211 protein-coding genes, 4 pseudogenes and 1 other annotated feature (2 of these 216 cut by a window edge) are annotated in these 230,686 nt (G+C 44.4%); of the genes and pseudogenes, 134 read left to right on the top strand and 81 right to left on the bottom strand.

Annotated features, from left to right (window positions below):
• Positions 1-123 carry the 3' end of an alpha/beta hydrolase gene (locus NV379_RS09870; protein ID WP_258207118.1) on the top strand. 444 nt of this gene lie to the left of the window's left edge, so only the last 123 of its 567 coding nucleotides appear in the window; its start codon lies beyond the left edge, outside the window; it ends in the stop codon at positions 121-123.
• Between the two features lie 83 nt (positions 124-206).
• Here the strand turns inward: NV379_RS09870 and NV379_RS09865 are convergent, their stop codons facing one another.
• Positions 207-1,298 (bottom strand): sensor domain-containing diguanylate cyclase, encoded by a 1,092-nt coding sequence (locus NV379_RS09865; protein WP_258207117.1) that lies wholly within the window; start codon positions 1,296-1,298, stop codon positions 207-209.
• Positions 1,299-1,555: 257 nt separating this feature from the next.
• Between NV379_RS09865 and tgl the strand changes: the two genes are divergently transcribed.
• Positions 1,556-2,368 carry a spore coat transglutaminase TGL gene (tgl, locus tag NV379_RS09860; protein ID WP_258207116.1) on the top strand — a complete coding sequence of 271 codons (813 nt, stop codon included), beginning with the start codon at positions 1,556-1,558 and terminating at the stop codon, positions 2,366-2,368.
• Between the two features lie 154 nt (positions 2,369-2,522).
• On the opposite strand, the gene NV379_RS09855 is transcribed toward tgl, so the two are convergent.
• Together NV379_RS09855 and NV379_RS09850 are read right to left on the bottom strand one after the other, a co-directional pair.
• A complete protein-coding gene (locus NV379_RS09855) occupies positions 2,523-3,140 on the bottom strand; it encodes a zinc-dependent alcohol dehydrogenase family protein (protein WP_258207115.1) in 618 nt (205 codons plus the stop codon).
• Between the two features lie 117 nt (positions 3,141-3,257).
• Entirely contained in the window at positions 3,258-3,536 is a 279-nt protein-coding gene (locus NV379_RS09850; protein ID WP_258207114.1) for an alcohol dehydrogenase catalytic domain-containing protein, read from the bottom strand.
• A 122-nt stretch (positions 3,537-3,658) separates the two neighbouring features.
• On the opposite strand from NV379_RS09850, the gene NV379_RS09845 reads away from it, so the two are divergent.
• Positions 3,659-4,036: a winged helix-turn-helix transcriptional regulator gene (locus tag NV379_RS09845; protein ID WP_258207113.1), complete on the top strand. Its 378-nt coding sequence runs from the start codon at positions 3,659-3,661 to the stop codon at positions 4,034-4,036.
• 182 nt (positions 4,037-4,218) lie between these two features.
• On the opposite strand, the gene NV379_RS09840 is transcribed toward NV379_RS09845, so the two are convergent.
• From NV379_RS09840 to NV379_RS09825, 4 genes are all read right to left on the bottom strand, one after another.
• A complete protein-coding gene (locus NV379_RS09840; protein WP_258207112.1) occupies positions 4,219-5,094 on the bottom strand; it encodes a hypothetical protein in 876 nt (291 codons plus the stop codon).
• Positions 5,095-5,337: 243 nt separating this feature from the next.
• On the bottom strand, positions 5,338-6,474 hold the full coding sequence (locus tag NV379_RS09835) for an agmatine deiminase family protein (protein ID WP_258207111.1): 1,137 nt from the start codon (positions 6,472-6,474) through the stop codon (positions 5,338-5,340).
• A gap of 80 nt (positions 6,475-6,554) precedes the next feature.
• A complete protein-coding gene (locus NV379_RS09830) occupies positions 6,555-7,376 on the bottom strand; it encodes a MerR family transcriptional regulator (RefSeq protein WP_258207110.1) in 822 nt (273 codons plus the stop codon).
• A 37-nt stretch (positions 7,377-7,413) separates the two neighbouring features.
• Positions 7,414-8,106, bottom strand: coding sequence for a YetF domain-containing protein (locus NV379_RS09825; RefSeq protein ID WP_258207109.1), 693 nt, complete (start codon positions 8,104-8,106; stop codon positions 7,414-7,416).
• 193 nt (positions 8,107-8,299) lie between these two features.
• On the opposite strand from NV379_RS09825, the gene NV379_RS09820 reads away from it, so the two are divergent.
• Genes NV379_RS09820 through NV379_RS09810 form a run of 3 tightly spaced genes read left to right on the top strand, consistent with a single transcriptional unit; the run spans position 8,300 to position 10,173 of the window.
• Positions 8,300-9,154 (top strand): ABC transporter ATP-binding protein, encoded by an 855-nt coding sequence (locus tag NV379_RS09820; RefSeq protein WP_258207108.1) that lies wholly within the window; start codon positions 8,300-8,302, stop codon positions 9,152-9,154.
• The gene (locus tag NV379_RS09815) at positions 9,147-9,803 is read left to right on the top strand and encodes an ABC-2 transporter permease (RefSeq protein WP_258207107.1); all 657 of its coding nucleotides are present in this window, start codon (positions 9,147-9,149) and stop codon (positions 9,801-9,803) included. Before NV379_RS09820 ends, NV379_RS09815 begins: the two co-directional genes overlap by 8 nt.
• Positions 9,804-9,807: 4 nt before the next feature.
• Positions 9,808-10,173 carry a GntR family transcriptional regulator gene (locus NV379_RS09810; protein ID WP_258207106.1) on the top strand — a complete coding sequence of 122 codons (366 nt, stop codon included), beginning with the start codon at positions 9,808-9,810 and terminating at the stop codon, positions 10,171-10,173.
• Positions 10,174-10,303: 130 nt separating this feature from the next.
• Here the strand turns inward: NV379_RS09810 and NV379_RS09805 are convergent, their stop codons facing one another.
• Positions 10,304-11,686: an aminotransferase-like domain-containing protein gene (locus NV379_RS09805; protein ID WP_258207105.1), complete on the bottom strand. Its 1,383-nt coding sequence runs from the start codon at positions 11,684-11,686 to the stop codon at positions 10,304-10,306.
• 114 nt (positions 11,687-11,800) lie between these two features.
• Here NV379_RS09805 and NV379_RS09800 point away from each other — a divergent pair, with 114 nt between their 5' ends.
• Together NV379_RS09800 and NV379_RS09795 are read left to right on the top strand one after the other, a co-directional pair.
• Positions 11,801-12,232 (top strand): GNAT family N-acetyltransferase, encoded by a 432-nt coding sequence (locus NV379_RS09800; protein ID WP_258207104.1) that lies wholly within the window; start codon positions 11,801-11,803, stop codon positions 12,230-12,232.
• Between the two features lie 97 nt (positions 12,233-12,329).
• Positions 12,330-12,857 carry an NAD(P)H-dependent oxidoreductase gene (locus NV379_RS09795; RefSeq protein WP_258207103.1) on the top strand — a complete coding sequence of 176 codons (528 nt, stop codon included), beginning with the start codon at positions 12,330-12,332 and terminating at the stop codon, positions 12,855-12,857.
• Positions 12,858-12,873: 16 nt separating this feature from the next.
• Here NV379_RS09795 and NV379_RS09790 read toward each other — a convergent pair whose 3' ends face one another.
• The gene (locus NV379_RS09790) at positions 12,874-13,218 is read right to left on the bottom strand and encodes a winged helix-turn-helix transcriptional regulator (RefSeq protein ID WP_258207102.1); all 345 of its coding nucleotides are present in this window, start codon (positions 13,216-13,218) and stop codon (positions 12,874-12,876) included.
• A 124-nt stretch (positions 13,219-13,342) separates the two neighbouring features.
• Here NV379_RS09790 and NV379_RS09785 point away from each other — a divergent pair.
• The 10 genes and pseudogenes from NV379_RS09785 to NV379_RS09740 all read left to right on the top strand — a co-directional run.
• Positions 13,343-13,504: pseudogene (locus NV379_RS09785) on the top strand (ArsR/SmtB family transcription factor); the annotation flags it as partial.
• A gap of 450 nt (positions 13,505-13,954) precedes the next feature.
• A complete protein-coding gene (locus NV379_RS09780; RefSeq protein ID WP_258207101.1) occupies positions 13,955-15,262 on the top strand; it encodes an SPFH domain-containing protein in 1,308 nt (435 codons plus the stop codon).
• Positions 15,263-15,273: 11 nt separating this feature from the next.
• Entirely contained in the window at positions 15,274-16,008 is a 735-nt protein-coding gene (locus NV379_RS09775) for a hypothetical protein (protein WP_258207100.1), read from the top strand.
• An 18-nt stretch (positions 16,009-16,026) separates the two neighbouring features.
• Positions 16,027-16,704, top strand: coding sequence for a hypothetical protein (locus NV379_RS09770; protein WP_258207099.1), 678 nt, complete (start codon positions 16,027-16,029; stop codon positions 16,702-16,704).
• A 264-nt stretch (positions 16,705-16,968) separates the two neighbouring features.
• Positions 16,969-17,652 (top strand): response regulator transcription factor, encoded by a 684-nt coding sequence (locus NV379_RS09765; RefSeq protein WP_258207098.1) that lies wholly within the window; start codon positions 16,969-16,971, stop codon positions 17,650-17,652.
• Positions 17,653-18,654, top strand: a complete 1,002-nt coding sequence (locus tag NV379_RS09760) for a sensor histidine kinase (RefSeq protein ID WP_258207097.1) — start codon at positions 17,653-17,655, stop codon at positions 18,652-18,654. It abuts the gene before it with no gap.
• Positions 18,655-18,756: 102 nt separating this feature from the next.
• On the top strand, positions 18,757-19,665 hold the full coding sequence (locus NV379_RS09755; protein ID WP_258207096.1) for a VanZ family protein: 909 nt from the start codon (positions 18,757-18,759) through the stop codon (positions 19,663-19,665).
• 59 nt (positions 19,666-19,724) lie between these two features.
• Entirely contained in the window at positions 19,725-20,408 is a 684-nt protein-coding gene (locus NV379_RS09750) for an ABC transporter ATP-binding protein (protein WP_258207095.1), read from the top strand.
• On the top strand, positions 20,405-22,996 hold the full coding sequence (locus NV379_RS09745) for an ABC transporter permease (RefSeq protein ID WP_258207094.1): 2,592 nt from the start codon (positions 20,405-20,407) through the stop codon (positions 22,994-22,996). The genes NV379_RS09750 and NV379_RS09745 overlap by 4 nt, the downstream gene beginning before the upstream one ends.
• An 83-nt stretch (positions 22,997-23,079) precedes the next feature.
• On the top strand, positions 23,080-24,513 hold the full coding sequence (locus tag NV379_RS09740) for a VanZ family protein (RefSeq protein WP_258207093.1): 1,434 nt from the start codon (positions 23,080-23,082) through the stop codon (positions 24,511-24,513).
• A gap of 210 nt (positions 24,514-24,723) precedes the next feature.
• On the opposite strand, the gene NV379_RS09735 is transcribed toward NV379_RS09740, so the two are convergent.
• Positions 24,724-25,557 carry a helix-turn-helix domain-containing protein gene (locus NV379_RS09735; RefSeq protein WP_258207092.1) on the bottom strand — a complete coding sequence of 278 codons (834 nt, stop codon included), beginning with the start codon at positions 25,555-25,557 and terminating at the stop codon, positions 24,724-24,726.
• A 125-nt stretch (positions 25,558-25,682) separates the two neighbouring features.
• Between NV379_RS09735 and NV379_RS09730 the strand changes: the two genes are divergently transcribed.
• On the top strand, positions 25,683-26,945 hold the full coding sequence (locus tag NV379_RS09730) for an MFS transporter (protein WP_258207091.1): 1,263 nt from the start codon (positions 25,683-25,685) through the stop codon (positions 26,943-26,945).
• A gap of 143 nt (positions 26,946-27,088) precedes the next feature.
• Here the strand turns inward: NV379_RS09730 and NV379_RS09725 are convergent, their stop codons facing one another.
• Together NV379_RS09725 and NV379_RS26215 are read right to left on the bottom strand one after the other, a co-directional pair.
• Entirely contained in the window at positions 27,089-27,331 is a 243-nt protein-coding gene (locus NV379_RS09725; protein WP_258207090.1) for an aminoglycoside phosphotransferase family protein, read from the bottom strand.
• 196 nt (positions 27,332-27,527) lie between these two features.
• Positions 27,528-27,927: pseudogene (locus NV379_RS26215) on the bottom strand (IS3 family transposase); the annotation flags it as partial.
• Positions 27,928-27,935: 8 nt separating this feature from the next.
• Between NV379_RS26215 and NV379_RS09710 the strand changes: the two are divergent.
• From NV379_RS09710 to NV379_RS09675, 8 genes are all read left to right on the top strand, one after another.
• Entirely contained in the window at positions 27,936-28,247 is a 312-nt protein-coding gene (locus NV379_RS09710) for an NUDIX hydrolase (protein WP_444850921.1), read from the top strand.
• Between the two features lie 47 nt (positions 28,248-28,294).
• Positions 28,295-28,951, top strand: coding sequence for a response regulator transcription factor (locus NV379_RS09705; protein ID WP_258207088.1), 657 nt, complete (start codon positions 28,295-28,297; stop codon positions 28,949-28,951).
• A gap of 3 nt (positions 28,952-28,954) precedes the next feature.
• Positions 28,955-30,394 (top strand): sensor histidine kinase, encoded by a 1,440-nt coding sequence (locus NV379_RS09700; protein ID WP_258207087.1) that lies wholly within the window; start codon positions 28,955-28,957, stop codon positions 30,392-30,394.
• Entirely contained in the window at positions 30,391-31,149 is a 759-nt protein-coding gene (locus NV379_RS09695) for a hypothetical protein (protein WP_258207086.1), read from the top strand. Before NV379_RS09700 ends, NV379_RS09695 begins: the two co-directional genes overlap by 4 nt.
• Positions 31,150-31,342: 193 nt before the next feature.
• Positions 31,343-32,719, top strand: a complete 1,377-nt coding sequence (locus NV379_RS09690; protein ID WP_258207085.1) for an ABC transporter substrate-binding protein — start codon at positions 31,343-31,345, stop codon at positions 32,717-32,719.
• Positions 32,720-32,797: 78 nt separating this feature from the next.
• On the top strand, positions 32,798-33,691 hold the full coding sequence (locus tag NV379_RS09685; RefSeq protein ID WP_258207084.1) for a carbohydrate ABC transporter permease: 894 nt from the start codon (positions 32,798-32,800) through the stop codon (positions 33,689-33,691).
• A 74-nt stretch (positions 33,692-33,765) separates the two neighbouring features.
• Positions 33,766-34,581 (top strand): carbohydrate ABC transporter permease, encoded by an 816-nt coding sequence (locus NV379_RS09680; RefSeq protein ID WP_258207083.1) that lies wholly within the window; start codon positions 33,766-33,768, stop codon positions 34,579-34,581.
• 20 nt (positions 34,582-34,601) lie between these two features.
• On the top strand, positions 34,602-35,738 hold the full coding sequence (locus NV379_RS09675; protein ID WP_258207082.1) for an efflux RND transporter periplasmic adaptor subunit: 1,137 nt from the start codon (positions 34,602-34,604) through the stop codon (positions 35,736-35,738).
• A gap of 161 nt (positions 35,739-35,899) precedes the next feature.
• Here NV379_RS09675 and NV379_RS09670 read toward each other — a convergent pair whose 3' ends face one another.
• The gene (locus NV379_RS09670) at positions 35,900-37,096 is read right to left on the bottom strand and encodes a multidrug effflux MFS transporter (RefSeq protein ID WP_258207081.1); all 1,197 of its coding nucleotides are present in this window, start codon (positions 37,094-37,096) and stop codon (positions 35,900-35,902) included.
• Between the two features lie 312 nt (positions 37,097-37,408).
• On the opposite strand from NV379_RS09670, the gene NV379_RS09665 reads away from it, so the two are divergent.
• Together NV379_RS09665 and trpB are read left to right on the top strand one after the other, a co-directional pair.
• Positions 37,409-38,419, top strand: coding sequence for a copper amine oxidase N-terminal domain-containing protein (locus NV379_RS09665; protein ID WP_258207080.1), 1,011 nt, complete (start codon positions 37,409-37,411; stop codon positions 38,417-38,419).
• 82 nt (positions 38,420-38,501) lie between these two features.
• Positions 38,502-39,662, top strand: a complete 1,161-nt coding sequence (gene trpB, locus NV379_RS09660) for a tryptophan synthase subunit beta (protein WP_258207079.1) — start codon at positions 38,502-38,504, stop codon at positions 39,660-39,662.
• Positions 39,663-39,719: 57 nt separating this feature from the next.
• On the opposite strand, the gene NV379_RS09655 is transcribed toward trpB, so the two are convergent.
• Positions 39,720-40,514 (bottom strand): alpha/beta fold hydrolase, encoded by a 795-nt coding sequence (locus tag NV379_RS09655; RefSeq protein WP_258207078.1) that lies wholly within the window; start codon positions 40,512-40,514, stop codon positions 39,720-39,722.
• Positions 40,515-40,661: 147 nt separating this feature from the next.
• Here NV379_RS09655 and NV379_RS09650 point away from each other — a divergent pair, with 147 nt between their 5' ends.
• The 3 genes from NV379_RS09650 (at position 40,662) to NV379_RS09640 (ending at position 43,445) form a co-directional block, all read left to right on the top strand.
• On the top strand, positions 40,662-41,108 hold the full coding sequence (locus NV379_RS09650; protein ID WP_258207077.1) for an Lrp/AsnC family transcriptional regulator: 447 nt from the start codon (positions 40,662-40,664) through the stop codon (positions 41,106-41,108).
• 93 nt (positions 41,109-41,201) lie between these two features.
• On the top strand, positions 41,202-42,758 hold the full coding sequence (locus tag NV379_RS09645) for an SAM-dependent methyltransferase (protein ID WP_258207076.1): 1,557 nt from the start codon (positions 41,202-41,204) through the stop codon (positions 42,756-42,758).
• 264 nt (positions 42,759-43,022) lie between these two features.
• The gene (locus tag NV379_RS09640; RefSeq protein ID WP_258207075.1) at positions 43,023-43,445 is read left to right on the top strand and encodes a DoxX family protein; all 423 of its coding nucleotides are present in this window, start codon (positions 43,023-43,025) and stop codon (positions 43,443-43,445) included.
• 69 nt (positions 43,446-43,514) lie between these two features.
• On the opposite strand, the gene NV379_RS09635 is transcribed toward NV379_RS09640, so the two are convergent.
• Entirely contained in the window at positions 43,515-44,054 is a 540-nt protein-coding gene (locus NV379_RS09635) for an NAD(P)H-dependent oxidoreductase (RefSeq protein ID WP_258207074.1), read from the bottom strand.
• 259 nt (positions 44,055-44,313) lie between these two features.
• Between NV379_RS09635 and NV379_RS09630 the strand changes: the two genes are divergently transcribed.
• Both NV379_RS09630 and NV379_RS09625 read left to right on the top strand, forming a co-directional pair.
• The gene (locus NV379_RS09630) at positions 44,314-44,667 is read left to right on the top strand and encodes a winged helix-turn-helix transcriptional regulator (RefSeq protein ID WP_258207073.1); all 354 of its coding nucleotides are present in this window, start codon (positions 44,314-44,316) and stop codon (positions 44,665-44,667) included.
• A 104-nt stretch (positions 44,668-44,771) separates the two neighbouring features.
• A complete protein-coding gene (locus NV379_RS09625) occupies positions 44,772-45,617 on the top strand; it encodes an alpha/beta fold hydrolase (protein ID WP_258207072.1) in 846 nt (281 codons plus the stop codon).
• 85 nt (positions 45,618-45,702) lie between these two features.
• Here the strand turns inward: NV379_RS09625 and NV379_RS09620 are convergent, their stop codons facing one another.
• A complete protein-coding gene (locus NV379_RS09620; protein WP_258207071.1) occupies positions 45,703-46,128 on the bottom strand; it encodes a MarR family winged helix-turn-helix transcriptional regulator in 426 nt (141 codons plus the stop codon).
• Positions 46,129-46,253: 125 nt separating this feature from the next.
• Here NV379_RS09620 and NV379_RS09615 point away from each other — a divergent pair, with 125 nt between their 5' ends.
• The 3 genes from NV379_RS09615 (at position 46,254) to NV379_RS09605 (ending at position 48,479) form a co-directional block, all read left to right on the top strand.
• Positions 46,254-46,841 (top strand): NAD(P)H-dependent oxidoreductase, encoded by a 588-nt coding sequence (locus NV379_RS09615; RefSeq protein ID WP_258207070.1) that lies wholly within the window; start codon positions 46,254-46,256, stop codon positions 46,839-46,841.
• Positions 46,842-46,990: 149 nt separating this feature from the next.
• The gene (locus tag NV379_RS09610; protein ID WP_258207069.1) at positions 46,991-47,416 is read left to right on the top strand and encodes an SRPBCC family protein; all 426 of its coding nucleotides are present in this window, start codon (positions 46,991-46,993) and stop codon (positions 47,414-47,416) included.
• A gap of 193 nt (positions 47,417-47,609) precedes the next feature.
• Positions 47,610-48,479 carry an AraC family transcriptional regulator gene (locus tag NV379_RS09605; RefSeq protein WP_258207068.1) on the top strand — a complete coding sequence of 290 codons (870 nt, stop codon included), beginning with the start codon at positions 47,610-47,612 and terminating at the stop codon, positions 48,477-48,479.
• 72 nt (positions 48,480-48,551) lie between these two features.
• On the opposite strand, the gene NV379_RS09600 is transcribed toward NV379_RS09605, so the two are convergent.
• Both NV379_RS09600 and NV379_RS09595 read right to left on the bottom strand, forming a co-directional pair.
• On the bottom strand, positions 48,552-49,112 hold the full coding sequence (locus NV379_RS09600) for a YdeI/OmpD-associated family protein (RefSeq protein WP_258207067.1): 561 nt from the start codon (positions 49,110-49,112) through the stop codon (positions 48,552-48,554).
• Positions 49,113-49,151: 39 nt separating this feature from the next.
• Positions 49,152-50,054 (bottom strand): LysR family transcriptional regulator, encoded by a 903-nt coding sequence (locus NV379_RS09595; RefSeq protein WP_258207066.1) that lies wholly within the window; start codon positions 50,052-50,054, stop codon positions 49,152-49,154.
• Between the two features lie 162 nt (positions 50,055-50,216).
• Between NV379_RS09595 and NV379_RS09590 the strand changes: the two genes are divergently transcribed.
• Complete coding sequence (locus NV379_RS09590; protein ID WP_258207065.1) at positions 50,217-50,759, top strand: NADPH-dependent FMN reductase; 543 nt, start codon at positions 50,217-50,219, stop codon at positions 50,757-50,759.
• A 136-nt stretch (positions 50,760-50,895) separates the two neighbouring features.
• On the top strand, positions 50,896-51,843 hold the full coding sequence (locus NV379_RS09585; RefSeq protein WP_258207064.1) for an aminoglycoside phosphotransferase family protein: 948 nt from the start codon (positions 50,896-50,898) through the stop codon (positions 51,841-51,843).
• 57 nt (positions 51,844-51,900) lie between these two features.
• Here NV379_RS09585 and mraY read toward each other — a convergent pair whose 3' ends face one another.
• Positions 51,901-52,854 (bottom strand): phospho-N-acetylmuramoyl-pentapeptide-transferase, encoded by a 954-nt coding sequence (mraY, locus tag NV379_RS09580; RefSeq protein ID WP_258207063.1) that lies wholly within the window; start codon positions 52,852-52,854, stop codon positions 51,901-51,903.
• A gap of 662 nt (positions 52,855-53,516) precedes the next feature.
• Here mraY and NV379_RS09575 point away from each other — a divergent pair.
• Both NV379_RS09575 and NV379_RS09570 read left to right on the top strand, forming a co-directional pair.
• Positions 53,517-55,019 (top strand): malate:quinone oxidoreductase, encoded by a 1,503-nt coding sequence (locus tag NV379_RS09575; RefSeq protein ID WP_258207062.1) that lies wholly within the window; start codon positions 53,517-53,519, stop codon positions 55,017-55,019.
• 126 nt (positions 55,020-55,145) lie between these two features.
• Positions 55,146-55,724 (top strand): Crp/Fnr family transcriptional regulator, encoded by a 579-nt coding sequence (locus NV379_RS09570; RefSeq protein WP_258207061.1) that lies wholly within the window; start codon positions 55,146-55,148, stop codon positions 55,722-55,724.
• Here the strand turns inward: NV379_RS09570 and NV379_RS09565 are convergent.
• Together NV379_RS09565 and NV379_RS09560 are read right to left on the bottom strand one after the other, a co-directional pair.
• The gene (locus NV379_RS09565; protein WP_258207060.1) at positions 55,699-56,406 is read right to left on the bottom strand and encodes a DUF4386 domain-containing protein; all 708 of its coding nucleotides are present in this window, start codon (positions 56,404-56,406) and stop codon (positions 55,699-55,701) included. The two genes, NV379_RS09570 and NV379_RS09565, sit on opposite strands and share 26 nt — an antisense overlap.
• Before the next feature lie 204 nt (positions 56,407-56,610).
• On the bottom strand, positions 56,611-57,369 hold the full coding sequence (locus tag NV379_RS09560) for an SDR family oxidoreductase (protein WP_258207059.1): 759 nt from the start codon (positions 57,367-57,369) through the stop codon (positions 56,611-56,613).
• 190 nt (positions 57,370-57,559) lie between these two features.
• On the opposite strand from NV379_RS09560, the gene NV379_RS09555 reads away from it, so the two are divergent.
• From NV379_RS09555 to NV379_RS09540, 4 genes are all read left to right on the top strand, one after another.
• A complete protein-coding gene (locus NV379_RS09555; RefSeq protein ID WP_258207058.1) occupies positions 57,560-58,171 on the top strand; it encodes a TetR/AcrR family transcriptional regulator in 612 nt (203 codons plus the stop codon).
• Positions 58,172-58,304: 133 nt separating this feature from the next.
• The gene (locus NV379_RS09550; protein WP_258207057.1) at positions 58,305-58,580 is read left to right on the top strand and encodes a hypothetical protein; all 276 of its coding nucleotides are present in this window, start codon (positions 58,305-58,307) and stop codon (positions 58,578-58,580) included.
• Between the two features lie 50 nt (positions 58,581-58,630).
• The gene (locus tag NV379_RS09545) at positions 58,631-60,346 is read left to right on the top strand and encodes an ABC transporter ATP-binding protein (protein WP_308860272.1); all 1,716 of its coding nucleotides are present in this window, start codon (positions 58,631-58,633) and stop codon (positions 60,344-60,346) included.
• A complete protein-coding gene (locus NV379_RS09540; protein ID WP_258207055.1) occupies positions 60,346-62,166 on the top strand; it encodes an ABC transporter ATP-binding protein in 1,821 nt (606 codons plus the stop codon). Before NV379_RS09545 ends, NV379_RS09540 begins: the two co-directional genes overlap by 1 nt.
• 74 nt (positions 62,167-62,240) lie before the next feature.
• Here the strand turns inward: NV379_RS09540 and ahpF are convergent, their stop codons facing one another.
• The 4 genes from ahpF to NV379_RS09520 form a co-directional block, all read right to left on the bottom strand.
• Entirely contained in the window at positions 62,241-63,770 is a 1,530-nt protein-coding gene (gene ahpF, locus NV379_RS09535; RefSeq protein ID WP_258207054.1) for an alkyl hydroperoxide reductase subunit F, read from the bottom strand.
• A 21-nt stretch (positions 63,771-63,791) separates the two neighbouring features.
• A complete protein-coding gene (ahpC, locus tag NV379_RS09530) occupies positions 63,792-64,355 on the bottom strand; it encodes an alkyl hydroperoxide reductase subunit C (RefSeq protein WP_258207053.1) in 564 nt (187 codons plus the stop codon).
• Positions 64,356-64,896: 541 nt separating this feature from the next.
• The gene (locus tag NV379_RS09525) at positions 64,897-66,144 is read right to left on the bottom strand and encodes a sensor histidine kinase (RefSeq protein ID WP_258207052.1); all 1,248 of its coding nucleotides are present in this window, start codon (positions 66,142-66,144) and stop codon (positions 64,897-64,899) included.
• On the bottom strand, positions 66,144-66,821 hold the full coding sequence (locus tag NV379_RS09520) for a response regulator transcription factor (RefSeq protein ID WP_258207051.1): 678 nt from the start codon (positions 66,819-66,821) through the stop codon (positions 66,144-66,146). The genes NV379_RS09525 and NV379_RS09520 overlap by 1 nt, the downstream gene beginning before the upstream one ends.
• 267 nt (positions 66,822-67,088) lie before the next feature.
• Between NV379_RS09520 and NV379_RS09515 the strand changes: the two genes are divergently transcribed.
• From NV379_RS09515 to NV379_RS09495, 5 genes are all read left to right on the top strand, one after another.
• Positions 67,089-67,766, top strand: coding sequence for a YceI family protein (locus NV379_RS09515; protein ID WP_258207050.1), 678 nt, complete (start codon positions 67,089-67,091; stop codon positions 67,764-67,766).
• Between the two features lie 150 nt (positions 67,767-67,916).
• The gene (locus NV379_RS09510) at positions 67,917-69,392 is read left to right on the top strand and encodes a protein adenylyltransferase SelO (RefSeq protein WP_258207049.1); all 1,476 of its coding nucleotides are present in this window, start codon (positions 67,917-67,919) and stop codon (positions 69,390-69,392) included.
• Positions 69,393-69,504: 112 nt separating this feature from the next.
• Positions 69,505-69,834, top strand: a complete 330-nt coding sequence (locus NV379_RS09505) for an antibiotic biosynthesis monooxygenase family protein (protein WP_258207048.1) — start codon at positions 69,505-69,507, stop codon at positions 69,832-69,834.
• On the top strand, positions 69,831-70,475 hold the full coding sequence (locus NV379_RS09500) for a TMEM175 family protein (protein ID WP_258207047.1): 645 nt from the start codon (positions 69,831-69,833) through the stop codon (positions 70,473-70,475). The genes NV379_RS09505 and NV379_RS09500 overlap by 4 nt, the downstream gene beginning before the upstream one ends.
• A 33-nt stretch (positions 70,476-70,508) precedes the next feature.
• Positions 70,509-71,546, top strand: a complete 1,038-nt coding sequence (locus tag NV379_RS09495) for an LLM class flavin-dependent oxidoreductase (RefSeq protein ID WP_258207046.1) — start codon at positions 70,509-70,511, stop codon at positions 71,544-71,546.
• A 69-nt stretch (positions 71,547-71,615) separates the two neighbouring features.
• On the opposite strand, the gene NV379_RS09490 is transcribed toward NV379_RS09495, so the two are convergent.
• The 4 genes from NV379_RS09490 to NV379_RS09475 all read right to left on the bottom strand — a co-directional run bounded on the left by NV379_RS09490 (position 71,616) and on the right by NV379_RS09475 (position 75,818).
• Entirely contained in the window at positions 71,616-72,578 is a 963-nt protein-coding gene (locus NV379_RS09490; RefSeq protein ID WP_258207045.1) for a bile acid:sodium symporter family protein, read from the bottom strand.
• A 164-nt stretch (positions 72,579-72,742) separates the two neighbouring features.
• Positions 72,743-74,269: a tripartite tricarboxylate transporter permease gene (locus NV379_RS09485; protein ID WP_258207044.1), complete on the bottom strand. Its 1,527-nt coding sequence runs from the start codon at positions 74,267-74,269 to the stop codon at positions 72,743-72,745.
• Positions 74,270-74,286: 17 nt separating this feature from the next.
• Positions 74,287-74,742, bottom strand: coding sequence for a tripartite tricarboxylate transporter TctB family protein (locus tag NV379_RS09480; protein ID WP_258207043.1), 456 nt, complete (start codon positions 74,740-74,742; stop codon positions 74,287-74,289).
• A gap of 59 nt (positions 74,743-74,801) precedes the next feature.
• Positions 74,802-75,818, bottom strand: coding sequence for a Bug family tripartite tricarboxylate transporter substrate binding protein (locus NV379_RS09475; protein ID WP_258207042.1), 1,017 nt, complete (start codon positions 75,816-75,818; stop codon positions 74,802-74,804).
• A gap of 270 nt (positions 75,819-76,088) precedes the next feature.
• Here NV379_RS09475 and NV379_RS09470 point away from each other — a divergent pair, with 270 nt between their 5' ends.
• The 8 genes from NV379_RS09470 (at position 76,089) to NV379_RS09435 (ending at position 83,086) form a co-directional block, all read left to right on the top strand.
• Positions 76,089-77,714: an ATP-binding protein gene (locus tag NV379_RS09470; protein WP_258207041.1), complete on the top strand. Its 1,626-nt coding sequence runs from the start codon at positions 76,089-76,091 to the stop codon at positions 77,712-77,714.
• Positions 77,686-78,372 carry a response regulator gene (locus NV379_RS09465; RefSeq protein WP_258207040.1) on the top strand — a complete coding sequence of 229 codons (687 nt, stop codon included), beginning with the start codon at positions 77,686-77,688 and terminating at the stop codon, positions 78,370-78,372. Before NV379_RS09470 ends, NV379_RS09465 begins: the two co-directional genes overlap by 29 nt.
• A gap of 18 nt (positions 78,373-78,390) precedes the next feature.
• Entirely contained in the window at positions 78,391-79,077 is a 687-nt protein-coding gene (locus tag NV379_RS09460) for a YdeI/OmpD-associated family protein (RefSeq protein WP_258207039.1), read from the top strand.
• A gap of 60 nt (positions 79,078-79,137) precedes the next feature.
• The gene (locus NV379_RS09455) at positions 79,138-79,647 is read left to right on the top strand and encodes a tetratricopeptide repeat protein (RefSeq protein ID WP_258207038.1); all 510 of its coding nucleotides are present in this window, start codon (positions 79,138-79,140) and stop codon (positions 79,645-79,647) included.
• 114 nt (positions 79,648-79,761) lie between these two features.
• Positions 79,762-80,454 carry a response regulator transcription factor gene (locus NV379_RS09450; protein ID WP_258207037.1) on the top strand — a complete coding sequence of 231 codons (693 nt, stop codon included), beginning with the start codon at positions 79,762-79,764 and terminating at the stop codon, positions 80,452-80,454.
• Entirely contained in the window at positions 80,447-81,538 is a 1,092-nt protein-coding gene (locus NV379_RS09445) for a sensor histidine kinase (RefSeq protein WP_258207036.1), read from the top strand. Before NV379_RS09450 ends, NV379_RS09445 begins: the two co-directional genes overlap by 8 nt.
• An 80-nt stretch (positions 81,539-81,618) precedes the next feature.
• Positions 81,619-82,485, top strand: a complete 867-nt coding sequence (locus NV379_RS09440) for a D-alanyl-D-alanine carboxypeptidase family protein (RefSeq protein ID WP_258207035.1) — start codon at positions 81,619-81,621, stop codon at positions 82,483-82,485.
• A gap of 40 nt (positions 82,486-82,525) precedes the next feature.
• Complete coding sequence (locus NV379_RS09435; protein ID WP_258207034.1) at positions 82,526-83,086, top strand: VanZ family protein; 561 nt, start codon at positions 82,526-82,528, stop codon at positions 83,084-83,086.
• Between the two features lie 216 nt (positions 83,087-83,302).
• On the opposite strand, the gene NV379_RS09430 is transcribed toward NV379_RS09435, so the two are convergent.
• From NV379_RS09430 to NV379_RS09420, 3 genes are read right to left on the bottom strand one after another with little or no spacing between them, the layout of a single operon-like run.
• Positions 83,303-84,061 carry an SDR family NAD(P)-dependent oxidoreductase gene (locus NV379_RS09430; protein WP_258207033.1) on the bottom strand — a complete coding sequence of 253 codons (759 nt, stop codon included), beginning with the start codon at positions 84,059-84,061 and terminating at the stop codon, positions 83,303-83,305.
• Complete coding sequence (locus NV379_RS09425) at positions 84,061-85,038, bottom strand: helix-turn-helix transcriptional regulator (RefSeq protein WP_258207032.1); 978 nt, start codon at positions 85,036-85,038, stop codon at positions 84,061-84,063. Before NV379_RS09425 ends, NV379_RS09430 begins: the two co-directional genes overlap by 1 nt.
• Positions 85,039-85,085: 47 nt before the next feature.
• Complete coding sequence (locus NV379_RS09420; RefSeq protein ID WP_258207031.1) at positions 85,086-86,630, bottom strand: MDR family MFS transporter; 1,545 nt, start codon at positions 86,628-86,630, stop codon at positions 85,086-85,088.
• A 204-nt stretch (positions 86,631-86,834) separates the two neighbouring features.
• On the opposite strand from NV379_RS09420, the gene NV379_RS09415 reads away from it, so the two are divergent.
• From NV379_RS09415 to NV379_RS09395, 5 genes are all read left to right on the top strand, one after another.
• Entirely contained in the window at positions 86,835-87,257 is a 423-nt protein-coding gene (locus NV379_RS09415) for an SRPBCC family protein (protein WP_258207030.1), read from the top strand.
• 3 nt (positions 87,258-87,260) lie between these two features.
• On the top strand, positions 87,261-87,575 hold the full coding sequence (locus NV379_RS09410; RefSeq protein ID WP_258207029.1) for an ArsR/SmtB family transcription factor: 315 nt from the start codon (positions 87,261-87,263) through the stop codon (positions 87,573-87,575).
• 179 nt (positions 87,576-87,754) lie between these two features.
• Positions 87,755-90,436, top strand: a complete 2,682-nt coding sequence (locus NV379_RS09405; protein ID WP_258207028.1) for a cadherin-like beta sandwich domain-containing protein — start codon at positions 87,755-87,757, stop codon at positions 90,434-90,436.
• A gap of 358 nt (positions 90,437-90,794) precedes the next feature.
• Positions 90,795-94,238, top strand: a complete 3,444-nt coding sequence (locus tag NV379_RS09400; protein ID WP_258207027.1) for a glycosyl hydrolase family 18 protein — start codon at positions 90,795-90,797, stop codon at positions 94,236-94,238.
• Positions 94,239-94,375: 137 nt separating this feature from the next.
• On the top strand, positions 94,376-94,999 hold the full coding sequence (locus NV379_RS09395) for a DUF2306 domain-containing protein (protein WP_258207026.1): 624 nt from the start codon (positions 94,376-94,378) through the stop codon (positions 94,997-94,999).
• Here the strand turns inward: NV379_RS09395 and NV379_RS09390 are convergent.
• Complete coding sequence (locus NV379_RS09390; RefSeq protein ID WP_258207025.1) at positions 94,988-96,241, bottom strand: APC family permease; 1,254 nt, start codon at positions 96,239-96,241, stop codon at positions 94,988-94,990. The two genes, NV379_RS09395 and NV379_RS09390, sit on opposite strands and share 12 nt — an antisense overlap.
• A 141-nt stretch (positions 96,242-96,382) precedes the next feature.
• On the opposite strand from NV379_RS09390, the gene pdxR reads away from it, so the two are divergent.
• From pdxR to NV379_RS09365, 5 genes are all read left to right on the top strand, one after another.
• Positions 96,383-97,792, top strand: coding sequence for a MocR-like pyridoxine biosynthesis transcription factor PdxR (gene pdxR, locus NV379_RS09385; protein ID WP_258207024.1), 1,410 nt, complete (start codon positions 96,383-96,385; stop codon positions 97,790-97,792).
• Between the two features lie 97 nt (positions 97,793-97,889).
• Positions 97,890-98,225 carry a zinc ribbon domain-containing protein YjdM gene (locus tag NV379_RS09380; RefSeq protein WP_258207023.1) on the top strand — a complete coding sequence of 112 codons (336 nt, stop codon included), beginning with the start codon at positions 97,890-97,892 and terminating at the stop codon, positions 98,223-98,225.
• A gap of 159 nt (positions 98,226-98,384) precedes the next feature.
• On the top strand, positions 98,385-98,717 hold the full coding sequence (locus NV379_RS09375; RefSeq protein ID WP_258207197.1) for an ArsR/SmtB family transcription factor: 333 nt from the start codon (positions 98,385-98,387) through the stop codon (positions 98,715-98,717).
• A 58-nt stretch (positions 98,718-98,775) separates the two neighbouring features.
• Positions 98,776-99,114, top strand: coding sequence for a DUF1801 domain-containing protein (locus tag NV379_RS09370; protein ID WP_258207022.1), 339 nt, complete (start codon positions 98,776-98,778; stop codon positions 99,112-99,114).
• A gap of 141 nt (positions 99,115-99,255) precedes the next feature.
• On the top strand, positions 99,256-100,254 hold the full coding sequence (locus tag NV379_RS09365; RefSeq protein ID WP_258207021.1) for a stalk domain-containing protein: 999 nt from the start codon (positions 99,256-99,258) through the stop codon (positions 100,252-100,254).
• A 79-nt stretch (positions 100,255-100,333) separates the two neighbouring features.
• On the opposite strand, the gene NV379_RS09360 is transcribed toward NV379_RS09365, so the two are convergent.
• From NV379_RS09360 to murC, 4 genes are all read right to left on the bottom strand, one after another.
• Positions 100,334-101,065, bottom strand: coding sequence for a class I SAM-dependent methyltransferase (locus NV379_RS09360; protein WP_258207020.1), 732 nt, complete (start codon positions 101,063-101,065; stop codon positions 100,334-100,336).
• Between the two features lie 148 nt (positions 101,066-101,213).
• Complete coding sequence (locus tag NV379_RS09355) at positions 101,214-101,723, bottom strand: SRPBCC family protein (RefSeq protein WP_258207019.1); 510 nt, start codon at positions 101,721-101,723, stop codon at positions 101,214-101,216.
• Between the two features lie 14 nt (positions 101,724-101,737).
• Positions 101,738-102,058: an ArsR/SmtB family transcription factor gene (locus tag NV379_RS09350; RefSeq protein WP_258207018.1), complete on the bottom strand. Its 321-nt coding sequence runs from the start codon at positions 102,056-102,058 to the stop codon at positions 101,738-101,740.
• Positions 102,059-102,139: 81 nt separating this feature from the next.
• Positions 102,140-103,438 carry a UDP-N-acetylmuramate--L-alanine ligase gene (gene murC / locus NV379_RS09345; protein WP_258207017.1) on the bottom strand — a complete coding sequence of 433 codons (1,299 nt, stop codon included), beginning with the start codon at positions 103,436-103,438 and terminating at the stop codon, positions 102,140-102,142.
• Positions 103,439-103,589: 151 nt separating this feature from the next.
• Between murC and NV379_RS09340 the strand changes: the two genes are divergently transcribed.
• Positions 103,590-103,871 carry a hypothetical protein gene (locus NV379_RS09340; RefSeq protein WP_258207016.1) on the top strand — a complete coding sequence of 94 codons (282 nt, stop codon included), beginning with the start codon at positions 103,590-103,592 and terminating at the stop codon, positions 103,869-103,871.
• Between the two features lie 68 nt (positions 103,872-103,939).
• On the opposite strand, the gene NV379_RS09335 is transcribed toward NV379_RS09340, so the two are convergent.
• Complete coding sequence (locus NV379_RS09335) at positions 103,940-104,749, bottom strand: ABC transporter permease subunit (RefSeq protein ID WP_258207015.1); 810 nt, start codon at positions 104,747-104,749, stop codon at positions 103,940-103,942.
• 5 nt (positions 104,750-104,754) lie between these two features.
• Positions 104,755-105,639, bottom strand: coding sequence for an ABC transporter ATP-binding protein (locus NV379_RS09330; protein ID WP_258207014.1), 885 nt, complete (start codon positions 105,637-105,639; stop codon positions 104,755-104,757).
• Positions 105,640-105,803: 164 nt separating this feature from the next.
• Here NV379_RS09330 and NV379_RS09325 point away from each other — a divergent pair, with 164 nt between their 5' ends.
• Positions 105,804-106,397, top strand: coding sequence for a TetR/AcrR family transcriptional regulator (locus NV379_RS09325; protein ID WP_258207013.1), 594 nt, complete (start codon positions 105,804-105,806; stop codon positions 106,395-106,397).
• Between the two features lie 69 nt (positions 106,398-106,466).
• On the opposite strand, the gene NV379_RS09320 is transcribed toward NV379_RS09325, so the two are convergent.
• The gene (locus NV379_RS09320; protein ID WP_258207012.1) at positions 106,467-107,537 is read right to left on the bottom strand and encodes an LLM class flavin-dependent oxidoreductase; all 1,071 of its coding nucleotides are present in this window, start codon (positions 107,535-107,537) and stop codon (positions 106,467-106,469) included.
• Between the two features lie 145 nt (positions 107,538-107,682).
• Positions 107,683-108,114: a DUF6526 family protein gene (locus NV379_RS09315; protein WP_258207011.1), complete on the bottom strand. Its 432-nt coding sequence runs from the start codon at positions 108,112-108,114 to the stop codon at positions 107,683-107,685.
• A gap of 184 nt (positions 108,115-108,298) precedes the next feature.
• On the opposite strand from NV379_RS09315, the gene NV379_RS09310 reads away from it, so the two are divergent.
• From NV379_RS09310 to NV379_RS09300, 3 genes are read left to right on the top strand one after another with little or no spacing between them, the layout of a single operon-like run.
• Positions 108,299-108,979, top strand: coding sequence for a FadR/GntR family transcriptional regulator (locus tag NV379_RS09310; protein WP_258207010.1), 681 nt, complete (start codon positions 108,299-108,301; stop codon positions 108,977-108,979).
• Between the two features lie 3 nt (positions 108,980-108,982).
• Entirely contained in the window at positions 108,983-110,242 is a 1,260-nt protein-coding gene (locus NV379_RS09305; protein WP_258207009.1) for a CynX/NimT family MFS transporter, read from the top strand.
• The gene (locus tag NV379_RS09300) at positions 110,239-110,607 is read left to right on the top strand and encodes a DUF4180 domain-containing protein (protein ID WP_258207008.1); all 369 of its coding nucleotides are present in this window, start codon (positions 110,239-110,241) and stop codon (positions 110,605-110,607) included. The genes NV379_RS09305 and NV379_RS09300 overlap by 4 nt, the downstream gene beginning before the upstream one ends.
• Here the strand turns inward: NV379_RS09300 and NV379_RS09295 are convergent.
• Positions 110,600-112,291 carry a sulfatase family protein gene (locus NV379_RS09295; RefSeq protein WP_258207007.1) on the bottom strand — a complete coding sequence of 564 codons (1,692 nt, stop codon included), beginning with the start codon at positions 112,289-112,291 and terminating at the stop codon, positions 110,600-110,602. The two genes, NV379_RS09300 and NV379_RS09295, sit on opposite strands and share 8 nt — an antisense overlap.
• A 207-nt stretch (positions 112,292-112,498) precedes the next feature.
• Here NV379_RS09295 and NV379_RS09290 point away from each other — a divergent pair, with 207 nt between their 5' ends.
• The 18 genes from NV379_RS09290 to NV379_RS09205 all read left to right on the top strand — a co-directional run bounded on the left by NV379_RS09290 (position 112,499) and on the right by NV379_RS09205 (position 138,488).
• Positions 112,499-113,722 carry a helix-turn-helix domain-containing protein gene (locus NV379_RS09290; protein WP_258207006.1) on the top strand — a complete coding sequence of 408 codons (1,224 nt, stop codon included), beginning with the start codon at positions 112,499-112,501 and terminating at the stop codon, positions 113,720-113,722.
• A gap of 55 nt (positions 113,723-113,777) precedes the next feature.
• Complete coding sequence (locus tag NV379_RS09285; protein WP_258207005.1) at positions 113,778-114,800, top strand: ABC transporter substrate-binding protein; 1,023 nt, start codon at positions 113,778-113,780, stop codon at positions 114,798-114,800.
• Between the two features lie 48 nt (positions 114,801-114,848).
• Entirely contained in the window at positions 114,849-115,703 is an 855-nt protein-coding gene (locus NV379_RS09280) for an alpha/beta hydrolase (protein ID WP_258207196.1), read from the top strand.
• 101 nt (positions 115,704-115,804) lie between these two features.
• The gene (locus NV379_RS09275; RefSeq protein WP_258207004.1) at positions 115,805-116,590 is read left to right on the top strand and encodes a 2,3-dihydro-2,3-dihydroxybenzoate dehydrogenase; all 786 of its coding nucleotides are present in this window, start codon (positions 115,805-115,807) and stop codon (positions 116,588-116,590) included.
• A 27-nt stretch (positions 116,591-116,617) separates the two neighbouring features.
• The gene (gene dhbC, locus NV379_RS09270; protein ID WP_258207003.1) at positions 116,618-117,943 is read left to right on the top strand and encodes an isochorismate synthase DhbC; all 1,326 of its coding nucleotides are present in this window, start codon (positions 116,618-116,620) and stop codon (positions 117,941-117,943) included.
• Complete coding sequence (locus NV379_RS09265; protein ID WP_258207002.1) at positions 117,943-119,556, top strand: (2,3-dihydroxybenzoyl)adenylate synthase; 1,614 nt, start codon at positions 117,943-117,945, stop codon at positions 119,554-119,556. The genes dhbC and NV379_RS09265 overlap by 1 nt, the downstream gene beginning before the upstream one ends.
• Before the next feature lie 16 nt (positions 119,557-119,572).
• Positions 119,573-120,517, top strand: coding sequence for an isochorismatase family protein (locus NV379_RS09260; protein WP_258207001.1), 945 nt, complete (start codon positions 119,573-119,575; stop codon positions 120,515-120,517).
• A 13-nt stretch (positions 120,518-120,530) separates the two neighbouring features.
• Positions 120,531-127,793 carry a non-ribosomal peptide synthetase gene (locus tag NV379_RS09255; protein WP_258207000.1) on the top strand — a complete coding sequence of 2,421 codons (7,263 nt, stop codon included), beginning with the start codon at positions 120,531-120,533 and terminating at the stop codon, positions 127,791-127,793.
• Positions 127,790-127,993: an MbtH family protein gene (locus NV379_RS09250; RefSeq protein ID WP_258206999.1), complete on the top strand. Its 204-nt coding sequence runs from the start codon at positions 127,790-127,792 to the stop codon at positions 127,991-127,993. The genes NV379_RS09255 and NV379_RS09250 overlap by 4 nt, the downstream gene beginning before the upstream one ends.
• Before the next feature lie 240 nt (positions 127,994-128,233).
• Entirely contained in the window at positions 128,234-128,824 is a 591-nt protein-coding gene (locus NV379_RS09245) for a nitroreductase family protein (protein ID WP_258206998.1), read from the top strand.
• Between the two features lie 25 nt (positions 128,825-128,849).
• Complete coding sequence (locus NV379_RS09240) at positions 128,850-129,332, top strand: nitroreductase family protein (RefSeq protein WP_258206997.1); 483 nt, start codon at positions 128,850-128,852, stop codon at positions 129,330-129,332.
• A 144-nt stretch (positions 129,333-129,476) separates the two neighbouring features.
• Positions 129,477-130,241 (top strand): hypothetical protein, encoded by a 765-nt coding sequence (locus NV379_RS26055; RefSeq protein ID WP_308860271.1) that lies wholly within the window; start codon positions 129,477-129,479, stop codon positions 130,239-130,241.
• A gap of 16 nt (positions 130,242-130,257) precedes the next feature.
• Positions 130,258-131,022, top strand: a complete 765-nt coding sequence (locus NV379_RS09230) for a collagen-like protein (protein WP_258207200.1) — start codon at positions 130,258-130,260, stop codon at positions 131,020-131,022.
• A 99-nt stretch (positions 131,023-131,121) separates the two neighbouring features.
• Positions 131,122-131,433, top strand: a complete 312-nt coding sequence (locus NV379_RS09225) for a hypothetical protein (RefSeq protein WP_258206996.1) — start codon at positions 131,122-131,124, stop codon at positions 131,431-131,433.
• A 54-nt stretch (positions 131,434-131,487) separates the two neighbouring features.
• The gene (locus NV379_RS09220; protein ID WP_258206995.1) at positions 131,488-133,989 is read left to right on the top strand and encodes a GH39 family glycosyl hydrolase; all 2,502 of its coding nucleotides are present in this window, start codon (positions 131,488-131,490) and stop codon (positions 133,987-133,989) included.
• Between the two features lie 248 nt (positions 133,990-134,237).
• Positions 134,238-135,587 (top strand): glycoside-pentoside-hexuronide (GPH):cation symporter, encoded by a 1,350-nt coding sequence (locus NV379_RS09215; protein ID WP_258206994.1) that lies wholly within the window; start codon positions 134,238-134,240, stop codon positions 135,585-135,587.
• 45 nt (positions 135,588-135,632) lie between these two features.
• Positions 135,633-137,333 (top strand): glycoside hydrolase family 3 protein, encoded by a 1,701-nt coding sequence (locus tag NV379_RS09210; protein ID WP_258206993.1) that lies wholly within the window; start codon positions 135,633-135,635, stop codon positions 137,331-137,333.
• Positions 137,334-137,381: 48 nt separating this feature from the next.
• Entirely contained in the window at positions 137,382-138,488 is a 1,107-nt protein-coding gene (locus NV379_RS09205) for an alpha/beta hydrolase (protein WP_258206992.1), read from the top strand.
• A 71-nt stretch (positions 138,489-138,559) separates the two neighbouring features.
• Here NV379_RS09205 and NV379_RS09200 read toward each other — a convergent pair whose 3' ends face one another.
• From NV379_RS09200 to NV379_RS09185, 4 genes are read right to left on the bottom strand one after another with little or no spacing between them, the layout of a single operon-like run.
• Entirely contained in the window at positions 138,560-139,567 is a 1,008-nt protein-coding gene (locus NV379_RS09200; RefSeq protein ID WP_258206991.1) for a FecCD family ABC transporter permease, read from the bottom strand.
• Positions 139,564-140,574 (bottom strand): FecCD family ABC transporter permease, encoded by a 1,011-nt coding sequence (locus tag NV379_RS09195; RefSeq protein ID WP_258206990.1) that lies wholly within the window; start codon positions 140,572-140,574, stop codon positions 139,564-139,566. The genes NV379_RS09200 and NV379_RS09195 overlap by 4 nt, the downstream gene beginning before the upstream one ends.
• 7 nt (positions 140,575-140,581) lie before the next feature.
• Positions 140,582-141,502, bottom strand: coding sequence for an iron-hydroxamate ABC transporter substrate-binding protein (locus NV379_RS09190; protein WP_258206989.1), 921 nt, complete (start codon positions 141,500-141,502; stop codon positions 140,582-140,584).
• A gap of 5 nt (positions 141,503-141,507) precedes the next feature.
• Entirely contained in the window at positions 141,508-142,299 is a 792-nt protein-coding gene (locus NV379_RS09185; protein WP_258207195.1) for an ABC transporter ATP-binding protein, read from the bottom strand.
• Between the two features lie 207 nt (positions 142,300-142,506).
• Between NV379_RS09185 and NV379_RS09180 the strand changes: the two genes are divergently transcribed.
• The 11 genes and pseudogenes from NV379_RS09180 to NV379_RS09130 all read left to right on the top strand — a co-directional run bounded on the left by NV379_RS09180 (position 142,507) and on the right by NV379_RS09130 (position 154,637).
• Entirely contained in the window at positions 142,507-143,565 is a 1,059-nt protein-coding gene (locus NV379_RS09180; protein WP_258206988.1) for an NAD(P)/FAD-dependent oxidoreductase, read from the top strand.
• A gap of 49 nt (positions 143,566-143,614) precedes the next feature.
• Positions 143,615-143,892: a binding site (T-box leader), on the top strand.
• A gap of 244 nt (positions 143,893-144,136) precedes the next feature.
• A pseudogene (metG, locus tag NV379_RS09175) lies at positions 144,137-145,776 on the top strand (methionine--tRNA ligase).
• Positions 145,777-145,894: 118 nt separating this feature from the next.
• Positions 145,895-146,437, top strand: coding sequence for a DinB family protein (locus tag NV379_RS09170; RefSeq protein WP_258206987.1), 543 nt, complete (start codon positions 145,895-145,897; stop codon positions 146,435-146,437).
• A gap of 162 nt (positions 146,438-146,599) precedes the next feature.
• Positions 146,600-147,679, top strand: coding sequence for a dual-specificity RNA methyltransferase RlmN (gene rlmN, locus NV379_RS09165; protein WP_258206986.1), 1,080 nt, complete (start codon positions 146,600-146,602; stop codon positions 147,677-147,679).
• The gene (locus tag NV379_RS09160) at positions 147,669-148,103 is read left to right on the top strand and encodes a hypothetical protein (RefSeq protein WP_258206985.1); all 435 of its coding nucleotides are present in this window, start codon (positions 147,669-147,671) and stop codon (positions 148,101-148,103) included. The genes rlmN and NV379_RS09160 overlap by 11 nt, the downstream gene beginning before the upstream one ends.
• 287 nt (positions 148,104-148,390) lie before the next feature.
• Positions 148,391-149,029: a LysE/ArgO family amino acid transporter gene (locus NV379_RS09155; protein ID WP_258206984.1), complete on the top strand. Its 639-nt coding sequence runs from the start codon at positions 148,391-148,393 to the stop codon at positions 149,027-149,029.
• 92 nt (positions 149,030-149,121) lie between these two features.
• Positions 149,122-149,592 carry a DinB family protein gene (locus NV379_RS09150; RefSeq protein ID WP_258206983.1) on the top strand — a complete coding sequence of 157 codons (471 nt, stop codon included), beginning with the start codon at positions 149,122-149,124 and terminating at the stop codon, positions 149,590-149,592.
• 118 nt (positions 149,593-149,710) lie between these two features.
• On the top strand, positions 149,711-151,456 hold the full coding sequence (locus tag NV379_RS09145; protein ID WP_258206982.1) for an ABC transporter ATP-binding protein: 1,746 nt from the start codon (positions 149,711-149,713) through the stop codon (positions 151,454-151,456).
• A 24-nt stretch (positions 151,457-151,480) separates the two neighbouring features.
• On the top strand, positions 151,481-153,253 hold the full coding sequence (locus tag NV379_RS09140) for an ABC transporter ATP-binding protein (protein WP_258206981.1): 1,773 nt from the start codon (positions 151,481-151,483) through the stop codon (positions 153,251-153,253).
• A 107-nt stretch (positions 153,254-153,360) separates the two neighbouring features.
• Complete coding sequence (locus tag NV379_RS09135; protein ID WP_258206980.1) at positions 153,361-153,639, top strand: hypothetical protein; 279 nt, start codon at positions 153,361-153,363, stop codon at positions 153,637-153,639.
• Positions 153,640-153,803: 164 nt separating this feature from the next.
• Positions 153,804-154,637 (top strand): Cof-type HAD-IIB family hydrolase, encoded by an 834-nt coding sequence (locus tag NV379_RS09130; protein WP_258206979.1) that lies wholly within the window; start codon positions 153,804-153,806, stop codon positions 154,635-154,637.
• A 97-nt stretch (positions 154,638-154,734) separates the two neighbouring features.
• Here NV379_RS09130 and NV379_RS09125 read toward each other — a convergent pair whose 3' ends face one another.
• Complete coding sequence (locus NV379_RS09125) at positions 154,735-155,274, bottom strand: hypothetical protein (protein WP_258206978.1); 540 nt, start codon at positions 155,272-155,274, stop codon at positions 154,735-154,737.
• Positions 155,275-155,504: 230 nt separating this feature from the next.
• Here NV379_RS09125 and NV379_RS09120 point away from each other — a divergent pair, with 230 nt between their 5' ends.
• From NV379_RS09120 to NV379_RS09095, 6 genes are all read left to right on the top strand, one after another.
• Complete coding sequence (locus NV379_RS09120; RefSeq protein WP_258207194.1) at positions 155,505-156,386, top strand: ABC transporter ATP-binding protein; 882 nt, start codon at positions 155,505-155,507, stop codon at positions 156,384-156,386.
• A 108-nt stretch (positions 156,387-156,494) separates the two neighbouring features.
• Entirely contained in the window at positions 156,495-157,241 is a 747-nt protein-coding gene (locus NV379_RS09115; RefSeq protein WP_308860270.1) for an ABC transporter permease, read from the top strand.
• On the top strand, positions 157,242-158,447 hold the full coding sequence (locus NV379_RS09110; RefSeq protein WP_258206977.1) for a sensor histidine kinase: 1,206 nt from the start codon (positions 157,242-157,244) through the stop codon (positions 158,445-158,447).
• The gene (locus NV379_RS09105; protein ID WP_258206976.1) at positions 158,444-159,049 is read left to right on the top strand and encodes a response regulator transcription factor; all 606 of its coding nucleotides are present in this window, start codon (positions 158,444-158,446) and stop codon (positions 159,047-159,049) included. Before NV379_RS09110 ends, NV379_RS09105 begins: the two co-directional genes overlap by 4 nt.
• A 229-nt stretch (positions 159,050-159,278) precedes the next feature.
• Entirely contained in the window at positions 159,279-159,905 is a 627-nt protein-coding gene (locus NV379_RS09100; protein ID WP_258206975.1) for a YqaA family protein, read from the top strand.
• Positions 159,906-159,999: 94 nt separating this feature from the next.
• Complete coding sequence (locus tag NV379_RS09095; protein WP_258206974.1) at positions 160,000-160,632, top strand: DedA family protein; 633 nt, start codon at positions 160,000-160,002, stop codon at positions 160,630-160,632.
• Between the two features lie 64 nt (positions 160,633-160,696).
• Here NV379_RS09095 and NV379_RS09090 read toward each other — a convergent pair whose 3' ends face one another.
• The 5 genes from NV379_RS09090 to NV379_RS09070 form a co-directional block, all read right to left on the bottom strand.
• Complete coding sequence (locus NV379_RS09090; RefSeq protein ID WP_258206973.1) at positions 160,697-161,383, bottom strand: hypothetical protein; 687 nt, start codon at positions 161,381-161,383, stop codon at positions 160,697-160,699.
• Positions 161,383-162,279, bottom strand: coding sequence for an ABC transporter ATP-binding protein (locus tag NV379_RS09085; protein ID WP_258206972.1), 897 nt, complete (start codon positions 162,277-162,279; stop codon positions 161,383-161,385). The genes NV379_RS09090 and NV379_RS09085 overlap by 1 nt, the downstream gene beginning before the upstream one ends.
• 6 nt (positions 162,280-162,285) lie before the next feature.
• Entirely contained in the window at positions 162,286-162,648 is a 363-nt protein-coding gene (locus tag NV379_RS09080) for a GntR family transcriptional regulator (RefSeq protein WP_258206971.1), read from the bottom strand.
• Between the two features lie 160 nt (positions 162,649-162,808).
• Complete coding sequence (locus tag NV379_RS09075; protein ID WP_258206970.1) at positions 162,809-163,294, bottom strand: anthrone oxygenase family protein; 486 nt, start codon at positions 163,292-163,294, stop codon at positions 162,809-162,811.
• A gap of 976 nt (positions 163,295-164,270) precedes the next feature.
• Positions 164,271-165,173: a helix-turn-helix transcriptional regulator gene (locus NV379_RS09070; protein ID WP_258206969.1), complete on the bottom strand. Its 903-nt coding sequence runs from the start codon at positions 165,171-165,173 to the stop codon at positions 164,271-164,273.
• 76 nt (positions 165,174-165,249) lie between these two features.
• On the opposite strand from NV379_RS09070, the gene NV379_RS09065 reads away from it, so the two are divergent.
• Positions 165,250-165,774, top strand: coding sequence for a dihydrofolate reductase family protein (locus NV379_RS09065; RefSeq protein ID WP_258206968.1), 525 nt, complete (start codon positions 165,250-165,252; stop codon positions 165,772-165,774).
• A gap of 256 nt (positions 165,775-166,030) precedes the next feature.
• Here NV379_RS09065 and qoxD read toward each other — a convergent pair whose 3' ends face one another.
• From qoxD to qoxA, 4 genes are read right to left on the bottom strand one after another with little or no spacing between them, the layout of a single operon-like run.
• A complete protein-coding gene (qoxD, locus tag NV379_RS09060; RefSeq protein ID WP_258207192.1) occupies positions 166,031-166,315 on the bottom strand; it encodes a cytochrome aa3 quinol oxidase subunit IV in 285 nt (94 codons plus the stop codon).
• A 6-nt stretch (positions 166,316-166,321) separates the two neighbouring features.
• Entirely contained in the window at positions 166,322-166,918 is a 597-nt protein-coding gene (gene qoxC / locus NV379_RS09055; RefSeq protein WP_258206967.1) for a cytochrome aa3 quinol oxidase subunit III, read from the bottom strand.
• Positions 166,915-168,861: a cytochrome aa3 quinol oxidase subunit I gene (gene qoxB, locus NV379_RS09050; RefSeq protein ID WP_258206966.1), complete on the bottom strand. Its 1,947-nt coding sequence runs from the start codon at positions 168,859-168,861 to the stop codon at positions 166,915-166,917. The genes qoxC and qoxB overlap by 4 nt, the downstream gene beginning before the upstream one ends.
• Positions 168,862-168,893: 32 nt before the next feature.
• Entirely contained in the window at positions 168,894-169,826 is a 933-nt protein-coding gene (qoxA, locus tag NV379_RS09045; RefSeq protein ID WP_258206965.1) for a cytochrome aa3 quinol oxidase subunit II, read from the bottom strand.
• Between the two features lie 477 nt (positions 169,827-170,303).
• Here qoxA and NV379_RS09040 point away from each other — a divergent pair, with 477 nt between their 5' ends.
• Both NV379_RS09040 and NV379_RS09035 read left to right on the top strand, forming a co-directional pair.
• Complete coding sequence (locus NV379_RS09040) at positions 170,304-170,903, top strand: sterol desaturase family protein (RefSeq protein WP_258206964.1); 600 nt, start codon at positions 170,304-170,306, stop codon at positions 170,901-170,903.
• Between the two features lie 118 nt (positions 170,904-171,021).
• Positions 171,022-171,777: a TrmB family transcriptional regulator gene (locus NV379_RS09035; protein WP_258206963.1), complete on the top strand. Its 756-nt coding sequence runs from the start codon at positions 171,022-171,024 to the stop codon at positions 171,775-171,777.
• Positions 171,778-171,831: 54 nt separating this feature from the next.
• On the opposite strand, the gene NV379_RS09030 is transcribed toward NV379_RS09035, so the two are convergent.
• The gene (locus tag NV379_RS09030; RefSeq protein ID WP_258206962.1) at positions 171,832-172,872 is read right to left on the bottom strand and encodes an S-layer homology domain-containing protein; all 1,041 of its coding nucleotides are present in this window, start codon (positions 172,870-172,872) and stop codon (positions 171,832-171,834) included.
• A gap of 146 nt (positions 172,873-173,018) precedes the next feature.
• A complete protein-coding gene (locus tag NV379_RS09025; RefSeq protein WP_258206961.1) occupies positions 173,019-174,218 on the bottom strand; it encodes an MFS transporter in 1,200 nt (399 codons plus the stop codon).
• Between the two features lie 417 nt (positions 174,219-174,635).
• Between NV379_RS09025 and NV379_RS09020 the strand changes: the two genes are divergently transcribed.
• The 4 genes from NV379_RS09020 to cydC are packed head-to-tail and all read left to right on the top strand — an operon-like array spanning position 174,636 to position 180,596.
• A complete protein-coding gene (locus tag NV379_RS09020; RefSeq protein WP_373426100.1) occupies positions 174,636-176,042 on the top strand; it encodes a cytochrome ubiquinol oxidase subunit I in 1,407 nt (468 codons plus the stop codon).
• Positions 176,036-177,052, top strand: coding sequence for a cytochrome d ubiquinol oxidase subunit II (gene cydB, locus NV379_RS09015; RefSeq protein ID WP_258206960.1), 1,017 nt, complete (start codon positions 176,036-176,038; stop codon positions 177,050-177,052). Before NV379_RS09020 ends, cydB begins: the two co-directional genes overlap by 7 nt.
• Entirely contained in the window at positions 177,052-178,776 is a 1,725-nt protein-coding gene (gene cydD, locus NV379_RS09010) for a thiol reductant ABC exporter subunit CydD (protein WP_258206959.1), read from the top strand. Before cydB ends, cydD begins: the two co-directional genes overlap by 1 nt.
• On the top strand, positions 178,773-180,596 hold the full coding sequence (cydC, locus tag NV379_RS09005; RefSeq protein ID WP_258206958.1) for a thiol reductant ABC exporter subunit CydC: 1,824 nt from the start codon (positions 178,773-178,775) through the stop codon (positions 180,594-180,596). The genes cydD and cydC overlap by 4 nt, the downstream gene beginning before the upstream one ends.
• 106 nt (positions 180,597-180,702) lie before the next feature.
• Here cydC and NV379_RS26050 read toward each other — a convergent pair whose 3' ends face one another.
• The 6 genes from NV379_RS26050 to NV379_RS08965 form a co-directional block, all read right to left on the bottom strand.
• Positions 180,703-184,023: an S-layer homology domain-containing protein gene (locus NV379_RS26050; protein ID WP_308860269.1), complete on the bottom strand. Its 3,321-nt coding sequence runs from the start codon at positions 184,021-184,023 to the stop codon at positions 180,703-180,705.
• Entirely contained in the window at positions 183,951-185,141 is a 1,191-nt protein-coding gene (locus tag NV379_RS08985) for a S8 family serine peptidase (protein ID WP_258206957.1), read from the bottom strand. Before NV379_RS08985 ends, NV379_RS26050 begins: the two co-directional genes overlap by 73 nt.
• A 233-nt stretch (positions 185,142-185,374) precedes the next feature.
• Positions 185,375-186,526 (bottom strand): mannitol-1-phosphate 5-dehydrogenase, encoded by a 1,152-nt coding sequence (locus NV379_RS08980; protein ID WP_258206956.1) that lies wholly within the window; start codon positions 186,524-186,526, stop codon positions 185,375-185,377.
• A gap of 1 nt (position 186,527) precedes the next feature.
• The gene (locus NV379_RS08975) at positions 186,528-186,968 is read right to left on the bottom strand and encodes a PTS mannitol transporter subunit IIA (protein ID WP_258206955.1); all 441 of its coding nucleotides are present in this window, start codon (positions 186,966-186,968) and stop codon (positions 186,528-186,530) included.
• A gap of 30 nt (positions 186,969-186,998) precedes the next feature.
• Positions 186,999-189,134, bottom strand: coding sequence for a BglG family transcription antiterminator (locus tag NV379_RS08970; protein WP_258206954.1), 2,136 nt, complete (start codon positions 189,132-189,134; stop codon positions 186,999-187,001).
• 83 nt (positions 189,135-189,217) lie between these two features.
• A complete protein-coding gene (locus NV379_RS08965) occupies positions 189,218-190,651 on the bottom strand; it encodes a PTS mannitol transporter subunit IIBC (protein ID WP_258206953.1) in 1,434 nt (477 codons plus the stop codon).
• Positions 190,652-190,905: 254 nt separating this feature from the next.
• Between NV379_RS08965 and NV379_RS08960 the strand changes: the two genes are divergently transcribed.
• Positions 190,906-192,027, top strand: a complete 1,122-nt coding sequence (locus NV379_RS08960; RefSeq protein ID WP_258206952.1) for a M23 family metallopeptidase — start codon at positions 190,906-190,908, stop codon at positions 192,025-192,027.
• Here the strand turns inward: NV379_RS08960 and NV379_RS08955 are convergent.
• A complete protein-coding gene (locus NV379_RS08955) occupies positions 192,024-193,430 on the bottom strand; it encodes an alanine/glycine:cation symporter family protein (RefSeq protein WP_258206951.1) in 1,407 nt (468 codons plus the stop codon). The two genes, NV379_RS08960 and NV379_RS08955, sit on opposite strands and share 4 nt — an antisense overlap.
• Before the next feature lie 156 nt (positions 193,431-193,586).
• Between NV379_RS08955 and aspT the strand changes: the two genes are divergently transcribed.
• The 4 genes from aspT (at position 193,587) to NV379_RS08935 (ending at position 200,720) form a co-directional block, all read left to right on the top strand.
• A complete protein-coding gene (gene aspT / locus NV379_RS08950) occupies positions 193,587-195,275 on the top strand; it encodes an aspartate-alanine antiporter (protein ID WP_258206950.1) in 1,689 nt (562 codons plus the stop codon).
• A gap of 66 nt (positions 195,276-195,341) precedes the next feature.
• A complete protein-coding gene (aspD, locus tag NV379_RS08945; RefSeq protein ID WP_258206949.1) occupies positions 195,342-197,012 on the top strand; it encodes an aspartate 4-decarboxylase in 1,671 nt (556 codons plus the stop codon).
• Between the two features lie 188 nt (positions 197,013-197,200).
• Entirely contained in the window at positions 197,201-198,931 is a 1,731-nt protein-coding gene (locus NV379_RS08940) for an ABC transporter ATP-binding protein (protein ID WP_373426099.1), read from the top strand.
• Positions 198,924-200,720, top strand: coding sequence for an ABC transporter ATP-binding protein (locus tag NV379_RS08935; protein ID WP_258206948.1), 1,797 nt, complete (start codon positions 198,924-198,926; stop codon positions 200,718-200,720). Before NV379_RS08940 ends, NV379_RS08935 begins: the two co-directional genes overlap by 8 nt.
• 44 nt (positions 200,721-200,764) lie before the next feature.
• Here the strand turns inward: NV379_RS08935 and NV379_RS08930 are convergent, their stop codons facing one another.
• Both NV379_RS08930 and NV379_RS08925 read right to left on the bottom strand, forming a co-directional pair.
• On the bottom strand, positions 200,765-201,454 hold the full coding sequence (locus NV379_RS08930; RefSeq protein WP_258206947.1) for a glycosyltransferase family protein: 690 nt from the start codon (positions 201,452-201,454) through the stop codon (positions 200,765-200,767).
• 16 nt (positions 201,455-201,470) lie between these two features.
• Complete coding sequence (locus NV379_RS08925; protein WP_308860268.1) at positions 201,471-202,097, bottom strand: CmcI family methyltransferase; 627 nt, start codon at positions 202,095-202,097, stop codon at positions 201,471-201,473.
• Between the two features lie 269 nt (positions 202,098-202,366).
• Between NV379_RS08925 and NV379_RS08920 the strand changes: the two genes are divergently transcribed.
• Positions 202,367-202,933: a methyltransferase domain-containing protein gene (locus tag NV379_RS08920; protein ID WP_258206946.1), complete on the top strand. Its 567-nt coding sequence runs from the start codon at positions 202,367-202,369 to the stop codon at positions 202,931-202,933.
• A gap of 76 nt (positions 202,934-203,009) precedes the next feature.
• Here NV379_RS08920 and NV379_RS08915 read toward each other — a convergent pair whose 3' ends face one another.
• Together NV379_RS08915 and NV379_RS08910 are read right to left on the bottom strand one after the other, a co-directional pair.
• The gene (locus tag NV379_RS08915) at positions 203,010-203,678 is read right to left on the bottom strand and encodes a glycosyltransferase family protein (RefSeq protein ID WP_258206945.1); all 669 of its coding nucleotides are present in this window, start codon (positions 203,676-203,678) and stop codon (positions 203,010-203,012) included.
• 17 nt (positions 203,679-203,695) lie between these two features.
• Positions 203,696-205,180 (bottom strand): peptidase G2 autoproteolytic cleavage domain-containing protein, encoded by a 1,485-nt coding sequence (locus tag NV379_RS08910; RefSeq protein WP_258206944.1) that lies wholly within the window; start codon positions 205,178-205,180, stop codon positions 203,696-203,698.
• Positions 205,181-205,428: 248 nt separating this feature from the next.
• Between NV379_RS08910 and NV379_RS08905 the strand changes: the two genes are divergently transcribed.
• The 3 genes from NV379_RS08905 (at position 205,429) to NV379_RS08895 (ending at position 208,992) form a co-directional block, all read left to right on the top strand.
• The gene (locus NV379_RS08905; protein WP_258206943.1) at positions 205,429-206,889 is read left to right on the top strand and encodes a glycosyltransferase; all 1,461 of its coding nucleotides are present in this window, start codon (positions 205,429-205,431) and stop codon (positions 206,887-206,889) included.
• A 104-nt stretch (positions 206,890-206,993) separates the two neighbouring features.
• Positions 206,994-207,689, top strand: coding sequence for a pseudouridine synthase (locus NV379_RS08900; protein ID WP_258206942.1), 696 nt, complete (start codon positions 206,994-206,996; stop codon positions 207,687-207,689).
• Positions 207,690-207,735: 46 nt separating this feature from the next.
• Entirely contained in the window at positions 207,736-208,992 is a 1,257-nt protein-coding gene (locus tag NV379_RS08895) for an MFS transporter (protein ID WP_258206941.1), read from the top strand.
• A gap of 68 nt (positions 208,993-209,060) precedes the next feature.
• On the opposite strand, the gene NV379_RS08890 is transcribed toward NV379_RS08895, so the two are convergent.
• The 6 genes from NV379_RS08890 to NV379_RS08865 form a co-directional block, all read right to left on the bottom strand.
• Positions 209,061-209,795, bottom strand: coding sequence for a nucleoside phosphorylase (locus NV379_RS08890; protein ID WP_258206940.1), 735 nt, complete (start codon positions 209,793-209,795; stop codon positions 209,061-209,063).
• 197 nt (positions 209,796-209,992) lie between these two features.
• Positions 209,993-210,898 carry an ABC transporter permease gene (locus tag NV379_RS08885; protein WP_258206939.1) on the bottom strand — a complete coding sequence of 302 codons (906 nt, stop codon included), beginning with the start codon at positions 210,896-210,898 and terminating at the stop codon, positions 209,993-209,995.
• Positions 210,882-211,949, bottom strand: coding sequence for an ABC transporter permease (locus NV379_RS08880; RefSeq protein WP_258206938.1), 1,068 nt, complete (start codon positions 211,947-211,949; stop codon positions 210,882-210,884). Before NV379_RS08880 ends, NV379_RS08885 begins: the two co-directional genes overlap by 17 nt.
• Positions 211,942-213,444, bottom strand: a complete 1,503-nt coding sequence (locus NV379_RS08875) for an ABC transporter ATP-binding protein (RefSeq protein ID WP_258206937.1) — start codon at positions 213,442-213,444, stop codon at positions 211,942-211,944. Before NV379_RS08875 ends, NV379_RS08880 begins: the two co-directional genes overlap by 8 nt.
• Positions 213,445-213,544: 100 nt before the next feature.
• On the bottom strand, positions 213,545-214,579 hold the full coding sequence (locus NV379_RS08870; RefSeq protein ID WP_258206936.1) for a BMP family protein: 1,035 nt from the start codon (positions 214,577-214,579) through the stop codon (positions 213,545-213,547).
• A gap of 373 nt (positions 214,580-214,952) precedes the next feature.
• Positions 214,953-215,978, bottom strand: coding sequence for a M23 family metallopeptidase (locus NV379_RS08865; RefSeq protein ID WP_258206935.1), 1,026 nt, complete (start codon positions 215,976-215,978; stop codon positions 214,953-214,955).
• Between the two features lie 195 nt (positions 215,979-216,173).
• Between NV379_RS08865 and NV379_RS08860 the strand changes: the two genes are divergently transcribed.
• Both NV379_RS08860 and NV379_RS08855 read left to right on the top strand, forming a co-directional pair.
• Positions 216,174-216,923, top strand: coding sequence for a response regulator transcription factor (locus NV379_RS08860; RefSeq protein ID WP_258206934.1), 750 nt, complete (start codon positions 216,174-216,176; stop codon positions 216,921-216,923).
• Positions 216,913-218,670 carry a sensor histidine kinase gene (locus tag NV379_RS08855; protein ID WP_258206933.1) on the top strand — a complete coding sequence of 586 codons (1,758 nt, stop codon included), beginning with the start codon at positions 216,913-216,915 and terminating at the stop codon, positions 218,668-218,670. The genes NV379_RS08860 and NV379_RS08855 overlap by 11 nt, the downstream gene beginning before the upstream one ends.
• Positions 218,671-218,722: 52 nt before the next feature.
• On the opposite strand, the pseudogene NV379_RS08850 reads toward NV379_RS08855, so the two are convergent.
• A pseudogene (locus tag NV379_RS08850) lies at positions 218,723-218,905 on the bottom strand (anaerobic C4-dicarboxylate transporter family protein); the annotation flags it as partial.
• Between the two features lie 349 nt (positions 218,906-219,254).
• On the opposite strand from NV379_RS08850, the gene NV379_RS08845 reads away from it, so the two are divergent.
• Both NV379_RS08845 and NV379_RS08840 read left to right on the top strand, forming a co-directional pair.
• On the top strand, positions 219,255-219,458 hold the full coding sequence (locus tag NV379_RS08845) for a hypothetical protein (protein WP_258206932.1): 204 nt from the start codon (positions 219,255-219,257) through the stop codon (positions 219,456-219,458).
• Between the two features lie 31 nt (positions 219,459-219,489).
• Positions 219,490-220,428: a DUF2167 domain-containing protein gene (locus NV379_RS08840; RefSeq protein ID WP_258206931.1), complete on the top strand. Its 939-nt coding sequence runs from the start codon at positions 219,490-219,492 to the stop codon at positions 220,426-220,428.
• Positions 220,429-220,523: 95 nt separating this feature from the next.
• On the opposite strand, the gene NV379_RS08835 is transcribed toward NV379_RS08840, so the two are convergent.
• On the bottom strand, positions 220,524-221,849 hold the full coding sequence (locus NV379_RS08835; RefSeq protein WP_258206930.1) for an anaerobic C4-dicarboxylate transporter family protein: 1,326 nt from the start codon (positions 221,847-221,849) through the stop codon (positions 220,524-220,526).
• A gap of 180 nt (positions 221,850-222,029) precedes the next feature.
• Here NV379_RS08835 and NV379_RS08830 point away from each other — a divergent pair, with 180 nt between their 5' ends.
• Together NV379_RS08830 and NV379_RS08825 are read left to right on the top strand one after the other, a co-directional pair.
• Positions 222,030-223,100 carry an HD-GYP domain-containing protein gene (locus NV379_RS08830; protein WP_258206929.1) on the top strand — a complete coding sequence of 357 codons (1,071 nt, stop codon included), beginning with the start codon at positions 222,030-222,032 and terminating at the stop codon, positions 223,098-223,100.
• 164 nt (positions 223,101-223,264) lie between these two features.
• Positions 223,265-224,311 carry a beta-carotene 15,15'-monooxygenase gene (locus NV379_RS08825; protein ID WP_258206928.1) on the top strand — a complete coding sequence of 349 codons (1,047 nt, stop codon included), beginning with the start codon at positions 223,265-223,267 and terminating at the stop codon, positions 224,309-224,311.
• Positions 224,312-224,415: 104 nt separating this feature from the next.
• Here the strand turns inward: NV379_RS08825 and NV379_RS08820 are convergent, their stop codons facing one another.
• Both NV379_RS08820 and NV379_RS08815 read right to left on the bottom strand, forming a co-directional pair.
• Complete coding sequence (locus NV379_RS08820) at positions 224,416-225,633, bottom strand: MFS transporter (protein ID WP_258206927.1); 1,218 nt, start codon at positions 225,631-225,633, stop codon at positions 224,416-224,418.
• A 38-nt stretch (positions 225,634-225,671) separates the two neighbouring features.
• Positions 225,672-226,100 carry a MerR family transcriptional regulator gene (locus NV379_RS08815; protein WP_258206926.1) on the bottom strand — a complete coding sequence of 143 codons (429 nt, stop codon included), beginning with the start codon at positions 226,098-226,100 and terminating at the stop codon, positions 225,672-225,674.
• A gap of 202 nt (positions 226,101-226,302) precedes the next feature.
• On the opposite strand from NV379_RS08815, the gene NV379_RS08810 reads away from it, so the two are divergent.
• From NV379_RS08810 to NV379_RS08790, 4 genes are all read left to right on the top strand, one after another.
• Positions 226,303-227,169: a J domain-containing protein gene (locus tag NV379_RS08810; RefSeq protein WP_258206925.1), complete on the top strand. Its 867-nt coding sequence runs from the start codon at positions 226,303-226,305 to the stop codon at positions 227,167-227,169.
• Between the two features lie 208 nt (positions 227,170-227,377).
• The gene (locus NV379_RS08805) at positions 227,378-227,908 is read left to right on the top strand and encodes a C40 family peptidase (protein WP_258206924.1); all 531 of its coding nucleotides are present in this window, start codon (positions 227,378-227,380) and stop codon (positions 227,906-227,908) included.
• Positions 227,909-228,165: 257 nt separating this feature from the next.
• Complete coding sequence (locus NV379_RS08800) at positions 228,166-228,687, top strand: C40 family peptidase (protein ID WP_258206923.1); 522 nt, start codon at positions 228,166-228,168, stop codon at positions 228,685-228,687.
• 237 nt (positions 228,688-228,924) lie between these two features.
• Positions 228,925-229,575: a stalk domain-containing protein gene (locus NV379_RS08790; RefSeq protein WP_258206922.1), complete on the top strand. Its 651-nt coding sequence runs from the start codon at positions 228,925-228,927 to the stop codon at positions 229,573-229,575.
• A 139-nt stretch (positions 229,576-229,714) separates the two neighbouring features.
• On the opposite strand, the gene NV379_RS08785 is transcribed toward NV379_RS08790, so the two are convergent.
• A complete protein-coding gene (locus NV379_RS08785) occupies positions 229,715-230,083 on the bottom strand; it encodes a hypothetical protein (RefSeq protein WP_258206921.1) in 369 nt (122 codons plus the stop codon).
• 69 nt (positions 230,084-230,152) lie between these two features.
• On the bottom strand, positions 230,153-230,686 hold the end of the coding sequence (locus NV379_RS08780; protein ID WP_258206920.1) for a YfcC family protein. It continues 867 nt past the right edge of the window; only the last 534 of its 1,401 coding nucleotides appear in the window; the start codon falls outside the window, past its right edge; the stop codon is at positions 230,153-230,155.

Genomic DNA, 230,686 nt, shown 5'->3' with positions numbered 1-230,686 from the left:
CAGCTAAATCTATCCAATCATAGTGAGTTGTTATTTGTACAAGAAGCAAGCCATTCGATACATCTTGATCGACCAGATATTATTATAGAATCGATATTAAAATTTGTAGAAAAGGTCATTTAAAACTAAACCTGAAGTATCATACACAACGAAAAATGCCCGCATAAGCATTCTTTCATTGCTAATGTGGGCGATAAGTCGTGCAGTTATAAGTTCAAGAGCTCGCCATTAACCGCAATCCGGTTAGTGCCATTGGATTTGGCGAGATACATCGATTGGTCCGCTGCACGTATGAGTTCGAGCTCCGTCATGCCCTGTGCCCATAGTGTACAACCGACGCTGGTAGACATCAAAAGTTGAAGCTCCTTAATGGTCATTGGCAACTCTAGTTGCTCGATTAAACGCGTGGCAACATGTATCAAGCTGTCGTAGTCGTTCTCAAGCCATGCCGCCACTACGAACTCATCGCCACCTACGCGTGCAATTAAATCGGATTGGCTAACCGCATTCCTGATGCGATTCGCGAATTCTACAAGCACAAGATCACCGATTTCATGTCCATAAGTATCGTTGCAGTGTTTGAATTTATTTAAATCAAGGTAGAACACCCCGAATAAACCTTCTTCTCGATTAGCACGTTTAATCCAGTCTTGGATTCGCTCACTAAATCCTCTACGATTTAGGAGTCCCGTCAAAATGTCTCGCTCTGTTAATTGAATAAGCTCGCTCTCTAATTTCTCGCGTCTTACAATTTCGGCTCTTAATTGAACGAGTAGTTGCTCATAATCGTTCAGAATTCGAATTTTATCATCGTAGTTGATTTGCTTGCCTAGCTCGGAGCCTAAGGCGAGTGATAACAACTGTAAGGTCTCGATATCGCGACTGGAAAAAGCATCGGGACGGTCGGAGATGACTTTCAACACGCCGACGGCGTTATTAGATTCAAATAGAGGGACGCAGACCATGCACCGCGCGCCGACTTTCTTAGTCGCTTCCTTGTTGACGCGATCATCCGCTTGCGTATCTGGGGAATATAAGATTTCCTTCTCCGTTACGCACAAACCGGACAAACTTCCATTCTTATTTAAACGAATTCCCAGATGAGGTTGTAAGGTGCCGCTGACGGCGGCATAAACCATTTCATCTCCCGCCAGCATCTCGATAGTAGAACCGTCGGCATCGGTTAATAGGCACATCCGATCGCAGATCGTCTGCATAAACAATTTCAAATCGAAGTTAGATAACAGCATCTGCTGTTGGACTTCCATTATGACTTTAAAGTGACGGTTCTTAAACATCGTTCTATTTCCCCCATGCTTTATCTAGTAATCTACCTTCCATCATTAGGTAATATGCTAGCATTTTTAAATAAGTTTGTCAGCAGAACTCCAAACTTCGGTTAGAGACAATCTTCATATTAACCAAGTGACAAGCTCACTCAGATAAGTAGCGCTAGCTTTATAACAACGATTTAAATCCTATAGGCACCTTCATCAGGTGATGCTCGTAGACTATAGAAAGGTGATGAAGAGGAAATTAGAAAGGGGATGAGGAAATGATTGTTATTGATGGCCACAGCAATCCTCCAATTGATACAACGACAATGTCCATGCTGGAACAGGATATATTGCAACAGAAGCAGCAGAGTGCGACCAAATACCAATACGCGTCGGAAGCAGATTTACGCTTTGAGTTGAAGCTGAGAAGCTTGATCGTGGAGGCTGCGCAGGGGCTAAACGCGAGTGGGGCAGAGTTTGCTACTTTCAAAGATTCCCGTTGCAACAATCGCTTCTGGACTCGGAACGATGCGGGCGGATTTCAATTAAATCCTGGAGTATCTCCAGCAAGTGCTATTCGCGATATCTATGACAATGGATCAGAGTATGCTTTTGAATGCGCCACTGCGATGGTAATTGTCATGTACAAGGCTATTATCGAAGCTATTGGAGACACAGCGTTTAATGCTAACTTTCCCGACTTGTTGCTTTACGACGGGCATCATGATAAACACCTTCGGCTCATTTATGAGGAAGGAAATACGTCTTACCCTGGAGATATCCTCTATTTTTCCAATCCAGATCACGACCCGGAAAGACCTGAATGGCAAGGAGAGAACGTCATCAAGATGGGAGACGATCTTTATTATGGGCATGGTATCGGGATCAAATCGGGGCAAGAAATTATATCTGCTTTAAATGCGACTAGAAAACCAGGCAGCACCGTGTCGGCTTACTTGACCGAGAAGGCTTCCCATCCTGACTTCAATGATATTCGTCGTCTGACAGCAAGAGATCAGTTTTCTGGAATGCCGATGATCATTCCACCACGAATCGTTGCCCAGATTGGAAGCCAACGTTATGTTGGCTGACCGAAGACAACTAACCATGGAAATAGTATGGATGGATACAAGTTACATGAAAAGAGCAATGCGTAGTGCCAAGCACTCGCTTGCTCTTTATTCTGATATAGATCGGTAGCAGCTTTTCTTGGATGATGTGATGTAACTCTATTTGCATTACTCCTTAAAATACGATGGCAATCTTCCCGAATGTACTACCTTTTGCCAAGTATCGAAGGGCATCGAGAGATTGCTCGAAGGGGAACGTTCTATCGATGACCGGTCGCAGGGAGTGCAGCTCTATGGCACGATTCATACGTTCGAACATTTCCCGGCTGCCGACATTGATGGCTTGGAGTTTGGCTTTACGTAGAATCGCGGGGACGATGGCAAACCCCTCGACTTCGGAGCCCGACAAGAGACCGACGATACTGATCTGGCCGCCGACCTTCAAGGCTGTAATTGAACGATTAAGCGTGGAACCTCCGCCAAGATCGACGATGTGATCCGCTCCTCGACCATGGGTGTAGGCGAGGACAGCTTTATCCCAATCCGGATTTGTTCGATAGTTGATACCGAAGTCGGCTCCGAGTACCTTCGCGCGTTCCAGCTTTTCGTCACTGCTGGAAGTGACGATGACCTGAGCGCCTAGAAGTTTCGCGAATTGAAGTGCGAACAGGGACACGCCGCCAGTACCCTGAACAACGACCGTGTCTCCAGCCCTTACCCGTCCTTCCTCCGAAATCGCATGCCAAGCCGTGAGAGCAGCGCAAGCTAACGTTGCTGCCTCTATGTCAGTCAAATGTTCGGGCACTCGGACTAGTCCGTCTTCGGCAATCACCACATATTGGGCGAGCAGACCGTCGAGCGGACTGCCAAGCGTGGTTGTCCAGTTGTCTTGTGTAGGTTCGCCGCTCTTTCAACTCTGCGTAAATATGGGGCTGACGCGTTCACCAATTTTGAACTTATTGGTGTGATCCCCTAAGGCAACAACTTCTCCAACTCCATCGGATACCGGTATTAACGGGGCTGTACGATTTGGTTCATAGAATCCATTGATGATTCCGATATCGCGGGCGTTCAGAGAGACGGCCTTCATCCGAATTAGAACCTGGCCAGGGCCAGGGGATGGGATATCCCGTTCAACCTCGTGCACGTAATCGAGTCCAAAGCCACCTTGCAGTACGTATGCTTTCATTTATAACACGCTCCTTCATTTGATATAGACACAGTATAGTTCGCATACTAATATGAAGTAAGACGGCACTTTAAAGTAGCATACGAACGAAAAGGTGCGTACGAAGAGAGGAGCAGCTGGCTATGGGGGAAAAGCCGGATATATCTCTTGAGGCATGCAGCTATAGTCATGTTCTCGATGTGATATCGAACAAGTGGACCGCGCTTGTTATCTATGCGATGGAGGATGGCACCATTCGCTACGGAGAGATCAAGAAGCGCATTGAGGGCATCTCGCAGAAAATGCTAACTCAAACCTTAAAGCAATTGGAGCGCGATGGCATCGTCAGACGAAAGCTTACGCCTGCGATTCCACCAATAACTGAATATTCACTAACCTCATTGGGGGAGTCTCTTATTCCCATCATGAAAATGCTGAAGGAATGGGCTTCCGTTCATTACGACAATGTACTGAAGTCAAGAGAAGTATACGAAAGTCAGCCCGTACTGTTGGTGGAATAGAAAATAATCGATCATTAACACCTAAACAAAAGAGCTTCTTCGTAGTAGTAACGAAGAAGCTCTTATTTGTCTGGGCTCTTGTAGTATTAATTAAAAACTCTTCATATGGGTGAGTCACTAGCAAATATAAAGAGTTAAATAGATTAGATGGGAGTGATTGAGAGAAGCAGTCATTGGTGCCACTAACCGTCCGGTGCGGCGTACTTGCTTACGTCCGGATCGAATATTGCTCCAATGGATGAGTCTAGCTCTACGTGAGTACTGCCACGATCATCGGTCAGAACGAGCATGCGCGAGCCGACGAGGGGGACGCGGTCGGCGCTGGTACGCATATGTGCTGAAATGATACGTAGAGTACCATCAACGAAGTAACTTACCTCTATTGTAAAAATCGGGAGATTGAAGAGCCATTGGTTTGATAAGTTCAGGACTGTCAGAGTTCCGGAGAATGGGAATCCCTCTAAGCGTAGACGCTCAATGTCTGCCTGAAGCCGCTTAGCGTGGGAGATTGAGCTGGGTAAACGCAGGAGCGTGATGGCACCCCAAAGAGCGAAGATAGCTCCGACGACTGCGCCAAGCTCTAGTGGGATCGTCGGTGATGTCGCTAGGGCTTCGAGGTTGAAGGGGCGCGATGGATTTCTTATTAACGTCCAGAGTAGGAGAACTCCCGCGGTTATAGTGAGTCCGCCTGCGATTGCTAGCGCCGCGAACAGACCGGCGACTCTGGATTGTCCGAACTGCTCATTGGCTCGCGAGTATAATCCGCCTGTAGCACTGATAGAGACAAACAACAGCACCACGGCAATGACCACCGTGACCGGATGGCCGAGGAACATGTTGATAGACGGTGTCGGAGCCAGGCCGAGTAGAGCACCGAACGGCACAGAACCTGTCAGCGCCCATAGTGCAACGGATGCGAGTAGCCATGGTAACAGCGGATCCGTGCGTCCTACGCGACGACCTGGCGGCAGCCCAGTCATCCGTCCGTTCTTATCCGTGGTTGAGAACAGCGGCAGCATCTCGATGTGTTCTTGCTGTCCCTTCGCAGCATTCCTCATCGGAGCGACCCTCCCAAGGAGGGCTTCCCTACCTTGAACAGTAGAGAGGGAGTCCCCGAACAATATTTATCCATACTCACCCTCATCCCCATAAGTTATTAACCCATATTTTACCATATACATGATGTCCGCTGTAAATACCCCGAGAAAATATACATTTTTATGAGTTAGAAGGCGATACCTCGCTAAAAAAAGCCCGCATAGCAAAGTTTCATTGCTAAAGCGGGCGATAAGTCTTGCTAGTTATTTTAAATTTATGGGTTGTTGTTGGGTAACACAATGAATCATACCGCCATCCTTATAAAGCTCTCTTACATCGATTCCAATCACCTTACGATCAGGGTATAGTTTCTGGATGGCATCATTGGCTATTTTGTCATTAGGATCGTTATAATTCGGAACCAAAACCACGTTATTTCCAATGTAGTAGTTGATATATGAACCTCTATACCCCAATTTTTTTCCGTTATCGAGCACGACATTGTTACGGGTTATTGGTAAATTCACAATCTGGTAAGGTTTGCCTGAGGCATCCTTTGCGTTTAACAGTGTGTTAATGTCTTTATTTGTGACACCCCATTCTTCTAAATCCTCTTTATTCATCGTAATAAGCGTGGATTTATTATGGAACTTAGCGAAACCATCAATATGGAAATCGGTAATATCCAGACCTCGCACACCATCTAACCAAATAAAATTCGTAGCTCCAAGATTTTTTCCTATTACTTTCTCAATATCTGCTTCAGAGAGTTTAGGATTTCTATTCTTGTTCGTAACAGCGCTACGTGTCGATAAGAATGTACCATTGCCATCTAATTCAAATGCGCCGCCTTCAAGTACGACATCCGTTAAATTAATTCGTTCCATACCTAACTGTTTGCTTAGTTTGCTTGCAATGGCGGCATCTTTTTTATACGGCGTTTTCTTGCCCCATCCATTAAAGCCCCAGTCCATTAATTTAAGATTATTATCTTTATCGTATACAAAAATAGGGGCTGTATCTCTAGCCCATACATCATCCGTCGGCACAATATAAAAGTCGATTTTGTCCATATTTACACCCTCGTCATATAGAAGATCATAAATATAGTCTTTTTCGGCTTTATTGTATGCGATAATATGGACATTCTCTCCAACACTTAGGGCACTTGCCATCTGGGTCCAAATGGATTCAAGATTTTCTTTATGACCATACCCATAGGTGTAATTATGTGGCCATTGCAGCCAAGTCCCTTCATGTTTGCTACTCTCATCAGGCATGGTGTATCCTGCATTTTGTGTGATCATGTTCTGTCCCTCTGACGCTTTACCCTCTGTGCACCCCAGTAAGATTCCAGCCGATAATAAAGCCGCCGTGCACGATGTAATCACCTTATTCATATCCAATTCTCCTTAGTGTTAGTTGATCTCTCATGAAGTAGAATAAGCTTTGACATCGTGTTAAGGTCAAGCGATTATGCTCAAATTTTTTTAGTGATAGGAAAACAGATTTGTGTCACATACTCATCCTCGGGACAATCACTTTCGGATCCTTTCAAGTAGGTTTCATAAGGTGCTCCACTCCATTCATATCCATTGATATCTATCCATTCTTCAAGCGCCATATGCGCGTATCCGATATAGTCATAACTTCCGATGTGCAAGGTTGTAGCTATGAATTGTTCGGGGAGTATTTTAATTTGCCAGTGAGTCGAAACATCTTCATCTTTTCGATATACAACTGGGATCATCAATTCAATATCACTGTTATCAGGGTTAAATTCTTCATCAAAAAATGTAGCGGACATCACACTAGTTAAGTGAATGTTACTCTTCTCAGCTTTTTCGTATATAGAGTCAATATGTTCGTCCATGTGATCCAGATTCATCTTCATTCTTTGACTCAGGACACATGTCTCTTTTCGCATGCCGAGCAGGATATCATAAGACCTTCTATCTACAGATGCGAAAACATTCTTATCTTCAATCAATTCTTGCATTTCAAAAATAATTTGTTTATAACTATTGACCTCATTGGATAATTCAGCAATTTTTGAATGAATCAAATGGGATATGGATTCCTTGTCCGATGTTTGAAGGATCACGCTAATTTCCTGAAGTGAGAATTTATATTCTTTCAATTTCTTGATCTGTATGGCGGTTTCTAATTGATCCCTCCCATAATATCTATACCCGTTCGTTGTATCTACATGTAAGGGTTTTAAGAGGTTTTCCTTATCGTAGTGTCGTAGCATGCGTGCACTCATTTTGCATAGCTGTGAAAATCTACTGATTGTGTACATAGCTTTCGCTTCCTTCGTATGGTATTTCACTATCATATTATGAGATTGAATCTTGGTATTTGTCGATATATAGGGTCCCGTCTAATTGAATTTCTGCGTAAAATACTTGATCCAAAGAATGAATACCGGCTTTCTTTAATTGTTGGTTGAGCCAGACAGCGGAGACATCTATTTTAATTAAATTCTTCTCTACGATTTTACCATCAACGACAAGCTCAGTTGGGATTCTGTGAACAGGTGTAACAGATGCGTGTATATCTTTTTTTGTTGCAGGTAGTAGTTCTTCTTTTTTGAGTACACTGAGCTGACCGTCAGGTTCCAGAATTGCAAATTCGACATCTTCAGGTGAGAAAACATCCTTGTTGCGAAGCAGCATGCTTAAATCGTCGATGTTAAGGTGCTGCTTGGCTAGCGCACTTTCAAGTATCTTTCCCTGCTTGATAAGAATCGTAGGTTGGCCGTCAAGAATCTCACGTGTTCTAACGGAGCGTAGTCCGGTCAATGCGATGATGAACGCCATGAACGACCATAGAACCAAGCTAGATATTCCTTGTAGTAGCGTGATGTGATTGTTGACGATAATCTCGGCAGTGGTGGAACCGAAGGTGATCCCTGTTACATAATTGAAAAACGTTAGATGTCCGACTTGTTTTTTGCCGAGCAGACGCGTCAAAATGAGCAGAGTCACGAAGGAAATTGCTGTGCGAAATAAAATTTCTCCATACGTCATGTGCCAAGCTCCTTGCCTAACAGATAGTGTTAAGTTAGCCTTCATTTCCATCGACTATTCAGTCGCTGATAAATGGCACGTTTGAGTGCTTGATAAAATTTTCTAAAAATTAGGCAAATTCTGTTGACTCCATTATTTCCCTTGTGGTAAATTGTGTATGCACAACATGCACAATTTGATGAGGAGGTACGGTATGCTGGCATTAGATATCCGAAACTTAAATAAGAAATACCCTAATTTTCAGTTGAAAGACGTATCATTTCAACTGGAGAAGGGTTATATTATGGGCTTTATTGGTGCCAATGGAGCAGGGAAAACAACCACGATCAGATCCATCTTAAGAATGATTCATATCGATAGCGGTGAGGTATGTATTCTGGGTAAGAACATCGCCGAACACGAAATCGAATTGAAACAAGAAATCGGCTACGCATTCGGTGGTGTCGACTTTTATACGCGCAACAAGATGAAGACGTTGACCGATGTCATTAAGAAGTTCTACGCGAATTGGAATGACGAGACCTATCGTAACTATCTTAAACGTTTCAAATTGGATGAAAACAAAAAAATCGCCGAAATGTCTACAGGTATGAAAGTAAAGTACAGCTTGGCCCTTGCTCTGTCCCACGGCGCGAAGGTGCTTATCCTGGATGAACCGACAAGCGGGCTTGATCCGGTCGCTAGAGACGATCTATTAGATATTTTTCAAGAGCTAGTCCTTGATGGTGAGATCAGCATTCTTTTCTCTACGCACATTACATCGGACTTGGAGAAAGTTGCTGATTATATTACCTTCATCGAGAACGGGCAGATCGTCGCCAGCTCTGAGAAACATGATTTTATGGAGTCCTATCGATTACTTAGTGGCAGCCAGAGCCAGTTAGATCTTGTGAAGGAACAGATGATTTCCTACAAAATCAATTCATTTGGTTTTACAGGATTGATCCATAGCAAAGATTTTGATTCATTCTCGAATATCAAAGCTACCACGCCGAGTCTTGAGGAGATTATGATATATTTTGCGAAAAAGGAGGATATGCATGTATAACTTGGTAATGAAGGATTTGAGACTAGGAATAAACCCTTGGTTCTTGTTATTTCCGTTCGTAATAAGCGCCTTAATGCTTGTTCCGAGTTGGCTTTATTTTCTCGTCCCTCTGTATTTTTGCTGGATCACGATACCGAATATTTTTGGTGGATTCAAAACGCAGAACGATTTAATGTTCACCACGATGATGCCTGTAACCAAAAAAGATATCGTAAAAGCAAGGGTGACTGTGATTGTCATTTTGGAATTATTGCATCTTGTCACTGCACTGATCTATGGGCTGATTACGCTTCGTTTATATCCGTATCTAACTTACTATTTCTTCTCACCGCATTTAGGTTTTTGGGGACTGTGCTTCGTCATGCTCGCGATCTTCAACATCATATTTATATCCATGTATTACAAGACAGCGTATAAGTATGGTGGGGCAACGGCTGCATCGATTGTGGGCGCAATGATTTTTGCCGGAGTAGCCCAATGGGTTGGCATCCAGAGCCCATGGGTGTACGATATCTTCAATGGTTCTGGTGCTAACAATACAGCACTTCAACTATCCATTCTGATCGTAGGCATTGTGGTATTCATCGCATTCACCATGCTTGCCTACCGGATTGCGGTGAGACGATTCTTAAAAGTGGAGATATTATGAAATTATGAATGTATCAATCTCGAATGCATCTGAAAAACCAATTTATCAGCAGCTTGTCGAACAAATCAGCGCCCAGATTCTAAAAGGCGAGTTGGAAAGCGGCTATTGTTTACCACCTATTCGTCAGGCTGCTCTGGAGCTTGGGGTGAGTGTCATTACTGTCAAGAAAGCTTGGGAAGAGCTCGAACGAAGCGGATTGATCAATACGGTAACAGGCAAAGGATGTTTTGTAGCCGAATTCTCGTCAGATAAGATCCTGCAAATACGCAACGAAATGATCCTAAAGCAAATGGAAAACGATACATCCTACTACAAATCGTTTGGCCTTACGATGGATGAAGTGATGGAGCTGTTGAAAAAGATTTATTAACAAAGAAGCAGAGTAGTAACCTCTTCTTGTTTGGCATGATCAAGCTAATTAGCAATGAAATGTTACTTCACTTACATCCATAAGGCCCTCTTCGACCGAAAACTCACGAACAATCGCTGTAGGTATCTTTTTAAATCCAACTAAAGGCTGGTGATCGGCTAAATTGATTTGAACTTCTTTGAATCATTAGCTCGTCAGCTGTCTGACGGATGATCTGGATGCCATCCTCAATCTCTTGTTCATTCGTGCGAATAATACTGAGGCGCAAGCTGTTTGTGCTTTCCACACTAGGAAGGTAATAATTCATTGTAGGGAAGACATGCACGTTCTTCTGACGAAGGGTCGCGGTTAACTCCTCTGCAGCCAGATGATGGGGGAGCTCAAGTTGGGCAAATATCCCCCCAGCTGACTTACTTAGACGGAAGCCCTCGTTCAAATATCGGGCACATGCTTCTTGTAAAACCTTCATTCGAATTCCATAGCGTTCTCTCACCATGGCGGCATGGCGCCCAAATAAACCACTACTTAGATGAATCTCTAAAGCGGCTTGTGAAAGGGCGGTTGTGCTTAAATCGCTCGACGACTTATACATTCGGAACAATGTGATTAAGGCTGCGGGGAGTACAGCTGCACCGATTCGCAGGCCGGGTAGCATGATTTTGGAAAAACTTCGGATATAGATAACGCGACCCGAATAATCGTAGCTGCAGATTGGATCAGCTTTACTGTCTGTTTCTAAATCCGCGAGATAGTCGTCTTCTACAATATACACATCATATTTGTCCGCAAGTGCCGCGATTGCTTCTTTCTCACGACGTGACAAGCTGGTTCCGAGTGGATTGTGGTAACGAGGGACTGTATAAAAAAACTTGATAGAGTTATTCCGGAAATGTCGTTCTAGTTCCTCAAGATCAATACCTGATTCCGTTCGGGTAATTCCTAATGTAGTTACGCCTAGGAGGCTCAATAATTTGAGCATTCCAGCATAACACGGTTGTTCGACCAAAATGACAGATTTCCCATTCGGGAATGGCATAAGGGTAAGCAAGTGAAGCGCTTGATGAGCGCCAGAGACAATGCAAATCCGTTCAGGTCCAGCAAAAACTTGAGAGGCTGTTAGGTGCTGGGATATAGACTGGCGTAGAGATAGGAATCCAAGCGGATCGCTGTATGTAAAAAGATGATCTCCGTATAGCTGTACCGCCCGATTCAATCCATGTTGGATTTCTTCATAGGGGATGATACCAGGATCGGGAGCAGCCGCGGTAAAATCAATCTGCCCGTCCGGTTGATTCTCAGACTTGGAGGAACGAACAATGACGTAGTGGCCACTCTTCGGTACGGAATAAATAAGATGTTCTTTTTCCAATTCATCAATAGCTCGAATTATTGTGTTTTTACTGCACTTCCACTCTAGACTAAGTTCTCGAATGGACGGTAATTTACCCCCTGGTCGGATTACTCCACTGTTAATCTGTTGTTTCAGACTCTCTTTTACATTCTCAAATTTCATGACCGTTCCACTCCGATCTGTATGGGTATAGTCTATAATTAATTGAATATTCACATATAACTGTAACCATTATACTAAACATATTACGTAACGTGAACTATGGGAGGTATACAGATGGAGTGGATTCATGACTATTTGCCTTACAGAATGAGTGACAATGTGGAAGAGCTGCAGCAGGATGTGACACTTGCATTATTGAAGAGTACGTACTGGGCTGCAGAACGGTCGGAAGAAACGATCATGAATAGCTGGAAAGAATCGCTTTGTATCGGATTGTTTAGTGCAGAAGGGGTTCAAGTAGGCTTTATGCGGGTTGTAACGGATGGAGCAACCTTTTCGTGGCTATGTGACGTGATCGTCGACCCTGAGCATCGTGGAAAAGGACTTAGCAAATGGATGATGGCTGTATTGGTTGATCATCCTCGCATTTGCCATACTTCTATTTATCTCGGTACACGTGATGCGCATGGGCTCTATGAACAGTATGGCTTCCTACGACGGGAAATGATGGTTCGAAGTACAGCTCGATACTTGAATAGACACTAACCTTTATGTAAGTACCTGTAATAAAAGTGCGTACTTATTTATTTGTAGAAGGTGTTCTATACTCTAGGAGTAAATCATTCCTAGGGAGGTCAACACTTTGAAAACTCTTATAATCGTCTCGCACCCAAACATAGAAACATCGGCTATTAATAAGCGATGGGTAGAACAACTTAAAAAATACCCTGAAAAGTATACCGTACACGAACTATATAAGGTTTATCCAGACGGAAACATTGATATGGAGAAAGAACAGCAACTAATTGAAGCTCATGATAACCTTATTTTGCAATTCCCCATGTATTGGTTTAGTTCACCACCTATGCTAAAAAAATGGTTAGACGATGTTTTCACTTATGGTTGGGCATATGGCTCAAAAGGTGATAAATTAAAGAACCGTAAAGTGGGTTTAGCGCTATCTGTCGGAATTAATAAAGAAGATTACAGTGAAGAGGGAAGATATCGCTATACACTTGGGCATTTGCTATCTCCTTTTGAAACTACCTTCTTATATTGCAAAGCCGACTATCGTTCGTTCTATGCGTTATATGGTACAGAACATGAGCTGCCTACAAGCATACTCGAGCAAAGCGATCAAGATTACTTGAATTTTATTGATAATCTATAAGAAGCGGCTTATACGCTTAATCCGCTGTTGAACTGTTTTTTTCTCCCCAATCGCACATCATATTTAACAAAGGAATGAGAGATAGACCACGTTCAGATAATGAATACTCAACTTTTGGGGGGACTTGAGGAAATTCTTTGCGTATGATAAGGCCATCAGCCTCTAGTTCTTTTAACATGATGCTAAGTGTTTTAAAAGAAATGGTGCCGATACTTCGTTTCAGCTCATTGTGCCGCATCACCTTTTTTTCAGAGAGCCAATACAAAATGATCATTTTAAATTTGCCGCCTATTAAGGACAAGGTATAGCCAAAGCCAGTGCTTTTTAATTCCACGCCAGTCGGAACACAAGTTTCTTGCACAAGTTACACTCTCCTTTAGATACGTATAGGATATCAATGTGCGTACATTATATTCTACAGCGTTAATGTAAGGATATAAAGAAAGATCGGCTAATTTGTAAGGCATTATCTTAACGAAGCTCGTCTGCAAATCTTAGAGTGGTTACCTGATCCTCAAGCTCATTTTGGCGCGCAAGAGGGAGTTGACCTTGTTGAGGTTGGCGTATGCGTTAGTCAGATAACCACCAAGCTAAACATGACCCAATCGACAACATCGCAGTATCTATCTGTCTTGCAACAAGCCGGAGGTCGTCACAATTATTCATTTAGCGAGTTGCTACGACCGTTCCAGCAGACAGCTAATCTTACCGGAATGATCTATCGTCAGCCTTATGTAGTGAGTCAAATTTGCGAGGTTACCGATGAGCCGCTTGAACAGTATGCCAGCGAGTACGCTGACTATATAGAAAATCAACCTTTATTAGTCGGATCAAGAGGTTAAATGGAAAATGTAACAGGTGACAGATTAGGTTAAAAAAATTAACAGCACTTGAACGTTGATGGACCCGCTTGTCGAGGATTGCCGGCAGGTGGGTTTTTGGTGTGTAGTTTTATGGTTATAGTGCTCAAATTATTCAAATCTGGTATAGGATTTGGAGGAAATATTTTCTTGAACGTAGAATAGAGAATGGAGTCGAATTATGTACATAAACATGGGACAGCATGAATCTTTAGTCATTGAAGGAGGCAGGTAATTGTGGCTATAGTTGAAGTCGTCAAGTTCGATGGTCCATCGGATTTGTTCGTCTGGAAATATCCAAATCAAGAATTAGGCACCTGGACGCAATTGATCGTAAATGAGACGCAGGAAGCGATACTGTTCAAGGGAGGGAAGGCGCTCGATCTATTCGGCCCTGGCCGACATACGCTCGATACAGCGAACATTCCTTTCGTTCAGGCACTTGTTAATTTACCGTTTGGTGGACGTTCTCCGTTTACGGCTGAAGTATGGTACATCAACAAGATTAATTCTTTGGACGTGAAGTGGGGAACGGCATCGCCGCTTCAATTGCAGGATCCGAAGTACCAGATTATACTTTCTATCCGCTCATTCGGGCAATTCGGGGTACAGATCGAGGATTCTCGCAAGTTTCTTCTTAAGTTGATTGGTACGATGCCAGTATTCGACAAAGATACGTTGGTGAAGTACTTCCGCAGTCTCCTAATGATGAACATTAACGAGTTGATAACGTCTTATTTGGTCTTAAAGAAAATCAGTATCTTAGAAATTAATGCTTATATTGCAGAGATCGCCAAACATATTGAGGAAAGAATTGGGCCAGTTTTTCGAGAGTACGGTATCAAGCTGCTCAATTTCTACATCGATTCGATCAATATGCCTGATGACGATCCAACTACGATCCGGCTTAAAGAAGCATTGGCTAAAAAAGCCGAAATGGACATTATCGGTTATACGTATCAGCAGCAACGAACGTTCGATACGCTTGAAGGAGCGGCAAAGAACGAAGGGTCTGGCAGTTCTAACGTAATGGGAGCGGGAATCGGACTCGGGATGGGATTTGGTGTTGGTGGTGCTGTTGGTGGTCAGATGGCGGGGTTGACGCAGGAGATGAACACATCAGCTGGTAAGCCGTGCTTGCAATGTCACACAATCAATCGAGAAGACTCGCGGTTCTGCAACAATTGCGGATATTCATATGTATCGGCGGCACCGATACCGGTTGCAGCCGCTAAGGCAACAGATTGTAGTGTTTGCGGAAAGTCTTTCCCAGCGAATGCCAAATTTTGCCCGCATTGCGGCGATGAGAATCGCCCATGTCCGAATTGCGGATCTGATAACTCAGCCGACTCCGAATCTTGTATCAAATGTGGATACAACATTGGAGTTAAGTTGTGTCCAAGTTGCAGTGACCCTCTGATTGCTGGCGCTAAGTTCTGCTCCAATTGCGGAGGGAGCGCGGTGTTGAAATGTAGCCAATGCCAGCATGAAGTGAAGCCAGGCCAAAAGTTCTGTCTGGAATGTGGCAACAAGCTTATCCCATAAGGAGGTTCAACATGAATAAATTTCGATTAAATGCGGGGATATGGACCTTTATATACGTATGCATGCTTGTGCTAACGATCGCGCTCTTATTCTTGATAGGATTACCATTCTCTCGTCCGGGTCATCTTTGGATTTCTTTAGGGGCGCTGGTGTTGGCTGAAACGGCAGTATATAGTACAGCGCTTTTCGGGATAGCTACGCAGAAGCGTGGCGGGAGCATTTCTATTGGTTTATCGGCGTTCGTAACGGTCTCGACGCTTTATTTAATTGCGGTGGCGGTCATAGTCATTTTATTTTCGTTGTTATTCGACATATCAGTTCTGTCTTATTCCCTTATTCATTTGATTGTGATTGCAATCGCTGGAATTGCTGTAGGCATGGCGTCTTTCGCCTTTCACAAGTCGGTTCAGGATGATAATGCCACATCTCAGACGCAATTTGTGCAATCCATGCTACATGTGTTGCGCGATTCTGTACGGCAATTGCAGGGTAAGGAAGAAGGGAAACAGCTTTTTCGCGAACTCGAACAGTTAGAAGAGAAAGTTCGGTTTAGCGATCCAGTATCCCATACGACGATGTTAGAGGTCGAACACCATCTGTTGGGAGAGATGGAGAAGTTGGCGGCAGATATTCGTGAATATATGAAACAGCCTATTCAAGAAGAGATTGACTCATTTGACCGCCGAATCCGCGATCTTTCGATTATACTGACGGATCGCAACGAGAAGTTACTTCAACGAAAATAGCAGAGCGGAGGATTGCTTGTGCATAAGCCAGTAAACGTTAGAATTCATGGATTGTTTGTATTGATCGGTCTCTTGCTTTTTCCAGTGGGAGTCGCTTTACTCATTATCCGATATGCCCTTCATGCGAAATATAATCATTTGAGGGAAAAGGACTACAGGCTGACGGGACACGTATTAATGACACTATTGGGATTATGTATGTTGTTGTTCCTGGCGTCGGGTGCGACCGGTGATGTATTTGTAGGTATTTTTATCCCGTTTTTTATTTTATTCGGAATACCAGCTATCTTTTTCTATGTCATTGCTTATTCCCGTAAGAAGAAGATAATTGCTCTGTACAAGGCATACTACTGGCTAATCATCGAGCAGGGGAATGGAACAATCGTTGCGCTGTCCCAGTCGACAGGTGTATCGGTCAAAAAAGTGCGTGAAGACATTCGATATATGATCGCAACTGGTCAGCTACCAAATGCGAGCTTAACGGACAGTGGAGATATTGTTCTACCTGGCAGAACGATGAAATCGGAAATGCAAATGAACGACTCAGCTACCGCGCAGACGTCTGCGGCTATGGAAGCTAGAATCGAAGGCACGTCCAAAAGTGTGTTCTGTTCCGGTTGTGGTGCTGCCGTAAAACTGCATCCGACCCAACCAAAGGAATGCCAATATTGTGGAACCGTCCTGAAAGATGAATGAGGGATGAAGAGAATTTCGTCGAGAGATATACCAAGTACTTTGATGCATTATTCTACATATTGTGTGATTAAAAAGTAAGTATGAATCTGTTTGATCAAGTATAAGAAGAAATAGTTTATATAAGCAAGACAACAAAAAGGAGCTATCTTGGAAGCTCCTTTTTTGTTTTTTGTTATTAGAACTGTTAAGGTGAAGCTAATAATAAGTAGGGCGAAAAATACTTATATAAAAGTAAATATAATCGTTACACAAGGATGATTACACATGAAAATTTTATTAGTCGAAGACGATAAGACGATTGCCACGGGGCTGGAATATTCGCTGCAGCAAGATGGTTATTCAACCGTTCTTTGCCATGATATTGCCTCAGCTAAAAAGGTGATTCTCGACGACATTGATCAAATCGCTTTATGTTTGTTCGATTTGCAGCTTCCGGATGGAAGTGGTTATGAATTGTGTAAGTTGGTGAAGGAGCGGCGAGATATTCCGGTCATTTTCTTAACGGTGATCGACGATGAGGTTAATGTCGTGATGGGGCTTGAAATGGGTGCTGACGATTATATTACGAAGCCATTTCGAGTTCGTGAGCTTCTCACTCGAATTAAGACTGTCTTGCGAAGATACCAGAAGTCGCCTCAGGCCCGAGCAATCATCGACATCGACAATGTTCGAATCAATACCCTTGAGGGTAAAGTATATAAAACCGGCACAGAGGTTGCACTGACCGCCTTAGAATATCGCTTATTGCTGATCTTTGGCAATCACATTGGACAGATCCTTTCAAGGAATCAGCTGTTAGAGCAGATCTGGGATGTGGCCGGCGATTTCGTGAACGATAATACATTAACGGTTTATATCAAAAGGCTGCGGGAAAAGCTGGAGGATGATCCGAGCAATCCAGTATTAATCAAAACGGTGCGTGGTTTAGGCTATAAGGTTGGTGATTAGATGCTTCGAAATCGAGAAGTTCAATTATTATTGCTCACTTTGGGATTGATAAGCTTAACGGCAATCATTGTCGCTGCTTTCATTTCGTCTATCACGGCATTGGTGGTTACGTTTCTATCTGCGCTGCTTATAGGTACAAGTATGTTCTTCACGAGATGGAGATACCGCGAGCTTGCGAAGCTGTCTGTCTATTTGCGGGAAATAATGAGCGGCAACGTCTCCCTTGACGTTCGGGATAATCAAGAAGGTGAGCTTAGCATTCTAAAAAATGAGATTTACAAAGTGACACTTATGCTATCCGAGCATCGGTCACTATTAGAGCGGGATAAAATCCAACTGACGGATGCCATCTCCGACATTTCACATCAGCTCAAAACACCACTAACCTCCATGACGATGATGGCAGATTTATTAAGTACCCCTGATCTGTCTCCGGCAAAAAGAACGGAGTTCACCCACCATATTCGCGTTCAGCTTGAACGCATCGATTGGCTTGTTTCTTCCTTGTTAAAGCTATCGAAAATGGACGCGAAAACCATCCCATTCAAGAAAGATCGTATATTGATGAAAAGCCTTGTCCAAAAAACACTAGAGCCGGTTATGATACCGATGGATGTTAAGGAGCAAACGATTACGATCGCGGGCGATGACGATGTCTCTTTTGTTGGCGATTTCAACTGGACTGCCGAGGCGGTCATCAATATTTTGAAAAACGGCGTGGAACACACGCATGAAGGCGGAGCACTTACGATCACATTTTCCGAAAATGCTCTATTTACTGAATTGATTATTTCTGACAATGGAAAAGGCATTCCGAAAGAAGATTTGCCTTATATATTTAAACGTTTTTACAAGGGAAAGAACGCAAGCGAAGGGAGCATTGGTATAGGTCTTGCGATGGCTCACAGCATTATTACCAGCCAAAATGGCGTGATCGATGTGACGAGCGACAGCGAGAAGGGGACACAGTTTCGGATTAAATTTTATAAGCAAGTCATTTAATAGCACTCCGTATGTGACTAATTGTTCACCTTCATCGTCACTTGAAAGTCATTATAGACAAGTAGAATGATATTCATCAGCTAAGCGATGGGGGGTAGGGCAATGGATGTTATTAAAGAACGAGGAAAGAAATTTACTAAACGACAAATTATATTACTTATATTCATAATCGGGTATTATTCCCTTTTAATTATAGCTACCACATTTGGTCGTTCATCTGAGAATACCTTTGCAAGGACAATTGATTTCGATGTACTAAGCACGTATCAACAAGCATGGAATCAATTTTCATTTCAATCTTTTTTTCATATCTTTGTTAATTTAGGTATGCTGTTTCCGTTAGGGATTTTATTACCTTTATTTAGTAAACTTTTTTTGAAAGTAAAATGGATGTTAATCAGTTCAATTACAACATCATTATGTATTGAAACTCTTCAATTGATAACACTTCGTGGAAGTGTGGAACTAGACGATTTACTTCATAACACGATAGGAATGATGTTAGGGTACTGTTTATTAAATATCGTTCTTATTTACATGAAAAAGAAAGAATCGCACACACAAATCGTCAAGTATTTAATTTTACCCACTACAGTAATCTTCGTTGCCGTTGGAATATTTATTTCATATCAAATGAAGGAATTTGGTAATATGCCATTTGATTCTTATGGAAAGACAGATATGTCTCGTGTCACGATCCAAACATCACTAGAGTTAAGTGATGAAGGTAGTAAAATGCCTATCTACGATCCCAAAGGTCAAAAAGTGAGAGACATCGATATTATTTCTCCAAAAGAAGCATTCGGAAAGCTGCAACAGGGTGATATTTACCCGATGGGACCTTTCGGAGCGGGTGAAGAATTTGAAGGCGAGACATTAGTCATTATTGAGAGTCATGTAGCGCACGCCACAGATACAAAGGGTTTTTCCCAACCTGTATACATTTTTCGCGTACAGCTAAAAGATAATGACGTCGTTCTTACAGCTCCACCTATTTCCGCAAGGAAATAAATTGAATTTTCACATATTATATTTCTGGAATTTGAGCAACGAGGAAAGGCAGGATGACAATGGAAATTTTAAGAATTGAGCATTTATCTAAAATATACGGCACAGGTGAATCAGCGGTAAAGGCGCTGGATGATGTTTCTTTTTCAGTACAAAAAGGTGAATTTGTCGCCATTATTGGTCCATCCGGGTCGGGAAAATCGACACTACTTCATATGCTAGGCGGTGTGGATCTGCCGACTGGCGGCAAGGTATTTGTGGAGGAAACGGACATGTATGCCTTGAACGAAACGCAGCTAGCTATCTTTAGACGCAGACAAATCGGGCTGATTTATCAATTTTTCAATCTGATCCCTGTTCTGACGGTGGAGGAGAATATTACACTGCCGCTCTTACTCGATAAGCAAAAGGTAGATCCACAGCAGCTGGGTAGTCTTGTTCAAACGTTAAATTTGCAGCAACGATTAAATCATTTGCCAAATCAGCTATCCGGTGGACAGCAACAACGGGTCTCGATTGGAAGGGCACTTATTGGCAATCCTGCGATTATGCTGGCTGACGAGCCGACAGGGAACCTAGACAGCAAGAATAGCAGCGAGATTATCGACTTACTAAAAATGTTAAATAAAACCTATAATCAGACGCTAATCGTGATTACACATGACGAACGAATCGCCTTGCAAGCCGACAGAATTATTTCGATTGAAGACGGGAGGATTGCCAAAGACGAGGTGATCCGGCGATGAATATTGTCAATACATTAACGATCCGGCATTTGAAGCAAAATAAAAGAAGAACGCTTGTAACGATCATCGGCGTCATCATTTCAGTTGCCATGGTGACCGCTGTCGCTACGCTTGTTTTTTCCTTTTCAGATTTAATGATTAGGCAAACGATTGCCGAGTCAGGAGAGTGGCATGTTCGATATCAAGATGTAACCAAAGAACAGATTGCGGCCATACGAGGCGATGACAAAACTCGAACCGTTGCGATCACAAGTGATCTTGGCCATGCCCGATTAGAAGGCGGACAAAACCCCAATAAGCCTTACTTGTTCGTTAAGGCATATGATGCACAAAGCTTCGAGCAATTTCCGATTGAATTGAGCAAAGGGCGCCTTCCGCAAACGGACAAGGAAGTCGTCATATCCGAAGACGTTGCAACGAATGGCAAAGTGAAATACGAAATCGGTGATCATCTAACCCTTCAAATCGGTGAACGATTCGAAAATGGGAATGATCGTCCCCTGGATCAGACCGAAATGCTGCGTAGGGATAACGGCACATTGACCGAAACATTGCTGCATATTAAGTCAAGGGATTATACGGTGGTAGGCTTTATAAAGCGTCCCATATGGGAGTCTGCTTGGGCGCCGGGTTATACGACCATTAGCTATGTCGATACAAATATCATCGGGGCTAACGATCGAGTCGATGCGTCAGTTGCCTTGAAGAGTGTTAATCCTTCCATGTTTGCTCATGCGGAAGATTTGGCTAAGAATAACCAGATTAAAACAGTTAAATTTAATAATGAACTGCTTCGTTATTACGGTTTGGCCAAAAGCAGAGCTTCGTTTAGCATGATGTACTCATTATCAGCAATCGTGATGGCGGTCATTATGATCGGCTCGGTTGCGCTTATCTATAATGCTTTTGCAATATCGGTCTCGGAACGTTCCCGCCATTTAGGGATGCTTGCGAGTGTGGGCGCTACGAAAAGTCAGAAGCGAAATTCAGTGCTTTTTGAAGGTGTCGTCATTGGCTTGATCAGCATTCCCCTTGGCATCTTATGTGGTCTTGCTGGGATGGGAATTACCTTTTGGTTCATGAACTCCATGATTCAAGGGGCATTATGGACCAATGAACCGTTGAGGCTTATCGTCACACCGTTATCGCTCTTAATTGTCTGTATTGTCTCGATGCTAACGATCTTTATTTCGACGTATCTCCCGGCGATCAAGGCATCCAAGGTATCCGCTATGGATGCGATTCGCCAAACAACCGATGTAAAGCTTACGGTCAATGCCGTGAAAACGTCGAAGTTCATTCGTAGGCTCTTCGGCATCGAAGCGGAAATCGGATTGAAGAACTTAAAACGGAACAAGCGGAGATATCATGCCATTGTATTTTCACTTGTCATCAGCATCGTTCTGTTCCTAACGGTATCATTCTTTACCACCGGTATGCAGCAATCCCTGAAACTGTCCCAGGAAGGCGTCAATTTCGATATTGAAGTCATGTACGGCAATGGTAAGAGACTCGACGATCGGTTGATTCAATCGATTGCATCACTGGACGGCGTAACGGAATTCAACGTGATTCAATCGTTATATAAGAATGCTTGGGTCGATGAAGCGATCATTGCCGATGAGTTGAAAGAGAAGGTTAAGGAGGATAAGAAGCTACTTCAAGCGGGGAAATATCCTTACGACATTATAATTCATGCACTCAATGATTCGAGTCTGCGAACCTATGCCAGTGCGGTCGGCGCAGATTATGAACAGCTGAAAGATCCGGATCATCCTGCCGCGATTGTGATGGATACGATTCGCTACAAAGATATGGACACGGAAAAATACGTTCAGACGAAGGCCATCTATACGAATGTCGGAGAGCATATCGCGTTAACGAACTTCCATGAAGAAAATGGGAAGGAAACAAAGGCAAGCGAAGTGACTGTTGCTGCGCTCACGGATCAAATTCCGATGGGAATGAATTTGATAGGCGTGGGTGGGCTAAATATGATCGTGTCGGAGCGCGCCTTGAATCGACTGGCAGGTGACGAGGATCTAGTTAACATTCAGATGTTCCTCCATTTGAAAAGCACGGATCCGATGAGAACGCAGCAGGAAATCGAAGAGATGAATGAGAACAATCTGAATGTCTACAATGTATATCAATCTAGAAAAAGTGAAGAACAGCTGATTCTATTGATGTCCGTCTTCTCGTATGGATTTATCGTATTAATCTCTGCGATTTCCATTGCGAACATCTTTAACACGATCTCGACGGGCGTAGCTCTTCGCAAACGAGAATTTGCGATGCTGAAATCCGTCGGCATGACACCTAAGAGCTTTGCGAAAATGATGAACTACGAAAGTATGTTTTATGGGGTCAAGTCGCTAGTGTTCGGGCTTCCTATTAGTATCATTGTGATGTATCTGATCTATAGAGCATTTTCGAACAAGTTCAGTTACGGGTTCACCCTCCCTTGGATGAGCATTCTGTCTGTTATTATCGTCGTGTTTATCATAGTCGGGTCTGCCATGCTATATTCCGGCGCGAAAGTAAAAAAGGAAAACATAATTGACGCATTAAAGCAGGAGAATGCATAACGGTAACCAGCCCCAACTTGTAGATGCAAGCAATGATAGTATCTACTGCCATTAGAATAAATTTATAGGGAGGGGCTCGTGTCTTGGGGATCGATGAAATCTATATTAACCTACGTCTATTATTGCTGCCGGTCATCGTGATTATTGGGATAGAATTTGTTCTTATTGGGCTATATTACTTTCTTTATTATAGAAATCTACAATCAGAGGGAAAGCCATGGATTCAAATGAAAAAGCTTTTTCTTGGCGCGTTGTTCATCGGATATGTTGTCTTTGTACTTGAGCTAACCATGATCGGTCGTGGTCATTCCTATTTCTTGCAAATGAATCTCGATCCATTCAGCAGTTATATGGAAGCATGGAATAAGTATTCCTTGCGTGATCTTCAGAACTGTATTTTTAATATCATCATGTTTATCCCAATGGGAATTATGCTGCCTTTAATCAACCGGAAGTTTGAAGTATTCAAATGGCTTCTTCTTGTCGTTGTAAGCTCTACGCTATTTATTGAAACCTATCAGACGCTTACAGGCGCAGGGCTGTTTGAGCTTGATGATATCATTAATAACACGCTTGGTGGCATTATGGGATACCAGTTATACAGATTGGTAGCTTCCATTGTTCATAACAAAAAAGTCAGAATGAAAAGTCTACTGGGCAACCTAGCGATACCTCTAGTAATGGGTCTGTCTCTTATTGGTATAAATATAGTGTATGCCCAGCAGGAGTTCGGTAATCTGGCCATAAACTCGTTTACCAAATGGAATATGAGAGATGTTCATTTGACATCATCCCTACAGCTAAGCTCAGCACCTGCTGTCGCTCCTGTATATAAGAGAATCATTAAACGAGATGGAGTCAAAGCCTTGCTGCAGCAGAAATTAGGATTAACTGAGTTGAATATGAAAGATGATAGCGGTGATGGTGAGGTTCTATTAAAAGACAAATCGGGAATGGAGTATACATTCTTTCAATCCAACGAGGGAGGCTGGTTGTTAGCCGAGAACAATTATACACCAGAGCGAACGTCATTTGCTGACAAAGAACAGATGTTGCTTAAGGCCAAAACCATTATGGCCGATCTAGGCATACTCCCTCAAAACGTTGATTTTACAGAATTGGAGGGCGGAGAATTTCAATGGTCCCCCCAAAATAAAGTAGAGCTCAACGAAAATTATTGGACTGGCGAACTGTCCCTCGGTCTTAAACAAGATGGCAGTATATATTTGATAAATAATATGCTCCATGAGAGTCAATTTGTAAAGAAAGTGGATATACTGTCTCCTGCAGAGGTATATGAGCGTATAAAGAATGGTCAATTTCCTCAACTAGTAAGAAATGCAATATTAAAGCCTGATCAACTCGTTATTAAAAAAGGTGACCAACTTGAACTAACAGGAATTGAGCTTTCGTTTATATATGACACGAAGAACTTCTATCAGCCTATATACAGAGTATCCGGTGTATTTAATGGGGATTCGAACTGGTTCACATTAATTCAGGCAAGAAGAAGCTAATACGTGTTAAACGTATTTTCACAATAACGTAACATCAGGGAGTAGACGGCTGCGGTAGCTGCTCTCTGTTTTTTTGCGCTATGCCAGAATAAATCTAATTTTGATTGAATTACTTTGGTGAACAAAATTAAGTAGTTACATATACGACAACGGGGTAGCCACTAAGGCACACCCCTTTTTATTTGGATTCATCCTATGATAAGTGTGTTACTAATTTTCTTTCTTCCCTTTTCTATAGGTATCAGCACTCATATTGTATCTATTCCTAAATGATCGTTCAAAACTACTTAAACTACCATAACCCGATTCAAATGCAATCTTCGTAATATCATCGGTACTCGTGAGAAGTAAATGCTCCGCCCGACGAAGCCTCATTTCACGAATATATTGCCAGGGAGTGACTCCCAAAACTCCAGTAAATGAACGGATCAACTTCGTTTTGCCCATCCCTGAAATTTCACATAAGTTGTCGAGACAAAGCTCATTTGTGTATTCCGTTTGTATGTATTTCACAACTTGCTTTAATTCTGGAGAAATTAATTTCGGCTTTTTACGAATCCATTTGTCAGAATGGCTTCCTGGGTAATCATTAAATAGTTGATGAACGATCTGTAGTTCCAGGTACTCCATTTCGGTGAGAGTTACGGGACAAAGTGAATCTGCCATTCTTAAATACAGGTTTTCCGCAAATTTTATCAGTCTATCGAAAATACCTGTGTTCCAGTTGGCGAAATGCACTTGATCAGTAAAATTTACTGTTTCTTCTAGTACCTTGCTTAAGAATTTTTCTTCTATAGTTATAAGCAAGAATCGGGCTGACTCATCTCCTGCAAAATTTTGGTGTTGATCAGAAGGTGGGGTTATGAAGGTGTCTTTAGGAATCAATCTATTATTTCGATTATTTAGGTTCAGAATTGGGGTTCCAAAGATTGGGATACTCACCTGGTAGCAATCACCATGGCCGTGATATTCATCAGCATGGTGAGCTTCCAAGTGATAATATCCTACTTTGCTATTAGGCAACCATATTTTTGATAAATACAATTTATATCCCCCTTATGAGAATGACTCTGCAAAAATTGCAAAGTATCGAAATGAATGCAGAGCATAAAACAGAGACTCGGTATACACTCTTTAGAAAATGTACCAAGTGGGAGTGTGAATTATTAATGGATTGGCGTTTACTAAAAAATCGGCAGTTTATGTTATTTATATTAGGTCAAGGAATCGCTGTATTTGGAAGCACTTTTACACAAACGGGTCTTTCTTTGTATATTTTAGAAAAAACGGGTTCCGCATCGGCTTTTGCCTCAACATTAGTGATAGGACTACTTCCACAGCTTTTATTTGGCTTGTTTGCAGGGGCTTGGGTAGATCGGATTGATCGTAAAAGGTGGATCATCATTATAGATATATTAAGAGCAATAGTGTTGTTGGGAGCATTCTTGTATGTGATAATCCAACCTTTGGATATGATCATTATTCAACTATTAGTCTTTTTTCTTGGAATCTGTGAGTTATTTTTCTTACCTGCATTTGTTACGGTGCTTCCATTCTTAGTCAGCAAAGATAAATTGGTTGAAGCTAACTCACTAAAGACCACTATCATCGAGACCCTTTCAGTAGCTGCTCCTATTTCAGCCGCACTAATTTTTTGCTACATAGGTTTATCTGGTATTTTTCTCCTTAACGCTATAACTTTCATTACAGCAGCTGCATGTTCCTATTTCATGAAAATACCAGCTATGGAAAAACGTAAGCAAATTAATGGTTTGCTACAAGATATCGCCGCAGGGTTCAAAATATTTCATAACAACGCACAGTTGTTATCTCTGGTTGTAAACGGAGTTTTAACCCATTTGTTCTTGACCGCTATTGTATTAGTTGGGTTTCCCTATATAATTAAGCAAATATTTTCGGGAACTAATGTTCAAGTTGGTTTGGTACAAAGTATGGTGACGGTAGGCAATATCGGCAGTATATTAATTATAGCATTTTTGAAAAAAAGAGTGACCGTGCCAACTGGTATTTTAATTGGGGTTATCGGAATGACATTGACTGCTTTACCTCTACTGTTACTGGGGTGGGATACATTCTCCAACTGGCTGATCCATTTTTCAAACGGTCCATTATGGTTCTTTTGCATGATCGTATTATCCATGTTCTTAGTCCGCGGAGCATACGGATCGTATTTCATCTCTTTCTACCAAACTGAAGTACCCAATGAAGGTATGGGCCGTTTTTTTGCCATCATGTCTTTATCCTTTGCTATAGGAAAAGTTGCTGGACTACAGATGTATGGATATTTGTTAGATCATGGTCCTTTTATTCTTTCTCTTGTTATTCTAACGATTGGACTTGTGTTAAAAATAATCGTACACATTCCTTTTATGAAAGCTGAAAAAGAACGAACGCTTACGAACAGTTCTTAAAATCGGTATGGCTTCATTGCAATCATTTTGATAATGACCAAAGCTCTCAACAATTTCAAACCCTACCTACTCGTTCGGGAATTCACCTACTCTAGTCTTAATAATCACAGATAGATAATCTTGTATCATTTCTCGGGTAACATTCATTTCGATAAGATATAAGTCTGCCAGCGTTTTCTTATATCGCAGAGATGTTTTCTACCATCTGCATCTGCTGGAACGGGTGTATATTCCACCAAAAAAACAGTTCTTGCAACATCATAAAATAAATCTCCATGGCAAACATTCATGAAGTCTATAACCATTGGATGCCCGTTTGATAGTAATATATTACCTGGATGAAAATCACCATGACAAAGTGTATCTCCATCTTTCAATCTATCCAAGATTACCAATACTCCTTCTTGTTCTATTAAATTAGCCGATGGCACGATTAAAATATTGAATTTTAAAAATTATTTGTAATCAGGTACATTGCTAACTCTGTTCTGAACGATTGTCTTATGCAGCCTCCTCATATATTCCGCATTTCCCTGGAGGTCATTTGTTTTCATAACCCAATCCAACAGGGATTGACCCTAGATAAATGAGTTCTTTTTTTAGCACGCTGTGGAAGGATTCAATGCATGCATTATCATAGCAGTTGCCTTTGCGACTCATACTTCCTTCCATGCCATCCTTCATCGGTGGCAATATAGGTGATGTCCGTCACCCACGCTTGGTTTGGCGCTTGTACCTGAAACTGTCGATTCAGCACATTCTCATAAACGGGTAGATTGTGCTTGGAGTTGGTTGTGGCTTTGTATTCCTTCACTATACGGGATTTTAACCCCAAGGCTTTCATGATTCGTGCGAGCGTCTTCTCCGATACTTGAAAGCCTTGCTTTTGGAGCGCTTTGGTGGTCTTCGGACTCCCGTATAGACGACGTGAATCCAACAAGATGCGGCTAATGAGTCGCTCTATTTGATTTGCCTGGTGGGCGATTAGAGATGCTGGAATCCCTAGAGTTAGCCATTATACGAGAGTTTCGGGAAGAAACAGGGTATACGGTTAAAGAACTTAAAAGTATTGGTGTTAGCGATTTTTTTGTATTGTGGACACTAAAAAATAACACAGTTGAACATTTGCATCACATCGCAATGCTGTATGAAGTGAGAGTTGACTCTTGGGAACAAGTCAGTTCTGTAGAAGCATTCCAAGAACAAGATTCTAATGGGGCTCTTTGGTTGTCCCTAGCAAACGTAACTCCTGATAATTCATCCCCGTTGGTATTAAAAGCGGTTGACGTAGTGTTACAATAACATTGTGTCTTTACATACATATTCGGTATATTAGGAGATTTCTAAATATGAAAAAAAAGATTTTGATCGTTGAAGACGATATCCATATATCCAAAATCATTAAAATGAATCTCAACATCGTGAACTATGGGACGACTGAGGTGTACGACGGCTTGGCGGCACTTGAGGCGTTGAAGCAAGAGAAGTTCGATCTCATTCTGCTCGACGTTATGATTCCGCTGCTCGATGGGTTTGCTGTGATGGAAAAAATTCAACCCTACCGCATACCGGTCATTTTCCTGACGGCAAAAAACTCGGTATATGATAAAGTCAACGGATTGAAGCTGGGGGCCGACGACTATATGGTCAAGCCCTTTGAAGGAATTGAACTGCTGGCCAGGATTGAAACCGTATTACGAAGATACGGCAAAGAAGAACTCACAATGAATTTTCAAAACATTCTAATAGACTTGGCCAAACGAGAAGTGACCCTACAAGGTGAGCCAGTTGAACTGACCCCAAAGGAATATGAGTTGATTGTTGTGTTACTGAAAAATAAGAACATCGCCCTTTCCAGAGAGCAGTTCATCGATAAAGTATGGGGAGGCGACTATTACGGCGAGACGAGAACGGTCGATATGCATATCAAATCGGTGCGCAAGAAGCTTCAACTTCAGGATCATATTAAGACCATCTACAAAATCGGTTACCGGCTGGAGGATTGATCGATGAAATTTTGGCAAAAAATTTATTTGTTCTCTTTTTTGGTCTTTGTAATCATCTTTAATGCAGCTTCCCTAATGGTCATTGAGCGGAGCCATAAAAAAATGCTGGGGCAGGAAATCAACAACACGTTAAGCCAGAATATGAGCATACATTCCAGCGTAGATGCGATTGTTCCAATCCTTCGCATTTACGATTCTATTGATTACGAGAAAACGGTATTAACCAATATCGCCAATGAATTTGTTGAGAAGAATAGCGACCAACAAGTGTATTTGGAGATTACAAACGATACGAACCAGATCATATTTAGCAATACCGATTTCAAGATGCCGACGCATCGCGAGGAATTGGATAAGCTGTCCGTGGACGAGATTAATTACATCTTGCGGGATATCGATCAGCATATGATACTATTCACATCGAACATTACGAATATTAATAATAAAAGATATGTGTTTACCTACATGAAAGACGTTACTCCCTTATACCAGGATCGCGTGGATCAGTACGAGTTTTTCGTAAGAGTGGATTTGGCCGCATGTTTCCTCTATATGTTAATTATGTTTTTCGTGAGCAGAGGGCTGACGAAGCCGATCGATCGACTCAACCGAACGGCTCAAGTTATTGCGCAGGGCGATTTTTCGGAACGCGTTAGGCTGAAATCAAAAGACGAGATAGGTATACTGGCACGTAATTTTAATGATATGGCTTCGGTTGTCGAGAATACAATCAATGAGCTTGAAGGGCACAATCAAGAGAAGCAAAGGTTCATCAATAATTTTACTCATGAATTAAAAACGCCGCTGACGTCGATTATCGGATATACAAATTTCCTGAGAACGACCAAATACAACGAAGAACGGTTTTTGGATGGGCTAAATGTCATTTACTCAGAAGGAAAACGATTAGAATCGCTCTCCTTGAAGCTAATGGAATTGATTTCGCTTCAGGAAGATCATTTCCAGATGGAGCAGTATGATTTAAGAGCCGTTATCGCAGAGATCAAGCCCGCATTGGAGATGATGGCCAAGGAGAAGCAGGTTTTGATCGTTACGGATTGCGAAGAGGGTATGTTACAACTAGAAGTAGATTTGATCAAAATTCTGATCTTCAATCTCGTCGACAATGCGCTTAAAGCTTCTGCGGAACAACAGAGCATTATGCTCCGTACTTACTGGCGTGACAGCCGTTACATTCTTGAAGTGATCGATCAAGGCATCGGTATTGGCAAAGAACATAGGGACAAAATTTTTGAACCGTTCTACATGGCGGATAAAGCTAGAACGAGAAGTTATAATGGAGCGGGCTTAGGTCTGTCAATATGTCAAAGCGTAGCGAGCATACACAATGCCGTCATCGAAGTGAGTAGTAAAGAAAATCAGGGTACAACGATTGGAGTTATTTTCGATCAGACTGGTCCAAAAGGCGGGATGAATCCATGAAAAAGCTCATCGTGGTTATCGTATGTGCGGTGTTCATGTTCCTGACAACGGGGTGCGGGGAATTGTTCAACGCGATCGAGAAGGATACCGTCATAGTAAAAAAAATAACCAAAGAGCACAAAAGAAACGAAGTGAAATACGAAGGCGTTCTTTCTCAGGATGCTGTGAAGACGCTCAGCTTGAATGCGGTCAATAAGTACTTTAACAAGAAGTTGACTATGGACATGGCCCAATTTGAGGTGATTGCGATAGATCAGAAGAAGCTTAAAGATTTGCTGGACAAGGTGGAATACGACGTTGATCCTCGACCTAAGCACAATCAGGTGTTCAAGTTTGATACCAAAACGGAGCTGTATAAGTATCCTAACGGTCTGTTTTACATGACTCTAATCCCTTCGGCTGATCGCAATGAAGTCTATGATATTGTTTTGAATGCCAAAGATGGCGACGTAATTAAAATTTCCAAAGCCAATCAGATTCCAGAGGTCGTTTATAACGATAAAAGACCGGAAGTGATAATGGATGAGGTAATCGGGATCGCTAATCAGTTTATTCAGGAAAAGGGAAGTTATCTCTTGACCGATCTAATCTTAAATGAGGAAGATATTCGTTGGGGCATCATATCGGAAATGTATTATATGAGCAAGGATAACCAATCGTTAAGTTACAGTATCATGATTAATTCTCAAACGAAGGAAGTGGTTGGGTTCAACAAAGAAGTAATGGCAATGCTTAGTTATTATTCAGGGTCATAAGTTGTCCAACAGTACAAATGCCAGCTGCAGCCGCAGTTGGCATTTTTATGCTGATCTACTGGTTTGAATTCAATCTTTACAACTTCAATACAAGTCCATCTAACTTATCATATATTCGCTTACTATACTGATAGAGTACCAAAGCCTATGTGAAAGGGAAGGAAGAATACATATGAAAAAAGTATTGTTAATCATGGTAACTATTATACTAATGATCTCTGTCTCTGCTTGTAGTCGTGCGGACAATGGGAATACAGCGCAAACATCAAACGAAGATAAGACAATAAAAACACTCGACGATAAAAAGACTAAAGAAACGATATCCAATGGTGGGAAGAAAACCATTGTGTTCTCCACGTATTTTCCTGATGATTTCTTTAAAAATGCGAAGAAGAAATATGAAGCCAAATATCCTAATATCACAATTGAGCTTAAATATATTGAGAGTGATGATGCACATGGACCAGAGAACAGTGAGAAATTCATCAAATCGACGAACACTGCAATGTTATCTGGTAAAGGTCCTGATCTGATTGAAATGGATTTATTGCCAATCGATAAATATGTGGAAAAGCATTTGTTAGTCAATATGAGTGAAATAATAGAGAAGGATTCAACCTTTAAGAAAGAGCAATATTTCAACAACATTATGGACAATGTTAAGATAAACGGCGGAATTTATGGAATGCCCTTGAATTTCTTTGTGTATGGCCTGATTGGGGACGAGACATTAATTGAGAAAAGCGGGGTCAAGTTTGACGACAAGACTTGGAATTGGAGTCAATATATCGATGTAATCAGACAACTAATGAAGTTTGGAGAGAAGAATGGCAAATATGGTGTGTTTAGTTCACCGGATGCTCTATTAAATGAAATGGTCAAAGATCAATACCCGACATTTGTAGATGGGGTCAATGGAAAGGTCAATTTCGATTCAGATACCTTTACTAACTTACTCAAGCAAGTAAAGTCCTTGTCCGATGAACACATTATCACTGAAAAACAAGTACATCCTCTATTCAGAACGGTCTCTATTGTGTCACCCACTGATTATATTATTAGCTTAAAAGAGAGTGAATTTTTTCCGAAGGGCTTTGTATTTAAATCCAAGCTTTACGACAAACCAAATGCAAATGGTCAGCAAGCTGGAGGTTATTTTAGAACGTACAAAACCATTGGCATCAATGAGAAGTCTTCTGTCAAAGAAGAAGCATGGGACTTCCTTAAATTTATGTTGTCTGAGGAGGTACAAGCACAAGCAGGTAGTGCAGGTTTTCCCTTAAATAAAACCGTTTATGAGAAGCAAACGCAGCAACTATTAAAAGAAGGGAAGGTTAAGGCTAGTGAAGAAATGGGAACTATGAGTGGCAAGCTGTTCGAGGTAACAGCGAAGGATATTCAAGGATTAGATCAATTTCTTTCTGGAGCAATCCATTCCGTTGCATTCAAGCCATCAAAGGTCGAAGCGATCATTACAGAAGAAACCAAAGCCTATTTCAGTGGGCAGAAATCAGCCGAAGTAGTGGCGAAGTTGATTCAAAATAGAGTGAAGACTGTCTTGAATGAATAACCAATTGCGTGTAATGAACCTTGAACGAAAACTCAGGGTTCATTTTCTCATTTGAAGTGGATTTAGGAGGTGTTAAACATGAAGGGCAAGCGTCATTGGGGCAAGCTACTGAAGCTGTTGCGCAAGGATTGGGCAGTGGCTTCCCTCTTCTTGGCACCGAGCTTGATAGGCTTCGCCATTTTTTATCTTATTCCGTTTGTCATGGGAGTCCTCTATTCTTTCCAAGATAGTCCGGTGGATGGCACGTTTGTCGGTTTTGATAACTATAAACAATTGTATGAGAGCGGATCCTTTCGTAAAGCAGCAGTAAACACTTTCCTATTTACCGGTGTAAGCGTACCGCTCATCGTTGCTCTATCCTTATTATTTGCGCTTTTTCTGAATCAAAAATTATTCATTCGAAATTGGCTGCAGACTGCTTTTGTATTGCCACTTGTCGTACCCGTCGCATCCATTGTGATGGTATGGCAAATTTTAGTCGACTGGAATGGTACGGTAAATGTATGGATGGAGAGCATGCATATAGATCGGATCGATTGGATGAAGTCGAATTGGTCCATGGGCGTGTTAATTATCGTATATATATGGAAAAATATCGGTTATAACATCATTTTATTTTTGGCCGGGCTACAAAGTATCCCTAAGGATTACTATGAAACTGCGGAGATAGAAGGTGCGGGCAGATTTCATAAATTGATTCATATTACGCTTGTCTACTTGACTCCAACCCTATTCTTTATCGTTTTAATGTCCATTATTAACTCCTTCAAAGTTTTCCGTGAAACGTATCTGATCGCTGGCGATTATCCGCATGACCGAATTTATATGCTGCAGCATTATATGAACAATATGTTTCTATCACTCGATATTCAGAAACTGACGCCCGCAGCCACCTTGATGGTAGGCTGTATTCTTATTAGTGTGACAGTCATGCTTTCAATAGAAAGCCGTTTTCGAAAATTCATGGGTTAAGTATAAGGACGGTGATAACATTGGTTTTATTTCGCAAGTTTTCGTTAACGTTGGTGATGGGGGTTATCGCCGCGATGATGCTATTTCCTATTGTGGTCACATTCACAAACTCGTTAATGACAGGAGGCGAGATTGACCATAACTACAATCTCATTGGCAAGATGATCAATACCGCAGCAGGAGAGAAGGGCGAATTTGTAAATCTGAAGTTGATTCCCGATTGGCTGTCGTTCGGTCAATATGCGGGAGTATTGGTTCATAAACCTATGTTCCTCCAGATGTTCTGGAACTCTGTATTTATGGTCACACCTATTATCTTCGGGCAAGTGTTTGTCGCATCTCTAGCGGCCTATGCTTTTGCTAAACTCCAATTCTGGGGGCGGGATAAGTTGTTTGTCATTTATTTAATGACCATGCTTATGCCATTTCAAGTTACGTTGGTTCCCAATTACATTATTGTGGAGAAGCTTGGACTTATGAACACAACATACGCGATTATTTTACCAGGAATTTTCAGTGCTTTTGGTGTGTTTATGTTGAGGCAGTTCATGTTACATATTCCGAGTTCCTATATCGAAGCGGCCAAAATGGATGGAGCTGGACATTTGAGGATCTTTTATAAAATAATCGTTCCTCTTATTCAACCTGGGATCGCAGCACTGATTGTATTACTATTTGTTGATAATTGGAATATGGTCGAGCAGCCGCTTATTTTTCTAGAAGATTCCTTCAAGCAGCCATTATCGCTATATTTGTCACGGATTAACGAAGGAGATCGCGGTATTGCTTTTGCTGCATCTGCGCTGTATATGGTCCCAATGGTGCTGTTGTTCTTATATGCAGAGTCCTACTTTGTTGAAGGAATTCAGCTATCGGGAATTAAAGGTTAGTCATATGGGGGGTGATCATAATGGAAATACAGCATACAGAGCAAACGAAGTTTGGACGTAAGCGAATGATTCGAACGTTTGCTGGCTGGTTTATTGGCCTCCTGATTGTATTTACGTTGCTTAGCAACACGCTGATGGCTTTGACTCTACCTAAGGTTGTTGTAGTAGAATCGAGTCGAGGACAGCTTCTTCATACGTTTCAAGGCAGTGGTGTATTAAAGTGGATGAAAGAAGTAGCGTTAACGAATAGTACGGGGTGGAAAGTTAAGAGGGTAGATGTTAAGGAAGGGGAGGTTGTGAAGAAAGGGCAGAAGCTTGTCCTATACGACAGTGCAGAGGCGGAACAACAGATTCTGGACGAACAAGCGACGCTTCATAAGCTTACGCTTACAATGGAAGAACTGCAGAGCAGTTTTATTGAGACTGCACAGGGCGAAGATGAGAAGAGCTTACGTAGCGCTAAACATGTAATTGAGATTAGTAAAATCGATCTGGAAGTTCAGCAACGAAAAATACAAAAGTTAAAGAATCATTTGACTAATAATCGTGAATTGGTTGCTCCATTTGACGGAATCATCACGCAAATAAACGCAATAAATGGTCTTATTTCATCAAATGGGGGAGCGGATGCTCATATCTCCAACGGAAGCCTTGGATTTGAGTTTTTAGCCCCTGCTGATATAGCAGATCTGCTGAAGATAGGAGAGAAGCTTGATGTTCAAGTGAATGGAAATAATGTCAAACAAGTTGAAGGCCAAATTGCAGATATCCAAGATGCAAATTCCATCGACACAGGTTCCGTAGGTAAAGGCACGACCTCGAATACTCCAATGAAGCGTATTCTGGTCACGATACAAGACGAGAGTTTAAAGGGAGGCGATAGAGTTCAAATAGAGCTGACTAAGCCGACATCTGCTGATGCGATATTGATATCCAATAAAGCCATCCACGAAGATGGCAGCGGGAAGTATATATTTAAAGTCGAAGAAAGAAACGGGCCGCTTGGCAACACTTATCACATTCGAAAAGTATCCATTATTGTCGCTAATTCCAATGAACAGCAATCAGCCGTAACCCAAGGTATATTTGAGCGAGAACAAGTCATAGTCGAGAGTAGCGACCCGTTGCAAGATGGCGACAAGGTTCGTATACATTAGCAGTTATGCCAAGTGAATGTTGAAGTGTTGGTGCTGGATCTAATTATTGAAGCATTATGTTCCTATTTCATTTTTCGTTGATAGTGTGAAATACTGGAAATTTATAAAGGAGCTGACCCTATTGGGCCAGCTCCTAATTTTATTTACGCCTCTACTGAAGGCTATATAACTGTTTCTTTGTTAACTAGAGTTTTACTGACGGAGACCATTAGAAGGGCCAGACCGAGAAAATATAACGGCATCGTAATCAACAAATCGTTATGCAAATAGCTCATGCCACTCGTAATCAGGCTGACGAGCAAGTAGTAGCCTAGTCCGAATACGGCTCCTGCAGTGCCGACTACATCCTTATACTGAGCAAGAGCAAGACTTAAGCAATTCGGGATCGTCATACCGATACCGAACAGTAATATAAAGATGCAGACAATGATGAAAACCATCGAAATTGCATTAGCCTGTAGTCCAATGAAAGTAAGAACGGATAACATCAAAGCTCCAACAACAGTTAGCAGGCAGCCCCATACAATAATTTTCTCAGGAGCAAGTCGACCTAGAAGATTTTTGGACAGCATAGCACCAATAATAGATGCCAACGCTGCGCAAATACCGAGCAATCCAAACCAGCCAGGTTCCATTCCGAAAAATTCAATGAAAATAAAAGGTGCCTCGGCATAATAGCTAAAAAGAATGCCATTCGTTGCGCCAATCAAGAAACCGAATGCCCAGATTCGGCGATCCGTAAACATTATGCGAGCTACCGCCAAAGAACTAGTCTTTGTAATCGATGCTGCATTTCGCGTTTCCGGTAAAGAAGTCCATGTATACGCGAAAACGGCAACGCACATCACAATTAAGGTCATAAAGACAGCGCGAAAACCAAACCATTGATCGATCCATCCGCCAAGTAGTGGTCCGACAGCGGGTGTAAAAGCGAGTGCGGCTGAAACTTGGGCAAAGATGACATGTCGCTTATTATCCGGAATGCTCTCTCGCAGAATAGTCTGTGTCACAACAGATCCTGTACTTGCACCGAACGCTTGAATGAAACGACTAACAAGCAGCCATTCTACAGATGGCGACAAATAACATCCAAGACTTCCGACTCCATAGACAGCAATCCCCCATAGCAGCGAAGGTCTGCGACCAATTAAATCGGACAATCTACCCCAACAAAATACACCTACGGCAAAACCGAGAAAATATATACTTAATGTTAATTGAATCGAATTGCTGCTTGCTTGCAGCAGCTCCTTAATATCAGGCAGCGACGGTGTATAGATCGTTTCACTGATTTGCGGAAATCCAACCAATACGATAAATAACCATAATGATGGTACTGAGATTTTTTTTCTTAACATGCTTTTTTCCCCCTATACTTGCAAAATCTCAATGAAATCATTAATTTAACGAGATTATGGGATGGGGGGCTTGCACTTGCATAATTGTGAAAATGATAACATGTGAACCGACAACCTTATCTTTTTATAGGGGGAATATCTTCATAGAAGTATAGTAGGATTCCATAATATCGTCAAAATATCTTCTACATATTGGATAATCATAGTAAGATTAACATGATTAACGAAATGAAAGGGGGAATTGTAATAAATAGAAACATGAGCATGTAAATTTGAACAATTCCTGTAAGAAGATTTAGTAGGAGGATCAACATGTTTAAAAAATGGACTATTAAACTATCTTTTGTTTTAATGATGTGCATTGGTTTTGCAAGTGTGACAAGTGCGAGTGCCAATGCGGCAAACAACGAAGTTACAGTGAAGCTGGATGGTAACAACTTGCAATTCGATGTGTCACCGAAAATGATGAATAATCATGTTATGGTGCCGATGAGGGTTATTTTCGAAGCATTGGAAGCGACTCTTAAATGGGAGGAAAAGACTCAGACGGTTACAGCCGTAACTAAAAATGGTGATGTACTTCAGCTTTCAATCGGAAGTAAGAATACTTGGAAAAATGAAGGGTTAGTAACCATTGATACACCGCCTGAATTAATAAATGGGCGTACATTTGTACCGCTTCGATATGTATCTGAGTCATTAGGTAAAACCGTCAAATGGGAAGAGGCAACACAGACGGTGTTGATTACACCTGGTGAAGCGTCAAATACATTAGGCTTCAAACCTATCGTTTTACCGGATCTTAAAGTCAATAAACCAGACAACAAAATATCAGATTTTTCGAACACTTTGGATTTTAAACCAATCACTATACCGGATTTTAATTTCAATAATAAGTTAGAGACTAAACCAGAGACTAAACCAACAATACCAGTAACTACAGCAGATGAAGCGTATGGGAAGATGATTGCCCTAAAGGGACAGTATCCGGAGGGAATGACATGGACCAACGATAATTATTACGGATGGCAAGGTGGCGTTTATAGTGGTGGTTATGGCTGTGTGGGGTTTGCATTTATTTTAAGTGATACCGTATTCGGCAATTTACCTGCTCGCAAACATACAGATTTTGATAATATCCAAGTTGGAGATATCGTAAGAGTCAATAATGATTCCCACTCTGTAGTCATTCTTAGTATGAACGAAACAACAGTTACGCTTGCTGAAGGGAATTACAATTCGTCTATTCACTGGGGACGTACGCTTACTTGGGATAAGCTTAAAGCTACAGGAGATTATGTTATGACGAGATATCCGAAGTAAAGAACACCCTCTCCAAAAATTGGGATTAGTGGTAATATAGTGTATGAACATATCCAATTCATTGTAATGGAGGCGTATACTTATGGACCAATTATTGCAGCAAGAGGGGTACTTTGGAGAATTCGGAGGCAGCTTTGTTCCATCGGAATTGCAGGAAGTGCTGAACTATTTGAGTGAGCAATTTTACAAGTTTCAAGATGACCCGGAATTCAAGGAAGAGCTTAGCTATTATCTGCGCGAATATGTTGGTCGTAAGAGCCCGCTTACATATGCTGAGCGGCTGTCCGAAGCTTGGGGAGGTCCCAAGATTTACTTGAAACGCGAGGATCTGAATCATACCGGAGCACATAAGATTAACAATGCGATTGGTCAGATTTTGCTGGCTAAGCGGATGGGAGCCAAGCGGATTATAGCGGAAACCGGTGCAGGTCAGCATGGTGTCGCTACGGCAACGGCTTGTGCCATGTTCAATATGGAATGCATCATCTACATGGGAGCCGAAGATACGCGTCGGCAAGCACTTAACGTGTTCCGAATGGAGCTGCTCGGCGCGACCGTTGTACCTGTTCATAAAGGTCAGGGACGACTAAAGGATGCGGTAGATGAAGCGCTAGACGATCTAGTTCGAAACTATGAAAATACATTTTATTTGCTCGGGTCTGCGGTGGGTCCTCATCCGTTCCCGACGATGGTCAAACACTTTCAGGCAGTTATCAGTGAAGAATCCAAGTTGCAGATTATGGAGAAAGAAGGTCGTTTGCCGGATGCAGTGGTAGCATGCGCGGGTGGTGGCAGTAATGCTATTGGTGCATTTGCTCACTACATTGACGAGCCAAGCGTTCGCTTGATTGGTGTCGAGCCTGACAAAGCACCAACTCTAACCGAAGGTGTTCCCGGCATCCTTCACGGTTTCAAGTGCTTAGTCCTGCTGGACGAGGAAGGTCAACCGCAGAAGACCTATTCAATAGCTGCTGGGCTTGACTATCCAGGTGTCGGACCAGAACATAGCCATCTGAAGGTGACAGGACGTGCTGAATATGCAACGGTCACCAACGAGGAAGTGCTGGAAGCCTTCCAGGAGTTGTCACGAACGGAGGGAATCATCCCTGCCCTAGAGAGCGCACATGCGGTTGCATATGCGAAGAAGCTAGCATCGACGATGGATCAAGATCAAATTATTATCGTCAATCTATCTGGACGCGGGGATAAGGATGTCGAACAGGTGTATCAAATGCTCACATAAAATAAAAGGCGTCCAATTGGACGCCTTTTATTTTATGATAATGAGGAGGATAGCTCCTTACTTCACCTGCAAAAATTCCAGCACAATTCTCAAAAAATCATCTTGATACTCGATATTCGATAAATGAACGGATGGCAGTAAGACCAACTTAGCGCCTGATACTGTTTTGGCGATTAACTCACCATGGCTAGGAAGAGTTACGGTGTCATACTGACCACTAATAACGAGTGTTGGGTTACTGATTAGGGAAGCCGTACGGCGCATATCCATATCACGGATGGCAGCCCAGCTTCCAGCAATTCCTTGAGGGCGAGTTGCGAGCACCATTTCGTGGAATACTTTGGTTATGTCGCTACTTGAATCCACCATATGTTTAGGGAACCAGTTGTTAATAAACGTATCGGCAAATGCAGGAAGGTTGCCCGGCTCGAGTACAGCGTTAATCAATCCTTGCCATTGTTCTGCTGGTCCTAGGTAAGAGGATGTATTGCTTAAGATTAGTCGATCAATTAGCTCAGGAGCGTAGATCGCAAGCCATTGTCCAACTACACCGCCTAACGATAATCCGAGGAAATGAACACGGCCGATGTGAAGGGTATGAAGCAGTTCCATTACATCCCGCCCTAATCTGTCGAATGAATATGGACCGTCGGGCGTATCCGAGTCGCCATGTCCCCGATAGTCGTAGCGAAGTACGCGAAAATACTTCGTGAGTTCATTCATTTGGTCATCCCACATGTTCATTGAAGTAGCAATGGAATTTGCAAGCATAAGCACCGGTTTATCGTCCGATCCATCCATTCGATAAGCAATCTGAACTCCGTCTAGTGTTGTAAAAAATTGTGTAGTCATCATCTCAATCTCCCTTATTGGTTTATAGTGAAATTTTATTGGAATTATCATACAATTTAAATGGAATTATTAAGGTGTTTGAGGCTTAGAAACTTAATATTAACGTTGTTTCCCATCCTATTTCTTAAAAAATGAGGTGAGCGGATTATGGATCACATCGATAATAAAATCATATCCATTCTTCATGAAAATGCTCGTATTACAATTTCAGAAATGAGTCGACTCATCGCGATGTCACAGCCCGCTGCAACAGAACGACTCCGGAAGCTAGAGGAGCAAGGGATCATAATGGGATATCGGGCAGTGCTTTCTCCATCTAAGCTTGGCAAGCACACAACGGCGTTCGTACTGTTTAAATCGATTAACTGTAAGGAATTCGAGGTGTTTGCAGAGGCATCACTTGAGATTGTTGATTTTTACAGAACAAGCGGGGAGTATAATTACTTGTTGAAGGTTATTACAGAAACAGGTGATACGCTCGAGACTTTCCTTGAAACGTGCAACACATTTGGTCATTCATCGACGCTTGTCGTGCTTTCCACAAGATTCGAGGATAAAAGTCTTGTCACAAACCAGGATGTATCGAACAATTGAAACAATCGGGTGATTATTTTTCATATAGGTAAAAGTTAGTTACAATAATGGTATAGAAATCGAATAACTTCGAGAGAGCAGGATACAGATTACATGACATTTAATGACCAAGAAGTTTACCGCTATAGTGAAGCGCCGATATGGAATCTTCAGCGGAAGTATTATGAGGAAGAGGGATTAAAAGCTTGGAATAACAACCAAGTTCCTCAATTTATAACGTGCAATCCATTGATCGCGACGGCATATGCCGAGATGATCTTCGGGTTTCTTCAAGATCGTGCTTATAAGGGATATAGCTCTGAGCAGGTTCAGATTGTGGAACTTGGAGCGGGAGCGGGGAGATTTGCTTTCCATGTGTTGCATGAGTTAACACGATTGATCGACGATGTGGGCATCACGTTACCACCGTTTCGATATATCATGACGGATTTAGCGATGAACAATGTTGTGGCGTGGAAGAAACATCCGGCGTTGCAGTCTTATATAGAAAAAGGAATTCTCGATTTTGCACGATTTGATGCGGTTCATGACACGGAGCTGAATTTAGTTGTATCTGGTGAAACGGTTAGTAAAGGAGATTCGCAACAACCGTTAGTTATTGTGGCCAACTACTTCTTTGACGGTATCCCGCAAGAGCTGCTGTATATTGGTGAAGGTCAAATTTACGAAACAGATGTACTCGTCGAGTATCCGAAAGATAGGGACACACTTAAACCTTCCGAGATACTGAATCAAATATCTTTGGAGTATCAATATCGCAGAGCGGCGGAGTATGAGCAAGAATCATATCCTTATCGTGATGTTATCGCTATTTATCAGGATCAATTAGAGGATTCACACATTCTATTCCCATCTTCAGGGCTAACTTGTTTAGAACGTTTAAACGAATTGTCACAAGAGGGATATCTGTTATTAACTGCAGATAAAGGGGATCATCTACTTGATAACTGGATATTCGCAGAACCACCGGAGCTGATTTTCCATGGAAGTTTCTCTGTAACGGCCAACTATCATGCAATCCAGCACGTGCTGGAGCAGAGCGGAGCTCTTGTGTTATTCCCCAAGCAACATTATAAGAATATTAATATTGGTTGTATGATTAACACGAATACGCCGAAGGAATATTTACAAACCAGATTAGCTTATCGTCGATTTATTGAGCGCTTTGGCCCAGATGAATTTTTTAGCTTAAAAGAATGGGTCGATCCTAATATAGAGAGTATGGGACTTCAACAAATACTGAGTTTCTGGCGCTTAGGTGGCTATGATGCAGAATTTTTCCTTCATTGTTCCAAACAGATCTCTAGTCTGTTAATCGATGCTAGTGATGAAGAGAAACAGGATATTTCTCACGGGATACAGCTCATGTGGTCGTCATTTTATGAAATGGAGCAGCAATATGGTCTTACACTTGAGGCTGGATTAGTTCTGTTTGAGATGGATATGTACGAGGAGTCCAAGCGGTATTTGGAAATATCGATACAGGAAGAAGAGCAAGATGTCGTATCAACGGTCTATTATTGTCTAGCGATTTGTTGTTTCGAGTTGGAACTTGAGGAAGATGCGCTGAATTACACGAGACAGTTAGTAGCACTTGAGCCTGACCATGAGGAAGCTGTAGCATTGTTACAAAGGTTCGAGTCGAACTAAAATAGAATGAGCGTTTTTACACAAAGCATGCAAGTTCATGTCCTTTAATCGGGACGGAACTTGCATTTTTTTGATTAAAAATAAGAGCAATCTTGAAGTTTAACATTTTTAGGTAAAAATAATTCAAAACGATATTGAAATGACACCATTCGGTGTCCTATAATCAAAATAACAAATACGACACTAAATGGTGTCTAATTAAAAGACAGAGATAAGAAGAACTTGAATAGGATTGACTTGAAACAATGATGAGGAGGAATTGAAATGAGTAAGGTAATGGGTGCGGAAACAATTGCAAAAGCGGAGATTCAATCACGAGGAAAAATGATTGCTTACTGGTCAGTCACGATATATTTTGCAATATCTATGACGATAAGTGGGATCGGACAACTGATACAACTTGAGGGAAATGTTGAGTTAGTGACGAAAATAGGGTATCCCTTATACATCTTGACCATTCTCGGAATATGGAAAGTGCTTGGGGCAATCGCGCTCATCGTTCCTGGTGTACCTCGACTTAAAGAATGGGCATATGCGGGTTTCTTCTTTTTACTGACAGGGGCTGCGGTATCTCATACTTTAGTTGATGATTATGGGGATTCTGGATTTAAATTGATCCTTCCGCTTTGCTATGCTGCTCTAACTATGGCATCGTGGGTACTGCGTCCAAACCATCGTAAACTTTGATAAGAGAAGCTCAAAACAACAAAGGCAGCCATGGACGATCATGTCCAAGACTGCCTATTTATGTTGCTATTAATGCACGAGCACGCTTGAAGGAATTTGGATATGATCTGCATATCGCTTAGCTTCTTGAGCGAAATAGGCATCAGTACCCTGATTCGCATTATAGGTAACAAAAGCAGGAAGATAGATTCCATTGCATCTGGTTATGGTTCTTTGGATAGGTCGGAATAACTCACTAATTGTGAACGAATTGTCCCCGCCTGATTGATAGGAGTTTTCCGTCCCTCCTGTCGTAGTTGCAAGTATGAATTCTTTTTCTTTCAAATGATGCCCTTCGGGTCCAAAAGCCCATCCGTAAGTAAAAACATCATCGAACCATTTTTTTAATAATGGAGGGCAGCTGTACCAGTAAAAAGGAAATTGGAAGACAATTCGGTCGTAGGACAAGAGCAATTGTTGTTCTTTCTTCACGTCGATGTTCCAATCGGGATATATTTGGTAGAGGTCTCTAACTTCAATGTTCGGATTATGATTAATTTCGAGCATAAGAGCTCGATTGGCGCGGGATGTATCCAAGTTTGGATGTGCTACGATTACCATGGTTTTCATTTTATTTTCCTCCTATTTTTAAAAAGGCTGTTTATGTGGATACCTCATTATTAAGGGGAAAACTGTTTTTGAAAAGTACGCACTTTATTCGTACTTAGTCTTAAAAATAGTACTAATGGATACCGACTAGGGTTAGAATAAGTACGGTAAATCGTACTATGTACGTAAATACGTAGTACTATTTATTAATAAAATACTTTGGTAATGTAAGAAATAAGATGTAAGAAGTTCGCATAGAAACGTATGAGGAGATGGAACTATGGATGCGGGTATCAACCCATCATATAAAGTAGAGGGAATATTGACGACTTTGCAAGTTATAGGGGGTAAATGGAAACCGCTTATCTTGTTTATTTTGCTTAATGAGGGAACGAATCGTTTCGGTGAGTTAAGACGTAAGCTTCCGTTAGTGACGCAAGGCATGCTTACGAATCAGCTTCGGGAGATGGAGCGGGATGGACTTATTATTCGCACCGTGTACCAATCGATCCCACCGAAGGTTGAATATTCTTTATCTGATCACGGAAAGACATTGAGTACTGTCCTGGCGGATATGTGTAGTTGGGGATTTTATCATTATGATTATATAAATAATGAATCTAACATTAGGTGAGTTTCGATTGTTTCTATAGAGGGTGCTATCAATCCTATACATAAGAACCTCTCAAACGAAATGGGCATAAGCTGATTTATATTGGTTTGAGAGGATGTTTGAATATGTATCAGTATTACAATCGCCACACGTATTACGCCACTAATCCCCAAGGTGGATGGGTTTGGCGGCATGGCGCTATACAATCCGATCCATATTGTTGGCCGTATGCACAGCAACCACTAACATTCGTGCTTGTACATGGTTCTTGGGCGGATGCGCACTTCTGGGATGGCATAGCGGCAGCGCTGCGGATGAATGGGCATGTCGTCTATACGCCAGAATATGCAGGTCACGGAGAAGACCCTAATAAAAAGGTCAATCATGCTATGGTCACGCAGTCTGTCGTTAATTTTATAAAACAACTAAATTTACACGACATCATTCTCGTCGGGCATAGTTTTGGTGGAACTGTTGTTCAGAAGGTAGCGGAACAGGTGGCGGACCGGATTAAGCGTCTCGTTTTCTGGGATGCTTTTGTCCTCAAAAATGGGGAAGCACTTGTCGAAGAGCTACCACCTTTAACAAGACAAGGATTTGAGCAGCTTAGAGCTAGCTCGAAGGACGATACGATCATGCTTCCATTCCCATTGTTCCGTGATTTGTTCGTCAATACAGCTACCTTAGATGTAGCTCAAGCTATGTATGCTGATGTCTCACCTGAACCGGCTCAGCCGCTTTTTGATAAGCTGGATCTTAAAATGTTCTATGCATTACCTACACCTAAGAGCTATGTCTACTTCTATCAAGATAATGCTCTGCCACAAGGAGAGGGTTATGGCTGGAATCCGCATATGTCCAATCGGCTGGGTCAATTCCGACTTATTGTCGGCGATGGGGACCACATGACAGATTCGCGTACAAGACCGGGCATGGTGGCTCAAAAGCTATACGAAGCGGGCAGGGACTGACATTGTGTACAATATTATTTGGGGAAGTAACACGAAAGCTCACTATTACAGCGGGCTTTTTCATTTTTGACATCGAAACAAGTGTTTAATGAAATACTTTCGTCTGAAGTAAATCGAGTGCTTTTCCAACTTGCAAGAGCTCGTCCTCGGTTAGGGATTCGATGCGCTGTTTAAATCGGACTTCAATTTCCTGAAAAGCGATATCCATGCAGGTTTGTCCTTTGGTTGAAAGTCGAATATATTGCTTACGACGATCTTGGTTGTCGGTAATCTTCTCGCATAACTCTTTCCCGGTTAATTTCTTAACCTCACGGCTCGCATTAGGCATGGACATGTTGATGCATTCACTGATCTGGCTCAGTGTCACATCCTCGCTTACGTATATATATTCAAGAATCCGATACTGAATGGGTGTAACAGAATCTACATTAATGCCTTTGGTCATATCTGTTGTAATCTCATGGACTGCTGTTGTAAATCGGATAAACTTTTGAAAAAGTTGGTCTTCCACGTCATATGCACCTCCTACTGACAAACATAACAAATAAGTTATCATTAAACAATTATCATTTGACAACCAAATTGCAATGTGGTAATTTTTAGTTATCAAATGACAAGTAAATTGGAGGCTGCATGATGAACGTACTTATGATTTTTACGCATCCCAATCACAAAAGTCTGACCTATGCGTTTGCACAGGAGGTTATTAAAGGGTGTACCGACAATCGGAACATTACCGCAATAGAAGTTCTTGACTTATACGCGGAACAATTCGATCCGGTTCTTGTATTTAATGAAACCAAGAGACGAAGAGATATGTATACAGACCCTAAACTTGAGAAATACAGAAAGCAAATCTCGTGGGCAGATAAGATCGTGTTTGTGTATCCGATCTGGTGGGGGCGACCGCCAGCGATGCTGCTTGGATACATCGATCAGATGTTTAGCTCTGGGTTTGCCTACAAGGATCATGGAGGGCTCTTGCCAGAAGGGTTGTTGAAAGGTAAATCGGTGTTGTGCATCTCTTCGATGAAAGGTCCGACTTTCTATCCGTTATTGTGGTTGAACAATGCACATAAGATTCTGATGAGAAAGGCACTCTTTTCTTATGTTGGGATTCGCAAAGTGAAGTTCTTCGAGTTCGGTAATATGGAAAGTAAGAAGGGAAAACATGAGAAGAAGCTGGATAAGGTAAATCGGTATTTTCAAGCATTGAGGGTGTAGTAGAGCAGGACTTATATAAATTTTCGTGGAATATATCTCGAATAAAAATCCAATTATTTCACAAAAGTAACTTATTGGAAAATGTGATTCAAAGTCGATATAATGATGAAGTACGAATATAATTTGATTAGAAAAAGGTGGCGAGTTTAATGGAAGCAAGCGATCAAGCAATCATCACAATCGAAACTACAGTACAAGCACCAGTTGAAAAAGTATGGGCCTACTGGAATGAGCCACAGCACATTACGAAATGGAATACAGCTTCCGAAGAATGGCATACAACTAAAGCCGAGAACGATCTAAGAGTTGGCGGGAATTTCTCTTCTAGAATGGAAGCGAAAGATGGCAGTTTTGGATTTGATTTCGGTGGGGTTTATGATGAAGTAAATGTAAACGAGCTTATTGCTTACACAATGGGTGATGGCCGAAAAGTAAAAATTACATTCACGAGTGAAGGCGACACGACTAAGATCGTTGAAGTATTTGACGCGGAAGCTTCCAATCCTGTTGAAATGCAACAAGCGGGCTGGCAAGCCATCCTTAATAATTTCAAGAAATATAGTGAATCCAACTAACCTTCCTTCGGGAAGGTTTTTTTCATCCTTATATAGAAAAAGACGAGGAAAAACAACCGCAGAAAATTCATGAAAAATAGAAAGAGAGTGTTTGTGTGAAAAGGAAGATTTTCAATCCTACAAAATGGTGCAAGAGATGTTGGATGTGTAGTTCAAATCCTTGATATTATGTCTCTAAAGGGAGGTCATATGAATGGATTTTGCAAAATTAAATGAAGCGCTGAATTACCTGGAAGAGTATCTTACAGAGGAAATCGACTGGAAGGAAGTAGCGAAGCGAGCTTGCTGCTCGGAGTATCATTTTTCGCGAATGTTCTCTACACTTGCGGGGATTACGCTATCCGAGTACGTTCGTCGTAGACGCTTGACACTCGCAGCATTCGAGCTGCAAGCGGGTGACCTCAGAGTCATTGATGTAGCTGTTAAATACGGCTATCAATCAGCAGATGGATTTTCAAGGGCATTCCAAAACCTGCATGGCATCTCCCCTTCTTCGGTAAAATCTCAAAGCTTCGCGCTAAAAGCTTATCCACGCATGACCTTTCAACTAACCATTCAGGGAGGAATCGCAATGGATTATCAAATTGTGGAGAAAGAGTCTTTTAAAATCGTAGGAATGATGAAGCGGGTGCCGATTCAATTTAATGGGGTCAATCAGGAAATTGCGGGAATGTGGCAAAGCTTAACCCTAGATAACATCAATGAGCTCAAGGCATTGTCCAATGTTGAGCCAAAAGGGTTGATTCAAGCTTCTAATAATTTTTCCGAAGGAAGAATGGAGGAAGAAGGGCACCTTGATCACTATATTGGAGTAGCGACGCATAGCGAATGTCCGGAACACTGGACACAATTGGAGGTGCCAGCAACAACTTGGGCGGTGTTTGAGGCTGTAGGTCCTTTTCCCGAAACATTGCAGAACATATGGGGGCGTATCTATTCGGAATGGTTCCCATCCGCTAATTATGAACTAACGGCTGGCCCCGAAATTTTATGGAATGAGGGCAAGGATACGACTTCGCCGAAATTTAGAAGCCAGATCTGGATACCGGTTATACAAAAATAAGTTATAGAACAGAACAGGGCAGTAGCAGTCACAACCATCTAAGTGATGTTTAGGACCACTACTACCCTTATTTTAATAATCCAATAAACGTCCATCGTCGTTCCATTGCCCATATAGCTTATTCATCCGCGTGTTCTCAATAAATTTGTCCAGCCGTTTCTGGTACAATTCGATGTCAGCCTGCACGGACTGGATATTATCTATCCTTATTCTTACATAGAGATTAGGCAATGCTTGATAATTACGATACAGTTCTTCTTCCCCGCGCAATTGCTCCAAGATATTATCCTGAATTTGAAAAGATTCCGTACTCATATCGGGCAATACTTTTCTTCCTGCATCTGTCATGAGTCCTAGCTTCTCAAGCCGCCGAACACGTTCTTTGTTGAGCTCGGTCCAACTGCTCCTCTTCTTACGAGGGGAGAATCGCTGCCCAGTTTGCGTGTCATCAATTCGCTTTCTGGTGCTATCAATCCACCCATAACACAGAGCTTCTTCAACAAAATCAACGTAACTTTCGGGACTATCCTTGGATGTAATTAACCAGCAGTAGTTCGCTGTATCATGATTTTCTTGCAGCCATTCCCGCCATTCGTGTCTCGTGTGTGGGTGTACAGTTTGATCGATGACCATGATAACCATCCTCTCTAGCATTACTAGTAGAAATAAGTATTAACCTATCTTAGTCTCATCATAACTTTCTTGCTCTGATTTGGCGAAATAGGCGATGAGAAAGTCACGAAACTTACTTGCAGCAAGGGACAAGTAACGCTTCTCGTTCCATACAATTTGGAAATTACGTTCGCATACAGGGAACTCAATAGGGAGTAGCCGGATCGGCGAATTAGGGCCACCGCAGTTTCCTACAATGGCAACGCCCAGACCAGCTCGGACAAGGCTTGTAATGGCGGAAGGCTCATCGACACGACAGACAAATTTAGGTGCGATCCCTGCTTGTTGAAACAAGATATCGTTCATCTGCTGAATAGGAAACTCTTCCTTATATCCGATAAAAGAATCTTCCGCGAGCTCGCTCAATCGGATGCTTTTCCTCTCAGCAAATCGATGCCCTATAGGAACACCTAGATACACTTTATCTCTCAAAACAGATACAGAGTTAATGTCAGGTTGCTCGATCGACAGTGCTGTAAAGCACATATCAACCTCTCCGACTTCTAACAAGTGGGTCATCTCATACATAGAAGCCTGTGTGATCTGAAAGTTTACTTCTGGGTGCATAGCGAGAAATTCACCTAGTGCATCAGATAGTCGATCCAGCGTAGAGGTTGCAAGCCGAATACTTCCATGATCAAGTCCAGCAAGTTCAGAGACCTCTTTCTTACCTTCTTCGAGTAGTGATAATGCCTTCTCAACTTTGTCCAGAAACAACTTACCGAATGTATTTAATCGAATCTTGCCGGGATACCGATCGAACAAGGGAACACCGACATCACTTTCTAATCTTGATATCGTCTTGCTTAGCGCAGGTTGTGCGATGTGTAATTCTTGTGCTGCCTTTGTCATATGTTCTAATCTGGCTACTGTACGAAAGTATTGTAACTGCAGTAATTCCATGTACATTTCTCCTTCCCATACACCCGAGTGTATGGATCTTATGTCATAACATATATTATCAATTATTTTACATATTAGTGTAAAATATAGGATATTAGAAAGGCAAGATAAATAAGACGAAAAATTCAATAAATTAAATAACGATTCTGAGGAGGAATTAGAATGGGACAATTAAAAATCGGTATTATTCTCGGAAGCACACGTCAAGGGCGCGTAAGTCCACAAGTTGGGGATTATGTGAAGCAAATTGCGGATCAGCGTGGCGATGCGAGCTATGAGATCGTAGATATCGCGGAGTATCAGTTACCTTTTCTAGGGGAAGGTACAGGTGAAGAGCCTGGACTCACAGCTTGGCCGGCAAGACTTGCGACCCTGGACGGATTCGTCTTTATTGTGCAGGAATACAATCACAGTATTACGGGAGCACTCAAGAATGCACTCGATTTAGCCCGTGTGGAGTGGAATCATAAAGCGGCAGGTATTGTCAGCTACGGTTCTACAGGCGGAGCGCGTGCTGCTGAACATTTACGCGGAATCTTAGGAGAGTTGCTCGTAGCGGACGTTCGTGCGCATCCTACATTCTCCTCTTTTACAGACTTTGAAAACTTTAGTACGTTTAAACCTGCAGAATTGCATATCGCGAAAGTAAATGCCATGCTGGATGAAGTTGTGAAGTGGAGCATTGCACTTAAAACGATCAGATAATTTCATTGTTCTTGCAATGGACTAATAAATTGAAAGTCACCGTGAGGTGGCTTTTTTATTTCAAATATTACGATGTCACTATTGTTGAGGTATAGGTTATATTTGTTAAATAGAATTGAATGTAGGAGGAACAACAGTGACAAGCCCTATTCATGATTATGAGCACTTCCGTAACAGCATTCCACTCTTAAGTCCTAGCATCAAGATCGAACGTATCCATAAGGGATACTCCAGCGATGAGAAATACATCATCTATAACAGTGAGGGGACTGCGCAGTATGTATTTCGAACGTATAGCATGGATCAGGATGCGAATAAGAGATTGGAATATAACAACCTTCAGTTGATGGAACAATATGATGTGCGCTGTTCAAAGCCAATTGAAATCGGAGTTCTTCCCGAGCAAAAATTGGGGTATATGATTGTGTCATTCGTTGAAGGGAATGAGGCATCCGAGGAGTTGCCGGTATTAACGGAAGAGCAACAATTCAAGATCGGCGTGCAATCGGGACTTGAGCTTAAGAAAATCACCCGAATTATAGCTCCCGATTCGATTAAGCCTTGGGATGAGCGAGTGATTGCTAAACATCAACGCTACCGAGTAGAGTATGCCAAATGCGGTGTTACGATCCACCACAATGACAAGTTACTCTCCTTTATTGATCGGAATCTGCATCTGGTGCAGAATCGACCGAATCTTTTTCAACACGATGATTTTCATGTAAGTAATCTGATCGTAAGGAACGGTAATTTGTCTGGGATAATTGATTTCAATCGATCCGATTGGGGAGACCCCATTCATGAGTTTGTAAAAGTGGGGATGTTTAGTTCGGAAGTCAGTATCCCATTTTCCGTAGGTCAAATACAAGGATTCAACGATCATACGAAACCAAGTGAAGAGTTCTGGCAGTTATACTCCCTCTATCTAGCCATGACGTTAATCTCTTCTGTGGTATGGATCTTAAAGGTTAAACCAGACGAATTGGACGATATCCTGTTGAAAATACACCGAGTGATGGATGATCACGATAACTTTGAGTTGATTGTACCGAAGTGGTATAGCGATTACGCAATTTATTCATAAACTACCCTTGCTAATAGAATGACCGGAGAAGCTGAAGGTGCTCCCCGGTCATTTTTACTACATTATAAACTTCCATATCAGCCAAGAAGCAAAGGCAGCAACCCAAGACACAATCCCAAAAACAACCACAATCGTATTCTCATTCCAGCCATATTTAAGACTGAAGTGAAAGTGAATCGGTGCCATACGGAACATTCTTAGCTTTGTTCTCTTGTAGTACCACACTTGTATAATAACGGAGAACTGCTCTGCAATGAAGATGAAGAATAGGAGCGGTATCAATATTTCAACCTTTTCAATGACTGCTAGGAAGGAGAGTGATCCCCCGATTGCCAGTGACCCTGTGTCACCCATAAACGCTTTTGCTGGATAAATATTATATAAGAATAAACCTAACAAGCAGCCAATCATCACAAGTGAAAAAGTCTGAACTTCAACTCTGTCCGATATAGCAAAAAAGAAAAAGAATGTTGGGATCGAAACATGGATCAGAAGACCATCAAGCCCGTCCGTAAAATTAATTGCATTCGCTGAGCCGACAATCAGAATCGACATGATCAATATATATATAACAATTGGTAAATGCAGTGTGTATCCATTAAAGATTGCAATGTCTGTGCTTAAATCGAACTGAAACAATAATACAAATAACAGGATGAAAGTAAATCCGAATTGAAGGATTAATTTCGTTCTTCCCGAGATTCCAGATGGATCTTGAAAAGCAGCCTTTTTATAATCGTCCATAAATCCAATTAAGCTAAACAAAATAAATGTTGCCCCTAAGAACAAGACCCATGGTTTAGGGTAGAAATAGGTGGAGATAACGATTCCAACAAGCAAGATAATGCCCGCCATAAGCGGTGTCCCGCGTTTCGCTTGATGATCAGGAGGCAGTTCGGCTCGGATCGGTTGCGTGAGCTTTAAGCTTCGTAGTCCCCAAATTAGAACAGGCGTTAACAGTGCCACAAGTACAAACGAAAGTCCGAGCGCACCCCATACTGAAGTTTCCATGAATCGTTCTCCTTCTACTGTTTCATTTCAGCTAAATTTGTTGTTTCTAACAGTAAGAATATAGTTTTGTGGTAATATAGTCAAAAAAGTCTGTCAATTATAATTAGGAGTTTTGTTCATATTATATTTTTTCGCGATAAAAAAAATCACTACTAACAATAGGATATTTTTGTGATATGATAGGTAAATAATACTTAAAGGTATAACTTAGCCCTGTTATATCTGAAAATTAAGTAGATTTATTTGTTTTCAAATATACTGTTAACAAGGGCGACTACAATTCCCTTTTCCCTGAGTATATGAGGTTTTATGCGCTCAGGTTGATTCATTTTACTATTAGATTGTTTTTGGTGGTACAGTCGATTTTCAAAGTAAACCAGTACAGCGCAACGAAGAAACTCGAATGGCAGCTACTGAATGATAGAAGTAAACCAAACGTTATAACCTTTGCATGTCGTGGGGGATGGGCTTTGGTTCTTATGTATGCCTAGAGTTTAGTGGAACGCTTCTCACGTCTTACTCTTACACGATCTATTTTTTATGAAAAAGATAATCGATCCTATATGAGTAAATATCTTAATCTTAAGTTATAGTGAAAGCATAAGCATAGCAGGAGCGCTTACATCTTTTTTTCCAATATTAGCATGTAAGGGACGGTTAACATGAGCAACAGACAAACCAAATCAGACGTTATTTTAATTGGTGCCGGAATTATGAGTGCGACTTTAGGGTCCATGCTGAAGGAATTAGTACCTGACTGGAAAATTACTGTGTTTGAAAAACTTGCAAGTGCTGGTGAGGAAAGCTCGAATGAATGGAATAATGCAGGGACGGGACACGCTGCACTCTGTGAGCTTAACTACACCGACGAGAAAACTGATGGATCAGTTGATATCACCAAAGCGATCAAAATTAATGAGCAATTCCAAGTGTCCAAGCAGTTCTGGTCCTATTTAGTGAATCAGAACCTAATCAGTAATCCGCATGAGTTTATTATGCAACTGCCTCATATGAGTATGGTACAAGGCGAGGAGAATGTGGAGTTCCTCAAGAGACGCTTTGAGGCACTTACTAGCAATCCACTGTTTGAAGGTATGGAATTTTCCGATGACCCCGATAAGCTCAAGGAATGGATTCCACTCATTATGGATGGGCGGACTTCAAGTGAACCTATTGCGGCAACAAGAATCGAGACGGGAACGGATGTTAACTTTGGTTCTCTAACTCGCATTTTATTTGACCACTTAGAGAGTAAAGATGTCTCGATTCAATACAACAATCAAGTAATGGATATGAGACGGACAAGCGATGGACTATGGGAACTGAAAGTTCGTAACCTAGTGAGCGGCACTACTGAACGTCACACAGCGAAATTCGTCTTTATCGGCGGTGGTGGAGGAAGTCTGCACTTGCTGCAAAAATCAGGTATTCCTGAGGGTAAAGGTATTGGCGGATTCCCGGTAAGCGGACTATTCATGGTCTGTAATAATCCGGATGTTGTGGAGCAACATTATGCGAAGGTATATGGCAAAGCACCAGTTGGAGCACCGCCGATGTCGGTTCCACATTTGGATACACGCTTTATTGATAACAAGAAGTCGCTGCTCTTCGGACCATTCGCAGGCTTCTCGCCTAAGTTCTTAAAGACGGGCTCGATGTTCGACTTAGTCACTTCCGTTAAGCCGAGTAACGTCCTGACGATGCTGGCAGCTGGTGCCAAAGAGATGTCACTAACGAAGTACTTGATCCAACAAGTGATGTTATCCAAGGAAAAGCGTATGGAAGAACTGCGTGAATTCGTTCCGAGTGCGAAGAGTGAAGATTGGGATCTTGTCGTAGCGGGACAACGTGTACAAGTGATCAAGGATACGGAATCAGGAGGCAAAGGAACGCTGCAATTCGGTACGGAAATTGTGAATTCAGCAGACGGTTCCATCGCGGCGCTACTCGGCGCATCTCCAGGTGCTTCAACGGCTGTCTCTGCCATGCTGGACTTGCTTAAGAATTGTTTCCCGCAGCACATCCAAGAGTGGGAGCCTAAGCTTAAAGAGATGATTCCTTCTTACGGAATGTCCTTGTTGAAAAACCCTGAGCTGAGTCAAGAGATTCAAACCTCAACTTCGCAGGCATTAGGTTTAGATAGCGAGCTGCAACCTGCTATATAAATTGTTTCAATTTAAAGATAATTTCAAACAGCCTTCGGCCTCGGTAAGAGGAAGAAGGCTGTTTATTATGCATATCATGATAAAATAGGATTTAGCTGACAATATCCGTGAGGTGAGTATCCGAAAATGAAACAATTATTGTTTAAATATATGACGAAATTTACTAACTTAAGTGAAGAAGAACAACAGAAAATTACAAGTGAAATCCCGGTTGAATCCTTCCCCAAAGGAACAATTCTGCTTCACCAAGGTGAGGTACCTACCAAATGTTATTTTGTGCTTGAAGGATGTGTCAGACAGTACGCTGTTCATGAGAATGGTAAAGAGGTTACGTCTAATTTCTTTACGGAAGAGCAAGCCGTCTCCATATTTAATTCACATCGGACAGATAAGGCGTCAGAATATACCTTAGTCTGTCTAGAAGACTCTGTATTAGTCGTTGGACATCTGGATGTCGAAAGGGATATGTACGATAAATACGGTCAATTGGAAGCGATGACGCGCAAGATGATCGAGGAGATGTTCGGTCAGGTACAAGAGGAGTACGCGGCATTTATCGCTGCTACACCCGAAGAACGGTTCAAGTCACTGTTACACAGGCGTCCTGAACTCATCGAGCGCGTACCCCAACATCAACTGGCAAGTTATCTCGGTATGACACCGGAGTCGTTAAGTCGAATTAAGAAGCGGCTTTCCCGCCCTTAACCAGCATCCATAACCCTAAGCCCAATTCTCCAGCAATCATAGGTGCCATAAATATATAGTTAATCAACGAAATGACCCCCTCATATTGCGGGATAAATGTGCTGGACAGGTGAACGATCATATATCCCGCACCAGCAAGGAGCAGAAGGATGCTAATGATCCTAGGTATAGTCCTAGTTCGGATTGCGATATAACCCACGATTAACAAATGCAAGCCAAATACAATTAACCCCATTGACCAGATGCGTTCAAAAGCTTCTACTTGGTGCAGGACTTGATCTTGTAATTGGATAGATTCAGTTAATGCGTCTGCGCGTTCGATCAACAGCATCACTTCGAGCAAGTGAAATAGAACCGTTCCGAGTATAGCGGTATACATGAGACGAAACCATGCCCCGAGTAGGGATAGCTCTTTATTTATTGGTTTTAGAAAAATGTAAAAAGCCCAAGCGACGATAATGTCGCATAAGAAAATCACAAGCCAGCCGAAGATTTCAGCTTTAAAAAGTGAGCTTGAAGCAAGGATGTTATGGAAGGTCGTGCTGGCGTCTCCTTTTACGATCAGACTAGCATGGATATAGCCATACGCTACAAAAGAAGCAATTGTCATGATGATCAAGGATATGCCTGCAATAAAGGCGGCTTTCCGTTGTTTGAATTGTTGTTGCTCGGTATTAATCATGGATTTCCCCTCCTGAAGATTCGGTGATGTGTTCATTGTAATTGGAGGAGGAAGTAGGCTTCATTGACTTAAATCAAGACGGACAAAATTTTAAGGATTATGAAAGGTTGGTGTTAGAACTTGGTAAGGTGAAACCAGTAAGATATTTGGCTGCCATTATTAAACAAAACCCCCTTTGCAGTAAACCTGCAAAGGGGATTCTTATTAGTAAGCCGTCCAACCTGCATCCGCAGTTACAACCGTCGCATTGACGAAACTTGCATCGTCGGAAGCAAGGAATAACGCCACTTTCGCGATTTCTTCGGGCTCACCAGCACGTGGGTTAAGTTGAATACCAGCCATGGCTCTTTCCATACCGAATGGGTTCGGGCTTGTGATTGTTGTCCCGATATTCGTGCTAACACCACCTGGTGCGATTGCATTACAGCGAATCCCTTTAGGCGCGTATTGGAATCCAACGTTCTTCGTTAATCCAACAACGGCATGCTTCGCTGCTGTATAGGCAGCACCAGCGCGGGAGCCCATTAAGCCACCTGCGGATGCGATATTGACGATAACGCCGCTTTGTTGTTCAAGGAAGATTGGAATTACTTTACGGATGGTTCGCATCGGTCCCGTCGTATTGATCGCGAAGACACGCTCCCAAAGCTCGTCTGTTAAATCACCTGCGGGTACGAAGTTGTCCATTATACCAGCGTTATTAACGAGGATGTCCACCGTACCGTATTGTGCCACGGTTGTATCAATAAGGGCTTGTACATCTTCTTCCTTGGCAACGTTAGCGCTAATTGCGAAGGCAGTTCCGCCACTTGCGATTATTCCATCGACAACGATTTGTGCGGCTTCAACGCAAAGATCGGATACCGCAACCTTAGCACCCTCAGATGCATACAATTCTGCGATAGCTTTCCCCATGCCAGAAGCAGCACCTGTAACAACAGCAACTTTACCAGATAATCTCATGACTAAACCCCTCCGATGTTGTTCAAAGTTTGCAGTACAAATAATCAACAAATGTTCAATAGAGAACATCTGTTACATTGAGTATAATAAAGCAAGGACAGGCATTACAATCAGTAAAAACAGCATGTTTGTTAGCTATTGAACAACTTACTTCATTTTGTTGGATTAGCAGGACGGGGGAATAATTCAAATGATAGATAAACCAGTAACAACGGATCGCCGCATCCTACGCAGCCGTTCCGCCTTGCGCCAAGCCTTACTTACGCTGATGGAAAATAAGCCATTTTCTACGATTACGATTACAGAAATCGCAGAGTTTGCTAATTACAATCGGGGAACGTTCTATACCAATTATGAAAGTAAAGAGGCACTCCTTGATGATGTGATCTCGGAGCTTATTGAGAAATTATTGCTTTCATTTCGTGCACCTTATGAAGCGGTGGAAGTCTTTGATGTGGGGCAGTTGCAAGCTCACTCTGTGATGTTATTCGAACATATTTATGAGCACTCGAATATCTACACCATACTCATGAAGAGTGACATGCTGATGGTGCTGAGAGAGAGAATGTTTACTGCTCTCAAGACGATTGCGATGGAGGAACTGATCTATTCACGTGAGGATGTGGATGAAGAACTTCTAGCCATCTATTCGATACATGCGCTGCTCGGACTCGTTATTCACTGGGTGGAGAGTGGATTTAAGCATTCACCAGCCTACATGCAAGAACAGCTAGTTAAGATTATCAACTACCATCCGACGGTTACCAAACCAGTAATCAAGGCTCGAAGTAAGCAACTTTAGACGCACTTTTATTAAGCGATTCTACGCATCATGTGGAATCGCTATTATTATGAAAAATATTTTGACAATTTGTATACATTTGCATACAATATCAATATTCGTATACATATGTATACAAAAGGAGGACGAATTCATGAGAGAGATGAATGAACATGGAGAGAAGCACTGGAGAGAGCGGCATTCGGGGAGACATCATCATGGTGCCAAAACCTTCCGTCGAGGAAGAGCGCTTGAGTTTCTAAATCGGCTTCGTGTTAAACGTGATTCATTGAAACAACAGCTTGAACAACAAGCGCTGCAAGAAATTAAAATGATTTTACTTGGAGAGCTCAAAGCGATTGAACTGGTTATTGACGAATATACAGCTCACTTTGAGATTCAAGAAAACGATGAGGATACAAATAACTAGAGCACATATCAGGAAGGAAACAATAGAGTATGTGGGAATTACGACGGTATATGAAGCCTTATTGGAAGTTCATGTTGCTTGGACCCCTGTTTATGATATTTGAAGTATTCTTCGACTTACTACAACCTACATTAGCTGCTCACATTGTGAACTTGGGTATTGTTGAACGTGATTTTAGTGTGATTCAACATACGGGGATTACGATGGCTGTTGTAGCGTTATGCTCGTTAATAACCGGTGTATTGTGTAACCTCTTTGCAAGTCAAGCTTCTCAGAACTTTGGGGCGGATCTTCGTGAAGCCCTATTTACGAAGGTTCAGACCTTCTCTTTTGAGAATATGGATACACTTAAGGCTGGTTCGCTTATTACCCGAATGACGAATGATGTTGTTCAAGTGCAGAATCTGATGCAGATTGCACTTCAAGGTCTTGTTCGAGCCCCCAGTTTACTAATTGGCAGTATCGTTATGGCATTGTTAATCAATTTACGATTAGGAATGATTCTACTTGGGACACTCATTGTTTTAGTCACGGTTTTACTTGTCCTTATGAAGTTCTCTTCTTCTTTATTTTCGCGTGTTCAGGGGAAATTAGATGCGGTAAATACAAGAATACAGGAGAATTTAGCTGGTATTCGGGTCATTAAAGCTTTTGTAAGAGCCGATCATGAAACCAAGCAATTCAAAGAATTGAATCAAGACTACACGACAATTTCAATTAAAGCGGTACGTTTTATTGCACTCAACTTGCCGATTATGACATTCATTATGAACACATGTTTAGTCATTATATTGTTATATGGCGGAGAACGAGTGCCGACAGGATCTGTTCTGGTAGGCGATTTGGTTGCTTTTATCAACTATGTTGTTCAAGTATTAGCTTCTTTGTTAATGGTAAGTGCGCTGCTGATGAATGTATCGCAAGCGAATGTATCGGCGAAACGTATTCAAGAAGTATTAACGACACAGCCACATATAAGTGAAGTGAAAAGAGATGAGTTTCTCATCCAGCCCGTTCAACATATTAAGCTCGAAGATGTTGCTTTTTCCTATACAGGATCAACTGAGTTAAGAGATTTAGTACTGCGTGATATTAGTATAGAAGCATTTCGTGGGGAAACAGTCGCTATTATTGGCGCTACGGGATCAGGTAAATCGACGTTAGTCCAACTTATTCCTAGGCTATATGATGTTACGTCAGGTTCAATTCAGTTGGATGGAAAATATATTCGAGATCTACCTCTTGCTGAACTTCGACGTCATATCGGAATGATTCTTCAAGAATCGTTCTTGTTCACGGGTACGATTCGTGACAATCTTGCGTTCGGCAAGCCAGATACGACACAAGATGAGATTGAGTCAGCAGCTAAGATCGCTCAAGCGCATGACTTTATTACGAAGTTGCCAGAAGGCTATGATACACAGCTTGGGCAAAAAGGGGTTAATTTATCAGGCGGGCAGAAGCAGCGGTTATCTATTGCCCGGACGATACTGATGAAGCCATCTATTCTGATCATGGATGATAGTATGAGCGCGCTCGATCTTGAGACGGAAAGACAGCTTCGGATCGCATTGAAACATTTAACCGAAGACACGATAACGTTCTTAATTGCACAACGAATCTCATCGGTTGTTGATGCGCAGAAGATTGTCGTAATTGATGAGGGAATGATTGCAGGTAGCGGCACCCACCATCAATTATTAGAAAATTGCGAAGTCTATCGAGATATTTATCGATCTCAATATGGCAAGCAGGAGGTGTCTTAATGGCGGCTAATAAGACATCATTCGAACAAATGGGCTTTCGCCAAGGTCAAGGTCCGCTGCATAGAACACCGGCCAAAGTCAGTGTGAATAATGTACGGGGAACGTTAATGCGAGTAGCAGGGTATTTAAAGCGGCAATATAAGTCACTCTTCATCGTGGTGTTATGTACGATCATCACGTCATGCTTAACGCTATTAGCCCCTTATTTGATCGGCAAAATAATCGATGATTATATTGTTCCACAGCAATATGCTGGGTTTGTTCGAATGGGACTGATTTTATTTGGCATTTACTTATCAGGGGCTGTGTTTACTTGGGTTCAACAATACATGGCATCTAGCTTATCTCAGAATACAGTTCGAGACATGCGACAAGACTTGTTTGAGCATTATCACGAGTTGCCGGTTTCATTCTTCGATCAGAAAACGCACGGTGAATTAATGAGTCGGACGACCAATGATATTGCTAATGTCTCGAATACATTGAATCAGACAGTCGTACAACTCATATCTAGTGTATTGATGCTAGTCGGTAGTGTCATTATGATGCTTAGTTTAAGTGTATGGATGACGCTCATTACCATCCTAACGGTTCCGCTTATTGCCTATATCACGAAGAAAATTACGAAGTACACGCGGCAATATTTTTCGCAGCAACAGAAGCATCTTGGAGAAGTGAATGGATTCATTCAAGAAAATATATCGGGGTTAAAAGTGACGAAAGTATTCGGTAGAGAAGCGAAATCCATTGAGCAATTTCGTGAGATCAATGAGAAACTGCGAGTAGTTGGACTGAAAGCACAGCGACTCTCGGGTTCCATGGGACCGATGATGAATACGATGCGTAACCTTAACTTTGTCATAATCGCAGTATTCGGCGGTATCTTCGCCTATCACGACATTGTTACGATTGGTATAATTGCCAGCTTCCTTAATTACTCGAACCAGTTCAGTCAGCCGATCAACCAGTTAGCAAACCAATACAACATGTTCCAATCTGCTGTTGCAGGAGCAGAGAGAGTGTTTGAAATCATGGATATCGACCCCGAGGATCGGGCAGAGGGTAAATCCCACTCGATTGCTCCTCTTAAAGGTGAAGTGGTGCTTGATCGTGTCAATTTTGGCTATAAACCCAATGTCACTATCTTGAAAAATGTATCCTTGCATGTCATGCCAGGTGAAATGATTGCGCTAGTAGGACCTACAGGAGCAGGGAAGACGACGATTATTAATCTATTAACACGGTTCTACGACATCGAGTCGGGGCAAATTCGAATGGATGGTATAGACATCAAGAGTATAAGCAAACAGGCATTACGCGAGCAGATTGGGCTTGTCCTGCAGGATGCTTATGTGTTCTCTGGAACGATTCGAGATAATATCCGTTATGGTCGATTAGACGCTACGGATCAAGAAGTAGAAGAAGCAGCAAGATTAGCGAATGCGGATACGTTCATTAGGAAGCTATCTGATGGATACAATACGTATTTAAATGCAGAGGGCAATAATTTAAGTCAGGGGCAAAGGCAGCTACTTACGATTGCACGCGCCATACTTGCTAATCCATCTATATTAATTCTAGATGAGGCAACGAGCAGTGTGGATACAAGAACAGAACTCCATATTCAAGAAGCGATGAAGTCATTGATGAAGGGAAGAACTAGCTTTGTGATCGCTCATAGACTAAGTACAATTCGAGAGGCAGATCGAATCTTAGTCATCAACGACGGCGAAATTATGGAACAGGGAACGCATGAACAATTGTTAGAGCAACAAGGGTTTTATGCCAAATTGTATCAGAATCAATATGTGCAGGGCTAACTCAATTAGATATCTATAACGAACGAAGCCACCCCTAATGGAGTGGCTTCGTTCTATGCTTATTAACAATCGTATTAATTGCGAATGAGGTAATCAAACGCGCCGAGTGCTGCAGTTGCACCAGATCCCATCGAGATGATGATCTGCTTGTAAGCACTATTCGTGCAGTCGCCTGCTGCGAATACGCCTGGTAAAGTCGTTGAACCGTGGTTATCGACTACGATTTCGCCCATACGAGTGCGCTCTAGCGTGTCTCCTAACCAGTCCGTGTTCGGTACAAGTCCGATCTGTACGAACACGCCTTGCAGTTCAATGTGCTTCTCTGCGCCTGTATCACGTTCGATATAGGTAATACCAGCAAGCTTGTCCGTACCGGTTAATTCCTTCGTCTGAACGTTCTTCAGAACCGTTACGTTCGGCAAGCTGTTTAGGCGATCTTGCAAGACGGAGTCTGCTTTAAGTTCTGGAGCAAACTCTAGAACCGTTACATGTTTCACGATCCCTGCAAGGTCAATTGCTGCTTCAACACCGGAGTTACCGCCGCCAACAACTGCAACATCTTTTCCAATGAAAAGAGGACCGTCACAGTGCGGGCAATATGCAACACCTTTGTTCTTGAATTCAGCTTCACCTGGCACACCCATGTTGCGCCAGCGAGCACCTGTCGATAGAATAACCGTCTTACTCTTCAGAACAGCACCGTTCTCAAGTTCAACCTCGATCAGATCTTTCTTCTCAAGACGAACTGCACGCTGTGTCTTCATGATATCAACGCCATACTCTTTGACTTGCTCTTCAATGCTAGCAACAAGCTTAGGGCCTTCTGTATATTTCACACTGATGAAGTTCTCAATGCCGAGTGTATCGTTTACTTGACCGCCGAAGCGCTCTGCTACGATACCTGTGCGAATTCCTTTGCGTGCTGCATAGATTGCTGCACTTGCACCGGATGGACCGCCGCCGACAACAAGAACATCAAAAGGTTCTTTATTCTCAAACTCAGATGCATCGGGGCCTGTACCAATTTTGGCAAGCAATTCTTCGATCGACACGCGGCCGCTCTCGAAAAACTCACCATTTAAGAAGACGCTAGGTACGGACATAATGTCTTTACTTTCGACTTCTTCCTTAAATACAGCACCATCGATCATCGTGTGTGTAATGCCTGGATTATAGATACTCATGAGGTTTAGGGCTTGTACAACATCTGGACAGTTATGGCAGCTTAAGCTGATATACGTCTCGAAGTTGAATTGACCGCGTACGCTCTTGATTTGATCCAGTACACTTTGATCTACCTTAGGCGCTCTACCGCTAACTTGTAGCAGTGCAAGCACTAAGGAAGTAAATTCGTGACCAAGCGGAGTTCCAGCAAAGATAACGCCTGTGTCTTCACCTACACGATTGACGCTAAAGCTTGGTGTACGAGATAATTCGACTTTCTCGACAGTAATTCGGGAAGACATGCCGGAAAGCTCATTGATCAGTTCCATCATTTCAGCAGAAGCATTATCTTCTCCTGCACTAACTTTAAGCACGATATCGCTTTCTAATAGTTGAAGGTATTGCTCTAGCTGTGATTTGATTTCGTTATCTAATGCCATAGTTGAAAACCACCTTAAACCTTAAATTTTACCTACAAGATCTAGGCTTGGCTTAAGTGTAGAACCGCCTTCTTGCCACTTAGCCGGGCAAACTTCACCTGGATGATTACGTACGTGCTGAGCCGCTTTAATTTTGTTGATAAGCGCGCTTGCATCACGGCCGATACCGCCAGCAGTAATTTCAACAGCTTGTACAACGCCGTCTGGATCGATGATGAATGTACCGCGGTCAGCAAGACCTTCTTCTTCGATTAATACGTCGAAGTTACGGGAGATTACGTGGGATGGATCGCCAATCATGATATATTTTACTTTACCGATTGCAGCAGATGTTTCGTGCCATGCTTTGTGTGTAAAGTGAGTGTCTGTGGAAACGGAGTATACTTCAACGCCAAGTGACTTCAAAGTTTCATATTGATTCTGAAGATCTTCAAGCTCAGTTGGGCAAACAAATGTAAAGTCAGCAGGGTAGAAGCATACAATGCTCCACTTGCCTTTGAAGTTTTCGTTGGAAACCTCGATGAATTTACCGTCTTGGAATGCATTAGCTTGGAAAGGTAGAATTTCTTTACCGATTAGTGACATTTGTAATATCTCCTTTATGGTTTAATAGTGTATAAGCATAATCAGAGGCATAAAATTATGCGATCTGAATCCTTATTTATAATAATTATTATTTAATAAAATGTACAATCTGTCAAGCTGTTTTCTAAAAACTAATAAATGATAATTTTTGAATAAATGCTGATGTACCATCACTTATTATGCACGTATTTGTTGCGGAGTATAACGACTCCTAGTTCAATTTTCACATATTAAGATAGTTCGTGCAAGTTATGCATCTTTCGACAAAGCGGAACCACTCCTAATGTAGGAGTGGTTCTTTATTGTATACAGAGAATCCACGTAATAATCGGCTGCAACAAATGGTTTCTTTACTTTAATAACTAAACTGCACAATATGGGAATACAGATTGCGGAGGGTGAGTGATGTGATGTGATGATATTTGGTGAGAAGATCAAGAGTGAACGTAAGAATAAAGGATGGTCCCAAGAAGAATTAGCAGAAAAGCTATATGTCAGGTTCGATTGGTTCAAGCATTGTGAAAGATCAATATAAAGAAGGCTAAGGAAGCTGCACATAGAATGTCGTATGCGCATGGAGCGTGCTTTTGGCATAAATCTTACCTTTGTGCTGGTCGACTATGGATTTAGCGATGGCGAGTCCAAGGCCATAACCCCCATTCTCGCGTGAGCGGGATGGGTCTGCACGATAGAAGCGATCGAAGATCCGATCGAGATGTTCAGACATGATCCCTTCACCCGTATTGGATACGGTAAGCAGAATATCGGTATGCCGCTTGTTCAGTTGTAAAGTGATAGTGCCTTTAGGTGCTGTGTATTTAATCGCGTTATCGAGCAGAATGATGCATAGCTGTTTAATTTGCTCCTTATTGCCTTGGAAGGTGATGCTCGGTTCAATGTCATAACGCAGCGAGATATTCTTCTCATAAATAACAGCTTCCATTATAAGAATGACACTTTCAACGACCTCGCTAATGTTAAACGGGGCGAAGCTCATGCTAATGCTGGCTTGAGCATCCTCCATCTCGGTTAAGTACAATAAATTATTGGTGAGCGTCTTCATACGTTCGGTCTCCGATTGTATGTGGTGAATCCATTTCGCTTGGCTCTGAATCGTCTCTTCGGGGCTCGTGAGTAGTAAATCCGTATTGGTATGAATAATCGTAAGCGGTGTTTTGAGTTCGTGGGAGGCATCGGCAATAAATTGCTTCTGCTTATGGAATGCTTCCTTCACGGGTGCGATATAACGGTTGGCGAAGAATCGGCTCATGAAGAAGATAATAATGAGCATAAATAGTCCAACGGCGATGAAAGTAATGATCAGATTGGACAAAATGGTGAATTGGGAGGTCACGTCGAGATAGATAATCGAGTATCCAGGCTCAAGATTCTGTACGGCATAGAACCATTTGTATCCATCCAGGTTAAATAGACCATTATGCTCGGGTGTAAAAGCGACTTTATTCTTTGCTCGATCGTAAAAGTTGTCCTTCATTTCAAATATAGAGTCAATGGCTGTGATGTTCCATAACGAATCTGTCTTTAGTTCGAATGAAAGCGAGAGGCCAGGCTGTAGATAGGTGGTACTCATCGGATAGGGATGCTGCTTATCTTTGCGTTCACTATCAGGTTTATCGTAGAACTTGGATACGTTATCCATCTCCTTATGGATATCTCGACATATATTCTGATACGTAAAAGAGTAAATCGCAAAGAAAGCTACGAGCAACATACAAGAGATAATAACCATGTTCAGGATCAGGAATCGATTACGAAGTCGAGTGAACATTAGGGCGTTACCTCGAGTACATATCCGACACCTCGAATGGTGCTAATGCGCACTGCTGATTGTAGAAAGGATAATTTTTTGCGCAAAAAAGAGATGTAGACTTCCACGTTATTGTGTTCCACTTCAGAATCGAAACCCCAGAGCTTTTCAATCATATGTTCTTTGGAAGCGACGGTATGTTTTCTTGAAATGAGAAGCTCGAGCAGCTTACTTTCCTTGAGTATGAGTTTCAGTTCTTTCCCATTGCACATTAGCTTAAGGTTGTTTGTATTCAGTTCAATATCCCCGAACTTTATCGCATCCTCTGGGACAACTTCGCCTTTGCGGCGTAATGCCGCTCGTATTCTCGCCAGCAGCTCCTCGGATGAGAACGGCTTGGCGATGTAGTCATCCGCCCCGTAATCGAGTCCCAGTACCTTATCAGATACATCTCCCTTAGCTGTCAGCAGTATAACAGGCATCGATATCCCTTGTTTGCGAATTGTCCGCAAAATCGTAATGCCGTCCATTTCGGGCAGCATTATATCGAGGAGTACGAGGTCATATATTCCACTTCGGACATGATCAAGTGCGGCTGCGCCATCATGCACGATGTCAATTGAATAATGGTTTCTTTTTAACAATTGAGTAAGGGCTTCTGCCAGACCCAGTTCGTCTTCCACGATTAATATTCGCATGTGTGCTCCTCCGCGCTCCTTTATAAATAGAAAAATTTATACCCTCAATTATTATAACGATGAAAGCGTGAAATCACCTATATTTTTGTAATAAATGGAAAATAATTTAAAAATTTAAGATTCATTAAAGGTTCGGACTCTAAGATACAAACGAGGCATGGTGAGCTTAAGACATAAAGAGTAGAGGAGTGAAGTGCAGGGAGTCCATTGCCAGCTTGTGAAGAAGGAATGACTGCGATTTCGAATTGCATATTTGGGAGGGTATCTATGAAGAAGGGTTTAATTCTAACGGTGACAGCGGTCGTTATCGTAGGCTTGGGGATTGGTGGTTATACCGCATTTAATCGTTATTTGGGCAACAACATCGAGATTCAGTCTGTAACAGGCAAAGAAAGCACAGCGGGAACAGCTGTTGCTGCCGATAAGTTGAATGGGAAGTGGGATATAGCAAGCGGCTCGAAAGTGTATTGGACCGTTACGACTTCGAAGGAACCGATTAATTTTCAGAATGAGTCGGTTAAAGGGCAATGGCAGGTTGATCTGAATCAAGCAGCTGTTATGAAAGGTAATGGAATCGTGGATATGAATGGTCTAAATTCGGGTAACGACCAGCGCGATAGCCATGTGAAGGAGCGTGAGGATCTACTGGAGACGAATCATCATCCAGAGGCCACGTTTGAAGCGAAATCGTTCTCTGCTATTCCGAAAGAGTGGAATGAAGGTGTAGCGATTCCTTTTATAGTAGAGGGAGTTCTGAAGGTGAAAGGCAAAGAGAAGAATGTGAAGTTCGAATCAACGGCGATGTATAAGAATGGGCAGCTTCTGTTATCAGGTAAGACGAAGGTCTTGTTCAGTGATTTTGGGATGAAGAATCCACAAACAATTGTACTGGAAACACAAAATGAGCTTGATGTACGGCTTGAGCTTGTATTGAATAAGGTGTAGAGATAAATAATGGGAGTGAGGAGAGCAGACGCTGCTCTCTTTTTGCATGAGGGGATATATGTACGAAATGCACATAATAAAGGACTGCTCGAAATAAATCTCGAACCATATAATAGGTAATAAACGATGCTGTTAATTGAGGGAGATACAATGACTGAGAATACAAAGAAGATAAACGAAGGATGGAATTTCAACAATAGTTACGCACAGCTGCCAGAGAAGTTTTATACCAAGCAAGAACTGAATCCGGTTAGTAACCCAGAGTTCATTGTGTTCAATGAGCGATTAGCGGAAGAGCTTGGGTTACATACAGAGGCGCTACGAGGAGCCGAGAGTGCTGCTGTCTTTGGTGGCAATCGTGTGCCAGAAGGGGCAGAACCGCTCGCACAGGCATATGCAGGGCATCAATTCGGGCATTTCACAATGCTCGGTGATGGCAGGGCAATACTGTTAGGTGAACAGATGACGCCGCAAGGGGAGCGTGTCGATATTCAGCTCAAAGGATCAGGTAGAACGGCGTATTCCCGCCGAGGGGATGGTCTGGCATCTGTTGGACCGATGCTGAGGGAGTATATTATGAGCGAAGCGATGCATGCGCTTGGTATTCCGACGACACGCAGCCTAGCGGTGGTAGCGACGGGTGAGCCTGTCTATCGCGAAACAGAGCTTCCAGGGGCTGTTCTAACGCGCGTTGCAGCGAGTCACTTACGAGTAGGAACTTTCCAATTTGCGGCGCAATGGGGCACATTAGAAGAGCTACAAGCGCTTGCGGATTATACGATAAACCGTCATTATCCGGAGTTGATCGATGCGGAGAATCGTTATCTGGCATTGCTTGAAGCGGTGATGAAGCGTCAAATTCGCCTGATCACGAAGTGGCAGCTTGCTGGATTTATTCATGGGGTCATGAATACGGATAACATGGCAATCAGCGGAGAGACAATTGATTACGGGCCATGTGCTTTCATGGATACGTACGATCCTATGACGGTGTTCAGCTCGATTGATCGAGAGGGGCGCTATGCCTACGGCAATCAGCCATATATCGGTGCATGGAATTTGACCCGTCTGGCCGAATCGTTGCTACCGCTTATAGACGAGAATGAGCAGCAAGCCATTAAGCTTGTTGAAGACACACTTGGGCATTATTCGGCGTTGTATCGGGATAGTTGGCTAGATGGGATGCGCGCGAAGCTCGGTATTTTTAATGAAGAAGAGCAGGATATGGCATTAGCGGAAGAGCTGCTTAGTCTGATGCAAAAGCATCAAGCGGACTATACGAATACGTTCGTGGCTCTTACATTTGGAAAGCTTGAGCAAGGGGGACTACTGTGTACATCGGAGTTTGCGAAGTGGTTGGAGCAGTGGCAAGCAAGGCTTGATAGGCAATCACAATCGCGCGAAGAAGTGGAGCAGCTGATGCGAAGTAGTAATCCAGCCGTGATTCCACGTAATCATCGTGTTGAAGAAGCATTGGACGCGGCTGTGAAGCAAGGGGATTATAGTGTGATGGAGAAGCTACTAGATGCACTTGCCGACCCGTATGCGCATCGCTTGGAACAAGCAGAATATGCAACACCACCTGTACGATCTGATCGACCTTATCGAACGTTCTGCGGGACGTAAGGTGACGTAAAATTCATAGTGAAGCTCATGGCATGCTAACAAGTGTCATGAGCTTTTTTTCATAACGAATAAGGATTGAATGCTTCTTTCCATAATTGCATAATGATGGAATTTGGCAGCAGCTCAACTTGATGGAGGTGGAATTCTAATGGTCGTTGAAATCATCCGGTACCAACTTGCAGCGGATCTGGCAGAGTCGTTTGTTCGGGCGTATCAAGAGGCAGGCGTATATTTGGATCGTTCCCCGCACTGTCTAGCTTATGAAATCACGCAGGGTGTGGAGGAGCCGAATCATTATATCATTAGAATTGAGTGGGATTCGGTTGAAGGTCATATGCAAGGCTTCCGACAAGAGGAAAATTTTCAGCATTTCTTCGCACTTGTGAAGCCGTACTTTAGCAGCATTCAAGAGATGAAGCATTATCGGATAATAAGGACATGATGACCAAAGGTCGGCTGGAAGCCTTAAGTGACGGTGTCATTGCCATTGTTCTAACGATTCTGGTTCTCGAGTTTAAAGTGCCCCACCTGGAAGCAGGTGAAGGGGATGCAGAGCTGTTTAGCAGTTTTATTCATAGTTTACCTGTTGTACTCAGCTATGTGATCAGTTTCTTAATTCTCATCGTCTGGTGGATGTCACATCATCAACTATTGCACGCCGTCAAACAGATTAACCGCACCACGATATTCCTCAACGGTATTTTCCTCATGTTTATTGCCCTCATTCCTTACCCAACTGCTCTAATGGGCGAGTATCCCGAGCTTCGATTCCCTGCGATCCTTTACGGCGTCATCGGTCTATTGTGCGGTGCGAGTTATTACGGGTTGTATCATCATTTGTTAAAAGTAAATGTGGATCATCCTTTCACATCGAATCGCAGCGCAGTTTCATTCAAAGGTACATGGCTCTTTCTCGTTGTGTATTTGGTTGCCATTGGCTTCGCTTTTATTACCCCTTACTTGTCAGTTGCCGTGTATGCAGCGATCCCTATTTATTTCTTCCTGAAAAAATGGGATGATTGGCTGCCAGTGACAGCTTCACGTCATCTATGGTATATTCCTTCCTTAAAGTCCAGAAAATAGGGCAAACGAGATAAGCAGCAGGAGGGACTGGATGTGGAAATAGGGATAAGTTCTTTCGTAGAGACGACACCAGACGTGGAAACGGGTAAGACGATTAGTCACGCAGAGCGATTACGTGAAGTGGTTGAGGAGATCGTACTCGCGGAGCGGGTTGGGCTTGATGTATATGGAGTTGGTGAGCATCATCGGGCTGATTATGCGGCATCTTCGCCAGCAGTCGTACTTGCAGCAGCAGCGGCTCTTACAACGAAAATTAGACTGACAAGTGCCGTGACGATTTTATCTGCGCTTGATCCTGTAAGGGTGTTTCAAGATTTTGCGACTCTAGATGGGTTATCGAATGGGCGCGCAGAGATTATGGCAGGACGGGGGACGTTTATTGAGTCGTTTCCGCTGTTCGGATATGATCTCAAAGATTATGATGAGTTATTCAATGAACGACTGGACTTATTACTACAAATTCGCGAGTCTGAGAAAATAACTTGGAGCGGTAAACATCGCGCGGCAATTGATAACTTGGGTGTGTACCCAAGACCGATTCAGAACCCTTTGCCGATATGGATCGGCAGTGCGGGGAATAAAGATTCGGCGATTCGTGCAGGTCGATTAGGGCTTCCGCTTGCCCTTGCGATGATTGAGGGTGATCCGCTGCAATTCGCGGAAAATATTCAACTATACAAGCAAGCGGCACAAGAGTCAGGGCATGATGTTACGAAGCTACAGATTGCGGCGCATTCGCATGGATTTATTGCCGATGATACGAAGACAGCGCTTGAGAAGTTTTACCCATCTACATATGCACGTAAAAACATCCGGGCAATCGAGACAGGCAAGCCGCCTTACACGCGGTCGGATTATGATACAGCCTGTCAATTTGAAGGGGCGATGTATGTGGGTGACCCAGAAGTGGTTGCTCAGAAAATCATCCACCTGAATAAACAGCTTGGTATCACGCGCTTCTTCTTGCATGTACCGCTGGCAACGATGCCGCATGCAGATGTGATGCGCGCCATTGAGTTGTTAGGAACAGAAGTGGCGCCACGTGTGCGCGAGGCAGTTGCGAGAGGATAACTTCGTATAAGCAAAAGGGTTGAACAGGTTAGATCCTGTTCAACCCTTATTTATTACCGTTAGTTGGCTTTATGCATGGTGTCCAGCTTGCCTTTTACTTTCGGCTTTTGCATCACGATTGGCGAACCAAGTCGCGAGCAAAGAACCCGAAATGTTATGCCATACACTAAAGATTGCACTTGGAACTGCGGCGACTGGGTTAAAATGTGCAGCAGCGAGTGCTGCGCCAAGCCCAGAGTTTTGCATGCCAGTCTCGAACAAAATCGCTTTGCGTTTGCTGTAATTCATACGGAATAGCTTGGCAAACAAGTAGCCTAAAGCAAAGCCAAGCAGGTTATGCAAGATAACGACTGCGAAGATGAGCAGACCGCTTTCTACGATTTTCGTTTTACTGCCACCAACGACAATAGCTACGATCAGCACAATTGCAATCGTAGATACAAGTGGAAGCGCTTGTGCGCTTGCTTCCGCTTGCTTTTTAAATATTGTTTTTACAATCAATCCGAGAATAATTGGAACAATGACGACCATCAGAATGTCTTTGATCAGTGCGCCGCCATCTATCGGCATCCAGCGTCCAGCAAGCAGACTTATTAATGCCGGTGTAACGAGTGGTGCGATAACGGTGGATACGGAAGCAATGGATACGCCTAGGGCGACATCTCCTTTGGACAGCATCGTCATGACATTGGAAGACGTACCACTTGGACAACAACACACGAGAATAACACCAACCGCGATGTCTGGCGGCAAATCAAGAACAAGCGCCAATACGAACGCGAGTAGCGGCATAATGATAAAGTGTCCGATTACTCCGATCAGCACCTCCATAGGACGACGGAACACTTCTCGGAAGTCAGCCGAGGATAATGTCAGTCCCATACCGAACATGACAATCCCTAAGAATAGTGAAATATACCCTTTGAGCGGAGTGAAGAGTGTTGGCCATAAAAAGCCCATTGCCGCAAATAAAATCACCCATAGAGAGAAGGTCGAACCAACAAACTTGCTAACTTTTGCAACTAGATTCATGTTGAAAACCTCACTTTAGATATAATTTAAGTATTTTACGACAAAATAATTGAATAGTCTATTAATTAATGAAAACAATATTTGACAATTAATAGGACTGGGACAAAAAAGCTGGCATCGACTCTACATCGATGCCAGCTATTCTTATTTCTATTAAAGTGCTATTAACCTTCTTCGTTAATGATAACGCTCTTGCCTTTGCGCTTCATGAGGATCGGTACGATGAGCCATAGAGCAGCAATGATTAGGAATACAAGGGAAAGTGGCTTTTGAACGAAGATCATGAAGTCGCCATTGGATGTTGTGAGTGCACGGCGCATGTTGTTCTCGATCATAGGTCCAAGTACCAGACCTAGAACTAGCGGCGCTAGTGGATAGTCGTTACGAACGAATAGGAATCCAAGAACACCACATGCAAGTAGCAGCATAAGGTCAAAGATTTGAGCTTGAACGGCATACACACCGAAGATCGAGATGGCGACAATAATCGGAATTAAGTATTTAGGCGGCGTTTGGATGACTTTAGCAAACACTTTAACGAGCGGCATGTTGAGAATAAGCAGCAACAAGTTACCAATCAACATACTGGCAATAAGTCCCCACGCCACTTGTGGGTGCTCTTCGAATAACAAAGGACCTGGTTGCACGTTATACATGATAAGCGCTCCCATTAGGATTGCTGTTGTACCCGAACCTGGGATACCAAGTGTAAGAAGCGGAATCATTGCGCCGCCCGAAGCCGCATTGTTCGCAGATTCAGGAGCCGCGACCCCTGCAATGTTACCTTTACCGAAGGAACCAGGATTTTTGCTTATTTTCTTCTCCATGAGATAGCTGAAGAAAGAAGCGAGAGTCGCACCAGCACCAGGCAGGATACCGATGAAGAAACCAAGGATCGAGCCACGCGCGATGGGTCCAGCACTATCTTTTAAATCTTTTTTTGTAGGCAGAATGCGTCCGATCTTGGAGATTGCACCAGAGCCGTAATCTTTCTCCAGGATGGTCTTAAATACTTCACCCAGTGCGAATAAGCCAACTGCAACAGTCAAGAATTCAAGTCCAGAGTAAAGGATCGGAATGTCGAATGTGAAACGAGCGACACCAGACACGGTATCCATACCGATTGTTGCAAGTAGTAAACCAAATACAGTCATAATGAGTGCTTTGGTAATTGATTTGCCTGCTAGTCCACTCACGGCACACAGTCCAAGCAGCATGAGTGAGAAATAATCAGCAGGACCAAACTTGATGGCTACATCTGATAAAGGCTCAGCTAGCACAATGAGTGCAAGTACTGCAAATACGCCGGCTACGAATGATCCAATCGCAGAGATGGATAATGCAGCTCCAGCACGACCTTGTTTAGCCATCTGATAACCATCTAAAGTAGTAACAACCGATGACGATTCTCCAGGTGTATTAAGGAGAATGGAGGTTGTAGATCCACCGTACATGGCTCCATAGTAAACCCCAGCAAGTAGAATGATCGAGCTAGTAGCTGCTGATTCAGGCGGAAGTCCGCCCGTCATTGAAGCTGTAACCGGAATTAATAACGCAACACCACTCATCGGTCCGATACCTGGCAATACACCGACTGCTGTACCAATTAATACCCCGATAAATGCAAAGAGGAGATTATGCCATTGGAAAGCGGTAGCAAAGCCATCCGCTAGAAATTGTAAAGTATTCATTCAAGCACCCCCGATAACTACGATAGCCAGATTGGCAGACCCGGCATGGAGCCTTCCAATAAGACAACAAAGATGACGTACACACCTGCGGAAAATAGACCAGCAATTAAGATGGATTTCAACCAATTGCCGCGTTCTATCGTCTGGAAACTAATAAGCAGGAACACGAACGTACCGATGATATAACCGATATACTCCAAGAAGAAGGCATAGAATAATGCTGCAACGAAAATGATCAGGAATTTCTTGATGTCGAGCTTCTCATCCTTCTTGCTTTCACTTTTCGCTTTTAACACTTCATAGAACAAGCGAATGCTAAAGATAACAAGTAGTGCACCTAAGCCGAATGGAAGAATGTTCGGGCCAACGGTACTGCCGTAAGAAGACGAGCTTATCTCCGTACTCTTCCACATGAAACCAATTCCGAGTAGAAAAAAGATGATGCTTGCATAGCGATCGAAAGTTTTGTTCAAAGTCGCACCCTCCTTGTAAATAAGGAAGGGAGGAAATGAATCCTCCCTTGATTAATTCATTATTTTTGCATGTTAAGTGCTGTTAATAGCTCTTGAACATCTTTTTCTTGTTGTGCTAGGAACGTCTTGAAATCTGCGGAGCCTCTGTACTCGCTCTCCCAGTCGTTCGCAACGAGTTCCTTCTTCCAAGTTTCATTCTCAGAAAGGGACTTTAATGTCGTATCCCAGAACTTCACTTGGTCAGCTGTCATACCTTTAGGGCCGAACACGCCGCGCCAGATCACGAATTGTGAATCCATGCCTTGCTCTTTAAGTGTTGGGATGTCTTTGAAAATACCACCCATACGCTCAGGAGAAGTAACCGCAAGAATACGAATCTTACCGGACTTCAAGTAGCTACCAAGGGAAGAAATGTCCGTACCGATTGCATCTGCATTCTTACCAAGTAGCGCAGCAACTGCCTCGCCGCCGCCATCATAGGACAAGTACTTCACTTTCTTCGGATCAACACCGGATTTAAATGCAGGAAGTACGCTGATCAAATGGTCCATGGAACCAGGTGCAGAACCGCCAGCAAGCGTGATCTTGGATGGGTCAGCTTTAATGTCAGCAACTAAAGATTTCAAATCTTTATATTTGGAATCAGCGGGTACAGCGATTGCGCCATAGTCTTTCGTTAATTGCGCAAGTGGTGTTACATCTTTATAACCTTGCGGGCTGTTACCTTCTTTTTTCAAGTTGTTGATTAGGATGGGTGGTGAGCTTACGAATAATTTGTAAGGGTCATTGCTGTCCTTCGTTACATAATTTGCTAAGAATACCGTACCACCGCCGCCTGGCTTGTTCTCAACTGTCATTGTCTCTTTAATTAGCTTGGATTCACCCAAGACTTTCGTTAAAGATCGAGCTGTTTTGTCCCAACCGCCGCCAGCGCCTGATGGTGCAGTTACGATAAAGGGTTTAGTTGGATAATCGGAGGCAGCAGAACCTCCAGTTTTTGTGCTACAAGCAGTTAGACTCGCCGTCACAAGTGCAGCAGCAACGATCATTGACAATCGTTTAGTAAATGGTTTCATTCACGTATTTCCCCCTTAAAAATGGTTCAGGTATTATTGTCAAATGTGAAAGCGCTTACCCTGATTTTGTTATTTATACTAGCATCTCGATTTTCGGCTGAACAGTATAACGCTATAAGTTGAAAAACGATCATATTATTAATTTTGTTCATATTGTTTACGGGTTTTTTTTGAGCAAAAGTCTATGAGTTACTTTACATTTAGAATACAATTAAGAATAATTCTATTTTAATTTTCTAATAGGAAGTTATTTGCCAAGGGGAGTTATGTATGCGATTACAAACAAAGCTTATTTTGTTAATAGGCAGTCTATTATTCATCATCATTATGGCATTAACGTTTAGCTTTGAGCGCATGCTCGTCAATACGTTAGAGAAGAACATAGGTGCTTCTGCTTTAAAAATTGCGAAGACTGTTGCGCTGATGGATGTCATTGAGGATGCATTCGATGACGCAAACCCATCGGAGGTCATTCAACCGATTGTGGAGCAAATTCGGATAGAGACGGACGCTGAATACATTGTCATTGGTAATCGAGATGGAATTCGTTATGCCCACCCCTTACCTGATCGAATTGGAAAAGAAATGGTCGGTGGTGATAATGATGCAGTGTGGGAAGGGAGATCCATCATCTCCAAAGCAGTAGGTTCGATGGGACCGTCACTACGGGGTAAAGCACCGATTATCGACGAAAGTAATCAGATTATTGGCATTGTTTCTGTCGGGATTCTAGTAGAAGATATTGAACAATCTGCACAGGCCTATCGCAATTGGGTCATCACGATCGCGACGATTGCACTTCTGGTTGGGTGTGGCGGAGCAATTGTAATTGCTAATCGTGTGAAGCGTTCGATTCATGGATTAGAGCCTAAGGAGATTGGCTTGTTATATCAAGAGAAGCGTGCGATCTTAGAGACGATTCACGAAGGGATTATTGCGGTTAATACAGAGGGAACGGTTACGCTTGTGAATCAGACTGCGCTCAAACTTATCGATCCAGAAGAGAGATTAGAGATTACTGGGCGCTATGTAGGCGATGTCATACCGGATTCCCGCTTGCCTGAGGTCATTAAGTCAGGCGAGGCCGAGATGGATCAAGAGATGGTCATTAATGAGAGTATGGTTGTCGTGAACCGTCTACCTATCTACGATCATAAACATCAAGTCGTTGGTGCGGTCTCGAGCTTCCGTAACAAATCGGAGTTGCTTCGTTTAACAGAGGAACTGACTCAAGTGAAGCGCTATACAGAGGCGCTTCGGGCGCAATCACATGAGTATTCCAATAAGCTGTACACGATATATGGATTAATTCAGCTTGAATCCTATCAGGAAGCGATGGATATTATTACACATGAAACCGATATTCATCAGAATCTGATTCATTTCCTCATGCAAGAGATCCCAGATCCGATTATTGGTGGAATCCTCATAGGAAAATTCAATCGTGCTAATGAGTTAAGAGTAAGCCTAGAGATCGATAATCAGAGCAAATTTAGAGATATTCCGGAATCGGTGAGTCGCAATCAGCTGGTGACGATTATGGGTAATTTAATCGACAATGCGATGGAGTCGGTACTTGCAGCAGATAGTGAAGATAAACATGTGAAGGTGCTACTCGGGGATACAGGTGAGGAGCTCATTATCGAAATTGAAGATAATGGCGGTGGAATATCAGATAACGTAATGGATAAATTGTTCGAGGTTGGATTCTCAACGAAACAAGAAAGTGACAAAGAAAATAGAGGATTTGGACTATCCATTGTAAGGCAATCGATCCAACAATTACGTGGTACAATTAGCTTTTGCAATCTCCCACAAGGGGGGGCAGTATTTACTGTTAGGATTCCAAAGTTTAGGGGGGAAAACCATGATACGGGTAGTCATCATAGAGGATGATCTTCGCATTGCGCAAATTAACCGTCGTTTTGTCGAAAAAGTTGGCGGATTTGAGGTAGTCGGTATTGCGACAGATAAGCAGCAAGCACTGGAACATCTGGATATTTTAACACCAGATCTGGTACTGCTTGATTTATATTTTCCTGATACGTTTGGACTTGATTTATTACAATACATTCAGAAGAACAATCCGCATTCCGATGTTATCATCATAACGGCAGCGAAGGAATTTGATACGGTTCGTGAAGCGATTCGCGGTGGTGTTTATGACTTTATGATCAAGCCGGTTGTGTTTGATCGTTTTCAAGAAAAATTGCGGGCTTATCAGAAGTATCATGGACAGATGCAGCGTCTTGGCGGTGCGAATAAACAGGTCGATCAAGAGGGGATTGACCAACTGTTGTGGCGCTCGGGTGAACGCGGCGAGAAGGATAATTATTTACCTAAAGGAATAGACAAAATAACGAGTGAGAAGATCATGGCCTTTATTCAAGACGGGCCAAAAGTCATGACGGCTGAAGAGCTGGGGAAGCAGGCTGGATTTAGTCGCACAACGGCAAGAAGGTATTTGGAGTATTTTGTAGCGAAGGGTGAAATGGTTGCCGATATTTCTTATGGGACAGTCGGACGGCCAGAGCGCGTATACAAGAGAATGTAAACAAGGGGCTGTACATACATGACGAAAACCATCGTAGAAAAGCTGAAATTACATCAATTTTGTCAAGTAGCCGTAATGTATAAACCAGAAGGAAGCGATTATTTAGCAGAATTAAGTGGTTATGATACGCAGCTTCAGCAGGGAACATCGTATGACATGATATTTGCATTTGTGCTGGATATGGAGGCATTGCGGGCTCTTGTGAATGATGTGATTGAGCAGGGATATCTGAATGCGGGAGGTTACCTATTTACCGCTTATCCGAAAAAAGGTAATAAAGTGTACTCAACGTTCATTCATCGCGATGAGCTGTTAGAGGGTCTAGGTAGTGACGAGAATGGTTACGTAGGGACGAGCACGGTTAAGTTCGCACGCATGGTCGGGCTTGATGATGTGTTCACGGTTGTCGGGTTCAAAGAGGATGCGAAGGGCAAGGCAAAGCTGGACAAGCCTTCTTCTACGGCAAGTCAGCGTGTGGATGATTACATTGCAATGATCCCTGATGTGGAGAAAGATTTGTCGAGTCGACCGGATCTGCTGGCATTCTATCAGTCGCTAACACCCGGTTATAAGAAAGATTGGGCGCGATATGTATATAGTGCGAAGCAAGAAGAGACGAGAGAGAACAGACGCGAGGAAATGAAGACGATTCTGAGTGAGGGTTACAAAACTCGTGAGTTGTACCGGAAGGGTCAGATCCAATAGAAGTAGAATACGTAACGTGGAACATTTAATGTGAATGACTATATTGAGGGGGAGATCGGTATGCTGCGTGAGCGTCTAGATCAAGTGATTCAGATGCGCGAAGAGGCAAGAGCGAAGCAAGATCAAGCTTTGCTTGCGGAGGTTCGGGTGATTTTGCAAGAAATGATGATTACTTATCCGGATCAGGCAGAAGTTTACTATCAAGCAGCCGTTGCACATGACAACTCAGGACTTGGCAAAGAGGCAATTTCGTTATATGAACGAGCACTAGAGCTTGGACTTGCAGGTCCAGATCTAGAGCGGGCATTAATGGGCATGGGCAGCACGCTCAGGTACTTGGGTCGCTATGAGCAGGCTGTTGTGACGTTGCGTCGCGGTATGGCAGAGTTCCCTGACAATCGTGCGATTCAGGTGTTCCTTGCAATGTCCTTGTACAATTCACAAGTGTATAAAGAGTCCGTGGAAATCCTAATTTCGAATCTAATGGATTCGACAACGGATGAGAAACTGCATTATTTTAAACGAGGAATTACAGCTTATGCCGAAGATTTAGATGAGACTTGGGAGTAAATAGAAACCAAGAAGCGTATTCGATAACATGAGTCGAGTACGCTTTTTTTATTTTCTAATCCAATTGAAGTACAATGATCACATCATATTGATTCGTACGGAGGGCTTGAGAAGATGAAAAGAACGACGATCCTAATAGCAGATGATGAGAAGGAGATTGCCGATTTAATTGCATTGCATCTTGAAAAAGAGGGCTATCACATCATCCAAGCAGCTGATGGTAAAGAGGCCATCCAAGCGATTCAATCGCATGCGATAGATCTAGCCATCTTGGACATCATGATGCCAAAGCTAGATGGATATGAAGTGACACGGCAGATTCGGGAGACGAATCCGATGCCGATTATATTCGTGAGTGCCAAATCATCGGATATGGATAAGATTACGGGACTTGTGATGGGTGCAGATGATTATATGACGAAACCGTTCAATCCAATGGAGCTGGTGGCACGGGTGAATGCGCAACTTAGGCGCTCGAAACTGCTCAATCAGCCATCTACATCAAATCGCTTAGTCATAGAGACTGCTGGGTTGATCATTGATCCCGAGCAACGGACTGTGGTTGCACTCAATCAATCGGTGGAACTTACGCCGAAGGAGTTCGATATTCTATATCTACTTGCGTCTCATCCGAAGAAGGTGTTTCGTGCAGAGCACATTTTTCAACAAGTATGGGAAGAGGCTTACTACGAGAGCGGCAATACTGTCATGGTGCATATACGTACGCTGCGGAAGAAGCTAGGCGAAGATACGAAGAACAAGTGGATTAAGACGGTGTGGGGAGTGGGGTATACGTTCAATGGATAAGAAGCATGGAAGCTTTCGCTCGAAGATGTTGCTATTATTCGGACTCAGTATGCTGCTTTCTGGCGCTGTTACGTTCCTCCTATACAAAATTTTGCAGTTCTATTATAAAGGGGTGAAGATGGAAAATCCGCTTGCGAAAGTTCGGCGCTTTATCGACTACGTAGGCGATTTTAATTTCTTCCTGCTCGTTTTTATTCCGATTGCCGTTATATTCTTTTACCTACTGACAAGGTCGTACGCGAGTTATTTTGACGAGATATCACGGGGAATTTCACGTCTAGCCAGTGGTGATTTCAATTATCGTGTACAAATTTCAACACATGATGAATTTCAATCCATTGCCGACGACATCAATAGAGCAAGCCAGAAGCTGCAAGCGGCGGTGGAGCGGGGCGATTTTGCAGAGAGTAGTAAGGATCAGTTGATCTTGAACTTGGCCCATGACCTGCGTACACCACTGACATCTGTGCTCGGTTATCTGGATTTTATTCTGCGGGATGCAGAGTTATCGAAAGAGCAAGTGAAACATTACACGACGATTGCCTATACGAAGTCTAGACGGCTGGAGAAGCTCATTGACGAGTTGTTCGAGATTACGCGAATGAATTATGGCAAGCTGACGCTGGATAAGAAGCCTATTGATCTAGGGGAGTTACTTACGCAATTAAACGAAGAGATGTATCCGGTGCTGGAGCAAGCGAACTTAACATCGCGGATGGATGTGGCACCTGATGTGCAGATTGAAGCCGATGGTGAACTGCTTGCGCGTGTATTCGAGAATTTGCTAACGAACGCGATCCGATATGGGAAGGACGGACAATACGTGGATATGCATTGTTCGCGCCAAGAAGATTATGCTGTGGTTCAAGTGGTTAATTATGGAGACTGTATTCCGGAGGACGAGCTGCCCCACCTATTCGAGATGTTCTACACGGGTGATCAAGCACGCACGCAGCAGAGTGGAAGTTCAGGGCTAGGTTTATTCATCGCAAAAAATATCGTCGAGCAGCATCAAGGCACCATTACCGCACAAAGCAGCATGATCCGAACGGTGTTTGAAATTCGACTACCTCTATCGATTTAAGAAAAATTTAAACTTTACACCACTTCTTATTTAAAAAGTTTTCGTTATCCTAAATGCAAGATAAATAGGAGGAACGAAAAATGAAAAAGTGGTATTTGGTTGGAGTTATTGCCTTATTGGTGATTGGCTATGGGGCTGGTAAATATATTATGAAAGTTGTACAAGCGCCGAACGAAATTGAAGGATATAAGGTAGAGGAAGCTTCATCTGGTAATCATGATCAGACAATTAAGGTGGGTCAAGATCAGGTTCACCAAGGCAATTTGCTGTTAGTTAATCGAAAGTATCCTGTGCATGCGAGTGGTGTGGTTGATGATGTGGTGAATTTGGCTCGCAGTAAAGAATTGCTTCAAGGATATGGCTTACTGAACACCAAGATTCAATTATCTAGAGGTGTCGCTGAGAAGTTTATCGACATGATTGGGAAGGCTGCGAAAGATGGGGTCAACCGTTTTCTCATTAGCAGCGGTTATCGGGATGAGGCTGAGCAGACCCAGCTGTATAAGGAAATGGGGGCGGATTACGCGCTGCCAGCTGGTTATAGTGAGCATAACCTCGGGTTATCGCTAGATATCGGCTCTTCTCAAGCGGAGATGAATCGAGCACCAGAAGGAAAGTGGCTGCTAGAGCATGCCTGGACGTATGGGTTTATTCTGCGTTATCCGAAAGATAAGACGGAGATTACAGGCATTCAGTACGAGCCTTGGCATTTTCGCTATGTGGGACTACCGCACAGCATTATTATGAAACAAGAGAATTTAACACTGGAAGAGTACTTGGACTATCTTAAAGAGAAGAAGAAGCTCACGATTACAATTGGTGAGAAGCATTATGATGTCGCTTATTACCCTGTGTCGAAGAAAGATACGAAGATCCCGGTTCCTAGTAAGGGTCAGTACGAAGTATCTGGTAACAACGTGGATGGTGTGATTGTGACGGCATTCTAGAAGATAAGCAGAAGTAGCTAAGCTGATAGGAGATCATAATTTGATTAGATTAGACTCAATTATACTGTTAGCAATTCCTTGGATCATTTATAGAGTGGTAGTGTTAGCTATTCACAATCAATTCTCTTTAAAAAACGAATGGAATAAAGGTCTTTTCTATTTTTCCGTCGTTTTTATTTATTCCTTAACCCTATTTCCGTTCCCGTTAAATGTGTATTCACATATGGAGAGTGGAGCTGCATATCAACTGGTGAACCTGACGCCCTTTGCGACCATAAATAGTCAACTGACTCATTCTAATGAGATGGTTGCATTCAGGAATATCGTTGGGAACATCCTCTTATTTATGCCATTAGGTTTTTCAATTCCACAAAGATTTAATATAAACAAGTTTTGGGCAATCGTATTTTTAGGATTTTTCACTTCACTTTTAGTTGAGGTGATGCAGATATTCACTTTTATACGTTCATTTGATGTGGATGATCTTATGCTAAATACGCTTGGTGCAAGTATAGGGTTTGTTCTGTATCGACTATTTAATAAAGCGGGGCATTCACGGAATAATCCATATAAAAAAGAACCCCGCGCTACCAGTCGGTAACACGGGGTTCTCGCTATTATTTCTGCTCTTGCAGGGCAACCTCTTGTTCAAGTTCAGCTACAAAAGCAGCAATATCCTCTTGAAACAGCATCTTCGGAAAAAATAGGTCCATATCATCGACAATGATTTAATCAGCAGGGTCTGGGTCATGCCTCAGGATTATGAACTCCATTGATCGATTCGTTGTTGTATTTTTCTCTTTTAAAATAGCGATAACTACCCCTCCATCGTTAGCCCACCCGTCACGGGTGTATAAGTTCCGCTCAAGAACAGCGCATCCTCACTTGCAAGAAAAGCAATCACACTCGCCACATCCTCTGGTTCTGCCACACGACCTAGTGGAGTGAAGCTGCCAAGCATCTGCTTTTCTTGCTTCGTTAAGGCAAATGCTTCATCCAAGTGGACGTGCTCGGGTGCAACCACATTAGCTGTAATTCCATGTGGACCGAATTCTTGCGCGATGTACAGCGCGAAGGTGTTCAATCCGCCCTTAGCTGTACCTTGTGCAATCATGTGGGGTGAAGGATCTTTGCCAAGCGTGCTAGATACATACACAATCCTCCCTGACCGTCGTTCAATTAGATGAGGAATTACCGCTTGAGTCGTTAGAAACGCCGTCTGCAATTCATCATTCATTTGTTTGGCAAATAGTTCCCAAGACATCTCCGCAAAAGGCTTCGCCTCTGCATAAGAAGGGGTATGACACACGAGGATATCGATGGAACCGAAGGTTTCTTTTGCCGTGAGAACGAGTTCCTGTACTTGATTCTCTTGAAGTAAATCTGCCTGAACAGCGACTGCTTTGCCGCCTAACGCTTGAATTTCGGCAACGACTGCTTCTGCTGCTTGGCTTGCTGTACGCGCTGAATAATGAACAATAACTTTAGCGCCGCGCTGAGCAAGTAACAGCGCAGATGCGCGTCCTATACCGCTGGAACCGCTTGTTATAATAGCGACTTGACCTTTAAGACTCATCAGGAATCCTTCCTCTCCGTTAATTGACCTGAATCTTGATACAAAGATGCAATTTGCAAGGCAGTCTGTCTAATATCGGCAGCGAGCTTAGTTGGTTTGTGAACAATGACATTCGTTCCATATTGCAGCAAGAAGCCGAGCAGCCATTTGCCATCTGGAAGCGAGGTATGGACGAGCAGGGATCCGTCAGGCAATTTTTCAATCGAGTCATCGTTAAAATGATCGACAGCCGCGACCTTAGCGTCACCTAAGAATTGAAGCGTCAGTTCTGATCTGCCATTATTCGTCCAATGCGGACGCTCCATGCGCTTGTTTAACTCTGCGAGCGAAACATCTCTGCGAATAAACGTATCTGGCATCAACAGTAGATTCTGCACACGAGAGAGTCGGAAGATGCGGTAGTCTTGGCGGGTCAGACAGTAGGCATGGAGATACCAGGAGTAGCCCTTGAGCACAAGTCCAATTGGTTCTACGTGGCGCTCGGTTTCTTCACCTTTCCCATCGGTATAACCGAATTTAATGAGCTTTGTACCCTGAACAGCCGCTTGAAGCGACTCGTACTTGATCTTCTCGGTTTCATTATTCCGCCAAGGTGTGAAGTCCACGAGCACTTGTTCACTCGTGTTTGCTTTCCCTTGTTCAGCTTGGGTGACGAGTGCACCTACTTTATCGAGCAAGCGATCCATATGCGTATGCTCCACTGCCTGCGTGGATTTGAGACCACGCAGGGCAGTGGAGAGTGAGATTAATTCATCAAAAGATAACATCTGTCGATCGAGTCGGAAGCTGTCCATGATCTCATAGCCGCCTTCTGAGCCGGTATACGAAACAATTGGGATGCCCGCCATGTTCAGTGATTCCAAATCCCGATAAATGGTACGCAGTGAAACTTCCATCTTGTCTGCTAACTCCTGTGCTTGCACACGTTTACGGTTTAGAAGCAGGATGGTGATCGCCATCATCCGCTCAAGTTTCATGTCAGTTCCTCCGTTTCAACAACTTATCTACCTATCATAACGCATTGTTAATGCGCAGTAACATAACCTTCTTCATCGCCATGGACTTCGGATATGCTGAAACGTTCTTTTCTCATCTGAATGGCCGCAAATACAGCCAGTGCAGCTGGAATGAGACTCCAAGCGAATGTCGTACTAATCGAAGAGGATAGTGCTTGTTGAATAGCAGACAACACATTTGAATCTAATGATTGACTGAGCGCAGGATTCAGTAGCATATAAGGGTCGCTGATGTTGAAACCGGCAGGAAGACCAGATGCCCCAGCGCCTGCAAATACAGCTGTTAACTCACTATTCAGTGCATGACTTTGGATAATACCGAAGATGGTAATACCGAGTGTCATCCCTAGTGCACGATTGAAGTTAAGTGTGGAGCTTGCTGCTCCGCGTTGATTAGCAGGGAACGAGTGAATCGTGGAGTTTGCTAGAACCGAATACGTAGCCCCAACGCCTAAACCTGCAAGAACCATATAGAGCGTGATTAGATAACGCGGTGTATCCGCGGATATTGTGACGAGTAATCCAAGTCCAATTACGAGAAGTGCGAGTGTTGGAGCAAGAATTGTACGGAAGGACAACTTCGTCATCAAGTAGCCACCTGCTGTTGCTGTAATGATCGAACTAACAAGCATCGGAAGTAGAATGTAACCCGCACTGGACGCGGAACCGCCGAGTACGCCTTGCACATAAATCGGAATGAATACAGTTGCGGACATGTACGCACCACTGCTGAACATGGCGATCAAGTTACTCGTTGTATACAGTCGATTTTTGAACATACGGAACGAGATGATCGGCTCGACCGCTTTCTTTTCGACAAAAATGAGTGTAATGGCACATGCTGCAAAACCTGAAAACAAACCAACAATCTGCACTGAATCCCATGCGAACTGCTTGCCGCCAAGCTCAAGTCCTAGCATTAAGCAGATAACCGCGCTGACGAGTAAGAAGGCACCTACATAGTCAATGCTTTGCTTTGTGTGTACCGCTGATTCTTTGTAGAAGAACAGGATAAACACAAGTGCGACTAAACCAAGTGGTAAGTTAATATAGAAAATCCATTCCCAATGCAGGTGATCCGTAATATATCCACCAACAAGTGGTGCTGCGATACTAGCGAAACCGAATAGGGCGCCGAACATGCCTGTAATCTTGCCGCGATTCTTAGGTTCAATAATGTCGAACATAATCGTAAATGCAATGGATACCATCGCGCCTGCACCAATTCCTTGAATACCGCGATAGATGCTAAGTGTGAGAATCGAATCCGCTAGACCGCATAACGCTGATCCAATCATAAAGACGACAATCCCGAAGACGAAGAACCGCTTACGTCCGTACATATCCGACAGTTTACCGAAGATCGGCATACCTGCCATTTCCATGACCATATAAGCGGAAGTTGCCCAGACGAACTTATCGAGTCCTCCCATTTCACCCACAATTGTGCCCATTGCCGTTGCGACAATCGTGTTGTCCATAGATGCCATTAGAATGGCGAGCAGGAGACCCGCCAGAACGACCCCAACTTTACTTTGCTTCTTATTTACCATATACAGTTTCAATCCCTTCTCGTTATCTTGATCTCATCATAAACTTTCGTTGTTGACACCTATATGTCAGGAATAAATGAGCCTCATAAATATTTTCCAACATAATTTTTCTTGAAAAAGGACAAAGTAACACCTAAAGGTGTTATAATAACTCGTAACACCATAACGTGTTATAAATAATCATTATATTGGAGGCACTACACAATGAATCAAGATACATTACCGGCAATTCGCCAGAAGATAACACTAAACGCACCGATCGAGAAAGTATGGGCAGCAGTCTCAACAGCAGAAGGTTTAGCAGGCTGGTGGATGCCAAGTACGATTGAAGCGGTGCTAGGCAAGGAGTTTACCTTGCATGCTGAACATTTTGGAGATTCTCCTTGTAAAATCACGGAGTTAGACCCGCCGAACCGTATCGGCTTTGATTGGGGTAAAGATTGGCACTTAGCATTTGAACTTAAGACAGTCGGAGATAACCAAACGGAGTTTACGTTGATCCATTCCGGTTGGGATGCTGAGAAAATGACGGAGTTCGGTCAACCGCATGAGACCGTTCGCTGTGTGATGGATAGCGGTTGGGTGAAGATCGTGCAAGAGAGATTACCTGCTTATATTGGAGCATAAGTCTTGGAACAAGATGTGTTTCAGGCAATAGCAGATCCGACTCGTCGGAAGCTGTTAGAGTTGCTTGCTGACCAAGAACTATCCATTGCGGCGATGACGCAGCATTTCTCATTGAGCCGAACAGCTATTAATAAGCATCTTGCTGTACTGGCGGAAGCAGGGCTTGTCAGCAGCAAGAAGGTTGGGCGGGAGACGAAGTATAGGCTGATTGCAGAACCGCTTGCCGAGATGAAGGATTGGGTAACCTTTTTCGAGAAATATTGGTCCAAACATTTGCTTGTGCTTAAACAGTTGGTGGAGACAGATACAACTTCATAAGAAGTGGAAACCGAGTGGCATGATTATGTGCGCTCGGTTTTTTGTTGGATAAACTAGAAAAAAATAGAAATATGTCATATGACAAAGTGATGACAATACTCACTATTAGAGGGGGTGCGCAATCGATATGATGGGAAATAGTTCGTTTATGGATTTTAATGAGGGAAGGGAAGTAGATGATGAAACATACAGCAAACAGGTTGCGCATCCTTACATTGATGTTGATGTTTGTATTGTTATTAAGTGCATGTGTGGGGGTAAATGTAAGTCAAGTTACGTTTAATATCACGGGAACTCTTGCTCCTGACGAGAAGATATTTATTCGATATTCGGATGGCATTGAAGCCAATGATTCCGGGGAACTAAAAACAGGCGAAATTAATATAAAAACCGATCCTACACGAGTTATTGTTGGAGCTTATGTAAGTGATGGTCGGGTAAGCTGGGTTCCTTCTGATTATGGTTTTGGTGGAAATACTTATGTGAGTGTAAATTTACTCCAGTCGAGTCCAAAGCCAGCCCAACCAGTAGCTTATGCAAAGTTTGTTAAAGCTGAATTTGCCATAAATAATAGCTTTGTTGGAAAACCGACGCAGGTTGTTCGTGCTACATACAAGCTCCATGACAAAGACGGGCAAGCTGTTGCAGATGGCACGGATGTATTTATACAAGTACCTAACAGCGTTACGCTTTATAATAATGATCCTAAGATATCATTATCGAATGAGGCGCAGTGGAAAGTACCTGGAGGATATGCCTATTTCACAAAAAATGGTGAAGTTCAATTTGATTTTATGTTGGACAAGCCAGGAGATTTGTCCCAAGTACCACTTAAGCTCTATTCAGGAACAACGGAAGTCTATGATTCAACGAAGAGTGATGTCTTCTCTAATTCTCTCTCCTTATTGGAGATATCAGCTGGTGACTTAAGTCCTGCATTTAGTCCGAGTACAACATCATATACGGCGACGGTACCGAGCTCTGTATCGGAGATTGCTGTGTCGGCTGAGGCGTTAGACAAGACATCTCAGGTTAAAGTGAATGGACAGGCGTATCCGTCAGGAAAAAAGTCGATCAATGTCCCTCTCCATGAAGGGAAAAACACAATTCAAGTTGATGTGATCCCACTTGTTGGAGATGCCAAACCCTATACGATAACAGTAAATCGTCAAGCGGCATTAAGTAAGGATGCAACACTAAGTGGACTTATACTTTCCAGTGGTACGCTAAGCCCTGAATTTGTGGCGAATAAGACCGAATACACAGCAAGTGTTGCGAATGCTGTATCCAGTGTGCAGGTTACTGCAACTGCATCAGACGACAATGCAGAGCTCACAATTGATGGTAAATCAGTTGAAAGGGGCAAGCCCAGTGCTGCGATTGCACTCAAAGAAGGCAGCAACACAATTCCAGTAATTGTGACAGCAGAAGACGGTACAACGACCAAGTCGTATACAATTGTTGTTACGCGTGCGGCTGCTCTTAACACCGACGCTACACTAAGCGGACTTGCACTCTCCAGCGGTACGCTAAGCCCTGAATTTGTGGCGAATAAGACCGAGTACACAGCAAGTGTTGCGAATGCTGTATCCAGTGTGCAGGTTACTGCAACTGCATCAGACGACAATGCAGAGCTCACAATTGATGGTAAATCAGTTGAAAGGGGCAAGCCCAGTGCTGCGATTGCGCTCAAAGAAGGCAGCAACACAATTCCAGTAATTGTGACAGCAGAAGACGGTACAACGACGAAGTCGTATTCAATTGTTATTACGCGTGCGGTAGCTTCAAGCGGTGGCAATGATGGAGGTAATGGTGGCGGTACTGGCAGTGGTTCGTCTGGAGGAGGAACGCCTAATCCAGCACCAACGACACCAACTCCTTCAACTCCTTCTCCATCAACGACTAGCGGTAAAATAACGATTCCTGCTGGCAAAGCGGGTCAGCTTGTCATTGGTGATCTACTAAAAGTAGACGTTCCAGAAGGTGCAGCTACTCAATCTTTGCAATTGACTGCTGATCAACTCAAAGACATAGCAAGCTTGATCAAACACGGTGAAATACTTGCCAGCCCTGTGTTTGAACTCTTGAAGAATCTCAATGAAAATTTCAAAAAGCTTGTCCAAATCACAATGGAATTCAATCAATCTTTGATCAAGGAAAAACAGCGCGCAGGGCTTTTCTATTACGATGAAACAGCTAAGAAGTGGATTGAAGTTACAGGGGCACAGGTGAAAGGTACTCGGATCACGGGGCAAGTGGATCATTTTACAAAATTCGCAGTACTCGCGGTTAATCAAGAACCCAAGGTGGATGAGGGTATTACACTCTCAGACATTACTGGACATTGGGCAGAAGAGAAGATTAAACAAGCAGTGAAACAAGGCATTGTGAAAGGTTTTGAGAATGGAACTTTTGCACCTGACAGTACCGTGTCGCGTGAAGATTTTATCGTAATGCTGATGCATGGCCTTAAGTCTACTAAAGATGGTGCAGCGTTAACCTTCACAGACGAAGCTCAGATTGGAGATTGGGCGAAGAAAGCTGTAGCGCAAGCCATTGAAGCTGGGTATGTAACGGGCTATAGTGACGGTACGTTTGAGCCGAAACAGAATATTTCCCGCCAGGAACTTGCAGTAATTATCGCTAAATCATCAGGCATCGAATATGATGTGCAAGCGTCTGTTCAGACAAAGTTCGCAGATGATAGCATGATAGAATCATGGGCGAAGAGCGCTGTTCATGCAATCGAGCTAGCAGGAATTGTCCAAGGTCATGAAGGAAACTTGTATGAACCAACGGGATACACAACGAGAGCCGAAGCAATCACGATTATTATGAGTATGCTGGCACAGAAAAAGTAATCACTTCAAATGCATATGGATAAAGATCACCTGAACTTCGGGTGTTGGCTGTCGAGAGAATATCGGCAGCTTTTTTATGTTTAAATACAGTAATACATCACCGAATCACCTCATTAATAGGCATATCCTTAATACATCTTTTAAGTCATATTTTGAATTAACCGCGCCATATAAATAGTCTGGGCTAAATCGAAATGTCGTCGAAATGAGGTGAGACCGTAATTTGTGATAGGTGAAAGTGAGAAGCAGGCTCCATGAAGACTCCGATTAGAAAAACGCGTTACTTAAAGGGTCACCCGTTGTACAGAAAAAAGGAGGCGAATTCAGGATTCATCGCAATTTCTTTAAAAAGGCGAGTATGGTCTGGTTCTGCTTGTTGCTGCTTCTCATGCCACTTCTAACCAGCATTGGTGTTCAAAATGTAAGCGCAGCCACACCAAATGGAAACTACAAAATTGTCGGCTACTTCCCATCCTGGGGGGTGTACGGTCGCAGCTATAATGTTACGGATATTGACGTCTCTAAAGTCACACATATCAACTACGCGTTTGCTGATATTTGTTGGGATGGTAAACATGGCAACGGTTCTACCGCCATCGATAATCCGAATAAACAAACGTGGGCATGTACGACAACCGGTGTTCCACTTCAATCGGGCAATGTTCCTAACGGTAGTATCGTGTTAGGTGATCCAGATGCGGATGTGCTTCGTCCAACACCTGGTGGTCCAACAACCGGTTGCTGGGCAGATGCGGCTTGCGGTAACTTTGGGGCATTGAAGAACTTAAAAGCCAAGAATCCGCATTTGAAAACAATCCTATCCGTTGGGGGATGGACGTGGTCGAATCGATTCTCCGATACCGCGGCAACCGATCAAACGAGGAAAAACTTCGCCAAATCCGCGGTTGATGCGCTTCGTGCATATGGGTTTGATGGTGTTGACCTTGATTGGGAGTACCCGAATGTCGAGGCAATCAAAGGCAACAGCTATCGTCCAGAGGATAAGCAGAACTACACCTTACTATTACAAGAAATTCGCAATCAATTGGATGCAGCAGGAGCGGATGACGGCAAGCGCTATCTGCTTACCATTGCTTCTGGCGCTAGCCAAACCTTCGTTGATAACACAGAGCTAGTCAAAATCGCTCAAATCGTCGATTGGATTAACATTATGACGTATGATTTCCACGGTGGTTCTTGGGAAGCAACGACTAGCCACAATTCAGGTCTATATGGGGATCCAAGCGATCCTTACTACAACATGAATTTCCATGTGGATGGTGCAGTTAAAGCATATAAGAATGCAGGCGTACCTTTGAACAAAATCGTTCTTGGTTTAGAGTTCATGGGGCGGAGTTGGAAGAACTGTCCTCCAGGGCCGAATAACGATGGTCTATACCAGACTTGTGCGGCAGATAACAATTCGGTGTTCAAATGGTCACCTAACGGAACTTGGGATGATTCGAAATCCGGCAATACAGGGGTGTTCGATTACGGGGATATCGCTGCCAATTATGTGAATAAGAATGGATACACGCGTTATTTTAACAATATCGCCAAGGTCCCTTACCTCTACAATCCAACAACCAAGATTTTTATCTCTTACGATGATACGGAATCGCTCGGTTATAAAACCGACTACATCAAGAACAACAACCTTGGCGGCGGCATGTTCTGGGAATTCAGTTCGGATTGCCGCACGAGTCCGAAGTTCAGCTGCACAGGACCGAAACTGCTCGATAAGGTTGCAGGTGACCTCAGTCAAGCCACTCCACCAGCCGATACGGTAGCACCTACAGCACCAACCAATCTAATTGATGCAGGTCATGGCGATAAGAAAGTCAATTTAAGCTGGAGCCCATCCACAGATAATGTAGGCGTTATGTCTTATGACATTTATCAGAATGGTACACTCGTACTGTCGGTGAACGGAGCAACAACATCTGCACTTATTAAAGGACTAACAGGCAGCACGACTTATATCTTTACGGTAAAAGCGAAGGATGCGGCGGGCAACGCATCAAGTGCTAGCAATGCCCTTTCGGTCACGACTTCACCACCAATTGTCGATAATCAACCACCAACAACGCCGAGCAATCTTACACTCTCATCCAAAACAAAAACCACTGCAAAATTAAGCTGGGGTGCATCAACCGATAATGATGATATTGCCGGTTATGATATTTACCAGAATGGTACGCTAGTGAAATCAACACCAAACACAGCAGACACGATCACTGGACTTCAACCTGGTACTACGTATAAGTTCTATGTAGTAGCTAGAGATTTGTCAGGGAATCCGTCTGCATCTAGTGACTCCATTTATGTGACAACACCTACGGATCCGGTCTTCCCTGCATGGCAGGTAGGTGCGACGTATGCAGTCGGAGCCTATGTCACTTATAATGGTAACCTCTACAAATGTACGTTCGCGCACACTTCGATCCAGGGTTGGGAGCCTTCTGCCGCACAATCCTTATGGCAGCTTCAAGCCGCTCCACCTACAGACACGCAGCCACCAAATGCACCTGCGAATCTCGCCATTTCTGCACAAACAGCAACTTCCGCTACTCTAACGTGGACAGCATCAACGGATAATATCGGTGTAACCGGCTATGACATCTATCAAGGAACGAACGTGATCGGCAGCTCCACGACTACAACGTATACCGTAACAGGGCTTGCGGGAGGTAGCGCATCCTTCTACGTGAAGGCGAAAGACGCTGCAGGTAATGTATCCGCTGCAAGCAACACCGTGACAACAACACCGATCGTTCCAGATACGTCTCCACCAACAGCTCCAGCCAATCTAACATCCACAGCCAAGACGCAAACAAGCGTAACACTCGCATGGGGAGCATCTACAGATAACGTAGGCGTAACGAGCTACGATGTGTATAACGGTTCCAATCTTGCAGCATCTGTAAGTGGTACGACGTTAACAGCAGTGATAAACAACCTCACAGCTAATACAGCCTATACGTTTACGGTAAAAGCGAAGGATGCCGCAGGTAATGTCTCGACTGCGAGTAATGCCGTGACCGTCACAACCGATGCGACCCCTCCAGCAGATACGACTCCACCAACAGTTCCAGCCAATCTGACATCCACAGCCAAAACACAAACAAGCGTAACACTTGCATGGGGTGCATCGACAGATAACGTAGGCGTAACAGGCTACGATGTGTATAACGGTTCCAATCTTGCAGCATCTGTAAGTGGTACGACGTTAACAGCAGTGATAAACAACCTCACAGCCAATACAGCTTATACGTTTACGGTAAAATCGAAAGACGCTGCGGGCAATGTCTCGACTGCGAGTAATGCCGTGACCGTCACAACCGATGCGGCCCCTCCAGCAGATACGACTCCACCTACAGTTCCAGCGAATCTGACATCCACAGCCAAAACACAAACAAGCGTGACACTCGCATGGGGTGCATCTACAGATAACGTAGGCGTAACAGGCTACGATGTGTATAACGGTTCCACCCTTGCCACTTCTGTAAGTAGTACGACGCTAACGGCAGTGATAAACAACCTCACGGCAAATACCGCTTATACGTTTACGGTAAAAGCGAAGGATACCGCAGGCAACGTTTCAGCGGCTAGCAATACGCTTACGGTAACGACGGATGCGGCTACTCCAACTGCTCCTCCGGCATGGGTAGCGAATAAGGCGTACGCCAAAGACGATCTAGTGACCTATAACGGCAAAGTATATAAATGCGTACAGCCACATACATCGCTGGCTGGCTGGGAACCTTCCAATGTGCCTGCGCTATGGAGTGTTCAGCCTTAACTTCAATGAAGGATAAACATCGCTTTCTCGATACTTGGGCACCTGAATTTCAGGTGCCTTTTTATTTGAGTTGAAGTGCCAACACATTGTTAGACGTCTTAAGTTGTGAGAAAAAATAATATCGAGGTGATCTTATGATGCAAAAGGCAAGAGCGATTACTGTCACTATCTTAGCTGTCCTCATTGCTATTTACGCCATTATTCAATACGGATTCTTTGGTCCGGGTATGTCTGGGATCGGTCAGTTTAAGCTAGAAAGCCCTGACTTTACCCTGTACCCTTGGGCATACGTACTCTACGCACACATCATAACTGCTGTTGTGGCGATCGTGATCGGACCTTTTCAAATTTTTCGGAAGCAAAAAAGCCCTGCATCTCAGAAGATGCACAGGCAATTAGGTATGTTGTATGTGGTGTGTATTGGGATTAGCGGGATTGTTAGCGTCTATCTCTCGCTCTATGCTTCTGGAGGTCCAATTGCACGGACGGGATTTTTTGCCCTTGATTTATTCTGGATGTATTCCACCTATATGGCTGTTCATACGATCATGAAACACGACGTTCGCGCACATCGCAAGTGGATACTGCGTAGTTATGCCTTGACGTTCGCTGCGGTTACGCTGCGAGTTTACATGGTTCCACTTGTTATGCTGACGGGTCAATTCGAGACGGCTTATCAGATCGTAGCGTGGTTGTGCTGGGTGCCGAACTTGATCCTTATTGAACTCTTTTTACGGAAAAAGAAAACCTTAGCGCGTTAAATTCACACCGACTTGCTTGCGACTTTTCCATACGTACATAATGACTACGATAGCGATCGGATATAGCGCAGACCAGCCTAAGAATGGATAGAGAACGAGTGTTACAAGGAGAGAAATCCAAGCGGACACATATCCGATTCGAGTGTCTTTAAGCAGCTTAATTCCTGCTAAACATCCTCCCATATAAGTCGCTACAAAAGTCGCATTCGGCAGTACGATTAACTGGGCTAGTGAAATCCAGTCGAAGTACAGCGCAAGCAGACCCAGTGTACTGCCAATAGCGATCAATGCTAATCCGCCAATGGGTGTATCATATTTGCGGTGCATCTTACCTAGTAGTTTAGGAGCTGCACCTTCCTCGGCAAGAGCTGCTGCCACGCGTGATGCCGCTCCGAAGTAAGCATTATGCGTTGCAAAGCCAATGAATAAGGCAGCTAGCGCGACCAACCATCCACCGATTTCCCCAAGTGAAAGCTGGATGAGTGTGCTTAGTGCGGTTACAGATAACGAACCGCCATAACTATGAGTGGCTACCGTCATAAACGCTACGCCAAAGTATAGAATACCGACAATACCCGCGCTCCAGATTACTCCGCGAATGGCATTCTTGCGAGGGTCCACAAACTCTGCTGATAGATGTGTAACCGCCTCCCAGCCGATGAAGCACCAGAACAATAATCCTGCAGCCTGCGCAACACTGATCCAGCCACTTGGCATAAAAGGTTCGAAGTTTGTCGCATTATAGTGCGGAGCAGAAGTGCTTATAGCGAGCAGTAGAATGGTAAGGATGATAACAATGACAACGATTTGCACTTTGCCCGCGAGTTTCATGCCGACAACGTTCATAAGAAGCGGTAAGAATACAAGTGCGGCTGCAATGAGAAATACTTGATCATGCCCCCAATGCATGACAGCCGTGACATACTTGGCACCAGTTACTGCAAGCACAGGTCCGCCAATGGGCACAGATAACAAGAAGAACCAGCCTACCATATTGCCGAAGTGATCCCCGAATGCAAGGCGTACGAAGTGGGAGACCCCACCGGAGCTTGGATGCTTTGCGGCAAGTAGTCCCATCGTAATTGCCATTGGGATGACAAGGATGGACATTGCCAGCCAAGCGATCAGTGAAGCAGGCCCAGCAAAATCAGCTGCAAGTCCCGGAACTAAGAGAATACCGGATCCGATCACAGAGCCGATATACAGGGCAATAATTTGGGGGAGATTTAACGTTTTTTTCATTTTCTGTCCACATCCCTAGCATTGAAATGGTAAATTCCGTAAACTAATCTTATAGGTATCCTACACGATAATTGACCTGCCTAAAATGGTCAGATTACGATTGAATTAGAAGACAGATTGGGGATCAATGGGGGATGCGCGATGTTCGAAATGGTGCTGTCTAGTCAAACGGAGCAGCCGCTTTATTTGCAAATTTACAAGCAAATTCGCTCACAGATTAGTGGCGGTGCACTTGCAGCGGGAATTCGACTGCCATCAGTTCGTGCGCTGCAGCTTCAACTAAATATTAGTAAGACACCGATTGAGACAGCGTATCAGATGCTGCTTTCAGAGGGGTATGTGGTCAGTAAGCCGCGTTCGGGACTATTTGTTGTGCACTTGAATACTTGTGAGTCATTAGCTACTGCTACAGACTTATCACAATCCACTAGCCTTCGAGTAGTTACTTCACCTGACAATACGAAACCGCGTGAGTTAATCGATTTCTATCCTGCAAGTGTAGACGAGAGCGCATTTCCTTATCGAACTTGGAAAAGGATGCTAAATGACGTGCTGGATCGCTCAGTTGGACTTAATCGTTGTGGAGATGAGCAAGGCGAGTATGGACTTCGCAAAGTGATTGCGGAATACTTACGAAGCTCGCGTGGGGTTGTATGTGAACCGGAACAGATTGTCATTGGTTCAGGGATGTCTTACAGCATCAACATTCTGTCGAAGCTGTTAAAGGATATTCCGTACATTGCCATGGAAGACCCGGGGTATGAGAATGTGCGTGAGCAGCTTGTGCATAATGAATTTAAAGTTCTTCCTATTCCTACGACAGAGCAGGGCATATCCATAGCTCATCTGGAGCAAAGCGAGGCAGAGTGTGTTTATGTCACGCCATCCCACCAGTACCCATTAGGAACAGTCATGCCCTACGCACAGCGTGAGCAATTGCTCCAGTGGGCGCAGGCGAGGGATGCTTATATTATCGAGGATGATTATGATGGAGAGTTCCGCTATCTGGGTAAGCCCATTCCGTCGTTACAAGGACTGGATCGTGGCGGTCGTGTGATCTATATCGGTACATTCTCCAAGTCGTTTACACCTGCACTTCGTATGAACTATATGGTTCTGCCTATTGTCTTAATGGAGCGCATGAAGCAGCTGCAATACTTATTATTTAACCCTTCGCGTATTGATCAATGGGCGATGCAGAGTTTCTTTGAGCAAGGACATTGGTATCGTCATATTCGGCGAATGCGCAATCTCTATCGCAAGAAACACGAGTACTTGATTCAATTGGTAACGACGCATTTAAGCGAGATTGTGGAGATCACAAATTATAGTGCGGGGCTTAATTTACTCCTTACTTTGCGATCGAATCTTCCGTTATCCACTTTAATTGAGCGTGCGGATGAGGTTGGTGTTCGGGTGTATGGATTTGAACAATCCTGGATGAATGGGGCGCCACATGGCGCGCCACAGCTTCACTTAGGGTTTGGCAAACTGAGCGATACGGAGCTGGAGCGAGGGATTCTTTTGCTAAAAAAAGCGTGGTTTGTGTGACTCGTGTAATTTGTCTCCCCCTACAGTCTATGTTATGATACATCCCTGTAAGGAACTTCCTGTTCCATGAACAACAACGAATAGAGGGAATGAAATTATGCTACCAAATTGTCCACAATGTAATTCCGAATATACGTATGAGAATGGAAACGTGTTAGTTTGCCCAGAGTGCGGTCACGAATGGATGCCAGGTGCAGCTGCTGACAATGGCGAAGGCGAGAAAGTCGTTCGCGATTCTAACGGTAATGTCTTGCAAGATGGCGATAATGTTACGGTTATTAAAGATCTGAAAGTAAAGGGAAGCTCTTCCACACTGAAGATCGGTACAAAAGTGAAGAATATTCGTCTTGTTGACGGTGATCATGATATTGATTGTAAAATTGACGGTTTCGGCGCGATGAAGCTGAAATCCGAATTTGTAAAAAAGGTATAAGCTAGAAGACCTCTTAGCAGCAGGATGCAGCAAGTAGCAACCTACAAATCGCTTAGGGGTCTTTTTTATAGAGATAGGGTTGCAAAAATAATAAAATATTATATTCTTAATATAGAATATTCATTTACATGAATGAAATAAAGGTGGTACATTATGGTTATGAACTCAATGATGAGTGCTTTAGCAGAACCGAATAGACTTCGTATCGTTGAGCTGCTGCGTGATAGACCTTACTCGGTAGGGGAAATTGCTGAGGCATTAGAGCTCAGACAGCCCCAGACGTCCAAGCATTTGCATGTGCTTTGCGAGGCAGGTATTGTGCAAGTGAAGCCTGTTGCCAATCAGCGTATTTACAGTCTTTGTCCAGAACCTTTCCAAGCGATGGATGTATGGATGTCCGCATATAGAAGGCTTTGGGAAGAGCGATTCGATCGATTGGATGACTATTTACAGCAATTGCAACAAGCGAAGAAGGACGACGATAAGGGTTAATGAACGCAGGCAGATTCAGGTGTACCTCATTAATTGATAAATTGGAGGGATCTCTTGTATGAACGCACAAGTAACGGAGTATATCGGACAAATTGACGTACCGTGGCAAGTTGAGATTTGCAATCAAATTCGTAATGCGATTTATTCGGCGGTTCCAGCTGTTGAAGAGCAAGTGAAATACAAGCAGGCTTATTACACGGTAGATAGTAAGCAGTTATGCGTCTTTTTCCCGGCAAAAGGTTGGATCAATGTGACGATCTTTAACGCAGAATCGCTTGAAGCACCGGCAGGTTTCTTCGAAAAATCGGACAAGCCTGAGCGCAAGGGAATTAAGATTCGTGAAGGTGTAGATTTCGATTACAGTTTCCTAGAGCAATTGTTGAAACAAGTCGCATAGGATAGATACATATTCGTCAAATAACGCCTTTGCGCGTTATTTTTTTGTAAAATTTTATGGGATATAGTGAAATATTCTGTTATTATAGGCTTTAATGTTTGTAAAAAAATATCAAATCTACATAATGGGGGATATGTAACGATGAAGAAATTGAAAGTCATGATGATGGTTTTACTAATGACGATGCTAGCAGTTAGTGTAGCAGTGGTGCCCGCATCGGCAGCAACTCAAAGTAAGGAAATCACGTTTGACGAAGGAATCAAAGTCATCATTCCAAATTACTTGGAGACAAAGGTTGTTCAGGTGGATTTTGAAGAGAACTCCTTTGATGTAACGACACTTGTTGTAGAATTGCCACAGAAAAATGCGAATGGCGAATACCCCATTTTTGAAATCAGATCGACCAATAAAAAAGCAAATTTCGTAAGTTCCTATCCGGGGATATTCGGTGAGGGTCAATTAGGTAGCCTGGAAGAAGCTAAATTTGTAGATGGTAAAGTCTTATACAATCCTAAATTCGCAATTAAAGGTGAACTTAAGGACATTGCAGCAGGTAAAGTGTTCTTGATGAATTTTGGCGTATATGATGCGGAAGGCAATACTGTGCTGGACGCAGAAGGTTTAAATATCATGTTCGTTGAAAAAGGCACAGCAGCTACGACAAAAGGAGAAACAAAGCCAAGCAAAGAAGAGCCAAAGGCTACAGCTTCTACAACAGCAGACCCAACGGCTTCCAAAGTAATTGTAGATGGTAAAGATGTGGCATTCGAAGCTTATCAAATCGGTGACAGCAACTACTTCAAGCTTCGCGATCTTGCAAAAGTCGTAAATGGCACAGGCAAGCAGTTCGAAGTGAAGTGGGATGGCGAGAAGAATGCAATTACTCTAACGGGTGGACAATCATACACAGCAGATGGCAGTGAGCTTAAGGTATCCGCTAACCCAACTCAGCAAATAGCCACATATACGACTGCTAAAGTGTATGTGAATGGCAAAGAAGTTGCTTTTGAAGCGTTCCAGATCAACAATAACAACTACTTCAAGCTAAGAGACATCGGGAAAGCACTAGATTTTGGTGTAGCTTGGGACGAAGCAGCGAAGTCGATTGGGATTAATACGGCAGTGGGCTATACGGAATAATTCTTATCTCTGTGTAAAAATAAAGTGGCAGGTGCGAACATCATTCATGTTCAACCCTGCCACTTTGTTATTCAAATGGTTATTTCACAGCTGAAATGATCAAGAACATCGGTCTGCGTAGTTCATCCTTCATGCCTTGAACACTCTCCAGCATAAGCTCAGATGGTTCAGGCTCACGAACGGCTTTAATCATAAATCCGGCATCGATCACATTGTTCATGTAAGTTGCAACCGTGCGGTGATACTTAATCACATTGTCCGTTAAGAAGGAAGTATTGCGCACGCCCTCGGATTGGTAATCGTCGATTGGCCAGTGCATGATATTGCCTTCTTCATCATAATGCCAATTCTGGTCATTGCGAGAAGTGAAGATCGGGTGCTCAGCAGAGAAAATGAAGGAACCGCCAGGCTTCAGTAAGTTAAACACTTTCTTGCACAGTGCAGCGAAATCATCGACATAGTGGAATGCAAGTGAACTAATCACCACATCAAAACTATCATTTGGGAAGTCAATGTCCTCCACAGGCATTTGCTTATATGTAACAGCAGGATCAGTCGTCATTTCACGCGCTTTGTGCAGCATGTTCTCCGAGATATCGATACCGACAACGGAGCTTGCTTGCTGTTCACGCGCATAGAGGCAGTGCCAACCGAAACCGCAGCCGAGATCGAGCACGCTCTTGCCAGCTAGATCAGGTAGTAATGCTTGGAATACATGCCATTCTCCAGCTGCTTCTAAGCCATTTACTGAGCGGGCCATTTCTTTATACGCATTGAAAAATTGGTTATCATCGTATTTGTTTTGTTTCATAGGGATCTTCCTCCTTTGTTGTAAAAGAATGTGAACCTATTCCTTATGTTAAAGTACTGGCCAATCGTAATCAAATTACGGAATGAGGGTCATCTCATACAAACAAAAAACAGCTTCAAGGCGTAGGTAGCCCGAAGCTGTCTTTCATTTATTTTACAGATTCCAAGTGCTCAGCTAGACGATCCCAAGTTTCTGTAATTCCTTGCTCCATGCCCATTGCGATGACTTGCTGAAGGGCTTCAGCAGACTCGTACGTGCCGACGTTGATTAGTTTTGTCTTCCCTTCGAATGGTTGGAAGGACAATGTTGAACGTGAAGACGGCATACCTTCGACTACGTTGCAGTCCGCATCGGAGAAGTAATCGACGTAGCCGATTTTCTCATTCTGAACGATTTCCTTATATACAGCTTTACCCCAAGATTCCATACCGAAGAAATCCCCTTGATTCTTATCCATACATTTCATGCAATAGTGCCATACGCCACCTTCACGGAAGTCCACTGTACATGCAGTTACTTCCCAACCGCGAGGTCCCCACCACTGCTTTAAATGCTCTGCTTGAGAGAAGACTTGGAATACAAGTTCTGGTGGTGCGTTGAATACGCGCTCAAGTGTAATTTCGTTACCTTCTACTTTAGTGATCATTTGATTTGTCATTTTCTATTCCTCCATTAATTTGATTTGTGTTTCAGCTTATTCAAGTAGCTCTCTAGCTTGTCGAGTTGTTCGTTCCATACTCCTCGGTACGTATTGAGCCAAGCATCTAGTTGTTGGAATGGTTCTAGTCGAAGCTTGTAGTTTCGGCGATTGGCGACGGCTTCTACTTCAACGAGTCCTGCGTCTAGCAGCGTACGAAGATGTTTGGAAGCTTGTGGTTGGCGAATTTGAAGTTGTTCCGCGATTTCACCTACGCTCATAGGACCATCCAGCAGTAGTTCAACAATACGTAACCGATTCGGCTCTGCAAGTGCGCTAAATGTTGTCATATCCATGGCTTTGATATCCTTTGCTCGCATATTTTTTGAAGCTGTTCTTGTTGTTGAACTAAATATACCATTTAGAGAATATTCCTGTCAATGAATATTTAAAAATAATTGTTCCTGCACCTTCTGAATGTCGCCAGCACCCATGAATACAAGCACGGCATCCTCGTATGCGACTAGATCAGTCGCAATATTATCGGATATTAGACGTGCCTTGGGCAGTAGCTGTATCAGATGTTCTGTGGAGACTTGTCCACTCGCCTCTCGAGCAGAACCGAATACCTCACACAAGAATACATCATCATACCCTTCCAAGGACCCAGCAAACTCTTCGAGTAGCTTCTCTAATCGACTAAATGTATGCGGCTGGAAGATCGCCACAGCCTTCTTCTGTGGGTACTTACTTCGTACAGCGTCTAAAGTAGCGTTAATTTCAGAGGGGTGATGGGCATAGTCATCAATCACAATATTAGAGCCCCATTGTTTCTCGGAAAATCGTCGCTGCACGCCGCTAAACGTTGCAATGTGCGACTTCACAAGTCCCATATTTAAATCTAATTGTAGTGCCACACCGATAACCGCAAGACTATTGAGCACGTTATGCTTACCGAACGATGGAATCGTAAAGCGATACACGAAGGATTCTTTGTAATGCACATCAAAGGACTGACTCTCTTGTTCTATTGTGTGACCCGATGCACGAAGATCATTTTCCGAGCCAAATCCATATAACAATGTCGGTGTATTCCCTTGCAGCATACGAACCTGCGGATCATCCCCACATGCGATGACGAGCTTCCCTGTCTGGGCAGCCATCTGCTTGAAGGCATCCCTCACATCATCTATATCTGCAAAATAGTCCGGGTGGTCAAAGTCGATATTCGTTATGACCGCGATATCGGGTTTGTATGCTAGAAAATGACGACGATACTCACAGCTTTCGAACACGAACAATTTGGCATCGGTGTGCCCTTGTCCCGTACCGTCCCCGATTAAGCTGCATGCAGGTTCGATGCCTGCAAGCGTATGTACCATCATGCCTGTTGTCGTTGTTTTCCCATGTGAACCTGTAACGGCAATGCTTGTATAATTCTGAAGGGTATCGCCAACGAAATGATGATAGCGAGTAACCATGAGTCCAAGCTCCTTGCACCTAACTAGAGATGGATGTTCATCGGTGTAGGCATTGGAAGCAATAACCGTCATGTCGACAGTTAGCGGCGCTTCACTGAATATATAGAGTGGAATATGGCGACGATCCAAGGCAGACTGGGTAAATAGATACGTTTCAATATCCTCACCCTGCACCTTGTGACCCATATCGTGCAAGTATTGAGCCAGCGCACTCATGCCGGATCCCTTAATTCCGATAAAATGATAGTTTCCCATAATAGCCTCCTAAGCATGCAACCAATCCAAATTTTACAAATAAACAGATCTGTCCTCATTATATTAAAATCAATTCATCTTGTCCCACACGAAACACTCTCAGATGCATACGATAGATTGAAAGACTCATAGAGACAGGTGGGTGAGAAGGATGGCAAAGAAGAAAGTGAATGATGCAGTGACGAGAGTGGAGAATCAAGTGTATTCCAATCGGGTTGCAAGATCCGAGTTCGATAAGAACTGGAGAGTCGTAGTCACTATCAGTGGCTATGTCAGCTATATCGCAACAGCGAATCAAGCACGTGTAGTCGTGCTGCTCACTAGTGGTGCAAGCAAGCTGCTTACCTTTAACAAAGGCGGTCGGGTGCTTGTCGGATCAGGCGGAGTGAGTCATTACAGCAAGCCGCATAAGGCAACAGATCTTGTCAATTAGACCAAAAGGAAACAAGCCGACCTGTCCGGGTCGGCTTTTCTGTCTCTGAACGTGTATTACACGTTAAGTTATAGTGGCAAATCACGCTTGCGGAACGCTAGAATCGCAAGTGCAAAGGTCACAATTCCAATGGAACCAAGAATGAGGCAGGGTACGAGAATATCGTAGTCCCCTTTCACAATATCCCCTGGTCGATAGAGCGAGAAGAGGGTCAAGTTGCGCATCCAATCCAAGCTATCGCTAATCTTGCCTAGCAGGTCTAAGCTGAAGAACAGGAAGGTAATAGTCCCTGAGATGCTCAGTGCTCTCTTCTCATCGTTTGTGAGTGATGAGATGAGGAAGCAGATGCCGCTAACGGCGAAGAACAGTAAGAATGCCGATACGTTCATCTGAACAAAGCGGGAAGGGTCGAACGCATATTTATCTCCGAGAAACCACGCACGACCGCCAATTCCAGCAAGTGTCGTCACCGCCATGATGAGAAGGAGTCCTGTAATCAGCACCATCGCTTGGGAGAAAGCCACTTTCCCTCTTGTAGTCGGGGTAGCTAGTAAATACGCCATTGAGCCTTGATCCACTAACTTCGCCATGAGCTGCGTCGATACTTGCACGCATACAATCGCGAGGATCAGCACAAGAATGAGTCCGTAGTATTCACCGGAGATGAATGCCTCTGCACTGCCGAATCCACTGAGATTGAACGCTCGTGCAATTCCTTCCGGCATCGCCTTGACCAGTTCATCAATCGCACCCGCATTGGATGCTATGGACGGATAGAGCCAGAACATGAGTAAAATGTAGAATGCCGAACCAATTGCAAAGTTCATGAAGCCCTTCATATTTACTTTCATCATTTGCTTATATAAGGTCATATTCATCGTCGTTACATCTCCTTCCGATCATAGTAATTCATGAAGATGTCCTCTAAATTTTGCGTGTAAATATCGATGTTGCGTACTTTATACTTAACGGTTTCCGCTACAAATTGATCATAATTGCCTTGTACCGCTACCCTGACATGCGTACCTTCTTGCGAGTCCACAAGGAGACTAGAGCTTGCGGCAAACGTCCGCGCATCGGCTTCATTTTCAAAGATAACTTCAAACAGCTTCCGCTGCATCGACTGCAATTCGTGAATGTCCTTAACTGTAACGATGACACCATCCTTAATAATCGCCGCTCGGTCACAGGTTCGCTCAATCTCGGGGAAGCTATGTGAGGACATTAAGAACGTCTTGCCGCGTGCTTTCTCCTCTAGAACGATCTCAATAAACACCTTCTGCATGAGGGGATCAAGTCCTGAAGTCGGTTCATCCAGAATAATGACGGCAGGATCATGCATGAGTGCGGCGACGATTCCGACTTTCTGCTTCATCCCTTTGGACATTTTGCGAATAGGGGTGTTTACGTCGAATTGTAGACGTTCAATAAGCTGGGTTTGCTTCGTACGATCCTTGACCCCTTGCATCTCTAACATAAAATCAAGGAACGCCTTGCCCGTCATCCCTTCGATAAACGCAATCTCACCTGGCAAATAGCCAATGTATGATTGAACCTTCCCTTGGTGCTGCCAAGTGTCGAGTCCATTAATTTGAGCGCTGCCCGAATCGGGCTTCATAAAGCCCATGATGTGGCGGATCGTCGTCGATTTCCCTGCGCCATTCGGTCCGAGAAAGCCGAACACTTCGCCTTGATCCACTGTGAACGACACATCTTTAATTCCTTTTCCATTTGAAAATGTTTTCGTTAAATGCTGAACCTTTAACATCGGGTACACCTCCAGGTAGGTAAGAAAAATGAAATATTTAAACTCACATATTTCATATGTTATAATATACCTGTAAAATAATTCCGTCAACCATTTTATGAAATATATTTATGTTCATATTTCATAACTATATAAAGAATCGTATGCAGATAGGGTGGGTTTCGATGAATGGTTTTGAAAGAAGAGCAAATCTAATTAAAGAGAAGATCATGCAAACTACACTTGTGATGATGCGTACAACAGATCCGAAGCGGATTCGGATTGCCGATATTTCCAAGGAAGCAAGCGTATCGCAGGTGACGATCTATAACTATTTTGGCAGCAAAGAAGCGTTAGTTCGTGAGGTGTTCAAGAATTTCGTCGAGAAAGCAATTGCCGACTTTGAAGCGTATATGGATGAGGAGCATACGTTTAAGGAGAAGATCGAGCATATTATTTTTCAGGAAGGAGCGGCTTACCGCGATTTCCCGCCAAACTTAATTCAGCAGTTACTCATGGATGATGCTGAGCTTGCAGCGTATATCGAACACATGTATCAAGAGAAGACGATTCCAATCACGATGCGAATTATTGAAGAAGGAAAAGCGAGCGGTGAAATTTCGGAAGAAGTGTCGATGGAGACGGTTCTGGCGTTCATACAACTGTACATGAATCAGTATGAAGTGATGCTTGCGATGGCGGAGCGAAGCGGCGATACGGATGATTTCTTTAGAGGCATGGTTCATATGTTCTTCTATGGGATATGTGGAAAGACATAAAACTCAAAAAGTGTGCTCGAACGTGGGTGTTCCCAAGCGTTTAAGCACACTTTTATTATGCATATAAGATTAGTTCGTACCTTCGATACGTGCGAGTTCCTTACGTACTATAGGAACAACTTTCGTACCGAATAGCTCGATCGAGCGCATCGCTTCAAGGTGTGTCATCGTACCGACATTGGCATGCATGAAGAAGCGTGTTAAACCAAGGTTCTGACGAAGCAGGACGATTTTCTCAGCGACATATTCGGGATCTCCGACATAGAGCGAACCACGGAGGCTCATGGCATCATCGAATGTATCACGCGTATATGGTCCCCAGCCTCGCTCACGACCGATTTTGTTGAACTGCGCCATCATGGATGGGAACAGCTTCGTAGCAGCCTGTTCATTCGTATCGCCAACATAACCGTGCGAGTGCGTGCCAATTTGCAGCTTGCTAACGTCATGTCCAGCTTCCTTCGCTGCACGTTTATACAGATTGACTAGCGGAGCGAAGCGCTCCGGCATACCGCCGATAATGGCGAATACAACTGGCAGTCCAAGTACACCTGCACGAATGGCAGATTCCGGTGTGCCGCCTGTTGCAATCCATACCGGAAGCGGATCTTGAACCGGGCGTGGGTAGACGCCTAAGTTATCAATCGCTGGACGGTGACCACCGCGCCAAGTCACTTTCTCCGAATCACGAATCGCGAGCAGCAGCTCCAAATTCTCCTCGAACAATTCATTATAATGATCCAGACTATATCCGAATAGCGGGAACGATTCGATGAATGAACCGCGTCCTGCCATAATTTCCGCACGGCCATTCGAGATGCCGTCTAGTGTTGCGAAGTTCTGGAATACACGAACCGGATCAACGGATGATAACACCGTAACCGCGCTGGATAGGCGAATGTGCTTCGTCATTGGTGCTGCGGCTGCTAGAATGATCTCCGGTGCAGATGCTGCATATTCAGGGCGATGGTGCTCACCAATCGCGTATACATCCAGTCCAACTTGATCCGAAAGCACAATCTCCTCAACTGCGTTGCGAAGACGCTGGGCATGGCTCATTGTTTGTCCTGTATTTACGTCAGGCATTGTTTCTAAGAATGTACTTATTCCAATCTCCAGTGGAGCAATTTGTTCAGACATGTGAATGACCTCCTTATGATCGATATGTTTATTATACTTACTTTTAATAAGTTTATCAAGTTTAGTAAGTTGTTTATTTAGGTTGGAAAATGAAATAACAAAAAAGCGGCATTGCTGCCGCTATTATAAGTTCACTTAAGCGTTGTTATACGCGATAATAATCCGCCCGCCACTTGGTGATCGACTGCTTAATGGCATTCGATGACAGGCCAGAATCAGCAGCTCGTGTACATAAAGTAGGGTACGACTCGTCCGGTGCAAAGCGAAGTGCGATGATCTGAGACACGCTGAGCCTTGAATCAAGCGGCTTGCCTGTTAGTCTATAGTGACGGAATCGCTCTTCACTTACGATGATACGATCCTGCAGTTTCGTCGCATAGATACGCAAGAGCCCCACAAGTAAGAGAATACATAATGCCACCCCGACTAGAATAATCGAGTCTAATTCGTAATCTTCTTGAATCATCTCAATGGTAGAAAATACGAACACGATAGTTGTGATCGGGGCGAGAACAAAGTGATATAGCGGGTCAAATTTAGCGTGATTCTTGTAATTTTGCTGATTGGATTTGCTCATGGTTTCCCTCCTTGTTCCTGGGGTCATCATGCCTGTACATCTTGTCTACATTCATTATATGTTTCATACATAGAGACGTATGCTTGCTTTTTTTATGTTTTTGCAAAATATTACTTGTGTGCATCGCTCATAATTGTGCTAAGATACAAACAGTTAAACATCCTACGTTTGGAGGTGTGCGATCTTGTTGAACAAAACGACAAGACTTACCCTGCCTGAACAAGTCGTTCAGCAGATGGAAGCCCTAATTGAATCCGGGAAATGGCCGGTTGGCAAGAAAATACCGAGTGAACCCGAGCTGATGGAGATGCTCCAGATTAGCCGCAATTCCTTGCGGGAAGCGGTCAAAGCTCTTACCCATACAGGTTTATTGCGCACGAAACAAGGCGATGGCACGTATGTGTGTGCCAGTAGTGCACTGGGTACGATGTTAAAGCGTCGTCTACAGAAGACAAGTATGCTTGATATCTTGGAAGTTCGTTTTGCCATTGAGAGAGAAGTGGCGAGATTATCAGCTACGCGCAGATCCGAGGCAGATATGGAGCGGATATTATTTTACATGAAACAATGTGATGAATTACAGACAAGCGAAGACCGCACGGCGTATATAGAAGCAGATTTACTGTTCCACCTTGCTCTAGTTGAATCGACGGGCAATCCACTAATGATCGACATGTACAGCAACATAATGGATGTTGTGCAGTTATCGGTCCTTACTGCCATTGAACGTAGTAGGCAGTGTCTGTTGTCTCAGATGCACCACAAGCTTGTAGAAGCAATTGCAGCGCAGGATCCTGAACAAGCAGCAGAAGCTGTGCAGGAAGATATGGATGCGCTGCGGAATATTTTTATGGAGATGAAATAAATCATGCAAAGTCAAACACAATTGAATCAATCAACGCATACGAATCATTCCGCTATCACGCGCTCGATCTCAAGTGGAAGCTGGATGCTTATCATCGGGATTATCTTAATTGGAGCGAACTTGCGAGCGCCCTTAACATCTGTCGGGCCGCTCGTGCAGACACTTCGCGATGAGCTCCATCTATCCAATACTTTCGCGGGAATGATCACAACCATGCCGCTTATCGCATTTGCCTTGTTATCGCCGTTTGCAGCGCGAATTGCGAGAAAGTTCGGGATGGCAACCACTTTACTTGCCGCCTTATTGGTATTGGTAGTAGGTATTGGAGTGCGCTCATCGTCGGACTATGCGATTACGCTATTCATCGGAACGATCCTGTTAGGGCTTGCGATCGCGATCTGTAACGTACTTCTGCCAAGCTTGATTAAGCAGAACTTTTCACGTCAAACAGGACTCATGACCGGTATTTATTCCGTATCCATGAACTTATTCGGCGCGATTGCATCGGGTGTAAGTGTGCCGTTTGCGAAGTCGCTTGGTTTCGGATGGAAAGGTGCGCTTGGCATCTGGGCGATCTTAGCGTTCGTCTGTGTTCTATTGTGGCTGCCGCAAATGCGAAGCAAGGATCTTCAGGCTACCGCTGCTGTGAATGCGAATCAGGAGCATCAGGTTTCCTTATGGAAATCACCGCTTGCTTGGAAGGTCACGCTATTCATGGGTATGCAGTCGATGATGTTCTATGTGATCCTGACGTGGTTTCCCTCTATTATTGTGGAAAAAGGGATTGAAGCAAGTAGCGCGGGTTACATGATGTCAATCATGCAAATGTTGATGCTGCCCTTTACTTTCATCGTACCTATTATTGCTGGCAAAATGAAGGATCAGCGAATGCTGGTTGTGCTCACCTTTGTGTTGTTTAGTGCAGGTTTGCTTGGTGTCTGGTTCGGTGGAAGTGCTCTATTAATGGTGTGGATGGCTTCCTTAGGGATCGGCTGTGGGTTTGCGTTCAGTCTAGTGATGATGTTCTTCTCCTTACGTACTCGCTCGATGCACGAGGCAGCAGAACTATCCGGCATGGCGCAATCGGCAGGTTACTTGATGGCTGCAGTGGGACCGCCCTTATTCGGATTCTTGCATGATGTCACACACAACTGGACAATACCGCTTCTCATTCTCGTAGCAGCAAGCATCGTCTTCTTAATTGCGGGACTTGGAGCCGGTCGTAATTGTTATATTGGAAAAGGAAAGGTGGAAACAAGATGAATATTCGAATCGATCAACAAGGTCAGTCCAAAGTGGCCGTAATTGAAAGTACGGAAATTGTAATTAACGGTGTGCAGGATGCTCTGGATCTAATGGCAACGGTGAACTACACCGACGAATGCAGCAAGCTTGTGCTGCACAAATCCAGCATTACAGAAGATTTCTTCGATCTAAGCACGAAGCTTGCAGGAGAGATTCTGCAAAAATATGTGAACTACCAAGTGAAGCTGGCGATCATCGGTGACTTTAGCGGGTATACGAGCAAGAGTCTGAAGGACTTCATCTATGAGTGCAACAACGGAACGCAAGTGTTCTTTTTACAAGATGAGAGTACAGCCCTTCAGACTTTGCACGCCCTTAATTAACGGTCTGCGGCACTTGCCGCTTTAGATTTCGCTGATTATCCAGCTGCTGCTTCAAATAGGCGAACATTTGGGTCGTGTACGGCGTGGCATTAGTAGGATTGGCAAGGTTGATCGTCTCAAGCGGGTCTTGGGTGAGATTATACAACTCATATTCATCCGGTTCTGGCGTTGTCTTCACTTGCCCGCTTGCGGTGCAATCTTGAACATTTGGATCACTCCAAAATTGGGGGTTATCGAAGTAGCGACACAGTTTCCACAGTTCACGAGGTCCTGTGCCCTGTATAGGCGTGATAATCGTCTCGATGTGATTCGGCTGCACCACGGATGGGTAAGGGATGCCGAGAACATTGATCTGGTGCTGACCGCGGGTTATATCATCGTCTGTCATAAAATAAATCGTCTCTTCCGCTATAGCATCCGGCTGCTTGTTCAGTACCGCTTGAGATAAATTGCGCCCGACGAATGGCTGTGCTTCGCTAAACCGGTCTTGCATTTGTTGCAGTGCACCCTCAATGTCGATATTCGCAAGTCCTAGCATCGTTGGGAGTAAGTCGAGATGACTTGTCAGTGCAGTCGCATGTTCAGGCTGCTTAAACAGTTGCGGGTTGTGAATGATGAACGGAACGTGCACGACTTCTTCGTAGGCACAGTACATTTTCTGATGGAGATTGCCGTGGGCGCCTAATAGCTCCCCGTGATCGGATGTGAAGATGACAATCGTATTGTCATAGAAGGAAGAATGGGTTAACGCCTCAAAGACGCGGTGCATTTGCTGATCCGCGTTTTTTTGCAATTGAAAATAAAGCTTGCGGTAATGTTCATGGTTCGGGATGGGTTGCACGGCGAGTGGATAAAGGTCTCGGTAGCTAGCTTGACAGCGTGGCTTGGTATGGAGCGATTCGTGCTGGGTTGGTGGTGGTGGCACATCCGGCATCGGTTCAAGTGCGAAATTGAATAGGGGTACTTGTTCAGCGATGGCTCCATAGAGCACGATGTCATGTGGATTAAGGAAGGAAGCGACGACGAGCCATGGCGGTGCATCAGGGTTCTGGGCTTGGTTATGATCCAACGCTTCGATTAAGGCCGACGCTTCTTCACCGTATACGACATCTCGTCCACTCAGCCCAATAGCAGCAGAGGAAGCCGAATTACGGGGATCAGCTCCATGCGGTTCTGGACCAACCCAAGTGGAGAAGCCGAAGTCATCGAGACGGTTCGCATCTTCATACAGCTTCACACGAGGTGGTTCGGGTACACCTGTGACGGAGTTATAGCTGTTCAGTGAATCATGTGTCCCTGGGATGACAAGATCTTCGTGGGAGATGTGCCACTTGCCTTTGTAGTAGGTCTGATAACCTGCCGCGCGGAAGTAATCACCCATTGTCGGGACGGTATTACGATCCAGCCAGAACATATCCGAGTCGAAGGCTTGCTTGGCGATCCCATTGGTCTGCGATACCCCATGCAGGGATGGATAATGTCCGGTGAACATGGTGGCACGGCTCGGGCAGCAGGCTGCACTTCCAATGTAGTGGCGATGGAACTCCATGCCATGCTGGCGTAATCGTTCTTGAGTAGGGAGATTCTCTTTGCTCCATGCGAGTATATCGGGACTTTCGTAGACAGGCGGATAGCGTTCCTGATCGACGACAAAGACGAGAAAATTCGGTTTATCCAGCTTCATAGTTCCACATCCTAAGCCTATTTTTACAATAAAGATATGTGGGGGGAAGGTGGAATAGTCGCTTCGCGCATGCGGATGAGCATGGGCTTATTTTGTTTGAGAATCTAGTATTGACTGGAAATAAATACATATGCTAACTTATTAATTGATAATGATTATCATTATCGAATTGTAGATAGTCATGGCATGATTGCCGAGGAGGTTATGATGCTGGAGATGGAAGAAACCGTAGCGTATGAAGATCGAGTGCAAATAGTGGGGAGTCGGCGTAGTCCGAAAGAGCGGCTAGTCGAGATCCGTGATTATATGAATGTGCATTACAATGAGCCGCTAAGTATTGCTCAATTGGCACTGATGGCAGATATGAATCCGAAGTATTTCGGAGATTTATTCAAGAAATTGTTCGGTCACACCGCAATTGATCATTTGACGAACTTGCGTATAAGTCGGGCTAAGCGCTATTTGACGGAGTCGGATGATCGGCTTAGGGACATCGCGCAGAAGGTCGGGTATAGTGATGAGTTTTATTTTAGCCGCAAGTTTAAGAAGGAAGTTGGGGTATCCCCTTCGGACTATGCGAAAGCAGCGAAGCCAAGCGTTGTTGTCTACTCGCCTGCCTTGATAGGTCAATTACTTGCCCTGCAAATTATGCCTGTGGCAGCACCGCTTGATGCGAAATGGACACCGTATTACTTCAATATGTATCACGACCAGATTAAACATGTCTTGAAGCTGTCCGCACCCTATATCAATGAATCGATCGATGGCAACGTAGATCAGCTATCACAGATCCATGCGGATCAGATCATTGGCACCGATGAGTTGCCAGAGGAGGAGCGGGTGAAGCTGATGCAGCTTGCTCCGCTGCGTATTGTGCAGGCACAAGCGAATTGGAAACAGCAGCTTCGTCAGATTGCCGTACATTTGCATAAAGAGGAGTGTGCAGAAACGTGGATTTCTGCCTATGAGCAGCGTGTTGTTCTAGCGCGAGAGCAGATCGGTGAAGTATTGGGGGAGCAGCGTGTGCTTGTGCTTCGCATCTCAGGGGAGCGGATGTATGCGTATTGCAATCGAGCGATGCAGGAGCTGTTCGTACAAGATTTGCGCTTACAGATTGTTAATAGCGGGGATATGCCACGTAGACGTGAGCTTACGATCGAAGAGCTAATCGAGCTTGATCCTGCTCATATTATGTTGCTTGTATGTGCAAAAGCAGATAGTCGTGCGTATTGGCTCGGACTGCAGCATGATCTGAGATGGCGTGGACTTGCAGCTGTACGCAGTGGGTGTGTGCATCCCATCTATGCCGATCCGTGGTTCGAGTACTCGGCCTTATCGGTGGCGCGGATGCTCGAGGAGATGCTGCTCCTTTTTACAGGGAAATGTCCAAAGGCGTTACAGGATAAAGTCCATGGTTGCATGGGAGAATGATCGGTATAATTCTTGTGAATGAGAATCATTATCAATAAAGGAGAGGTCTTATCCCATGCATCGTTATCTGGGTTACAAAAAATCATCCATCCGTCAGTCATTAACGGTTATATCTTGTCTATTGCTCGCAGGCAGTCTGCTTGCAGCTTGTGGTAAAACACAAGAGGTATCTGGTGCGCAGTCGTCACCAAAAGCAGCCCAGACACCTGCAAGCTCACCTGTTGCCGATAAAAAGTCCGCTCCAGCTACAGAGCTTGTTGTGAAAGATGAGCAAGGCCATGAAGTGAAAATTCCTGCTTCACCGAAGCGCGTATTTGCGCCGTATCTTGAAGACTCCTTGTTGAAATTAGGCGTGAAGCCTGTTGCACAATGGGCGAATGGCAGCTTGGGTCATGATTATTTGCAGGATCAATTGCAAGGCATCCCGAAGGCGGATTTCTCAGCGGGTTCACCATCGCCTGAAGTGATCATGTCCTTTAATCCCGATCTGATCATTCTCCAAACAGCGACTTATGGCGCCAAAGGGGTCTATGAGCAATATGCGAAGATTGCTCCAACCTACGTGTTCAACAGTGCATCCGGGGAAGTCGAGAAGTCGCTTGCGACAATTGGTAAATTGCTAGGCAAATCAAGCGAAGCGGATCAAGCGCTCAAGGCGTATGAGCAGAAAGTAAAAGACGCCAAGGAGAAATTAGCGAAAGCTGTTGGCGGGAAGAAGGTTGCCGTTATTCGTTTTGCAGCTAAAGGGATTAGTATGATGGGTGGCAATTATTTAGCAGGAAACGTGGTTCATCAACAGCTTGGTTTAGGCAAGTCGAAGCTTGTTGAGAAGGAGAACAGTGCGCCAATCTCGATGGAAGTCTTACCACAGCTAGATGCAGACTACATATTCGTTATTAATCAATACGGTCAAGGCACGGAGAAGCTGAAGGAGATGACGAGCAGTCCGATCTGGAACAGCATACCTGCTGTAAAGGCGAAGCATGTGTATGAAGTGAGCGACAAGTATTGGCTGGGCAGCGGGCTTATTGCTTACGAGAAAATCATTGATGATGTGCTCAAGAACATCGTGAAGTAAGGTTTGATCTCTTTTTGAAAATAGAAGGTGAGAGGGGGCTTTATGACGATGGTGTTACAGTCCAAGCAGCGGCGTGCTGCGAATTTAGAGGGGTTGTCACGTAGTAAGGTTGAAATTCCGCGTGCAGAGCAGTGGATCATGACTTCAAGTGTTCATTATCGGCGGTATCAAGTGATGGTGGCTGTACCAAGCGCGGCACCGCCTACGGGTGGTTATCCGGTGTTATATGTGCTGGATGGCAATTCTGTATTCGGTACAGTAGTGGAAGCGGTGCGTTTGCAGAGCAATCGTCCAGACATAACAGGTGTACTGCCTGCCATTGTTGTTGGGATTGGGTATCCGGTGGAGACTCCATTCTCATCTGAGCGATTCTATGATTTAACACCGATGCCAACAACGGAATATGCGCATCGATTCAGAGATGGAGAAGTGCCGAAACAAGGCGGAGCAGCTCAGTTTCTCCAGTTTATTGAAGAGGAGCTTAAACCTCAGATTGAGAGCGAGTTTCCAATTAATCGTGACAGACAGACGATATTCGGCCATTCACTAGGTGGATTGTTTGCGGTGTATACCCTGTTTACGAAGCCGCACGCTTTCCAAAGTTATATCGCAGGTAGTCCGTCTATTCACTGGAATGAAGCATTTATGCTGGAAGCGGAGCAGCGATTCGTGAACGAGTGGAAGTTACCCTCACAACCAATTAACGTGATGCTTGGTGTCGGTGAGCAGGAGAGAACGCATATTGCTCAGAACTGTGCACGAGCAAGTGCACTCGCTGAACGCCTGGTGATACTGGCTGATCAGGGTTTAAGTGTGAAGTACAAGGAGTTCGAAGGAGAAGGTCATGTCTCTGTGCTGCCGGTCCTGATTAGTCAGGGTTTGCGGGTAGCCTTACGTCCGTAAGGTGGGACTATCCTTGTTCAAGCTGTAAATAGAATCGATCCGGTTCATAGAGAGACGACGGATTTAAGGATCGATTATGCGTGGGGAGAGAGGGCAGATACGTGAAACTTACAGGAATTGAAGGGAAAGTTGCACTTGTCACAGGAGCAGCTCAAGGAATTGGATCGTCGGTTGCACGGCTGCTTGCCGAGCTGGGGGCTGTGGTTGCTGCGGTCGACCGTCATGCAGATAAACTGGATGAACAGGTTGCTCAGTGGCGTGAGCTGGGGTTTGAGGTGACAGCTTATCCTCTTGATGTATCCGACAGTCTCGCTGTGGAACAGATTGTGGAACGAATTGAGCAAGAGCTAGGTCCCATCAGCATCCTAGCCAATGTGGCTGGGGTGCTAAAAGTAGGGGAGATCGCAACGTTCAGTGATACAGACTGGGAGACAACATTCGCTGTGAACGTGAATGGCGTGTTCTATGTATCGCGAGCCGTGGTGAGGTGTATGGCAAGGCGTAAGGCAGGTGCGATCGTGACGGTTGCATCGAATGCAGCAGGGATGCCACGTATGCAGATGGGAGCTTATTGTGCTTCCAAGGCAGCATCTCTCATGCTGACGAAGTGCTTGGCACTTGAGCATGCGAAGGACAACATACGTTGCAATGTGGTCTCACCAGGTTCAACAGACACCGAAATGCTGCGTCTGCTCTGGGCGGATGCATCTGGGGAACAGGCGACTCTTGCAGGTGTGCCCGAAGCATATCGCTTGGGAATTCCACTAGGGAAGTTAGCTTCGCCAACCGATATTGCGGAAGCTGTCGTCTACCTTGTGTCTGATCAAGCCAGTCATATGACGATGAACAATCTGATTATCGATGGTGGAGCCACGTTAGGATTATAATTTCATAGCGAAAAGAGGGTGATGGACATGGTGAATCAGGTTACGATTCCTGCTGCCAGTGCTTCAGAACTTTTGGATCAGTATCGGGAAGGAACCTCCTTCTTCTTAGCTTCTCCTGAGCGCACGCTGCTTACTGAAGGTGAGGTTGCGAGGCTCACGGTGCAAGAACAGGTGGAGGGCGCACCAAGTCTAGACGTCATGACTTTGCCAAGACGTATTGCAGATTTGTTAGCCCATCAGCCTGCTATCCAAGGGCATAAGGCGATTGTCGTCGGTGCAATTCCCTTCCACACGGACCAACCTGTGGAGCTTATTGTACCTCGGACTATCCAATGGTCAAATAAATTATCTTTTCAATCAGGGCAAAATGACGTGCAGCCGTTACAATCAACGGGCTATACACTGCGTCCAGTACCGGAGCCGGCAGCATATGAGAATAGTGTGAGCAAGGCGGTAATCCGGTTTGGGCAGGGAGAGCTGCATAAAGTTGTACTCGCTCGAACGCTGCATCTGACTATGCCAACAAAAATAGATGTCCATAAGCTGCTGCGAAACTTGGCCAAGCGTAATCCACATGGCTATACATTCGCTGTGAACTTGGCGTCGAAGGAAGCACGAAATTACTGGGCAAGTACAAGTGAAAGTGGAAGTGGATGTGAAAATGAAACACCGGAACTATTGCAAGCAACAGGCACCCAGGAGCCTCGTACCTTAATTGGTGCCAGTCCAGAGCTATTGGTTACACGCACGGGTAATCAGATTCGTGTCAATCCATTAGCTGGGTCGGCAGCCCGCAGCTTAGATCCTCTAGAAGACCACAGACGATCGGAAGCTTTACTTGTATCACCGAAAGATCGGCACGAACATGCCGTCGTCATCGAGGCAGTTGCAGCTGTTCTTCGTCCCTATTGCCGTAATCTAGATGTACCTGCTCAACCGTCCCTTTTGCAAACGAATGCGATGTGGCACTTATCAACCGTTATTCAAGGGGAATTGGATGATCCTACGGTATCGTCTTTAGAACTTGCACTCGCATTACACCCGACTCCTGCGGTATGCGGTACACCAACCGACTTAGCTCGGGAGACGATTCAAGAGAGCGAGCCGTTCAATCGGGGATTTTATGCAGGGATGGTCGGTTGGTGCAATGCGGATGGTGAAGGGGAATGGGTGCTGACGATCCGATGTGCGGAAGTGGAAGGTCGTGAACTTCGGATGTATGCAGGAGCGGGGATTGTCGCAGGTTCCACTCCACAAGCCGAACTCGCAGAGACATCTGCTAAATTCCAGACGATGCTGCACGCGATTGGATTAAATCAACCGAAGCTTGCAGAAGCAAGGGGGAGTGAATGATGTCAGTCGATATTCCAACATGGCCGGAGGAATGGGCAAGACAATATCGTGAAGCAGGCTGTTGGCAGGGAGAGACGTTTGGTGACATGCTGCGCAGACTTGCTGATGAGCATGGTGATCATGTAGCTGTTGTTAGCGGAAGTATTCGAATGGGATACGCTGAGTTGAACCGAAGAGTGGATCAATTGGCAGCAGGATTCCATCAATTAGGGATTACACATGGTGATCGAGTCGTGGTTCAATTGCCGAATATTGGAACATATGTGGAAGTGATTTTTGCACTATTTCGACTTGGAGCGTGGCCGGTATTCGCCCTTCCTCTCCATCGCAGGACAGAAATCACACATATAACCAAGTTTGCCGATGCGGTAGCTTATATTATTGCAGATATCGAAGGAGGATTTGATTATCGCGAGCTGGCAGCGCAAGTTCAAGATGAAGTACCAACGCTTGCTCATGTGATCGTAGTCGGTGATCCGGGGTCAAGAGATTATCACAGCATCCATGATCTATACATAGAGCCAAAGGCAGACCTACCAAAGCCTGTTGCAAGTGAAGTGGCGTTCCTTCAGTTGTCAGGGGGCAGTACGGGCTTACCGAAGCTTATTCCACGGACGCATGATGATTACATGTATAGCTTGCGAATTAGTGCGGATATATGCGGCTTAAGCAAGGAGAGCAAATATCTCGTTGTGCTGCCTGCAGCACATAACTTTACGATGAGTTCCCCCGGTATATTAGGGACGCTCTACGCAGGTGGAGCTGTGGTCATGTCTCGCGATTCGAGCCCAGATGCTGCACTTGCGCTGATTGAGCAAGAACGGATTACGATTACGGCTGTTGTGCCGCCCCTTGCTCTTATATGGCTGGATGCCGCGCCAACACGTTCTTATGATTTATCTTCGCTTCAAGTGTTCCAAGTTGGTGGAGCGAAGTTCAATAGTGAGGCTGCCCGCAGAGTAGAGCCTGTACTCGGCTGTATACTTCAGCAAGTATTCGGCATGGCAGAAGGTCTTGTAAATTATACCCGATTGGATGATCCCGAAGAGATCAAAGTGAATACGCAGGGTAGACCGATGTCTCCTTTTGATGAAGTTCTCGTTGTTAATGATGAAGATGAAGCGATTGAGATCGGGGAAGAAGGACATCTGCTGACACGCGGACCCTATACGATTCGAGGTTACTACCGAGCAGAAGCGCATAACGCGAAGGCGTTCACGACAGATGGATTTTACCGGACGGGTGATATTGTGCGATTGACTACTGATGGCTACATCGTCGTGGAAGGTCGAGATAAAGACCAGATCAACCGGGGTGGGGACAAGATTGCCGCTGCCGAAATTGAGAATCTACTGCTCGGTCACCCGAGTGTTCATGATGCTGCCCTCGTCTCCATGTCAGACAGCTATTTGGGGGAGCGCACCTGCGCATTCATTATTCCACATGGTGAAGCTCCGAGTGTGCAAGAGCTGAAATCTTACATCAGACAACAAGGGATTGCCGCTTATAAAATACCAGATCGCATTGAATTCATGGATGTGTTTCCATTAACCAAAGTGGGTAAGGTCAGTAAGAAACTATTACGAGAAATTATTGAATGCAAAATAAAGTGAGAAAAGAGGGGAAACGATGGCACTTCCTACAATCCTTCCATATCCGATGCCTACTGCAGCGGATTTACCGAATAACCGAGTGAACTGGAAACCTGATCCGAAGCGTGCGGTACTGCTCATTCATGACATGCAGCAGTATTTTGTGGATGCTTTTACAACGGGCTCCTCTCCAGTGACAGAGCTGATTGCGAATATCCAGACGATCCGCGCCGTGTGCGAGGAGATGGGTATTCCCGTCATTTACTCCGCTCAACCTGGGGGTCAGACGGTTAAACAGCGCGGTCTACTGCAAGATTTCTGGGGATCAGGCATTAACGATGGTCCCTACCAGAAACAAATTATTAAGCAGCTTGAGCCAAGCTCAACTAATATTGTGTTGACCAAATGGCGTTATAGCGCTTTTCAGCGAACGAATTTGCGGGAATTGCTAGTGAATTCCGGAAGGGATCAGATCATTGTGTGTGGGATATACGCGCATATCGGCTGTTTAATGACAGCTTGCGAAGCGTTTATGCAGGATGTAGAGCCATTCTTCGTCGCAGATGCAGTGGCAGATTTCTCATTGGATAAGCATCAACAGGCACTGATCTATGCAGCGGAGCGTTGTGCAGTGACATTAACGACGTCGCAATTACTAGAGCGAATGGGGGGAGCGAGTATCGCACGGGAATTGGAATCATCGGAAGTAAGAAGTGGTGTTATGACAAAGGAAAAGCTGTGCCAACAAGTGGCTGGGCTGCTGCATGAGTCCCCTTCTGATATTGGTGAGCATGACGATTTGGTGGAAGTCTGGGGTCTGGATTCCATTCGTATCATGAGTCTAGTTGAAAAATGGCGCCGCAGCGACCTTCTCGTTACTTTCGTGGAAATTGCGGAACGTCCAACACTCGCAGACTGGTGGCAGCTGCTGTCTTCACGTGAGGCTGTGAAGATCCCCAATGCTGATTATTACTCGGTGTGAGGAGGGATAGCTTATGGTCATGAAGCAGCAGACTTACTGGCGGCTGACAGGTGCACAATCCGGTATCTGGTTTGCGCATCAGCTCGAACCGCATAGTCCTATTTTCAATACAGGTGAATTTATCGAGATACAGGGTCCTATTGATCCCGTTAAGTTCGAAGCCGCATTGCGAAGAACAATTGATGAGGCCGAGACGCTTCATTTGCACTTTGGTGAAGATGAACATGGACCATGGCAGAGCTCAGATGCCCCTAGAACATGGGAAATGCATCGAATGGATGTTAGTGAGGAAGAGGATCCATTAGCGGCGGCAAAAGATTGGATGCATCAAGATCTGAAGCAGCCAGTAGAACTAACCAAAGATCCGTTGTTCAAAGAAGTGTTGTTTAAGCTTGCCCCTGATCGGTATGTATGGTATCAACGTATTCACCATCTCATCATTGACGGGTACAGCTTCTCCCTCCTTGCACAACGTGTAGCTCAAGTGTACACGGCATTATCTAGTGAACAGCCGCTAGGTTTAGGGGGTTTTGGCAAGCTGGAAGCCATGATGGATGGAGATACGGCTTATCTAACATCGGATCAGTTGGAGCGAGATCGTACCTATTGGCGAGATCGGTTTGCCGATGAACCTGAAGTTGTTAGCTTAGGTAACCGCATGGAGCGTGCGTCAGCAAGCTTTATCCGTGAAAGTGCGCAATTATCAGCTCAGGAAACGGAGCAGATTCGACAGATTGCAGACCATGCAGGGGTTAGCTGGGCTGATGCTGTGATTGCAGCTATGGCTTCTTATATGCATCGAATGACAGGGGCAGGTACGATTGTTCTTGGCTTGCCGATGATGTGTCGCTTAGGTTCAGCATCTCTTCGCATACCGAGTATGGCAATGAATTTATTGCCACTGCGTTTGGAGCTTCGTCCAGACATGACACTGTCAGAGCTTATGCTGCATGTGGCGCGCGAAGTTCGGGATACGCGCAAACATCAGCGTTATCGGCAGCAAGACATGCGGAGAGATTTGAAGCTCCTCGGTGATAATCGACGGTTATTCGGGCCGATGATTAATATCATGCCTTTTGATTATCAGTTGAATTTTGGCGGATATCGAGGTGTGTCTCATAACTTATCAGCGGGTCCTGTTGAGGATCTATCCATTAATGTGTATGACCGAGCAGCTAGTGGTCTACGTATTGATTTTGACGGAAATCCAGCCATATATGAAGCAGAGGAAGTGCGTAAGCATCATGGGCGATTCCTAAGCTGGTTAGGGCAGTATGCGAGGGCAGATGTACATCAGCCTATCTCGGAGCTCATGCTTGTCCAAGACGCAGAATGTGATCTAGTGCTCAACAAGTGGAATGATACACAGCGGGAAATATCTACGTCCACTCTTATCAAAATGGTCGGTTCACATACCATTCCATCTTCCGCTTTGGTGGAGGCGCAAGTGAGCCGTACACCAAAGCGTGTCGCGGTTACGTTCGAACAGCAGCAGCTGACTTACGATGAATTGAATGAGCGTGCCAATCGTCTTGCGCATATGCTCATCGCACAAGGTGTGGGTCCTGAGCGAATTGTTGGTATCCTGCTCCCACGATCTATCGATATGATTGTTGCTGTTCTGGCTGTACATAAGACAGGTGCAGCATATATGCCGCTTGACCCTGATTATCCGCTGGATCGTATTGCCTATATGTTAGAGGATGCCAAGCCTACGTGCATGATTGTTGTAGAAGAGACGGCACATTTACTACCGGACTCAACTTCGATTCGTTCGATCGTGCTAGATCATGCCACGGTTAACAACCAATTAGAGTGCCGATCGGTTGTATCACCTGATGATGAACAGCGTACGAGTCGATTGTCACCGCTTCATCCTGCGTACATTTTGTACACATCGGGCTCAACGGGACGTCCGAAGGGCGTTATGGTGACGCATGGCAGTCTGACGAATCTCCTCCTTGCCATGCAGGACAAATTTCAATTAGGTGAACAAGATGCGTTATTGTCGGTAACGACAATTGCATTTGATATATCGGTGATGGAAATTTTCTTACCGCTAATGACAGGGGCATGCCTGGACATCGTGCCAAGATCGGTGATTCTTGACCCACCCGCCCTTGCTCAGATGATGCATGACAAAGGCACGACGATCATGCAAGCCACGCCAACGTTATGGCAGGCACTTGTGTTAAGCAAGCCCAAGCCGTTTCACGGTCTTCGAATTATTACAGGCGGCGAGGCGCTCGCAACGGGTTTGAAGCTGGAACTGCAGGCGCTTGGATATGAGGTACATAATCAATATGGTCCTACGGAGACGACCATTTATTCGACAGCTGGTTGTTTGGGAGGTGAACATTCGGGCACGCCTTCCATTGGCGGACCCATAGCCAATACACAGGCTTATGTGCTGGATGCAGGGCTGAAGCCTGTACCACCAGGTACTGCGGGTGAGCTGTATTTAACAGGGATCGGACTTGCCCGTGGTTACTTAGGTCGATCGGATTTAACAGCAGAACGGTTTGTTGCTAATCCGTATGGACCACCTGGTTCGCGCATGTATCGGACAGGAGACTTGGTGCGATGGCTTTCCGATGGAACACTTGAGTATATCGGTCGTATCGATCATCAGATCAAAATTCGCGGGTTCCGTGTTGAACTGGGTGAGATCGAATCGTTGCTATCTAGGCATCCATTAATTGCCCAAGTGATTGTCATGGCTAGGGAGGATCAACCTGGAGAACGACGATTAGCTGCTTATCTTGTTGCTAAAGATGATCACAAGAGTGAAGGAGATAGCACGAGTGCGATCCATCTTGATCTGGATGCGATTCGACGTTATGTATCCGAGGAGATGCCTTCGTATATGGTGCCGTCGGCTTTCATTCAGCTTGATGCCATGCCGCTAACACCGAATAAGAAAGTGGACCGAAGAGCACTTCCAGCTCCTGACCTGCAGTTAAGTGCAATTAGACAGCCTAGATCCCCGCAGGAAGAGCTGCTCTGCAGCTTATTTGCAGAAGTGCTCGGTTTACCGAAGGTAGGGATTGATGATGACTTCTTCGAGTTAGGCGGTCATTCCTTGCTCGCAGGGCGGATGGTCGTCCGCATTCGTGAGGTGCTTGGCGCGGAACTTCAGATCGGCGATTTCTTTGAAGCAACGACTGTTGCTACCTTGGTGAAGCGTTTGGATCGTGCACAAGTGGCAAGACCTGCGATTCGTTCGGTTCACCGTAACGAAGTCGTACCGTTATCTTTTGCACAGAATCGACTATGGTTCTTATATCGTCTTGAAGGTCCGAGTCCGACTTATAATATCCCGCTTGTTGCGCGGTTATCTGGAGAATTGAACTTCGCGGCACTGGAAGCAGCACTTGGTGATGTTGTTAACCGACATGAAACACTTCGTACCATTTTCCCAGACCGACAAGGGACACCGCAGCAGGTGATACTTGATATAGCGGAGGCTTACCCATCTCTAATCGTTACGGATACAAGTGAGCCGGAATTGCCGCACATGCTGACAGAAGCTGTTCGTTATCGTTTTCAATTGGATCAAGAACCTTCTCTGCGTGCACAGTTATTCGTACTAGGGCCGCATGAGTATGTGCTGCTACTTCTCATTCACCATATTGTCGGGGATGGTTGGTCGTTAGGACCCCTATCGCAGGAATTGTCTGTGGCTTATACGGCGAGGTTACAAGGAGATGCGCCAGCTTGGCTGCCTTTACCTGTACAGTATGGAGATTATGCCATCTGGCAGGATCAATGGTTAGGCAGTGAGGGAGAAGAGGGCAGCTTGCTCACGAAACAGCTAGAATTCTGGACAGAGACGCTGAAAGGGTTACCTGAGCAATTGGAGCTACCGACAGATCGACCAAGACCACAAGCAGCGAGTTATCAAGGTGGTGTGGTTCGTCTGCACATTCCAACTGAAATGCATAGTCAGCTTCTATATGCGGCTCGTGAGAGTAAAGCAAGCTTGTTTATGGTGCTGCAAGCGGCACTTGCAGTTCTTCTTACTCGGTTAGGCGCAGGTACAGACATTCCGATTGGCAGTCCGATTGCCGGTCGAAGTGAGGACGCGCTTAGCGGCATGATCGGACTGTTCATTAACACCCTTGTACTGCGGACAGATACATCAGGAGATCCGACATTCCGTGAGCTAATCGCTCGTGTAAGAGAAGCGGCTTTAGCGGCTTATGCGCATCAAGATGTACCATTCGAACGATTGGTAGAAGTACTGAATCCTGTGCGGTCCAGGGCACGTCACCCTCTATTCCAGATCATGCTTGTCCTGCAAAATAACGCAGAACCGGCGCTTGCACTGCCAGGGGTCGTGACGGAGCTGCAACTTGAGAGTGCGGATACGGCGAAGTTTGACTTAACGTTCGAGTTTAATGAAAAACGGGGTGTAGACGGCAGTCCAGAAGGGTTAGAGGGGCTTATTGAATTTAGTTCCGATCTGTTCGATCGGCAGACGATAGAGGGCATGGCAGCTCGACTACTTCAAGTATTGGCATGTGTGGCGAACGATCTGGATCAATTCATCCGAACAGTTCCTATTGTTACGCCAGAAGAGCGAAGCAGACAGCTTGCAGCTTGGTGTAAGCCGCTACCTACATTCCAATCATCAACGATTCCTGCGTTGTTCGAAGCACAAGGGATGATGAATCCAACCACACTTGCGGTTACTTATGAACAGGAGCAGGTCAGTTACGCTCAATTGAATGAACGAGCTAACCAATTAGCCCATCTTCTAATTGCAGAAGGGGTTAGCGTTGATGATCGGGTAGCGTTAGCACTTCCGCGTTCAGTGGATATGGTTGTAAGTATTCTGGCTGTACTTAAAGCAGGCGCAGCGTATGTTCCACTTGACCCTGATTATCCAGCAGATCGATTGCTGTACATGGTGGAAGATGCACGTCCGGTATACGTGATTGCCTCATCATCGGCATTAAGCAGCATGCCGGATTTAGGTGCTGTTAAGCGACTGCTGTTGGATTCACCTGAGACGGGATTACGCATCGAGCAGATGCGAAAAGGCAACCCGACTGATGGTGATCGAAGAGGAAAGTTGTCCGCGCTAAACGCTGCTTATATGATCTACACCTCAGGGTCGACGGGCAAGCCGAAGGGCGTAGTCATTCCGCATGGCAATGTCGTGCGGTTGATGAGTTCGACGCAGCATTGGTTCCAGTTCGGAGCAGATGATGTGTGGACGATGTTCCATTCGTATGCCTTTGACTTCTCGGTATGGGAAATATGGGGACCGCTGCTACATGGAGGTCGTCTAGTCGTTGTACCGCATACGATTAGTCGCTCGCCATCGGAGTTCCTATCCTTACTAGCACAGGAGAAAGTAACTGTACTGAATCAGACACCATCGGCATTCTACCAACTGATGCAAGCAGATAGTGAGAATCTCGCAATATCTGAAGCGCTAACGCTGGGTTATATCATCTTCGGTGGAGAAGCTTTGGAATTGGGACGGTTGGAAGAATGGTATTCACGTCATGCGGAGGATGCACCGCGGCTGATTAATATGTATGGAATTACGGAAACAACCGTGCATGTCAGTTATAAGGAGTTGACTCGCAGCGGCTGCGCGTCGAGTAGTGGCAGCTTGATTGGCGAGTCGATCCCTGACTTGCGGGTGTATGTGCTGGATGAGGCGTTACAGCCTGTTCCACCTGGGGTGGTAGGTGAGATGTATGTGGCAGGAGCAGGTCTAGCACGTGGGTACTGGGGTAGAATGGGTCTGACAGCAGAGCGATTTGTCGCTGATCCTTATGGAGAATCAGGCTCACGGATGTATCGAACAGGTGACTTGGCGAAGTGTCATCCAGACGGATCACTTGATTATCTAGGTCGAGCTGATCAGCAAGTGAAGATTCGTGGGTTCCGTATGGAGCTTGGGGAGATTGAAGCTGTATTGGTACGACATCCATCAGTGGTGCAAGTTGCTGTCATGGTACGTGAGGATCAAGTAGGAGATCAACGACTTGTAGCCTATGTGGTCTCTACGCAAGATGGACTTGTTGATCCTGCTCAGCTTCGTCAATATGCAGGCTTGTCGCTACCTGACTATATGGTTCCATCTGCCTTTGTGGGTATGGAGACGTTACCACTCACACCCAATGGTAAGCTCGATCGTAAGCAGTTACCTGCGCCAGATTGGGAACTGCCTCTTGATGGTCGAAGCCCACGTACGCCGCAGGAAGAAGTGCTCTGTGATTTGTTCGCTGAAGTGTTAGGGATACGAAGAGTCGGAATTGATCATGGCTTCTTCGAGCTTGGCGGACACTCGCTACTTGCGGTGCGATTAATGAGCCGTATTCGTGATGCGTTAGGTGTAGATCTAGGCATTGGTGTCCTATTCGAAACACCGACAGTAGCGGGACTCGCACAACGGCTTGATGTGGATGCCGATCAAGGTGCTCTACAAGTTATTCTACCGCTGCGGGCGCATGGTTCAGAACAGCCGATCTTCTGCGTACATCCGGCTGGAGGACTTAGCTGGTGCTATGCGGGGCTCATGAAGCATCTAGGGATGGAGTATCCGATTTACGGACTGCAAGCCCGCGGAATTGGGCAGGAGGAGCCGCTGCCTAGCACATTGGAGGCAATGACCGCTGACTATATCGCGCAGATTCAATCCATTCAACCGCACGGACCTTATCGACTGCTTGGTTGGTCGCTTGGCGGTAATGTGGCACAAGCGATGGCTGTTCAGCTGCAGCAAGCCGGAGAAGAAGTCGAATTCTTAGCGATGCTCGATGCATTCCCAAGCCACTATTTGCCGATTCGTGATGAAGTGGATGAGGAAGAGGCTCTTACCGCCTTATTGGCTCTTGGGGGATACGATCCAGATAGTCTAGGCGATGTTCCTCTTACGATGGCAAGCGCGATTGAGATTCTGCGAAGTGACAGTAGTGCTCTAGCAAGTTTGGATGAGCATGTCATTATGAATCTTCGACGTACGTACGAGAATTCGGTTCGATTGCTAGCTTCGTATGTTCCGCAGCGATTCGTTGGTGATCTTCTGTTTTTCCACTCCACTATCATTCCAGATTGGTTCGATCCAATTGATCCGAACATGTGGATTCCGTATATCGGTGGGCAGATTGAGCGACATGACATCGCTTGTCGTCATAAGGATTTATGTCAGCCGGGTCCGCTTACGATTATCGGTCAACAGCTCTCCGAGAAGCTGCAAGCATTGAAACAGCGTCACCTACTTACATCTGAATCGAAGGAGGCGTTACCGCGATGAGTAATCCGTTTGAACGGGCTGACATTGACTATAAAGTATTGACGAATGAGGAAGAGCAGTATTCCCTATGGCCGGCGTTTATCCCTGTACCACAAGGTTGGACAGTCGTGTATGGGCAAGCTTCCAGGGAACACTGTTTAGCATACATCGATACCCATTGGACAGATCTACGTCCGCTTAGTCTGATAACAGAAGCTTAGTATAAGGCACGATAAAGATCGATATAAACTTCAAACCTCCATGCAAATGGGGGTTTTTTCGAATCCGTATCAGGACAAAATCCCGCTAGTGGTCAAAATAATCCGTCTAGTGGTAGTCATAATTGCGAATGATAATTATTATCAATAGAGTAAGGTCGTACGGATATGAATTAGATCAGATGCATGATTTTTAAAAATGATAGTTCGACAATCATATACAGAAGTGAGGGAGCGCACATGATGGAAGAACAAGCGCTGACAAATATACAGCAGTTAACACAAGTAATCCGAGAGCGTAGAACGACTCGTAGTTATATCGATCGCCCTGTAACAACAGAGACAGTGATGGAGCTGCTGAAGGCTGCATCAGAGAAGATTCCTAGTGACTGGGAAGACCCGAACGCGCGATTCATTCTAGTATCCAGTCAGCAGGCTAAAGAGAAGGTAGTCTCCAAGATGATGGAAGCACTGCAAGAGCAGACCTTGTATCGCTTGATGCCGAAGAAGTTGAATCAATCTTTCGCTAGTAAAATCTTGAGTATCCCGACTTATCTTGTTGTGGTACAGAAGACGGGGCAAGATGCGATAAAGAATGACCGTGACTATGCGGCAATTTCGGCGATGCTTCATAGCTACTCGCTACTTGCATGGGAGCGTGGAATTGGGCTTGTATGGAATACGGAAGCGTTCATGCAGAAACAGGTTTTTATGAATGCACTTGAACTTGAAGACAACGAACGCATCGTGTGCACGTTGTTCATGGGTTATAACGATCGAGTACCGAAGACCGGCAAACGAACGGCTGCGGAGAAGAAAGTAACATTTATATAAGGATCGCAATAAGGAGGTGCAGCAGATGTCTTTAAGTGAAAAGATTCAACCGATAGATCGAAGTGTGATCATGGATATGTTGAATATTGCTGTGTGGGCGCCAAACCACAAGTTACGTGAACCGTGGCGGTTTGTGTATGCAGATGGAGCGGGTAAACAGCGTTTAGTAGATGTCGTGAGCAAGTATGATAACCAGCTTGCCTTAGCGATAGAGGAAGCACCCGTATGCTTGATCGTAACGGCGAAGACGAATAAAGATATGGCTATTGAATTCGATGACTTCGGGGCAGTAAGCTGTTTGATTCAGAACTTGCAACTCATGACTCAAGCCAGTGGCCTTGGGATGAAGTGGGATCTTGCGGATTACAGCGAGTGGACAGAGCTGCTAAAGCTTGCTAGCATCGAAGGTAATGAGAGGATTGCGGGTATTCTAACAATCGGATATGCAGATGAGAGGCAAGAGAAATCGGCAGATCGCAAGATTGCTAGTCAGATAGCAGTCTGGTAACACATAGATGACCGGTTGGGGCGTAGAGCTCGAATCGGTCATTTTTTATGAAATTGTACAGCCCATAGGTAGTCGTCCATGCTCTGACAAGCAGGCAAACATACACTGCAAACGATAAGTGGACTGCTGTGTGGGGGTGGATACATGGATCGTCATGTGAAGAAGGTGGAGGCAAGCAAGCTTAAGCAGCATATCAAACCCAAGAAGATCCGATCTTGCAAGTGCAAATGCGTATGCCGTGGGCCACGCGGAGCAACAGGACCCCAAGGACCACGTGGCGCGACAGGACCACAAGGGCTTATGGGTCATCAGGGACCCACAGGAGCGACGGGGGCAACGGGTCTGCAAGGTGAAACAGGCGCAACAGGTCCAACTGGCCCGCAAGGGGCTACAGGAATTCAAGGTATTCCCGGAGCGACTGGAGCAACAGGTCCAATTGGATTACTTAGTGCCGCATCATTTGGGCATTTTCTTGTGCCAGGTGAGGTGTTTCCGGTTGATGTACCGATTACACTTATCCCTTTTACTATTGTCGGAACAGGAATTACACAGGTAGGAACGGATGGTATTGCTTTAATTGGCCCTGCTAATTACACGGTCAATTATGGTTTGACTGGAGACTCCTCTGATCCGGTTGATAATCTATTAGCTTGTCAATTAACGTTAGATAATGTTGGTCTATTCGGCGGTTTTATTTATAGTGTTGCTCGTGATGCCGGTGGTGCGGCTAACAACTCGCACTTGAGTATTAATGAATCATTGATAGTTTCAGTACCTGCTTCTGGAAGTGTATTACGGATTGTTCCAAGAATTAATGATGCGGTATATATTCTTCCAGCGGATGCTGTCGCCTTATTAGCAAGCCATAATGCTGTCGTAGCTGGAATTACAGTTATTCGAATCGGTTAGCAGGGAGGGGCTTACGGTGAAGTTGAAATTGCTCATGCAACGAAAAAGAAGACCATTTACCCTACCCAAGTGTGTTGGTAAATGCAAATGTATATGTCGTGGTCCAATTGGTTCTACTGGTCCACGAGGTCCAATCGGACACCAAGGATCTAGAGGTCGAAGGGGACTTGCAGGTCTGACCGGTGCCACAGGTTCTCCAGGTATAGGCGATGGAATAACGGGTATAACAGGACCTCAAGGTTTGCCAGGTGCTCAAGGTTTGCAAGGATTAACGGGAGCAACAGGAGCACAGGGAATGATACCTGGAACTAGCGCAGGAACGTTCTCTCACATATTTGTACCCGGTCAAATTTTATTTGCTGTAAACCCTATATCCTTGGAGGCAATAAACGTTACAGGAACAGGGATCACGCTTGTAGGTACGACTGGCGTTATGCTTGATGGACCAGCAACTTATTTTGTTTTTTTTGGTCTAACGGGGGATTCAACAGATCCAGTAGACAACGTACTCGCATGTCAGTTGTTTTTGGATGGTAATCCTCTATTAGGTGGATTTATATATGGAGTGGAACGACAAGCCAATGGAAACGCCAATCAATCGCATTTGCATATTAAATCTACTTTGATTGTCGACATTACTGGGGCTAGCGGTGTGTTGCAGATTATGCCGCAAATTAATGATGTTGATTATTTTGCCCCGGCAGATGCGATTGCTGCATTAACAGGTTCGAATGCATCTGTGGCTACTATTACAGTTGTACGAATTGAACCTCAGTTCTAAAAGGAATCTACGAATTACATGCGGAATGTAAATACGTATTTAATTTCTTGGGGGTACGAGAATGGCAATTGAATCATTGGAACAGTTAATTAAACAGTTGTGGCGGTAAGCGAACTTCAGTATCCGCTGCAAATATCAGTATGGGAATCGTCTGTAGGGATGACTACTTGGCTGAAAGAAGTAGGCTGGCGCGGTGTGATAGAAGGAGAATCATTCGAATGGATCGTTCAGCTAACAACGGAGCAAATTCGTTATGCCATGCAAATTGGGGTTTCAACGCTAACTTACGAAGTAGATACGACAGATCCTTTTGCGATGAAAATATTAGCATCCTTCCCCTTCCAGCCTGCCCCGACTTGGGTGACTTACCAGAAAAAATTTCTGAAAAATAATCAAAACAAATTGATGTAAACGCATTCAGCGATATAATGGAGGGAATAAACGGCTGTACAAGGGGTGAACGTCATGGACTATATTTATGAAAGTATTCAGATCGACAAGCAGCTGCCGATTCATCTATTTCTGCATCAAGCACGGTATGTCGCAGACCATTGGCATGACAGTGTGGAGCTGTTATTCGTCCTTCGGGGAAGTGTAGATGTCTACATGCAGCGGCAGAAATCGACGTTACGCGAGGAAGATGTACTTGTCATTAACAGCAATGAGATTCATGCCATCCAATCCGATGAGGATAACTTACTGCTAGCTTTGCAAATTCCCGTGTCTTTCATGAAGGCGAATTTTGCAGATTTGGGCCATCTGACGTTTCATTGCAAGTCGTTTCTCTATGGACCGGAAGAACAAGAGAAATTCAACGAAATTCGCTCGCTGCTTGCTGAGATGATGTGGATTTACAACAAAGAAAACTACGGCTATGAACTCAAGATTAAATCATTGCTGTTCCAGCTCTTATATTTACTATTGTGGAAGTTCCGCGAGAGTGAGGGACAAGCCGGTAGTCGGATCAGCTCGAAGTATTTGAAGCGCATGCTCAGCATCGTCAATTATATTAATGATAACTACATGAAGTCCCTTAATCTGAACGATATTGCGGATAAAGAGCATCTTTCGGTTCCGTATTTATCTAGCTTTTTTCAAAAAAGTATGGGGATGTCCTTCAGTCAGTACGTGAATCAGCTCCGCTTGAAACAGGCGATGCGAGATATTACGTATTCCGATCATTCGATTACACAAATTGCGATGGATCACGGGTTCCCGAGTCTCAAGTCGTTCCATAAGGTATTCAAAGACGCTTATGAAGTCTCGCCGAATCAGTATCGCAAAGGGCTGGAGACGATCCATGAAAATGCGAAAGTACCGGAGAAAAACTATGTCATGTACTTGGACTTTGATCGAGATAACGCCTATGAAGCCTTGTTCAAGTATTTGCCGAGCGAGAACAATCGCACGTTAGATAATTGGTCGGATAAGGGTACGGTAACACAAGAGATTCATCTGCAAGTGTCCGGTAAGCATAAGCCGCTTAAGCCCTACTGGCAGGAAATGTGCACGATCAGCAAGGCGAAGGAAATTCTGCATAGTGAAGTGCAGCGGCAGCTTCGAATGGTGCAGGAGCATATTCCGTTTCGCTACATTCGCTTTCATGGGATCTTCGATGACGAGATGATGGTGTACCGAGAGGGGCCAGATGGACAGCCGATCTTAAATTTCTTCTATGTGGATCAACTGCTGGATTTCATTCGAAGCGTTGGACTACGGCCGTATATTGAGCTTGGGTTTATGCCGAAGGATTTGGCGAGCAGTGAGTTCTCCTTTTTCCATAAAAAGAGTTACCTGGGCATGCCGAAGGATCTTCGTAACTGGCAGCTGCTTATCGAACAGTTCATGCTGCATTGCAAGCAGCGTTATGGCGTTGAAGAGATGAAGACTTGGTACTTCGCCTGCTGGAATGAGCCAGATATGCCGCTGTTCTGGGAAGGTTCGTTTGAGCAGTATGGCGAATTATATACGATCACGTATGAAGCGGTTAAAGCAAGCTGTGCAGACTTTCAAATGGGCGGACCCGACATCATCTCGGAGACGATTCACGCTGGCGAGTGGCTGGATACGTATTTGCAATTTTGTGAGGCGCGCAAGTGTGTACCGGATTTCATCGCGTTCCACAGTTATCCCGTGTATTTTACTGATCAATTGGACTGGCAGCGACTGACACCGAAGTCCATTCATCATTCCACCTGTGAGGATTATGTGAAGGAGACGGTTCATCTGCTGAAGGACAAGCTGAAGCGGGCATGGGGATATGTGCCAGACATTCATGTGACCGAGTGGAACGCGACACCATTTCATCGGGACTTAACGAATGATACGACTTATAAGGCGGCTTATATCGTGAAAAATGTGCTCGAGAACATCGACGAAGTGAAGAGTCTCGCATATTGGTCGTTAACGGACTTGCTCGAGGAACTTGCACCTGCTGAAACGACGTTTCACGGGGGTCTGGGTCTCATCACGAATAACGGGATCAAGAAACCAGGTTATTATGCGTATGAGATGTTAGGTCGTATGGGTGATCAGTTAGTGGCTCGAGGCAAGGGGTATTGCTTGACGAAGTCGCAGGATCGGTATCAGCTGATGGTGTATCATTATTGCCATTATGACCGTCTATACAGCATGCATGAGTCACTGGGGATTGATGCGCGGAATCGTTATCATGTATTTCGCGATATGAATGAGCTTGAGATGAACTTTAAAGTGGATGGCTTGCCGAGCGGTGATTACGAAGTTCGCCAGGTCCTGCTCAGTCGCAGTCATGGCAGTGCATACGACACATGGCTTGAGATGGGAGCACCCGCAACATTATATCCTGATGATGTGGCTTATATGAATAGTAAATCTGTGCCGCTTCAAGAGCGCAAAATAATGAAGATCGAACAATCTACTGATTTCAAATGCGTGCTAACCCCGCATGAGGTGCGTTTATATGAAATAAAGCCACTATATTCATAAGTTTGGGTATATATTGTGGTAGCAAGATTGAAAGACTCACAGAAGGTGGGTCTTTTTTTACGTTAAAAGAGGTCGTTTCTTCATATTTTTAAATGTAAGCGCTTTATTGAAAAGATTATTAATCATTAAAAATGACATCTTTTACGTGAATAGGAGGAAAGAAGAGTCCCTCAGATATCTATATAATCAGTCATGTAAGGGTTTTCATTGTTGAATTGATTATTGATATGCTCATTAGGAGGGCTATTATGGAAAACCAAGTTTCATGGAAAGAGCGGATTAGTTATGGTCTGGGGGATACAGCTTCGAATCTCATTTTCCAAGTGATTACGCTATACCTCATGTTCTACTACACGGACGTGTTCGGACTGGATGTTGCTGCGGTCGGTACGTTGTTCTTAATTGCTCGTATTATTGATGCATTAGATGGACCGATCTTCGGGATCTTGATTGACCGGACGAATACGAAATGGGGTAAATCTCGCCCGTGGTTCTTATGGCTGTGTATTCCGTTCGCTGCAGTGGCGATTCTGACATTCATGACACCGGATTTTTCGGCTAACGGCAAATTAATCTATGCCTATGTCACATACATCTTGCTCGGAATTCTGTATGCAGGAATTAACTTGCCTCTGACTTCCTTGTTATCGAGTATGACAAGCAATTCACATGAACGTACAGTTATTAACACCGTACGGATGTTACTTGCGCAAATCGGCGCACTTATCGTGAGTGTAGGTGTTATGCCATTCGTAGCGTTCTTCGGAAAAGGCAATCAACAAGCAGGTTTTCAATGGACGATGACGATGTTCGCAGCGATTGCAGTCGTACTTTTCCTTATTACATTTAAGAATACGCGTGAACGCGTTCAAGTTAACGGTAACAAGCCCGTTCCTTTCAAGGAAGGTGTGAAAGCAATCAAAGGCAATACACCATGGTGGCTCATGCTCGTACTTGGTGTGTTCATGTGGATGGCGATGGTCGGTAAAGGTACGGCACTTATTTATTTCTTAAAATATAACTTTGGTAGAGAAGACTTAATTCCGGTGCTCAATGGTCTTAACATCTTATTGTTAGTCGGAATTGCTTTTACTCCGCTCGTATCCAAGCGCTTAGGTAAGCGAAATACACTGCTTCTCGGTATGCTCATTGGTGCGGTAACGCAAGTGGTTGTGTTCTTTGCGGAACAGGCGATATCGGTTGGACTACTTATTACAGCCAATGCAATCGGAAATATAGGACTCGGACTCGGTGCAGGATTATTGTTCGCCATGTTGATCGATACGGTTGATTATGGCGAATGGAAATCAGGTGTTCGTGCACAGGGGTTGCTAACTGCAGCGAGCAGCTTCGGCGTGAAGTTTGGGATGGGTATTGGCGGTGCGCTTACGGCATGGATTCTCTCCAATGGAGGATATGTACCGAATGCGACGCAGACGGAATCCTCGCTTAATGCGATTTCGTTCAACTTCATTTGGCTACCAATGATTTGTTTCTTGATCTGTTCATTCTTGCTCCTATTCTACAAATTAGATCGTGTAGAGAAGCAGATGATTGGGGATTTAGGAGCTAAACGTAGTATCGATATTGGCGCATAAGACTATAATTTTTATAAAAAAAATCAGACAGCAGGGGGATTTACGATGATTAATTTAAAAGCGAAACCATTCAATTTGAATGATGCAGATATTCAGTGGGTAGAAGAGAAACTTCAATCTCTAAGTATGGAAGCGAAGATTGGTCAGCTATTCTGCCCAATCGGATTTAGCCAAGATAAGCAAGATTTGCAGAATCTGATCGATCATTTTCAGCCAGGTGGAATTATGTATCGTCCAGGTGTTGGGGCTGAGGTACAAGAAACACATCGCTATTTGCAGGACAACTCCGCAATTCCGCTCTTAATTGCTGCGAATCTAGAAGCCGGTGGTAACGGAATTGCGTCAGATGGAACCTTTTTCGGTAAGCAAATGGAAGTTGCAGCGACAGATAACGAGGAGATGGGTTATCGTCTTGGTGTTGTGGCTGGAAGTGAAGGTAGTGCGGTTGGCTGTAACTGGGCGTTCGCACCGGTAATTGATATCGATATGAACTTCCGTAACCCGATAACGAACATTCGTACGTACGGCTCTGATCCTGAGCGTGTGCTGCGAATGTCCAAGGCGTATATGAAAGGGATTCATGAGCAGAATGTGGCGGTGTCCATTAAGCACTTCCCAGGTGATGGTGTGGATGAGCGTGATCAACATTTACACGTTACACACAATACGCTATCGATTGAAGAGTGGGATCGTACGTATGGTCATATCTATAAAGAGATGATCGAAGCAGGAGCAGGTACAGTAATGATCGGTCATATTACGATGCCGGCTTATTCCAAAGCGCTTGTGCCGGGTATGGAAGATAAGGACATTATGCCAGCAACACTTGCTCCTGAACTATTGAATGGGTTGTTGCGCGAGAAACTTGGCTTTAACGGGATGATCGTAACAGATGCGTCCTTAATGGGTGGGTTTACGATGGCGGAGAAGCGTGAGATTGCGGTTCCGAAGTCGATTGCAGCAGGTTGCGACATGTTCTTGTTTAATCGCGATATTCGTGAAGATTACGAATTTATGCGTAAAGGTATTGAGAACGGTATCTTGACGATGGAACGTGTAGATGAGGCGGTAACGCGTATTCTCGCACTGAAAGCATCATTAGGGTTACACCGTAAGCAAGCGGAAGGAACGCTTGTACCAAGTGCCGAAGCTTTATCTGTATTGAAGTGTGAAGAGCATGAGCAGTGGGCGCAAGAATGTGCAGATCAATCTGTTACTTTGGTGAAGGATACTCAAAGTTTATTGCCACTGAGTGTAGAGCGTCACAAGCGCGTGTTGTTGTTCGTCTTAGGGGATGAAGCGGGACACTTTGGCGGAGAGGGTACGTATAAAGGGTTCATGGATCAATTAACGAAGGAAGGCTTTGAAGTGGAGTTGTTCCCACGAGGTGAATTTGATTTCAGTATCCTTATGCAGTCTGTTGAGAGCTTAAAGTCGAAGTATGATCTAGTTCTGTACTATATTAATCTGGAGACGAAGAGTAACCAGACGGCGGTACGTGTGAACTTTGCTGCACCATTCGGAGCAGATATGCCGTGGTTCTTAACCGAACTTCCGACGGTATGTGTTTCCGTGGCAAGTCCGTATCACCTGCAAGATTTACCTCAAGTAAAGACCTATGTAAATGCGTACTCAGCGAGTTCTTATGTACAAGAGGCGGTTGTTGAGAAACTGCTCGGTCGTTCACCGTTTAAAGGTGTCAATCCAGTCGATCCATTCTGTGATCTGTGGGACACAAGGTTGTAATCGAACAGTATTTGTTGACGTAATCATGAACAGGGGAGGAAATGACTAATGATGAACAAAGAAGAATATAAACGGATGGTAACTGCACTTGAACATCGCACAGTCGTAAAGCATGTGAAGGGGATGGATATCACTTGTAAGCTGCTTCCCGATTCCGATGCAGAAGGCGTTATGGACGAACGTGTACTTGGTGAAACCTTGAAGATGATGGAGAAGCTTGCGGCAATGCCGAAGTCGGATCCAAGTCAGGTTGACCCAATGGCGATGGTTGTAGGTATGCGAGCATGGATGGGTTGGCCGAATACGGATGTGACGACAAAGCCAATTCGGACAGAAGCCAGAACGATTGAAGGTTCGGAAGCTTCAATTCCTGTGCGCATCTATACACCGGAAAGCGATGCCGCTATGCCCGCAGTTGTGTTCTTCCATGGAGGTGGATTCTTCGGCGGTACGTTAGACGTCGTGGAGAATCCATGTAAAGCTATCGCAGAGAAGGCGAATGCGGTGGTCATCTCGGTGGATTACCGTCTAGCTCCTGAGCATGCGTATCCTGCAGGCTTTAACGATTGCTGGGATGTGGTGAAGTGGGTACATGAGCACGCGTCATCCTTGCAAGTAAATCCAGACCAAATTGCAGTGTGCGGAGACAGCGCAGGCGGCAATCTGTCCACGGTATGTGCACTGAAAGATCGCGAATTAGGGACAGGACTTATCAAGTTCCAAGCGCTGCTTTATCCAACAGTCAATATGGCTGGTGCGACAACCGATGACTATGAGTGGAAACTAGAAGATTACACGATTGCGGATGCGCATCGCGAGCTGATTAGCGGCGGCCTGCAAGGTATGGCTGGTTCTACGCAAATGCTGAACGCTGTCTATCTGCAAGGAGTCGTACCTCCAACGGATATGTACGCTTCGCCGCTGCTTACAGATTTGAAAGGCATGCCAGAGACACTGATCATCACAGCGGAATATGACTTCTTAACACGTGAAGGTGAAGCGTATGCGAGAAAGTTGCAGCGTGCGGGCGTGAACACACAGATGATTCGCTATAACGGCATGGACCATGCGTTTATGGATAAGATCGGGTATTTCCCGCAAGCGGAAGATGCGATGAATGAAGTAGCGAAGGGCATAAAGCGGGTGTTTGGTTAAGAGGTTGATGACCGTTATATGCGGACAATAAAGAAGCTCCACCTTGGTGATCAAGGTGGAGCTTTCTTGCGTTATTTTTTAAGCAGAAGATAGACGAAGTACGGTGCACCGATTAGCGCGACCATAACCCCAGCTGGAATACCGTCTGGTGCAACGATTTGCCGTCCAATTGTATCCGCAAGCAGCAGTAGGAAGCCGCCGCCGAGAATAGCAACCGGTAAGAACAGTTGATGCCTAGGGCCGACAAGCGCTTTAGCAATGTGCGGTGCGAGCAAGCCGATGAAGGCAATTCCTCCTGTAACGGATACGGCTGCTGCTGCAAGTGCAACTGCGGTAAGTAAAAGTACACGTCGTTCTTTGGCTAGTTGTACACCGACTCCAATGGCTATCGGTTCATTCATGGCGATGAGATTGAGTCGATTTGCTTTGTAGAACGTGAATGGAATGAGCACGATAAGCCAAGGCAAGATCGCCCAGATAAACGGCCAATCTGCTCCCCATATATTACCGGCGATCCATTTCGCAATAAAATCAACTTTCGTTCGTTCAACCGATGAGATTAGAACCATCATCACACCGGATAATGCCATTGCGAATCCGATGCCGGTTAACACCAATTTCACGGGCTGTAGACCGGCATTTTTCTGATAAGAGAATAGATAGATGATCGTTGCCGTAGCTAATGCCCCGATAAATGCAACGATAGGCAGCATGTAGGCGAATGATGCAACATCGATTGGCATGTATAGGAAGAAAACCGTGATCGCTACGCCTGCCCCTGCATTAATGCCGATTATTCCCGGGTCTGCTAACTCATTTCGCGTAATACTTTGCAGAATCGCCCCTGAAAGGGCAAGCGCCATTCCCGCGAGCAGCGTAATGATGATGCGAGGCATGCGAATGGAATACAAGACGAAAGTTTCTTTAAATGTTCCTTGTCCAAACAAAGTCGGGATCAGTCGATCATAAGAGAGTTTGGCAGAGCCCATGCCCATACTGACGATCGTCGTACCGACAATGAGCAGTACGAGTAAGGTGACAATAATTCGTTGTTTACGAACAATAGCTTGGTGAATCATAGGAATGAGCGCCCCCCTTTGTGTACGATGAAGAGGAAGAAGGGCAAGCCGATCATCGCAACAATCGCGATCACGGGTGTCTCGTAAGGCATATTAAGTGTGCGTCCAATTGTGTCCGCAAGCAGCATGAATGAAGCACCAGTGATGGCTGACATCGGCACCACATAGCGATAGTCTGTACCAACAATCGCACGAACCATATGGGGAATCATGAGTCCAATGAACGTCATATTGCCAACTAATGCAACGGATGCGCCAGTTAGCAAGATCGTGACAAGGAATAAGATCGCTTTAATAAGCGTCGTCTTCTGCCCGAGTCCAACTGCGACTTCTTCACTGAGGCTGAGGATCGTAAGTTGCCTTGCGAGCAGCATAGCAATAATGAGTCCCGCAGCAATAAACCAGAAGATGAGCTGCAATTGATCCCACGTTGTACCGATCAGTCCCCCTGAAGTCCAGAGGGATACACTTTGCGATATTTTGTAAGCAAGGCTGACACCCTCAGATACAGCAACTAAGAAAGCCGATACCGCAGCACCAGCAAAAACAAGCCGAATCGGCGTAAAACCGCCTCTTTTTAAAGCGCCAATCCCAAAGACAAGCAGTGCACCTACAGCAGCACCGATAAAACATGCGATCATAATGATCATGTAATTCGCTTTTGGTAAGAATGCCATGGTGAGTGCAAGTGCTGCACTAGAACCTGCTGTAAGTCCAAGTAAACCTGGATCCGCCAGCGGATTGCGCGTCATGCCTTGGATAATCGCACCAGAGACAGCAAGCGCACTGCCGACAAGTATAGCGGCAAGCTCACGGGGTAATCGAATCTCGCGGATAATCGAATAGTTCTCCCCGCCAGCTTGAGCGGTTATGGCCTGCCATACGTCTTGTACGGAGGTATTGGCAGCGCCGAATATCATCGCGCCAGTGAACATAATAACAAGCAGGGCAAGCCCTGCTATTAGTTTAATGAAGAATGAGATGGTTGTAGGTTTTTCTTTGACCATCGGTTTATTAACCTAAGAAATGCTTCTTAAAGAACTCAAGTTGGAAGTCGAGTGTCAGTGGGTCGTTGAAGTAGAACGCTTGCGCATCGGCTTCGTACACTCGGTTATTTTTCACAGCAGGAATGTTCTTGTACGTGTCAGTTTGTTGGAAGGAGTTATCTTCTTGACTATTCTTACTGAAAATCACGTAGTCCCCTGCGAACTGAGAGAGCACTTCAAGCGAGATTGCGAAATAACCTTCTTTCTCTACGCTCTCCTTCACTTTTGCCGGCATTTTTAGTTTCATTTCTTGGTATAGAATTTCTGTACCACGACCCCAATGGTCGCCGAATACGTACATTTGCTTGTTGAAACCTTCGATTACAGAAACGGTTGCGTTCTCACCGATTTTGGCACGGATGTCAGTACCTGCTTGTCCAGCGCGTTTCTTGAAATCATCAACCCAAGCTTTTGCTTCTTTTTCTTTGTTTAGCGCCTTACCGATTTCGAGGTGTTGTGTAAGGTAATCGACTTTACCGTATGTGTAAGTCACAGTAGGAGCAATAGATTTCAATTTATCGAGATTCTTATCTGTTGACGATCCGATGATAAGATCGGGATTCAGCTCAATGATCTTTTCTACGTTTTCGGCAGACACTTCGGCAACATCTTTTAACTTGTCAAAACGAGGGTTTAGCTTCGACCAAGAATCAACACCAACTAGATTCACACCTAGTGACATCACATTACCCGCATAAGAAGAGAGAACAACGACACGCTTTGGATTTGCTGGTACTTCGAGTGGTCCGGATTCCGTTTGGTACGTGATCGTTGTCTTCTCAGGTTGTTTCGCATCAGGAGATGCGCTTTCCTTAGAAGCAGATGGACTGCCACATGCAGCCAGTAGAACGAGTGAAGCCATAAGTATAAGGGATAAGAACTTTTTCATGTAAATTAAACTCCTTTAAGTAGGTTATATGTGACACACATTGGTTTTTGCGTTCGTGGATCAATACCGATTTCGGCATCGATCTGGAACACTTCTTTTAGTACATCGTGATTAATGACTTCTTCACAAGTGCCTGCTTTAACAATTTGTCCGTCCTTAAGTGCAATGATGTAGTCTGCAAAGCGAGCAGCTTGGTTCAAGTCGTGCAATACCATGACAATGGTGCGTTCTTGTTCTTGATTGAGCTTCTGGAGCAGTTCCAACACTTCGAGTTGATGTGCCATGTCCAGATAAGTCGTCGGTTCATCTAGGAAAATAATTTCGGTTTGCTGCGCGAGCGCCATCGCAATCCATACGCGCTGCCGCTGTCCACCAGATAACGCATCGACAGGACGGTATTTGAAGTCCCCAGTTCCCGTCACCTCAAGAGCCCAGTCAATCACTTCAATATCTTGTGGCGTTAGTCGCCCGAGACCAGATTGATAAGGGAATCGACCATAAGAGACGAGTTCACCGACTGTAAGTCCACTTGCACTCTCGGGTGTTTGTGGCAATATGGCCATTTTTCGAGCTAACAGCTTCGTGTTTTCCTTAGCAATGTTGGCACCATCGAGAATAATCGTTCCAGACTGATGCGGAATTATGCGTGTGAGTGCTTTGAGTAGAGTGGATTTACCGCAGCCGTTAGACCCAATAATCGTCGTGATCTTCTTATCAGGAATGCGTACGTTTAAATCTTTCACTATATATTGTTCACCATAGCCAATACTTAAGTCATCTGTGTATAGGCGAGCTATCATTGCATATAACCTCCTTCAGGCGAGTGCTATCTTACGAGCATATTCACATAACGATATTGATAATCATTATCATTTAAGTCACGATACTTAACATAAAGGTCTCAGACAAATTTGTCAATACTCTCTTGTTATTTGAAAAAGATGCGGTTATAGTTAATTGAGAATGATAATCAATATTAATTAGCTTATGGGGAGCGAGACGATATGGAACGTGAGCAATTGTTTGATGTGACGATTATTGGGGGAGGACCTGCCGGGTTATACTCTGCCTTCTATAGCGGTCTGCGTGAGATGAAGACGAAGATTATTGAATTCCAGCCGCATCTCGGGGGTAAAGTTCATGTTTATCCGGAAAAAATGGTATGGGATGTCGGTGGACTAACGCCTGTAACAGGCGCTAAGCTAATGGAGCAACTTATCGAACAAGGGCTTACCTTCCAACCTGAAGTCGCTTTGAATGAAAAAATTGTACGTATTACTCGTAATGTGGATCAAATATTTGAATTGCATGCAGCCTCAGGTGTGGTGCATTACTCCAAGACGGTTATCGTTGCGGTCGGTAGTGGAATCCTGAAGCCCCAGAAGCTGAACATAGAAGGTGCGGAGAAGTTCGAAGTTTCGAATCTTCACTATACCGTGAAGTCGCTCAAGCAGTTTAAAGATAAAGTTGTACTGGTATCTGGCGGCGGTAATGCTGCGATTGATTGGGCGAATGAACTAGAGCCGATTGCTCGCAAAGTATACTTAACCTATCGTCAAGAAGCGCTTCAAGGTCACGAAGCGCAGGTATCTCAACTATTAAATAGCTCAGTCGAGTGCTATTTCAGCACGAATATTACGAAGCTCTTAGCCAATGACAATCATGATGCGATATCGAGCGTAGAACTCACGAATCAAGTGTCAGGTGAAGTGTTCCAGCTTGCAATAGATGAAGTGGTTATCAATCATGGCTATGAACGGGATAAAGATTTGCTTGAGAACAGCGATCTCAACATTGAGATTGCAGACAACTACTACATCGCAGGCAGCACGAATAGTGAGTCGTCCGTTCCGGGACTCTATGCGGCAGGGGACATTTTGAAGCATGAAGGCAAGCTGCAACTGATTGCAGGTGCTTTCCAAGATGCGGCCAATGCCGTGAACAAGGCGAAGCAGTTCGTTCAACCTGATGCGGATGACAGCGCAATGGTGTCGTCACACAATGAAATGTTTAAATCAAGAAATCGTGAAATTATTAAGCAGATGATGGAAGTGTCGTCTTGACACTTGGCAATAGGATGTATATAATTTCCATTAATTGAAAACCATTTGCTTAAAAGCGATGATGAGAAAGAGTACCTTCGTAACGTCTTTAAACAGAGAGCTCCGGTAGCTGAAAAGGAGTAAAGAACACGCGAAGGGAATATGGTCTTGGAGCTGCGCATCGAAACCCGCTAGGGGTGTAGGCTGCGCCGGAACCTGCATCCGTTAACATGCTAGGGTATAAACGCTCATGTTTCATTTGGCGTCGTACCTGAAGAGGATAGTGCCGCGAGGCATTTATTAAAATTGGGTGGTACCACGTGAGTCTACATAGCTCTCGTCCCTTCGGGATGAGGGCTTTTTTGTGTTTTTAAAAATTAATGAGTGTGTACAAAAATTTTAACGTAAGTGAAAAATGCACTGTAGGAACGAAGTGTTCGCCTTTGAAATCGTGAAAATACAATAAATTAAATTCAAAATTCACGATTGAGACTCACAGGCTTTCTGAAGAAAGCCACTTCGTAAGCATGAAGTGTTTTTTTCTCTGAAGTGGTCCAAATATTTGAGCACGCTCTACAAGGAGGAATGTTCAATGACAAACGTATTTATTGGCGGCGCATGGCCGTATGCGAATGGGTCACTGCACTTGGGAAGATTGGTGAGTTTACTGCCGGGGGATGTGCTCGCGCGTTACTATCGGGCGAAAGGCGATCAGGTGCTGTTCGTCTCTGGGAGTGACTGCTATGGGACACCGATTGCGGTGCAGGCAAATAAAGAAGGTGTTGCGCCAAGTGACATCGCAGATCGATTCCATCAGGAATTCGTCGATTGCTTTAACAAGCTTGGATTCACGTATGACTTGTACACGCGGACGGATCAGCCGTTTCATCAGCAGGTGGTGCAGGAGATCTCTTCCTCGAACTATTGGCAAAAGGATACTTGTACCCCAAAACGGTACTCCAGACGTATTGTGAGACGGATGAGCGATTCCTACCGGATCGCTATGTGGAAGGCACTTGTCCGGTATGCGGCAAGCGAGCAAGGGGAGATCAGTGCGATTATTGCTCTACCTTATTAGATCCCACCGATCTGATCGATAAAACCTGTAAAATCTGCGGCAATTCGCCTGTGGAACGACCGACTGAGCACTATTATTTTGCCTTATCTAAGTTCCAAGAGGAATTGGAACAGTATGTAGATGCGTCTCAAGGCTGGAGAGATAATGCGATTCAGCTAACAAGGCGTTACTTATCGGAAGGGCTGCAAGATCGCGCGGCGACAAGAGATTTATCTTGGGGTGTTGATGTACCGGTCGCAGGGTTCGAGGCGAAGAAGGTGTATGTGTGGATTGAGGCGGTGAGCGGGTATTTGTCAGCGAGCAAGCAGTGGGCTGGGCAAACAGGCGGCAGCTGGGAATCCTTTTGGCAGGATAATGGGGAGGAAGTTCGGTCGTATTATGTACATGGCAAGGATAACATCCCGTTTCATACGTTAATCTGGCCAGCCTTGCTTAAAGGTATAGGAGAGTTGCATCTTCCAGATCGAATCATCTCAGGTGAATATTTAACTTTGGAAGGGGAGAAGTTCTCGACTAGTCGTAATTGGGCAGTGTGGGTACCGGATTTGCTCAGTCAATATGACCCAGATTCGATTCGTTATTTCCTCATAGCCAATGGTCCTGAGAAACGGGATGCAGACTTCTCATGGCGTGAGTTCATCTATAGTCATAACGGCGAGCTGCTAGGCGCATTCGGAAACTTTGTGAATCGGACGCTATCGTTTATTAACAAATCGTTCGATGGTCGCGTACCTGAAGGTGATCGAAACAAGGAATGGGAGAAGGAGTTAACACAGCTGTATGTCGATGCAGGGACTTTAATAGAAGAAGGGCATCTAAAGGCAGCATTGGAACGAATCTTCACGACCGTGCGTGCAGCGAACAAATTTATCGATGAGCAGAAGCCTTGGTCGCAGTATAAGGAAAGCCACGAAGCAAGCGGGCAGACGCTCAATACGTGTGTACAGATTATTGCCAACTTGGCGAATCTACTGGAACCCTTTGTACCTTTTGCCTGTGAGAAGATTAGAGGGTTCTTAGCGATAGGCAAGCCATCATGGGAAGTGATCCAAGTGGCTGCGAATCAACCCATTACTAATCTGCAATTGTTATTCGAGCGTGTTGATGTAGATCGGATTGAGGAGGAGATGGAGCGTCTAAAGGCGAATTCCTAGACATACAATGAACGGGGAAAGCAATTATTGTGAAATTGATGAATCCTTCCTGACATCCTCTTGTCAGCAATGGTTTCGTATACTTACATTATCCAATAACAAAGAGGAGCTGTAACTAATGACAACATCAATCACACAAACCGTAGCGCAATTCGAGGAAACGCTCAATCATTACCTACAAGAACTAGACAAATATAGCTTGGAACAGTTAACGAAAGTCGTAGACGAGGAAGAGTGGTCACTTGGACAGATGTATCTACACCTGATTAACTCGGCAAATAACATGCAGCTTCGTAATGCAGAGGAGTGCTTAGAACAGAGCGGTAATGCAGCCTTGTTCACAGGTGAGCAGTCTGAAGGTTGGCAAACGATGCAGAAGATCGGTGGATTCCCACCTATTGCAATCAAAGTTCCAGCATCTCCTATGCATACGCCGCCACAGCCAGAGAGCAAGGAGCAGATCGTTCAAGGCTTGAATACAGTTCTAGTTCGAATGAAAGAAGTTGCAGCTAAGCTGGACGGGGCAGATCTGAGTTATACCGTCGCGCACCCTCGCTTAGGTCCACTACATGCACTCGATTGGTTCAACATCTTAGAGATGCATTATCGCCATCATTTGTTGCAAAAAGCCAAAATCACAAGCAGTTGGGTCACCGCATAATCACCTAACATGCAATTATCGAGGAGTCCTGTAATCAGGGCTCTTTTTGCGTTTTTGTGTTATATAAGGAACTGACAACAGTTCCCCTTGTTTTCACAAATGCTTTCTGGGACAATAATAAGCAGACTGAATTTTATAGTTTTTGAAAAGAGGACTTCGAAGATGAAACCATCCATTTATGGCATGACCATGGATCAGCTGGCGGCATGGCTGCTGGAACGTGGACACAAGAAATTTAGAACATCCCAAGTATGGGATTACTTATATCGCAAGCGGGTTACGAGTTTTGCAGAGATGCTAGATGTAAATCCGGCATGTCTCGCACTACTCGAAGAACATTATGCAATCCGAACGTTAGAAGTGAATACGAAGCAAGAATCAGCTGATGGTACGGTGAAGTTCTTATTTAACTTGAGCGATGGGAACTTGATCGAGACCGTACTTATGCGTCAAAAATATGGCTTATCTGTCTGCGTCACAACGCAAGTGGGTTGTAACATTGGCTGCAGTTTCTGTGCGAGTGGACTGCTGAAGAAAAGCCGCGACCTCTCAAGCGGGGAAATCGTGGAACAATTAATGAAGGTACAGCTTGATCTTGATTCACAAGGTAAGGGCGAGAAAGTTAGCCATCTTGTGGTGATGGGAATCGGCGAGCCGTTCGACAACTACGATAATCTTGTGGATTTCTTGCTCACGATCATTGATCATAAAGGACTTGCGATTGGTGCGCGTCATATTACGGTATCGACTAGCGGTATTCCAGATAAAATTCGAGCGTTTGCTGATAACAAGATGCCTGTAAACCTAGCCGTATCCTTACATGCGCCCAATGATGAACTGCGCACGAAGATCATGCGTATTAACCGCGCCTATCCGATTGAAACGTTAATGGATGCAGTCGATTATTACTTGGCAACGACGAAGCGTAGACTTACGATCAGCTATATTCTGCTTAAAGATGTGAACGATCAGAAAGAACACGCCCTAGAGCTTGCAGAACTACTGACAGATAAGCGTTCGCTTACGAATGTGAATCTCATTCCTTACAACCCAGTTGATGAGCTCGATCAATACCAACGTAGTGATCAAGAGACGATTCGTGCTTTCTATGATGTATTGAAGAAGCAAGGAGTTAGCTGTAGCGTCCGTCTGGAACATGGTACGGACATTGATGCGGCGTGTGGTCAATTACGCAGTAAACAAATGAAAGAAACGAAGGGTTCAGAAAGCAATGTGGTATAAGCTCTTTCTATATATACACATCATCAGTGCGATTACCTCCATTGGCCCATTCTTCATTCTATTGCCGATGTTAGCGAAATTGAAGTCAGCCGAGCTTGCAGCGAGGAATGCATATCTGGATACATTCCGCTCTGCAAACCGTCTGGCGAAACATATGGGACATGTGCTCGTTGCCTCTGGCATCGGGCTTGTCCTCATTGGTCACTGGTCTTGGAGTACTTCTTGGATTGTGATGACACTGGCGATCTTAGTCGCCTCATTATTGTTCATGGCAAGGGCATTCTCACCGAAATTACGAAAGTTTAATGAGCCAGATTTAGATGTAGACAAGGTCGTTCATGCGCTGAAGCGTGCTACGTGGACGTATTTGATTCTACTTCTAGTCATGCTGTGGTTTATGGTGGCAAAGCCTGAGTTTTGGTAGATTACAATACATATTGTTAGATTTACAAGATGAGTAGCTATGGGAGCGTATTTAAAAAGTTAAACGAAAGAGAAAAAAGCAACTTATGCTTTCGAAGTACTTTTCCTTCGGAAAAGTTTGAGTGTTCACCTTTGAAATCGTGAAAATACCATTAAATCAATTCAAAATTCACGATTGAGATTCATAGGCTTTCCGCAGGAAGGCCATTTCGTAAGCCTAGTGCTTTTTTATCTGTAGAGCCCCAACTTTTTAAATACGCTCTATTAGATTGAGGGGAGGATAATCTAATGACAGCAGCATGGATTCACGGCATTGTACTCGCCTTCGGGCTCATTCTGCCGCTTGGTGCGCAGAACATCTTTATTTTTAACCAGGGAGCCTATCAATCTAGGTTTACGAAGGCTTTACCTGCGGTATTAACGGCAGCGATCTGCGATACGGTGCTTGTACTCCTTGCAGTGCTCGGGGTGTCCATCATCGTATTTACGATCACATGGCTGAAGGTGCTTATTTTTGCAATTGGACTCGTATTTCTGATTTATATGGGATATTCCATCTGGAAGAGCAAGCCGCAGGTGGCCTCTAGTACGAATGGTGAAGCGACTGTCATGACGACGAAGAAGCAAATCTTGTTCGCCATGTCCGTATCACTGCTTAATCCCCACGCGATTCTAGATACGATTGGGGTTATTGGGACTAGCTCACTGAGTTATGAAGGTTCAAGTAAAGTTGTATTTACGATGGCAACGATCTTGATTTCGTGGCTATGGTTCTTCGGTCTAGCTATAGTTGGCAGAATAGTAGGTAAATTAGATGGTCAAGGTAAATTCTTGTTGCTCCTTAATCGACTTTCTGCATTATTAATTTGGGGTATTGCGATCTACATTGGCAAACAACTGTTCGATATTTTAGCTGGAAATAGCTAAATTAATCCTAAAAATCGAATAGTTTAATATGTACGGTTATGCTATGATCAAGGATGTGAGTCGTCTTCCGACCGCAGAAGGAGGAATTCAATATGTCACATGTAGTTATTATGACAGCTCAGAAAGTACGAGGCATGGTATTAAGAACGGTACAATCCATCCCAGAGGAAGTGTTCGATATTCAGCCTGCTGGATTCAACAACACAATCAGATGGAATGTAGGACACATTGTGAACAGCTTAGAGCGTTTTTGCGCGGCTTCTATCCCTCTTAACTCCAATTTGCCAGCTACATATAACGAACAATATGGTACAGGTTCTCGCCCATCGGCGTGGACAGAAGCTGGACAATCCAAGGATGAACTTCTTGAACAATTAAGTGCACAATTAAACGCAATTTCCGAAGCTTCAGCTGAGGTGCTTGAAACAGCATTCCCAGAGCCTGTAGAACTTGGGCCAATGAAGCTAAACACGGTTGCTGAATTGATTAACTTCGCTGTTATTCACGAAGCGCTTCACTTAGGTACGATTAAGGCGCTTGCTGCAGTTACATCAGTTAAATAAGACATAAGCTAGATTGATACAATTAGCAGGCCGTTAGAGTGTCACACCTCTAATGGCTTTTTTCGCCGAAAATATAATCATATTATTACAATAATTTAGATAGAAAGCGGTGGAGTTCTTGTCATTTGTTATTCGATTACAATGGTTTTTTAAACAGAGGTGGAGTCAATACGCAATTGCGATTCTTTTCATGGCAGGGGTGAGTCTATTATCAACGCTCCCGCCTAAGATGATCGGAAGCACGATTGACCTCATTCGTACGGGGAGTCTAACGCAGGAGCAACTAACGAAGACAGTGCTGACTCTAGTTGGTTTGTCGCTACTGCTCTATGGGATGACGTATGTATGGCTGACAACGTTGTTCGGCAACTCCGCATTAATTGAGAGATTGCTGCGCGGTAAGTTGCTCGCTCATCTCACGAAGATGACACCGGGATTTTTCCAGCGCAACAGTACCGGACAGTTGATGGCTCTAGCAACGAATGATGTGCTCGCGATCGGTCAGACTGCAGGTTATGGGGTTATGACGATTGTGAATACGGTCGTGGGAGCTACAGTTGTTATTGCGACAATGGTGACTTTAATTGATTATCGCCTTATGCTTGCAGCACTTATTCCGCTGCCATTCCTAGCAATTGCAATTAATATCTTGGGTAAAAAGATTCGAACTCGCTTTATTGATGCACAAGCGGCTTTTGGCAAAATGAATGATCATGCACTTGAATCGATTTCCGGTATTCGCGTTATTCGTTCTTATGTACAGGAAGATCATGATTTGAATGCATTTGATCAAGTGACGACAGAAGTAAGGGACAAGAACAAGAAGGTATCGGTATTTAACGCCTTGTTCCAACCGCTTATCTCCTTAATTGTAGGGATTAGCTTTACGATTGGAATTGGGTATGGTTCTTACCTTGTACTTGCCAAAGAAATTACACTCGGACAACTGGTGTCCTTCAACATTTATCTAGGTATGCTCATCTGGCCCATGATTTCTTTCGGTGAATTCATTAACGTACTGCAGCGGGGAAGTGCTTCTGCAGATCGCTTGGATACGGCACTTACGCAACAAGCTGACTTGCATGATGTAGAATCACCAATTGAGCTGGGTCAGCATGTATCCAGTATTGAGATGAAGAACTTGACGTTTACGTATCCAACGGCCAATCAGCCGAGTCTCGTAGATATCAATTTCCGTTTGGAACGGGGACAGACACTCGGAATTGTCGGACGTACGGGTAGTGGTAAGAGTACATTGATGAAGCAATTGCTGCGTCAGTATGCGATAGAGCCGAGTAAACTGTTCATCTCCGAAGTGCCGATTGAGCAAATACGAATTGAACAGATGAAGAGCTTTATTGGATATGTGCCACAAGAGCACATGCTGTTATCAAAGTCGATTCGTGAGAATATTGCGCTCGGTAAGCCAGATGCAACAGAAGAAGAGATTGCGAAGGCCATTGAGATGGCTTCGTTTACTCAAGATATAGCCCAAATGCCAGAAGGGTTAGATACAATTGTCGGGGAGAATGGGGTGATGCTCTCCGGTGGACAGAAGCAGCGGGTTGCGATTGCGCGTGCACTGCTCATTGATGCTGAGATGCTGATGCTCGATGACTCCTTGTCTGCGGTGGATGCACGGACGGAAAGTCGTATTCTGCACCAAGTTCGAATGGAACGTGCAGGACGTACAACACTCATTACGACGCACCGATTGTCTGCGGTTAGTCATGCGAACTGGATTCTGGTATTAGATGAAGGACGCATTATCGAAGAAGGCACACATGATGAATTGATGCTGTTTGGCGGTTGGTACAAGGAACAATGGGATCGTCAGCAGATGGAAGCTAGCTTAGAAGAATAGAAACAGGCTTAAGGAGGTGTATGGATGCCAAGTAAATCGACTTCAAGAAGATTAATATCCTATGCAATGGTATATAAATTCAGGATCATCGGGGCCTTGCTCATTCTGTGTGTGGCAGTAGGAGCGGAACTGTGTGGACCTTTTATTACGAAGATGATTATTGATGAGTATTTAAAAGAAGGCGCGACGGAATTGTCGCCTATCCTCGGGTTATTAGGCATTTATTTATTGCTCTTAGTCGTAGGTAGTATTAGTACATTTACACAGTCGTACATGTTACAGTCAACGGCATTGCAAATTATTAAGAACATGCGGATGGATCTCATGTCGCATATTCAGCGCATTTCGCTGCGCTATTTTGACAGTACACCGATTGGTCAGGTCGTGTCTCGAATTGCGAACGATACGGAAGCGGTACGGGATTTGTTCATGAGTTTCATGGCAACTTTCGTAGTTAGCTTCGTGCACTTGATTGGGATTTACACAGCATTATTCTTGCTGGATACGCGCCTGGCGCTGCTGTGCTTGATCTTGCTGCCAATCTTTGCGCTCATTATGAAGATTCATCTGAAGTACTCGAAGATCTACATTACGATTATGCGTGCGCGTCTGAGTGACATGAATGCGAAGATTAATGAGTCGATCGTCGTGATGCCAATTATTCAAGCTTTCCGTCGGGAAAAGAAGACGATCGATGAGTTTGAAGAACTGAATGACGACCGCTACGTGAATCAACTCAAGCAATTCCGTGTCTACTCGCTATCCTCACGTAACATTGTAGGTACGATTGGTAGTTTAGTCATGGCGATGGTGATCTGGTATTTCGGTCGTGATGCACTGCAAGCAACCATTTCATTCGGTGTATTCTATGCGTTCGGGGACTATGTGGGACGTATTTTCCAACCAATTATCGGGATCTTCGATCAGATGACCAATGCCCAGCGTGCGTTCGTGTCTGCGGAGAAAGTGTTCGCGATTATGGATATCGAAGGTAACGAAGTGGAGAAGACGGATCAAGTGAAGCGCCCAGAAGGTGTTGTGAAATTCGACAACGTGTCATTCGCTTATAAAGAAGGCGAGAACGTGCTGAAGAACATCAACATTGAAGCGCGTAAGGGTGAGACGATTGCTCTTGTCGGTCATACAGGGTCAGGTAAGAGTTCGATTATGAACCTACTGCTCGGTTTCTATGAACCAGGTGAAGGTCAGATTTCGATTGATGATCGTGACATAACCACTTATTCGAAGCAAGCACTTCGCAAACATATGGGGATCGTGCTGCAAGATCCGTTCCTGTTCGCAGGTGATATTAAGTTCAATGTAAGCTTGTACAACTCCGACATTACAATTGATCGTGTCAAAAAAGCCCTACAAGACGTTGGAGCAGCCCCATTCATTGAACAATTACCGAATGGCTATGATGAGCCGGTAGTGGAACGGGGAAGCACGCTGTCCTCGGGACAACGACAGTTGATTTCGTTTGCCAGAGCACTAGCATTCGATCCATCGATCTTGATCTTGGATGAAGCGACAGCGAGCATTGATAGCGAGACAGAGAGCTTGATTCAGCAGGCACTTAAAGTGGTAAGTGAAGGACGAACAACATTCATCATCGCCCACCGCCTGTCCACGATTCGTGAAGCGGATCAGATTCTCGTGCTGCACCGTGGTGAGATTGTGGAGCGTGGTAATCACGATGAGTTAATGGCGCTAGAAGGTCGTTACTATAAGATGTATCAGCTGCAAAAAGGTGGCGAGAAGAAGCCTGCTGTAGTTGGTGGTGTCGTTAAAGCGTAAATAATTTCAAGTTTAGTGGTTGCCGTTGCTTCTAACGCATGAAAATGCCTCACTCGGTACATTATGGTACAATAGGCAGATGAACTTAAGTGTAGGAGTTGACCATAATGAGTGAAGCAGTTAATGAGCAAGACTTGATGGAATATATCGTGAGTAAGACGAAGGCTGATCCGAAGGCGATTGAGATCGTACTTAATCACGAAACAGCTTTTATGAACAAAGCGAAGCCCAATGCTAAGGGAGAGATTGATATCGATCTTGATGATCTTGTGGATTACATCATGAGCAAGCCGAATGTGAAGCTGGATGAAATGACAGTCGAAACGATTCTGGATGCAGAGATGGCGTATCTGATGGATAAAGGCGAAGCAGGTTATTTGGACTAAGCTCGATAGAAGTAGATATGGACTCACACTTTCGCATGATTGCGGGTGTGGGTCTTTTTTTTTAGCTTATCAGAACAGATATTGGATGCAAGTTGTCCTAGACAGTCCGTGCCAGCCCAAGGTACCATGAGAAGTGACTAACCTAGCGGAGGGGATATTGGGCGATGACGACTTACAAAATGATCGTGCTAGACTTAGATGACACACTACTTCGAGATGATTACTCGATTTCACCGCGTACGAAGGAAGCACTAATGCGTGCGCAAGAAGCCGGCGTTAAGGTGGTGTTGGCATCAGGCAGACCAACGTTTGCCATGCTGCCGATTGCTAAGGAACTTGAGCTTGCGAAGTACGGAAGCTTTATTCTTTCTTTTAACGGAGCGAAGATTACGAACTGTCAGACTGGTGAAGAATTGTTCAGCAGCACACTGTCGGTGGAGACGATCCATGAGATGTTTGCACTTAGCCGTCGTGAAGGCATTGAGATTCTATCCTACGTTGGCGATGACATTGTCACACAGGCACGTAACAATAAATATATTCAGATTGAATCCGAGCTAACAGGAATGCGTGCTGTAGAGGTAGATAGCTTTACTGATTACGTCCAGCAGCCTGTTGTAAAAGGATTGATGATCGCCGATCCGGAAATCCTGGCAATCGTAGAGAAGAAGCTGCAAGCTGAGCTTGCAGGCCGCTTGAATGTGATGCGTTCCAAGCCGTTCTACTTGGAAGTGACAGAAGTGGGCGTAGATAAGGGAGCAAGCTTGGATCACTTGATCAAGCCGCTTGGCATCACGAAGGATGAAGTGATCGCAATCGGAGATAGTTATAACGATCTGACGATGATCCACTTCGCAGGACTTGGTGTTGCAATGGGCAATGCACCGGATGACATCAAAGCCGTGTCGCAGTATGTGACAGACACGAACATGAACGATGGCGTGGCGAAAGTCGTGGAGAAGTTCATTTTTGATGGGGCTGTCGAGGTAAGAGGATAAGTCATATTTTAATAGGGAAAAAAAGAAAGACGACTTTACGCGTGAGTACGCGGCTAGAGTCGTCTTTTTTTGATGTGCAAATTACGCTACATATACACTAATGATAACCGAGTTGCTTATGCAACTTGTCGAATAGTTCAAACGCTTCATCCCAATCCTTACCTGGGTCTGAGAAAGAGAAGTCCACTTTGGACATCGGGGTGATGAACTTGTATAAATGAGCCTTATCGTTCTCAAGTAGTGTTTCAGGATCGGCAAGGATATTCAAAGTTTTCGAGAACCATTCGTTGTACCAGTTGACAATGTAACCGATTGTTTTCCTTGACTCATAGGGGAAGTGGTCAGGAAGATTGCTCATTGTTCTCTCCAATGCATGAAGACTGTCTAACGTGTAGGTCAACCGGATCAGGAGGGCTCGATTCTTATCTGGATTTTCCCAATCACGAGGGCCCGACGAGTTTTCTAACAATCTTTGTATTGTTTTTAGATGATAGGCAGCCTGATTGGCCATTTTTGCGCCATGTAGGTTTATTTCATTCTGCGCTTTACGCAGTTCTAAGTGTTGCCATAGTCCGAAGCCTGTGAGCAGAAGGAGTAGAAGGACTACACTTACGTTGAATTTCTTATGTAATGTCAAAGATGTCACCTCAAGATTAGGATTAGAACAACAGTAACCGATCTGGGAAGGTTTGTTAATGACTATTTTATGTAAATTTTATGTAAATCAAATTGAGCATTGTTTTTCTGACATTTGTCATAGTGAACAGGTGACATCGGCGACTAACGAGCATGGGCGTACATCCTCTACAATAAGGACATAAGCGAAACACAAACAAATAACAAAGTAGAGGATGATAACAAATGACTATGACATATATGATCGAAGCGACAAATGTAGTAAAGCAATTCGGAAGCCACCGTGCAGTGGATAACATCAGCTTTAAGTTCGAAACAGGTAAGATCACAGCATTACTCGGACCGAACGGAGCAGGGAAAACAACAACAATCTCCATGATTCTAGGTATGATCAAACCGACTTCCGGTGAGGTTACGGTGCTTGGTAAACCAGCTGGAACAAGCGAGTTACGCGAGCGTGTAGGAGCATTGATGCAAGATGTAAAAGCGGCTGACGGCTTAACAGTGATCGAAGTATTGAAGTTGTTCCGCAGCTATTACAAGAATCCGATGTCTCTCGAACAGCTCTTAGATATATCGGGATTACATAAAGAAGCCAAGCGCCGTGCATCTACATTGTCTGGTGGACAGCGCCGCAGACTTGCTTTTGCACAGAGCTTGGTTGGTAATCCTGAGCTAATCCTACTGGATGAGCCAACAGTCGGCATGGACGTTGAAGCGAGAGCGCGCTTCTGGGATACGATTCGTGCACTTGCTGCGAAGGGTAAGTCGATTCTGCTCACGACACATGACTTGCAAGAGGCAGACGCGGTTGCGGACCATATCTGCATTATTGCTGGCGGCAAAGTTGTTGCAGAAGGGACTTCCCAGGAGCTGAAGGAACAGACAGCTCTTCGTACAGTTTCGTTCAAGGTTGCAAACGCACCAAGTGAAGAGGAACTCTTGAGCTTACCTGGGGTGAAGAAAGTTGAAGTCCAGCAGTCCCGTATTACTTTGCATGTGAGCCAGACGGATCAATTACTTGCGGTAGTATTACAAAAGGACTGGGGCGTATCCGACATCGAGGTACACGCTGCGAAGTTCGAAGATGCATTCCGCACCTTAACGGCTTAATCATCTGACATTTGTCATAGGAAACAAGTGACATCGACGACTAACTGGAGATGACCGACATCCCCTACAATAAAGATATAAGGAACACACTATTAGGAGGAACTAATCATGAAAATGAACATGTTAATAAGCCAAACGAAAGCTGAAAGTTTACGTATTATACGCAGCCCATTCTTCTTGCTCTTCTCGATCGTTATGCCACTTGCTTTCTACTTCTTATTCTCAAGCCTTAGCGGTTCAGATCGTGCGATTGAATCGACTACATATGCGCAATATTCACTAATGTCCATGACAGCATTTAGCCTAATCAGCACAGCAATGAGCCAATTCGGAATCCGCATTTCCTACGAACGCCGTGATGGTTGGGTAAGCCTCCTTAAGCTAACACCACTTACACCGGCAGTATGGATTGGCAGCAAAATGATCGCTCACATGGGTGTGCATCTTCTTACTATTCTAGTTATCTTCACAGCGGGACACATTGCCTATGACATGGATTTAACAATGACACAGTGGTTGTTATGTGGTTTGTGGTTATGGATTGGAAGTGTACCGTTCCTAGCAATCGGTTCTCTACTTGGCACAATGAAGAATGCGGATGCAGTAGTCGCAATCGCGAACGTGGTTCAAATGGCTCTAGCGATCTTAGGTGGTCTATGGATGCCAATGCAAACTCTACCAAGCTGGATTCAAGCAATTGGTCAGTGGTTGCCATCCCACCGCTATGCACATGGCGCTTGGAGCATGCTAAGCGGTAGTAGCCCAGCACTACTAGATTGGGTCATTCTTCTAGGCTGTGGAATCCTGTTTATGGTACTATCAAGTTACATCCTAAATAGACGGGAAGCGGTGTAATTGAAGAGTTTGAGAGAGAAGTTCATTCCAGCAAGTGAGGGTATTGTCCCCTTAGTCTCCCTAGCAAACTTATTGATTCCCATACTGATCTTATTCTTAAGCGAGCCTCCCCTAAAAATTGGGATCGGGCTCGTTTTGATGCTTATGTTCATCATGGCATATCGGGAGCAGTACTGGCGCAAAGCACAGGCGCTTTGGTTTATTGCGGGGCAATTGCTTGTCATTGTTGCATTCATGTTCTTCTATCATCCGGTTTACGCGTATATGGGCTTTCTCGTTGCGATGTCGCTTAGTAAGCAGAACTTGCGTTTCATGCAAATCGTAGCCGCTTTGTTCGCATTAATCGTCGTTCTACTCAGTATTCCATTGGTTGAAAAAGCAGGTTTAGTCATCATCTTCGTGATGTTACCACCGCTATTTGGTGTATCTGGCATGCCCTTTATTGTACGAGGACAGGAGAATTACAAGCTCATGGCAGAGCGCTTAAAAGCAGCGACTGAGCAACTAGAGCGAATGGCGCAGCAGGAAGAGCGTCAGCGAATTGCAAGGGAGCTGCATGATACACTTGGACATACGATGTCACTGCTTGCACTTAAAGGCGAGTTAACAAGTAAGTTGATTACTCGCGCTCCTGAGAAAGCACAGAAAGAAGCACAAGAAATTACGGAAACCGCGCGAGCAGCATTGAAACAAATGCGAGAACTTGTGACCACGATGCGCGTTGTACGATTAGAAGAAGAGTACACCCACGCGACGGCACTATGTGCAGCCGCAGGTATTAAGATCAAGATTGAAGATCCATGTTATATGATGAAACCAGACAAAACCAAGACGTCAGGTTCAATCAGTCGTGAGTCTGGTAGTAGTCCTGAGCGCCTGCCATTATCTCCACTTCAAGAAACGATCCTCGCCATGTGTTTCCGAGAGTCGTTAACGAATGCGGTAAGACATAGTCGTGCTTCCTCTTGTACGGCAACATTAGAAATAGAAGAAGGACTTGTTCGATTGACACTAGCCGATGATGGAGTCGGTTTGGATCAGGAACAGCTCAAACAAGCAAGCGGTAGCGGGATCGCAGGGTTGAAACAGCGATTGGCACTCGTAGATGGCTACTTAAACGTCGAGTCTGAGCCTGGACAAGGGTTGAAACTAGCTTTACATATCCCAAGAACGATACGCAGCGAAAGGGCAGGTGCAGCAGGATGATTCGCGTTATACTAGGAGAAGATCAACGATTGTTGCGGGAGGCGCTCGCGACTCTTTTATCATTGGAAGACGATATTGAAGTAGTTGGACAAGCGGAGAATGGTGAACAAGCCCTTGAATTGATCATGAAAGAAGAGCCAGATATTGCGATCTTAGATATTGAGATGCCTTTAAAAACAGGGTTGGACGTAGCCGAAGCCGTTCATAAATTAGATCTTCCTTGCAAGATATTAATGTTAACGACATTTGCAAGACCCGGTTATTTTCAAAGAGCGATGGCATGTGGGATTCGAGGTTACTTGCTCAAGGATAGTTCAAGCGATCAGCTTGCAGACACGATCAGACAAATTGAATCTGGCAAGAGAGTCATCAGTCCCGAGTTATCGCTTGCAGTCTGGGATGATCCCAATCCGTTGTCCCCGCGTGAGAAAGAAGTGCTATGCTTAGCCGCACAGGGGATGACCTTGCAAGATATCAGTAGTTCCTTATTCCTCTCCCATGGGACAGTTCGCAATTATATGTCCGAGGCAATTAGCCGAGTGGGTGCGAATACGCGGATTGAAGCGATCACGATTGCGCGCGATAAAGGCTGGTTAGAGTAAGAATAGATCGGCTTGTTTCTAACCAAAGATGCAGCATGTAATCATGAACTAGAATTAGTGTGGAGAGCTCTGAGCGCATACCCAAAGGAGTTGCTCAGGGCTTTTTGCTGTTTGGAGGCAAGGCTAATATCTTCCCCGACCAAAGTCGAGAACGAAACTAAACCTCAGGCAGTTATGACGTGGTAATCAATTTGTTAATCTTAGTAAGACTGGGGGGATAAACGAGATCATGGATATCATCATGGAGTTTTTGCGAGGGTTTGGACCGATAGGAATGTTTATTCATGGAATGATAGACGCAATTATTTTTCCTATACCTGCCTTCTTCCTACAAATATATTTAAGTGCAATTGATCCTGACAATGTGATATGGCTTGCTACGCTTGGTTTTGTGGGTAGTTTATTGGGTACCCCTATTGGTTATTTAATTGGCAAAAAGTCCGGAGATCTCATCCTTAAAAGGTATGTGAAAAAGAAATGGATGGATAAGGCAACGGGGCTTTTCCATCGACATGGAGAAGTCGCAATTCTTATAGGTTCCTTCACGCCAATTCCGTTTAAGTTGTTCACGATCATGGCCGGTTGTATGAATTACTCCTTGTGGAAACTACTTGGCTATGCCGCAATTGGACGCGCAGCGAAGTTCTATATTGTTGGTGTTTTATTTTATATTTATGGTCACGCAGCTGAGCAAATGGTGGATCGTACGCTCATGATAACTATGCTTGGATTCGGAACGTTAATTGTAGCAGGGTGGTTATTGATCCGCTTCGTACAAAGGCGAAAGAAGCAACAACGCGAGGTTACTCTGATTAAAGAGGTAAGATACCTCGACCAAAGTCGAGATGGAAACTAAACTTCAGATCGTTATAGAATTTGTATATTTTTGGTAACCTTATAAAGAGAACAATTTTTGTTTGCAAATGATACGTGTAGGAGTGTAGATACAGATGGAGTGGGTGAGCAACCTTTTTGAACAATATGGCTATCTTGTCTTGATATTAGGATTATTCGCGGAGTCGATTGCACTTCCGTTCCCAGGGGAACTTGCGATGGCGATATCCGGTCATATGAGCACGATTGCTGAAATGAATATTACAATGGTAATTGTGTATTCGTATGTCGGTGCGATAATCGGTACGGCGGTAACATATATGATCGGATATAAGCTTGGGACGCCATTTGTAGCTAAATACGGGAAGTACGTGTTTCTTAAGCAGGAGCGGGTTGAGAAATTGAGTAAGTGGTTTGACCGTTATGGGAATAAGCTGATCTTGATCAGTTATTTTGTCCCAGGTTTACGGCATTTCACGGGCTATGTATCGGGTATTCTGAAGGTGCCAGCGCGCACATTCTTCATCTATAACTGTATTGGTGGTTTTGTGTGGGTAATGCTGTATACGATGATCGGCTTAATATTCGGTGCCAAGTTCGAACAACTCCTTCACTTGGTATCCAGATATTCGATCTTAGCTATTGGAATAGCGGCAATAGGCGTTGGAATCTTCTTGTATGTGAAACACAATAGACAAAGAATCGCTGCTCGCTTGCGTACTCGTGCTCAAAAATCACATAAAGCATAAGCGCGTGAATTGCGTCTATAAGAAAAAGCCACTTCCTTCAAACAGGAGAGTGGCTTTATTACTTTTATACCGTTGCTTTACGAAGCAGTAGATAAGAGGCGAACATCGTGATGACAATGAACGGGAGTAGCCATACTGAATTCTCGAGTAGCGTATGCAACTGAATGTATTCATAAACATTGCCCCACCATTTGAAATATGTGATGACAAATCCAAGTATCATAAGGACTAACCCTAAGCCGATGGAGAATAACAATAATCCGTTGCGTCCGATTCGTCTATGGACACTGGCGAAGATGAATCCGCAGAAAAACTGGCTGAGTAGGATTAAGAAGAAGACAATACCTAGTTCAAGTGGTGATGTTTGATCCATGAAGGGCAGAAGATAAAAACGTAATTTCACACCCCAACCATTCGTCGATTGTTCTATGATTGATAGAATAACCAGGATTAGCGACACCACTAAGCTTACAATACCTGCCGTAGCAGCCGTTCCCCAGAAATAATCTTTGCGGCGAACACTAAAGCTTATGGCCATTGAGAATGTTTGTGAAAGACAAAGGATACCGGCTATAAGCATGTAGACGAAGATCGATAAGCCGCCTCCAGAAGCAAAACCTTCGGGTTCTCGTATGAGTAGTGCAACGAGAATATTGACGAAAAAGCTGGCGAAAAGCACAATAAACGGGATAAAAAACCAGGCCATTTTGTCTCGAATATTCATTTGTACAACGCGAAGTACACGATCCATTAGAGGGCAACTCCTTTCGTATTGTCGTTTGAATTGCTTGTTAGATGAACGACAAGTTCTTGAAGCTTAACAGGTGCAATCTCAAGACCAAGTGAATCTGCATGCTTGCGATCAATCTCTTGAATGCCACCTAGTACCGTTGCTGACATTAACCCGCCAAGCGATTCTTGATGGATGATGCGCATACCTTTGGTGAATGTCTGTACATTAGCGGTGGAACCAACGATAGTAAATGCTTTTCCGCGAATTGTATCTGTGTCCGCATTGATCAAGATTTGACCGCGATCGATCAGGATAACATGCTCAAGAATTTTGCTAACTTCATCAATTAAGTGAGTGGATAAAATAATCGTGCGAGGATGCTCGGTATAATCGTCTATCAAACGGTCATAGAATATCGTTCTTGCAACTGCATCTAGTCCGAGATAGGGTTCATCAAAAATCGTAAGCGGTGCTCGGCAGGCTAGACCGACAATAATGCCGACCGAGGAGAGCATCCCGCGTGACAGTTTCTTCACACTGCGTTTGAGAGGGAGACGGAATTCCTCAACCAACTGCTGCGCGAACTCCTCATCCCAATTTGGATAAAGCGACTTTGCTACAGTGAGTACATCCATAATACGGAACGTATCTGGGTACTTCTGACTTTCCTTGATAAAACACATCTGATTCAATACTTTCGTATTCTCGTAAGGCTCCTCACCAAATACTTCGATCTTGCCGCTTGTAGCAAATGCTTGAGCAGTGATTAACTGCATGATTGTTGTCTTCCCTGCACCATTGCGCCCGAGTAGACCATAAATTTTGTTTGCTTCAAGTTCGAAGCTGACTTGATTCACTGCTGTAAAATCTCCATAAGATTTCGTTAATTGTTTCACTTTAACTACTGGTTTCATAAGGGTTTAATCTCCTCTCCGAATCATCTCGGTTAGTTGGTCGACCGTTATTCCTAGCTTCTCTGCTTCTTTAACCATCGTTACCACATACTGCTCATAGAACTTTTCTTTACGTTTCTCCATCAGAATGGCATGCGCACCGGGTGCGACGTACATGCCCAGCCCCCTTTTTTTGTACAGAATGCCTTGCTCGACTAACATATTGACACCCTTAGCTGCAGTGGCTGGATTAATTTGATAAAATGATGCGAATTGATTCTTAGAAGGTACAACTGACTCTTCAGGCAGTCTGCCTTCGATGATGTCGTCTTCAATCTTGTCTGCAATCTGCATAAAGATCGGTCGACCGTCATCTAGGATGAAAGACAATTCCGCCACCTCCTGTTCGGTTAATTACTTATGTAACCAACTATATATGATTGGGTAATTAGATGTCAATGGGCTATTTTTAAATAAATTTGTGAAAATAAAAAAAAGGCCGCAGATGCGGTCCTTTTTGGATGGAAACGATGTGATTTTGAATAAAGTATTATTTCATTTGACGAAGGGCGAGTACGAAAGAGGCTAGAGCGGCTATACATGCAAGTGTTCGAACATGATTCCATGATGTCCAGACGTTAAGGTATTGGGTCCACAATGCAGTGCTCGATGTGTTCTTCGGATCAAGAGATGCTAGTGAATCGTTAAGAGGGACATTGAATGCTGCAGTTACGATAAATCCGATGAGGTAGAACACACAACCAGCTAGCAAGTAGATCGAACCAGGTTCACCCCAGCGCATAAATGCGAATATGGCGATTACAACACTGACGATTGTCGTTCCCATGAACACAAGCATGAATAGTGGATTGAGAATCGTAGAATTGATTGATTGCATAGCGCCTATGCCATGTTCTGCAGGAATACGAGAGAGTGCGGTCATGATACATGCGGAGAATATGAAGAAGAGTCCTGTAGCTAAGCCTGATCCTAGTGTTGAGAAATACGTTAGAATAAATAGAATACGGTCGCTCATTATGACCTCCTAGTAAAATAAATTACAAAATATTCTAAATAATTGTATACTAGAACTAGAATATAGGAAGCGGTGGACATGCCACGGTGTAGCCTTGCAAGTTGGGAGGTGATGCTGATGGCAACTCTTGAGGTGCTTTATTTTGTCCTGAAACTAATTACTACGTTACTAAGCCTATGGTTTGGTGGCAGGAAGCTAGTGAAATGGATCAAACGAAGACAAAACAACAAGAGAAAACCCCACCGTCGATAAGGTAGGCCCCTTTCGGTGAGGTTTCACGCATAAATCTAATGCGCACCGGAGGTAAGTCCGCCGATACTATATTCAAGGCTCTGACTGTTGGCGCAGTCGGGGCTTTTTTAATATGGTTGAAAAAATGAATGACTATTCTCTAACCTGATACTAAGTATTGACTACAGTATAACACCGCAAACACGCGTTTACAATATCATCCATATTCGAGGTTTAGTCGAATGTTGCCATTGAATTTATTTTACAAATATATCAAATTAAATGGTGTATTATGAGAAGAATATAGGAAGCGGTGGACATGCCACGGTGTAGCCTTGCAAGTTAGGGAGGTGATGCTGATGGCAACTCTTGAGGTGCTTTATTTTGTCCTGAAACTAATAGCTACGTTACTGAGCCTATGGTTTGGTGGTAGGAAGTTAGTGAAATGGATCAAACGAAGACAAAACAACAAGAGAAAACCCCACCGTCGATAAGGTAGACGCCTTACGGTAGGGTTTTTGCGTAAGTAACTCTTATGCGCACCGGAGGTAAGTCCACCGATACTATATTCAAGGCTCTGACTGCTGGAACAGTCAGGGCCTTTTTTAGTTTGATTTGAAAGAGCTGTGACTATACGTTGCATACATATCATATCCGTACAAAAGTTGTACTTTATATGTACGTACAAATTATAACATTCCATATCGGAATATACAATAATAACCATATTATACCCATCGCCTAATTATTCATACTGCTGTATACTTTCTCGCAGTAATTTAACAACCATTTCTCTTAGCTCGATTGGTGCTATTACTTTTACATCAACACCGTACTTCAGTAGTCTTCGTGATAGAAAAGGTAGCTCTTCTATAGGGCTGCTTCCATGCCACTGCTTGCTTCGTATCCCTTGCAGAAGCGGATCTGACTGCGCAATGCGCGCGCCTGTATCTGTAAACTGCAACACGACTTCTACACTCTCACGCTCATCAGTCTTCTTAAACCACTCTTGCAGCGTCGGAATAGATGCATCAACTTGCTCCAACACCTCAATCTCACTCATCCGATCTACTCGATACAAGATTACCTTCTCACCACGTTGTGCGGGCATGTACCAGAAACCATTCTCATAATAAATGCCGAGTGGGTAGGCTTGGGTTCTCTTTAATCCACTTTGGGAACGATACATGTAAGAAACTTCGCGCTTATCCATCGCGGCTTGCAGGATATGTGTCGTCAGTGGTGCAGGCTCGGAAACCTGATTGTGCATAAATCCGATATGCTTCTTCATTCGATCAATGGATTCTTGTACATCTGTTGGAAGCCCTGCGTAATACTGCTCGGCAAGATGTGAACGTATGGACTCGAATGGAAAGTCGTGGATCTTCTCTAGATATTGGATCATTAAAAATAAGCCAAAAGCTTCGTTCTGATTTAGTTGCAGCGGCGGTAAAATCCGATTTGGCATAACACGGTAACCGCCAAGTTTCCCAAGATCGGTATAGAGTGGAAAACCCATCTGTTGCAAGTAGTCGAGGTCACGCTGAATGGTGCGGATCGATACTTCGAATCGCTCGGCAAGCTCGCGAGCCGTGAACTTTTTGCGGGAATCCATCATCTGCATAATAGCTAATCTACGATTATTCATATTCTCACCTAATTACGTCATGATTTGTCGTAATTAAAGTGTATCATAAAGATACTAAGAAGGGAGCGATAAGATTATGGGTAAAAATAATAAAGTGGTGTTGTACATTGCGATGAGTCTGGATGGTTATATTGCAAGACCAAATGGTGATGTGGATTGGCTGATGGCGATAGATGGCGACGGAGATAATGGATACTGTGCCTTCTATGAAACAATCGGTACAGTTGTAATGGGACGTGCAACATACGAGGAGATCCTGGTATTGTCCGAAGAGTATCCGTATATCGGCAAAAAAAATTATGTCTTATCACGATCGGAGCAGCCAGCAGCACCTCATGTTACCTTTACATCGGAATCGTTGGCATCATTAATTCCACAGTTGAAAGAAGAGGCAGAAGGCGATGTCTGGATCGTAGGTGGTGGGAAGGTAGTAAAAGACTGTTTGGATCTAGGTTTAATCGACGAGATGGAAATCGCAATTGCACCAACCGTATTAGGTGAAGGGATTCCGCTTTTCCCAGCAGGGATGAAAGAAAATGTATACACCCTGACTCATGCAGGAACATCCGGTCAGTTCGTCATGCTAAAGTATAAGAAGTAGATTATTAGAGTGAGTTCAAATTGTTAAACGAAAGAGAAAAAAGCAACTGTAGGAACGTAGTGTCCGCCTTTGAAATCGTGGAAATACCACTTAATCTAATCAAAACTTTCACGATTTCAACAGCGGCCGGAAGTGCTTTTTTCTCTGTAGTGACCCGACAATTTGAACTCACTATAAAAATAGCCCGTTCCTGTCATTCAGGAACGGGCTACTTGGTTATATGTGTTGAAGCTTAGCTGGCATATTCAACAATCGCTTACTGGTAACCCCAGATCATTACAAACAATGTACCGAAGATCGTGACTAGACCAACGAATAGTGCATATAGAATGTTGAGGTAAAGTGACTTTTTATCTTTGGATTCATCGACGTGCATGAACACGAATAGCTGTAGGGAAGCTTGGATGATCGCACAGACGATAAGGATCGCGAGGCCAACCGTAGCCGGCATATTAAAGAATACGACGCAAAAAGCAACAATGGAAAGGATGAGAGAGAATAAGTACCCCATCACATGACGAACCGGGAATAGTTGTTTCATCATCGTTTACATCATTCCTTTCAGATAGACGAAGCTGAAGATGAAGATCCAGACAACGTCTAAGAAGTGCCAGTACAAGGAGAAGATGAAGGATTTATTAGCCGTCTCCGGTGTAAATCCTTGACGCTTCACTTGAAGGAGAATTGCAGTACCCCATAGAAGACCGAATGTTACGTGCGCTCCGTGTGTGCCGAGCAAGACGAACAAGCTGGATAAGAATGCACTTGTTGTGAGAGTCGCACCTTCATGTACGTATGTGAAGAACTCAATAATCTCAACAGTAAGGAATCCGAGTCCAAGCAGCAAGGTAATGGAGAAGAAGATCATCATTGGCTTCTTCAGTCCAAGACGCATTGCGTGAATTGCTAGTCCACAAGTGAAACTACTTGTAAGGAGCAAGAAAGTCTCGATTAACACACCGTTCATTTCAAAAATTTCAGGACCCGTCGGGCCAGTGCCCGTACGGTTCCAAAGTGTAAAGTAAACAGCAAACAAAGTCGAGAACAGCGCAATTTCAGCGCCTAGGAAGAGCCAGAATCCGAAGATCTTGTTACTGTTCTCTTCTGTTGAATATTCAAGCGGCAAAGTGTCATCGATTTTCATGCCTGATCACCTCGCAATTTCTTTTCTGTTTCAGTAATTTCTTTGACGGATACATAGAAGCCATGATCACGTTCAAAGGAACGGTAAGCAAGCATAACCAGCATGACAACACCCATTACGATTGCAGGTACCCACCAGCTAAATACAAGGAAGAAGCCGAGTAGGAAGAACACGATACCCAAGATTAGTGGTTGACCACTGTTGCTTGGCATATGAATCTTTTCGATTTTCTTGCCTGCGTAAAGAGAAGTCTTGTTCTTTTTCGCAAACCAGTAAGAATCCAAACCATCTACTTCAGGTGTAATTGCAAAGTTATAGAATGGCACTGGGCTCGGTGTGCTCCACTCCAGCGTACGGCCATCCCATGGATCGCCTGTTGTGTCGCGTGGTGCATAACGGCAGCTCCAGTAAATGTTGTATACCAAGAGAGCAAAACCAATCGCAAGACCAACGGAACCGATTGTTGCAATCAAGTTCAGTGGACCAAAGCCTGTGCTTTCGGAGTACGTGTACATCCGGCGTGTCATACCGTTAAGACCAAGGAAGAACAACGGCAAGAATGTAACGTTAAAGCTGATTGCAATGAACCAGAATGCTGTTTTACCTTGTTTTTCATTAAGTCTAAATCCGAATACTTTCGGGAACCAGTAGTACATACCCGCAATAACGGCGAATACCGTACCTGGAATCAGAACGTAGTGGAAGTGAGCAACTAGGAACATCGTATTGTGGTATTGGTAGTCCGCACTTGCCATCGCAAGCATAACCCCTGTTACCCCACCAATCGTGAAGATTGGAATAAATGCAAGTGTGTAAAGCATCGGAGTTGTGAAGCTGATAACCCCATTTTTCAAGGTGAAGAGCCAGTTAAAGATCTTAACACCGGTTGGAATGGCAATCGCCATCGTTGTGATGGAGAAGAATCCATTGACCATTGCGCCATGTCCCATCGTATAGAAGTGATGCGCCCATACGAGGAAGGAGAGCAAGGAAATGGCAACCATACTGATAACCATTGATTTATAACCGTAAAGGTTCTTTTTCGAGAAAGTAGAGATAATTTCACTATAAATACCGAATGCCGGCAAGATAACGATATAAACTTCAGGATGTCCCCATACCCAGAACAAGTTCGCCCAAAGCATATCCATACCGCCATTGGCCATGGTGAAGAATTGTGCGCCGAAGATACGGTCAAACATCATAAGTGCAAGTGCCACAGTCAAGACTGGGAATGCGAACAAGATGATGACACAAGTGATCAGGGAAGACCATGTGAACATCGGCATGCGCATCAGTTTCATTCCTGGTGCACGCATCTTAAGGATGGTCACGATAAAGTTAACACCTGTCATAAGTGTACCTAGACCGGCAATCTGGATGGCAATACTGTAATAGTTATTACCTACTGTCGGACTAAATTCCAAGCTTGCAAGCGGGAAGTAAGCCGTCCAACCTGCATCCGGGGAACCCCCGATAATGAAGGAGATGTTGAAGAGCATTGCCCCTGCTGCAAATAGCCAGAAGCTGACTGCATTAAGTCTTGGGAAGGCTACGTCACGCGCCCCAATTTGGAGAGGGATTACAACGTTCATTAGACCCATAATAAATGGCATCGCCATGAATAGAATCATGATTACACCATGCGTAGTGAAAATTTCGTTATAATGCTGGGCATCTAAGAATTTCATGTCCGGCCCTGCTAGTTGTGTACGCATCATGAGTGCGTCGATACCACCACGAAGTAGCATCACAAGTGCAGCCACAATGTACATGACACCAATGCGTTTATGGTCTACAGTAGTCAGCCATTCTTTCCACATGTAGCCCCATTTTTTAAAATAAGTAAGACCTACGAGGATCGCAAGGCCGGCAACGATCATACTGATCATCGCGCCAATGATCATCGGTTCAGTCGAAACAGTAAATCCACTTGGGTTCATTGGGTATAACTCCTTTCTAAACGGTTCTTATGCTAGTGATGCGAATGTTCATTTTCGGTTTTTTGATCCGAGCTAGAATGAGTATCGTGGTTCATTTCTTCTTTCTTGCTATCTCCGCCGTGATTGTGACCGCCGTTCTCACCCTCTGGTGGTGGACTGAAATCAAGGTGTGTGGAGGAGTAAGATTTACGACCCACTTGTGTAGCTTCAAGTAGTTGTGCGAATTCAGTCTCCGATAACTTCGGTTCTTTGGATTTCACATCGCTAACCCATTTGCTGAATTCTGCTGGCGGCATAGCCAGTACTTCAAATTCCATTGTGGCAAAGCCTTTACCGGTGAAGTTCGAATTCTTACCTAAGAATGAACCCGGATGTTCAGCGACTAAGTTTAGCTTGTTTACCATGTCGCTCATGGCATATTTTTGACCACCGAGTTGTGGAATCCATAGACTGGAGATCGGTCCAAATGCATAAAGGCGGAACTCAATTGTTCGGTGTGTAGGAATGTTCAAGTAATTAACCGTTTCAATACCTTCTTCTGGATAGCTAAAATGCCATTTCCAGTTTGAAGAAGCAGCGTACACCACAAGTGGTTTTTCATTCTCGTAGCCTTTCGGTACACCTTCAACTTCGTTCGTTGTTTTAACTGTAACAACGGATAGAATGATTACGATAATGACTGGAATAACGGTCCATAAAATTTCGAGCCATTTACTTCCCTCATCGTGAGGCGGTTCATAGCCAGCTTTTGCCTTGGATGCGCGATATTTCACAAGCATAAAGACGAATAATACGTACACAACCAAGAGTACCCCTGCCATGATCCACATGGAGAAAATAATAGTGTTCGATTGTGTCTGTGCAACGGGTCCTTTTGGATCGAGCACAGTTAATGATTTTTCACAGCCTGTTAGAAAAACAACAAGCGCGATAAGAAACAGCGATAACGCTCCTCTTTTTTTCATAAGAAACCCCTTTCTTTGAGCGTATATAATGTTGGATGCTTAATTGGGTTCACTCATCTTTGCGTCTATCTTAGTAACTATTCCATGCAAAAACAAACAACATAGAAACCCATTAATGTTACATAATTCCAAAAACTATAAACAAATGGATTGGTGAAAAAGCGGTTTTTCCTCAAATGTGCTTAAAATCACGAATTAAACGCCAAATTCGGCGATTTTGATTTTTGTTCATAATTGTGAAATTAATATCATAGTTCAAATTTTCGCCACGATTGCGAACTGAATAAGGCGAATAGCCTTAATTTTGATAAAATTAAGAACGTTAAGTAGAGTCATCATAGCATGGTAAATGTTTCATCCTTATGACAATAATCACAGACTATCACTGATATGATGAAAGGCTGAGGGATATGATTTTTTAGAAATTTTAGACAAAATATATATATTTTCGGTATACTAGATTTGGGTGATGCGCTTATGGAGAAAACCAGTCTGAGAAAAGAATTTTGGCTGGATGGAAGAGTTTTATTTATATCAACAATGTTTGTGATTTATACGGTTGCTGCATGCCTAAGTCTATCCTTGTGGTCGCCTGTTGCATTAGTGGCAGGGGTGGTTCTGTTCTTCTGCGCGGAGTATTTTATTCATCGCTATTTGCTGCATCCAGCAGCTATTAAGCTCATGCCAAGTGCGATTAAGGGACATGATAAGCATCATGATGATCCGACGAATATGAAGTTTTTGTTAACACCAAATACGTATAATGTGCCTTATCACGGCTTTCTCTGGATTGCATTAATATTGATCTGGGGTAACTTTTACTTAGCAAGTAGCATGATGGTTGGCTTTAGCGCGTATCATCTGATGTATGAATGGACACACTTTGTCTCACACCGTCCAATCGTGCCGCGTACGTTGCTGGGTCGTTGGATGAAGAAGGTGCATTTACTCCATCATTTTAAAGATCCGGATCAATGGTATGGGGTTACACATCCGGTATTCGATAAAGTGATGCATACGGATAAATTGGATTTGCCGAAGGCGGATCAATCGAAGGATAAGCATGCTTCCATGTAGGGAGTGTGCTTTTTTTATTTGTTTGAAAATGAGCGCAGTGAAACGAATTCTTCAAGTGTGGTAAACTAAGGTTTAATGGAATGTGATCAGGAAGTGGGCCGAAGTGCCAGGAGGACGTATGCTGCAGAAATTTGGTTTTTCGCAATATGAAAGCAGGGTCTATGAAGTGCTCGTCACAAGCGGTGAGCCAATGGATGCAACGCAGATTGTGAAACATTCAGGTGTGCCGAAATCGAAAATTTATGAAGTGCTAACGCGCATGATTGATAAAGGGATGCTGATGGATTCGGTGTCCGAGAAGAAGAAACTGTATACGGCGCTGCCGTCGGCGATCGTAATTGAGAAGTTAACGGCGGAGTTTCAGGACAATATTAAGCGCCTTAAGCAGCAAACCGCTAAGCGAACATTTGCGGATGACCGGGTGTGGAGTTTGAAAGTGGATTCCTCAATCCGTGCGCAGACCGTAGAGCTTATCGAAAGTGCGAAGGAATCGATCCTATTTTCCGCGTGGAATGATGAGTTCGTGGAGTTTCTACCCTTGTTAGAGGAGCAGGAGCGTAAGGGGATTGAGGTTGAAGCGCTTGTGGTGGGGCATATGAAGACGAGCCTTAAGCATATTAAAACGCTCATCCCGCAGGACGAGCATGGCCTAGAGCGCTATCGGCTTCTTGTGATCGATGATCGCGAGGTTTTGTTCGCAGGCAATGAGGATCAGAAGTGGCAGGCGATGAAGACGGGGGCGCAGCCGTTCGTGAAGTTCTTCAGTGAGTTCTTCTACCATGATGTGGCGCTGGTGAAGATCACAGATAAGTATTACGATCTACTGATGAACGATGAGGAGATCCGAGCAATTTTGCTGAAATTGAAGTATTAACGAGAAAAAGTGATCAACGACCATTCATTGAAATGGTAATTGATCACTTTTATTTTATTTACGTACGATATAAAGAGATGTGATTGGCGTGGTATTCGTGTTGAGCTTACCTTCGTATTGGGATAGGGTCTTAATCGTAACGCGGTAAAGACCTTCTGTAGGTAGGTCTATTATCTCCGTAAATTGATTGTTATCAATAAGTGTCTTCTGGTTGTTTACCGGAATGAAGTTATATCCGTCCCAATGTTCGATCTGGAGTTCAAGGTGATCACTTACGACTAATTGGACGGTTCCGTTTAGGGTAAATGATGTGTCTGTTGTGCTTGTATATCCCTTAGTTGGATTCGTTAGTGTGATTGTATTGAAGATATCGAAATCATACTTTGGAACTGTGATCTCTAATGGGTACAGCTCAAACGGATTCTGATGCAAAGCCGCAGGATCGTAGTTCATGTGTACGTATGGGCTTGGATATAAGTGCTGCGTCTTGGATTTAAATTGTTTAATGATCGTAACAGCTTCAGCTCGCGTCAAATATTTACTGCCTTCGAAGCCTTCAACAGTGGAATCTGTACGACCATGCACAATTCCGCTATCCAACAAGAATTGGATCGAATCGTCAATTTCATAACTTCGGCCGCTTGCATTTGTCAAAATTGTTGCCGCTAAGTGACGTTGAAGCGTGACGTTAGATCGGGCGCTGCCTTTAGGTGCCCATGGCATATCATCAAGTTTGCTAGGAGGAGGCATAACCGTACTCCACTGCATCTGATAGGCATACTTTACATAAGGTTTCATCCAATCGCTTGTATCCTCATTAGATGGCAATTGATCTTGTGGCACATAAGCACGGATCAACATCGCTAGGAAATCATTCTGTCCTACGATCTGATCGGGTTTGAACGTACCATCGGGATAACCTGCGACAATGCCTTGTTCGTATGCCCATGTAACGGACTCATTAGCCCAATGATCGGAAGGTACATCTGTGAACTGCTTGGACTGCGCAAATGCTGAGATTGGGAACATCGCGAGGATTAGCAAGCTGCTGATACTCGTTAGAACACATTTAAGTAGTCTTTTTCGATTAAACATAAAGGCTCCTATTCTTCATGCAAGGTTACTGAACTAGACGCGCTGAGTTCCCAAAAGTTGCAGAAGTGGAAGAAAGTTGGAGAAATCAAAAAAGGAGCCTCAACGATCAATGGATCGAAAAAGGCTCCTTTTCATATAGGTAAAATCTAAGCTTCCGTACCTACGTTAGAATGATTCTGCATATTGGCATGTCCAGTTGCTTGCTTCAACGGTCTTGTAATTGAATAAAACGCAATGAGTAGTGTAATGACGATAATCCCAGCACCAACCCAAGCATTCGTCTCGACCGTATATTGGCTAATGACAATCCCTCCGATGGAAGAGCCTGCGGCTATTCCAATATGAAGCGCGGAGTTGTTCAGTGTTTGCTGAATTTCGCCAGAACCAGGTGAAGATTCGATTAAGTAGTTCTGAATGGCAGGGGTAATCGACCAACTTAGACCGCCCCAGATGATCATAACAACGAGGAAAGTATAGATCGATCCTGTTACCAGAGGCAGAATGGCCATTGCAATCAAGTAAGCGGTGATAATCACCATAATGCTTTTCTTCGAACCCCATTTATCCACTAACCATCCCCCTAAACCGCCGCCGCATACAGCCGCGATACCGTAGATGAAGTAGAAGATCGTTACCCAAGATGCGTCCAAATGCAAAGTTGTGGTAAAAAAAGGTGTTAAATACGCATAAAGAGTCAGGTGTCCGGTTAAAAATAACACAGAAGTTAATTGCGCAGTAAATATTTTACGGTTTTTCAGTGTCACGAGCTGCTGCCAGAGCGGAATGCTTGTTGGTTTAATTGGGAACTTAGCCAGCAAGAAGTACATACATACCATCACAACGAGTGTAAGGATGGCGATAAACAGGAATGGCGCACGCCAGCTATAGGCGTTACTAAGGACAAGGCCAAGTGGAACACCAAGGACAAGCGAGCCGCTAATTCCCATATAAATCACACCAATCGCACGTGCACGGTACGCTGTCTGGACAATTTGGGAGGCGATTGTGACACACAAGACAACAAGGAGAGAACCGCTGGCCGCTGAAACAATTCGAGACAACATTAAGACATTGTAATCAGGGCTTAAATAGGCCAGCACATTGCCCATGCTAAATAACGCGAGCGTAATTAATAGCAGTTTTTTACGTTCAATACGGGTCGTGATAGCAAACAATATAGGGGCTGAAATGGCAAATGCGACGGAGAACATGGTGATGAGTTGCCCGGCACTGCTCACAGATACATTCAGATCAGCAGCGATTAAATCTAACGTTCCACCTATGATTAATTCGACTGTTCCAACCACGAAAGCTGCAACAGCTAATATATAGACGCGACGATCCATTTTTTAAAAAACACTCCTTCTCTTCGTTAGGTTACCACTGCAATGGTAACTTTATTTGACGGATATCGCAAGCCCAATTTCTGTGAGAAGAAGGTGTTAGAGGACGTCAAGCAAGCAGTCTTTCCAAGGTTGAACTTCCAGTATTTAAATATATTGTGACAAAGCGTTGAAAATTGATTATAAAAATATTCCAGTTGATTTACTTTGTGACTTTTGTCACAATAAAGTTCTGTGTTATTTGTTACAAATATCACAAGGGGATTATTTAACAATAAAGTTATTCCTTTATGAACAAGCAAGCAGCACACAACCTTAAAACAACAATAACAATAATCACTGCTAAATCTGAGGTTGACAGCTAAGATAGATCACTTTGACAAATATGTGCTGAAATTAAGAGAGAAAGAGGGAAGGGAAATGTTGGATCCGGTATTAATCTCGCGTTTGCAATTTGCATCGACGACCATTTTCCACTTTATCTTCGTACCGATCTCAATTGGACTTGCATTACTAATTGCGATGATGGAGACGATGTACGTCATTAAAGGGGAAGAAAAGTACAAGAAGATGGCGAAGTTCTGGGGGCATTTTTTCCTCATTAACTTTGCAGTCGGTGTTGTAACAGGTATCTTGCAAGAGTTCCAGTTCGGAATGAACTGGTCGAGTTATTCAAGATTTGTAGGTGACGTATTTGGTGCGCCACTTGCGATTGAAGCATTATTAGCATTTTTCCTGGAATCGACATTCCTAGGTTTATGGATATTTGGTTGGGAACGTTTATCAAAGAAATTACACTTGATGTGTATTTGGCTCGTATCGATCGGTACAGTCTTGTCCGCATTCTGGATCCTAGTCGCGAACTCCTTTATGCAAAGACCTGTGGGCTTTGAGGTCAACAATGGTCGAGCAGAGATGAATGATATCTTCGCGTTACTTGGTAACGGTCAGTTATGGTGGGAATTCCCGCATACGATCTTTGCTGCATTCTTAACGGGTGCATTCCTGGTAGCAGGTTTATCTGCTTGGAAGTTACTTAAGAAACAGAATATTACGTTCTTTAAAAAGTCTTTCCAAATTGCAATCTGCGTGGCACTCGTATCTTCCATCGCAGTTGCGCTATTCGGACATAAGCAAGCGGAGTATTTAATTCATACACAACCGATGAAAATGGCAGCAAGTGAAGGGCTATGGGAAGATAGTGAAGACCCAGCACCTTGGACGGTGTTTGCAACGATTGATCCGGTTAAGCAAGAAAATGGGATGTCATTCAAAGTCCCTTACCTCTTGAGCTTCTTGTCTTACGGGGAGTTCAAAGGTCAAGTTAAAGGGATGAAGACCCTGCAAGCCGAGTATACGGAAAAATACGGTGATCGTAACTATATTCCACCCGTACGTACGACGTTCTGGAGCTTCCGTATTATGATCGCGGCAGGTGTGGCGATGATTCTACTGAGTATGTATGGTGTGTACTTGGCCTATCGCAGAAATATGGATGAGAACAAGAACAAATGGTTCCTACGTATCATGGTATGGGCGATCTCGCTTCCGTTTATCGGGAATACAGCGGGCTGGATCATGACAGAGATTGGGCGTCAGCCTTGGACCGTATTTGGTCTCATGACGACAGAAGAGTCCGTCTCACCGAATGTAAGTGCAGGTTCGATGCTCTTTGCATTAATCTCCTTCACTGTCATTTATACGATTCTGGGAATCGTACTTGTTTATCTATTCATTCGTGAACTTAAGAAAGGTCCAGAGGGCCTTCAAAAAGCGGATCAGCATTCCAGCGATCCATTCGATAAGGAGGAACCACAAAAATGCTAACATTACCGGTTATCTGGTTCATTCTGGTCGCGGTGTTGTTCGTAGGCTTCTTCTTCCTAGAAGGTTTTGACTTTGGTGTCGGGATGGCAACGAAGTTTCTTGCCAAAACAGATTTGGAGCGTCGTGCGCTCATTAACTCCATTGGCCCATTCTGGGACGCGAACGAAGTTTGGTTAATTACAGCGGGTGGCGCGATGTTCGCAGCATTCCCACACTGGTACGCGACACTATTCAGTGGGTTCTTCATTCCACTTGTGTTCGTTTTACTTGCGCTAATTGCGCGCGGTGTTGCGTTTGAGTTTAGAGGTAAGGGTAGTTCTGAAACTTGGAAAAAGGCATGGGATTGGGCGATCTTCTTCGGAAGTTCCCTACCTCCGTTCTTGTTCGGTGTTGTGTTTGCATGTCTCATTCAAGGGCTTCCAATCGATCAAGACATGGAAATGCGTGCAGGATTCTTCGATATCGTGAATGCCTATACAGTCATGGGTGGTTTAGCGGTTACGATGCTTTGCTTCGTACACGGCTTGATGTTCACTACGCTTCGTACAATGGGTGACCTAAGAGATCGCGCTCGTGCGATGGCGAAGAAAATGTTATTCCCGCTCGCTGCCGTACTTGGCATTTTCTCCTTGATGACGTACATGATGACCGATTTATTCGTGCTTCGCAGCGGTTATCTCGTATGGATCGCAATTCTAGGTGTTGTTGCGTTCCTACTAAGCGGTTACTTCATGGAAAGCAAACGCGATGGCTGGGCATTCGGTATGACGGGCGCTGTCATCTTGCTTTCAACAGCATCCATCTTCGTGGGACTATTCCCGCGTGTGATGATTAGTTCGATCAATCCTTTGTATGACTTAACGGTGACGAATGCATCATCTGGGGCATATTCCCTTAAAGTCATGACGATTGTGGCACTTACACTGCTTCCATTCGTACTTGGATATCAGATTTGGAGTTACTTCGTGTTCCACAAGCGGATTAACGAGAAGGAGCATATGGAATATTAATGGATAGAAATTTGCTGGGATATAAGGGGATCAAGCCGGTCCTAATGATGATCACAATCCTCATTCTCGTGCAAAGCTTTTCTATAATTTTTCAGGCAAAATGGCTGGCGGACGTCTTGTCCGCCCTTTTTGCAGGGGAGACATTAAGCGAGCAGACGGGCACTATTGCGCTGTTTCTGCTTGCTTTTTTTATACGCCAAATCACAAATATGTTGCAGCAAAAAGTGGCGTATCGCTTTGCCGAGGTGACAGGAATCTCTATAAGGAAAAAGTTAATGGAAAAGCTGTTTCAGCTTGGACCGCGCTTTGCGCAAACGGCTGGGACGGGTAACTTGGTCACACTTGTGCTTGAAGGTGTATCGAAGTTCCGCACCTATCTAGAGCTTATCCTTCCAAGGATGATTAGCACTTCAATTACACCCGTTCTCATACTAGCTTATGTGTATTACTTGGATATAACGGCAGGCTTAATTCTGACGTTCACGATGCCGATCTTGATCGCTTTCTTGATTCTTGTCGGTTTAGCTGCGAAGAAGCAGATGAACGAGCAGTGGGAGTCCTATCGGAAGTTATCGAACCACTTTGTTGATGCACTTCGAGGACTCGAGACACTTAAGTTCTTGGGACAGAGTCGTGCGCATAGTGAGACGATTGGCAAGGTGAGTAACCGATATCGCTCAGCGACGATGAAGACGCTAAGAGTGGCATTCTTATCTTCGTTCGCGCTCGATTTCTTCACGAGTTTGTCCGTGGCATCCGTAGCGGTGAGTCTTGGACTTCGTCTGATTAACGGTAACCTAGACTTATATACAGGCTTGTTAATTCTAATCCTCGCACCGGAGTACTTCTTACCTGTTCGAATGGTGGGTGCGGACTACCATGCGACTTTGAATGGGAAAGAAGCTGGGGCAGCGATGCAGGCGATTATAGATGAGCCGGTAGCGGAGCAGACGAATGGGATGGCTACGAATTTAGCTTGGGCTAAAGATAGTTCAATAAAGTTACACGGAGTTGGCGTTGAACACGAAGGCAGTGGACGTCCTTCCATTGACGATGTTTCGATTGAACTGGCGGGAATGCGCAAGATCGGCATTGTTGGTGAGAGTGGTGCAGGTAAATCTACACTCATTGATGTGTTGGGTGGTTTCTTGCGACCGACGTCAGGGAGTATTGATGTGAATGAGAATACGTATGCCTCGCTTACAAGTGAAGCTTGGCAGCAAGGAACGACGTATATCCCGCAGCATCCATACATTTTTAATGGCACGCTAGCAGATAATGTACGTTTCTATCATCCTGAGGCGTCTATAGAAGATGTTGAACAAGCGATTGAAGCAGCTGGCTTAACGCGCGTAGTGGCGGGTCTGCCGAATGGTGTGAATGAAGTGATTGGTAATGGCGGGCGTATGCTCAGTGGCGGTCAGGAACAGCGTGTGGCGCTTGCACGAGCCTTCTTAAGTCAACGTTCGGTTATATTGTTAGATGAGCCGACGGCACATCTGGATATCGAGACGGAGTATGAGCTGAAGGCGACAATGTTAGACCTATTTTCCGATAAACTCGTGTTTCTTGCGACTCATCGACTGCACTGGATGCCGGACATGGATCTTGTTATTGTGATGGATCAAGGCAAGGTAGCTGAGATTGGTACGCATAATGAGTTAATGGCGAGCAAGGGCGTTTACTATGAGATGGTTGCCTTGCAATTGGAGGGGATTTCATGAAGCAATGGATCATGCCATATGTTAAAACGTACTACTGGCGGTTTGTGATCATTATTGCGATTGGTGCGCTCACCGTGATGAGTGCGAGTATGCTGACATTTACGTCGGGGTACCTCATCTCCAAATCTGCTCTGCGTCCGGAAAATATTCTGATGGTTTATGTGCCGGTTGTACTTGTACGGACATTCGGAATTAGCCGAGCGGTTGTGCATTATATCGAGCGATTGGTTGGGCATGATGCGGTACTGCGGATTTTATCTCAAATGCGTGTGAGGCTGTATCGAATCTTAGAGCCGCAGGCATTATTCATTCGATCCAGATTCCGTACAGGGGATATTCTTAGCGTATTAGCAGACGATATTGAGCATTTGCAAAACGTGTATATTCGTACCATTTTCCCAGCTGTCGTAGCAGCACTTATGTATGGAGTTGTTGTCGGTGTTCTTGGCTGGTGGGACTTAACGTTCGCCATTGTGATGGGACTGTACCTACTTGTGCTTGTAGTGGTTCTGCCATGGGTATCGCTTGCCGTTACGATTCGTAAACAACAGCAGATGAAGGCTGGCCGTAACCGATTGTATCAGAAGCTAACAGATGCCGTGCTTGGCATTAGCGATTGGAAAATAAGCGGTCGTGCATCACAATTCCTTGCGATGTATGAAGCCGATGAAGCGGAAGTAACGCGTGTTGAACGCTCACTTAGCACGTGGAGCAGATGGCGTGGAATGATCGCAGCAGCAATGGTTGGTTTCGCCGTTGTGATCATGATTTACTGGGCTGGACAGCAGTATGCGGATGGGAAGATGATGGTTACGCATATCGCTGCATTCGTACTGGTGACTCTACCCATTATGGATGCGTTCATTCCTGTATCGGATGCGATTGAGAAAATCCCATCCTACAAGCAGTCGCTTAGTCGGTTGAATGCGATTGGGGAGTCGGATTATGAAGTGGAAGTACATGATGCTCTATCGATAGGACAGGATAGCAAGTCTGGGGTTACTGATGAGGCGTTTCGTGTGGTCAGACAGCAAGCGCATATCTCCTTACAGGATGTTCGTTATGCGTATGAAGGTAACGTTTCTACGTCGGATGAGGCTGCTCAAGGCACAGCTAGTGTTGACACAAGGCAGCCAATATGGAGCGTAGATGGAGTCTCGCTCGACATCCCACAAGGGAAGAAAGTGGCGATTATCGGACGAAGTGGTGCGGGTAAATCGACGCTTCTGAAGCTTATTCAAGGTGCGATCTCACCTGTTAGCGGTGAAGTACGCATTAATAATGTGCCAGCTGATGCTTATGGTGAACATATTCCAAGTGTGATCTCCGTACTGAATCAAAGTCCACATTTATTTGATACGACGCTTGCGAATAACATGCGACTTGGAAGACGCAGTGCATCGGACGAGGACATTGCAGAAGTTGCGAAATTGGTTCGTCTGGATACGCTTATTGAGTCGCTACCACATGGGTTTGATACTCCGATGCATGAAGCGGGTAAACGCTTCTCTGGTGGTGAACGTCAGCGTATTGCGCTAGCTCGTGTCCTCCTCCAGGAGACACCGGTCGTTATTCTTGATGAACCGACAGTCGGACTTGATCCACGCACAGAGCGAGAGCTGTTGCGAACGATGTTCCAGACGATGGAGGGCAAGTCGCTCATCTGGATTACGCATCATCTCGTCGGTGCAGAGCAGATGGATGAAGTGATTTTCATGGAAGATGGTAAGATCGAGATGCGTGGAACACACGCGGAATTGATGGCGAGTTATCCGCGATATCGGAACTTGTATCATTTGGATCGGCCAGTAGGAGTTTAAGCTGACGGTTCAATATAGCTCACTATATAGCAAGAGTCCCTTTCGTCTATGACGAAGGGGACTCTTTTTGTTTGGATTAACAGGGAACGAGCAAAGCTCGTAACGATTAGTTAATCAAGTTTCCTTTTTGCAATAAGAAGTAGATGACAGAAGCAGCAGCTTCGCGAGTTGTGGTGGCAGTTGGTAAGAATAATGTTGCTTCGTCTGACTTCACTCCAGAGATAAGGCCGTTGTCTGTAAGTGTTTTGATGCTGTCTTGTGCATAGGATTCGATGCTCGACTGATCGCCGTAAGGCACGTTGCCAGGTAGGCTCTTCGTTGAAACATTGAGAAGTTTCAATGCGCGAGCAACCATAACCGCTAAGTCTTGACGGCTGATTACAGCATTCGGATCGAACTTGTCACCACCAACGCCGCTAATTAGACCAGCGTTAGAAGCAGCAGCTACAGCACCTGAGAACCAATCTGTTGAAGCGATATCAGTGAACTTGGTATTCCCTTTTGCTTGCAAACCAAGTGCACGAGTGAGCATTGCTGCAAATTCTGCGCGCGTGACGTCTTTTGTAGGTGAGAAAGTCGTATCAGATGTTCCGAAAAGAAGGAAACGATTAGCTAGACCTTCAATGCGAGATTTGGCCCATGATGTGTCGATGTCCGTAAATTGAACGGAGCGAGTAGCTAGAGCGTATACAGAGAAACCAGGACGGCTTACAGTTACCGTCTTCGTACCGTCTGTGTTCTTCGTAATTGTAGCTGGAACACCATTTACTTCACCACCAGAGAGGTAGAGAACACCGACATTGTTTGTATCGATATTGCCAGCAATGTTGAACGAACGCTTAACGAAAGTTTGAGCAGGGACATCAAGCGGAGTTGATGTGCTGCCGTTTACGACATTGACTTCGTAAGATATTGGTGTGCTAAGCACCTTCGTACCTGGCAGTTTGCTTGAGAAAGTTGCGTTTTGATCAGCTGCGGAGCCGATTATTACAGTTATTTCAGCACCTGCAGGGACATTCTTGAGTGCAGATACAGGGAGTGCAAGAGATGCAGATCCACTGCTAATAATGACAGAATTTTCTGAATTTCCGCTTTGTAGCTTGGCAACTTGCGCAGGTGTGAGAGTGAAGTTGAGCTTCTCTCCATCTTTCACAGGTGCATTTACAACGAGAGCAGCAGGTAATTTTGGGTTCTTATTCAGAGCAGATTGCAAGTCAGCATCAGAAATCTTCGCTGATACATCGCTACCACTCTTGCTTACAGAAGCAATCACGTTTACAGCTACTTGGCCTTGGTTTACAACACTTGTCGCGGAGTTGTTAGTCGTTGGTGATGGTGTAGGAGCAGGTGTTGTTGAGCCGCCGCCGGAGCTGGAGCCACCGCCACCGCCACCGCCGGTACTACCGCCGTCTCCACCAGTACCTGGACTTGTATTGGTTCTAACACCAAATGCTTTTTCGGCGGAATAAGCGATATCACTACCATCAGGATATTTAAGCGGATTTAAGTTTTTGTCAACAAGTGAGGCTTCTATGGATAATACATAGTTACCGGGATTGAGCTTGCCGACAACTTTCTTATTATCGACGACATTATAGTAAGAGCCGTCCAGTTTCTTAAATATAAATTTGTCAGGATCAATAGCTTGAAGTTCACCATTAACTTTATTCGCATACTGACCAACAATTCCAATTGAGTTACCATCATAACCAAAGTACTCAAGCGTAATTAAATTCATGTAATCTGCATTTAAGGTAACGGACGCATCAGCTGTTTTTTCTTCTGATAAGCCATTGGTCACAATGTAGTCTCTTGTGAGTGTCATATCTTGTAAAGGGAATCCAGTTTCAGGATTAGGATTCGTACCGACATTCACGACAAAGGGTAAATGCAACGTTGGGTGATCATTGCTAGTTAGAATAATATCTCCTTCATATACACCATCCACTGCATTTACATTAGGGCTGAGTGTTAGGGAGAATTTCTTTGTCTCTCCTGGGGTTACAGTGATTTGGCTATCTGCACTAAGGCCATTTAAAGCTGTTGAGATATTTTTTACATCTGGAGTGTCGATCCAATTCGCATAGTTGTTGCTAAGGTCAGAAGAAACGCTAGGGTGCATTTTAATAGAAGCCTTATAGGTTACGCTTTGGTCTGAAATATTTTTAAGTTGGAGTTTTTCTTCTTTAGCTGCTTCCCCAGCTTTCATTAATCCAAAACTTGCACTGCTGTTGTAGTTGGTCACGCGTTGTCTATTTAAGTTTTTATCCAAGATTTGAATGGTGTCTATAGTTTGTACTAAAGCAGGAGTTTGAAGAGCATTCTTGATATTTACTCTTCCAGCACCTTGTGAGTAGACATCGTAGAGCATGTTCTCATCTTTATCGAAATAAATTTGTTCGGCTGTGTTTGCTAGTGCAGCTCGAACATCGAATGGTGACCAGTTTGGATACTTTTGTTTCAAAAGTATGGCTAGACCTGCGACATGAGGAGTTGCCATACTTGTACCACTAATTCGATTGTACGCATCTGTATAGTCCCCACCGTATGCTGGCCAAGTGGACATGATATTCACGCCCGGTGCTGCGATATCGGGTTTGATACTGAAATTACCATCTGATTCCGGACCTCTTGAGCTAAAGGATGCCATATCATCTCCAGGGATAGGAGATGCTTTGAATTCTTTATTAAACGTAAATGTAAGCGTAGAGCCGCTTCCATCAGTTAGTTTTCTAGCTAATTGTCGACCTTCGGTTCCCTTCATATCCAATATAGGAAGAAGAGAGAGGCTATCACCAACTAATGCATTAATAGAGCCATTGCGATCTTTAACGTCATCATTAAGGTCAGGTGTACTCGTTCCAGAAATAACGTTACCATTGAAGATAATGATCGCTTTTGCCCCATGACTCTTTGCAATTGTTGCTTTGTCAATAAATGATAGAATTCCGCGTGAAGCTAATACAATCTTATCTTTGACATCTTTATCTTTATAGTCAGCTTCCGCACCAAGACCCACATATACAGCATCTAATGGACTACTACCTAAAATCTCTGCAAAATTCTCTTTTCCAGTTTCCCAACCCATGGTTTGCAAAGGATGATCAAGAGAAGTTTCGGTGTCAGTCGCCGTAGACTGAGCAGATTCTGTAGATTGAATTTGCTTATTATCTTCAGCTTGTTCTTTAGGCTTAGCAGGCGGATCAGCCACTTCTGAAGGGGTAATCGATTCTGCTGCCGTAAGTTGAGCAGCTTCTACAGGAGGTACAGTAGGTTGTTCCGTTTTCGTGTTTGTTTCATTGGAATTCTGTTCCGTAGTTTTTCCTGCGGCATCAGCCTTCGGTGCAGGTGTTATTAATGAACTGTGAACACCAGTTGTATAAATTTTGGAAGCACTAGTAACGGCACCAACAGTAATGCCAAGCATGCTGAGGCTGGTGATCCCATTGAGTAGTAGTAAGGGCCACTATCTGCTGCATTGCCACTTGCCACAACTGCTACGACTCCTGCTAATACCGCATTATTAATCGCTATGGAATCTGGGCTGTTAGGGTCTTTAACGCTGTCTGCACCTAGAGACAAGTTAATGACTTGTGCGCCATCTCTTACAGCACGTTCTATACCATCAATAACTTGTGCAGATGAACCAGATGCTCGACCTGTTTTATCATCACGTCCAAGGACTTTGTAATTGTACATGTCCGCCTCATATGCGACCCCTTTTTGAACAATTTCAGAGGTTGGATTGGTTGCTCGTCCTGCAATAGTGCCGGCAACATGTGTTCCATGATAGGTACCTTCAAATGGATTGTCTGGATTGGATAAGTCCGGTTTTTCCTCATACGGATCTGGTCTGTTGTAGAATGAGTCATAGCCGCCTTTATAAGCATCTTTAAGGTCTGGATGCTTATAGTCTACGCCCGTATCAATGACCCCAACTTTTACGCCAGCACCCGTTAGTTTCTCAACATTCCAAGCATAATCGATTCCAATTTGATTTAGTGGTTCCATGTCAATAAAAGGCTGGTCCTGAGTTGGATTAGGTGCTGGAATTGCGTAGTAGGTACTATTCTCGTAGACAGAGAGTACTTCGGGCAAGTCAGCAAGAGCTTGGATCTGGTTGGATGGGATTGTAATTTCCATACCATTAATAACCGTATTATAAGTGAAGTTTTTAGTGATCGAGAGTCCTTTGTCAGCTGCTCCTTGCAAGAAAGAAGTTTGTTGGGAATTGATACTGGATACTGTAGATTCAGCTGAGAAAGTATTGACTCCCATCTTAGCTGCGTATTTACCGACAGCAATTGGCTGATTACGGAACTGAACAATAACATTAATTGGCCCTGCAGATTTTGCATTTAGGTTTAATCCTGGTGAGATGTAAGCTTTTTGCATAGCAGATGGCTTTGCAATTGATAAGGATGATTGCTGCAATAAGTCTACTACTGTTTCCGCCTTCGCACTGCTCGTAGACAACAATAATCCACTAGAAGCGATGAGTGAGAGTGCGAGTGTTAGGGATGTTGCTTTTTTAAACAACTTCATTTTTCTCAAAAGTTTTTCCCTCATTTCTATGAAATAGTGATCCCATTTTAAAGATTTACAGGATATGTATGGAAAAAACAGGATATAAAATCTAATTCTGCATGCCTGTCAGAATCCCTTTCTCATTTAGAAGGAAATTAATTATAGTTAAAACAAAAAAACGGACATCTCTATGAGACATCCGTTTCATCCAAAGCCAATCTATTATTTCATCTAATAGAATGAATCCATTCCTATACTAAACCCCGCAACTCTTCAACTTTCTCCATCACCAATTGATGAATCTCCGAACCTTCCTCAATCCCACAATACTTCGTGATGGTAGCACCAAGTCCGATCTCCTGAATGCTTCCTTGAAGCTCTACCGCTTCGGGATCACCTTCATAGTTAAACAGTAGCGCCGCTGCCATACCATTGGCAAGCCCCTTAGGCTCAATCCCATAACCAATCGCTTGAGTTGCAGGACTCACGAGGCGATCTTTCGCACCTAGCTTGCGAATCGGGCCACGTGCGATGCGAGTTACTTCGTCCGCAAGATATGGATTCTCGAAGCGACCTAGAATTTTATGAATATAAGCACGGTGTGCTTCAGGGTCGAATCCATATTTTTTCACAAGAACAGCCCCTGATTCTTCAAGAGCTTCCATCGTCATGCGGCGGATGCGCTCGTCCGTAATAGAATCGGCGATCATCGGCACACCGAAGTGATAACCTAGATAAGCTGCAATTGCGTGTCCTGTGTTAACGGTAAACAGCTTACGCTCAATAAATGGTGTAAGATCATCGACGAAATGAGCTTTATCAATCGTTGGCACGCTGCCTACGAATGCTTTCTGATCAATTATCCATTCGAAGAATGGCTCTACTTCTACGCGAAGTTTATCTTCATGCTGCTGATTCGGTACGATGCGATCTACTGCGGAGTCAGGGAATCCGACGAATTGCCCAACTTGCAATTGCTCCGCTTCCGTCAACGTTTCCATCACATAGCCTTTAAGAATCGTACTTCCGCCAACCATGTTCTCACAAGCAATCACATTAAGCGGCTTCTGGGAGTGTGTCAGACGCTCCATTATCGCTTTGCGAATCGTAGGGGCAATACGTGCTAAGATATTCGGACCAACAGCAGTCGTCACAAGATCCGCCTCGGCAATCGCACTAATTACCGCAGCCTCATCCAAGCTGTTTACGCCCTTTACGCCTGTTACAACGATCTCTTCACGACTCTGATCGGCAATCGCGACAACATATTCACCACGACGGTTGATCTCATCAATAATCTCTTGATTTACGTCGACGAAACACACGTCATAGCCTGCATCCCGAAGCAATAATCCGATGAATCCACGACCAATGTTGCCTGCTCCAAAATGGACTGCGCGCATGTTACTCGCCCCCTTCTTCAATAATCGCAAGAATGTCAGCGGCGGATTTCGCTTGTACCAGTTTCTCTACATTTTCTTCTTCGGAGATGATGATTGCAAGGTTCTGAATGATGTCTAGATGCTCGTCGTTAACTGCCGCAATACCGAATAATAGCTTCGCGATATTACCATCGCCAAAGTCTACGCCACCAGGCACTTGAACCACAGAAATTCCTGTCGATTGAATCGTATTTTTCGCTTCAGCAGTACCATGAGGAATAGCCACTGCGTTGCCCATGTATGTTGTCGCAAGCTCCTCGCGCTCGATCATTTTGGCAATATAACCTTCAGTCACATGACCTGCCTTCACAAGTAGTTCACCCGCAAGGGCAATTGCATCATTACGCGACGTAGGTGCAGCATTCAGCATAATTTTCTCTGTAGTTAGGATGTTGTTGGACATAATTCTCCACTCCTTCATGATGTTTGGTTTCTAGAATTTAGTATGGCAAAAATGGTGTAAACGCTCTGACAGCAGCTTCCTCATCGCTTCCGCTTCTCTTGTGTTAAACACTTCAATGTTGTCTCTCTCTACGAATAGCGAACTGAGGTAACTGAGTAGTTCTAGTTGTTCAGACTGCACATCAACAGGGCTTAATAACAGCATGATCCGAGTGATCGGAATCGTGCGATTCTCCATGGATAGCAGGTGCTGAGGTGTTTCAAGTATATGGATGGTAAAAGAGGGCTTTATAACCGCCTGATGACGACAGTGGAATAAAGCAAGCTCAGAGCCTGGAATTCCTAGACCGCCAAGCTTTTCGCGCTCTAGCAGTTGCCTGGCAACATCACGATGTTGTCCTTGTTCGATTACGTGATGCTGCTCCATCTGTCGGCAAATCGTGTTCATTCGCTCATCCATAGACAATTTGGCGTCTTGGAGTGTAAACACTTCAAATCCGCGGATTAGTTCAATGGATTCATCCATATAAATTTTTACTTGTTCCAGATTTAAAGTCGCAGATGATTTGAGCGTTGATTCTGGACCAGGGGCTAATGGTTCTTGCTGCTCTAGCTCCATGCTATCTGGTTTCATAAGCTGCGTCGCACGCGCTTGCAGCAAGGTGCGAATCTTATCGACTTCACCCTGCGTAAGCAGGGGACTGACGAGCACGTACTCACTTGCTGGCAGCGGTAATTTAACAGTTGAAATGACTAGGTCATAGCTGCTGCGGCTGATTTTATCGAGGTCGAATATCGACACATTCTCGATCGTCTCAAACTCTTGTATCTTGTTGCGAATACGACTTGCTAGCATCTTGGATGTGCCAATTCCACTGGAACAGAACACTAAGGCACGGAATTTCTCTCGGATCGTATCCCTGCGTTCTAGACTAGCGGCGACATGGATGGCGAGATAGCCAATTTCGCCTTCTGGCATCGGGATATTCGGTAACACGTGAGTGACAGCTTCCTGCATCAACGTAAACAGTTCATTGTAATCTTGACGGATTTGATCCATATACGGGTTGATCGTCGGGATTCGCTGTTTCACTCGGTGAATGGCTGGAATGAGATGGGCGATAAATCCCTGCATCAGAATGCGATCGGCAGTAAGCTCGATGTGCATCCGCTTTTCACAATAGCTGATAATCTCATAGGCGACAGTCGATAGCTCAATATGGTCCGCGTCAATTCTGGCATGATCCGTTACACGCGGTCTTGCACCTTTAATGTACAGGGCAAGCATATATAACTCAGACTCTGAAGGTATCGACGGTAGCAGTGAGCGTAACTGCTCGAAGATGATGCGGGCTGTCTCTAATTCTTGAATGCCCATCTCTTCTTGAATTTGCTTGGGTTCCAGCTTAAGGACGCCTGCTTGTTCAATTCGCTTCATCACAAGTGCCAAGTAAATGACAATATGAACGAATGATGTATCAGCGAACGGTTCTAACCACTGGGAGTCCATCTCGTTTAATAATCGAACGATCTCAGGCAGTTTTTCTTGCGCGATGAGATCTAGTAACTTGGCAGCGGAGGCAGACAATTGCCCAACCTCTTCTACACTAGTAGAAGGTTCACGAATGAGCATGAATAATTCTGCTTCTGTAAAATGTTCATAGATAAGCGCCAGCATCGCTTTGCGTTTATCCGTCTCCGTGCCTTTCAGCTCAATTCCATAGCCGCGGCGACGAATGAGTGAGAGTTGATACGTCTTAAGCCAAGGCTCCAAATGATCGAGGTCACTCGTCACCGTTGCCGGTGTGACTTTAAGTGGATTCGATAAGCTGAATAGCTTTACAGGCTCACTTGATTCGAGCAGCGTGCTTGCTAGGAACGACTTCCGTTCAGGTACGGTGTAGACTTGTACCGACGTGAAGAGTAGTGCGTGTGCAAGCTCATCTTTATGGGCAGGATCACCAACAAGTCCTAAGCCCACACTCGTTTTTTTCAAAAGTTTTAACTGATAAGGTTCAATAATTTCTTCAATTTCTTTTAGCTCTCGATGAACCGTGCGAGAGCTAATACCGATCTCCTGCGCAATTTGCGCGACTGTCATATGATCTCGATGCAGCAAGAGGAACAAGATTCCCCGCTGCCGGGAAGGTATATTTAAGCCTTTCAAGGCGAACATCACCCCCTTTGATTAGAAAAGATGGAAGAAGGCGTTGCCGTGTATGCTAGGCGCCTCTTCCATCCAAAATCGTGTTATACGTTTTTCAATTTATTTACGAGCTCTTCATATCTTGGGCTGGACAAGAAGTTGTCTACCGAGATGTGGTGAGCGCTAGGAACAACTGATTTGGCACGGTCTGTTAATGTTTTTTGGGTAATGACAACATCGACATCGTGCGGCAAGTCGTTAATTGCTTTATTCGTAACTTCAATTTGCAGACCAGCCTCTTTGAATTTCTTCTTCAAGATCGATGCACCCATTGCACTGGAACCCATGCCTGCGTCACAAGCGAAGATCACTTTATTTACAGTAGCAGGGAAATCTGTGCTAGCTTGTGCAGGAACTACTGGTTGCTCCGTTTGGTTTGCAGCTTGATTAGCTGGCTTATTCTTCATTGATTTCATTTTGTCAGTTGCATCTTGCAAGTCGCCTTCATTGTTTGCAGAACGTACGAAGATGGAAGCGACCAAGAATGTTACAACGGTACTTACTACAACACCTGCTAAGACTGGAAGTAGGCCACCCTTAGGTGCCATAGCTGCTAGTGCAAAAATACTACCTGGAGACGGTGTTGCAACAAGACCTGCGCCAAGAAGGCTGAATGTTAGAACGCCACTCGCGCCACCAGCGATAACCGCTAGGATTAGACGCGGGTTCATCAAGATGTACGGGAAGTAAATCTCGTGAATACCACCGAAGAAGTGAATGATTGCTGCACCTGGAGCCGATTGTTTAGCGCCGCCTTTACCCACAAACATGTAGGCAAGAAGAATACCTAGACCTGGACCTGGGTTGGACTCTAGCAAGAAGAAGATGGATTTGCCAGCTTCCGCTGCTTCTTTAAGACCGATTGGACCGAATACACCGTGGTTAATCGCATTGTTTAGGAACAACACTTTAGCCGGTTCTACGAAAATACTTACAAGTGGAAGCAAGCCTGCTTCTACGGTTGCTTTAACACCAACTTCAAGAATGTGTGTCACACCAGCGATGATTGGGCTGACACCTTTAAATGCGATAATTGCAAGAATAGCACCTAGAATACCAGCGGAGAAGTTGTTAACCAACATCTCAAAACCAGCCTTGATCTTGCCTTCGAACAGTTTATCCACTTTTTTCATCAAGTATCCTGCAAGTGGACCCATCACCATCGCACCAAGGAACATTGGAATCGTAGAGCCCACGATTATTCCCATCGTTGCAAGTGCACCGAGCACCCCGCCTCGCGAACCGTGAATCATCTTACCGCCTGTGTAACCAATTAGAAGCGGAAGCAAGTAAGTGATCATTGGACCCACAAGCTCTGCTAAATTTTCATTTGGAAACCAACCTGTTGGAATGAATAATGCTGTAATTAAACCCCAAGCGATGAATGCGCCGATGTTCGGCATGACCATTCCCGATAAGAAGCGACCGAAGCGTTGAACTTGGACTTGAATGCCGCTTTTATTTGCTGTCTGACTCATGTCATTTCCTCCTAGGAATCATAATTGTAAACGCCATCATATTGTGCGTAGTATGTGATGTTGTTCTTGCTATGCCCTTATTCTAAGCCCGTTGCTAGTTGTTATTCAATAAAATGAAAACGCATTCTCGTCGTAGTCAATGTTGACAAATTTATATTAATAGGCAAAAAAACGTATGCTATCAGTACTTTGCGCAGCTAGGGTATGTTACAATTAAAGGGTATTTCTCCCATAAAAGTAAGGAGGTTATGGTCTTGCTTTCTCGCAAAACACGACATTCGTCCTCATCGAAACGTTATACAAACTTTGGATATGTGCTTATGGGATCTGTCTTAGTCGGAGCAATAGGGGGATGGGGTTATTTCCAATACTCAGCGAGTAAGCCGCCGGCAAATACGAATACAACTCTTTCTGTGGAAACTGTAAATCATCCTCGTACAGAGGTGACAGTAGCGGCGCAAACAACTGTGAGTGTATTTGAGGCAGAGGAACAATTCCAGCAGGATCATCAAGCGTATATGGAAGAGGCACGAGCCCGATCTCAATTAAGGAGTCATATAGATGAAGAAGGATATTACGCAACTCCACAATTAGCGAAGAAAGCAATCGAAGCAAAGTGGACGCTTATTCCGGCTGTTGCTTCGCCAGGAGACATGATTCTTGTTCGGCATCAATCACCAGCAGATCTGACTTGGCAAGGGAAGAAGGTAAAGCTGCAGCAGTTTGGATCGGGGTACTATGCCTATGTCTCCATACCCATTTCGCTAAAGCCGGGTACTTATCCGATTGGTAATCAGACGCTTTCGATTATCGATAAGAAATTTGAGACTCAATATTTGAAAGTAACGAAGCAGATGGAGAGCATGCGTCAAGATACAGCACGAATAGAAGCTGATCAGAAGAAAATTAATGCTGCGCGGAGCAAGTCAGAGCCAACTTTTCTTTTCACGAATGACTTTATGCAGCCGATCGAAGGTACTCTGACGACGCCCTATGGATACACCAGGTATGTGAACAATAAATTAGATAACCGTCATACAGCGCTTGATCTAGCTGCACCTGAAGGCACACCGATTCATGCAACGAATGATGGGGTTGTGGCGTTGGCAGATAGCTTGTATTTAACCGGGAATGCAATCTATCTCGATCACGGGATGAACTTATTTTCCCAATATGCGCATATGTCCAAGGTTCTCGTTAAAACGGGTGATCGTGTAAAGAAAGGCGATGTGATCGGGCTTGTTGGAACGACCGGATTTTCCACTGGACCCCATCTTCATTTCACATTCTGGGCGAACAATACGCCGGTGAATCCGAATTTATTTTTCAAGACAACGCCGTTTCATTGGTTACAAGACAGCAAAAAAGCCCCTTAAGCGGGGCTTTTTTCTTCATCATCATCTTGCCAACATTCCACGTTCTCAAGACCATGCATGTTACGAGCACGAAATACAGGGTTGACGCCTGCACGTGACTGTTTGGAGTAATCCTTGAGCGCGGCGAAGGCGTATTTGCCTAAGATCGAGATCGCAATGAGGTTTACGAGTGCCATGAATCCCATGAACAAATCGGCTAAATTCCAGATCAATGCCACTTCCTTCAGGGAACCGAATAGAACCATGCCGAGCACAGCAAGTCGGTACACCAAGAGCCAATTCTTATTTCCTTTGAGGAATTCAATGTTCGTCTCGCCATAATAGTAATTGCCGATCAAGGAGCTGTATGCAAACAGCAAGATCGCAAGCGTCAAGAACATACCTGCCCATGGACCGAGAAGAGCGTTGAATGATTCTTGCGCAAGTACAATTCCCGTCTGTTCGCTATTCGTGTAATTGCCTGCGATTAAGACGATAAACGCTGTCGAGCTACAGATCAGCAGCGTGTCCACGAATACGCCGAGCGATTGGATCAAACCTTGCTTAACAGGGTGGGTCACATCGGCAGTTGCTGCCGCATTCGGGGCACTACCCATACCCGCCTCATTGGAGAATAGACCGCGCTTAATCCCCCACATGACAGCAGCTCCCATCATCCCACCAGATGCTTCATGCCAGCCGAATGCACTACTCACAATCGTCTCGAATACGTCAGGAAGCAGTGTAATATTCGTTAGGACGACATAAAGTGCTAAGAGGACATAGCCGCCTGCCATAATCGGTACCATGATTTCAGAGATACGGGCAATTCGCTTTACCCCTCCAAAAATAATGAACCCCAGCGTAATGGCAATAATAATCCCCATCGTTAGTTTGTTCCAGCCAAAGGAAGACTCGAATGCAGCTGTAATCGTATTCGCCTGTACCGAGTTAAAGACAAGTCCGAAGCTAATGGTTATGAGGATCGAGAATACGACGCCTGGCCAGCGTTTGCCTAAGCCTTGTTCCATGTAATAAGCAGGACCACCACGGAACCCGTATGCATCCTTCTTCTTAAATATTTGGGCAAGCGTTGCTTCAATAAAGGCAGAAGCTGCCCCCATCAGTGCGATAATCCACATCCAGAAAACCGCTCCAGGTCCGCCCATTGTAATCGCAAGGGCAACACCGGCAATATTCCCCGTTCCTACTCGTGCTGCTGTGCTGATACAGAACGCTTGAAAGGACGAAACGCTCGATGTTCGCTTCGTGCCCTCACGTAGCAACTTGAACATCTGACCAATGTAACGAACCTGTACAAAGTTCGTTCGAATCGTAAAATAAATGCCTACTGCTATCAGAAAGGCAGTAATTAAGTATGTCCAGAGGACATCATTAAGATTGGTAACCAAATCTAATGCCATCTTGTGCAACCTCCTCTAGGTGTAGTGTGTAATGAAGTGGCTTAAATTATATATAACTTTAGACGATTTTGGAACATTATTATTAATTTTTAAAAAGCAGAAGGATTAGTCTATTTTTTGGGAACAGTAACCGTAACTCACAGATAGGAGGTTACTATGAACTGGATTGTTGATGTATTTACTAAGTATCCGGAGCTTGCCGTTTTTCTAACATTATCTGTTGGATATTTTATTGGAAAACTTAAGATCGGCTCCTTCTCACTCGGTTCTGTTACAGGCGTATTGCTTGTTGGGGTACTTGTGGGCCAGCTACATATCTCGGTGTCACCAACAGTCAAAGCGGTATTCTTCCTGTTATTCCTATTCGCTATGGGATATAAGGTAGGTCCGCAATTCGTACACGGTCTGAAGAAGGACGGTTTACCACAAGTGTTATTTGCAGTAATCGTCTGCGTAACGGGGTTGCTGTCAGCCTATGGCGCATCGCTCATTCTTGGTTTCAATGCTGGACAAGGTGCGGGGCTGCTCTCAGGAGCACTCACACAGTCTTCTGTAATCGGGGTTGCATCTGATGCCCTCATGCGAATAGGAATGCCAGCCGATCAAGAGAAGATGATGATCAGCTATGTCGTCGTCGGTTATGCGATTACGTACATTTTCGGTACAGTAGGAGCTGCTTATTATTGTTCGAACTTGGGTCCGAAGATCCTGGGTGTTAACCTCGTGGAAGAATGTAAGAAATTAGAAGCTGAGGTGGGTGCAACACAAACGAATACAGAAATTACTTCTGGATATGAATACAATGTGTATCGCGCCTATAGGGTGGACAATCCATTATATATCGAAAAGACAGTAAAAGACATAGAGAAAGACTTTCTAGCGGATAAACGTCGGAATTTCATTGTACGTGTGAAGCATCAAGGCAAGATTGTGGATGCAACGCCAGAGACGGTTATTCACAAGGGTGATGTAGTTGTCGTCAGTATTTTAAGTCAGAATATCCCGGATCTGCTCGAGCATGCGATTGGTGAGGAAGTATTCGACGCCGATCTATTTGAGTTCGATGTAGAAACACTGGAAGTTGTAGTGACCAATAGCGATCTCGTGGACAAAACGATTCGTGACCTTGCGTTTCAGACACTCACTCGCGCTGTATTCGTTAAAGGGATCACAAGGCAGGGTGAGGAGCTGCCGTTTAAAGTTTCGACACCACTTCATCGTGGAGATGTGGTGCTCTTAACAGGTACATTCGCCAATGTGGAGGCTGCTGCGAAGAAAATTGGCTATGCCGCACATAAATCATTCGAGACAGACATGGTGTACGTCGGGCTTGGTGTTCTACTTGGCGGTCTGATCGGTATTCCAGCACTTAAGATTGCAGGTATTCCGATTAGCTTAACGACAAGCGGTGGTGCGCTGATTATGGGGCTGCTGTTCGGTTGGATTCGCTCACTTAAACCGACGTTCGGTCGAATTCCCGAGGGTGCGATCTGGGTATTCAACAACGTAGGATTAACGACATTCGTCGCGGTAGTCGGTATTAACGCAGGTCCTGGGTTTGTAGATGGACTCAAGCATTCAGGGGTCAGTACACTGATCGCCGGCATTGTCGTGACCTTGCTCCCCTTATTCGTGGGGACACTGCTCGGCAAGTATGTTTTTAAGTTCCATCCCGCCATTACACTTGGCGCAATTGCAGGGTCACAGACGACGACGGCTGCGATTGGGGCATTAACCGAGGCGGCCAAGAGTCAGGTTCCGGTTCTTGGTTACACGGTCACCTACGCGGTCGGTAACATTCTAATTACGGTATGGGGCGCGATTATCGTCGCCTTGCTGACTTAATCGAAACTTACACAAAGTATCTAGATCTAAATTACTGTTTAACGAACAAGGAGATGACACCAAGAGATGAGTTCAGATATGGATTTGGAGAACATTGAGAGTTTGGAAGGGATCGACAACTTGCAACGCCGTGAGTTTGAGAAAATTTACGGAGAGATCAGTCCATTTGAATTGAAAAATAAACTGATTGATTTTGCAAAAGGTAGCAGTAAGAAAAGCGCTCGCATCATGTTAAACGCAGGACGGGGGAACCCGAACTGGACGGCTTCAACGCCGCGTGATGCATTCTTTACACTAGGCCATTTCGCAGTAGGCGAGTGCCGCCGTGTATGGGAAGATGACCATTTGGCAGGCATGCCAGAGAAAGAAGGAATTGCGGGTCGTCTGGATGCCTTTCTAAGAGGCGAAGGTGGTAAGATGCCAGGGGCCGAGATGCTGCGCAGCATGGTACACTATGCAATTGATAATAAAGGCTTTGAACCGGATGCATGGGTACATGAAATTGTCGATGGAATCATTGGGGATAACTACCCTGTACCAGACCGTATGCTGATCCATATCGAGCAAGTGGTGAAAGACTATGTGATCAAAGAGATGTTCCAAGGTGAAGACATTGGGAAATTCCAGATTTATGCGACCGAAGGTGCAACTGCGGCGATGTGTTACATTTTTGACACGATGGTCGCGAACAGCTTGTTAGATCCGGGTGATCGCATTGCCATTCTTGTTCCCGTATTCACGCCTTACTTAGAAATTCCGCGTCTGCCGCGCTATAACTTTGATGTGGTGTACATTGAAGCGACAGAAATGACAGAAAGCAATATGCACGCTTGGCAGTTCCCAACATCCGAGATCGATAAGCTCAAGGATAAGAGTATCAAGGCTCTATTCGCTGTTAACCCGAGCAACCCGCCATCGATCGCGATGAAGCCAGAGTCGGTGCAACAAATCGTGGACATTGTGAAGAATGATAACCCGAACCTCATGGTTATCTCCGATGATGTATACGGTACGTTTGTACACAACTTCCGCTCCATGATGACGGACATTCCTTATAATACGATTGGGGTATATTCTTTCTCCAAGTATTATGGGGTAACGGGCTGGCGCCTAGGTATTATCTCGGTTTGTGAGGACAACGTATTCGATAAGTTGATAAGTAGGCTGTCTGATGAGAACAAAGAGCGCCTAGATAAGCGTTACGGTGAACTCACGCTGCATCCAGAAGATGTGAAGTTCATTGACCGAATCGTCGCGGACAGCCGTCAAGTTGCGCTGAATCATACCGCAGGATTATCTACACCACAGCAAGTGCAAATGGCGATGTTCTGTCTATTTGCGTTGATGGATAAAGAGGATAAGTACAAGCATCAGACGATGGAAATTTGCCGTCGCAGAAAGAAATTGTTGTTTGACGGCTTGGGTCTTGAGCTTGAGGAAGATCCATATGATGCTTCTTACTACACGCAGATTGATATTCTCGTATGGGCTGCGAATCATTATGATAAAGGCTTTGTTGAATACTTGGAAAAAACGTACGAACCCATCGACATTTTGTTCCGTCTAGCGGAAGAGTCGTCTATCGTTCTACTTAACGGCGGCGGTTTCAGTGGACCGGAATGGTCGGTTCGTGTCTCCCTTGCGAACTTGCGTGATGAAGCTTATGCCCGCATTGGTGAAGTGCTTCGATTGACACTTAATGACTATGTAAAGGCTTGGGAAGAAACGAAGAAATAAAATATTTTACAGCTAAATCATTCTCCCTTAAAACCGTGTTGTATTGCGTTTTAGGGGAGATTTTTTTATGGGAAAAAGGGGCTGATCTTCGTCTAAGACAGCCAGTCGATTCTAACGAAATTAATAGAAAAATGTTATAATTATAGGAATGACTTTTTATCTTTATCAAAATGAATGGAGGAATGCAATTGCAGATGCTATTCCGATTCCTGAAACCATACCGCTTGCGAATGATTCTTGCGCTCTTACTTATCCTGACTGAACTTGCGGTCGAGCTCGTGCATCCGATGATTATGGCGAAGATCATAAATGAAGGCATTATGCAGACGAATCTACCCCTGATTTATTGGTGGGGAGCGGTTATGATCGGGATGTCCTTAATCGGTTTTGTGGGTGGAATTATTAATTCATACGTTGCTTCTTATGTGAGTCAGCATGTCGGATTTGATATAAGAGAACGATTAATGGAGAAGATTCAGCGTTTTTCTTTTGCAAATTTTAACCGCTTTCAATCAGCAAGTCTGATTACACGGGTCACAAGTGACGTATCGATCATCCAGAACCTTGTGTTTATGGGGCTTCGAATTATGATGCGAGCGCCACTTCTGATCATAGGAAGCATAGTGATGGCGTTGGTAGTTGATTACAAGCTAGCTCTTATCCTCGTTATTGTCATGCCGATCGTGTTCGCCTTTTTGGTGTGGAGCATGAAGCGAGGCTTTAAGCTATTCCGCGCTGTACAGCAGCGATTGGATCGTGCGAATGGCGTGCTGCGTGAGAATTTGCTCGGGATGCGTCTGATTAGGGCATTTGTGAGACAAGACCATGAGAATAAGCGCTTCGCAGATGCGAATGAAGAGCTCAGAGAGACGACGAAATCCGCGCTTCGGTTGATGGAACTGACGTTTCCGATTGTATTGCTAATCTTGAACTTAAGTATACTTACAATTCTTTGGTTAGGTAATCGCGAAGTGCTTATAGGCGGGGCTAATACGGGGGAAGTCGTAGCGGTTATTAACTACTCGATGCGCATTACGGGTGCATTTTCCGTTTTATCGTTTATTCTTATGAATCTTTCACGCTCAAAGGCGTCTTTGCAACGCATCAGTGAAGTGATGGAGACGGAAGTTGATCTAACGGATAGCAATAAGGCGAAGGATGAAGATCAGATTAGGAATGGATCGATTACATTCGACGGTGTATCTTTCCAATATCCTGGATATGAATCATCTGTCTTAAAGTCGATTTCCTTTACGATTTCAAGCGGACAGACTGTAGCCATCTTAGGTGCGACAGGATCAGGGAAATCGTCGTTATTCCAGCTCATTCCTCGGCTATACGATGTGAACGAAGGTACTGTACGCATTGATGGATACGATATTCGTGAGATGAAGATGGAGCAGCTGCGCAATCAGATCGGTTATGTACCGCAGGAGGCACTGTTGTTTACAGGAACCGTGATGGAGAACATTGTGTGGGGAAAAGAATCGGCGACAGTGGAAGAAGTCATAGAAGCGAGTAAACATGCGCAAATTCATGAGACGATCATGAAATTACCTAATCAATATGAAACGATTCTCGGTCAAAAAGGCGTGAATCTGTCCGGTGGTCAGAAGCAGCGTCTATCCATTGCTAGAGCGCTCATCCGTAATCCGAAGATATTACTGCTCGATGATAGTACCTCGGCACTTGATGCGAATACGGAAGCGAAGCTGATGGATGCCCTGCAATCATATCCATGTACGACCTTGATTATTACGCAAAAGGTTAGTACCGCACAGCAAGCGGATCATGTCATCGTATTGGAGGATGGCATCCTGCTAGCACAGGGGACTCATGATGAGCTGCTAGTAGAATGCGAGCTCTATCAACGCATCGTAGAATCGCAATATGGGAAGGAGGCGGTAGCACATGGCTAAAGCGGGTCAACAGACAGGTAAACCGTCGCCAAAGCCGAAGAATTGGTATCGCACCTTGTCTCGTATTGGCACTTATTTATCTGCTTACAAAGGGATGCTTGCTCTTATTCTAATTATGGTTGTGGCAAGCTCACTGCTAGCCCTACTTGGTCCGTATTTAATCGGTCAAGCAGTCGATATCTTTATCGTAAATAAAGAGCTTGAGGGATTATGGTCGGTCATTGGACTTCTTATAGGGGTATACATTCTATACTCGTTATCGACCTGGCTTCAGAACTACTGGATGATCGGGGCAGCACAGCAAGCGATTTACTCCATGCGTACGGATTTATTTAAGCAGCTGCATCGATTGCCCGTATCGTACTATACAAAGCGACAGCATGGTGAGCTCATGAGTCGCATTACGAATGATATTGATAATGTCAGTCAGACGCTTAACAGCTCGTTTATCCAGATTTCTTCCAGTGTTCTGACGTTTATCGGGATGATTTCACTCATGCTGTGGCTAAGTCCACTGCTTACGCTTATTACGCTTATGATCGTTCCGATCATGTTTCTGGGGATGAAATGGATTACGAATCGCACAGGTAAGTTGTTCAAGGAGCAACAGCGTAACATAGGCGAATTGAATGGATTTATTGAAGAGACGTTCTCCGGTCAGAAGATTGTAAAGGCGTTTTCCCAAGAGCAGAAGGTGATCGAGACGTTTCGTCTGAAGAATGAGCGTCTGCGTACTTCGGGTTATTGGGCGCAGACGTATTCGGGATTTATTCCAAAGCTGATGAACGTACTGAATAACTTGAGTTTTGCTTTCATAGCAGGGGCAGGAGCATTACTTGCGGTGAGGGATTTAGTCTCGATTGGTGTAATCGTTACCTTTTGCGAATATGCGCGTCAATTTACTCGTCCTTTGAACGACCTGGCGAACCAGTTCAATACGTTTCTATCCGCGATAGCAGGAGCGGAGCGGGTGTTTGAAGTGCTGGATGAGGCAAGGGAAGAGAAGGATGAGCGACAAGCAGTAGCGCTTACTCAAGTTCGTGGAGATATCGAGTTTGAGCATGTTTCGTTTACTTATGAGCAAGGTGGAAACACATTACGTGATATTAGTTTCCGCGCAGAAGCAGGACAGACGGTAGCGCTTGTCGGCCCTACAGGAGCTGGGAAGACGACGATTATTAATCTGCTATCGCGGTTCTATAACTTGAATGAAGGTCAGATTTACCTGGATGGAACGTCGATTCAGGAGATTACACGGCAGAGTTTGCGTCAGCATATGGGATTCGTACTTCAGGATTCTTTCTTGTTCCAAGGGACGATTCGGGACAACATTCGTTATGGCAGGTTAGATGCTACGGATTCAGAGGTAGAAGCAGCTGCGCAGATGGCCAATGCCCATTCCTTCATTATGAAGCTGCCGAATCAGTATGAGACGGTGCTCGATCAAGATGGGAGCGGCATTAGCCAGGGCCAGAAACAATTGCTATCCATTGCAAGAGCGATGCTTGCGGATCCATCCATTCTCATCTTGGATGAAGCAACGAGCAGTATCGATACGATTACCGAGATTAAGATTCAAGAAGCGCTGTATCGCTTGATGCAGGGCAGAACAAACATCGTGATTGCACATCGCCTGAATACGATTCGACAGGCAGATCTTATTCTTGTTCTTGAAGATGGCCGCATTATTGAACAAGGTACACATCAATCTTTACTTGAGCAGCAAGGATTCTATTATGGCATGCATAACAATCAAGTACGTATAGAAGCGAAACACACCATCGGATAATTTCCGTGGTGTGTTTTTTTTGCGATGAGCGATCGACAATTCCTTTACTCGATTGGCGCGTGGAGAGGAAGCAAGGCGCGATAACGAGTGAGGAATGCTTCACGGCATCTGTAATAATGCGCCCAATCTACTTCGTGTGGGTGTAAGTGTAGAACCCAAGGATTAGTCTGCCTTGGAATAATGATCTGATGTCCAGCGTGAAGGAAACGAATCGATTGAGAAGCATCGTAGAAGTGATAATCACCAATTGCTTCATCCCAATCCACATCTACTTGTGTAGCCATAAATGCACCATCAATCGATTCGACGACTTCATAAGAAGTGTGAACTTCATTAGAGATTTGCAGGGAAGGGACTTGATCAATCATTGCCATGTATTTGCGCACGAGTGGTTTACCTTCCCACCAAGAGCCAGTTGGGGCTTGACGTTTGCAGCCCATAATACCGATCATGCCGATTTTAGAAGAAAGCTGAAAGGTTGCAACGCACTCATAGATAAAGAAGGGATGAATGATGTACGTATCTTGATGGATGTAGACCTTGTACTTGGCATTGGAACGGCGCATACCTTGGTTGTATCCCGATGTCATGCTATATGATCCATAAATAGGAATAATTTCAACGGTAAAACCATGTGGTACGGCTAGTCGGGAAATATGATATTTGCAAGTTTGGTACAAGTTTTCATTATTGACACAGAGGATAAATGCTATCGCATTTTCATTGATATACATGAATTCATCCTCCGTCTCATCTTATTCTGCGCAAATAACCATTCCAGTTGAAGGACCAATGGAATTTATGCTGACTCGTATCGATTTCGAAGTCATCATGTTGTTCGAGAAACTTGGTAACCGCTTCTTTAGGACCCGGATTGTTGAATTCGAAAGATACTTCGTCACAGATCGTATCCTCAACAACAATATAACTGCCAACAGAGACAAGAGGATGGTACAGCGCCAGCTCCTTCTGGACATGTTCACTGAAATGATCGGAATCTAGAATAACGAGGACTTTGTCGGTTGGTTCTATAAATACTTTGACTTGCATGAGTGTATGAATGGAACCAGAGTCAGCTTGGATGTACGTAATACGTGGGTGAACAGGTCGATTCGGTTGAACAATGCTATCGATGGTGATGATTCTGCCATTTTGCAATAGATCACAAATATGAGCGAAGTATAACGCACTTCCTCCTTGGAATGTTCCGCATTCAATAATAATATCTGGTCGTACTTTCGTTAAAATTTCTTGATAGAGGAATAAATCGGATGGACATTTTAAGGTGTTGATGCCCATCCATTGCGTTTGTTTCCAAACCTCTGAATAGAAAAAATGCTGCATGAATTTAAGAGCAGGCTGTTCCATTATGTCCATACGCTAAACACTCCTTTAAAGTTCTAATGGATCTAATCAAGCAGGCGTTTCGCTCGTTCGTTGTCATACAATATGTTGCGTGTGCGCGTTTGGATTGGACATGAACACTAGAAATAAGAGGATTTGCTGTACAGATGCCGTGGCTGCAAGTTAACTGGCAACATAGTTTAATACATAGTTACTAGCGACAAGCACCCATACGCCGCAAGGGTTAGGCAATTGTACAGCAGCGGGTCTTGAAGCATTCTAATAAAATAGGAGCTGATCAGATGCGACAAAGCATAAAAGATTTCGTCCAGATTTGTGCGGAAACGTTGCCGTGGAAATCGCCTGTATATGAATTTGGTGCTTACCAATGTGCAGGACAAGAGGGCTTCGCCAACTTGCGCCCCTTGTTTTCGAATGTACCGTATGTAGGTTGTGACATGCGTCCAGGTCCAGGGGTGGATATGATTCAGAATTTGCATGCCATTGATCTGCCGACCTATGCAGCAGGGACGGTAATTAGCCTCGATACCATGGAGCATGTGGAATATCCGCATCTTGCGCTTCGTGAGTGTCATCGTATTTTGCAAGGCGGAGGCGTATGTATCATTAGCTCCGTTATGAACTTCCCGATTCATGATTATCCTTCTGACTACTGGCGCTTTACACCAGAGGGATTTCGCTCGTTGCTAAGTCCATTTGAGACGATCTTGGTTGATTCAGCTGGTCAAGAATTACATCCACATACGGTAATTGGAGTAGGGATTAAAGGGAGTGTGCACCCTTCAATAATGGCAGTACTGCAGCATAAGCTACAATATTGGAAGAGCAAAGCTTATATTGATTACTAAGAGTACTTAGAACGTGCGAAAAGCCTCTTTTCCTAACTGCAATCTAAATGCAGGAAGGGGAAGAGGCATTTTAATGTTATTTTCCAAATAAATATGGGGCGTATAGGGGGATGAAGTGTGTGCGGAGACGATAATATTCATCATAGTCCACATCGTCCAGGCAATAATGATAGACCCAAGAAGTATCTTGTCTAGGTACTGCAATTTCGTAATAACGTTGCCGGAACCGGATGCATTGGGATGCGTCGTAGAAGTGGAACCCTGTTACATTCTCATCCCAATCAATATCGACTTGTGTGGCCATAAATACACCATCAATGGATTCTAATCCAATATAAGGCTGATACACTTTACCGATGCAGAGCGTCGTTTCACTCTGGAAAAAGGCATCAACTGTGCCATAATGAACGCCGGCTTCCCACCAGGAACCGGTTTGAGCCAGTTTCGTTGTACCGATCACACCAATTAGACCGATTTGCGGATTGTTTATGAATAAGCTTAAGCATTCTGTAATGGTATGGATGTATTGAATAAATGAATCTTGATGAATATAAAACTTATACTTGGCATCACTTGCACGCATGCCTCGATTGTAACCTGAAGTCATGCTGCCTGCGCCATAGATGGGGATGATTTCAATCGAATACCCAGGTGGGACATAGAGTCTGTTTAAGTAAAGCCTACATTTCTCGAACATTTTGTCGTCATTCACACAAGCGATGAATGCGATTTTATAAGGATTCATGGGAGTAGCACCTCCATTCACGATAAATGTGAAACATCACGAAACAGAATAAGAATCTGGGAGGGGGATATACGTTTAAGTACACGGTAGCCATGCTGGACAGTTGTAGCTATTCCTTCCTTGCTCGGTCGGCAGTAGCCATTAGGCTTGCACGTACCGTCATCTCTTACAAGAAGTCTACCGAGAAGTCCGACAGTGATCCACTCTGTACGCTTGGAACGCGGGATGTAAGTTTGTCTAAAATCATAGTCAGGATCAAGAAGGGGTTGGAGTTCGTGACGTTCTGGACTAATGACTTTCCCATAGCCGTCTTTGAGAGGAAGGTGCGGGACTTTTTGGAAGACCATTTGTCCCCATGGATCGGTTACAAATTTGGATTTCCATCTGAACTCACCGCTATTCATGATAAGAGCAGCAGTCCCTTGTGTGACGCCAAGAATGAAATCATCGTCTTCGGTTGCCGTTCGAATTTGATCCTCCTCCGTCGTAACGAAGTATCCCGGCTTAATCTCAAGTCCATCTATCGTTTCGTACATTTCTGCAATTCCTGAGCCTGCAACGGACATATGACCGTCTAGATACAAGCTGCTATCTGTTCCAAGCAATTTGGCTGCCAGACCCGGGTGCTTTGTGTCTATTCCATTGGCTAAGTACCAAGCATACTGTCCTTCGAGTCCAGTGTCTGGATTTCCGAACTTGCCCATAATGTGAACACCATCGAGACCACCTGTATCGGTAAAATAACCTTCTGCGTGCGTAGAAAATCCACCTGACTTGCAGCGAACACCTTCGACATGTGCGCCGTAACCAGCTGCTTCAGTATAGCTCCCCTCAGCATGTGAATAATTTCCGTTGGCATGAGTCGTATTTCCTTCTGCATGAGCGGCTGTACCGCTTGCACGTGTGAAATTTCCTTCTGCATGTGCAGCTGTCCCATTTGCAATGGAGCTTTCTCCTTCGGTATGCGAGGCATAACCTGATGCTTGAGTGGTAGATCCTTCTGCGTGAGCGGCGAGTGCAGTTGCTTCGGAAGCATATCCTTCTGCATGTGCAGCAAGTGCAGTAGCCTTGGTGGAGGTGCCTTCGGCATGCGCAGCGCTTGAATTGGCAATCGTGTTGCTTCCTTCTGCATGTGCCGATATACCGGATGCTAGAGTATTACTGCCTTCCGCATGGCTGGCTGTTTCGGTTGCTTGAGTCGATTGTCCCTCTGCATGAGCAGCAAGACCGTTAGCGCGAGCGTATAATCCTTCCGCATGTGCGGCCTCTTCGGCTGCAATCGTTGTGAACCCTTCGGCATGACTGGCAGCCCCACTGGCAAGTGCCTTGTAACCTTCTGCATGTGCCATATGACCGGAAGCTTCACAGCCGGAGCCTTCGGCATGCGAAGTATCTCCTAACGCTTTCGTATTGTAGCCCTCGGCGTGAGCGCTATTTCCGGTTGTTGTATTCTTATCATTCGTTCCTGAGCTTTCTCCACTTGTCCTATATCCTGTTGCCACCATGGATCATCCTTTCAACACTCCGGCATGAGCAAACATGATTCCATCCTAGTTCACGTAAAAGTTCTCATTTGTATATGTATGCATGGCTTAGCAGGGTGGATAGGTACAATGCCACAGTCAGGCAGAAGAGATTCCCGATAATAAAGCGAATAATCGACCGCTGTCCGTATCTCTCTTAAATGGATAAACATATGTTGAGAACAAAGGTAGTTTGCTATGGGTGTGGGGATAGGGAGGGCTCTGCTATGCGTAAGGACAAAGTATCGATTATTATTCCGGTATTCAACCATAAACAGTATCTAGAGGCATGTATTGAATCTGCAATTAAACAAACGTACAACAACATCGAGATTGTAATTATTGATGATTGCTCATCGCAGCCAGAAGTCACAACGATATTAGATGAATTTAAGAAGTATGATTTTGTAAAAATATTTCGTAATGACAAGAATATGGGCATTTCCCGCACGCAAAATCGCTGCATTCAAGAATCAACAGGAGAATTAATTGCTTTCTTGGATTGTGACGATCTGTTATTGCCAGATGCGATTGAGAAGTCGCTTGAATATTGGACGGAAGAAACACGTTATTCATTTAGCAATCGGATTCATATCGACGAGTCGAATAAGGAATTTGAACGATTTAGCAGTGATGAGGAAGCGCAGATCGATATTTTTGGGGAGCATTTGAACGTCTACATGTATGCTTCTCATTTGAAAATCATTAGACGTGACGTCTTCTTACTTGTCGGCTTATTTAACCCCGACCATGATGGTGCGCAGGACTACGATATGCTGCTGCGTATTGCATTTCATTTTCCAAGAATAATATTCGCCCATGTGCCTGAATTTGTGTATAAGCATCGGATTCATCGGCGGCAGATGTCCAAGATCACGCAAGAGGTCGCGATGGAACGGGCGATCAAGATCTCCAATGAATCCAAGCTTCGCAAAGCGATTCGTAGTGGGATCTATGATCGATATGTGATCATCATGCTGTTAGTCGAAGCGGGTAAAGAGCATCTGGCAGCGAAATGTATGGAATTGATCCAGCATACAGTCGCAATCCCTCATAAGGTATGCATATTCCAGCGTGATGACGAGCGCAAAGCATGGATGAGATACATCGGGACGAATACGTACTTTATCCTGCTTGATGTAGATATTGAGGTCATGCCAGGGTGGATTGAAGAACTGCTCGTGCGTGCAGCAGAGGGTGTAGATATCGCTTCTGTTTCTTGTCGTGTAGTAGCGAGGGATGGGCGTGTTCGATCCGTAGGGGGAGTAGCGGAAGTTACGGAAGGCCGTACGCGCTTTGCTCCCATGCATTATGGGGATTCGCTGGCGAATATGGAGACATTGGAGCGCCAAGATACCGATTGGAATCCAAGTTGGGCGGTGTTATACAAAGGATGGTTCTCTGAGCTGGATGGGGATGCATATACCTACGATGGGGGTCTTGCGTCGATTCGATTACGGCTTAATAATAAGCGTCTGGTTAATGCACCGAATACGCTCCTGCTGCAAGATAGCCTTGTGGCGCGAACACAGCATCAGAATCCACTTGAAGTGATGGCTGCATTCGCACGTCTTTACCTCGAAACAGGCATAATTGTGGATGATCCCGATGCATATGCACGTGCTGGTTACGATACAGCCCAAATGGCGAACGACGAGATTGGATGGATGCTGCGGAACTTGCCATGAAGATGGGTTTAAGAATAAAAAAAGCCATTACAAGCACTCTTCATTGAAGCTTATAGTGGCTTATTTGTATACTAGGATTATCATACGACGAAAGCAGGCACGACATGAGAATCAACAAGTATATCAGTGAAACGGGATACTGTTCGAGAAGAGAAACGAATCGTTTAATTCTAGCAGGTCGGATTACGATTAATGACGTAGTGTGCGAACCAGGAGCTACGGTCAGTGCAGGTGATATTGTGCGGATTGATGGTGGGGAGCTGCCGAGTCGCGCAGAAGCGGTTTATCTTGCACTGAATAAGCCAATCGGAATTACGTGTACAGCTCAGAAGCAGGTGCCCAGCAATATCATTGATTTTGTTAATTATCCTTCACGGATTTTTGCAGTGGGGCGCTTGGATAAGGCGTCTGAGGGGCTAATTCTACTTACAAATGACGGGGATATTGTGAATCGAATGATGCGCGCCGAACATGGTCATGAAAAAGAGTATTACGTGACCGTGGACAAGCCTGTCACGAAGCAGTTTATTCAAGAGATGTCTAGTGGTGTAGACATTCTTGGCACGACTACCAAACCTTGTGAAGTGTTCCAGATGAGCGAGTGCGAGTTCCGCATTATTCTAACTCAAGGTCTGAATCTTCAAATTCGTCGAATGTGCAAGGAGCTTAGCTACCGGGTGCTAAAGCTTGAACGAATTCGTATTATGAATATAACGCTAGATGGTTTAGAGCGGGGTGCATGGCGAGAGTTAACTCGTGACGAACTTGAGGAACTTCTTGCTCAGTTAAATAGGGAATAGCAATTGTATTCCACTGCTAGCAAATTATTTACTATTGGAGGTTTATGTGATACCGCAATTGGAGCAGAAACAAATTCAGAAACAGAGTAGGAAGATTTATTGGATACAGCTTGCATTAATTTTTGTCGGTTTTGTCGTATTTGGTTTCTCGGAAAATATTAAAGGACCAGCCATCCCGCGTATTCAGTTCGAGTTTATGTTGAACGAATCACAACTGGGTACGCTCCTATCATTAAATGCATTAGGTTATTTAATTGCATGTTCCTTTACCGCGTATTTAACTCGAATATGGGGGATTAAGGCGGTAACCGTTGCTGCATTTGGGACGATGATTTTATCGGGTGTGCTTATCTTCTTCTCCCATAGTTATCCGATGTTCTCGTCATCCTATTTCTTAATGTACATCGGTAACGGGATGCTAGAGATTGCACTTGCGATCTTGGGTGCACGAATTTTTGTGAGAAATACCGGAATGATGATGAACTTAACTCATGGTTTCTATGGACTTAGTTCGACTGTCGCTCCACTAATGGCAACAGGACTTATGGCCGTGCAGATCGGCGATTATACACTTGACTGGCGCGGGATGTATCTCGTCGTACTTGCCTTGTCGTTCATTCCAATCGTGATCACGCTATGCGCTTCTTTCCCTTCAGTGAATGAGGAGGCAGGGGAGCGAGCTTCACTGAAAGTTCTTATGCGAGATCCAGTATTATGGTACATGGTGCTTATTCTTACATTTGGCGTCGTGTCTGAGCTTGCAGTGGGCGGTTGGCTCGTTAATTTCTTGGAGAAAGCGTACGGATGGAGCGCCGTGACCGCATCGGGAATGTTATCTGCGTTCTTCCTGTGCTTTGCACTAGCAAGGCTGATTCTCGGACCACTTACGGATAAAATGGGCTTCACCTTATCGCTCATCGTGTTCTCTGCTTTGTCTGCGTTATGTACATTTGCCGCGATTGGGTTAGGGGAGTCAGCCTCGTTCTTGTTCGCTGCAGGTGGAATCGGCATTGCGATGATTTACCCAACGGTAATGGCGTTTATTGCGAGACGTTATTCAGGTGCAAGTGATACGGCGATTACGTTTACCGTGACCATGATGGGGCTGGGCAGTGTCATCGGGAATTATCTCATTGGCGGCGTGATTGAAGGGGTTAAATCTTGGGTCGGAGCAGATACGCAGGCGGGTCTTGTTCGCGGGCTTCAGGCGGGTTATGGATTTATCGGTTTATGCGCGGCGATCTGCGCAGTGTATAGTTTTCTATTGTATCGTTATTTGAAGAAACGTCATGAACTTATATAATTTGTTATGAAAAAAAGAGCGAAGCTTCCACTCGGGGCTTCGCTCTTTCGTTAGTTTGGCGGAATTGACTATGCGTTGTCTGCTTTCGCTAAGCTCACAATTGCATGTAAAGCGATGTTGATCTCGCGTTCAACTGCTTCACCAACGGCGTTCGTATGCGGGTCGTATTCACCTGCAAGATCACTGTCAGCGAAGCCATCGATGGCTACAATTGCGCCTGCGCGTATGCCGCGAAGTGTTGCAACCACGTAAAGGGCGGAGATTTCCATCTCCGTTGCGAGCACACCTGCTTGCTTGTACTTCTTATGTGGAATTTCTTCTACGCCAGTGAAGAATGCATCTACGCAAAGAGTGATGCCTTTGCGCACGACACCTGGAGCGTCTACTGAAGCTTGTGCGAGTGCTTCGACTACAGCGCTATCGGCAACCGCAGGGAAGCCGCTTGGTACAAGCTGACGGGACAGTCCATCTTCACGAGCTGCAGCCGTACTGATGACTAAGCTCCCCGAAGGAATGTCAGCGGAGTATGAACCGGCAGTGCCGACACGAATAATCGTCGTAACACCTGCACGAATAAGCTCCTCGAAGCATACGGCTGCACCTGGGCAACCTACTCCGTGACTGACAACAGCAAGTTTCACACCTTGAAACTCACCGACGAATGTACGGTATTCTCTTGCATAGGATAATTCTCTAGCGTTATCTAATTTATCCGAAATCGCTTTCGCCCGGCGCGGATCTCCGCACACAATCGCGTAAGCAGGCATATCTTTGGAGTGAATTTCTAAGATTGGTAAGTACATGGTGGATCGAGCTCCTCACGTTGTTTTTATTAGAGAGAACAAAAAAATGATCACTACAGGCAAAAGAAGCACTTCCGGTCGCTGTCTCAATCGTGAATTTTGAATTGACTTAATGGTAGTTTCACGATTTCAAAGGCGAACACTACGTTCCTACAGTTGCTTCTTTTTCCTTTCGTTAATTTTTTGTCCTCACATTTTTACCTCGAGCTTCCGCTCGATTTTTGTGCATCAGATAAATAGCTGCTTTTTCTAAAGAAGAATAGTGCAATAAGTGTCACGACATAAGGTATCATCATCGTAAATTGAGTAGGTAGGGCAAAGCCTTGCAATCGAATACTGATCGCTTCCATTAGTGCGAAGAACAGACTGGATAGCGTTACGCCGATCGGGCTAAATTGTCCTAGCATCATGGCAACGAGGGAGATAAATCCGCGTCCAGCGGTCATTCCTTCGGAGAACATCGTTAGATTACCAAGCGATAGCTGCGCGCCTGCCAGTCCGCAGAATGCACCACATGCGATAATCGCACCATATTGATAACGATGAATCTTAATGCCGATGCTTTTGGCTGCTATACTGTTCTCTCCAACCGCAAGCAGACGGAATCCAGTTACCGTGCGATACAAGAAGAAATGAAGTCCGATGACCAAGATAACAGTCAAGAACACAAGTGGCGATAAGCCTGTTAGCACGCCGCCTAGACCGGGAATGTCCCATTTCGGCAGACCGATCATATTTTTATCATAATAAGCGCCCTTCACATGGAAAATGGCTCTGAGACAGAACGTCGTGAGTCCAAGCGCAAGGAAGTTCATTGAAATCCCTACTACAATGACATTTGCTTGTAAGTGTATGCCAACATAGGCGAACAGTAGGGAGTAGATCATGACACAGACGACTGCAAAAATAACGGCGAGAAACACGTTGCCAAGCAGGTAATTGCCAAGGATCGCTGAGAAAGCACCGACAAGTACGAAACCTTCTAAACCTACGTTAAATACACCTGCGCGCGCACAAAGTAGACCGCCGAGTGCAGCGAGTAGAATCGGGACGACCATCCGAATGGTAGAATTGATCAGTGAGAGATCAAGCAGCTGTTCCATTTGAATTCCTCCCTTTCTTCCGTTTAATAAAGGCATAGCTGATTTTGGCTGAAACGAACACGACGATCACCGCTTGGATGACACTTGCAATCTCTAGTGGTACTTCGGTATTACGTTCGACACCCATGGCACCAGTTTGCAGTGCTGCGAGCAAGACTGCTGCAAGGGCTGTTCCGATTGGATTAGAGCCTGCAAGTAGGGCAGCCATGAGTCCTGACCAAGCATAGTTCGGGGACGTTAATGCGCCATCCAGATAGCGATATTGCATGCCGAGCACTTCAACAGCGCCTGCGAGCCCAGCAAGTCCGCCACTAATAAACATCGTAGTCACAACCATCGAGACAGATTTAACCCCGCCGTACATCGCGAAGAATGGATTGCTGCCCGTCATGTTCATTTCATAGCCGAACACCGTACTGCGCATCATCCAGAACAGGACAATGGTTGCAATGACAGCGATAATAAATCCGACATGTAAGCTTGAACCCGCCATTAGTTTGGGTAGCCAAGTGCTTTTATCAATCATGGCTGATTGGGCAAGTGCCGCAGAGCCTTTCGTATCTTTAAAAGGATTCGCAACTAAATATCCCGCTAATAGTGTAGCGACATAGTTTAATAGCAGCGTTGTGATAAGCAAATTCACTTTAAACTTTGCATCAAGCCAACCGGCAAAAGCCGACCATAATCCACCGCTGACGATACCAGCTAGAAGGGCACCAATTAACTTCACCCAGCCTGGACCTGGTAGGTAAAGGGCTGTTAAAGCTGCAGCAACTCCGCCCAGCACAAGTTGTCCCTCTGCCCCTAAGTTAAAGAATCCAGCTCTAAATGCGAGTGCTAATCCAAGTCCAATGAAGATGATCGGAACGGCGCGAGTGAGCGTATTCGTTAAAAAGTACGTGCTACCAAATGCACCTTTCCACATTTGCCCGTAAGTATCAAGCACAGAACCGCCAATGAGCAAGATCGCAATCGCCCCGATGATTAGACCGATAGCAAGTGCAGTAAGAGGATGAATGAGTGCTTTCGCTTGTTGTTTGAAATTATTCATGGTTGTTTCCTCCTCCTGCCATAAGCAAGCTGATTGCTTCCTCTGTTGCTTCATGACCGTTGACTTCACCAACGATTTTACCTTCATATATAACGAGAATCCGATCTGATAGCTTCAGCACTTCAGATAATTCTGAGGATACGAGTAGGATCGCTCCGCCTTCTTTACGTTTAGCAAGTAACTGATCATGGATGAATTCCATTGCGCCGATATCTACTCCACGAGTCGGTTCGGCTGTAATTAGAAATGGTGTTTCTTGTGCAAGTTCACGCGCTACAATGAGTTTTTGCAAATTTCCACCAGATAAATTTTGCGCTGTATTATGAATAGATGATGTCTTAATATCGAATTTCTTTACCCAACCGGCAACCATATCACGAAGTGCTTTATGATGTAGAATGCCAAGCTTTTGCTTGCTGCGTTGGAATCCCATGATGCCATTATCGAGTACGGTACGGTCTTTAGCAGAACCCCATTGATAACGATCTTCGGGTACGTGAGCAAGACCAGCTTGTCTGATTTGATGCGGTTGTTTGTTTATAAGACTTGTTCCGAGTAGCGATATATTTCCAGTGTGAGTGGGTAGTAGTCCGCAGATGCTTTGAATCAGTTCCGTCTGTCCATTACCAGAGACGCCTGCAATACCTACAATTTCACCAGCATGAACGGTAAAGTTGACTTGATCGACTACTGGTTTACCGCCTTCACCTTGCAAGCTCAAGTTCCTTACTTTCAAGACAGGCTTACCTTGCAGCGGTTCTTGCTTGATAACAGGAGCGAGTTCTCTGCCAACCATGAGACGGGAGAGTTCCTCGATATTCGTATCTGTTTTATTTAATGTGCCAGTCACCTTACCATTGCGTAATACCGTGATGCGATCAGCAACTTCCATAACCTCATGTAGTTTGTGGGTAATAAGAATGATGCTTTTGCCTTGGCTAGCAAGGCTCTTAATGGCGGTGAGTAATTCCTTTACCTCAATGGGTGTAAGTACCGCAGTGGGTTCATCCAGAACGATGATGTCGGCACCACGATAGAGTACTTTCAATATCTCCATTCGCTGCTGCGTACCAAGTGCACACTCCGAAACTTTCTTCTCCGGTGGTACTGGCATGCCGTACTTTTCGCTAAGTGCTTTGACTTGTTGCACAGCCTGCTTGCGATTGAAGCCAATGGCGCTAGATGGTTCAGTACCAATGACAATATTCTCGGCTACTGTAAAAGAAGGGAATAGCATGAAATGCTGATGCACCATGCCAATACCGTTTGCAATTGCGTCTCGAGGGGAGTCGAAAGAGACTTCTTTCCCACGTACTGCAATGGAGCCCGATGTCGGGATTTCCATGCCATAGAGCATTCGCATCAGTGTTGTTTTGCCAGCGCCATTCTCACCGACGATGGCATGAACTTCACCTTCGCGAAGTGAGAAATTGATTGCCTCATTCGCTGTAAAGTCCCCATACTTTTTTGTAATCTGCTCCATTTGCAGCAGCATGTTAGCACCCCTTATCTAGTTTGATTAAATCGAAAACCGACTGCGGGTGTAGATGCAGTCGGTCCGAATGGCGGCAATTGCCGGTGGTGGAATCAGAAGTCTATTGTTTCAATGGATCTTTCAGTACAAGCTTACCGGATACGATGTCATCATTGATTTGCTTCAATTTAGTAATCGTTTCAGCTGTAAGGAAAGGATTCATTTTTGTTTGAGAATCATGTGTTACAAATGGAACACCAACGCCTTTTTCTTTCAAACCGTAATCCACAACGCCACCTTTGAATGCACCGCTTGTGAAGTCTTTGATTGTCTCATAAGCTGCTGTATCCGCACCTTTTAACTGGGACAATACGATGTGTTCAGGGTCTTTGCTTGTGTGGTCAATATCTTGTCCAGCTGTGAAGAAGTTTTTCTCTTTCGCAGCTTCGAATACGCCAAGGTCACCAACAGCAGCAGCGCCTAGAATGAAGTCAGCACCTTTGGATTGTTGCAAGATCGCAAGTTCTTTCGCTTTTGCAGGGTCAGTAAAGCCACCTACGTAGTTAACAAGATATTTCGCGTTCGGGTTCGTTGCTTTCAAGCCTTCTTCAAAAGGAACCGTCCATTTCTTGATCATTGGAATGTCCATTGCAGCTACGATACCGACTGTGTTTGTCTTCGTGGACAAGCCAGCAGCTGCACCTAGCAAGTAGGAGGATTCGTATTCACGGAATACAACCGAGCGAACGTTAGGTCCTTCAATAACGGTGTCGATAATTGCGAATTTTTGGTCTGGATTTTCAGCAGAAAGCTTCTTCAAAGCGTCTTCTGCTTGGAAAGTCGCCGTGATAATCAGATCATATTTATCAGCAACAGCTGCTCTCATGTTTTGTTCAAATGCGTTAGGGTCAGTCGATTCAATCGTTTTAATTTGAACGTTGAACTCTTTACCTGCTTTTTTTGCACCTTCGTCCATGATCTGGAAGAATGGATTCACACCAATTTTTTCAGGAAGAACAAGTGCAATCTTCTTCGCATCTTTGCCTGCAGCTTGATCTGTATGGCCTTCATGATTTTCTGTAGTCGCCGCTTTGTTTCCACAACCTGCAGTAATGAATAGCACGAGTGTGCAGACGAGCATCAACATCTTTTTCAATAGTCTCGACCCCTTTATGTAAATATTTTTATTTTTTAAAATCCTATCGGTTTAATCGGAATTTGTCAATCTACTTTGCGAAATTAAACTTGTAGAATTTTGTCGAACAATAAACATAAATCCTATTATACTTAAAATTAATAGAAAGGGAATATCGTTTTTGTATAAAAATATGTACGATTGGTTAACATTTATAAGTTAATGTTCGTGTTTTACCGATGAATTGGCGTTTTAACGACTTGAATTGTATGCAAAAATAATATTTTGGCAAAAACTACATATATTTAACTGTTTTTTCAGTATATTTTATGTATTTTCCGAAAATGAGCAAAAAACAGCTCCATAGGGAGCTGTCGGAAGTGTGATTTTTCTATTAATTGTCCTTCTTTCCGGCCAATTCGCCGCGAATCGGTTTAGATCCATCTTTAAATGTAATCGGAATAGTGGTGGAGTGCTTGCCGTTGTCTGATGGGGGAGACATCTGATAGTGAACATGGGGTTCGCTCGAATTCCCTGAGTTACCGCATTTACCAAGAAGTTGACCCGCAGTGACAGAATCTCCTACTTTAACTTGGACGGAACCCTTCATCAGATGGGCAATCGAGCTGAACTCTCCGTTTGGATGCTTAATGGTAACGACATTTCCTGAAGGCTGCTTCGTATTCATTTCACCGCCGGGTGTATTATCTGCAATGCCGTCTACGGCTTCAACGACTACCCCTGCTGCTGGAGCTACAATCTCTTGACCAAAGGCGAAGTAGCTTTCGTTTTTCGTAGGATCACCTTCATAGGAATAGCCATTCTTTTCTTTTACAAAATCATAGGCATACCGATAGGACTCATACTCGTAATGATAGTTAACCATGATGTTCTTGCCTCCCCAGAAAACAAACCACTGATCGCGAAAAGGGAAGTCTACAATTGTTTTGGAGTAAGCTTGATCCGTTACAGGATGCGGAGAATGCGGCATAATTTGTATACCTTCGATTATGCCGTTCTTGTCCACAATTGCCGTTAATCCCTTCTGCCCGGAAGAATCATCCCACACATAGGACTCATAGCCATTGAGTTTGAATGTGGATGTGAGTTGAAAACCTTTAATATCGGATAAGAAATCTTTTGCCATCGATTTGAAATTGTTTAACGTAACCGCACCCTTCAGAGAGTCTCCGAATTGTGCATAGAGTTGATCGTATTTCCCATCTAGTAGAGCGGTTGGGATATCCTTCGCTGCGATTGCTGCGAGTTTTTGTGTGCTTTCTTTACCTGGTTGATTCATGGTATCGGCTCCTTTACTTGGAGGCATGTAACCGCACCCCGCCACCGCCGTAACAATTAATAGTAATGATAGGATAACTGCCTGTAGGCGAAATCGATTCCTTGTTCTCTTGTTATTCATTTGGTTCATCCTCTCCTCTGCTTGTATGAGATGAGTATACCGAATGAATCTTACACCATCTGTAAGACAGGTTTAACTTTGTATAAACAATTTAGACAAATCGCTGTAAAAAGTAAGGTTCTCGTAAGATTCCATTGTGAGTCAAGTAAATTTGACATGCTACAATGAGAACATTCGCATAATGGAGTGATGATAATGAAGGGTGCCAAGATTCTAATTGTAGATGATGAACGTTCGATTGTTGAGATCATGGAAACGGTGTTGCGTAAAGAAGGATTTACGGATATTGATACGGTTTACGATGGAGAAGCAGCACTCACGGCATGTGCTCATAAAAGATACGATATCGTCCTGTTGGACGTGATGATGCCGGGTAAGAGCGGCTTAGAGATTTGCCCTTTCATTCGGCAGACGACGAATGCGCCCATTTTATTCTTAACTGCAAGAATGTCGGATTTTGATAAATTATCAGGTTTTGCTGTGGGTGGAGATGATTACATTACGAAGCCATTTAATCCACTTGAGGTCGTTGCGAGGATGCAGGCTCAATTGAAGAGATATTTGCAGGTGATGCCACAGCTACAGCCTCAATCGCAATCGGAGGATCAGAGAACGGCAGATCGCTATGACTTTGGACGTTTTCAAGTGGATGCATCAGAAGGGACACTGACCGTAGATGGATCGATATCCCATTGTCCAGCACTTGTGTTCCAGTTGCTATTGTTCTTTTGCAAGCATCCGAATCGGATTTTTAACAAGCGAGAGTTGTACGAACGCATATGGGGGGAGGAGATGTACAACGATGATAATACGGTGATGGTCCATATCCACCGTGTGAGGGAGAGAATTGAGCGTGACCCCTCAAGGCCAGAATATCTTGTGAATGTAAGAGGGATGGGGTACAAGCTGACTAGCCCTAAAGGAGTGGATAGAAGTGATTCGTAGGCGGCTTGCGACAAGATTTGCATGGCAATTGGTGGCGGCAGGCGCGCTACTTACAGTCATTGCTGTAGGTATTGTCTCCTGGATGCTCACGAAATTAACGGATATCGAGATCAGCCGACAGTTCGCACCACTTGGGATATCACGTTTAATTTCGAACTCAACGATTAACGATCAAGGCTTGATCGTCGATCCGATCCTATTGGCGCGACTCAAGGAAGATGGAGGATGGTTACAGAGTCTCGATCCACAAGGAAATGTGCTACAATCCTTCAACGCTCCACAGGATTTGCCAACCCACTATAAACCGGGACAACTCATTGACTATTGGCTTCGAGGTGAGCCGTTCCCCTATCAACTACTCATGTGGATCGAAGTAAAGAAGGGGCATGTATTTACCTTCCTATATGGCAAAAAAGTAGATACACAACAATTGTTACAGATCGTCGTTGATAACGGTAAGATTGTGGATGATAAGCTTTCATTATCGGATCATGTGAAAGACGAGTTGAACAAGCTAGGGGGCTTTGTTCAAGTGCTCGATCAAGAAGGGGTGGAAGTGGCGTCTTGGGGTAAGCCCAAGGAGGCTCTATCTGCGTATCCACTTCATGAGCTGGCATTAAGGGCAATCCATCAGGAGCGTTACGGCTTGGGGATGGAGACAAAGTATATCGCGAGTTCAGGGCTGACATGGATGGTTCAGTATCCTATGATGCGCAGCGAAGAGCAGGCGGCCTTAAAGCCATTCATTCATTCGGAAATACAGGTCATGGTTGTTGGAATCGCAGCATTTCTGTTATCGTCTATGATCGTGTTTATTCTATTGTCCATCTGGTATGCATCGCAGTTCGGGACACCGATCTTACTCATCATCGGCTGGATACAGAGGCTTGGACAAGGCAACTACACGGATTATGATCAGGTGAAGAATAGAGCAATTAGGCGTAAGGGAGGATGGAAGCGGAAGTATCGTGACTTTGGAGAAGTAATGGAGTCGATACAGTCGCTATCTGTAACCCTACAAGAGGGGAAGAACACGGTAGAGCTAACGCAGCGCAATCGAGAAGAGTGGATTGCGGGTGTGACGCATGATATGAAGACACCTATTGCTTCCATACAGGGGTATGCCCACATGCTGGAGGCGGAGAAGTATAGCTGGACTCGTGAAGAAGTGCGGCATTTCGCTTCCAAAATGGTGGAGAAGACAAACTATATGGACAAATTGATCAATGATCTTGCACTGACCTATCGACTTCGAAGTGGGGAAATACCCGTACAATTCTCACAAGAAAACATTGGCACCTTGCTAACGGAATCCGTCAACCGCGTCATCGCACACCCTACATATGAGGGTAGACAGGTTTATTGCTTCATACCTGAAAACCCAATAATGGCTGCGGTTTATCCGCCTTGGTTTGAGCGAATTGTTCAGAACATCTTAGCAAATGGACTTATGCATAACCCTGTAGATACGAGGATAGATATTGAATTGATTCAGCTCAAGAATAAGGGGTGGCGAATCGATTTCAAGGATGACGGTCAAGGGATGGATCAACAGACGATCGATCGATTATTCGAGCGTTATTATCGGGGAACGAGTACGGAGACTGTGATGGAAGGTAGCGGTCTTGGTATGGCTGTTACCAAAGAGCTCGTTCACGTAATGGGTGGTCGGATTAAGATTGAAACGAAACTCGGTAAGGGGACGGTAATCAGTATCATTTGGGATGCTAATATACTCAAAAATTGAATGTGAAAAAGACCCTGTGAACGTTATGGTTCAGGGTCTTTTTGCTAAGTAATTACAAAATCAAAGCTGCAAGCCCGAAGCCAATTGCAATCGCAAGTGTCGTGGCAATAAGTCCAGGCAGCATGAATGAGTGGTTCAGCACATACTTTCCGATCCGCGTCGTACCCGTGCGGTCAAAGTTAATCGCCGCGATCACAGTAGGGTAGTTCGGAATGAAGAAATAACCGTTCACGGAATAGGGATTCATCAATCTAATTTAAATAATCAAATTTGTATAATTTGTCGAATAATTGACACAAGTTCCATTATACTTAAATTTGCGGAAAGGGATTACTTTTTGATTAAAAAATATGTACGATTCGTTAATAATTACATATAATGTTCGTGTTTTTATCGTTATTTGTCTGTTTTTAATGGAATATTGTTCGGAAAATACCAATATCCCGAAGTGTAGCAAACGACCGTGACCACGCAAGAATTGTTCCAGATCGCTTTCAATCTTGGAAGCATATGGGTTGTCACATTTTGGATTGTATGATAACCTACAATTTGTATTTTTCCATTATTAAGGGGGTTAATTATTTATGTTACGTGCTGGTATTATTTTTTTAATTTTGGGGGTAGGGGCATTCATACTTCCGCAGTTCGGTCTGCAATTCAAATTATTTAACGTTTTGGAAGACCTTTTTGGCGAAAGTCAAACCCTTGTCGAGATTGGTGTTGCAGTTCTTGGTGCCATCCTAGTAGTCATTCATTTTGCAAAGAAGAACAATTCATCCGCAGCGTAAGAAGAACAGATGGTTTAGGAGGAAGTTATTTTTGAAATCGTGGCTTGTAAAACTAGTTAAATCAGTAAGTGTTATGACTTTGATAATGATGGTGTGTGCAGCTCCTGTATTTGCCGCAGAGAAGATCAAGTGGGTAGAAGGCGGGCAGAAAGTCGACGTGGGAACCGATTTAGCGGAACTGCAGTTGGACAAAGAATTTATTTTTCTGAATGCCGAGAATACGAAAAAGTACATAACACAGAGCGGAGGGAAACCGAGCGGGGTAGAAGTCGGCGCGGTTTTACCAGATGACGAAGAACAGGGTTGGGTCGTTTATTTCGAATATGACGAGTCGGGACATGTAAAAGATGACGAGAAAGCGAAAATCGATGCCAAAGCCTTGCTGGAAAGCTACAAAAAAGGCACGGAAGAAATGAATAAGGAAGTAAGTCCTGAAAATCAGCTACTCATTGACAAATGGGATGTTGCCCCGTTCTATGACAACACCTTGCACAGTTTGTCGTGGTCTTTATTGGCACATGATTCTCAGAACAACGGTGTTATTAACTACAATGTACGGATTCTAACGCGTAAAGGCTATATCTCGGCGATACTCGTCTCAGATCCGGCGCATTTGAAGGAAGACCGTAAGGTATTCAACGACAAGATCCTGGCGCAGCTTCACCCGAAGCAGGGCCAGCGATATGAGGATTTTGACAGCAAAACCGATAAGGTAGCTGAATTCGGCTTGTCTGGATTAATTCTTGGAGGCGTGGGTCTGGCAGTTGCCAAAAAAGCAGGCTTTCTTGCTTTGCTTCTCCCTCTATTGAAAAAGTTTGGGATCTTGATTGTGGTGGCTGGCGCAGCGATTTGGGGATTCATTCGCAAAAGACTAGGATTGAAGAAAAAGCAGTCGGAGGAGCCGACGGAACCGGAGCAATCAGAGCAACCGGCACAGGACCAGGAAATCGACCAGAAGAAGCAAGGTTGATTTGAATTATTTAAAAAGTGAAAAAACCATAGTTACGTAGGCAAAAAATAGCCCTTCCTAATCACTCGATAGCCGAGTTATAGGAGGGGCTTTTTTTACAAAATAATCGATGCAAGCCCAAACCCAATCGCAATCGCGAGGGTTGTGGCAATAAGTCCGGGAAGCATGAATGAGTGGTTCAGCACATACTTTCCGATTCGCGTCGTACCCGTGCGGTCAAAGTTAATCGCCGCGATCACAGTCGGGTAGTTCGGAATGAAGAAATAACCGTTCACGGCAGGGAACATCGCGATTAGAGCTGCGGGTGGCAAGCCTAGTGCAATACCGAGCGGCATGAGTGCGCGGACCGTTGCAGCTTGGCTGTAGAGTAGAATCGACATTATGAATAGGGCGATTGCGAACAACCACGGAGCTGCGGTTACACTGTCTTTGATCCATAAGCTGATCTGATCCATATGACCTGCGAAGAATGTATCACCAAGCCATGCAATCCCGAAGATGCTAATGACTGCCTGCATCCCTGCAAGGAACACATTGCTTTTGATCAGATGCGAAGCGTTCACTTTGCACACAAGGAGAATTAATGCAGCTATAGACAGCATTACAAGTTCAATTGCATAAGCCATGCTCAGCGGGACGAGCTTACCGCCATTTTCCCAAGCGGGACGAAGCTGGGGCAGTGAACCAAGCAAGACGACAAGCACGACACCCGTCAAGAATAGAACAACAGATAGCTTCGCTTTCGGACTTGTTGAAGCACTTCTCTGATCGGTATTGGCATCAACCGTATCTTGAATTAATCCTTCCTTCAAGCGTTCTTGGTAGATCGGATCATCTTCTAGCTCTTTGCCGAACTTGGACATCACCCATGCAGCGACCATACAACTAATGAAAGTGGCCGGAACGCTGATCATGAGGATGTCGATTAGGCTAATATGGTAACCAGCAAGCAAGGAGACGAGCGCTACCGTTGCTGCGGAAATGGGACTTGCCGTAATCGCTTGTTGGGAAGCAATGACAGATATGGATAAAGGTCGCTCAGGGCGAACACCGGATTGTCTAGATACTTCAGCGATTACAGGGAGTACCGAGTAAGACACATGACCTGTTCCCGCACAAAATGTAAATAAATACGTCACGATTGGCCCCATGAAGGTAATGCGACTTGGATGTTTGCGCAGTGCACGTTCAGCAAGCGAGACGAGGTAATCCATACCACCCGCCGTTTGCAGTGCGCCAGCAGCTGTAATGACCGCCGCGATCATAAGCATCACATCAATTGGAGGTGCAGTTGGTTGCAGGCCGAATCCGAATGTCAGAATGGCAAGTCCGAGTCCTCCCATCACGCCAAGTCCGATCCCGCCGAGTCTTGCGCCAACGAAGATGGCAAGTAACACAATCAGGAGTTGAATCCAGAACATCAATCTTTCACATCACTTTCAGCTATTCTAAGGTGCTATTTTTCACAAGCAGAAGTGTTCCATTATACGTCATTGTTTCACACCTGTCACATGGCTATTCAGAGAGTCGGTATATTCTTCAAGCCTGTTCATAGAATGTAACGAGAGTTATAGATTATGAGTGTGGTGAGGAGGATGCACATGATTATCCAATATCGACCGTACCCCAGGCACCCCTATATCGGCAGAAAGCTAAAGCGAGATACCCATAATTATCGAGGTGTATTGCTTGCCCCCGCCAAGACTGTACTGAATCATGTTCGAATTCGTCTATTAGAAATGCATGGCGTTGAACTTGATGATGAGGATCTAATCAGCTTAGAACGTTCCGTTACATTTGCTGACTTAGGTTATCATCCGAATATCGATGGATGCGCGGCACATATGAAAGTGATTTATGATGAAGTCCGATATACGAAGAAAATTCCATTATTTGATATCCGTCAGCACATTCTCCCCTTTATTATGAAAACAACGGATCAAGTAGATGACATCTACGCATTATTTGCGCAATTACAGACGAAGAATGATTATACTTACCGCCATCCGATAGCTGTCAGTATTCTTGCTGTGATAATTGGAAAGTGGCTCGGTATGAAAGAACCGCAGCTCACACAACTGGCGATTGGCGCGCTGCTTCACGATATAGGTAAAGTAAAGCTGCCTCCAGACCTAATGGATAGTGACGAACCACTACACCCGATGGAATATGCCTTTCGCAAAAAGCACACTCACTTCGGTTATCAACTGATTCGCGATACGGTTGGTACGAGTCACCGCCAAGCGCTTGTGGCGTTACTTCATCATGAACGGCAAGACGGTAGCGGTTACCCATTCGGCATTCGCGCAGGAAAATTCGATTATCATAGTCAAGTCGTCGCCGTCGCGGATACCCTACATCATCTGATTGCTGACCGTCCTCACAAAGGGGCATCGCCGCTATATGCCACGATTGCACACTTGCATGATCAAGCCTTCGGCAAGTTAGAGCCCAGAATCATTCATCTCGTATTGGATAAAATGATGCAAGCCCTCACCCAAAGCCGTGTTCAGCTCTCAGACGGTCGCCATGCGAAAGTTCTTACATTAAATCCTTATGCGAAGCTGCATCCGTTTGTCCAATTGGATCAGGGAGAGTTTCTAGATTTAAATGTGGTTCGAAATCTGCATATAGAGCGCGTGCTTATAGAAGAAGGCATTGTTGTCACATAACCTGCAACTCCCGAGTTGTCCGAGTCTGTTCAAGACTTAGACAACTTTGTTTATTTTTAACCTATTATTTGGAAAATGTTGTGTCGCAATCTTCCTCTTCAATTTATAGTTAAATTAACTCTGTAATAAGAAGAAAGCTGTGCCATCGAGGAGGGGGAATCAACATGCAAGCGATACGTAGAGGAAGACCGATCTGGCTGCTATTTCTTGGACTCATCTTGAGCAGTAATGTCATGCTGTATCAGACTGCGTTCGGCAAACAAATGCTTACACCCGAGACCCAAGGGGTGGTCATTGGATCGCTCATCGATCTTATGATCATGCTTCCAATCTTGTGGATGCTGTACAAGGGAAAATTCGTAATGAAACAAGCGATCATTCTGACGGCGATGGGTGCTATATTAGCGAGATTTCTCATCCCAAGTTCGATGCTTGCACCCTATGCAGCGGTTACTTGGATTGGACTTGGCATAGAAGCACTCATCATCGGCATGGAGTTGTTCCTTATTGTTGCACTAGTTCGATACTTGCCAAGGATTAGAACAAAAGTAAAGTCCAGTAATCTCTCGTTTCTGTTCGCTTTTCCTCATGCAGTAGAGTCTTATCGGAAGAAAAAACCGATCATTCAAGCGCTATGTTCCGAAGTGCTCGTGTTTTATTACGCTTTTTTCACATGGAAGAAGAAGTCCGAGTCTGGCATTACCCTGCATCACAAATCAAGCTATATCGCTTTGCAGATCATGTTGATTCACTCCATCGTCATCGAGACATTAGTCATCCACTTTTGGCTGCATGAAAAATCGGCTGTAATCTCGATCGTTCTACTGCTCCTCAATATCTATACGATCGTATTTATTCTTGCGGATATTCAAGCGACTCGCCTGAATCCTGTTCGCTTCGACAGAGGTACGATGTACCTCTCGCTTGGCTTGCTAAAGCGTGCTGAGATTCGAATGGATCAGATCGAGAGCATCATCGAAGACTCAGCTACCCTGCAAAGTAAACCGACGAAAGATACGATCAGCTTTGTCGCGAGGGACTTTGATGAGGTACATCCTCATCTGATTTTGAGAATGAAAGAACCACTGCGCGTCATCATGTTTATGGGGATCGAGAAATCCTACACATATGTTGCCATTCGTTCGGATCATCCTGTGCAATTAAGAGAAATGCTTCTCCATGAGATGGAGCACGTGAAGAGTGCTTTATAGGAAGGTTCATTAGATATGAAAATATTAAAAAGAGCCCCAAGCACGAGGTACATCCTCATGCCTGGGCTCTTGGTATGTGTGTTTCATGATGTCTATAGTTCTTCTTAATGAGCAATTTCCGCATCAATATTTTTCATGAATTTACGTCCTATACCCGCAGCCACAACCGCGAACACGACGAATATCGCTCCGACATAGAACGGAATGTGCGGGTTGAACCACTCCGCAAGCTTACCTGCTAGGAAGGGTGCAATCGCTCCACCAATAAAGCGAACGAAGCTGTAAGCCGCAGATGCAACAGAGCGCTCAACTGGAGCGGCATGCATGACCGCGGTCGTAATTAACGTATTGTTCACCCCAAGGAACGCGCCGGAAATGACAACAGAAGTCACAACAACGGTAATCGAATCCGTGTTCACACCAATCACAACTAAGTTTATCGCGAACAAGAACAACATGATGCACATGGAACGGATCGTTCCGAATTTCTTTTGGAAGAAGGGTGCTACGAATACAGAAGTGATCGCGAGCATAAGTCCCCACCCTAAGAACACATAACCAAGACCATGAGCATCTAAGTGATGCATCATTATGAACGGTGTATAAGCCATTAGTGTGAAAAATCCAAAATTATAAAGGAAAGCAACAACAGCGAATGTGAATAGTCCGCCATGACGGAGTGCCTTGAACGGGTCTGCAATTGAGACACGCTTCTGCGGCTTCGGAATTTTCGGCAGCATGATCGAGATCGCAATGAATGCAATCGCCATCAGTACACTCACTCCGAAGAATGGACCGCGCCAAGAGATTGATCCAAGCTCTCCGCCAAGTAGTGGACCTACAGAAATACCAAGTCCAATCGCAGCCTCATATAGAATAATAGCTCTTGCCGTTCCGCCTGTAGACAAGCCAACAATGGCAGATAGTGCAGTTGCAATGAATAATGCGTTACCGAGTCCCCAACCACCGCGCATCGCGACGATCTGATCGATACTTCCTGACATACCGCCAAGTGCGGAGAAGATGACAATTAATAGTATCCCCACAAGCAGCGTCCACTTCACACCAATGCGACTGGATACAACCCCTGTAATGATCATCGCAAGACCTGTTACTAAGTTATAACTGGAGAATAATAAGGACACCTGACTGGGCGTTGCATCTAATTGCTGCGCAATCGCAGGTAAGATCGGGTCAACTAAACCGAGTCCCATGAACGCGATCACACATGCGAACGCAACTGCCCATACAGCGCGCGGCTGATTCATCATGCCTGCGCGCTGCTGTAAATGTGAGGATGAAATTTGTGTTTGAGATCCCATGAACCCATCAAACCTCCACTTTTTAAAAAAATGTATTATTATTCTTGCTCATAACGAGCAATCGCCGTTCGGGCTCGTGTGCGTAAGGCTTGCAATTCGGATTGAACAGCGTGAATCTTCTCGATTTTTTGCTCAATTAACACCAGTTGATCACTGATGACATGATCGATTTCCTGAAGCTTCGCAAGTTTTTCCTTCTGATCCTCGATGCTCCAGTAACCTTTGCGATGAGTCTCCAGCGCATCACTAATAGAGATGAACTCTTGGATCTCCTGCAGTGAGAATCCGAGCACTTCCCGGGCATTTGTGATTTTTAGAAGATGATCAATGTGGGCTTCGGTGTACAAGCGAATCCCTTTTTCACTTCTTTCAGGTGGAGATAGAAGGCCGATTTCCTCATAATAGCGAATCGTTCTTTTCGTCAAACCACTTCTCTGCGCAACTTCATCGATTTTTAACCAAGTCATGTAATCACTCCAAATTGTTAAATGTAATTGAGATTATATCCCTAGTTAACGTTAACGTCAACGTTAACTTTAAAGAGATGAAAAAATTGGGTTTATACACAATTATTCTGATCAAGTAATGAAACGCTTCCCTAATAAGGACAAGCGCTGCTCTGCTTTGCTATAATAAATTGAATGCATACTAGTGCTTGAGGTGAATGGGATGAATGAGAAGCTGAAGGAAGCTTGTACGATTCTCGGTGTTTCCGAGAATGCAACGAAAGAGCAGATTGAACATCGTTATGGACTTTTACTGAAAAAAGCACGTTCCCGCAGCAAAGCGGCTGAACCTGAAAGTAATTTGGACTCACAAGTAACGGTAGAGGAAATTAATGAGGCGTATCAGGTGCTCATGGGTCTTACGAAGTATGAAGATCCAAGTGCAATGAAACCAACAGGGAAGTATGAACATTTCTTTTACTATTACAAATGGCATGTGTTGATTGGAATTATCCTCGTCATTTGCGCGATATTCGGTGTCAAAAGCTACATGGATCGCCAAGCGGAGAAAGCAGCAGAAGCGGCTAAGCCACCAATTGATGTGAATGTGATGTTATTCGGCGATTATTTCCTTGAAAAACCAGAGCAAATCTCAGATGCAATTCTTCAAGCGTTTCCAGATTGGAAGCGCGTTCAGACTCAGCTTACAATTGTACCGCGAGAGCCCAAAGATCCATACGATATGGCACTTCAACAGAAGAGTGTCATCTCGATGATGAACGATAAATTTGATGTGTATATTATGGATCGTCCAAGTATGGAGGCATACGTACGACAAGATGGATTCATTGCCATTGAGCAATTAACGAGCAGCTTGCCAAGTGACTTGACTGAGGGTAAGGTATACAAGACGAAGACAGACAAGGTCGCAGAAGAGCATGTATATGGTGTGGATATTACGAGCAGCAGCTTATTCAAAACCATACCGATTCGGGGTAATGAGAAATATGCTCTAATCCGCTTTGATACGAAGAATAAAGAAAAGTCTCTTGAGCTCATTGAGTGGCTGATTCGATCAACGAAGCCATAACGAAACGCGGGTCTATTTTGGTAAAAATGGATAGTTTACGTTTTACAAGAAGATTTTCTTTACACGTTTCTAATGGAATCTTAATAAAGACACTCAACCCGCTGGCATACGTAGTTTTGTCCCAACTCTGGTAATTCCTCCCTGATTTTATTCTGTTAAGCTGATAGCAGCCAAGGCAGAATACAACAACTCAGGAGGTTTTACCGTTATGGCAAACACAGCAACAGCAACACCGAAATGGAAAAAACTATTCATGGGGGTAAGTCTTACAGTTGCACTTCTTAGTGCGACAACAATGATAACGACTGCGCCTGTACAAGCAGCGGCTGCGTCCAGTAAGAAGACAGCTTCCCAAAAGGCAGATGCCATTATTAAAGATGCGAAAGCATTGGCGAGTAAAGTTCAGTACAAATATGGAAAGAATGATCCGAAGCGATTCATCTTCGATTGCTCATCTTTCACAAAGTACTTGTATCAAAAACAAGGTGTAAACTTGAAATGGGGTTCTGCACTGCAAAGTAAGCAAGGTACACCCATTAAGAATGCGAAGAACCTGAAGAAGGGTGATTTGGTTCACTTTAGCGTAGGTACACCAGGTAAGATTGCACATGTTGGTATTTACATCGGTGACGGTAAGTTCATTCATAATTTGAATGAGAAAAGCGATGTTGTGATAAGCGATATGTCCAAGGGATATTGGAAGAATAAATTCATTACAGGTACACGTGTGCTTAAATAGTGGACAAGTTATAGAGACGATAGCAGGCCTGCCAATTATGGTAGGTCTGTTTTTTTATATTTTTTAAAAAAGTCGAACTTCAACGAGCCTATTTATACAAGAAGAAAAAGCTTACCTGTTTCTCATGGAAAATTAAGAATCACTGGAGATCGCTTGTGTACTAGGGTCTAGCACCGATTCTAGAAATTTCATCCAGTTTTTTATCTGTTATGCTAGTTTCATCAAGACAAACTAGACTAACAGGAGGCGTTATCGATATGAATCATACACATACATCCAAATGGAAGAAAGTCATGGTGGGAGTCAGTCTGACAGTTGCTATGTTAGGTGTATCTAGCATGACAGTCGCAACGCCCGTACAAGCGGCAGTAACAACATCGAATAAAACAGCTTCCCAGAAGGCGGATGCGATCATTAAAGATGCACAATCGCTAATGGGTAAAGTTAAATATGTATTTGGCAAGAATGATCCGGCGAAACTGACATTCGACTGTTCTTCCTTCACGAAGTTCTTGTTCGCAAAGCAAGGTGTGGATCTGAAATGGGGATCTAGCGCTCAAAGTAAGCAAGGTACTTCCATTAAGCAGATTTCTCAATTGAAAAAAGGCGACCTCGTATACTTTAGTGTGAGCACACCAGGACAGGTTAACCACGTTGGGGTTTACATGGGTGATGGCAAGTTCATTCATAACTTGAGCCCAAAAGACGGCGTTGTGATTAGCGATCTGTCGAAGGGTAACTGGACGAAGAGATTTATTTCAGGTTCTCGCGTGTTATAAATAGAGACAAGCTATTAAAGAGATGAAAAAGGTTAGATATAGAGAGATAAATAGAGACGGAAAAAACATATTATATGTAGGTAAACTGTTAGGCATGAGCTCGGTATTGTACCGGGCTCATGCCTTTTAGTTTTTTAATCCGCTTGTGATTGGAATAATCCATACTCAGAATTTTCTGATATAATAGATAAGTAATCATTTTCACAAATACATAAAATTGAGGAGTGGGAATAACCAATGAAAAAAGCAATCGTAGTATCGATCATCGGAGCGTCCATGTTGTTAAGTGCAGGGGCTGGAGTTTATGCAGGTACTAATATGCAGGAAATAAAGGCTTACTTGAATAACGGTATTAAGGTCAAAGTGAACGGTAAAACGACACAACTGTTAGATGCCAAGGGAAATGTTCTAACTCCTATTTCCTATGATGACACGACTTATGTACCAATACGTGCCATCTCAGGTTTATTAAATGTAGCCGTTGATTATGATGCTGAGACAGATAGCGTTCTGTTAGGAGAAAAAGTTAATGGCACGCCTATTAACGCGAATCAAATCTTCTATACTTCAACAAAAGACCCTGATCTTACCAAATATAAGGGCACAGATTATAAAGAAGTACTGATTGCGAAAGAAACTAGTGGAGGTAATATCCAACTAACACCAAACAAGAAATTCCAAAAGTTATACTTGCAAGTGGCTGCAATTGAAGCTTCAGTCAAGCTCGAATTCAAAGATACGCAAGGGCATTTGTTAAAAGAAGTTACCGTTTCCATCGAAGATGGTATGAAGACTATTGAAGTTGATGTTGCCGGACTGGAGGAAGTTAATGTCTTCTATGGTTATGAGGGGGTATTTGTCCCAGTAACCACTTCTTATTACAAATAATCATGCTCCAATAGAGAAACGGGCGCATCCAATAGGATCGCCTGTTTTACTGTTTCTAATTAATAAAAAAATGACTCCTGATTAGCGTGCTGTTCAGGAATCATCTTTAGTTTCGTTATTTGGGCAGCCGATAAGAGAATTAGAAACGAGTGAGTTCCGCTTGCGCAAAGCGGTGTGCCGCGACGAGCTGACCCGCCTTGTTCTTGCCCCAACCTGATACAAGTACATTGCAGTTGCTCACTGTAAATACGACTTCAAATTGGAACAATTGCGAGACGTCGAATGTACGGAAACCCGATGAGCCTGGTGCTAGAGTGAAGGTTTGGGTGTCGAGCAGCACCTTCTGACCGTTTAAGCGAAACAACTGAAAAGTTATCGTCGCTTTCTTCTTGCTGTTGTTTAATGCTTTTGCAAAAAATTGTACGGACGTACCTGGTAGGCCAGATATCCCTTTTGCATTTTCTACAGGTGATGTGGAATACCGTATTACTTTATGTCCATAAGCCATACTCTAAATCTACCTCCCATAATGTGATGTTATATGGTATGAGAGACTACTAGAGTTGGCGTGGGTCTTTTATTGGTATCCGATTAAATGAGCAATCGTAATGCAGATTGCACCGAGTACATACTGCATCAGGAGAAGCGGCAGCATCCAGCGTGCCCAACGTGTCCAAGGAATGCCTGCTAGAGCAAGACCGGCCATAAAGTAGCCAGAAGTAGGCGCAATGACGTTTGAGATGCCATCTCCAAGCTGGAACGCAAGTACAGCTGTCTGTCTCGTTACTCCAACAAAATCACTGAGCGGTACCATAATGGGCATCGTGAGAGCGGCTTGTCCACTACCTGACGGCACAATAAAGTTCAGAATGGACTGTACACCGAACATACCGAGCGCAGTCAGCGAGCTTGGAATCGTCACGAGGACAGACGCAAGTGCATGAAGAATCGTATCCATGACCGCACCGTCGCTTAGGACGATTAGAATGGCGCGCGCCACCCCAACGACAAGTGCTCCCATTGCAATGGCACTGCATCCCCGTACAAAATGTTCCGCAATCGTGCTCGCCGACATTCGAACTGTAACCCCGACAGCAATCCCCATGCCGAT

This window comes from Paenibacillus radicibacter (assembly GCF_024721995.1).
Lineage (GTDB): Bacteria > Bacillota > Bacilli > Paenibacillales > NBRC-103111 > Paenibacillus_AM > Paenibacillus_AM radicibacter.
This window is presented reverse-complemented; position numbering and strand designations above follow the sequence as displayed.

Excerpts from the sequence above, each read along its gene's own strand:
- NV379_RS09290 (WP_258207006.1), top strand. The coding sequence starts at position 112,499 with ATGCTGGAGATGGAAGAAACCGTAGCGTATGAAGATCGAGTGCAAATA.
- NV379_RS08785 (WP_258206921.1), bottom strand. The coding sequence starts at position 230,083 with ATGGCTTATGGACATAAAGTAATACGGTATTCCACATCACCTGTAGAA.
- NV379_RS09555 (WP_258207058.1), top strand. The coding sequence starts at position 57,560 with ATGATAGATAAACCAGTAACAACGGATCGCCGCATCCTACGCAGCCGT.
- NV379_RS09100 (WP_258206975.1), top strand. The coding sequence starts at position 159,279 with ATGGATATCATCATGGAGTTTTTGCGAGGGTTTGGACCGATAGGAATG.
- qoxB (WP_258206966.1), bottom strand. The coding sequence starts at position 168,861 with ATGAACCCAAGTGGATTTACTGTTTCGACTGAACCGATGATCATTGGC.
- NV379_RS09285 (WP_258207005.1), top strand. The coding sequence starts at position 113,778 with ATGCATCGTTATCTGGGTTACAAAAAATCATCCATCCGTCAGTCATTA.
- NV379_RS09280 (WP_258207196.1), top strand. The coding sequence starts at position 114,849 with ATGGTGTTACAGTCCAAGCAGCGGCGTGCTGCGAATTTAGAGGGGTTG.
- NV379_RS09820 (WP_258207108.1), top strand. The coding sequence starts at position 8,300 with ATGCTGGCATTAGATATCCGAAACTTAAATAAGAAATACCCTAATTTT.
- NV379_RS09645 (WP_258207076.1), top strand. The coding sequence starts at position 41,202 with ATGACATTTAATGACCAAGAAGTTTACCGCTATAGTGAAGCGCCGATA.
- NV379_RS09335 (WP_258207015.1), bottom strand. The coding sequence starts at position 104,749 with ATGAATATGACCTTATATAAGCAAATGATGAAAGTAAATATGAAGGGC.
- NV379_RS08915 (WP_258206945.1), bottom strand. The coding sequence starts at position 203,678 with ATGAATCCTTATAAAATCGCATTCATCGCTTGTGTGAATGACGACAAA.
- NV379_RS09065 (WP_258206968.1), top strand. The coding sequence starts at position 165,250 with ATGGGTAAAAATAATAAAGTGGTGTTGTACATTGCGATGAGTCTGGAT.
- NV379_RS09420 (WP_258207031.1), bottom strand. The coding sequence starts at position 86,630 with ATGGTAAATAAGAAGCAAAGTAAAGTTGGGGTCGTTCTGGCGGGTCTC.
- NV379_RS09465 (WP_258207040.1), top strand. The coding sequence starts at position 77,686 with ATGATACGGGTAGTCATCATAGAGGATGATCTTCGCATTGCGCAAATT.
- NV379_RS09130 (WP_258206979.1), top strand. The coding sequence starts at position 153,804 with ATGACGACTTACAAAATGATCGTGCTAGACTTAGATGACACACTACTT.
- NV379_RS08965 (WP_258206953.1), bottom strand. The coding sequence starts at position 190,651 with ATGAGTCAGACAGCAAATAAAAGCGGCATTCAAGTCCAAGTTCAACGC.
- NV379_RS09685 (WP_258207084.1), top strand. The coding sequence starts at position 32,798 with ATGAAGGGCAAGCGTCATTGGGGCAAGCTACTGAAGCTGTTGCGCAAG.
- NV379_RS08815 (WP_258206926.1), bottom strand. The coding sequence starts at position 226,100 with ATGACTTGGTTAAAAATCGATGAAGTTGCGCAGAGAAGTGGTTTGACG.
- NV379_RS08975 (WP_258206955.1), bottom strand. The coding sequence starts at position 186,968 with ATGTCCAACAACATCCTAACTACAGAGAAAATTATGCTGAATGCTGCA.
- NV379_RS09775 (WP_258207100.1), top strand. The coding sequence starts at position 15,274 with ATGAATAAATTTCGATTAAATGCGGGGATATGGACCTTTATATACGTA.
- NV379_RS26050 (WP_308860269.1), bottom strand. The coding sequence starts at position 184,023 with ATGCTTGGCATTACTGTTGGTGCCGTTACTAGTGCTTCCAAAATTTAT.
- NV379_RS09075 (WP_258206970.1), bottom strand. The coding sequence starts at position 163,294 with ATGAGCGACCGTATTCTATTTATTCTAACGTATTTCTCAACACTAGGA.
- NV379_RS09605 (WP_258207068.1), top strand. The coding sequence starts at position 47,610 with ATGGATTTTGCAAAATTAAATGAAGCGCTGAATTACCTGGAAGAGTAT.
- NV379_RS09630 (WP_258207073.1), top strand. The coding sequence starts at position 44,314 with ATGGATGCGGGTATCAACCCATCATATAAAGTAGAGGGAATATTGACG.
- NV379_RS08900 (WP_258206942.1), top strand. The coding sequence starts at position 206,994 with ATGAGAATCAACAAGTATATCAGTGAAACGGGATACTGTTCGAGAAGA.
- NV379_RS09705 (WP_258207088.1), top strand. The coding sequence starts at position 28,295 with ATGAAAAAAAAGATTTTGATCGTTGAAGACGATATCCATATATCCAAA.
- NV379_RS09710 (WP_444850921.1), top strand. The coding sequence starts at position 27,936 with ATGCTGGAATCCCTAGAGTTAGCCATTATACGAGAGTTTCGGGAAGAA.
- NV379_RS09560 (WP_258207059.1), bottom strand. The coding sequence starts at position 57,369 with ATGAGATTATCTGGTAAAGTTGCTGTTGTTACAGGTGCTGCTTCTGGC.
- NV379_RS09295 (WP_258207007.1), bottom strand. The coding sequence starts at position 112,291 with ATGAAGCTGGATAAACCGAATTTTCTCGTCTTTGTCGTCGATCAGGAA.
- NV379_RS09190 (WP_258206989.1), bottom strand. The coding sequence starts at position 141,502 with ATGAAAAAGTTCTTATCCCTTATACTTATGGCTTCACTCGTTCTACTG.
- NV379_RS09220 (WP_258206995.1), top strand. The coding sequence starts at position 131,488 with ATGGACTATATTTATGAAAGTATTCAGATCGACAAGCAGCTGCCGATT.
- NV379_RS09265 (WP_258207002.1), top strand. The coding sequence starts at position 117,943 with ATGTCAGTCGATATTCCAACATGGCCGGAGGAATGGGCAAGACAATAT.
- NV379_RS08790 (WP_258206922.1), top strand. The coding sequence starts at position 228,925 with ATGAAAAAAGCAATCGTAGTATCGATCATCGGAGCGTCCATGTTGTTA.
- NV379_RS09255 (WP_258207000.1), top strand. The coding sequence starts at position 120,531 with ATGGTCATGAAGCAGCAGACTTACTGGCGGCTGACAGGTGCACAATCC.
- NV379_RS09460 (WP_258207039.1), top strand. The coding sequence starts at position 78,391 with ATGACGAAAACCATCGTAGAAAAGCTGAAATTACATCAATTTTGTCAA.
- NV379_RS09350 (WP_258207018.1), bottom strand. The coding sequence starts at position 102,058 with ATGGATATGACAACATTTAGCGCACTTGCAGAGCCGAATCGGTTACGT.
- NV379_RS09610 (WP_258207069.1), top strand. The coding sequence starts at position 46,991 with ATGGAAGCAAGCGATCAAGCAATCATCACAATCGAAACTACAGTACAA.
- qoxC (WP_258206967.1), bottom strand. The coding sequence starts at position 166,918 with ATGAAAATCGATGACACTTTGCCGCTTGAATATTCAACAGAAGAGAAC.
- NV379_RS09655 (WP_258207078.1), bottom strand. The coding sequence starts at position 40,514 with ATGACTACACAATTTTTTACAACACTAGACGGAGTTCAGATTGCTTAT.
- NV379_RS09695 (WP_258207086.1), top strand. The coding sequence starts at position 30,391 with ATGAAAAAGCTCATCGTGGTTATCGTATGTGCGGTGTTCATGTTCCTG.
- NV379_RS09020 (WP_373426100.1), top strand. The coding sequence starts at position 174,636 with ATGTTGGATCCGGTATTAATCTCGCGTTTGCAATTTGCATCGACGACC.
- NV379_RS08925 (WP_308860268.1), bottom strand. The coding sequence starts at position 202,097 with ATGGACATAATGGAACAGCCTGCTCTTAAATTCATGCAGCATTTTTTC.
- NV379_RS09515 (WP_258207050.1), top strand. The coding sequence starts at position 67,089 with ATGAAGAAGGGTTTAATTCTAACGGTGACAGCGGTCGTTATCGTAGGC.
- NV379_RS09490 (WP_258207045.1), bottom strand. The coding sequence starts at position 72,578 with ATGAATCTAGTTGCAAAAGTTAGCAAGTTTGTTGGTTCGACCTTCTCT.
- NV379_RS09250 (WP_258206999.1), top strand. The coding sequence starts at position 127,790 with ATGAGTAATCCGTTTGAACGGGCTGACATTGACTATAAAGTATTGACG.
- NV379_RS09800 (WP_258207104.1), top strand. The coding sequence starts at position 11,801 with ATGGAGTGGATTCATGACTATTTGCCTTACAGAATGAGTGACAATGTG.
- NV379_RS09455 (WP_258207038.1), top strand. The coding sequence starts at position 79,138 with ATGCTGCGTGAGCGTCTAGATCAAGTGATTCAGATGCGCGAAGAGGCA.
- NV379_RS09570 (WP_258207061.1), top strand. The coding sequence starts at position 55,146 with ATGAAACAATTATTGTTTAAATATATGACGAAATTTACTAACTTAAGT.
- mraY (WP_258207063.1), bottom strand. The coding sequence starts at position 52,854 with ATGGAAACTTCAGTATGGGGTGCGCTCGGACTTTCGTTTGTACTTGTG.
- NV379_RS09430 (WP_258207033.1), bottom strand. The coding sequence starts at position 84,061 with ATGAGTCTTAAAGGTCAAGTCGCTATTATAACAAGCGGTTCCAGCGGT.
- NV379_RS09550 (WP_258207057.1), top strand. The coding sequence starts at position 58,305 with ATGAGAGAGATGAATGAACATGGAGAGAAGCACTGGAGAGAGCGGCAT.
- NV379_RS09450 (WP_258207037.1), top strand. The coding sequence starts at position 79,762 with ATGAAAAGAACGACGATCCTAATAGCAGATGATGAGAAGGAGATTGCC.
- NV379_RS09105 (WP_258206976.1), top strand. The coding sequence starts at position 158,444 with ATGATTCGCGTTATACTAGGAGAAGATCAACGATTGTTGCGGGAGGCG.
- NV379_RS09675 (WP_258207082.1), top strand. The coding sequence starts at position 34,602 with ATGGAAATACAGCATACAGAGCAAACGAAGTTTGGACGTAAGCGAATG.
- NV379_RS09540 (WP_258207055.1), top strand. The coding sequence starts at position 60,346 with ATGGCGGCTAATAAGACATCATTCGAACAAATGGGCTTTCGCCAAGGT.
- NV379_RS09745 (WP_258207094.1), top strand. The coding sequence starts at position 20,405 with ATGAATATTGTCAATACATTAACGATCCGGCATTTGAAGCAAAATAAA.
- NV379_RS09520 (WP_258207051.1), bottom strand. The coding sequence starts at position 66,821 with ATGCGAATATTAATCGTGGAAGACGAACTGGGTCTGGCAGAAGCCCTT.
- trpB (WP_258207079.1), top strand. The coding sequence starts at position 38,502 with ATGGACCAATTATTGCAGCAAGAGGGGTACTTTGGAGAATTCGGAGGC.
- murC (WP_258207017.1), bottom strand. The coding sequence starts at position 103,438 with ATGGGAAACTATCATTTTATCGGAATTAAGGGATCCGGCATGAGTGCG.
- NV379_RS08875 (WP_258206937.1), bottom strand. The coding sequence starts at position 213,444 with ATGCTGCTGCAAATGGAGCAGATTACAAAAAAGTATGGGGACTTTACA.
- NV379_RS09170 (WP_258206987.1), top strand. The coding sequence starts at position 145,895 with ATGACAACATCAATCACACAAACCGTAGCGCAATTCGAGGAAACGCTC.
- NV379_RS09095 (WP_258206974.1), top strand. The coding sequence starts at position 160,000 with ATGGAGTGGGTGAGCAACCTTTTTGAACAATATGGCTATCTTGTCTTG.
- NV379_RS09395 (WP_258207026.1), top strand. The coding sequence starts at position 94,376 with ATGCAAAAGGCAAGAGCGATTACTGTCACTATCTTAGCTGTCCTCATT.
- NV379_RS09390 (WP_258207025.1), bottom strand. The coding sequence starts at position 96,241 with ATGAAAAAAACGTTAAATCTCCCCCAAATTATTGCCCTGTATATCGGC.
- NV379_RS09120 (WP_258207194.1), top strand. The coding sequence starts at position 155,505 with ATGACATATATGATCGAAGCGACAAATGTAGTAAAGCAATTCGGAAGC.
- NV379_RS09365 (WP_258207021.1), top strand. The coding sequence starts at position 99,256 with ATGAAGAAATTGAAAGTCATGATGATGGTTTTACTAATGACGATGCTA.
- NV379_RS08800 (WP_258206923.1), top strand. The coding sequence starts at position 228,166 with ATGAATCATACACATACATCCAAATGGAAGAAAGTCATGGTGGGAGTC.
- rlmN (WP_258206986.1), top strand. The coding sequence starts at position 146,600 with ATGAAACCATCCATTTATGGCATGACCATGGATCAGCTGGCGGCATGG.
- qoxA (WP_258206965.1), bottom strand. The coding sequence starts at position 169,826 with ATGAAAAAAAGAGGAGCGTTATCGCTGTTTCTTATCGCGCTTGTTGTT.
- NV379_RS09590 (WP_258207065.1), top strand. The coding sequence starts at position 50,217 with ATGGGACAATTAAAAATCGGTATTATTCTCGGAAGCACACGTCAAGGG.
- NV379_RS09180 (WP_258206988.1), top strand. The coding sequence starts at position 142,507 with ATGGAACGTGAGCAATTGTTTGATGTGACGATTATTGGGGGAGGACCT.
- dhbC (WP_258207003.1), top strand. The coding sequence starts at position 116,618 with ATGGTGAATCAGGTTACGATTCCTGCTGCCAGTGCTTCAGAACTTTTG.
- NV379_RS09650 (WP_258207077.1), top strand. The coding sequence starts at position 40,662 with ATGGATCACATCGATAATAAAATCATATCCATTCTTCATGAAAATGCT.
- tgl (WP_258207116.1), top strand. The coding sequence starts at position 1,556 with ATGATTGTTATTGATGGCCACAGCAATCCTCCAATTGATACAACGACA.
- NV379_RS09595 (WP_258207066.1), bottom strand. The coding sequence starts at position 50,054 with ATGGAATTACTGCAGTTACAATACTTTCGTACAGTAGCCAGATTAGAA.
- NV379_RS08980 (WP_258206956.1), bottom strand. The coding sequence starts at position 186,526 with ATGCGCGCAGTCCATTTTGGAGCAGGCAACATTGGTCGTGGATTCATC.
- ahpC (WP_258207053.1), bottom strand. The coding sequence starts at position 64,355 with ATGTCACTAATCGGTAAAGAAATTCTACCTTTCCAAGCTAATGCATTC.
- NV379_RS09305 (WP_258207009.1), top strand. The coding sequence starts at position 108,983 with ATGCAAAGTCAAACACAATTGAATCAATCAACGCATACGAATCATTCC.
- NV379_RS09325 (WP_258207013.1), top strand. The coding sequence starts at position 105,804 with ATGAATGGTTTTGAAAGAAGAGCAAATCTAATTAAAGAGAAGATCATG.
- NV379_RS09755 (WP_258207096.1), top strand. The coding sequence starts at position 18,757 with ATGGATGTTATTAAAGAACGAGGAAAGAAATTTACTAAACGACAAATT.
- NV379_RS09445 (WP_258207036.1), top strand. The coding sequence starts at position 80,447 with ATGGATAAGAAGCATGGAAGCTTTCGCTCGAAGATGTTGCTATTATTC.
- NV379_RS09040 (WP_258206964.1), top strand. The coding sequence starts at position 170,304 with ATGGAGAAAACCAGTCTGAGAAAAGAATTTTGGCTGGATGGAAGAGTT.
- NV379_RS09405 (WP_258207028.1), top strand. The coding sequence starts at position 87,755 with ATGAAACATACAGCAAACAGGTTGCGCATCCTTACATTGATGTTGATG.
- NV379_RS09805 (WP_258207105.1), bottom strand. The coding sequence starts at position 11,686 with ATGAAATTTGAGAATGTAAAAGAGAGTCTGAAACAACAGATTAACAGT.
- NV379_RS09600 (WP_258207067.1), bottom strand. The coding sequence starts at position 49,112 with ATGGTCATCGATCAAACTGTACACCCACACACGAGACACGAATGGCGG.
- NV379_RS09135 (WP_258206980.1), top strand. The coding sequence starts at position 153,361 with ATGAGTGAAGCAGTTAATGAGCAAGACTTGATGGAATATATCGTGAGT.
- NV379_RS09765 (WP_258207098.1), top strand. The coding sequence starts at position 16,969 with ATGAAAATTTTATTAGTCGAAGACGATAAGACGATTGCCACGGGGCTG.
- NV379_RS09035 (WP_258206963.1), top strand. The coding sequence starts at position 171,022 with ATGCTGCAGAAATTTGGTTTTTCGCAATATGAAAGCAGGGTCTATGAA.
- NV379_RS09730 (WP_258207091.1), top strand. The coding sequence starts at position 25,683 with ATGGATTGGCGTTTACTAAAAAATCGGCAGTTTATGTTATTTATATTA.
- NV379_RS08905 (WP_258206943.1), top strand. The coding sequence starts at position 205,429 with ATGCGTAAGGACAAAGTATCGATTATTATTCCGGTATTCAACCATAAA.
- NV379_RS09150 (WP_258206983.1), top strand. The coding sequence starts at position 149,122 with ATGTCACATGTAGTTATTATGACAGCTCAGAAAGTACGAGGCATGGTA.
- NV379_RS09865 (WP_258207117.1), bottom strand. The coding sequence starts at position 1,298 with ATGTTTAAGAACCGTCACTTTAAAGTCATAATGGAAGTCCAACAGCAG.
- NV379_RS09415 (WP_258207030.1), top strand. The coding sequence starts at position 86,835 with ATGAATCAAGATACATTACCGGCAATTCGCCAGAAGATAACACTAAAC.
- NV379_RS09750 (WP_258207095.1), top strand. The coding sequence starts at position 19,725 with ATGGAAATTTTAAGAATTGAGCATTTATCTAAAATATACGGCACAGGT.
- NV379_RS09440 (WP_258207035.1), top strand. The coding sequence starts at position 81,619 with ATGAAAAAGTGGTATTTGGTTGGAGTTATTGCCTTATTGGTGATTGGC.
- NV379_RS08880 (WP_258206938.1), bottom strand. The coding sequence starts at position 211,949 with ATGAATAATTTCAAACAACAAGCGAAAGCACTCATTCATCCTCTTACT.
- NV379_RS09210 (WP_258206993.1), top strand. The coding sequence starts at position 135,633 with ATGATTAATTTAAAAGCGAAACCATTCAATTTGAATGATGCAGATATT.
- NV379_RS09615 (WP_258207070.1), top strand. The coding sequence starts at position 46,254 with ATGAACGTACTTATGATTTTTACGCATCCCAATCACAAAAGTCTGACC.
- NV379_RS09215 (WP_258206994.1), top strand. The coding sequence starts at position 134,238 with ATGGAAAACCAAGTTTCATGGAAAGAGCGGATTAGTTATGGTCTGGGG.
- NV379_RS09160 (WP_258206985.1), top strand. The coding sequence starts at position 147,669 with ATGTGGTATAAGCTCTTTCTATATATACACATCATCAGTGCGATTACC.
- NV379_RS09485 (WP_258207044.1), bottom strand. The coding sequence starts at position 74,269 with ATGAATACTTTACAATTTCTAGCGGATGGCTTTGCTACCGCTTTCCAA.
- NV379_RS08845 (WP_258206932.1), top strand. The coding sequence starts at position 219,255 with ATGTTACGTGCTGGTATTATTTTTTTAATTTTGGGGGTAGGGGCATTC.
- NV379_RS09330 (WP_258207014.1), bottom strand. The coding sequence starts at position 105,639 with ATGTTAAAGGTTCAGCATTTAACGAAAACATTTTCAAATGGAAAAGGA.
- NV379_RS09565 (WP_258207060.1), bottom strand. The coding sequence starts at position 56,406 with ATGATTAATACCGAGCAACAACAATTCAAACAACGGAAAGCCGCCTTT.
- NV379_RS08935 (WP_258206948.1), top strand. The coding sequence starts at position 198,924 with ATGGCTAAAGCGGGTCAACAGACAGGTAAACCGTCGCCAAAGCCGAAG.
- NV379_RS09850 (WP_258207114.1), bottom strand. The coding sequence starts at position 3,536 with ATGAAAGCATACGTACTGCAAGGTGGCTTTGGACTCGATTACGTGCAC.
- aspT (WP_258206950.1), top strand. The coding sequence starts at position 193,587 with ATGAACTGGATTGTTGATGTATTTACTAAGTATCCGGAGCTTGCCGTT.
- NV379_RS09760 (WP_258207097.1), top strand. The coding sequence starts at position 17,653 with ATGCTTCGAAATCGAGAAGTTCAATTATTATTGCTCACTTTGGGATTG.
- NV379_RS09510 (WP_258207049.1), top strand. The coding sequence starts at position 67,917 with ATGACTGAGAATACAAAGAAGATAAACGAAGGATGGAATTTCAACAAT.
- NV379_RS09475 (WP_258207042.1), bottom strand. The coding sequence starts at position 75,818 with ATGAAACCATTTACTAAACGATTGTCAATGATCGTTGCTGCTGCACTT.
- aspD (WP_258206949.1), top strand. The coding sequence starts at position 195,342 with ATGAGTTCAGATATGGATTTGGAGAACATTGAGAGTTTGGAAGGGATC.
- NV379_RS09635 (WP_258207074.1), bottom strand. The coding sequence starts at position 44,054 with ATGAAAACCATGGTAATCGTAGCACATCCAAACTTGGATACATCCCGC.
- NV379_RS09155 (WP_258206984.1), top strand. The coding sequence starts at position 148,391 with ATGACAGCAGCATGGATTCACGGCATTGTACTCGCCTTCGGGCTCATT.
- NV379_RS09680 (WP_258207083.1), top strand. The coding sequence starts at position 33,766 with ATGATGCTATTTCCTATTGTGGTCACATTCACAAACTCGTTAATGACA.
- NV379_RS09815 (WP_258207107.1), top strand. The coding sequence starts at position 9,147 with ATGTATAACTTGGTAATGAAGGATTTGAGACTAGGAATAAACCCTTGG.
- NV379_RS08820 (WP_258206927.1), bottom strand. The coding sequence starts at position 225,633 with ATGGGATCTCAAACACAAATTTCATCCTCACATTTACAGCAGCGCGCA.
- NV379_RS09340 (WP_258207016.1), top strand. The coding sequence starts at position 103,590 with ATGGCAAAGAAGAAAGTGAATGATGCAGTGACGAGAGTGGAGAATCAA.
- NV379_RS09315 (WP_258207011.1), bottom strand. The coding sequence starts at position 108,114 with ATGAGCAAATCCAATCAGCAAAATTACAAGAATCACGCTAAATTTGAC.
- NV379_RS08930 (WP_258206947.1), bottom strand. The coding sequence starts at position 201,454 with ATGTATATCAATGAAAATGCGATAGCATTTATCCTCTGTGTCAATAAT.
- NV379_RS09670 (WP_258207081.1), bottom strand. The coding sequence starts at position 37,096 with ATGTTAAGAAAAAAAATCTCAGTACCATCATTATGGTTATTTATCGTA.
- NV379_RS09575 (WP_258207062.1), top strand. The coding sequence starts at position 53,517 with ATGAGCAACAGACAAACCAAATCAGACGTTATTTTAATTGGTGCCGGA.
- NV379_RS09840 (WP_258207112.1), bottom strand. The coding sequence starts at position 5,094 with ATGAGGAATGCTGCGAAGGGACAGCAAGAACACATCGAGATGCTGCCG.
- NV379_RS08835 (WP_258206930.1), bottom strand. The coding sequence starts at position 221,849 with ATGTTCTGGATTCAACTCCTGATTGTGTTACTTGCCATCTTCGTTGGC.
- NV379_RS09425 (WP_258207032.1), bottom strand. The coding sequence starts at position 85,038 with ATGAAACTTGAGCGGATGATGGCGATCACCATCCTGCTTCTAAACCGT.
- NV379_RS08890 (WP_258206940.1), bottom strand. The coding sequence starts at position 209,795 with ATGTACTTACCAATCTTAGAAATTCACTCCAAAGATATGCCTGCTTAC.
- NV379_RS09700 (WP_258207087.1), top strand. The coding sequence starts at position 28,955 with ATGAAATTTTGGCAAAAAATTTATTTGTTCTCTTTTTTGGTCTTTGTA.
- NV379_RS09260 (WP_258207001.1), top strand. The coding sequence starts at position 119,573 with ATGGCACTTCCTACAATCCTTCCATATCCGATGCCTACTGCAGCGGAT.
- NV379_RS08825 (WP_258206928.1), top strand. The coding sequence starts at position 223,265 with ATGCAAGCGATACGTAGAGGAAGACCGATCTGGCTGCTATTTCTTGGA.
- NV379_RS09090 (WP_258206973.1), bottom strand. The coding sequence starts at position 161,383 with ATGGATCGTGTACTTCGCGTTGTACAAATGAATATTCGAGACAAAATG.
- NV379_RS09845 (WP_258207113.1), top strand. The coding sequence starts at position 3,659 with ATGGGGGAAAAGCCGGATATATCTCTTGAGGCATGCAGCTATAGTCAT.
- NV379_RS09205 (WP_258206992.1), top strand. The coding sequence starts at position 137,382 with ATGATGAACAAAGAAGAATATAAACGGATGGTAACTGCACTTGAACAT.
- NV379_RS09245 (WP_258206998.1), top strand. The coding sequence starts at position 128,234 with ATGGAAGAACAAGCGCTGACAAATATACAGCAGTTAACACAAGTAATC.
- NV379_RS09115 (WP_308860270.1), top strand. The coding sequence starts at position 156,495 with ATGAAAATGAACATGTTAATAAGCCAAACGAAAGCTGAAAGTTTACGT.
- NV379_RS09085 (WP_258206972.1), bottom strand. The coding sequence starts at position 162,279 with ATGAAACCAGTAGTTAAAGTGAAACAATTAACGAAATCTTATGGAGAT.
- pdxR (WP_258207024.1), top strand. The coding sequence starts at position 96,383 with ATGTTCGAAATGGTGCTGTCTAGTCAAACGGAGCAGCCGCTTTATTTG.
- cydD (WP_258206959.1), top strand. The coding sequence starts at position 177,052 with ATGGATAGAAATTTGCTGGGATATAAGGGGATCAAGCCGGTCCTAATG.
- NV379_RS09545 (WP_308860272.1), top strand. The coding sequence starts at position 58,631 with ATGAAGCCTTATTGGAAGTTCATGTTGCTTGGACCCCTGTTTATGATA.
- qoxD (WP_258207192.1), bottom strand. The coding sequence starts at position 166,315 with ATGAAACAACTATTCCCGGTTCGTCATGTGATGGGGTACTTATTCTCT.
- NV379_RS09500 (WP_258207047.1), top strand. The coding sequence starts at position 69,831 with ATGATGACCAAAGGTCGGCTGGAAGCCTTAAGTGACGGTGTCATTGCC.
- NV379_RS08985 (WP_258206957.1), bottom strand. The coding sequence starts at position 185,141 with ATGAAGTTGTTTAAAAAAGCAACATCCCTAACACTCGCACTCTCACTC.
- NV379_RS09665 (WP_258207080.1), top strand. The coding sequence starts at position 37,409 with ATGTTTAAAAAATGGACTATTAAACTATCTTTTGTTTTAATGATGTGC.
- NV379_RS09640 (WP_258207075.1), top strand. The coding sequence starts at position 43,023 with ATGAGTAAGGTAATGGGTGCGGAAACAATTGCAAAAGCGGAGATTCAA.
- NV379_RS09470 (WP_258207041.1), top strand. The coding sequence starts at position 76,089 with ATGCGATTACAAACAAAGCTTATTTTGTTAATAGGCAGTCTATTATTC.
- NV379_RS08860 (WP_258206934.1), top strand. The coding sequence starts at position 216,174 with ATGAAGGGTGCCAAGATTCTAATTGTAGATGATGAACGTTCGATTGTT.
- NV379_RS09300 (WP_258207008.1), top strand. The coding sequence starts at position 110,239 with ATGAATATTCGAATCGATCAACAAGGTCAGTCCAAAGTGGCCGTAATT.
- NV379_RS09810 (WP_258207106.1), top strand. The coding sequence starts at position 9,808 with ATGAATGTATCAATCTCGAATGCATCTGAAAAACCAATTTATCAGCAG.
- NV379_RS09380 (WP_258207023.1), top strand. The coding sequence starts at position 97,890 with ATGCTACCAAATTGTCCACAATGTAATTCCGAATATACGTATGAGAAT.
- NV379_RS09690 (WP_258207085.1), top strand. The coding sequence starts at position 31,343 with ATGGTAACTATTATACTAATGATCTCTGTCTCTGCTTGTAGTCGTGCG.
- NV379_RS09320 (WP_258207012.1), bottom strand. The coding sequence starts at position 107,537 with ATGTCTGAACAAATTGCTCCACTGGAGATTGGAATAAGTACATTCTTA.
- cydB (WP_258206960.1), top strand. The coding sequence starts at position 176,036 with ATGCTAACATTACCGGTTATCTGGTTCATTCTGGTCGCGGTGTTGTTC.
- NV379_RS09825 (WP_258207109.1), bottom strand. The coding sequence starts at position 8,106 with ATGACGTATGGAGAAATTTTATTTCGCACAGCAATTTCCTTCGTGACT.
- NV379_RS09375 (WP_258207197.1), top strand. The coding sequence starts at position 98,385 with ATGAACTCAATGATGAGTGCTTTAGCAGAACCGAATAGACTTCGTATC.
- NV379_RS09240 (WP_258206997.1), top strand. The coding sequence starts at position 128,850 with ATGTCTTTAAGTGAAAAGATTCAACCGATAGATCGAAGTGTGATCATG.
- NV379_RS09400 (WP_258207027.1), top strand. The coding sequence starts at position 90,795 with ATGGTCTGGTTCTGCTTGTTGCTGCTTCTCATGCCACTTCTAACCAGC.
- NV379_RS08805 (WP_258206924.1), top strand. The coding sequence starts at position 227,378 with ATGGCAAACACAGCAACAGCAACACCGAAATGGAAAAAACTATTCATG.
- NV379_RS09830 (WP_258207110.1), bottom strand. The coding sequence starts at position 7,376 with ATGTACACAATCAGTAGATTTTCACAGCTATGCAAAATGAGTGCACGC.
- NV379_RS09625 (WP_258207072.1), top strand. The coding sequence starts at position 44,772 with ATGTATCAGTATTACAATCGCCACACGTATTACGCCACTAATCCCCAA.
- NV379_RS09070 (WP_258206969.1), bottom strand. The coding sequence starts at position 165,173 with ATGAATAATCGTAGATTAGCTATTATGCAGATGATGGATTCCCGCAAA.
- NV379_RS09355 (WP_258207019.1), bottom strand. The coding sequence starts at position 101,723 with ATGACAAATCAAATGATCACTAAAGTAGAAGGTAACGAAATTACACTT.
- NV379_RS26055 (WP_308860271.1), top strand. The coding sequence starts at position 129,477 with ATGGATCGTCATGTGAAGAAGGTGGAGGCAAGCAAGCTTAAGCAGCAT.
- NV379_RS09195 (WP_258206990.1), bottom strand. The coding sequence starts at position 140,574 with ATGGTCAAAGAAAAACCTACAACCATCTCATTCTTCATTAAACTAATA.
- NV379_RS08865 (WP_258206935.1), bottom strand. The coding sequence starts at position 215,978 with ATGAATAACAAGAGAACAAGGAATCGATTTCGCCTACAGGCAGTTATC.
- NV379_RS09030 (WP_258206962.1), bottom strand. The coding sequence starts at position 172,872 with ATGTTTAATCGAAAAAGACTACTTAAATGTGTTCTAACGAGTATCAGC.
- NV379_RS08955 (WP_258206951.1), bottom strand. The coding sequence starts at position 193,430 with ATGGCATTAGATTTGGTTACCAATCTTAATGATGTCCTCTGGACATAC.
- NV379_RS09200 (WP_258206991.1), bottom strand. The coding sequence starts at position 139,567 with ATGATTCACCAAGCTATTGTTCGTAAACAACGAATTATTGTCACCTTA.
- NV379_RS09360 (WP_258207020.1), bottom strand. The coding sequence starts at position 101,065 with ATGAAACAAAACAAATACGATGATAACCAATTTTTCAATGCGTATAAA.
- NV379_RS08830 (WP_258206929.1), top strand. The coding sequence starts at position 222,030 with ATGATTATCCAATATCGACCGTACCCCAGGCACCCCTATATCGGCAGA.
- NV379_RS08920 (WP_258206946.1), top strand. The coding sequence starts at position 202,367 with ATGCGACAAAGCATAAAAGATTTCGTCCAGATTTGTGCGGAAACGTTG.
- NV379_RS09025 (WP_258206961.1), bottom strand. The coding sequence starts at position 174,218 with ATGGATCGTCGCGTCTATATATTAGCTGTTGCAGCTTTCGTGGTTGGA.
- NV379_RS09835 (WP_258207111.1), bottom strand. The coding sequence starts at position 6,474 with ATGAATAAGGTGATTACATCGTGCACGGCGGCTTTATTATCGGCTGGA.
- ahpF (WP_258207054.1), bottom strand. The coding sequence starts at position 63,770 with ATGGCATTAGATAACGAAATCAAATCACAGCTAGAGCAATACCTTCAA.
- NV379_RS08810 (WP_258206925.1), top strand. The coding sequence starts at position 226,303 with ATGAATGAGAAGCTGAAGGAAGCTTGTACGATTCTCGGTGTTTCCGAG.
- cydC (WP_258206958.1), top strand. The coding sequence starts at position 178,773 with ATGAAGCAATGGATCATGCCATATGTTAAAACGTACTACTGGCGGTTT.
- NV379_RS09525 (WP_258207052.1), bottom strand. The coding sequence starts at position 66,144 with ATGTTCACTCGACTTCGTAATCGATTCCTGATCCTGAACATGGTTATT.
- NV379_RS09140 (WP_258206981.1), top strand. The coding sequence starts at position 151,481 with ATGCCAAGTAAATCGACTTCAAGAAGATTAATATCCTATGCAATGGTA.
- NV379_RS08885 (WP_258206939.1), bottom strand. The coding sequence starts at position 210,898 with ATGGAACAGCTGCTTGATCTCTCACTGATCAATTCTACCATTCGGATG.
- NV379_RS09370 (WP_258207022.1), top strand. The coding sequence starts at position 98,776 with ATGAACGCACAAGTAACGGAGTATATCGGACAAATTGACGTACCGTGG.